The 230,686-nt window shown below is 63.5% G+C and carries 190 protein-coding genes, 2 tRNA genes, 1 other RNA gene and 2 pseudogenes (2 of these 195 running past the window's edge); 81 read left to right on the top strand and 114 right to left on the bottom strand.

Annotation, left to right across the window (positions count from 1 at the left end; all coding sequences use genetic code 11):
- From KIT10_05895 to KIT10_05905, 3 genes are all read left to right on the top strand, one after another.
- A protein-coding gene (locus KIT10_05895; GenBank protein ID MCW5898785.1) for a DNA polymerase III subunit alpha crosses the window boundary here: on the top strand, positions 1-287 show its end. It extends 3,058 nt beyond the left edge of the window; the window shows 287 of its 3,345 coding nt (coding positions 3,059-3,345); its start codon lies off the left edge, out of view; its stop codon occupies positions 285-287.
- 77 nt (positions 288-364) lie between these two features.
- The gene (locus KIT10_05900; protein MCW5898786.1) at positions 365-955 is read left to right on the top strand and encodes a T9SS type A sorting domain-containing protein; all 591 of its coding nucleotides are present in this window, start codon (positions 365-367) and stop codon (positions 953-955) included.
- 46 nt (positions 956-1,001) lie between these two features.
- Positions 1,002-1,652 carry an NAAT family transporter gene (locus KIT10_05905; protein ID MCW5898787.1) on the top strand — a complete coding sequence of 217 codons (651 nt, stop codon included), beginning with the start codon at positions 1,002-1,004 and terminating at the stop codon, positions 1,650-1,652.
- 92 nt (positions 1,653-1,744) lie between these two features.
- Here KIT10_05905 and KIT10_05910 read toward each other — a convergent pair whose 3' ends face one another.
- Positions 1,745-3,082 (bottom strand): hypothetical protein, encoded by a 1,338-nt coding sequence (locus KIT10_05910; GenBank protein MCW5898788.1) that lies wholly within the window; start codon positions 3,080-3,082, stop codon positions 1,745-1,747.
- A 108-nt stretch (positions 3,083-3,190) separates the two neighbouring features.
- Between KIT10_05910 and KIT10_05915 the strand changes: the two genes are divergently transcribed.
- Positions 3,191-4,315, top strand: coding sequence for a DUF4421 domain-containing protein (locus tag KIT10_05915; GenBank protein MCW5898789.1), 1,125 nt, complete (start codon positions 3,191-3,193; stop codon positions 4,313-4,315).
- Between the two features lie 6 nt (positions 4,316-4,321).
- Here the strand turns inward: KIT10_05915 and KIT10_05920 are convergent, their stop codons facing one another.
- The 4 genes from KIT10_05920 to KIT10_05935 all read right to left on the bottom strand — a co-directional run bounded on the left by KIT10_05920 (position 4,322) and on the right by KIT10_05935 (position 11,560).
- Positions 4,322-4,951 (bottom strand): response regulator transcription factor, encoded by a 630-nt coding sequence (locus KIT10_05920; GenBank protein ID MCW5898790.1) that lies wholly within the window; start codon positions 4,949-4,951, stop codon positions 4,322-4,324.
- Positions 4,952-5,011: 60 nt separating this feature from the next.
- A complete protein-coding gene (locus KIT10_05925; protein MCW5898791.1) occupies positions 5,012-6,745 on the bottom strand; it encodes a T9SS type A sorting domain-containing protein in 1,734 nt (577 codons plus the stop codon).
- A 109-nt stretch (positions 6,746-6,854) separates the two neighbouring features.
- Complete coding sequence (locus KIT10_05930) at positions 6,855-9,884, bottom strand: ATP-binding protein (GenBank protein MCW5898792.1); 3,030 nt, start codon at positions 9,882-9,884, stop codon at positions 6,855-6,857.
- Between the two features lie 80 nt (positions 9,885-9,964).
- Positions 9,965-11,560: a hypothetical protein gene (locus tag KIT10_05935; GenBank protein MCW5898793.1), complete on the bottom strand. Its 1,596-nt coding sequence runs from the start codon at positions 11,558-11,560 to the stop codon at positions 9,965-9,967.
- A gap of 120 nt (positions 11,561-11,680) precedes the next feature.
- Between KIT10_05935 and KIT10_05940 the strand changes: the two genes are divergently transcribed.
- Positions 11,681-12,703 (top strand): ThuA domain-containing protein, encoded by a 1,023-nt coding sequence (locus tag KIT10_05940; protein ID MCW5898794.1) that lies wholly within the window; start codon positions 11,681-11,683, stop codon positions 12,701-12,703.
- 4 nt (positions 12,704-12,707) lie between these two features.
- Here the strand turns inward: KIT10_05940 and KIT10_05945 are convergent, their stop codons facing one another.
- The 3 genes from KIT10_05945 to typA form a co-directional block, all read right to left on the bottom strand.
- Entirely contained in the window at positions 12,708-15,278 is a 2,571-nt protein-coding gene (locus KIT10_05945; GenBank protein ID MCW5898795.1) for a tail fiber domain-containing protein, read from the bottom strand.
- Positions 15,279-15,364: 86 nt separating this feature from the next.
- The gene (locus tag KIT10_05950; GenBank protein MCW5898796.1) at positions 15,365-16,000 is read right to left on the bottom strand and encodes a response regulator transcription factor; all 636 of its coding nucleotides are present in this window, start codon (positions 15,998-16,000) and stop codon (positions 15,365-15,367) included.
- A 55-nt stretch (positions 16,001-16,055) separates the two neighbouring features.
- Entirely contained in the window at positions 16,056-17,873 is a 1,818-nt protein-coding gene (typA, locus tag KIT10_05955; GenBank protein MCW5898797.1) for a translational GTPase TypA, read from the bottom strand.
- Between the two features lie 78 nt (positions 17,874-17,951).
- On the opposite strand from typA, the gene KIT10_05960 reads away from it, so the two are divergent.
- The 7 genes from KIT10_05960 to KIT10_05990 all read left to right on the top strand — a co-directional run bounded on the left by KIT10_05960 (position 17,952) and on the right by KIT10_05990 (position 24,693).
- A tRNA-Arg gene (locus KIT10_05960) sits at positions 17,952-18,028 on the top strand.
- Positions 18,029-18,136: 108 nt separating this feature from the next.
- Complete coding sequence (locus KIT10_05965; protein MCW5898798.1) at positions 18,137-18,475, top strand: RNA-binding S4 domain-containing protein; 339 nt, start codon at positions 18,137-18,139, stop codon at positions 18,473-18,475.
- A gap of 91 nt (positions 18,476-18,566) precedes the next feature.
- Positions 18,567-20,054: a PDZ domain-containing protein gene (locus KIT10_05970; protein MCW5898799.1), complete on the top strand. Its 1,488-nt coding sequence runs from the start codon at positions 18,567-18,569 to the stop codon at positions 20,052-20,054.
- A gap of 55 nt (positions 20,055-20,109) precedes the next feature.
- On the top strand, positions 20,110-20,466 hold the full coding sequence (locus KIT10_05975; protein ID MCW5898800.1) for a phage holin family protein: 357 nt from the start codon (positions 20,110-20,112) through the stop codon (positions 20,464-20,466).
- Positions 20,467-20,605: 139 nt separating this feature from the next.
- Positions 20,606-21,259 (top strand): TetR family transcriptional regulator, encoded by a 654-nt coding sequence (locus tag KIT10_05980; GenBank protein MCW5898801.1) that lies wholly within the window; start codon positions 20,606-20,608, stop codon positions 21,257-21,259.
- On the top strand, positions 21,256-23,679 hold the full coding sequence (locus KIT10_05985; GenBank protein ID MCW5898802.1) for a hypothetical protein: 2,424 nt from the start codon (positions 21,256-21,258) through the stop codon (positions 23,677-23,679). The genes KIT10_05980 and KIT10_05985 overlap by 4 nt, the downstream gene beginning before the upstream one ends.
- Before the next feature lie 30 nt (positions 23,680-23,709).
- Complete coding sequence (locus KIT10_05990; protein ID MCW5898803.1) at positions 23,710-24,693, top strand: c-type cytochrome; 984 nt, start codon at positions 23,710-23,712, stop codon at positions 24,691-24,693.
- A 101-nt stretch (positions 24,694-24,794) separates the two neighbouring features.
- Here KIT10_05990 and KIT10_05995 read toward each other — a convergent pair whose 3' ends face one another.
- Positions 24,795-25,601, bottom strand: a complete 807-nt coding sequence (locus tag KIT10_05995; protein MCW5898804.1) for a TIGR00266 family protein — start codon at positions 25,599-25,601, stop codon at positions 24,795-24,797.
- A 280-nt stretch (positions 25,602-25,881) separates the two neighbouring features.
- Between KIT10_05995 and KIT10_06000 the strand changes: the two genes are divergently transcribed.
- The 3 genes from KIT10_06000 to KIT10_06010 are packed head-to-tail and all read left to right on the top strand — an operon-like array spanning position 25,882 to position 29,284.
- Positions 25,882-26,493 (top strand): hypothetical protein, encoded by a 612-nt coding sequence (locus KIT10_06000; GenBank protein MCW5898805.1) that lies wholly within the window; start codon positions 25,882-25,884, stop codon positions 26,491-26,493.
- 53 nt (positions 26,494-26,546) lie between these two features.
- Positions 26,547-28,643 (top strand): tungsten formylmethanofuran dehydrogenase, encoded by a 2,097-nt coding sequence (locus KIT10_06005; GenBank protein ID MCW5898806.1) that lies wholly within the window; start codon positions 26,547-26,549, stop codon positions 28,641-28,643.
- Between the two features lie 5 nt (positions 28,644-28,648).
- Positions 28,649-29,284 carry a hypothetical protein gene (locus KIT10_06010; GenBank protein ID MCW5898807.1) on the top strand — a complete coding sequence of 212 codons (636 nt, stop codon included), beginning with the start codon at positions 28,649-28,651 and terminating at the stop codon, positions 29,282-29,284.
- A gap of 169 nt (positions 29,285-29,453) precedes the next feature.
- On the opposite strand, the gene KIT10_06015 is transcribed toward KIT10_06010, so the two are convergent.
- The 11 genes from KIT10_06015 to KIT10_06065 form a co-directional block, all read right to left on the bottom strand.
- On the bottom strand, positions 29,454-31,343 hold the full coding sequence (locus tag KIT10_06015) for a M1 family metallopeptidase (protein MCW5898808.1): 1,890 nt from the start codon (positions 31,341-31,343) through the stop codon (positions 29,454-29,456).
- A gap of 84 nt (positions 31,344-31,427) precedes the next feature.
- Positions 31,428-31,501 (bottom strand) — tRNA-Pro (locus KIT10_06020).
- A gap of 51 nt (positions 31,502-31,552) precedes the next feature.
- Positions 31,553-32,038, bottom strand: coding sequence for a hypothetical protein (locus tag KIT10_06025; protein ID MCW5898809.1), 486 nt, complete (start codon positions 32,036-32,038; stop codon positions 31,553-31,555).
- Positions 32,039-32,170: 132 nt separating this feature from the next.
- Positions 32,171-34,213 (bottom strand): sensor histidine kinase, encoded by a 2,043-nt coding sequence (locus tag KIT10_06030; protein ID MCW5898810.1) that lies wholly within the window; start codon positions 34,211-34,213, stop codon positions 32,171-32,173.
- Positions 34,210-35,538: a hypothetical protein gene (locus KIT10_06035; GenBank protein ID MCW5898811.1), complete on the bottom strand. Its 1,329-nt coding sequence runs from the start codon at positions 35,536-35,538 to the stop codon at positions 34,210-34,212. The genes KIT10_06030 and KIT10_06035 overlap by 4 nt, the downstream gene beginning before the upstream one ends.
- Positions 35,539-35,542: 4 nt before the next feature.
- A complete protein-coding gene (locus KIT10_06040) occupies positions 35,543-36,079 on the bottom strand; it encodes a hypothetical protein (protein ID MCW5898812.1) in 537 nt (178 codons plus the stop codon).
- Between the two features lie 84 nt (positions 36,080-36,163).
- Positions 36,164-36,814, bottom strand: coding sequence for a response regulator transcription factor (locus tag KIT10_06045; protein ID MCW5898813.1), 651 nt, complete (start codon positions 36,812-36,814; stop codon positions 36,164-36,166).
- Positions 36,815-36,890: 76 nt separating this feature from the next.
- The gene (locus KIT10_06050) at positions 36,891-37,400 is read right to left on the bottom strand and encodes a hypothetical protein (GenBank protein MCW5898814.1); all 510 of its coding nucleotides are present in this window, start codon (positions 37,398-37,400) and stop codon (positions 36,891-36,893) included.
- 217 nt (positions 37,401-37,617) lie between these two features.
- On the bottom strand, positions 37,618-39,621 hold the full coding sequence (locus tag KIT10_06055; protein MCW5898815.1) for a sensor histidine kinase: 2,004 nt from the start codon (positions 39,619-39,621) through the stop codon (positions 37,618-37,620).
- A gap of 101 nt (positions 39,622-39,722) precedes the next feature.
- The gene (locus KIT10_06060; GenBank protein MCW5898816.1) at positions 39,723-40,022 is read right to left on the bottom strand and encodes a hypothetical protein; all 300 of its coding nucleotides are present in this window, start codon (positions 40,020-40,022) and stop codon (positions 39,723-39,725) included.
- Between the two features lie 51 nt (positions 40,023-40,073).
- Complete coding sequence (locus KIT10_06065) at positions 40,074-40,718, bottom strand: response regulator transcription factor (GenBank protein MCW5898817.1); 645 nt, start codon at positions 40,716-40,718, stop codon at positions 40,074-40,076.
- 388 nt (positions 40,719-41,106) lie between these two features.
- On the opposite strand from KIT10_06065, the gene KIT10_06070 reads away from it, so the two are divergent.
- The 3 genes from KIT10_06070 (at position 41,107) to trxB (ending at position 45,496) form a co-directional block, all read left to right on the top strand.
- Positions 41,107-43,515 carry a TonB-dependent receptor gene (locus tag KIT10_06070; protein ID MCW5898818.1) on the top strand — a complete coding sequence of 803 codons (2,409 nt, stop codon included), beginning with the start codon at positions 41,107-41,109 and terminating at the stop codon, positions 43,513-43,515.
- Positions 43,515-44,468 (top strand): DUF4249 domain-containing protein, encoded by a 954-nt coding sequence (locus KIT10_06075; protein ID MCW5898819.1) that lies wholly within the window; start codon positions 43,515-43,517, stop codon positions 44,466-44,468. The genes KIT10_06070 and KIT10_06075 overlap by 1 nt, the downstream gene beginning before the upstream one ends.
- A 77-nt stretch (positions 44,469-44,545) precedes the next feature.
- Complete coding sequence (gene trxB, locus KIT10_06080) at positions 44,546-45,496, top strand: thioredoxin-disulfide reductase (protein ID MCW5898820.1); 951 nt, start codon at positions 44,546-44,548, stop codon at positions 45,494-45,496.
- Positions 45,497-45,500: 4 nt separating this feature from the next.
- Here trxB and KIT10_06085 read toward each other — a convergent pair whose 3' ends face one another.
- On the bottom strand, positions 45,501-45,977 hold the full coding sequence (locus tag KIT10_06085; GenBank protein MCW5898821.1) for a cupin domain-containing protein: 477 nt from the start codon (positions 45,975-45,977) through the stop codon (positions 45,501-45,503).
- A 101-nt stretch (positions 45,978-46,078) separates the two neighbouring features.
- Here KIT10_06085 and KIT10_06090 point away from each other — a divergent pair, with 101 nt between their 5' ends.
- Genes KIT10_06090 through KIT10_06100 form a run of 3 tightly spaced genes read left to right on the top strand, consistent with a single transcriptional unit; the run spans position 46,079 to position 48,289 of the window.
- Positions 46,079-46,624 (top strand): GNAT family N-acetyltransferase, encoded by a 546-nt coding sequence (locus tag KIT10_06090; GenBank protein MCW5898822.1) that lies wholly within the window; start codon positions 46,079-46,081, stop codon positions 46,622-46,624.
- Positions 46,625-46,672: 48 nt separating this feature from the next.
- Positions 46,673-47,383 carry a sulfotransferase family protein gene (locus KIT10_06095; protein MCW5898823.1) on the top strand — a complete coding sequence of 237 codons (711 nt, stop codon included), beginning with the start codon at positions 46,673-46,675 and terminating at the stop codon, positions 47,381-47,383.
- Positions 47,384-47,386: 3 nt separating this feature from the next.
- On the top strand, positions 47,387-48,289 hold the full coding sequence (locus tag KIT10_06100) for an aminotransferase class IV (GenBank protein ID MCW5898824.1): 903 nt from the start codon (positions 47,387-47,389) through the stop codon (positions 48,287-48,289).
- Positions 48,290-48,291: 2 nt separating this feature from the next.
- Here the strand turns inward: KIT10_06100 and KIT10_06105 are convergent, their stop codons facing one another.
- From KIT10_06105 to KIT10_06120, 4 genes are all read right to left on the bottom strand, one after another.
- Complete coding sequence (locus KIT10_06105; GenBank protein ID MCW5898825.1) at positions 48,292-49,239, bottom strand: hypothetical protein; 948 nt, start codon at positions 49,237-49,239, stop codon at positions 48,292-48,294.
- Between the two features lies 1 nt (position 49,240).
- Positions 49,241-49,963: a hypothetical protein gene (locus KIT10_06110; GenBank protein MCW5898826.1), complete on the bottom strand. Its 723-nt coding sequence runs from the start codon at positions 49,961-49,963 to the stop codon at positions 49,241-49,243.
- A gap of 115 nt (positions 49,964-50,078) precedes the next feature.
- Positions 50,079-50,476, bottom strand: an RNA gene (gene rnpB / locus KIT10_06115) — RNase P RNA component class A.
- 86 nt (positions 50,477-50,562) lie between these two features.
- On the bottom strand, positions 50,563-51,144 hold the full coding sequence (locus tag KIT10_06120; protein ID MCW5898827.1) for a Smr/MutS family protein: 582 nt from the start codon (positions 51,142-51,144) through the stop codon (positions 50,563-50,565).
- 63 nt (positions 51,145-51,207) lie between these two features.
- On the opposite strand from KIT10_06120, the gene KIT10_06125 reads away from it, so the two are divergent.
- The gene (locus KIT10_06125) at positions 51,208-51,942 is read left to right on the top strand and encodes a TonB family protein (protein MCW5898828.1); all 735 of its coding nucleotides are present in this window, start codon (positions 51,208-51,210) and stop codon (positions 51,940-51,942) included.
- A 2-nt stretch (positions 51,943-51,944) separates the two neighbouring features.
- On the top strand, positions 51,945-52,514 hold the full coding sequence (locus KIT10_06130; GenBank protein ID MCW5898829.1) for an NUDIX hydrolase: 570 nt from the start codon (positions 51,945-51,947) through the stop codon (positions 52,512-52,514).
- Here KIT10_06130 and KIT10_06135 read toward each other — a convergent pair.
- A complete protein-coding gene (locus tag KIT10_06135; protein ID MCW5898830.1) occupies positions 52,505-53,452 on the bottom strand; it encodes a DUF2279 domain-containing protein in 948 nt (315 codons plus the stop codon). The two genes, KIT10_06130 and KIT10_06135, sit on opposite strands and share 10 nt — an antisense overlap.
- Positions 53,453-53,554: 102 nt before the next feature.
- Here KIT10_06135 and KIT10_06140 point away from each other — a divergent pair, with 102 nt between their 5' ends.
- A complete protein-coding gene (locus KIT10_06140) occupies positions 53,555-57,826 on the top strand; it encodes an FG-GAP repeat protein (protein ID MCW5898831.1) in 4,272 nt (1,423 codons plus the stop codon).
- Positions 57,827-57,858: 32 nt separating this feature from the next.
- Here the strand turns inward: KIT10_06140 and KIT10_06145 are convergent, their stop codons facing one another.
- From KIT10_06145 to dapF, 3 genes are read right to left on the bottom strand one after another with little or no spacing between them, the layout of a single operon-like run.
- Positions 57,859-59,343 (bottom strand): phosphoglucomutase/phosphomannomutase family protein, encoded by a 1,485-nt coding sequence (locus KIT10_06145; GenBank protein ID MCW5898832.1) that lies wholly within the window; start codon positions 59,341-59,343, stop codon positions 57,859-57,861.
- A complete protein-coding gene (gene mltG, locus KIT10_06150) occupies positions 59,321-60,352 on the bottom strand; it encodes an endolytic transglycosylase MltG (protein ID MCW5898833.1) in 1,032 nt (343 codons plus the stop codon). The genes KIT10_06145 and mltG overlap by 23 nt, the downstream gene beginning before the upstream one ends.
- A 5-nt stretch (positions 60,353-60,357) precedes the next feature.
- A complete protein-coding gene (gene dapF / locus KIT10_06155; GenBank protein ID MCW5898834.1) occupies positions 60,358-61,158 on the bottom strand; it encodes a diaminopimelate epimerase in 801 nt (266 codons plus the stop codon).
- A gap of 146 nt (positions 61,159-61,304) precedes the next feature.
- Here dapF and KIT10_06160 point away from each other — a divergent pair, with 146 nt between their 5' ends.
- The 3 genes from KIT10_06160 (at position 61,305) to KIT10_06170 (ending at position 65,331) form a co-directional block, all read left to right on the top strand.
- Complete coding sequence (locus tag KIT10_06160) at positions 61,305-62,762, top strand: trypsin-like peptidase domain-containing protein (protein MCW5898835.1); 1,458 nt, start codon at positions 61,305-61,307, stop codon at positions 62,760-62,762.
- Positions 62,763-62,921: 159 nt separating this feature from the next.
- Positions 62,922-63,785, top strand: coding sequence for an RNA polymerase sigma factor RpoD/SigA (locus tag KIT10_06165; GenBank protein ID MCW5898836.1), 864 nt, complete (start codon positions 62,922-62,924; stop codon positions 63,783-63,785).
- A gap of 85 nt (positions 63,786-63,870) precedes the next feature.
- Positions 63,871-65,331, top strand: coding sequence for a glyceraldehyde-3-phosphate dehydrogenase (locus KIT10_06170; protein ID MCW5898837.1), 1,461 nt, complete (start codon positions 63,871-63,873; stop codon positions 65,329-65,331).
- Between the two features lie 443 nt (positions 65,332-65,774).
- Here the strand turns inward: KIT10_06170 and KIT10_06175 are convergent, their stop codons facing one another.
- The 9 genes from KIT10_06175 to KIT10_06215 form a co-directional block, all read right to left on the bottom strand.
- A complete protein-coding gene (locus KIT10_06175; GenBank protein ID MCW5898838.1) occupies positions 65,775-72,575 on the bottom strand; it encodes a T9SS type A sorting domain-containing protein in 6,801 nt (2,266 codons plus the stop codon).
- 81 nt (positions 72,576-72,656) lie between these two features.
- Positions 72,657-75,212: a hypothetical protein gene (locus tag KIT10_06180; GenBank protein ID MCW5898839.1), complete on the bottom strand. Its 2,556-nt coding sequence runs from the start codon at positions 75,210-75,212 to the stop codon at positions 72,657-72,659.
- An 80-nt stretch (positions 75,213-75,292) separates the two neighbouring features.
- Complete coding sequence (locus KIT10_06185; GenBank protein ID MCW5898840.1) at positions 75,293-76,564, bottom strand: hypothetical protein; 1,272 nt, start codon at positions 76,562-76,564, stop codon at positions 75,293-75,295.
- Positions 76,561-79,875 (bottom strand): fibronectin type III domain-containing protein, encoded by a 3,315-nt coding sequence (locus KIT10_06190; protein ID MCW5898841.1) that lies wholly within the window; start codon positions 79,873-79,875, stop codon positions 76,561-76,563. The genes KIT10_06185 and KIT10_06190 overlap by 4 nt, the downstream gene beginning before the upstream one ends.
- A gap of 32 nt (positions 79,876-79,907) precedes the next feature.
- Positions 79,908-80,702, bottom strand: a complete 795-nt coding sequence (locus tag KIT10_06195; GenBank protein ID MCW5898842.1) for a T9SS type A sorting domain-containing protein — start codon at positions 80,700-80,702, stop codon at positions 79,908-79,910.
- A 109-nt stretch (positions 80,703-80,811) separates the two neighbouring features.
- On the bottom strand, positions 80,812-81,777 hold the full coding sequence (locus KIT10_06200; GenBank protein ID MCW5898843.1) for an AAA family ATPase: 966 nt from the start codon (positions 81,775-81,777) through the stop codon (positions 80,812-80,814).
- Positions 81,778-81,812: 35 nt separating this feature from the next.
- Positions 81,813-83,204 (bottom strand): peptidylprolyl isomerase, encoded by a 1,392-nt coding sequence (locus tag KIT10_06205; protein ID MCW5898844.1) that lies wholly within the window; start codon positions 83,202-83,204, stop codon positions 81,813-81,815.
- Positions 83,164-83,973: a hypothetical protein gene (locus KIT10_06210; protein MCW5898845.1), complete on the bottom strand. Its 810-nt coding sequence runs from the start codon at positions 83,971-83,973 to the stop codon at positions 83,164-83,166. The genes KIT10_06205 and KIT10_06210 overlap by 41 nt, the downstream gene beginning before the upstream one ends.
- A 50-nt stretch (positions 83,974-84,023) precedes the next feature.
- Positions 84,024-86,168, bottom strand: coding sequence for a peptidylprolyl isomerase (locus KIT10_06215; protein ID MCW5898846.1), 2,145 nt, complete (start codon positions 86,166-86,168; stop codon positions 84,024-84,026).
- Positions 86,169-86,340: 172 nt separating this feature from the next.
- Here KIT10_06215 and KIT10_06220 point away from each other — a divergent pair, with 172 nt between their 5' ends.
- Positions 86,341-87,225 (top strand): hypothetical protein, encoded by an 885-nt coding sequence (locus KIT10_06220; GenBank protein ID MCW5898847.1) that lies wholly within the window; start codon positions 86,341-86,343, stop codon positions 87,223-87,225.
- Here KIT10_06220 and guaB read toward each other — a convergent pair.
- From guaB to KIT10_06235, 3 genes are all read right to left on the bottom strand, one after another.
- The gene (gene guaB / locus KIT10_06225) at positions 87,222-88,751 is read right to left on the bottom strand and encodes an IMP dehydrogenase (GenBank protein MCW5898848.1); all 1,530 of its coding nucleotides are present in this window, start codon (positions 88,749-88,751) and stop codon (positions 87,222-87,224) included. The genes KIT10_06220 and guaB overlap by 4 nt on opposite strands.
- Positions 88,752-88,783: 32 nt before the next feature.
- Entirely contained in the window at positions 88,784-90,829 is a 2,046-nt protein-coding gene (locus KIT10_06230) for a gliding motility-associated C-terminal domain-containing protein (protein ID MCW5898849.1), read from the bottom strand.
- A 65-nt stretch (positions 90,830-90,894) separates the two neighbouring features.
- Positions 90,895-91,857, bottom strand: coding sequence for a nitronate monooxygenase (locus KIT10_06235; GenBank protein MCW5898850.1), 963 nt, complete (start codon positions 91,855-91,857; stop codon positions 90,895-90,897).
- A 148-nt stretch (positions 91,858-92,005) separates the two neighbouring features.
- On the opposite strand from KIT10_06235, the gene KIT10_06240 reads away from it, so the two are divergent.
- Entirely contained in the window at positions 92,006-92,935 is a 930-nt protein-coding gene (locus KIT10_06240; protein ID MCW5898851.1) for a hypothetical protein, read from the top strand.
- Between the two features lie 80 nt (positions 92,936-93,015).
- On the opposite strand, the gene asnB is transcribed toward KIT10_06240, so the two are convergent.
- From asnB to KIT10_06275, 7 genes are read right to left on the bottom strand one after another with little or no spacing between them, the layout of a single operon-like run.
- Positions 93,016-94,905, bottom strand: coding sequence for an asparagine synthase (glutamine-hydrolyzing) (gene asnB, locus KIT10_06245; GenBank protein ID MCW5898852.1), 1,890 nt, complete (start codon positions 94,903-94,905; stop codon positions 93,016-93,018).
- Positions 94,893-95,837 carry an NAD-dependent epimerase/dehydratase family protein gene (locus KIT10_06250; GenBank protein ID MCW5898853.1) on the bottom strand — a complete coding sequence of 315 codons (945 nt, stop codon included), beginning with the start codon at positions 95,835-95,837 and terminating at the stop codon, positions 94,893-94,895. The genes asnB and KIT10_06250 overlap by 13 nt, the downstream gene beginning before the upstream one ends.
- Positions 95,838-95,883: 46 nt before the next feature.
- Positions 95,884-96,906: a metallophosphoesterase gene (locus KIT10_06255; protein MCW5898854.1), complete on the bottom strand. Its 1,023-nt coding sequence runs from the start codon at positions 96,904-96,906 to the stop codon at positions 95,884-95,886.
- Complete coding sequence (locus tag KIT10_06260) at positions 96,903-99,407, bottom strand: CotH kinase family protein (GenBank protein ID MCW5898855.1); 2,505 nt, start codon at positions 99,405-99,407, stop codon at positions 96,903-96,905. The genes KIT10_06255 and KIT10_06260 overlap by 4 nt, the downstream gene beginning before the upstream one ends.
- Before the next feature lie 39 nt (positions 99,408-99,446).
- Positions 99,447-100,814 (bottom strand): O-antigen ligase family protein, encoded by a 1,368-nt coding sequence (locus KIT10_06265; protein MCW5898856.1) that lies wholly within the window; start codon positions 100,812-100,814, stop codon positions 99,447-99,449.
- 3 nt (positions 100,815-100,817) lie between these two features.
- Positions 100,818-102,476, bottom strand: coding sequence for a CotH kinase family protein (locus tag KIT10_06270; GenBank protein ID MCW5898857.1), 1,659 nt, complete (start codon positions 102,474-102,476; stop codon positions 100,818-100,820).
- 2 nt (positions 102,477-102,478) lie between these two features.
- Entirely contained in the window at positions 102,479-102,874 is a 396-nt protein-coding gene (locus tag KIT10_06275; protein ID MCW5898858.1) for a hypothetical protein, read from the bottom strand.
- A gap of 67 nt (positions 102,875-102,941) precedes the next feature.
- On the opposite strand from KIT10_06275, the gene KIT10_06280 reads away from it, so the two are divergent.
- Complete coding sequence (locus KIT10_06280; GenBank protein ID MCW5898859.1) at positions 102,942-103,856, top strand: polysaccharide pyruvyl transferase family protein; 915 nt, start codon at positions 102,942-102,944, stop codon at positions 103,854-103,856.
- Here the strand turns inward: KIT10_06280 and KIT10_06285 are convergent.
- On the bottom strand, positions 103,841-105,001 hold the full coding sequence (locus KIT10_06285) for a glycosyltransferase family 4 protein (protein ID MCW5898860.1): 1,161 nt from the start codon (positions 104,999-105,001) through the stop codon (positions 103,841-103,843). The two genes, KIT10_06280 and KIT10_06285, sit on opposite strands and share 16 nt — an antisense overlap.
- A 51-nt stretch (positions 105,002-105,052) precedes the next feature.
- On the opposite strand from KIT10_06285, the gene KIT10_06290 reads away from it, so the two are divergent.
- The 4 genes from KIT10_06290 to KIT10_06305 are packed head-to-tail and all read left to right on the top strand — an operon-like array spanning position 105,053 to position 108,265.
- Entirely contained in the window at positions 105,053-105,940 is an 888-nt protein-coding gene (locus tag KIT10_06290) for a hypothetical protein (GenBank protein MCW5898861.1), read from the top strand.
- Positions 105,937-106,725 (top strand): hypothetical protein, encoded by a 789-nt coding sequence (locus KIT10_06295; GenBank protein ID MCW5898862.1) that lies wholly within the window; start codon positions 105,937-105,939, stop codon positions 106,723-106,725. Before KIT10_06290 ends, KIT10_06295 begins: the two co-directional genes overlap by 4 nt.
- A gap of 29 nt (positions 106,726-106,754) precedes the next feature.
- A complete protein-coding gene (locus tag KIT10_06300) occupies positions 106,755-107,486 on the top strand; it encodes a hypothetical protein (GenBank protein ID MCW5898863.1) in 732 nt (243 codons plus the stop codon).
- Positions 107,483-108,265 carry a hypothetical protein gene (locus KIT10_06305; GenBank protein MCW5898864.1) on the top strand — a complete coding sequence of 261 codons (783 nt, stop codon included), beginning with the start codon at positions 107,483-107,485 and terminating at the stop codon, positions 108,263-108,265. The genes KIT10_06300 and KIT10_06305 overlap by 4 nt, the downstream gene beginning before the upstream one ends.
- Here the strand turns inward: KIT10_06305 and KIT10_06310 are convergent.
- A complete protein-coding gene (locus KIT10_06310) occupies positions 108,255-109,322 on the bottom strand; it encodes a glycosyltransferase family 4 protein (protein MCW5898865.1) in 1,068 nt (355 codons plus the stop codon). The two genes, KIT10_06305 and KIT10_06310, sit on opposite strands and share 11 nt — an antisense overlap.
- Before the next feature lie 111 nt (positions 109,323-109,433).
- Positions 109,434-110,366: an NAD-dependent epimerase/dehydratase family protein gene (locus KIT10_06315; protein ID MCW5898866.1), complete on the bottom strand. Its 933-nt coding sequence runs from the start codon at positions 110,364-110,366 to the stop codon at positions 109,434-109,436.
- A gap of 66 nt (positions 110,367-110,432) precedes the next feature.
- Here KIT10_06315 and KIT10_06320 point away from each other — a divergent pair, with 66 nt between their 5' ends.
- Entirely contained in the window at positions 110,433-111,722 is a 1,290-nt protein-coding gene (locus KIT10_06320) for a hypothetical protein (GenBank protein MCW5898867.1), read from the top strand.
- Between the two features lie 24 nt (positions 111,723-111,746).
- On the opposite strand, the gene KIT10_06325 is transcribed toward KIT10_06320, so the two are convergent.
- The 22 genes from KIT10_06325 to KIT10_06430 all read right to left on the bottom strand — a co-directional run bounded on the left by KIT10_06325 (position 111,747) and on the right by KIT10_06430 (position 136,850).
- A complete protein-coding gene (locus tag KIT10_06325) occupies positions 111,747-113,879 on the bottom strand; it encodes a glycosyltransferase (protein ID MCW5898868.1) in 2,133 nt (710 codons plus the stop codon).
- On the bottom strand, positions 113,876-114,964 hold the full coding sequence (wecB, locus tag KIT10_06330; GenBank protein MCW5898869.1) for a UDP-N-acetylglucosamine 2-epimerase (non-hydrolyzing): 1,089 nt from the start codon (positions 114,962-114,964) through the stop codon (positions 113,876-113,878). The genes KIT10_06325 and wecB overlap by 4 nt, the downstream gene beginning before the upstream one ends.
- On the bottom strand, positions 114,961-115,551 hold the full coding sequence (locus tag KIT10_06335; protein MCW5898870.1) for a serine acetyltransferase: 591 nt from the start codon (positions 115,549-115,551) through the stop codon (positions 114,961-114,963). Before KIT10_06335 ends, wecB begins: the two co-directional genes overlap by 4 nt.
- A gap of 61 nt (positions 115,552-115,612) precedes the next feature.
- Positions 115,613-116,557 (bottom strand): hypothetical protein, encoded by a 945-nt coding sequence (locus KIT10_06340; GenBank protein ID MCW5898871.1) that lies wholly within the window; start codon positions 116,555-116,557, stop codon positions 115,613-115,615.
- A 3-nt stretch (positions 116,558-116,560) separates the two neighbouring features.
- On the bottom strand, positions 116,561-118,006 hold the full coding sequence (locus KIT10_06345) for an MBOAT family protein (protein ID MCW5898872.1): 1,446 nt from the start codon (positions 118,004-118,006) through the stop codon (positions 116,561-116,563).
- Between the two features lie 51 nt (positions 118,007-118,057).
- Entirely contained in the window at positions 118,058-119,248 is a 1,191-nt protein-coding gene (locus tag KIT10_06350) for a glycosyltransferase (protein ID MCW5898873.1), read from the bottom strand.
- Positions 119,245-120,249 carry a glycosyltransferase gene (locus KIT10_06355; GenBank protein MCW5898874.1) on the bottom strand — a complete coding sequence of 335 codons (1,005 nt, stop codon included), beginning with the start codon at positions 120,247-120,249 and terminating at the stop codon, positions 119,245-119,247. The genes KIT10_06350 and KIT10_06355 overlap by 4 nt, the downstream gene beginning before the upstream one ends.
- Positions 120,246-121,250: a glycosyltransferase gene (locus KIT10_06360; protein ID MCW5898875.1), complete on the bottom strand. Its 1,005-nt coding sequence runs from the start codon at positions 121,248-121,250 to the stop codon at positions 120,246-120,248. The genes KIT10_06355 and KIT10_06360 overlap by 4 nt, the downstream gene beginning before the upstream one ends.
- Positions 121,251-121,255: 5 nt before the next feature.
- Positions 121,256-122,431 (bottom strand): glycosyltransferase, encoded by a 1,176-nt coding sequence (locus tag KIT10_06365; GenBank protein MCW5898876.1) that lies wholly within the window; start codon positions 122,429-122,431, stop codon positions 121,256-121,258.
- Between the two features lie 4 nt (positions 122,432-122,435).
- Positions 122,436-123,650, bottom strand: a complete 1,215-nt coding sequence (locus KIT10_06370; GenBank protein ID MCW5898877.1) for a glycosyltransferase — start codon at positions 123,648-123,650, stop codon at positions 122,436-122,438.
- 48 nt (positions 123,651-123,698) lie between these two features.
- Positions 123,699-124,694: a glycosyltransferase family 2 protein gene (locus KIT10_06375; protein MCW5898878.1), complete on the bottom strand. Its 996-nt coding sequence runs from the start codon at positions 124,692-124,694 to the stop codon at positions 123,699-123,701.
- A gap of 19 nt (positions 124,695-124,713) precedes the next feature.
- Complete coding sequence (locus KIT10_06380) at positions 124,714-125,739, bottom strand: glycosyltransferase (protein ID MCW5898879.1); 1,026 nt, start codon at positions 125,737-125,739, stop codon at positions 124,714-124,716.
- A 13-nt stretch (positions 125,740-125,752) separates the two neighbouring features.
- Positions 125,753-126,742 carry a glycosyltransferase gene (locus KIT10_06385; GenBank protein MCW5898880.1) on the bottom strand — a complete coding sequence of 330 codons (990 nt, stop codon included), beginning with the start codon at positions 126,740-126,742 and terminating at the stop codon, positions 125,753-125,755.
- 164 nt (positions 126,743-126,906) lie between these two features.
- A complete protein-coding gene (locus tag KIT10_06390; GenBank protein MCW5898881.1) occupies positions 126,907-127,713 on the bottom strand; it encodes a sulfotransferase in 807 nt (268 codons plus the stop codon).
- Positions 127,710-128,426 carry a WbqC family protein gene (locus tag KIT10_06395; GenBank protein ID MCW5898882.1) on the bottom strand — a complete coding sequence of 239 codons (717 nt, stop codon included), beginning with the start codon at positions 128,424-128,426 and terminating at the stop codon, positions 127,710-127,712. The genes KIT10_06390 and KIT10_06395 overlap by 4 nt, the downstream gene beginning before the upstream one ends.
- Positions 128,427-128,482: 56 nt before the next feature.
- Entirely contained in the window at positions 128,483-129,502 is a 1,020-nt protein-coding gene (locus KIT10_06400; protein MCW5898883.1) for a sulfotransferase, read from the bottom strand.
- 35 nt (positions 129,503-129,537) lie between these two features.
- A complete protein-coding gene (locus KIT10_06405; GenBank protein ID MCW5898884.1) occupies positions 129,538-130,620 on the bottom strand; it encodes a DegT/DnrJ/EryC1/StrS family aminotransferase in 1,083 nt (360 codons plus the stop codon).
- A 34-nt stretch (positions 130,621-130,654) separates the two neighbouring features.
- Complete coding sequence (locus KIT10_06410; protein ID MCW5898885.1) at positions 130,655-131,464, bottom strand: sulfotransferase; 810 nt, start codon at positions 131,462-131,464, stop codon at positions 130,655-130,657.
- A 19-nt stretch (positions 131,465-131,483) separates the two neighbouring features.
- Entirely contained in the window at positions 131,484-132,203 is a 720-nt protein-coding gene (locus tag KIT10_06415) for an FkbM family methyltransferase (GenBank protein MCW5898886.1), read from the bottom strand.
- Positions 132,204-132,300: 97 nt separating this feature from the next.
- Complete coding sequence (locus KIT10_06420; protein MCW5898887.1) at positions 132,301-133,557, bottom strand: ABC transporter ATP-binding protein; 1,257 nt, start codon at positions 133,555-133,557, stop codon at positions 132,301-132,303.
- A 2-nt stretch (positions 133,558-133,559) separates the two neighbouring features.
- Positions 133,560-134,417: an ABC transporter permease gene (locus tag KIT10_06425; GenBank protein MCW5898888.1), complete on the bottom strand. Its 858-nt coding sequence runs from the start codon at positions 134,415-134,417 to the stop codon at positions 133,560-133,562.
- Positions 134,418-134,420: 3 nt separating this feature from the next.
- Positions 134,421-136,850, bottom strand: coding sequence for a polysaccharide biosynthesis tyrosine autokinase (locus KIT10_06430; protein MCW5898889.1), 2,430 nt, complete (start codon positions 136,848-136,850; stop codon positions 134,421-134,423).
- Between the two features lie 233 nt (positions 136,851-137,083).
- On the opposite strand from KIT10_06430, the gene KIT10_06435 reads away from it, so the two are divergent.
- From KIT10_06435 to KIT10_06465, 7 genes are read left to right on the top strand one after another with little or no spacing between them, the layout of a single operon-like run.
- Positions 137,084-137,305 carry a hypothetical protein gene (locus tag KIT10_06435; GenBank protein ID MCW5898890.1) on the top strand — a complete coding sequence of 74 codons (222 nt, stop codon included), beginning with the start codon at positions 137,084-137,086 and terminating at the stop codon, positions 137,303-137,305.
- 8 nt (positions 137,306-137,313) lie between these two features.
- A complete protein-coding gene (locus tag KIT10_06440; protein ID MCW5898891.1) occupies positions 137,314-137,865 on the top strand; it encodes an archaeosortase/exosortase family protein in 552 nt (183 codons plus the stop codon).
- A 29-nt stretch (positions 137,866-137,894) separates the two neighbouring features.
- Positions 137,895-138,314, top strand: coding sequence for a hypothetical protein (locus tag KIT10_06445; protein ID MCW5898892.1), 420 nt, complete (start codon positions 137,895-137,897; stop codon positions 138,312-138,314).
- A gap of 49 nt (positions 138,315-138,363) precedes the next feature.
- Positions 138,364-139,164, top strand: a complete 801-nt coding sequence (locus KIT10_06450) for a sulfotransferase family 2 domain-containing protein (GenBank protein MCW5898893.1) — start codon at positions 138,364-138,366, stop codon at positions 139,162-139,164.
- Between the two features lie 41 nt (positions 139,165-139,205).
- Positions 139,206-140,477 carry a serine hydroxymethyltransferase gene (locus tag KIT10_06455; protein MCW5898894.1) on the top strand — a complete coding sequence of 424 codons (1,272 nt, stop codon included), beginning with the start codon at positions 139,206-139,208 and terminating at the stop codon, positions 140,475-140,477.
- A 20-nt stretch (positions 140,478-140,497) separates the two neighbouring features.
- Entirely contained in the window at positions 140,498-141,448 is a 951-nt protein-coding gene (locus tag KIT10_06460) for a class I SAM-dependent methyltransferase (GenBank protein MCW5898895.1), read from the top strand.
- A 12-nt stretch (positions 141,449-141,460) separates the two neighbouring features.
- On the top strand, positions 141,461-141,937 hold the full coding sequence (locus KIT10_06465; protein MCW5898896.1) for a thioesterase family protein: 477 nt from the start codon (positions 141,461-141,463) through the stop codon (positions 141,935-141,937).
- On the opposite strand, the gene KIT10_06470 is transcribed toward KIT10_06465, so the two are convergent.
- A complete protein-coding gene (locus tag KIT10_06470; GenBank protein MCW5898897.1) occupies positions 141,891-142,709 on the bottom strand; it encodes an HTTM domain-containing protein in 819 nt (272 codons plus the stop codon). The two genes, KIT10_06465 and KIT10_06470, sit on opposite strands and share 47 nt — an antisense overlap.
- The gene (locus KIT10_06475; GenBank protein MCW5898898.1) at positions 142,706-143,158 is read right to left on the bottom strand and encodes a hypothetical protein; all 453 of its coding nucleotides are present in this window, start codon (positions 143,156-143,158) and stop codon (positions 142,706-142,708) included. Before KIT10_06475 ends, KIT10_06470 begins: the two co-directional genes overlap by 4 nt.
- 53 nt (positions 143,159-143,211) lie before the next feature.
- Between KIT10_06475 and fahA the strand changes: the two genes are divergently transcribed.
- The 10 genes from fahA to KIT10_06525 all read left to right on the top strand — a co-directional run bounded on the left by fahA (position 143,212) and on the right by KIT10_06525 (position 153,101).
- Complete coding sequence (gene fahA / locus KIT10_06480; protein ID MCW5898899.1) at positions 143,212-144,489, top strand: fumarylacetoacetase; 1,278 nt, start codon at positions 143,212-143,214, stop codon at positions 144,487-144,489.
- A gap of 33 nt (positions 144,490-144,522) precedes the next feature.
- Positions 144,523-146,784 carry a bifunctional (p)ppGpp synthetase/guanosine-3',5'-bis(diphosphate) 3'-pyrophosphohydrolase gene (locus tag KIT10_06485; protein ID MCW5898900.1) on the top strand — a complete coding sequence of 754 codons (2,262 nt, stop codon included), beginning with the start codon at positions 144,523-144,525 and terminating at the stop codon, positions 146,782-146,784.
- Between the two features lie 130 nt (positions 146,785-146,914).
- On the top strand, positions 146,915-147,601 hold the full coding sequence (locus KIT10_06490) for a hypothetical protein (GenBank protein MCW5898901.1): 687 nt from the start codon (positions 146,915-146,917) through the stop codon (positions 147,599-147,601).
- 285 nt (positions 147,602-147,886) lie between these two features.
- On the top strand, positions 147,887-148,345 hold the full coding sequence (locus KIT10_06495; protein ID MCW5898902.1) for a transcriptional repressor: 459 nt from the start codon (positions 147,887-147,889) through the stop codon (positions 148,343-148,345).
- A complete protein-coding gene (locus tag KIT10_06500; protein MCW5898903.1) occupies positions 148,342-148,707 on the top strand; it encodes an STAS domain-containing protein in 366 nt (121 codons plus the stop codon). Before KIT10_06495 ends, KIT10_06500 begins: the two co-directional genes overlap by 4 nt.
- Before the next feature lie 18 nt (positions 148,708-148,725).
- Positions 148,726-149,988 carry an adenylosuccinate synthase gene (locus KIT10_06505; GenBank protein MCW5898904.1) on the top strand — a complete coding sequence of 421 codons (1,263 nt, stop codon included), beginning with the start codon at positions 148,726-148,728 and terminating at the stop codon, positions 149,986-149,988.
- A 5-nt stretch (positions 149,989-149,993) separates the two neighbouring features.
- The gene (locus KIT10_06510) at positions 149,994-151,367 is read left to right on the top strand and encodes an rRNA cytosine-C5-methyltransferase (protein MCW5898905.1); all 1,374 of its coding nucleotides are present in this window, start codon (positions 149,994-149,996) and stop codon (positions 151,365-151,367) included.
- A 103-nt stretch (positions 151,368-151,470) separates the two neighbouring features.
- A complete protein-coding gene (locus tag KIT10_06515) occupies positions 151,471-152,205 on the top strand; it encodes a hypothetical protein (protein MCW5898906.1) in 735 nt (244 codons plus the stop codon).
- An 86-nt stretch (positions 152,206-152,291) separates the two neighbouring features.
- Complete coding sequence (locus KIT10_06520; GenBank protein ID MCW5898907.1) at positions 152,292-152,762, top strand: Hsp20/alpha crystallin family protein; 471 nt, start codon at positions 152,292-152,294, stop codon at positions 152,760-152,762.
- Between the two features lie 120 nt (positions 152,763-152,882).
- A complete protein-coding gene (locus KIT10_06525) occupies positions 152,883-153,101 on the top strand; it encodes a hypothetical protein (protein MCW5898908.1) in 219 nt (72 codons plus the stop codon).
- Here KIT10_06525 and KIT10_06530 read toward each other — a convergent pair.
- The 3 genes from KIT10_06530 to KIT10_06540 are packed head-to-tail and all read right to left on the bottom strand — an operon-like array spanning position 153,089 to position 155,074.
- Complete coding sequence (locus KIT10_06530) at positions 153,089-153,799, bottom strand: hypothetical protein (GenBank protein ID MCW5898909.1); 711 nt, start codon at positions 153,797-153,799, stop codon at positions 153,089-153,091. The genes KIT10_06525 and KIT10_06530 overlap by 13 nt on opposite strands.
- A gap of 50 nt (positions 153,800-153,849) precedes the next feature.
- The gene (locus tag KIT10_06535; protein ID MCW5898910.1) at positions 153,850-154,233 is read right to left on the bottom strand and encodes a DUF1883 domain-containing protein; all 384 of its coding nucleotides are present in this window, start codon (positions 154,231-154,233) and stop codon (positions 153,850-153,852) included.
- A gap of 40 nt (positions 154,234-154,273) precedes the next feature.
- A complete protein-coding gene (locus tag KIT10_06540) occupies positions 154,274-155,074 on the bottom strand; it encodes a universal stress protein (protein MCW5898911.1) in 801 nt (266 codons plus the stop codon).
- A 112-nt stretch (positions 155,075-155,186) separates the two neighbouring features.
- Here KIT10_06540 and KIT10_06545 point away from each other — a divergent pair, with 112 nt between their 5' ends.
- Positions 155,187-155,573 (top strand): DUF1987 domain-containing protein, encoded by a 387-nt coding sequence (locus KIT10_06545; GenBank protein ID MCW5898912.1) that lies wholly within the window; start codon positions 155,187-155,189, stop codon positions 155,571-155,573.
- On the opposite strand, the gene KIT10_06550 is transcribed toward KIT10_06545, so the two are convergent.
- Positions 155,574-156,296, bottom strand: coding sequence for a hypothetical protein (locus KIT10_06550; GenBank protein ID MCW5898913.1), 723 nt, complete (start codon positions 156,294-156,296; stop codon positions 155,574-155,576).
- A gap of 180 nt (positions 156,297-156,476) precedes the next feature.
- On the opposite strand from KIT10_06550, the gene KIT10_06555 reads away from it, so the two are divergent.
- On the top strand, positions 156,477-157,319 hold the full coding sequence (locus KIT10_06555) for a hypothetical protein (GenBank protein MCW5898914.1): 843 nt from the start codon (positions 156,477-156,479) through the stop codon (positions 157,317-157,319).
- Between the two features lie 76 nt (positions 157,320-157,395).
- On the opposite strand, the gene KIT10_06560 is transcribed toward KIT10_06555, so the two are convergent.
- Genes KIT10_06560 through KIT10_06570 form a run of 3 tightly spaced genes read right to left on the bottom strand, consistent with a single transcriptional unit; the run spans position 157,396 to position 159,990 of the window.
- Positions 157,396-158,049 carry a hypothetical protein gene (locus KIT10_06560; protein MCW5898915.1) on the bottom strand — a complete coding sequence of 218 codons (654 nt, stop codon included), beginning with the start codon at positions 158,047-158,049 and terminating at the stop codon, positions 157,396-157,398.
- Between the two features lie 42 nt (positions 158,050-158,091).
- Positions 158,092-158,967, bottom strand: coding sequence for an SDR family oxidoreductase (locus KIT10_06565; GenBank protein MCW5898916.1), 876 nt, complete (start codon positions 158,965-158,967; stop codon positions 158,092-158,094).
- 21 nt (positions 158,968-158,988) lie between these two features.
- Entirely contained in the window at positions 158,989-159,990 is a 1,002-nt protein-coding gene (locus tag KIT10_06570) for a tetratricopeptide repeat protein (GenBank protein ID MCW5898917.1), read from the bottom strand.
- Between the two features lie 57 nt (positions 159,991-160,047).
- On the opposite strand from KIT10_06570, the gene KIT10_06575 reads away from it, so the two are divergent.
- Positions 160,048-160,458, top strand: coding sequence for a hypothetical protein (locus tag KIT10_06575; protein ID MCW5898918.1), 411 nt, complete (start codon positions 160,048-160,050; stop codon positions 160,456-160,458).
- A gap of 6 nt (positions 160,459-160,464) precedes the next feature.
- Here KIT10_06575 and KIT10_06580 read toward each other — a convergent pair whose 3' ends face one another.
- On the bottom strand, positions 160,465-161,022 hold the full coding sequence (locus KIT10_06580; protein MCW5898919.1) for a CPBP family intramembrane metalloprotease: 558 nt from the start codon (positions 161,020-161,022) through the stop codon (positions 160,465-160,467).
- A 222-nt stretch (positions 161,023-161,244) separates the two neighbouring features.
- Positions 161,245-162,264 (bottom strand): T9SS type A sorting domain-containing protein, encoded by a 1,020-nt coding sequence (locus KIT10_06585; GenBank protein MCW5898920.1) that lies wholly within the window; start codon positions 162,262-162,264, stop codon positions 161,245-161,247.
- A gap of 104 nt (positions 162,265-162,368) precedes the next feature.
- Between KIT10_06585 and KIT10_06590 the strand changes: the two genes are divergently transcribed.
- The 4 genes from KIT10_06590 (at position 162,369) to KIT10_06605 (ending at position 165,296) form a co-directional block, all read left to right on the top strand.
- Positions 162,369-162,983, top strand: coding sequence for a nitroreductase (locus KIT10_06590; GenBank protein ID MCW5898921.1), 615 nt, complete (start codon positions 162,369-162,371; stop codon positions 162,981-162,983).
- Between the two features lie 31 nt (positions 162,984-163,014).
- Complete coding sequence (locus KIT10_06595; protein MCW5898922.1) at positions 163,015-163,338, top strand: hypothetical protein; 324 nt, start codon at positions 163,015-163,017, stop codon at positions 163,336-163,338.
- 141 nt (positions 163,339-163,479) lie between these two features.
- Positions 163,480-164,589, top strand: a complete 1,110-nt coding sequence (locus KIT10_06600) for a peptidoglycan DD-metalloendopeptidase family protein (protein MCW5898923.1) — start codon at positions 163,480-163,482, stop codon at positions 164,587-164,589.
- A gap of 32 nt (positions 164,590-164,621) precedes the next feature.
- Positions 164,622-165,296 carry a hypothetical protein gene (locus tag KIT10_06605; GenBank protein ID MCW5898924.1) on the top strand — a complete coding sequence of 225 codons (675 nt, stop codon included), beginning with the start codon at positions 164,622-164,624 and terminating at the stop codon, positions 165,294-165,296.
- Between the two features lie 69 nt (positions 165,297-165,365).
- Here KIT10_06605 and KIT10_06610 read toward each other — a convergent pair whose 3' ends face one another.
- The 3 genes from KIT10_06610 to KIT10_06620 form a co-directional block, all read right to left on the bottom strand.
- Positions 165,366-167,168, bottom strand: coding sequence for an agmatine deiminase family protein (locus KIT10_06610; protein ID MCW5898925.1), 1,803 nt, complete (start codon positions 167,166-167,168; stop codon positions 165,366-165,368).
- A 111-nt stretch (positions 167,169-167,279) separates the two neighbouring features.
- Positions 167,280-168,752, bottom strand: coding sequence for a transglycosylase SLT domain-containing protein (locus tag KIT10_06615; protein ID MCW5898926.1), 1,473 nt, complete (start codon positions 168,750-168,752; stop codon positions 167,280-167,282).
- Positions 168,749-169,321, bottom strand: a complete 573-nt coding sequence (locus tag KIT10_06620) for a DUF479 domain-containing protein (protein ID MCW5898927.1) — start codon at positions 169,319-169,321, stop codon at positions 168,749-168,751. The genes KIT10_06615 and KIT10_06620 overlap by 4 nt, the downstream gene beginning before the upstream one ends.
- Positions 169,322-169,481: 160 nt before the next feature.
- Between KIT10_06620 and KIT10_06625 the strand changes: the two genes are divergently transcribed.
- The 5 genes from KIT10_06625 to KIT10_06645 all read left to right on the top strand — a co-directional run bounded on the left by KIT10_06625 (position 169,482) and on the right by KIT10_06645 (position 174,198).
- Positions 169,482-170,513: a histidine kinase gene (locus KIT10_06625; GenBank protein ID MCW5898928.1), complete on the top strand. Its 1,032-nt coding sequence runs from the start codon at positions 169,482-169,484 to the stop codon at positions 170,511-170,513.
- Between the two features lie 96 nt (positions 170,514-170,609).
- Complete coding sequence (locus KIT10_06630; GenBank protein ID MCW5898929.1) at positions 170,610-171,338, top strand: response regulator transcription factor; 729 nt, start codon at positions 170,610-170,612, stop codon at positions 171,336-171,338.
- Positions 171,339-171,435: 97 nt separating this feature from the next.
- Positions 171,436-172,074 carry an OmpH family outer membrane protein gene (locus KIT10_06635; GenBank protein MCW5898930.1) on the top strand — a complete coding sequence of 213 codons (639 nt, stop codon included), beginning with the start codon at positions 171,436-171,438 and terminating at the stop codon, positions 172,072-172,074.
- Positions 172,074-172,622, top strand: coding sequence for a DUF4924 family protein (locus KIT10_06640; GenBank protein ID MCW5898931.1), 549 nt, complete (start codon positions 172,074-172,076; stop codon positions 172,620-172,622). Before KIT10_06635 ends, KIT10_06640 begins: the two co-directional genes overlap by 1 nt.
- Positions 172,623-172,662: 40 nt before the next feature.
- Positions 172,663-174,198 (top strand): hypothetical protein, encoded by a 1,536-nt coding sequence (locus KIT10_06645; GenBank protein MCW5898932.1) that lies wholly within the window; start codon positions 172,663-172,665, stop codon positions 174,196-174,198.
- A gap of 6 nt (positions 174,199-174,204) precedes the next feature.
- Here the strand turns inward: KIT10_06645 and KIT10_06650 are convergent, their stop codons facing one another.
- From KIT10_06650 to KIT10_06690, 9 genes are all read right to left on the bottom strand, one after another.
- Positions 174,205-176,322: a hypothetical protein gene (locus tag KIT10_06650; GenBank protein MCW5898933.1), complete on the bottom strand. Its 2,118-nt coding sequence runs from the start codon at positions 176,320-176,322 to the stop codon at positions 174,205-174,207.
- Positions 176,309-177,469, bottom strand: coding sequence for a hypothetical protein (locus KIT10_06655; GenBank protein MCW5898934.1), 1,161 nt, complete (start codon positions 177,467-177,469; stop codon positions 176,309-176,311). The genes KIT10_06650 and KIT10_06655 overlap by 14 nt, the downstream gene beginning before the upstream one ends.
- The gene (locus KIT10_06660) at positions 177,466-177,885 is read right to left on the bottom strand and encodes a hypothetical protein (GenBank protein MCW5898935.1); all 420 of its coding nucleotides are present in this window, start codon (positions 177,883-177,885) and stop codon (positions 177,466-177,468) included. The genes KIT10_06655 and KIT10_06660 overlap by 4 nt, the downstream gene beginning before the upstream one ends.
- 82 nt (positions 177,886-177,967) lie before the next feature.
- Positions 177,968-178,477 (bottom strand): hypothetical protein, encoded by a 510-nt coding sequence (locus KIT10_06665; protein ID MCW5898936.1) that lies wholly within the window; start codon positions 178,475-178,477, stop codon positions 177,968-177,970.
- Positions 178,478-178,517: 40 nt separating this feature from the next.
- Positions 178,518-179,297 (bottom strand): (Fe-S)-binding protein, encoded by a 780-nt coding sequence (locus KIT10_06670; protein ID MCW5898937.1) that lies wholly within the window; start codon positions 179,295-179,297, stop codon positions 178,518-178,520.
- 73 nt (positions 179,298-179,370) lie between these two features.
- Positions 179,371-179,859, bottom strand: coding sequence for a four helix bundle protein (locus KIT10_06675; GenBank protein ID MCW5898938.1), 489 nt, complete (start codon positions 179,857-179,859; stop codon positions 179,371-179,373).
- A gap of 46 nt (positions 179,860-179,905) precedes the next feature.
- Positions 179,906-181,234: a (Fe-S)-binding protein gene (locus KIT10_06680; GenBank protein ID MCW5898939.1), complete on the bottom strand. Its 1,329-nt coding sequence runs from the start codon at positions 181,232-181,234 to the stop codon at positions 179,906-179,908.
- A complete protein-coding gene (locus KIT10_06685) occupies positions 181,231-182,259 on the bottom strand; it encodes a hypothetical protein (protein ID MCW5898940.1) in 1,029 nt (342 codons plus the stop codon). The genes KIT10_06680 and KIT10_06685 overlap by 4 nt, the downstream gene beginning before the upstream one ends.
- Before the next feature lie 15 nt (positions 182,260-182,274).
- Complete coding sequence (locus KIT10_06690; protein ID MCW5898941.1) at positions 182,275-183,411, bottom strand: N-acetylmuramoyl-L-alanine amidase; 1,137 nt, start codon at positions 183,409-183,411, stop codon at positions 182,275-182,277.
- Between the two features lie 172 nt (positions 183,412-183,583).
- On the opposite strand from KIT10_06690, the gene KIT10_06695 reads away from it, so the two are divergent.
- Positions 183,584-186,025, top strand: a complete 2,442-nt coding sequence (locus KIT10_06695) for an LPS-assembly protein LptD (GenBank protein ID MCW5898942.1) — start codon at positions 183,584-183,586, stop codon at positions 186,023-186,025.
- 68 nt (positions 186,026-186,093) lie between these two features.
- Here the strand turns inward: KIT10_06695 and KIT10_06700 are convergent, their stop codons facing one another.
- The 4 genes from KIT10_06700 to KIT10_06715 all read right to left on the bottom strand — a co-directional run bounded on the left by KIT10_06700 (position 186,094) and on the right by KIT10_06715 (position 190,832).
- On the bottom strand, positions 186,094-186,876 hold the full coding sequence (locus tag KIT10_06700) for a hypothetical protein (GenBank protein MCW5898943.1): 783 nt from the start codon (positions 186,874-186,876) through the stop codon (positions 186,094-186,096).
- A 456-nt stretch (positions 186,877-187,332) separates the two neighbouring features.
- Complete coding sequence (locus KIT10_06705; GenBank protein MCW5898944.1) at positions 187,333-188,268, bottom strand: hypothetical protein; 936 nt, start codon at positions 188,266-188,268, stop codon at positions 187,333-187,335.
- A 701-nt stretch (positions 188,269-188,969) separates the two neighbouring features.
- Positions 188,970-189,593: a fibronectin type III domain-containing protein gene (locus KIT10_06710; protein MCW5898945.1), complete on the bottom strand. Its 624-nt coding sequence runs from the start codon at positions 189,591-189,593 to the stop codon at positions 188,970-188,972.
- Positions 189,594-190,496: 903 nt separating this feature from the next.
- Entirely contained in the window at positions 190,497-190,832 is a 336-nt protein-coding gene (locus KIT10_06715; protein ID MCW5898946.1) for a helix-turn-helix transcriptional regulator, read from the bottom strand.
- A 347-nt stretch (positions 190,833-191,179) separates the two neighbouring features.
- Between KIT10_06715 and KIT10_06720 the strand changes: the two genes are divergently transcribed.
- From KIT10_06720 to KIT10_06765, 10 genes and pseudogenes are all read left to right on the top strand, one after another.
- Positions 191,180-193,111, top strand: coding sequence for an SAM-dependent DNA methyltransferase (locus KIT10_06720; GenBank protein ID MCW5898947.1), 1,932 nt, complete (start codon positions 191,180-191,182; stop codon positions 193,109-193,111).
- A complete protein-coding gene (locus KIT10_06725; GenBank protein ID MCW5898948.1) occupies positions 193,104-194,237 on the top strand; it encodes a restriction endonuclease subunit S in 1,134 nt (377 codons plus the stop codon). Before KIT10_06720 ends, KIT10_06725 begins: the two co-directional genes overlap by 8 nt.
- Before the next feature lie 27 nt (positions 194,238-194,264).
- Positions 194,265-195,011, top strand: a complete 747-nt coding sequence (locus KIT10_06730) for a nucleotide-binding protein (GenBank protein MCW5898949.1) — start codon at positions 194,265-194,267, stop codon at positions 195,009-195,011.
- A gap of 18 nt (positions 195,012-195,029) precedes the next feature.
- Complete coding sequence (locus KIT10_06735) at positions 195,030-196,319, top strand: DUF3644 domain-containing protein (protein ID MCW5898950.1); 1,290 nt, start codon at positions 195,030-195,032, stop codon at positions 196,317-196,319.
- A 100-nt stretch (positions 196,320-196,419) separates the two neighbouring features.
- Positions 196,420-197,247: a Fic family protein gene (locus KIT10_06740; GenBank protein ID MCW5898951.1), complete on the top strand. Its 828-nt coding sequence runs from the start codon at positions 196,420-196,422 to the stop codon at positions 197,245-197,247.
- The gene (locus tag KIT10_06745; GenBank protein MCW5898952.1) at positions 197,244-198,086 is read left to right on the top strand and encodes a four helix bundle suffix domain-containing protein; all 843 of its coding nucleotides are present in this window, start codon (positions 197,244-197,246) and stop codon (positions 198,084-198,086) included. Before KIT10_06740 ends, KIT10_06745 begins: the two co-directional genes overlap by 4 nt.
- A pseudogene (locus KIT10_06750) lies at positions 198,083-198,697 on the top strand (type I restriction endonuclease subunit R). Before KIT10_06745 ends, KIT10_06750 begins: the two are co-directional and overlap by 4 nt.
- An 87-nt stretch (positions 198,698-198,784) precedes the next feature.
- A pseudogene (locus tag KIT10_06755) lies at positions 198,785-199,459 on the top strand (DUF559 domain-containing protein).
- Between the two features lie 1,389 nt (positions 199,460-200,848).
- Positions 200,849-201,964, top strand: a complete 1,116-nt coding sequence (locus KIT10_06760) for a DUF3387 domain-containing protein (GenBank protein ID MCW5898953.1) — start codon at positions 200,849-200,851, stop codon at positions 201,962-201,964.
- Positions 201,965-202,146: 182 nt separating this feature from the next.
- Entirely contained in the window at positions 202,147-202,737 is a 591-nt protein-coding gene (locus KIT10_06765; GenBank protein MCW5898954.1) for a cupin domain-containing protein, read from the top strand.
- Between the two features lie 182 nt (positions 202,738-202,919).
- On the opposite strand, the gene KIT10_06770 is transcribed toward KIT10_06765, so the two are convergent.
- The 3 genes from KIT10_06770 to xth all read right to left on the bottom strand — a co-directional run bounded on the left by KIT10_06770 (position 202,920) and on the right by xth (position 204,889).
- Positions 202,920-203,480: an aminodeoxychorismate/anthranilate synthase component II gene (locus KIT10_06770; GenBank protein ID MCW5898955.1), complete on the bottom strand. Its 561-nt coding sequence runs from the start codon at positions 203,478-203,480 to the stop codon at positions 202,920-202,922.
- Between the two features lie 110 nt (positions 203,481-203,590).
- The gene (locus tag KIT10_06775) at positions 203,591-204,007 is read right to left on the bottom strand and encodes a DUF4260 domain-containing protein (GenBank protein MCW5898956.1); all 417 of its coding nucleotides are present in this window, start codon (positions 204,005-204,007) and stop codon (positions 203,591-203,593) included.
- 120 nt (positions 204,008-204,127) lie between these two features.
- Positions 204,128-204,889: an exodeoxyribonuclease III gene (gene xth / locus KIT10_06780; GenBank protein MCW5898957.1), complete on the bottom strand. Its 762-nt coding sequence runs from the start codon at positions 204,887-204,889 to the stop codon at positions 204,128-204,130.
- Between the two features lie 467 nt (positions 204,890-205,356).
- On the opposite strand from xth, the gene KIT10_06785 reads away from it, so the two are divergent.
- Positions 205,357-207,015: a DUF1800 family protein gene (locus tag KIT10_06785; protein MCW5898958.1), complete on the top strand. Its 1,659-nt coding sequence runs from the start codon at positions 205,357-205,359 to the stop codon at positions 207,013-207,015.
- Positions 207,016-207,027: 12 nt separating this feature from the next.
- Positions 207,028-208,611 (top strand): DUF1501 domain-containing protein, encoded by a 1,584-nt coding sequence (locus KIT10_06790; protein MCW5898959.1) that lies wholly within the window; start codon positions 207,028-207,030, stop codon positions 208,609-208,611.
- 6 nt (positions 208,612-208,617) lie between these two features.
- Here the strand turns inward: KIT10_06790 and KIT10_06795 are convergent, their stop codons facing one another.
- The 3 genes from KIT10_06795 to KIT10_06805 form a co-directional block, all read right to left on the bottom strand.
- Positions 208,618-209,451, bottom strand: coding sequence for a hypothetical protein (locus KIT10_06795; GenBank protein ID MCW5898960.1), 834 nt, complete (start codon positions 209,449-209,451; stop codon positions 208,618-208,620).
- A gap of 97 nt (positions 209,452-209,548) precedes the next feature.
- On the bottom strand, positions 209,549-209,740 hold the full coding sequence (locus KIT10_06800; protein MCW5898961.1) for a cold-shock protein: 192 nt from the start codon (positions 209,738-209,740) through the stop codon (positions 209,549-209,551).
- Between the two features lie 250 nt (positions 209,741-209,990).
- Positions 209,991-212,309, bottom strand: coding sequence for an AAA family ATPase (locus tag KIT10_06805; protein MCW5898962.1), 2,319 nt, complete (start codon positions 212,307-212,309; stop codon positions 209,991-209,993).
- 314 nt (positions 212,310-212,623) lie between these two features.
- Between KIT10_06805 and KIT10_06810 the strand changes: the two genes are divergently transcribed.
- Complete coding sequence (locus tag KIT10_06810; GenBank protein MCW5898963.1) at positions 212,624-214,942, top strand: choice-of-anchor I family protein; 2,319 nt, start codon at positions 212,624-212,626, stop codon at positions 214,940-214,942.
- A gap of 77 nt (positions 214,943-215,019) precedes the next feature.
- Here the strand turns inward: KIT10_06810 and KIT10_06815 are convergent, their stop codons facing one another.
- The 3 genes from KIT10_06815 to KIT10_06825 are packed head-to-tail and all read right to left on the bottom strand — an operon-like array spanning position 215,020 to position 219,999.
- Entirely contained in the window at positions 215,020-216,231 is a 1,212-nt protein-coding gene (locus KIT10_06815) for a hypothetical protein (protein ID MCW5898964.1), read from the bottom strand.
- A complete protein-coding gene (locus KIT10_06820; protein MCW5898965.1) occupies positions 216,228-218,504 on the bottom strand; it encodes a CotH kinase family protein in 2,277 nt (758 codons plus the stop codon). The genes KIT10_06815 and KIT10_06820 overlap by 4 nt, the downstream gene beginning before the upstream one ends.
- A gap of 7 nt (positions 218,505-218,511) precedes the next feature.
- Positions 218,512-219,999 (bottom strand): aryl-sulfate sulfotransferase, encoded by a 1,488-nt coding sequence (locus tag KIT10_06825; protein MCW5898966.1) that lies wholly within the window; start codon positions 219,997-219,999, stop codon positions 218,512-218,514.
- A 229-nt stretch (positions 220,000-220,228) separates the two neighbouring features.
- Between KIT10_06825 and KIT10_06830 the strand changes: the two genes are divergently transcribed.
- Positions 220,229-221,713, top strand: a complete 1,485-nt coding sequence (locus KIT10_06830; GenBank protein ID MCW5898967.1) for an MFS transporter — start codon at positions 220,229-220,231, stop codon at positions 221,711-221,713.
- Positions 221,714-221,736: 23 nt separating this feature from the next.
- On the opposite strand, the gene KIT10_06835 is transcribed toward KIT10_06830, so the two are convergent.
- The 5 genes from KIT10_06835 to KIT10_06855 form a co-directional block, all read right to left on the bottom strand.
- On the bottom strand, positions 221,737-223,941 hold the full coding sequence (locus KIT10_06835) for a multicopper oxidase domain-containing protein (protein ID MCW5898968.1): 2,205 nt from the start codon (positions 223,939-223,941) through the stop codon (positions 221,737-221,739).
- Positions 223,942-224,035: 94 nt separating this feature from the next.
- Positions 224,036-224,887: a DUF3347 domain-containing protein gene (locus tag KIT10_06840; GenBank protein MCW5898969.1), complete on the bottom strand. Its 852-nt coding sequence runs from the start codon at positions 224,885-224,887 to the stop codon at positions 224,036-224,038.
- 32 nt (positions 224,888-224,919) lie between these two features.
- The gene (locus KIT10_06845) at positions 224,920-227,379 is read right to left on the bottom strand and encodes a heavy metal translocating P-type ATPase (GenBank protein ID MCW5898970.1); all 2,460 of its coding nucleotides are present in this window, start codon (positions 227,377-227,379) and stop codon (positions 224,920-224,922) included.
- A gap of 12 nt (positions 227,380-227,391) precedes the next feature.
- Positions 227,392-227,820, bottom strand: coding sequence for a cation transporter (locus KIT10_06850; GenBank protein MCW5898971.1), 429 nt, complete (start codon positions 227,818-227,820; stop codon positions 227,392-227,394).
- Between the two features lie 77 nt (positions 227,821-227,897).
- Positions 227,898-228,485, bottom strand: coding sequence for a helix-turn-helix transcriptional regulator (locus tag KIT10_06855; GenBank protein ID MCW5898972.1), 588 nt, complete (start codon positions 228,483-228,485; stop codon positions 227,898-227,900).
- Between the two features lie 413 nt (positions 228,486-228,898).
- On the opposite strand from KIT10_06855, the gene KIT10_06860 reads away from it, so the two are divergent.
- Positions 228,899-229,231 (top strand): hypothetical protein, encoded by a 333-nt coding sequence (locus KIT10_06860; protein MCW5898973.1) that lies wholly within the window; start codon positions 228,899-228,901, stop codon positions 229,229-229,231.
- Between the two features lie 79 nt (positions 229,232-229,310).
- A protein-coding gene (locus tag KIT10_06865; GenBank protein ID MCW5898974.1) for a hypothetical protein crosses the window boundary here: on the top strand, positions 229,311-230,686 show its 5' portion. The gene runs 454 nt beyond the window's last position; 1,376 of the gene's 1,830 nt are visible here — the first part of the coding sequence; the start codon lies at positions 229,311-229,313; the stop codon falls past the right edge of the window.

Below are 230,686 nucleotides of genomic sequence, written 5' to 3' on the forward strand. Positions count from 1 at the left end.
CCCGCCACATCGGCCGCACGGTGACCATGCTCGGCTATGTGGTGCACGTGAAGCCCACCCGCACCATGGCCGGTGACCGCATGAGCTTCGGCTGCTTCATCGACCAGGAAGGGGATTTCTGGGACAGCACGCAGTTCCCCGCCGTGGAGGCGAAGTACCCCTTCCGGGGGCGCGGGGTATATCGCCTCACAGGCAAGGTGGAGGAGGAATTCGGGCATTGTTCCCTGAGTGTGCGGCACGTGGAGAAGCTACCCTGGAAACAGGATCCGCGTTACGGCGCACAATAACGCCCATAACTTCGTCCTCAGGCAGCGGAACCGCTTCGAGGATCGTCTTCGTCCCGTACCCACACAACCCCGTCACCATGCGCCAACTGTACACCCTCTTCCTGCTCACCGCCGTTTGCACGGCCCAGGCCCAAAGCATCACCACCACCAACGCCAACACCTTCGTGCCCGACCTGCTCACCGTGGAACAGGGCACGGACATCGGCATCACCGTGGGTGCCGGGCACACCATGACCGAAGTGAGCGAGGCCACTTGGAACGCCAACGGCAACGCCTCCAACGGCGGCTTCAACTTCAGCTTCGGGAACCACACGCTCAATCTGGCCACTCCCGGCACGTACTACTACGTGTGCCAGCCGCACGCCATCGTGGGCATGAAGGGCCGCATCATCGTGGAAGCCAGCACGGGCGTGGAGGAGACCACCGAGAGCGGCGTGTTCCACATCTTCCCCAATCCGGCCAGCGAAGGGATCACCATCACCGTGGGCGCGCAGGCCGGAATGCTGCTGCGCATCATCGATGCCCAAGGCAAGGAGGTGCTGGCGAAGCGGCTGAGTGGATCGGACACCATCGGCATTTCGCATCTCGCCAAGGGCACCTACACCGCCCTGCTGCACGACCAACAGGGAAGCGCGGTGGCCCGCAGGCCGCTGACGATCACACGCTGACCGGCGACCGGCACCGCGAGGGGGAACTACCTTGGCCCGCCAAGGCATGTTCCCCCTCGTCGCATCCGGGCTGTTCCAGTACCTGCTCATCACCATGGCGGGCATCCTGGTGATCGTGAACCCCCTCACCACGGCCTTCGTGTTCCTGGCGCTGGTGCCGGAAGCCACGGTGGAGGAGCGGCGTGCCATCGCCCGCAGGGCCACGCTCACCGCCACGGCCGTGCTCATCACCTTCGCCCTGATGGGCGGGGTGATCTTCCATCTCTTCGGCATCACCCTGCACGCCTTCCGCATCGCCGGCGGCATCATCCTTTTCGGCATCGCCATGGGCATGTTGGGACGGCGAAGCGAACACAAGGGCATCAGCGGCACGGAACGCCACGATGTCTCGATCATCCCCCTGGCCATCCCCTTCATCAGTGGTCCCGGCAGCATCGCCACGGTGATGATGCTGGTGACCGAAGCCCCCTCCATCCAGCACACCGCCATCGTCTACCTGGCCATCGTGATCACCACGGTGCTCACCTACTTCGCGTTGGTGAATTCCCGCCATCTCGTGCGCCTCATCGGCGAGACCGGCCGGCAGGTGATCACCCGCATCTTCGGTCTCATTCTCGCCGTGCTGGCCGTGCAGTTCGTGATCAACGGTATCGTGGACCTGCTGCACGAGCAACTGCCGGGCATGATAGAGCCGTGAGGTCGGTACGGCACCACGAGCAAGGGAGAGGGCGCAAGATCGACCACGGGGATCGCGGCACGCTCGCACCCTCTCCGACCCGCTTGCCTCGCTTATCGCTTCACCGTCGCTCCCTGCGCCAGCAACTGCTCGATGTCGTTGTTGATGCTGAGGATGAGCAACGAGGTGGCCGTACAGAACACCGGGCTTGTGATGCAATGGTGGCCCTGCCAGCTGCCGTCGTTGTTCTGGATGGCGAGCAGCCGGTCCGTGGTGGCGCCGTACCAGTTGCGCCAGCCACCATCCTTGGCGATGATCATCGATTCGCCGGTCTGCAGGAAGCTGAGGAATTCCTCGCCGCCATTGTTGCCGAAGCCGGTGAGCACACGCTCGTCCTGGGCCTGCACCTTGGCGGAGTTGTAGACCTGATAGGCGGTATTGAGGCGCTCGGCCTCGGTACGTGAAAGCCCGGCCTGTTGCAGGTTGTCCATGGTGACCGGTGCGGCGCTGGGCACTTTGCCATCCTTGCGCGCCTTCTCCAGCTTCTCCTCCGCCTCGCGCGCCTCGGCGGCGGCATTGCGCGTACTTCCGCTCACCGCGTAAAGGGTGATGCCCGCCGCGCGTTCGGTGGCCACGGTGCCCTTGTCGGCATCGAAGTTCCGCTTGTTGTAGTCGCGCGCCTTGCGCAACGCCGTCTCGTCGACCACCGCGCCCTGCGCCCTGGCGCTCTCCAGGGCGCTGGCCGCGAAAGAACTCTGAAGCACACCGGCCCAACCATCCCCCTGCATGCTGCCATCGCTGTTCTGTGCACGCTGTATGATGCCCGTGCAGATGTTCATGGCCTGCAACACGCGGCCTTTCAACGGATGCTGCTTGTCCAGTTTCGCGCTGAGGTTGCTGAGGTATTGTGTGGTGAGCGCCACATCGATGTTGGCACCCAGCTTGGCCTGGATCTGCGTGCCCTTCAACGCTGTGATGTTGGTCGCGTTCGGACCCGCCTGTTCTACATTCCGCAGCAGGTAGTCCGTCAGCTTCTTCAATTGTCCGGCGTGCGGACCCTTGTCCACGGTGCTTCCCATGCGCAGAATGGCCATGCCCACCATGGCGGTGGTGGCCGGATCGGTGGCCACCGCGTGCGGGTCGCGGATGTCCTGCCGGGCATGCGCACCAGCACCATAGCCACCGTCCTGCGCCTGGGCGCTCACCAACCAGGTCAAGGCGCGTTGCTCGGCCTGCAGCACCTTGGCCGGGGTGGCCAGGATGAAACTGCTGTCCAGCCCCGCGCCCTCGTACACGGTCATGAACACGCAGCGGGGATGCTCGTCCTCCACAGGAGGAACGGGGCAATGCGTCACATCCGGGTGGTGATATGCCGGACGGAAGGAGACGAGCAGCACGGCGATGCCCGTGGCGGCCACGAGGGCCAGAAGAAGGAAGGTCTTGCGATGCATGGCGGTCGGTTTTGCGGTGTGGCACGCGGCCATCACCAGTTGCAGCGACCCGTACACGTCTTCTCCGGATCGGTTCGATCGCCCCCGCACGATCTTCGCGTCCGCCAGATGCGACGCGCCATCCCCACACCTGTCCTGCCCACCATGCTCGCCTTGTCCATGGCCTGCTGCGGTGCTGGCTCGATGGCACAGAAACACAAGGAGCCCTTCGACTCGCTCTACGTGCGGGACTATTCGCACATCGTCACGGGCCGTTTCTATTTGAGCACCAAGGACAATGCCTTCGCGCTGCGCAGCCGCAACAGCGGAAGGGACCTGGTGTACCGGCCCAACAACCAGTTCAACTGGGGGCTGGGTGCCAGCTACCGCGCGCTGACACTCAACATCGGCATCCGCATACCCATCATCAACGACAACGACGAGGTCTTCGGCAACACGCGCTACCTGGACGCGCAGGCCAACATCCACACGAAGCGGACGGCCACCAATCTGTTCCTGCAGGTGTTCCGCGGCTATCATCTGCGGGACTACACGAATGAGGAACTCGCCTGGCCCGCGCTGGCCGAGCGCCCCTACCGGCCCGATGCGCGGCAGGCCAACTTCGGCTTCAGCACCCTGCGCATCACCAACAACGACCGCTTCAGCTACCGCGCCTCCTTCAATCAGGACGCCTGGCAGCGCAGGAGCCAGGGCTCGTGGCTGATCGGTGGCTACATGACCTTCTTCGCTCTGCGTGCCGACTCGTCCATCGTGCCGTCCGTCTTGGACGATCGCTTCACGCCCGGTGTGCACATCCGCCGTGGCGACTTCTTCGACGCCGGCCCGATGGGCGGCTACGTGCACACCTTCGTGTACCGCGAGCATTGGTTCATGACCCTCTCCACCGTGGCGGGCGCGGGGCTTTCCGTGCAAGGGCTGGTGGTGCCCGAAGAGACCGGCGAAGGTGAACGGCGAAGCAGCGATGCCGGGGCGGGCTGGCGGTTCCAGTGGCGGGCCGGCGCGGGTTACAACAGCGCGAGGCACTATGTGGGCGTTTCCTTCAACCAGGAGCGCGTGGGCTACTTCCTCGGCGACCAGCAACGCTTCACCTGGAACGTGTACAACCTGCGCTTCAATGTGGTGCGGCGATTCAACACACGCATCGGATTCATGGACCGGGGCATCAAATGGTTGAAGAGGAAGGGGCCACCGGCGATGGAACAAGCGTTGCCTTTGGCACCGCAGGGCGAATGAGCGCGTTCAGTGCTCGAACAGCTTGTTCAGGGCTTCCGTGCGGCTGTGCACCTGCAACTTGCCATACACGCCCCGGATGTAGGTGCGCACCGTTTCGATGCTCAGCCCCAGCTTCTCCGCGATCTCCTTGTAGCGGTATCCTTCGGCAAGCAGCTGCACAAGTTCATGCTCCCGTTTGGTCAGACTGGCCAGTAGCGCCGCGTTCACCAGTTTCTGCTGCACGCTGGCCACCACCATGCGCGCGATGGCGAGCGACATCGGCGATCCACCCGCATGGATGTCCCGCACCGCCTGGGCTATCTCGTCCGGCGCGGCGCTCTTCAGCAGGTAGCCCGTGGCACCGGCGCAGAGGGCGTTGAAGAGGTTGGCGTTGTCCTCGAACACGGTGATCACCAGGAACTGCAGCTGCGGGCGCTTCGGCTTGCATGCCGCGATGCACTGGATACCGCTCTGACCCGGCAGGTTGATATCGGTAAGCACCACATCGAGGCCATCCAGGCCCTCCGATCGCGACAGGAATGCCTCGGCACTGGCGTAGCTGCCCTTCAGCACCAGATCGCCCGCGTCATTGATCGCCCGCTCGAAGGCCATGCGCATGTCGCGGTCGTCCTCGATGATGGCGGTGCGTATGGCCATGGTCAGCGAATGTAGGATCCCGGTGTTCGGCCCCGCTTCACATCCGCATGGAGGGTCTCCTCATTGCCGCACCCATTGGGCACGATGCGTAACGCCACCCTGCTCCACCTCCACCACGTAAAGGCCCGGTGCCACTGGCATACCGTCGCTACCTCCTCCGGCACCCAGCAGCACCGTCCCGGCATGCACCACACGGCCAGAGGCGTCCATGATCCGCATCCGCGCACGTCCACTCTTGCCGGGTAGTTCCACCCGCAGAGGGCCATTGGACGGATTGGGCCAGACCACCAGATCCGCACCACCGTACATCCCTTCGGGCAAATCCAGGCCTACGGGATCGAGCTTCAGGATGAACGCATCCCTGGAAGAGCTGCCGATCACATTGAAGATGTGCGTGCCCGTTCCGGGGTCCATGTCGATGTCGCTGGTGAAATGACCCACCGCGTAACAGCTGCCTGCGGGATCCACGGCCAGGTCGTAGATCCACTCCTGCCCGCTGGCGATGGAGCCCACCTGCACGGACCACAGGTAGCTGGCGTCCGCAGCATAAGCAGCGATGAATCCATCGGCGGAGACTCCGTTGGTGACATAAGCCGTGCTGCCCGGCCCGGGATCGAAGTCCACACCGCTTCCAGCGCCATTGAAACGACCAGCGAAGTACACGTTGCCGGCGGCATCGAGCCCGATGGCACGCGCCTGGTTGTCGCTCGCTCCACCATACTGCGTGACGAAAGAGTTGATGTAGTTCCCATCAGCATCGAGCCGCACGTAGAACGCGGCCTCCGGACTGTTGGAGGTCACCACGCCGGGCCCGGGATCCAGGTCCGCGCCGCTCTCCACAGAGCCCGCCAGATAGATGTCCCCGTTGGGACCCACGGTCAATGCATAGGCGCGGTCATAGCCACTGCCCCCGATCTTCTTCGCCCAAAGGACATCGCCATCGGGGTCCATCTTCAGGTAGAATATGTCGTTATAGGAGGCTCCGCTGTTGTTGGCGAGCGTGATGCCACCGGCGCTCGATGGAATGGTGACTGTGCCCACGTATTGCCCGGCGACGAGCACATGGCCATCGGGGGCCACGGCGATGGCGCGCCCCCGGTCCTCGCCGGTGCCACCGAAGCTCATGGCGCGAATGAAGTTCCCTTGCGCATCGAAAGTGGTGATGAACACGTCGAGCGTGCCGTTGCTTGCCAGGTCGTGCACCGCGCCTGGTTCGTCGTTGGGGTTCGCGTCCATGGTGCCGGAAAAGGTGCCGGTGAAATGGATCCTGCCCTGCTGATCGACCGCGATGGCCGGATCATAGAGCGGATCGCCGCTACCAAAGCGCCTGGCCCATTGGTACTGACCATCGGGCGACAGGCCGCAGAGGAAATACCAGGTGCTCGCCGGCGCTGTAAGGTTGGCCACACCGGGCCCGGGGTCGAAGTCCACCGTGCCGGTGAACGTACCCGCGATGAGGATGCTGCCATCGAGCCCGAACGCCAGAGCGGTGGCCATGCAGGTGCTGCCCGAGAAATGCCTGCCCCATATGTAGCTGCCATCGTTGGCCAGTTTCACCACGTACCCATTCTGGCCGCCCACAGCCGACACGATATCCTGGCCCGGTGTGGGATCAAGATCGATCGACACTTGGAAATACCCGGCCATGTAAACGAAGCCGTCGGGTGATACCTGTACCGCGTAGGCGTCCTGGTTGCTGGCGCCGCCCAGTTGACCGGCCCAATCGAAGACCTGCGCATGTCCTGCCGTGGACAACAGGACGGGGATGACGAAAGCAGCATAGTGTTGGATCATGACCTCCAGGGTTCCATGGATGTTACCTTACTCCCAGCCAAAGGAACCCGCCCCAGTATGGACGGCCAATCACATGATAGTAGACCTGCCGCGACGGGTCGGGAAAGCTTCAATTCCCGATCCCTGTGGCACCGACATGGACGATAGGCACACGCATTTCCACCGTGGTACCCGTCGCACCAGTCCGCACCTCCACCGACCCACCCAATTCTTCAGCGCGCCTGCGGAAGTTGATCAAGCCATTGGCGCCTTCCCGCACAGCGGTGGGGTCGAAACCGGTGCCATCGTCCCTCACGATCAAGCGGGCCTCATCATGACCGAGATCGAGCGACACCTCGATGTGACGGGCCTTGCTGTGCTTCACCGCATTGTTCACCGCCTCCTTCAGCACCAACAGGATGTTGCGCTTCACTTCGGGCCCGATCGACCGCGTATTGTCCTCCGCTGCACAGCGCAGATCGCTGGTGAGCGCCATGGGAAGGTGCTCCGCCTGCCGCCCCAGGGTGCTGCGCACATAGGCCAGGAAGGAGCCATAGTCGTCGTTGCGCGGATCGACGGTCCACACGATCTCACCAAGCTCCTTGACCAGTTCCGCACTGGCCGCCTCGATGCGTTCGGCCTGTGGTCCGGCCTGCGCCCCTAGCTGGCGCGCGAGGATGTTGATGCGGGTGAGCCCGCTGCCAATGCCATCGTGGATGTCGCGCGCGATGCGCATGCGCACCTTCTCCAGTTCGCGTTCGCGCTCCAACTCGCGCACCTGCCGCCGGTACCTGGCCAGCAGGATCAGACGCGTTGTCCAGATGACAATGCCCACCGCAAGCAGGAGCAGAAGCCCGCGGCCCCACAGTGTGCCCCACCAAGGCGGCAGGATCGCGAAAGTGATGATGGCCGTGAGTGGCTCCGGTACCGGACCTACGGCACGCAACTCCAAGCGATAGGCGCCGGGCCGCATGTCCACCAGATCGAGCATGCGCTGTCTGCCCAGGTCGTTCCACACCCCTTCACCACCATCGCGCACCAGGCGATAGGCGTACGTGAAGGCATCGCCCTCGAAAAGGGAGACCACACCAAAGACGACCCTGAGGTCGTTGTCGCGCCGGGGCAGCTGGGCTTTCCCGGTGAGCAGCTCCAGCACATCCACCTGCTGTTGACCGGCGCGCATCGCCCGCACCATGAGCCGTCCATCGGCCGGTCCGGGATCGAGATCCCTGTTCATCCTTGCCCATCGGCCGACATGCACGAGCACATCACCTGCGTGGCCCGCCGCCACACCCATGGGCGAACGCACGGGGACGCCATGCAGGGGATCGAGCCGGTGCAGGATGTCCGTGGCGGGGTCCAGCAGGTAGCCACCGGCGCTGCTTTCGATCCAGAAACGCCCACGACCGTCCACCACCGCCGCATGGAAGGACGGCCTTTCCAACGGCAGCCAGCGCCGCCCGATGGACCAACCGCCTCCTGGCACGCGCTCCAGACGAAGGATCCCGTGGCTGCGGGTGAGCACAAGGATGCGCCCCTGCCCATCGGCGAGCACTTGCATGGTCGTTCTGAAATGCGCTTTGTTGAGCATCGGGCCTTGCACAACCTCATAAGCCCCGGTGCGTGGTGCGAACAGTGCAGCGCCGTTCGCCCCGAAACCGACCAGAAGCCGCTCTTCATCGAAGTCCGAAACAGAGATGACATCCACCTTGGGGAATTCATGGCCAACGGGCGGACCGACCCTGTCCCAACGCTCCTTCGCCGGCGACCAGCGCAACAAGCCATGCCTGTCACCTGCGGCCCACAATGCTCCCTGCTTGTCCTCATGGACACCATGCACCAGGGGATGGATGTTCCCCATCCCATCAGGCTCCACCGCTGACCATGCCATCTCGCCGGAGCCCGGGACATGCATCAGCAGCCCGCGCGTGGTGGCCAGCCACACCCGGCCATCGCGGGCCTGGAGCACCTTGAAGGCCTCGTAAGGCACTTCCGCTTCGGGCAATGTCGCGGAAAAGGTGGTGCGGCCGTTGGTGTCCACATGCATCAGCGCGCGATCGGCGTAGAAGCGTACCAACCAATACCCATCATCAAGCGCGGACGGGGTGATCCAGGTGCTCTTGTCCCGGACGTCCCGTGTGAGTTCCTCCCATGGTGGCCGGATGGGGCGCAACACGTCCACCTCGCCCGACCCCCCGATGAGGATCGTGCCATTGGACAGGTGATGGACGGACGCGATCGAAGCCATGGGTGGGACCTCCTCGCCGCGCACTGTCCGGACACGATCCGTGAAAGTGTCCACCTCGACCAGATCCCCATCCATGGCCAGCAGCCAGGTCCGTCCATCAACCGGCAATGCGGAACGGACAATGTTGTGCAGATCGCTCAAGGCTCGCTGCACCACCCATTGGCCATCGAAGACCCTTCTGGCGAGATCGAAACGCAACAGGCCGAGCCCCCAGCTGGTACACCACAGCTTGGCGGGATCGTGCTCGTCGCGGACCACGCGCAGCAGCAAGGTCTTGGGTGGCACATCGGCACCTTCCCGGGTGAAGGGGAATCGCTCCAACGCGCCGGAACGCGGATCGAAGTGTACCAAGGTGCGCCGGTCGGTGAACCACAGGGTGCCATCATCGGCCACCACACCACCCATCACGGCCCGCGCATCAGGGGGGCCGGCCGGGCGAAAGAGACTGTCGCCATGGTGCAGGAAGGACAGGCCCCACTTGTTGCCGAAGGCCCACAGCCCATCACTCGCCACGGCCAGGGCCACGCATTCCTGGTCCCCGGTACCACCTTCACGGTGCTCAAAGAGGACGCGGCCCCGACGGCCCGTGAGCGGATCGATACGCCAGACGCCGCCGAAGGTGCCCACCCAGATCGCGCTGTCATGGCCCAAGACCAGGTCGAACACCGCATCATCATTGATGGACGATGGGTCGAGCGGGTCGTTCAGATAGTGCTCGGTCAGGACCCCGTCGAAGCGGTGCAATCCGCGGTCGGTGCCGATCCAAAGCGCACCGAAGCCGTCCTGCACCATGCACCGCACCTCGGCACCATCGATGCCCGGTACAGGGAGCCGGGCAATGGGCGTGACGATCTGGGCGTGCAGCGCGCACCCCAGAATGCCCGCCAACAGGAAAGCCCCTGTCCTCCGCATGCTTCGGACACGAAGCTATTCCTTGGGCGACATGCATCGCCACATGTGCATTACAACGCCAGGGCAATGCCAATGGCCGGTCAACGGTCTATCATGACCACGCGGACCGTTGCGATACCGTTGTCCCTGAAACGGAGCAGATAGGCCCCACTGGCCAGATGGTCAACCTGCAGCACATTGACACCACCGCGCACGGAAGTGGTGAGCAGAAGTGTTCCGTCCATGGACAACAGTTCGATCCATCCATGGCCCGGGCACTCCACGCGCAATTGGTCGCTGGCCGGCACAGGCCAGACGCGAAGGCCAGGCATGACGACGGACCCCACCCCCACGGTCGTCACATTCACGCAGGCACTGGTGATGCTGCAACCGTTGCTGGTGGTGTTGACCGCATAGCTTCCGTTGGCCGTGGGCGTGAAACTCTGCCCGTTGGCGCCGGGGATGTTCTGGCTGGTGCCGCAGTCGATCCACTGGTAAGGTCCCGTGGGCGAGGACGCGGTGAGCGTGGCATCAAGGAGCGATACCGCAGCGGGCAGGCAGGCCTTGATGCGGGCCAGGCGGACACGTGGTGTGCCACCGTAGTTGGAGAAGTTGCCGCCGATCAGGATGCGGTCGTCGGCCACCATGGCCGCGGTCTCCACATCGAGGTTGGGGCCTGTACCCGGATCGAAGCCGGGCTCCACCGTGCCATCGGACAGCAGCCGCGCCACCCGCACCCGGGGCGCGCCGAACAGCGATGTGAAGGAGCCGGCCGCCACGATGCGCCCATCAGCCTGCCGGAACAAGTGGCGCACGGTGCTGCTCGTACCCGTGGCCGATCCCCAGGCGGCATCCAGCGCCCCGTTCGATTGCAGACGCACCAGCCGGGTACGCGGCACCCCATTCCACGATGTGAAATCGCCACCCACGAGCAGGCCACCGTCGGGCAGTGGCAACACCGTCCATACGGAAGCATTGGCACCCGTGCCCACGGAGAATCCGCCGGATGTCGAACCGTTGGCGTTGAGCATCACCATGCCTCCCGAAGCGACACCATTCCACGTGGTGAACTCCCCGCCCACCGCGATCCTGCCATCGGCCATCACGGCCAGATGTTTCACGGCATAGTTCGCACCGGACCCCATGTTCGCGGTGAATCCCTGGTCCAGTGACCCATTGGCCTGCAGCATCGCCAGACGTCCCGTGGCATCCCCGTCGTAGACCCAGAAAGCGCCACCTACCAGGATCCGGCCATCGGCGAGAACGCGCACCACCTCCACATAGGAGTTGAAACCGTTCCCCACCGAAAAGGAAGCGTCCACCGTGCCATTCACGTTGAGCCGCACGATGCGGTTGCGCGCGGCACCGTTGAACGTGTTGAACCAGCCGCCCACCACCACCCTGCCATCGGGCTGGAGCGCCAAGGCGTTCACCGTGCCGTCCGCGCCGGTCCCAGGATCGAAACTGGTGTCCAGGCTGCCGTCCTGGTTGATGCGCGCGATGCGGTTGCGCGGCACACCGTTGTAGCTGGTGAAGTCCCCTCCGATGATCACTTTGCCATCGGGCTGCTCCACCATGCAGTACACCCAGTTGTTGGGGCCCGCGAGGGGATCGAAAGTGGGATCGAGTGTGCCAGGTTGGGCGGCGATGTACGTCGTGAGCAGCAACGCGTGAAGCAGGGTGGAAAGCTTGGCCATGGTGGTTCGGTATTTGGAGCGAAGCAAGCCCTCCAGGTAGCGCCCACCCATCCCATGAAAGTGGAGGGTGCCCCGGCCCAGGCGCGATGCCACCCGGCCCCAGGGCCTACCTTCGATACCATGCGCATCCTGCTCTGGTACACGCTCGGGCTCGCTTCACTCCAGGCAACGGCCCAAACGCACCTGCTCCACTTCACCCGCACCTCCGGCTGGGACCACCAGACACGCGGCGTGTCCTACGCCATGTTCCAATCCATTGCTGATGAGTTGCAGCTTAAAGTGGACGATGATGATACCGGTGATCCCTTCAGCGACCCTGTCACGCTGGCACAGTATGCGGTGATCGTCTTCAGCAACACCAGCGGGAACGCGATCCTTTCCGAGGAACAACGCGCCAACTTCGAGGGATGGGTCGCCAATGGTGGGCACGTCATGGGCATACATGCGGCGAGCGACACCTACCGGCATAGCACGGCCAACGGCAACAACACCGGCACGTGGGACTTTTACCCGGAACTGATCGGTGCCAGTGTGCAGGAAAACCCGAACCACGTGAACGGCACGCCACAGTATACCATGCAGCACATCGGCACGCATGCCAGCACGGCCAACCTGCCCGACCCCTGGGTGAAGAACGAGGAGTACTACTACTGGGAAGGCGGCTACTACGGGCCGGACAATGTGGAAGTGCTTCGCGTGGAGGAGACCGTTGGACCGAACGGCCTGGTGAACAGCTACGATGCGCCCAGGCCGATGAGCTGGTACCGCACGGAACCCCATGGATCACGCATCTTCTACACCGCACTGGGGCACGACCTGAGCAACTACACGAGCGACATGCTGTTCCGTACGCACATCAAGGATGCCCTGGCGTGGCTGTTGGCGGGAACCACCCACGTGACCACGATCAATGGTGATCCGGGCGTATGGGTCTATCCGAACCCCGCGGCGGAAGTGTTGAATATCGTTGCTGCGCCGTCGATCGCAGGCAAGGCCATCATGTTCCTGGACACGATGGGGCGACCGGTCGTCATGGGTGCCGTGGCTGGCCAACACACCACCATACCGTTGACCGGCCTGGCCGCCGGGAACTACCTCGTGCGCGTGGATGGCCGGTCGATCCCGTTGACGATCGCGCGCTAAGCCGTTACCGGTCGCGCAGCGCCTCCAACTCCGCTTCGAGTTGCCGCACCCGCGCTTCCAACTCCTGCACGGCTTTCACCAGGGGCACCACGAACTCCGCGTAGCGCAGTCCATAGGGGCTTTCCTCGTTCGCCGGCACATCCACCGCGCTGAAGGAATACCCGATGCGGTTCGCGGCCTGCTCCACCTCCTGCGCCATGAAGCCCGTGCGACGGATGGACGCGGCCTCGTTGCGGGTCTGCACCGTAGCGGCGTCCGGCTCGGCCGGTATCCGTCCTCGTTCGCCGTCCACCACCAGATCCTCCTTCAGGAAGGCCGCCACGGCGTGGGCATCCAGCGTGTAGGTGACCGGCCGCAGCGCGAGGATCAGATCAAGACCGGGCACATCCTCACGCGCATCGCGCTTGAAGCGCGCATCACTCAATGCCGTCCAGGCCACCTGCCCGCCGATGCTGTTGACCACCGCGTTGCCGATGCGCACCTGATTGCTCGAGGTGATCCGGCTCAAATTGCCCAAGGCAGTGCTGTTGGTCCAGTCGCCCACCACCACCTCGTCGGCGTCGGGACCCAGATAGGTGTTGCGCACACCCGCGAAGGGCGAATATCCCGCACCATAACCGAACGCCGCATTGGCGTTGTAACTGTTCGTGTAGAGTGCATAGGAACCATGCGCGGTGTTCATCGCACCTGTCAAATTGTTGAAGGCGGCGAAATAGCCGGTGGCGGTGCAATGGTCTGATGTGGCAAAGCCCAATGCGCTTTCTCCTACGGCAGTATTGTTCGACCCATTGATGTTCAGGAATAGCGCTTGGTATCCCACGCCGGTGTTGCCCAAGCCACTGATGTTCTGGAACACACTCTTGTAACCGACCGCGGTATTGCGAGAACCCGAGGTATTGATCATCAAAGCATCCACACCGATGGCCGTATTCCCACCGCCGGTCGTATTGTCGCGCATCGCACGGTAGCCCACCGCCACCAGTTCCTGGCCACCAGTGGTGGTCAGCAACGCGTCAACGCCGATGGCGGTGTTGAACGACCCGGTCGTCAAGCTCTGCAGGGCCCCTTTGCCCAACGCCGAATTGGATCCTCCCGAAGTGATGTTGAAGGCTGTTTGGGTGCCCACAGCGGTATTCGCCTCGCCGGTGGAGAGCGCCATCGCGCCATGCATGCTCGCATAACCCACGGCCACATTGTTCGAACCCGTCTGGAACATCTGGGCGCCCTGCCCCACGCCCACGTTCTGGGAACCGGTCACATTGGCGGTCATGGCCTGGCTGCCCACGGCCACATTGCCGCTCCCCGAGGTGCTCGACTGCAACGCGTTGGATCCGAGCGCCACGCTGAACTGGCACCCGATGGATGCATACAAGGCCCCGTAGCCCATGGCGGTGTTCCAGCTTCCCCAGGTGTTATTGTGCATGACCAGATGCCCAATGGCCGTATTGTACTGGCCTCCATTGTTGGACCGCAATGCCGAAGCGCCAACCGCCGTGTTGTAGGAACCATCCACGTTCGATGTCAACGCGAAGGCTCCCAGCGCCACATTATTGATGGCCGGACCAGCGAGGCGCAGTGCCTGGTAGCCCATGGCGACATTGTGGTCCCCGGACCCTTGGTCCAGCGCCTCATATCCCACGGCGGCATTGTATGAACCCTGGTGGTCGCGCATGGCGGTGTGGCCCATGGCGGTATTCCGCTGGCCCATGCTGTTGCGCATCGCGTTGTGCCCTATGGCCACGTTCCGGCCGGCACCACCGAGCAGCGCGTAGCCGCCCACCGCCACATTCTCATGCCCACCCGGGTTTGGCATGGTGTTCTTGCCGATCGCCACGTTGTTGCTCGATACCGTCGAGAGGTACATGGCACCCTCGCCCAATGCCACATTGAATTCACCCGTGGTGTTGGCCAAGAGCGCTGCCCGGCCCAATGCCACGTTCTCTCGCCCGGTGGTGTTCTGGCGAAGGGCCGACTCCCCTACGGCCGTGTTCCACTGCCCGGAAATATTGTCCCGTAGGGCCCAATAGCCCAAAGCTGTGTTCCGGTCGCCAGTGGTGTTATCCCGCAACGCGTCCTTACCGAAAGCCGTGTTCCAATTGTCGCTGCTCACGCCCAAAGCGCCATGGCCGAAGGAGGTGTTGTTCGCCGTGGGGCTGGTCCAGCCGGCACGCTGGCCATTCACCCGCACTTCCATCGGCTGGGCATCGGTGGTGCCGATGAAGTTGGTGCCGGGCACGGTGGCACCGTCACCGGTGAGGCTCCAGCCCGCGCTACCGGCTACAAGCGGCGTCCAGATGGTGCCGGTGAAATACCAGAAGGCGTTCAGGCTGGTGTCGTACACCAGCAATCCGGTGGCGGGTGCCGCGATGGCGTTGCGCTCCGCAGTGGACATGCGCGGCACCAGCAGGCCGCGCTTGGCATTGGGTGGCAGGGCGGTGACATCCACATCGAGCAGGGCACTGGCGTGCGGTGCCGCACCATCCACACTGATCCCCACATTCTGTGCTTGCAGCTCACCCACCACACTTAGCGCGAAGACGAAGCTGGCAGGCTGCAGGAGTTGACGGGCTTTCATGTCAGGAGGCTTCCATCGCCATCCTCAAAGCAAACCGGCGCGCATGTGCCCATCAATCACATGGGCATGTTACACCACGGGAAGGCTCAGCCTTCGGGAAAGGCCTTCCGGATGGCTTCAAGCCGCGTGTGCACCTGCAGCTTGCCATAGATCTTGCGCACATGGCTGCGCACGGTCTCGATGCTTATACCCTCCAACTCCCCGATCTCCTTGTACATGTGGCCGGCGGCGAGGTGGTGCAGGACCACGCGCTCCCGGTCGGTGAGCATGTGGTCCGTGATGCGCTGATGGGCCTCCTTCTGGAACGAGGCGACCACCAGTCTGGCAACGGCGGGTGACATGGGCGAACCGCCCCGGTGGATATCGCGCACAGCGTCCAACAGTTCTTGGGTCGAGGCGTCCTTCAACAGATAACCGGTGGCTCCCGCGCACAACGCCTGGAAGACGTAGGGCGGATCGTCGAACATGGTGAGCATGAGGAACTGGGTGCCCGGCATCAGGGGCTTGGCCCGCTCCACGCAGGCGATGCCGTTCTCGCCCGGCATGTGGATGTCCATCAGCACCACATCCACCTGCAGGCCCGCCATGTCCTCGAGGAACCGTGTCCCGCTGGAGAAACTGCGCACCAGGCGCATGTCGCCCGAGCGCTCGATCCAGCCGGAGAAGATCGCGCTGACCTCCGCGTCGTCCTCCACGATCACCACCCTGATCATGTCCGCCATACGGACCAAGATAGTCCTGTACGCGAAATATGGATGAAGGCAGAATGGCTTGGACCTACGCCTCCTGCAGCTTCTTCGCCGCGCGCTTCCGCTCGTTCTCGTCCAATAGGATCTTGCGGATGCGCAGGCTTTTGGGTGTCACCTCCAGGTACTCGTCGTCGGCGATGTACTCCATGCACTCCTCCAGGGAGAACTTCACGGCGGGCGCGATGTTCAGCTTCTCGTCCGTGCCGCTGGCGCGCATGTTGGTGAGCTTCTTGGTGCGCACCACGTTCACCACCAGTTCCTCGCCGGGCTTGGGACTCTCGCCGATCACCTGGCCCACGTAGATATCCTCGCCGGGATCCACGAAGAACTTGCCACGGTCCTGCAACTTGTCGATGGCGTAAGGCACCACGGCGCCCTGTTCGCCACTGACGATGCAGCCGGGGCGTGGCGCCTGGATCTGTCCCTTGAAGGGCTCGTAGCCCTTGAAGCGGTGCGCGATGATGGCCTCGCCCTCGGTGGCGGTGAGCAGCGTGTTGCGCAGGCCGATGATGCCGCGCGCCGGGATGCTGAACTCCAGCACCGTGCGGTCGCTCTTCTGCTCGATGTTGAGGATCTCGCCCTTGCGGCGCGTCACGTGGTCGATCACGCGGCTGCTGAACTGCTCGGGCACCTGCACAGTGAGGTTCTCGATGGGTTCGTGGCGCTGACCGTCGATCTCCTTGTAAAGCACTTGGGGCTGGCCCAATTGGAACTCGTAGCCCTCGCGGCGCATGGTCTCCACCAGGATGCTCAGGTGCAGGATGCCGCGGCCGAAGACCAGCAGGCGATCGGGGCTGTCGGTCTCCTGCAGGCGCATGGCCAGGTTCTTCTCGATCTCCTTGAAAAGCCGGTCGCGCACATGGCGGCTGGTCACGAACTGGCCCTCCTTGCCGAAGAAGGGCGAATTGTTGATGGTGAAGAGCATGCTCATGGTCGGCTCGTCCACCTTGAACTTGGGCAGGCCTTCGGGGTTCTCCGCATCGGCCACGGTGTCGCCGATATCGAAGTTCTCCAGGCCCATCACGGCCACGATCTCGCCGCAACCCACCTCCTGCTTCACCTTCTCCTTGCCCAGACCCTCGAAGACCATCAATTCCTTCACCTGCCCCTTCTTCTGGGTGCCATCGTTCTTCATGAGCGTGATGGCCTGCCCGGGCCGGATGCTGCCGCGGGTTATGCGGCCCACTGCGATGCGGCCCTGGAAGCTGCTGTAATCGAGACTGGTGATGCGCATCTGAAGCGTGCCCTCCACTTGTTTCGGCGCCGGCACATGCTCCACGATCACGTCCAGCAGGTGGCTCACGTCCTCGGTGGGCGTCTTCCAATCGGGTCCCATCCAGCCCTGCTTGCTGCTGCCATAGACCGTGGGGAAGTTGAGTTGCTCCTCGGTGGCGTCCAGTGCGAACATCAGGTCGAACACGGCTTCATGCACCTCGTCCGGCGTGCAGTTGGGCTTGTCCACCTTGTTGATGACCACCACGGGCTTCAGGCCCAGTTCAATGGCCTTGCCCAGCACGAAACGCGTCTGCGGCATGGGGCCTTCAAAGGCGTCCACCAGCAGGATCACGCCATCGGCCATGTTCAGCACGCGCTCCACTTCACCGCCGAAGTCGCTGTGGCCCGGGGTGTCGATGATGTTGATCTTGACGCCCTTGTACCTGACGCTCACGTTCTTGCTGAGGATGGTGATGCCCCGCTCGCGCTCCAGGTCGTTGTTGTCCAGCAGCAGGTCCTGCACCTCCTCGTTCACGCGAAAGAGCTGGCACTGGTGCAGGATGCGGTCCACCAGCGTGGTCTTGCCGTGGTCCACGTGGGCGATGATGGCGATGTTGCGCAGGTCGGTCATGGAGGGCGCCGGAAAATGGCGCGCGAAGGTAAGGCTTCCCCTCCGGGTGAGCGCCTCCCGGCTATCTTTGCCGCGTCCGGCCCCGTAGTTCAATTGGATAGAATGACAGATTCCGGTTCTGTTGGTTGCAGGTTCGAATCCTGCCGGGGTCACCAGGAAGGTCGGAGGTAGAGGCGGTGGAGGTTGTTGTCGACCTCCAACATCCGACCCCTCAACATCACGACCGCACCCGCAGCATGCGGCTCGACAAGTTCCTTTGGTGCGTGCGCCTCTTCAAGACGCGGAGCCTGGCCACTGAAGCGCTGCGGCGCGAGCAGGTGATGCTCAACGGGCGCGTGGTGAAGCCATCCGCCGAAGTGAAGGTGGGTGATGCTTTCGCGCTCCGCGTGCCACCCATCTGGCGCGAATGGGAGATCATCGCCCTGCCCACCTCGCGCACAGGGGCCAAGCTGGTGCCCGGCCTTGTCACCGAGCGTACCGCCTTTGACGACCTGGAGAAACTGGAGCTGGCCAGGTTGGTACGTGCCCGGCACCGCCCGCCCGGAAGCGGCCGGCCAACGAAGCGGGACAGGCGAGATCTGGAACGGTTCGGCGAAGGGTGAACCGTCCGTCACCACTTAACACATCTTCATCTTCCTTAACACCCACACCCCTTGTGGACAGGAGTAGTTTCGGGCATCCAACACCATCGCCATGAAGCTTCGAATACTCCTCCCACTGCTGCTGCTCGCGGTCGTTTTCGCCGGACCGAAGCCCGCAAAAGCCCAGACCCCCACGCCGGAACGCAAGGTCACCATCGAGATGATCGTGACCGAGAATGGCGAGACCACCACCAAACGCGTGGAATTGGACCAGGCCGATGACAAGGCCATCGAGGACGCGCTGCGCGATATGGGCGTGATGGGCGAATTCAAACTGGACCTGGACGATGAGAAGATCATGATCGACATCCGCCTTTTGGCGGGCGATGCCACCCAGCGCGCCATGGACATGAGCCTCTGGGCGCAACGTGCCGATGAGAAGTCCAAGCCCGTGGGCTACCTCGGCGTGAGCACCACCCCCATGGCCGAGGAAGCGCGTGCAAGGCTAAAGGTGGCCGCGAAGACCGGAGCCCTTGTGTTGGAGGTCATGAAGGAAAGTCCCGCCGCACAACTCGGGCTGATGGCCGATGATGTGATCGTATCCGTGAACGGAAGGACCGTGGAGGATCCCCAACAGCTCACTGAGGCCATCCGTGCGCATGCGCCGGGCACCAAGGTGAAGATCGCCTGGTACAGGGGAGCGAAGAAGATGACGGGGGAAGCGGTGCTGACCGAAAAGCAGCGTGGTGCATACGCCTTCCAGTTCGATATGGACCATGACAAGCGTTGGAAGGATGGCCAGAGGGTCGAACGCACCGGAGAGCAACGCGCCTTCCTGGGCGTGACACCCGCCGAAGAAGCCTCCCCGGAAGGCGTGCCTGTCGGCAGCGTGGAGGAAGGTTCGGCCGCAGCGCAAATGGGCATGCGCGCAGGAGATGTGGTGAAGTCCATCAATGGGATCACCGTCGCCGATTTCGATGCCCTGCGCGAAGTCATACGTGGAATGAAGCCCGGCGACGAGGCCACGATCGTGGTATCCCGCGAGGACAAGGAAACCACCCTGAAGGGCGCTTTGGGTGCACGGCCCATGGCGATGCGCTTCCGCACCATGGACGATGACATGCCGGGCATGCGGGAATTCCACTTCGAGGGCTTCGCGCCCGAGGAGGGCGAGGCGCTGCGCCGGGAGATGGAGCGGTTGCGCGAGGAAATGCGCCAGTTGGGCCGCGAAATGGGCGGCGAGATCCGCAAAGAGATGCGGGTGACCATCGAGTCGCGCACCCTCACCGAAGAAGAGATGGCCCTGCTGCGCGCGAAGGGTGTGGCCGGCTTGGACCAGGAACTGAAGCTGGATGACCTGCGCGTCTTCCCCAATCCCGCCACCGACCGGGTATGGCTGCGGTTCACGGCGGCCGATCGTGGTGACCTGCGTGTGCTCCTGCACGATGCCACCGGCGAACGCGTCTACGAGGAATCCATCACCGGTTTCCAAGGGCGATACGAGCGGGCCATCGATCTCAGCGACAAAGCATCAGGCAGCTACTTCATCGTGGTCCAACAACAGGGCAGGGCGGCCACCGCCAAGGTGGTGAAGCATTGAGCAGCATCGGCGACCAGAAAGAAAGGGCCTTGGGGCCCTTTCTTATTTTTCGCCCATGGACCTGCTGATCCGCCTGATCATCTCCACCATCGCGGTGCTCGTCACGGACCTGCTGCTGCCCGGGGTGAATGCGGATGACTTCATGACAGGCCTGCTCGTGGCCGTGGTGCTGGGCCTGCTCAATGCCTTGCTGAGGCCGATCCTGGTCCTCCTCACATTGCCTGTGACGGTGCTTACGCTGGGCCTCTTCGTGCTGGTGATAAACGCCGCCATGGTGTTGCTCGCCGCGCGGATCGTGCCAGGCTTCGAGGTGCGCAGCTTCTGGTGGGCGCTGGGCTTCAGCATCATCCTCAGCGTGGTGCAGGGCTTCCTGCAAGGGCTCGACAAGCCGAAGCACGAGCAGCAGCGCTGAAGGACCCTCCCGTCTGGTCCAGGCCATTCCGAGCCCCTCTTCCCCCCTTCCTTCAGTTCGGCCTATCCGATACCCTGGATCCAATTGGTTTTCGGAATATTTTACTTTACCTTTGTATACTTTTTAACTATTGAACGTTATGTCGCCAACTATCGAGCAGCTTGGACTCCGTGAACGCAAGGCCGCACAGCTGAAGATCCAGCTCGTGGACCTGCTCACCGAGGAGTTGCAGCACCGCGGCTTCCATGAGATCGGTGTGGAGGAGCTGTGTGAGAAGGCCATGATCAGCAAAGTGACCTTCTTCAAGTACTTCCCCACCAAGGACGCCCTGCTCTGGTACCACAGCACCGTATGGATCCATTGCGTGAAGGCCGATTGCCTGCTGAAGGGGTTGGAAGGGGTGGCCGCGCTGCGCTTCCTCTTCCAGGACATGGCCCTCCACTTCAATGAGCACGTCAACCTCTTCGGCTACTACTTCAGTGTGAACAGCATGCAGGTGAGCGGCGAGGAGCGCCCGGCGCTGAGCGATGCGGAGAAGCTGGCCCTGCACCCGGACGGCAGCACCCTGGGGCTCGCCATCAATTACAGCCTCGGCGAGTTCTTCCGCCAGCATACGCAGAAGGCCCGCAAGGCCGGTGACTTCCGCACGGACATGACCGTGGAGGCCCAGGCCATCCTCATCGGGTCGGTCTTCCAGGGATCCGGGCTGGTGGGTCTGCGCATCGATGCCGACCGGCCCGGCGACACCATGACCAACGCCTTCAACACCCTCCTGAAACTCCTGAAGCCATGAGCCCCCTGACCATGTCCCGCACCCTCACCCTCGAAGACTGCCTGCACCACCAACTGGGCGAGGTGGGCGCGAAGGCCAGGCACCTGGCCAGTACCATCGCCTCCGGCATGCGCGTTCCGCCGGGCATCGTGCTGCCCTGCGCCACGGTGCGTGACGGCATCACCGATGAACTGGTGGACGCGATCCTCGAAGCCACCCAGGCCTGGGGCGATGGACCGCTCGCCGTGCGCAGCTCAGGCATCGCCGAGGACGGCGCGGAGCACAGCTTCGCCGGGCAATTCGAGACGGTGCTGAACGTGCGCGGGAGAGAAGCGCTGGCCGATGCGCTGCGCGCCTGCCGGGATTCGGCTTCGTCCGCGCAGGTGAAGTCATACGGCCACGCCGGTGCACAGCCCATCGCCATCATCGTGCAACAGCAGGTGAACGCCCTTTGCGCGGGCGTGGCCTTCTCCGTCAACCCCGTTACAGGTGCGCGCGGGGAGGTGGTCATCAATGCGGTGGCAGGGCTCGGCGACAAGCTGGTGAGCGGGGAGGCCACGCCGGAAGCCTTGGTGGTGAAGGAGGGCAAGGTGGAGCGCAAGGCCAGCGGCAAGGCCATCCTGAGCGATGCGCAGGCCAGGGAGATCGGCGCCGCGGTGAAACAACTGGAGGCACACTTCGGTGCGCCGCAGGACGTGGAATGGGCCATCGATGCCGAAGGCCTGCACATCCTGCAGTCGCGCCCCATAACTGCGCTGCCACCCGCGCCCATCCCCATCCCGCTGGACATCCCACCCGGCACCTGGACGCGCAACGACCACCACACCACGCTCTCGCCCATGGGCTTCGGGCTCTTCTGCGCGGATTACGATGCGGCACAGACCGGGGCGATGCGCACCTACGCCATGCCGGTGAAAACGATCCAGTCGCGCATAATCGGTGGGCACCTGTACACACAGTTCGCCATGGAGGGCGGGGATCAGAAGGGCACACCGCCCAACTGGGTGATGTGGTTGGTGGCGCGCCTGCTGCCGATGATGCGCCGCATGAACAAGCAGGCCGAGGGCATCTTCCGTGACAAACCTCACCACGCGGAGATGCGCGCGTGGGAGGAGAAGTGGAAACCGTACTTCCGGGAACACAACGCGCGCTTCGATCCGGACAGGCTGAGCGCGCAGGATGATGCTGCGCTGCTCGCCGGATACCATGCCTTGGTCGCGCATCTCAAGATCGGCCTGCGCGTGCATGCGGAGACGATGGGCAATTGGATCGCGATCAGCGAATTCGGTCTGTTCTGCCAGGACCATCTTGGCTGGGACACCGCCACCACCCTGCGGGCCATGGGCGGCTGGAGCAAGGCCACCACGGCGGTCCATGATGAACTCACATCGCTCTGCCGCGCGCACTTCACCGCTGCCGAAGCGAAATCGGCGGTGGCTGTGATGACACATGACCTCGAAGCGGCCATCGCGACCAAGCCACCGTTCAGGTCGGCACTCGATGCGTGGAAACACGCCAATCGTCTGCGGATCCAGCACTACGACCTGCACAACCCCACCTTGGGCGAAACGCCGGAGTTGGTGGAGCGCCAACTGCGTGACATCCTCACCGGTATCGCGGAAGGGAGGACCGATCGGTCCGAAGCCGCGGATACCGAACGCGAGCAGTTGCACGCGGCCGCACGTGCCAAACTTAACGGCACACCCCTGCTCGCCGAGTTCGAGGAACTGGCCACTTGGGCGAAACGCGCTTACAGCTACCGCGACGAGAACGGCTACTACACCATCGCCACCGTCTTCGGAATGCTGCGGTTGCAGCTGTTGGAGATGGCGAGCCGCATGAAGGGGCTCAGCAAGCCTGAGCACATTTTTTACCTCACACCCGAGGAACTGGAGCCGGCATTCCGGGGCGAGTTGCCTGACATGAACGCGCGCATCGAACGCCGTCGCGGCGAGGAACAATGGGCGAAGTTCAACCGGGGGCCACGCTACTACGGCCCACCCGAGGCACCCATGCCGCCCACCGACCCGTTCCCTCCGCCGCTGCGCAAGCTTTTCCGCCTTTTCGATTGGATGACAAAGGCCGATATGACCGCACCTTCCGCCACGGATCGGGTGGAAGGCACCTTGATCGGTCAACCGGCGAGCGCAGGCTCCTACACCGGCACCGCTCGTGTGGTCGCCGGACCACAGGACTTCCACCGCGTGCAGCCCGGCGATGTGCTGGTGTGCCGCATCACCAGCGGCGAGTGGAGCATGGTCTTCGGCCGCGTGGGCGCACTGGTCACCGACGAGGGCGGCATGCTCAGCCATCCCGCCATCATCGCCCGTGAGTTCGGCATCCCCGCCGTGGTGAACACCGACACCGCCACGGTGCGCATCTCGGACGGCGCCACCGTGACCGTGGACGGCAGCACCGGTCACGTCACCCTCAACGCTTGATCGATCGCACCACCACCAAGCCACCCTGTCATGAAAACCCTGTTGAAGATCCTCGCCGTCCTCGCCGTCATCATCATCGGCTTCGTCGTGTATGTGAACATCGCCTGGGGCAAGGCGCATGAAGCTCCCTACCCGGACATCCATGCCAGCACCGACCCCGCAATGATCGAACGCGGGCGCTACCTCGCCTATGGTCCTGCGCACTGCGCCACCTGCCACATGCCGATGGACAAGATCATGGATGTAGAGAACGGGCTGGAGGTCCTTCCCTTGAGCGGTGGCTGGGAGATCACCTTCCCCCTCGGCACCTTCCATGCGCCGAACCTCACACCCGACGAGGAGACCGGCATCGGCACCTGGTCCGATGCGCAACTGGCCCGCGCCCTGCGCTATTCGGTCGCACACGATGGAGCCATCCTCATGGAGTTCATGCCCTTCCAGGAATTGAGCGACGAGGACCTGACGGCGGTGATCTCCTTCCTGCGTTCTCAGCCACCGGTGAAGCACGAGGTGCCACGCTCGGAATACAGTTTCCTGGGCAAGGCCATCTTCACCGCCATGGGCTACGAACCACTGGGACCAAAGAACACACCGCTTGCGCGCGTGCAACGCGACAGCACCGCCGAGTACGGCCGCTACCTCGCGCAAAGCGTGGCCAATTGCGGCGGATGCCACACCGAGCGCGACCTCACCACCGGCGAGTACATCGGCAAGGACTTCGCCGGCGGCATGTTCTTCGTGCCGGACGAATTCAGCGATGGGCACGGCCACATGTCACCGAACATCACCCCGGATGCTGAGACCGGCGTGATGGCGCATTGGGATGAGGAGACCTTCATCCGTCGATTCAAGGCCGGCCGGTTGGTCCCGGGTACGCCCATGCCGTGGGGTGCATTCTCGCGCATGGACACCATCGACCTGAAGGCGCTGTATCGCTACCTCCACGGCCTCGAGCCGGTGAACCGACCGGTTGAGAAGACGATCTACCGCCCGGGTGAGGAGATGCCGGGGTGAGCGGGTTGACACCACAGCGATCCCGCACCAGCATGCCAACGGTGGGCTCCACCTTCGGTATGCCCAGCACATGAACACGTGGGTGAAAAGACCAAACGTCCTTACCGGATCCTCCGCCCCTGCACCATGCGGCCCAACGGCCCCAGGATGCTGCCCTCGTCGCGCTCATTGCCACCCGATCGCGGTGCCGCGGCGATGATGGTATCCGCCAGTCGGCTGAAGGGCAGGCTCTGGATCCACACGTGGCCGGGGCCGCGCAGGGTGGCGAAGAAGACGCCCTCGCCACCGAACAAGGTATTGCGGATGCCACCCACGAACTGGATGTCGTACTGCACGGTGGAGGTCATCGCGGCCAGGCAGCCTGTGTCCACTTTCAGCAGTTCGCCGGGCGCCAGATCCCGCTCCACCAGCGTGCCACCGGCGTGTACGTACACCATGCCATCGCCTTCGAGCTTCTGCATGATGAAGCCCTCACCCCCGAACAGACCCGTGCCGATCTTGCGGTTGAAGGCGATGCCGATGCTCACACCCTTGGCCGCGGCGAGGAAGGCCTCCTTCTGGCAGATGAGCTGGCCGTTGAAGCGGCGCAGGTCCAGCGGCAGGATCTTGCCCGGATAGGCCGCCGCGAACCAGGCCGTGCGGATGCCGGTGGTCTCGTTGGTGTAGGCGGTCATGAACAGGTTCTCGCCTGTGAGCACCCGCTTGCCGGCGCTGAAGACCTTGTCCAGCAAGCTCTGTTCCTTGCCGCTGCCATCGCCGAAGATGGCCTGCATGCGGATGCCGTCGTCCATCATCATCAGCGCGCCCGGCTCGGCGATGACGGTCTCGCCGGGGTCGAGGGTGATCTCCACGCATTGCATGTCGTCACCGACGATGCGGTGGTCGAGTTCGTGGGAGTGGCGGTCCATGGTGGCTACTTTGGTCACGAAATAAGAAGAACCCGGCCCCGCATCCGGTCCTCATGTACGGTACGGTGCGGAACGGGGATGAAAGGTCGTGCATATGGAAGAGCGGAACCCATCATCCGGCGGACCACCACGGCCATCACACCGTCGCCGCAAGCCCGGCGCCACACGGCAGCGCCCTGATGACCAACGCGGTAACGCACCAGCACCCTCGTTCAAAGGGAGGTCTGGACCACCCCGCCGGATCCACTGGGCGCGCCACGGTATCGAGTTCCTCGTGATCGTGACCGGCATCATGGTGAGTTTCCTGCTCAACGAATGGCGGCAGGAGGTGAAGGACCGCGGTACTGAACAAGCCCTCTTGCGCGATCTGCTGACGGACCTGCGCCAGGACTCCGTGACCTTGGCCAATGAGATCACGGAGATCGACCAGGTGATGCGCTATTCCCAGCGCCTGATCGAACATGCGGAGGTGGCATTGCCCCCGGACTCCGTTGGTCGCATGCTGGCCTCGTGCCTCTCCTATTCGCGGATCCCTCTTCAGCGGGTCACCTATCAGGCCATGCGTTCCACAGGCTCAACCGGCCTATTGCGCGATCGTGAACTGCTGCACGATGTGCTGAAGCTTTACGAGCAGGACTATTTCATGATCGACGAGATCTGCGATATCGACAAGCGCTTCGTGGTCGACCGCATGTTCCCTTATGTGGATGCGCGTGTCGACATCCTGGACCCGGACATGGACGTCCTGCGGTCCATGTTCCGCGATGTCCAATGGCGCAATCTGATCCAGAGTTCCAGGTACTTCAAGCAGTATCTCATCCAGATGATGCGCAGCGAACTGGAAGCCGTGGACGATCTGATACGCCGTATCGAGGGGCAAGTCACGCCCTGAGCGATGCAGGAGGCGACGTGTAACTTGCGGCCAGCCAAGAGAACCTGCCCCGCATGCCCCTTGCCACCGCGAAAAAAGAGACCGCCAACACCGTGAGCGTGGACACCCTGCTCAGGGCTTGGGAACTGATGTGTACCGCCAAGGCGATGACCACGGTGTACGAGGAGCACGCCAAGTTCACGGCCAAGTACGTACACGCCACCAGCCGCGGCCATGAGGCCATCCAGCTGGCGCTCGGCCTTCAACTGCTGCCGCAGGACTTCGTCTACCCCTACTACCGCGACGACAGCATCCTGCTGGGCATCGGCATGGAGCCCTACGAGCTGATGCTGCAGCTGATGGCCAAGCGCGACGATCCCTTCAGCGGCGGCCGCACCTACTACGGCCACCCCAGCCTGCGCCGGGACCACATGCCGAAGATCCCCCACCAGAGCAGCGCCACCGGCATGCAGGCCATTCCCGCCACCGGCACGGCACTGGGCTTCTGGTACAAGGAGCAGGCGGGCATCGCACACGAGGTGGAAGGTGAAGCCCCACTGGTGGTGTGCTCCATCGGCGATGCGGCGATCACCGAGGGCGAAGTGGCCGAGGCCCTCCAGATGGCCGTGCTGAAGAAGCTGCCCATCATCTACCTGGTGCAGGACAACGAGTGGGACATCAGCGCCAGTGCCGACGAGATCCGCGTGGCCGACGCGCCCGAATATGCCAAGGGCTTCAAGGGACTGGAGGTGCGCAGCATCGATGGCACCGACTTCATCACCTGCCATGAGACGCTTCGCGAGGTGATGGATACCGTGCGCCGGGAACGCCGCCCCTTCCTGGTACACGCCAAGGTTCCCTTGCTGAACCACCACACCAGTGGTGTGCGTATGGAGTTCTACCGCAGCGAGGAGGATCTTGCGAAGCACCGCGAACGCGACCCCTGGCCACGCTTCCGCCAGCAGTTGCTGGACCTGCGCATCAAGCCCGCCGAGCTGGACCGCATCGAGGCCGAAGCCCATGCGCGCGCGCATGCCGACTTCGAGCGCGCCCGTGCCGCCGATGATCCCACATCTGCGGACCTCTTCACGCACGACTTCGCACCCACACCGATCACCGAGGAAAAGGGTGAGCGTGCACCCGCGGACCGTCAGCCCACCGTGATGGTGGACAGCGCGCTCTTCGCCATCCGCGAGCTGATGCAGGAGGATCCGCGCTGCCTGCTCTACGGGCAGGACGTGGGTGGCCGCCTCGGTGGCGTATTCCGCGAGGCCGCCACGCTAGCTCGGGATTTCGGCGACCACCGCGTGTTCAACACCCCCATCCAGGAAGCCTTCATCGTGGGCAGCACCGTGGGCATGAGCGCCGCTGGCCTGAAGCCCATCGTGGAGGTGCAGTTCGCCGATTACATCTGGCCTGGCCTCAACCAGCTCTTCACCGAAGTGGCCCGCAGTTGTTACCTCACCGTGGGCAAGTGGCCGGTAAGCAGCATCCTGCGTGTGCCCATCGGGGCATACGGCAGCGGTGGCCCATACCACAGCAGCAGCGTGGAGAGCGTGCTGTGCAACATCAAGGGCATCAAGATCGCCTACCCCAGCACCGGCGCCGACCTGAAGGGCCTGATGAAAGCCGCCTACCACGATCCCAATCCCGTGGTGATGCTGGAGCACAAGGGCCTCTATTGGAGCAAGATCAAAGGCACCGAGGAGGCGAGGACCATCGAGCCCAGCGCGGACTACATCATCCCCTTCGGCAAGGCGCGCATCGTGCAGGAAGCCGATCAGGCCAGCATCGGCAAAGGTGGAGCGGCGGTGATCGTCACCTACGGCATGGGCGTGTATTGGGCCAAAGGCGCGGCGAAGACCTTCCCCGGCCGCGTCACCATCATCGACCTGCGCACGCTTGTGCCCTTGGACGAGGAATGCGTGATGACCCATGTGCGGAGCCACGGCCGCTGCCTGGTGGTGACCGAGGAACAACTCACCAACAGCTTCGCACAGGCGCTGGCGGCACGCATCGGCGACCAGTGCTTCGAGCGGCTCGATGCACCTGTGCGCACCCTGGGAAGTGTGGACATGCCGGCCATTCCGCTCAACAGCACCCTGGAGGCCACCATGATCCCCAGCGCGGAGACGGTGGAGGTGGCGCTGAAGGCCCTGCTCGACTACTGATCGCGATGGAGGAACGCTTCATCCGCGTCCGACGCACGGCACGCTACCATGTGCTGGGTGATCCTTCCCATGCGAAAAGCCTGTGGATCGTGCTGCACGGCTATGGCCATCTCGCACGGTACTTCCTCAACAAGTTCGAGGGCCTCGCCAAGGACGCGCTGATCGTGGCACCGGAAGGACTCAACCGCTTCTACCTGGACGAACAGCACCAGCGCGTGGGCGCCACCTGGATGACGCGCGAGGACCGCGAGCATGAGATCCAGGACCAAGTGGCCTACTTGGATGACCTGGTGGATGAATTGCGACGCACCGTCGGTGAGCTTCCGCTGAACGTGCTGGGCTTCTCACAGGGTGTGGCCACTGCCTGCCGTTGGAGCCTGATGGGGCGAAGCGTGATCTCGCGCATGGTCCTGTGGTCGGGCAGCCTTCCACCCGAACCCGGCGCCGCACTGCTGGCCGGTCGATGGCGTGATCTGCGCATCGATGTGGTACTGGGCACCCAGGACCCATATGCCGGTGAAGAGGCATTTCAAACACAGTGCAATCGGCTCATCGCGGCGGGGCTTTCCTTCCGCACACACCGCTTCGATGGCGGCCATGTGCTGGAACCCGTCCTGCTGGGACGCCTGCTGCAACTGTGACCATCGCCCAACGCAGGTGTTGATGCGATGGGCCGGACAGCCCATGCACATCGCTGGGCAGCGAAAGCTCGGCCTGTGGACCATCAAGGTGCGACCCGGCCGTTCAGGGGGTCCTCATCGCGCCGGGCATTCGCGTCCCCTGCGGTCGGTATGCGCGATCGCGTCCACTTCAAAAATCCACAGGCGTCCCACCCTCCTTCCAGGCGAGGAGTTCATCCAGTGTGCGCACGGATACGCTGTGATAGCCTGGCCGCGCCACGCGGTAGATCTCGCGTGCTTTGATCCTGCCCTTCTCGGTGGCGACCAAGCGGGTGTACAGCGGCACCAGGAATTTGCGCCGGCCCACGGAGGTGAGGAATTCGGCCAATCGCGCTGCGCTGGGAGCGTAGTCGTTGGCGATCCCCAACTCCAGCCAAGCGGCCAGGATCTCCGAGTTCCCGGTTCCAGTAAGCTCGAAGGCCTTGTCCAGTTCGGCCATGCGTGGCGCGCCCAGATCACGTGGAAGACCACGCAGGAAGTGCAACCATTCCTGGGTCGTCCAGGCACTGGTCGCCAGTTCGCCGGCGGAACGCCCCTTCAACCAGGCATCACGCTCGGCATCCACCTTTTCGAATCGGTCCGATACAGGCACCACCTCGTCCGCGGGCACGCCCTCACCGTCCACCCATTCGGCGATGTCGATATCGATCCCCAGGGGGATGATCAACTCGCTCCTCAGCAGTTCCAGAAAGCGGTCTGTGGTCATGCTTTGGAAGGCGTGTTCCTCGAAGTAGCCGCGGAGGAAGGCATCGAACTTCTCGCGGCCGGCCTTCTCTTCCAACAGCCGGAGAAAAGCGTAGCCCTTCTCATACGCGATGTCCGTGACACCGTCGTCCGGGTCGCGGCCCGAGAGATCCAGCCGCAACCGGGTATCGGCGGCCAGGCCCTCCGCGTTGAGTTTTTCCACGGTGCGGTGCAGGTCCTGGTGGCCCAGCAAATGGTGCATGCGCGCATAGTCCGGGCCATAGATGGCTTCACAGATGCGGTTCTCGAAGTAGACGGTGAAGCCCTCGTTCAACCAGAAGTCGTTCCAGGTGGCGTTGGTCACCAGGTTGCCGCTCCAGCTATGGGCCATCTCATGGGCGATGAGCGCCGTGAGGCTCCGGTCACCCGCGATGATCGTGGGTGTGGCGAAGGTGAGCCGCGGATTCTCCATACCGCCGAAGGGGAAGCTGGGCGGCAACACCAGCACATCGTACCGCTCCCAGCGATACGGGCCGTAGAGTTCCTCCGCCGCGACGAGCATCGGCTCCGTGTCGGCGAACTCCCAAGCCGCCTTCTCCAGCAGTTCGGGCTCGGCATAGACGCCAGAGCGATCGCCCAGCGGTGCGAAAGCAAGGTCACCAATGGCCAGGGCCATGAGGTAGGCCGGTATGGGCTGGTCCATCCTGAAGGTGTAGCGACCATCGGCGCGCTTCTCCTGGGGATTCGTGGCGCTCATCAGCGCGATGGTGCCGGCCGGTGCCTGAACGGTTGCGGTATACGTGAACCGGATACCCGGGCTGTCCTGCACGGGGATCCAGGAGCGGGTGAGGATCGCCTGGCCCTGCGTGAACAGGAAAGGGTGGCGCTTGCCGAGGGTCTGCTCCTTGGACAACCACTGCAGTGCGCGCGCATCGGGTCCGGTGCGGTATCGAATGGTGATCCTGTCGGTACCCGTGGGCAGTTGGACCGTGAGGGGGCGCCCCATGAAGGTGCTGTCGCCAAGCGCATGGCGGAGCGGCGTACCGTCGGGGCGCTCCACCGCCGCGATCTCGAGACCATCCGTATCGAAGATGATGCGGTCCGCCCCATTTGACCGGATGTCATACGTGGCGCTGCCCTCGATCCGGTGGGCCTCCAGATCAGCACGGATGTCCAGTTCCAAGTGGGTGATCACCGCCTCGGACGGGCGGGCGTGGCTGTGGGGGTCCATGACGTAGGTGATGTCCGGCCCGCGCTCGGTTCGTTGGTCGTCCGCGGTACAGGCGACCAGCAGTGAAGCGAAAGCCAGCAGGGGAATGGAGGTGGATCTGTCCATGTGGGAGGCGGCGCGAAGGTATCCTTGCGGTTCCAGCGTGGGGGAAATGCGGGAGGCCGCCTTTCGGCGGCCTCCCTTGACCAGTCGGGGTGACTGGATTCGAACCAGCGACCACTTGCACCCCATGCAAGTGCGCTACCGGGCTGCGCTACACCCCGAGGGGGCGCAAATGTAGCCGATCATGGCGGACCAAAGGTTCGTGCGCATGCTCAACGCATCTTGGCTTCGATCACCTCGGTGAGCGGTGCGGCATTCTCGTGCAAGCGATCGAGCAACATGCGGCCATTGGAGGCGTGGAACCGGATGCCACCGGCGTATTGCGCGTCGGTGCCCGGGGCAAGCCCTTCGGCGGGTTCCAGCATCACGTCGAAACGCACTGCACGCGCGGGGGAATGGCGGGTGTCCACGAGTACCACCTTGGTCCGGCAACCCGGCTTGTGGAAGCAGAGCAGGTGTGTTCCCTTCTGGTCCAGGGAAACCCGGAATCTGTCGCCCGTGCGGACCTTCATCGGGGTCACGGTGCCATCCGGCGCGATGAGCTCGATGGACGGCCTGGAGATCACCTCCACGGGCAACAGCAGCTCACCATGCACGATGATGGGCTGTGCCGATGCGGCGAGAGCGAAGAGCATGATGATGATGTAGATCAGGGCTGCCAGGAAGGTGGCGGGAAGGTGTTTGAAGAGGGTTCTCATGGCTTGTGGGGTTTCAGGTTCGTGATGGACCCAAAAGTCCCCGCGCCGCCAGGCCATGGAAATACCCGGCTTCTGGTATTTGGCGAGGTTTCCAGCGGCGATCCCGCGGCTTTCTACCGGATACCGGGTAGGTCAGCGCGCGAGCTGGAACTCCACCACCACGGTGGTGCCCCTGCCAGGCGTGGAGTCGATGCTCACCTCACCGCCGAGTGCCGCCGCGCGCGACCGCACGTTGGCCAGGCCCATGCCATCGTCTTCGGATCGGACCTTGGCCGGGTCGAAGCCCGCGCCATTGTCGGCCACGATGATGGTGAGTTTGGCTGGGGCTCGCGTGAGTGAGATGCTCAATTCCGTGGGCTTGCCGTGCCGCAGCGCATTGCTGACCAATTCCTGCACCACGCCGTAGGCGGCCACCTCCACACGGCGGTCCATGCGGCGCTCCAGGCCGAACATGATGAGTTCCACTTCGAGGCGGCCCTTCACGGCGATGCTGTCGCGCAGGTCGCCCAGCGCATCCACCAAGCCGAACTCGGCGAGCTTGCCCCGCACCATGTCGTGGCTGATGCGGCGCACGGTGCCCACGGCGTCGTCCAACAGGCCCATCATCCGGCCATAGCTCTGGCGCTGTTCGATACGAAGACCCGCCACGACCTCCTCCAGGGCGCTGAACTGGATCTTCATGGCGCTGAGCATGCTGCCCAGGTGGTCGTGCAACTCACGGGCTATTCGTTCCCTTTCCTGCTCCTGCCCGGCTGCCACGGCCCCCAACAAACGCAACTCCTGGGTACGCAGCACCTCCTCGATACGCTTCTCCGTGAGTTCCTTTTCCTGCAAGGCCAGGCGCTGCCGGTGGCGCAGGTTTCGATAGCCCATCAGTCCCGCCACAAGCACGAACAGCAGTGTGCCGACAAGCAGGTTCCGCTGCAAGGACCGGTTCTCGCGCATCACGCGCTCCTTGACCACCAGCATGCGCTGCTCGTTCAGGAGTCGTTCCTTCTTCTCGGTCTCATGGCGTACCTCCAGCACGGCCATGCGATCGGCGAATCGTCGCTGGTTGAGCGTGTCGTTCTTCGCGGCGTATTCCTCAATTGCCATCGCCTTTCCCTGGTGGTCACCCATCTCGCCCAGCCATCCGGCGAGCTTCCGCAGGATCTGCACCTGCCGGTCGAGGCGCCCGAGCTCCTTGGCCAGTACGAGCGACTCCTGCAGATCGCGCAGCGCCTCTTCCTGTCGGCGCAAGGCCCAAAGGCTGGTGGACCTCATCTGCATGGCGGTCATGCGCCCGGCCCTGTCCTCATTGGCCTCGGCGATCCGAAAGGCCTCATTGAAGCTGGCCAGGGCGGCCTTGTGCTCCATGCCCCTGGCTTGGGCCAGACCCATGTTATTGAGCAACTGGCCGCGCAACCCGGGGCGGTCGGGTCCAAGGGTGCGCAGCATGTTGTCATACAGTTGGATGGCCTCCTCCTGCCGACCCAGCATGTAGGCGGTCGCACCCAGATTGTTGGCGGCACTACCCGCCACTGCGCCGAATCCCAGTGCCGTGGAACGGGCAAGTACATCCTGGTAATGGTCCCATGCCTCGGCGTAGCGCTGCTGCTCGAAACAAAGGTTGCCCCGGTTGATCAGAACGTTGCACAGGCCGGCCTCATAGCCCAGGCTGTCGGCCAGCCGTTCCGCTGTGGTAAGTGCCTCCAGCGCACCGCTGTAGTCCGTCCTTTTGCGCAACACTTCGGACAATACGGTGTAGGAGTCGGCCAGGTCGTCCGATCGACCGGCCAGCTTGAGTTCATCGATCGCCGCCCGGATCTCGCGTTCGGCCTGCTCCTGGTCGCCCACCTGCTTGAATATGACAGCGCGGGTGCGGAGCCTTGCACCCTGGAGCACCCTTTCAGTGAATACCCCCGCGCTGTCGCATTCCTCCAATTTGCCAATGGCCAGGGCGTAGCGGTCGTTGCGGAAGGCATGGCCGGACTCCGACAGGCAGCGGATCGCCATGGCCCAGGTCTCCTTGAGCGGTTCGAGCTCGCGGGAAAGGGCGGCGAGTGGCGCGGGATCGCCATCGCGCCAGGCCGCACGGTAGCGATCGTACCATGGCTCCCAAGGTGGCTGCGCCACCAAAGGCAGGCCGATGAGCAGCATGACCAGTACCGGCCCGATCCGCGGCAACGGTGTCATTGATCCTTAGAGCTTGGTTTGGCCCGCAGGTGCTTCTCCAAGCGGGTGAGCATCCTGGACCATTCACCCTCCACACGCCTGAGGTCCTTCAGCAGGGCCGGCGGAAAACAGGAAGAGGACAAAGGCATGCAAAGGCATGGCGCCAATACGCACATCGCCGCCACGCGCTGATCGAACCTGTGATCGGTCCTGAACCACAGGCCAGGAACGGATCCGGCCACCGGCATCGGCACCGGCATCGGCACCTTGCGCGGACAGTCGCCACAATGGACATCACGCGCTGGGTCTGGAACCACCACCCCATCCGGCCGCCAGCAGTCGTTGGCGGTTAGGTAGGTCCGGGTGAATGTGGCCAGGACCGTGAGGTCCATGTCGGTCCCCACATCGGCCACGGCCCCGATCAAACCCAGCCTGCAGGCCAGTTTCGGATAAGAACCGATGCAGTGGTCCCCACCGCTCACCGTAGCGAGTTCCACGCTCGCCGAAGGATACACTGCCCGGTAGTACTTGTCCAGTTGCTCCAATAGCTTGGTCACCGCTTCACCCATGCCTTCACCGTACACCGCGTTGAAGCCAGCCTCGATCGCCCAGGCATCCGCGTTGGCCTCGCAATCCTCGAACCCGGTCTCCGCTCCGGCCACGGCATGTCCGATCTCATGCAGCAACATGAACATGATCAACTCCTCTCCCACCGCAGGATGCCGCAGGAATGACGACGGCACTTTGATGTGGGGGCATGTGCCCGTTGGAGCGCCCGCAGCGCAATAGGAACCTTGTATCCAGGGGAAAGCGATCTCGCACTCCGTCGCGTTCGGGAAGAACTCCACGAAGGCGGACAGGATGGAGGCCGGACGGGTATAGCCGGACCTCGCGATCTTCTCCAACACACCATCCAGACGTTCGTCCGAAGGGCATCCAAAGGTGCCGCAACGCACAATGCCCCCCAGGTCCACCAGATCGCGGTCCGGGCAACGGCCATCGTCCGTGCTTATTGGCGAACGCGGCCCCGCATGTACGGCGGTATCCCCGACACGCTGAAAAAAGGCTTGGATATTCCTCGCGTAGCGATGGGCCCTTTGCTCCCGCGCCAGCCGGACCTCCTTCACGTTCTTGTCCACCAAAGCCTCGCAGGTGCAATAGCAGGTACTTCCCTGGGCCGTGCGGAAATACACGCGCGCATCGAAGGGCAGCACCTCCTGGCACACGCGCTCCACCCGGGCACGCAGGCCGGGCCCATCCGGGCAGGGACCTGCTGCTTGGGAAGCACATCCCTGGGCGATGAGCATGAAGCCCACGGCCACACCTGATGACAGGCGGCGAGGCATCCGCTTATTTCTTCTTGGCCGTCTTACGTGCCGGGCGCGCCTTCGCGCCCCCAGTCTTGGCGGCCTTCTTCACCGCCTTCCTGGATCCGGCCGCTGCGGCCTTCTTCCGTCCGATCAGCCCGGTGACCAGCTTCTTGAGATCCGCTGCCGTAAGGCGCTTCCGGGTCTTCACTTTCACACTGCCGATGTACTTGGCCCCGACCCGGGGCACAGCAACGGTGGCGCCAGGACCACCACCTGCGCCATCGAGGATGACCGGAATGTCATGCGTGGGGATGTTGGTGGCACTGATGAATGCATTGATCGTAACGGTCCTTGGCGCATTGCCGGTGAAAGTAAAGCACAGTTCCCATAAGTCCACCTCAGGTCCTCGTGTGCCGGCCTGGTAGTACAGGTCGCATACGTTGTTCGTGCCACTTCGCAGCACGCCCTTCATGTTGGAGGTATTGCGCGGCTTGAAGTTGGCCGGGCATTCAACGACGCCGATGTACTTGGCACCCGAGATGGGCGGTTCGATGGTGGTGATCTTCCAAGCGGCCATGGTGTTGGGGGGTTTGGGGGTTGATCTTGGGAACTCCGTCTTCTCCTGGTCCATTGGCTGGCGCCATTGGAAGCAGGCTTCTTGTCACACATTCCAGCCGCGCTCCATGGCGTACTTCACCAGGCCGGCGGTGTTGCGGATATCGAGTTTGTGGAGGATGTTCTTGCGATGGGTCTCCACCGTTTGCGGACTGATGAAGAGGTGTTCGGCGATCTCTTGCGTGGTGTGTTCCGAACAGATCAGGCGGATGATCTCCTTCTCGCGCTTGGTGATGTGCTGGTAGGCCTGCTCCCCGTCGCGGTCTTTGAAACGGTCGGCCTCCTCCCAGGCTTCCTGCACCTCGCGCCCCAGGTAGCGCAGCCCGGCGGCCACGCGGCGCAGCGCCTCCACCAGTTCATCCTTGCTGGTGTTCTTCAGCACGTAGCCGCTTGCGCCGGCATCGAGCAATTCATGGATGAACTCCTTGTTGTTGTACATGCTCAGCACCAGCACGCGGCTGCCCTTGCAACTCTTCAACACCGCGCGTGTGGCCTCGATGCCGTCCATCTCGGGCATGCTGATGTCCATCAGAACGATCGCGGGCTTCAACCGCTTGGCCTCCTCCACCGCCTGGTGCCCATTGCTGGCGCGGCCCACAACCTTGAAATCCTCCTGGTCTACCAGTACGGCTTCCAGCCCATCGAGCATGATGGACTGGTCGTCCACGAGCAGCAGTGAGACGGGTTCCTGGAGCATGATGGCAAAGGTGTTGGCGGCTTGCCGCACTGAAAATACCCGATCCCGGGTATTCTGCGGCCTTGAGCCTCATTTTTCATTCGCGGTCTCCCAACGTGCGTGCGCGAACGGCCACACCGACGAAGATCTCCAGATCGTCCCAAGCCAGTCCGGTATAGACCCGCTCGGCCAGGCGTTCGCCATCCCATGAACCACGCTCCCAGACGCCCGCCTTGATGCCGTTCACATAGCGGCCACTGCTCTCCAACTGTCCGCTGGGGTGGTAGTAGCTGGCTTCACCGTGGGGCACGGCCAGGGCCTCGTCCAAGTATGTGCCTTGGTGGCGCAGGGTGCCTGAGGCGCTGATGACGCGTACCTGGAAGGTGCCGTCGTTCATGCGGTACACATCTCGGCGCAATGCGTTGGCGTGCCATGGGCAGATCGCGAAGCGCTCGTTCACCACTTCGGTGCGCACGGATGAGGCCTGGGCCAGGTCTTCGCCGGACCGGATCTCGTGGTCCAAGGGCCGGCCATCAGCGAGTTGTTGGGCGTTCAGGCCGCCATAGAGGGTCATGGCTGCCAGCAGGAAGGTGATGGAGGTTCTCATGGCAAAGGGTTCTTGGCGTTTCCGGCGTCGTTGCCGGTGATCCAAAAATGGCCGGTGCCTCCCCCCTCATCCATACCCATTCTCGTGTATTTCCATGCCGCGAACTGCCCACCTTGCCTTGTTCCTACCTGGAAACGGGCACTTCGGGAGAGGTGGGCTTGCCCGCGTATGGCACCAGGCCTATTGACGCTACGATCATGTCCTGCCCTCATGGTCATCAAGCCGCCAGCGGCAGCTCGATACTCACGACGGTACCCCGGCCCAAGGAGGAATCGATATCCACCGTGCCCCCCAGATCCACGGCCCGCTTGCGCACATTGCCCAGGCCTATGCCGTCCGCGGCCTGGGACGTGTCGAAGCCGGTGCCATTGTCTTCCACCAGGATGTTCAATCGTTGCGGTGCGCGGGTGAGCGAGATGGCCAGTTCGCTGGGCCGTCCATGCTTCAACGCGTTGCTCACCAACTCCTGCACGATCCGGTAGGACGCCATCTCCACCTTGGCCTCCAGCCGCTCCTCCAGGCCGAACAGGCTCAGCTCCACATCGAGCCGCCCTTTCACCGTGATGCTCGCGGCCAGGTCGCGCAACGCGCCATCGAGGGTGAATTCACCCGTACCGCCGCGCACCATGTCGTGGGAGATCTTCCGCACCAATACCACCGCGTCATCGATCATCGTGGTCATCTGGTCCAGACCTGCCACGGGCTCGATAGCCTCCTCATCGCCAATGGGTCCCATGGTGGTGAACTGGAACTTGATGGCGCTGAGCAAGCTGCCCAGACCATCGTGCAATTCGCGGGCGATCCTGTCGCGCTCCTGCTGCTGGCCCGCCACCATGGCGTTGACCAATCGGAGTTCCAGTTCGCGAAGGACCTCCTCCACACGCTTCTCGGAAAGTTCCTTCTCCTTCAAGGCCAGGCTTTGTCTGTGCCTCATGTTGCGGAGAGCCAGCCAACCAATGAAGAGAAGCAGGGCCACCAGCACCAGCAACAGGTTGCGCTGCAGGGACCGCTTCTCCCGGATGATGCGCTCGCCCGCCAGCTCCGCCTCGCGCAAGCCGATGAGCCTCTCCTTCTTCTCGGTCTCGTACTTCACCTCCATCATGGCCATGGAGTTGCTGAAGCGCTGTTCATTGAGCGTGTCCACCAGGGCGATGTGGCCCTGCAAGGCGGCGATGGCCCGGCCGAGCTCCCCCCTGGCCTCGTGGTAGCCGGCGAGCTTCTTGAGGATCTTGGAGCGCACCTCATGCCGCTCCAGCTCCCGGGCAAGCTGAAGCGCTTCCTCCAAGGAGTGGAGTGCCTCATCCCGTTGGCCCAGGTACCAAAGCGAGGTGGCCCGGAGTTGCAGGACATGCATCCGGCCATTCCGATCGCCTGCGGCCTCGTACAAGGCCAGCGCTTGCGCATGCCGAAGGATGGCGCCGGCATGATCGTCCAGGTCCGCCTGGACCACCGCCAGATTCTGCAACAAATGCGCGCGGAGCATGTGCTCCTCGGCAGCCAGCGACATGTACAAGCTGTCATAGAGCTGCATGGCCTGCTCGCCGCGATCCAACATCTGCGCCGCGGCACCCATGTTCGCCAAGGCGTTCTGCGCGATGATGTCCAACCCCTGTCCGATGGCCATGTCCACCGCCTGCCGGTACATGTCCCACGCCAGTTCATAGCGGTCCTGGTCATAGTATAGATTGCCACGGTTGATGAGTACGGTACAGCGGCCTGGCATGTGGTCCAGACTATCGGTGATCTCTCCCGCTACGACGAGCTTCTCCAGGGCTCCCGCATAGTCGGCCCTTCGCCTCAGCAATTCGGCATGGTTCACCAGCAGGTCCGCGTACTCGGCCAGATGGGGTGTACCCTTGAGGACCTCCAGTCCGGAAAGTATCTCCATCTCGGACCGGGAGAAGTCCGCGGCCCGCTTGAACGCCAGGGACCTGACCCGAAAGCCCCAAGCCGTCAGCAGTGGATGCTCCGGAACAGGCCGTTCGTCGATGTCGCCGATCTCCTGCAACACGGCACGGAGATCATTGCGTCGGTAGGCACAGGCGGCACGGGCCAGTTTGGTGAACCCCCCATCATTCCGATCCTCCAAGGAAGAAGCGGCCAAGGCGCACATCACCTTGGGGTCCGAGGCATACCACGCCGCCACGAATCGCATGTAGGCGGAACTGTCCAGCGTGGCACATGCATGCCGTGCACAGCCGCTCGTGATCGCCAGGGCCATCACCCATCCCAGGGTCCGTCCAAAGGGTGTACATACCGGTATCTTGAAGACTTGCCGCACCGCTGATCCCAAAGGTGGCATGAAATGCGGTTCGGCCAGGCTCAGCTTCCATCGAGGACCGGAGGCTTGTCCTTGCCCCAAGGCGGGTTGTTGGCGGTGATGGCGGCGACCTCCACCACACGTGGAGGGCCGATGCCCGTGTACACGATGGTGGTGTCCCAGATATCCGTCGCAGCCGGTGCGCCGGTCTGGCGCTTGTACGGCAGGTGGTAGTTGTCCGGATCGATCACATCGGCCACGAGCGGCGACTTGTCCGGAACGAAATCCGCTGGACGCTGAACATGGGTCTTGTAGGTCTGGCCCGATATGGGCGGTGTTTGGGTGGTGAGGGTCCAGGACATCTTTTTGGTGGTTGATGGATAGCTGCGACCGATCGTTTCGAAGAAGTCCCATCATCCGTACCAGCCTCGCTCCATGGCGTACTTCATGAGGCCGGCCGCATGGTGGATATCGAGTTTGTGCATGATGTTCTTGCGGTGGGTCTCCACCGTGTTGGGACTGATGTGCAGTCTTTCCGCGATCTCCGGGTTGGAGTGGCCCGCGCATACCAAGCGGATGATCTCCTTCTCCCTTCTGGTGATGGCCTGGTGGCCGTCCGTGGCATGGGGTCCTTCTGTCCTGCCCGCATTGGCGGGCATCTTCTGCACGTCAAGTCCCAGGTAACGCCCACCAGCAGCCACCCGGCGCAGCGCCTCCAGCAATTCCTGCCTGCCAGTGTTCTTCAGCAGGTAGCCATGTGCGCCCACACCAAGCAATTCATCCACGAACTTCCTGTTGTTGTACATGCTCAGCACCAGCACCCGGCTCTTGGGGCAGCATTTGCCCAAGGCTCGCGTCGCCTCAATGCCGTCCATGCCTGGCATGCTGATGTCCATCAGGACCACATCCGGCGCCAGCCGCTTGGCCTGTGCCACCGCTTCGGAGCCGTTGCAGGCGCGCCCCACCACCACCAGGTCGGGCTCCCGTGCGAACATGGCTTCCAATCCGTCGATGATGATCGACTGATCGTCCACGATAAGCAGGGAGATCTTCGTCATGGGGCAGGATCAAATATGGGCCATGATGGCTGCGGAAAAAATACCCTGCCCAGGGTATTTTCAGTGGGCCACAAATTGTCGACATTCCCGCCGGACCTGATCCGGCACTCACCAAAGGCCCGCGCTGCGCAACAGGACGAACAGGGCCACCAGCAGGTAGACCAAAAAAGTCGGAACGCCGGTGCCGTACTTCCTGAAGAACCGGGTCATGATAGCGGCCATGCGATGGCAAAACTCCAAAGCCACGTCATGCCCGATGTTCCCGTCACGTGAAGCGTTGGGGATCCTTTCAACAGGTTCGTCCACGGACGAACAATAGGATGAGCGGCGTGTTCGTCCGGCGGTCGTCCGGATAATTTCGCGCCCTCAACAGACCTCCCAGCTCCTGATGTTTCGCCGCTCCATCGTCCTGCCCGCTCTGTTCATCTCGTTCGCAGCGGCCGCACAGACCCAGCGATTCACCGTGAGCGGCTACGTGAAGGACGCCACCAGCGGTGAGGCGCTCATCGGCGCGAACGTTTACGTGAAGGAGACCATGCGCGGCACGGCCACCAACGTGTATGGCTACTATGTGCTGAACCTGGAGGCCGGCACCCATACCGTGGCCATGAGCTTCATCGGCTACGAGGAGTCCACCACCACCGTGGAGGTGAAGGGCGACATGAAATTGAACATCCAGGCACGGCCCAAGGCGATCCTGGCGCGCGAGGTGGAGGTGATCGGCGAACGGCGGGCCGAGAACGTGGAGGACACGCGCATGGGCACGGCCGACATCGATGTGCAGAAGCTCAGCACGCTGCCCGCCCTGCTCGGCGAGGTGGACATCCTGAAGACCATCCAGTTCCTGCCCGGCGTGGCCAGCAACGGTGAGGGCAACAGCGGCTTCTATGTGCGCGGCGGTGGGCCCGACCAGAACCTGATCCTGCTGGACGAGGCCACGGTGTACAACGCCAGCCACCTCTTCGGCTTCTTCAGCGTGTTCAACGCAGACGCGGTGAAGAACATCGAGCTGATCAAGGGGGGCATGCCGGCGAACTATGGCGGGCGCATCAGTTCGGTGCTGGACATCAGCATGCGCGACGGCAACGACAAGGAGTTCCACGGCCAGGGCGGTATCGGCCTCATCTCCTCGCGCCTCACGCTGGAAGGCCCCATCGTGAAGGACCGCAGCTCCTTCCTGGTGAGCGGCCGCCGCACCTACATCGATGTGCTCACCAAACCCTTCATCAACCCCGAGAGCGCCTTCAGCGGCAGCGGCTACTATTTCTACGACCTCAACGCCAAGGCCAGCTACCGCCTCAGCGACAAGGACCGTTTCTACCTGAGCGGCTACTTCGGGCGCGACGTGTTCGACTTCAGCGGCAGCAACGAAGGCGACCCCAAGTTCCGCATCCCCTGGGGCAACGCCACACTGGCCGCGCGGTGGAACCATGTGTTCGGCCCGAAATTGTTCATGAACACCACGGCCACCTTCAGCGACTACACCTTCGCCTTCGAGGCCGAGCAGGACCAGTTCGAGTTCGAGTTGTTCAGCGGGATCAAGGACTACGGCCTGAAGGTGGACCTGAGCCACTACCCGGACGCGCGCCACCGGTTGAAGTACGGCGGGCAATACATCTACCACATCTACACCACCAGCACCGTGCGGGTGAGCAGCGGCGACACGGACTTCAACATCGATACGCCGCCCAAGCTGCACGCCCACGAGACCGCGCTCTATGTGATGGACGACTTCGACATCACCGACCAGCTGCGTCTCAACGCCGGCGTGCGCCTGAGCACCTTCGCCCATGTGGGGCCCTTCACCCTGTACGACCTGGACGAGCGCGGCCGTGCCACCGGCACCCGCGATTTCGACGGTGGCGAACCCATCGCCTCCTACGCCGCCCTGGAGCCACGCGTGGCCATGCGCTACCGGATCGATGGCAGGAGCAGCGTGAAGGCCAGCTACAACCGCGGCCAGCAATACGTGCACCTGGCCAGCTTCAGCAGCACCGCCCTGCCCACCGACGTATGGATCCCCAGCGGCACGAACGTGAGGCCGCAGATAGGCACGCAATACTCGGCGGGCTACTTCCGAGACCTGCTGGAGGGTGTGTTCGAAACGAGCGTGGAGGTCTACTACAAGGATTTCGACAACCTGATCGAATACGCCGAGGGCGCCGAACCGCAGAACAACGGCAACACCAACTACGATGCGCAACTGGTCTTCGGGGATGGCTACAGCTACGGCGCGGAGCTCTTCGTGAAGAAGCGCACCGGTCGGCTGAACGGCTGGCTGGGCTACACCTGGAGCCGAACCATGCGCCAGTTCCCGGACATCAATGAAGGGCGCGAATTTCCCAGCCGTTGGGACCGCCGCCATGACCTGAGCGTGGTGACGGCCTACGACCTGAACGCGCGCTGGAGCTTCGGCGCCACCTTCACATACGCCACCGGCCAGGCCGTGACCCTGCCCGTGAACCGTTACTTCATCGAGGGGCAGCTGGTGAGCGAGTACACCGAACGGAACGGCTACCGCATGGCCGCCTTCCACCGGCTGGACCTGGCGGCCACGCTGAACAACCGCGCCACCAAGCAGGTGACCGACCCCGCCACTGGCGACAGCATCATGAAGGACCGCCGCTGGAAAAGCAGCTGGACCTTCGCCGTGTACAACGCCTATAACCGGGCGAACCCCTACTTCATCTACTTCGATGCCGCGGGCAACCCTGGCGCGGGCACCTTCCAAGTGGTGGCCAAACAAGTATCGCTCTTCTCCATCCTGCCCTCCGTCACATGGAACTTCAACTTCTGATGCGTCGCGTCCTGGCCCGTAGCCCATTGCTGATCGCCGGCATCGGCGCGGTCTTGCTGCAAGCCTGTGAAAAGGAGATCACCGTGGACCTGCCCATCACCGAGCCGCGCGTGGTGGTGGAAGGCACGATCGAAACGGGCCAGCCCCCGATCATCCTCCTCACCCGCACCCAGAGCTATTTCGCCGCTACCAGCATCAGTTCCATCGCCGAGAGCTTCATCCGCGAGGCCTCGGTGACGATCGACGACGGGCAAACACTGCACACACTCATCCGCATCTGCAGCAGCATGATACCCGACTCGCTGCTGGACGAGGCCGCCGCCGCCACGGGCATCGACGCCCAATTGCTGGCCAACGCCGACATCTGCATCTGGACCAAGCCCGATCTTCTGGGCGAGGAAGGCCGCACCTACCGCCTGCGCGTGGAGGCCGATGGCAAGACCATGACCTCGGTGACCACCATCCCCCACTCCGTGGCGCTCGATTCGCTCTGGTTCAGGCTGGCGCTGCAACGGCCCAATGACGACACGCTCGGTTTCCTTTGGGCTCGACTCACCGATCCGGACACCATTGGCAACGGCTACCGCTGGCTCGCCAAACGGCTGGGCAAGGACAACAGCTTCGTTCCGCCCTTCTTCTCGGTGTTCGAGGACCGCTACGTCAACGGCCTCACCTTCGACTTCAATTTCAACCGCGGCAGCCTGCCCTTCAGCACCGCCGAGGACGACGAGAACGAGGAGCGCGGCTTCTTCAAGACCGGCGACACGGTGGCGGTGAAATTCGTGAGCATCGGACAGGACGAGTTCCGCTTCTACAACAGTTTCCAGAACAACGTGGCCACGCAGGGCGATGTGTTCAGCAACCCCGCCAACGCCGTGGGCAACATCGAGGGCGGACTGGGTATCTGGGCCGGCTGGGGCGTGCGCCTGGACACGGTGGTGTGCGTGCCGTGACCCCGCTCACCCGGCCTCTGTACGGCACGGAATACTTTTGCGCCGCGCGGTGAAAAGCCGGGCCCCTCAAAGCGACCATGAGTACCACCCCCGAACACGTCAAATGCCTGATCATCGGATCGGGCCCCGCCGGTTACTCCGCCGCCATCTACGCCGCACGCGCGGACCTCAAGCCCGTGCTCTATGAAGGCCCCCTGCCCGGTGGCCAGCTTACCCAGACCACCGAGGTGGAGAACTACCCGGGCTACCCCGATGGCCGTACCGGGCCCGAGATGATGGAGGACCTGAAAAAGCAGGCCCTGCGTTTCGAGACCGACGTGCGCCACGGCTGGGTGACCAAGGTGGACTTCAGCGGACCGGTGCACAAGGTGTGGGTGGATGAGAAGACGGAGATCCACGCCGACACGGTGATCATCAGCACCGGCGCCAACGCCAAATGGCTGGGCCTGCCCAACGAGATCCGCCTGCGCGATGCCGGCGGTGGTGTGACGGCCTGCGCCGTTTGCGACGGCTTCTTCTACCGCGGCCAGACCGTGGCCCTGGTGGGCGCCGGCGACAGCGCCTGCGAGGAGGCGACCTACCTCGCCAAGCTCTGCCCCAAGGTGTACATGCTGGTGCGCAGCGACAAGTTCCGCGCTTCCAAGGCCATGCAACACCGCGTGGAGAACACCGCCAACATCGAGGTGCTCTTCAACACCGAAGTGAAGGACGTGCTAGGCGAGCACGGCGTGGAGGGCCTTCAGGTGGTGGACAACAAGACCGGCGAGGAGCGCCGGCTGGATGTGACCGGCCTCTTCCTGGCCATCGGCCACAAGCCGGCCACGGATATCTTCAAGGGCTGGCTGGACATGGACGAGCAGGGCTACATCAAGCACAAGCCGGACAGCACCTGGACCAACGTGCCCGGCGTGTTCGTGGCCGGCGATGCCGCCGACAAGGTGTACCGCCAGGCCGTGACCAGCGCGGGCACCGGCTGCATGGCCGCGCTGGACGCCGAGCGCTGGCTGGCGGCACAGGGCAGGCATTGACCGTTCAGTGCTCCACCAGGTGCAGCTCCCACGGCCCTATGCCTGTGAGTTGCAGTTCGCTGTCCTCCATGAACCACACATAGTGGTGGCTGTGCAGCGGGTTCAGGTAGAAGCTGCCGGGGCCGAAGGTGGCCATCTCCGCCTCGTTGACATGATCGCCGAAACCCACGCGCACCAGGCCAGAGAGCACGGTGACGCGTTCATCGCGCGGATGCCAATGCGGTGCCAGGCGGGTGCCCGCCGGGATCCGGAGCCGCATGGTGAAGAAGCCCTCCCGCGCCGGATGTCCTTCCAACAGCAGCATGCGCGTGCCCGGTGGAAGCGTGGCCGGAGCGTCCTGCCAGACCCCATCCTCCGCAGGGACCTGGATGGCACCCGGAGGAAGATCTCGGCCCTGACCAAGCACCGCTGCTGGCATCGCCAGGAGGACGGCCAGACCGAAGGCCTTGGACCCGGATCCGAACATGTGATGGCGCGTCATCCACGCAAGGATAAGCAAGCATGGCGGGTTGGAGCGTTGACGCATCGTATCCTTGGTGATGCGCACGGCGGGATCCTGCTGTGCGACAGACCCAGCCACCCATGATCCACCTGCTTCCTTTCCAGCCGATCAGGACGTCGCGCCTCACCCTCCGCGCCTTCCGGCCAGAGGATGCGGCCGCATTGTTCGCCCTGCGCAGCGATGAACGCGTGATGCGCCACATGGCCAGGCCCAGGGCCACCTCGGTCGCCGACGCGGAAAAGCTCATCGCCACGATCGCAAAGGACCTGGCGGAGGAGAACGGCATCTCGTGGGCCATCACGTTACAAGACGATGATACCCTGATCGGCACCATCGGCTTCTACCGGATCAAAAAGGAGCACCTTGGCGGTGAGGTGGGCTACCTGCTCCACCCCGACCATTGGGGGAAAGGAATGATGGGCGAGGCGCTGGAGGCGGTAGTGGCATTTGGGTTCGATGCGATCGGCTTCCACCGCATCGAGGCGGACACCGACCCCCTCAACGATGCGAGCAACCGATTGCTCGAGCGCCACGGTTTCACCCGGGAAGCGCATCTGCGTGAGAACGTGTTGTGGAAGGGGCAATGGTTGGACACTTACCTCTGGGGGAGGCTGGCGCACCCGTGAGGCAAGGCGCCATCAGCACATGATGCGCCGACCTACTTTTCGCCCGCCATGCGCATCCACCTGATCTCCACACCGCGCAACGTGAGCACCGCGCTGATGTACAGCTTCGCGCAGCGCGCCGATACCCGCGTGGTGGACGAGCCCTTTTATGCGTACTACCTCGCCCGCAGCGATGCTGACCATCCGGACCGGGAAGCGGTACTGGCCAGCCAGCCCACCGACCCCGAAGGTGTCTTCGCGGATCTGGACCGCTTGGATGACCGGCCGTTGCTTTTCCTCAAGGGCATGGCACATCACCTTGGTGGCGTTGACCTGCTCAGGCTGGCGGAATGGAAGAGCCTGTTCTTCATCCGCGATCCCAAGCAGCTTATCGCATCATACGCCCAGGTGATCGAGCGGCCCACCATGCAGGACATCGGCTCGCGCCGTATGGTGGAACTGTTCGATGCGATCCGCGCGGCGGGTGGCGAGGCGTACGTGCTGGACAGCGCCGACCTTGTGAACGACCCGGAGCGGACGCTGATGGCCGTATGCGACCGGCTGGCCATTCCCTTCGATGCCGCCATGCTGGGGTGGGAAGCCGGCCCGCGGCCGGAGGATGGTGTGTGGGCACCGCACTGGTACGCCAATGTGCACCGCAGCACCGGCTTCTCGCCGCAAGCCACCAGCACGCGGCCGCTGCCGACCCACTGCGAGGAATTGTATCGTGAAGCGCTTCCGCTTTACAGGACCTTGAGCGCCCATGCCATCCGTGCCTGACCCATGCTGCAGACCTACGACCCCCGCAACGCCGATATCCTCATCCACGTGAATGGCGCGCTGCTGCCGCGAAGCCAGGCGCGCATCTCCGTATTCGACAGTGTGGTGCAAGGCGGCGACGCGGTCTGGGAAGGCTTGCGCGTGTACCCCGAAGGGGTGCTCATGCTATCGCGCCACCTGCGCCGTCTCCGCGAAAGCGCCCACGCACTGGCCTTTGCCGGTGTGCCGGATGAAGGCGCGATCCGACAAGCCCTTTTCGATACGCTGCGTGCCAACGGGATGACACATGATGCGCACGTTCGTCTTACCCTCACGCGTGGCGAGAAGATCACCAGCGGCATGGACCCGCGCCTCAACCAACATGGCTGCGGCCTCATCGTGCTGGCCGAATGGAAGCCGCCGGTGTTCGACAACAGCAGGGGCATCCGCGTCATCACCTCCTCCATCCGCCGCATGGGGCCGGAGGTGCTCGATCCCAAGATCCACCACAACAACCTGCTCAACAACATCCTGGCGAAGCTGGAAGCGAACACGGCGGGTGTGGACGCGGCGGTCATGCTGGACCGCGATGGACATGTGGCCGAACTGAACGACACGAACCTGTTCGCCATCATCGGCGGCGCGCTGCACACGCCCACCACCACATCCTGCCTGGGCGGCATCACGCGCGGACTGGTGGTCGAACTGGCGCGGGGATCCGGCATCACCGTCCACGAGCGCGCCATCAGCGTCTTTGAAATGATGAACGCCAGCGCCGTCTTCGCCACCGGCACCATGGGCGAGTTGACGCCTGTGCGGGAGATCGATGGCCGCCGGGTGGGCGATGCGTCGGACGATCCGTTGATGACACGCCTGCAGGGTCTCTTCCGTTCCGCCGTGCCGGCACTGTGCGAGGCGGAGAAGTAGCGTCAATCCACGACCCTCCAATCGCTGTACAGCAGCTGGAATTTCACCAGTTCGCACTTCTTGAAGGGGATGTTCCAGTCGCCGTCGTAGTCCACCCGCATGGGCACGAGCGCCCCATCGATGTGGCGGTTCTCCACGTGGATGGTGATGTCGAAATCGAGGATGAGCGAACTGTTGGCGATGCGGTACTGCCGTGCGATGACCTCACCGCTCTCCTGGTCGAACCAGGTGTCCATGGTCTTGATCACCGTCTTCCCGTCGCGATGCTCGGGCTTGGCGTCGGCGCTGAAGACCCAGCAGGCGTGTCCGTTCCGTGTGTCGCTCCAGATGCGGAAGTCATAGAGCGGCGCCATGTGCGGATCGAAGAGCGCGAGCTTGTGGCCAATGAGCGGCACGCTGGCGATCTCGCTGCCGGGGTCGAACATGAACTTCTTCAGCTCACTCTTGTATTTCTCGAAGCGGCTGCCACGCGCGACCTCCAACTTGCGCGCCGCCACGCTGTTGTCCGCCGTGAAAGTGCCCTTGGGAAAGAATACGTCGTCGTACATCTCCGCGGTCAGGTAGCGGAACTCGCCTTTGCGCGTGCGCAGCCTGCCGGTCTCGCGTTCCACGTCGATCACCTGCCGCGCCCTAGGGCCTTCGCGCAGCAGGTGGCTGTCGCGATACAGCGTGGCCACCTCGCGTTCGCCTTTGTTCACCACCACCAGGGCGCTGCGCATGGTGTGCGGGTGATAGCGCGTGTTGAGGAAGGCCTTGTGGAAGGTGCTGTCCTCGCGCACCTGCTTCACGAAGGCCTCCACACTGAAGCCCGTGGCCTGGGCCGAAATGACCACCTCATCCAACTGGATGTGCTTCAGCAACGTATCGGGCTGGGCCACGACGACAGGGGTCAGCGACCATGCGAGGAGGATGGCGCATTTCCGCATCACCGGCATGCTGGCCGTTGCCATGTCAGTACCGCCGCGAAGGTCCCAGGCTGGAATAGAGCCGGTACTTGTGCTTCACGTAGAGCAGGAACTCGTATTGCGAAAGGCCTTTGATCACCTCGTCCGGCACGTTGCAGAAATCGATGAAGTCATCGAAGGCCTCGTCGTGCAGATTGATGATGTCGTAGGCCACGTACTTGTGAAGCAACTCGCGCAACAACTCGCGCTTGCGGTCCTCGTTCTCCAGGTAGGCCACCAGCCGTTTGCTCCGTTCCCGTTTGCTGAACTCCTGGTAGAGGAAGGTGATCGGGCTTTGCAGGGCGTCCACCTGGCTCATGCGGTAGTCGCTGTCGCGGTAGCCGAGCTTGTCGATGTCCTTCTGGATCTCCTTGAGCGTGCGCTCCGGCAGGATCTCCACCTCGGCGAGTTGCACCTGGATGGGGTCCATGCGCACGACGATGTGGTACACCTCCTTGTGGGCACTGTCCGCCAGGGAGATGGCCTTGGTGCGGTGGCCGATGGAACCGATCAGCAGGGTGTCCGTGCGCAGGGCGCGAACGGTGAAGGTGCCGTCGCTGTTGCCGAAGGTGCCTGACCGGGATCGCTTGTTCACGATCATCAGGTCGTAGTAGGCCCGGTCGTGCGCGGCGGTGATCACCCGCCCGTGGATGGTGACCTCCTGCTGCGCCCGGGCATGAACGGCGAGCTGGACCAGCGCGATGGACAACAGGAGAAGCCTGAGCGGCATGGGGGCGAATTTACCGGGGTGGCGCCACCAAAGCCCGGGCCGCTTCACTCGATCGGGCATGAAAAGGCGAAGGGCCCCCTCCAGCAGCACCAACGTGCGCGGAGAGGACCCCTCAAGTACCTGTGCACCTGTAAGCCGGATCCTGTATCCCCCTTGCGGAAGACCTTCGCCATCTATCTGGGATCGCGCTCACACGCGACCTCGATCGACCTACCCACCGGGTCCCATCCGAAGATGGACGGGACGGGCCGCCCCTGCCCCGGTCTACATGGTCTTTCAGCACGTGGGGTTTACCAAGCCACCGATGTCACCACCGATGCTGGTGGGCTCTTACCCCACCTTTTCACCCTTGCCCCGGCTTGCGCCGTGGCGGTCTCCCTTTCTGCGGCACTTTCCGTAACGCCACCGTTCCTGGTGGCGCCCCTTCCCGTTAGGAAGCACGTTGCCCTATGCTGCCCGGACTTTCCTCCCCCGTTGCCCGAAGGCAACGAAGGCGGCGAAGCGATGCACAGGATGTCAATGAACGAGCTTGAAGGTCGTGGATCGAAATGTTGGTTGTCGCATGCTTGAGCAAGCTACAACCTCCAACATATTGCTACCTAACGACGCAGGATCTCCACCTCTGTGGCGCCCGCGCCATAGCGGCGCATTTCGGCGTCGTGGAAGCGCACCGTATCATAGAACTGCAGGACGCGCCGCACTTCTTCACGCAATTTGCCTTCACCCACACCATGGATGACGATGAGTTTGCGCTTGCCGTCGCGGATCGCCGCCTCCAGGGCCCGTTCGAAGTAGCGCACCTGGTACTCCAGCTTCTCGCCATCGGTCAAGCGCGATTCGTCCTCGACGATCTCGTGCAGGTGCAGATCCACCTCCGCCACGCTGTTGTCCTCGGCGCGCTTGGGTGTCTTGCCAGGTCTGACCGATGGTCGTGACCGGCGTTTCCCGGCCATCCGATCGTTGGCCGCCACCATGCCCAATTGGTGGTCCTTGATGCGGTGCAGCACCTGTTCGGCGTCCTTGACCCCGGGAACGAGGCGGTCCAGCCGGTGTTCCAACTCGAAGCCATCGTCGCCACGCACCATCGCGTGGCCAGGCCGCGTGATGCGCAGCAGCACACCACCTCCCACCTCGTCCAGAAAGGCCACCCTGTCACCGGGATTCAACAGAACCGAACGCATGTCGCAAATTTACAGGCCATCCGGCGGTGCCCCATGAAGTGTTCGATCCTCCTTCCATGTCTCTTGGTCGCCACCATCGCCAATGCGCAGCAGCGCCAGGAACAGGTGGCGCCCTATGGCGGGATGGCGGCATTGCAGCATCTCTTCGAGCAGGAACTCCATTTCCCGGAAGAGGCCCTGGCGGCCAAGGTGAAGGGAGAGACCGTGATCGCCGTGGGCGTGCGCGCCGATGGCACCGTCACCGGCATGCAGGTGCTGCGACCGCTGCATCCCTCCTGCGACGCGGAGGCGTTGCGGCTGATCGCCTTGGTGCGCTGGAAACCTTCGACCGCGGTGGAGGAGCGCGGTGGCGCCGAGCACTATCTGGCCGTGCCCTTTGACCCGGTCAAGTACAAGCGCTGGCAGAAGAACCGGCCCGAACGGGCTTCGCCCATCTTTGACCTGCCGGCCAGACCGGGGCTGGAGATCCTCACTCCCCGCCAACTCGATTCACAGGTGATGCCCTTGGTACAGGGGGGCATGAACGGACTGGGCCGGCACCTGGCCAGCAACATGCGATACCCCGAAGAAGCCTACCGCCGGAGCCTGGAAGGTGATGTGAAACTGGAGTTCACCGTGGAGGTCTCCGGCGCGGTAAGCAACATGCACGCCTTGGAGGAGGTCGGTGGTGGTTGCGTGGCCGAAGCCATGCGTCTGGTGCACCGCACCCCTTGGCTGCCCGGCACCAAGGATGGTGAACGCGTGCGCAGTACCACCCAGGTGACCATCAGCTTCAAGCTGCCCCAACAGGCCCGGTGAGCATGGAGCAGCGCGGCCCTTGGACCACTTTGAGCAAGGATGAACGCTACGCCACGCCCTGGATCGTGGTGAGCCACCACGAAGTGGTCGACCCCGGTGGGCAGCCAGGAATCTACGGCGTGGTCCACTTCCGCAACCTGGCCGTGGGCGTGATACCCCTGGACGACGACCTCAACACCTGGATCGTGGGGCAATACCGGTACCCTATCGACGCATACAGTTGGGAGATCCCCGAAGGTGGCGGACCGCGTGACCGGCCACCGCTGGAAAGTGCCCAAAGGGAATTGCGCGAGGAGGTGGGAATCGTGGCCGGCCGTTGGACCGAACTGCTGCGGATGGACCTGAGCAATTCGGCCAGCGACGAGGAAGCCATCATCTACGTGGCGCAGGATCTCAGCTTCCATGATGCCGAACCTGACAGCAGTGAGCAGTTGGAGGTGCGCAAGCTCCCCTTCATGGACCTGTTCGCCATGGTGATGCGTGGCGAAATGCGCGACAGCCTTACGGTGGCCGCCGTGCTGAAATTGAAGGTCCTGCTGGACCGTGGTGCTTTTGGCCCGCTTCAGAAGTAGAGAGCATGCGCCCGCCATCGGCCGCGGCCTTGGTACTCCACCGCAGGCAGAGGCACCTTTATACTGTTGAGCACAAAAAGGACGGTGCGCCAACCCTTGCCACGCACGGGCAACCGTGTAAGGTCCAGATCGGGCGAAAGGAAGAAGCGCCGGTGCCGCTCCAACTGCATGTACACGGGCATGTCATGTGTGGGTGGCGCGGCGGTGACCATGCCTGAGGCCCCATAGCCCACCGCGAGGTTCAACCAGGCTGGCGAACGGCCTTCCGCCAAAAAGGAACCCGGATTCACGCTCAGCCAGATGGTCTGGCCGTTGTAGTCCTTGAGGTAGCGCTCGATTGGGCCTTCGCCCAGCAACGATGGACGCATGGCGGCGTAGTCCGTATGGTGGGCCGAAAACTTCAGCACGGCGCGCTGCTCGCCCCAAAGCGCCTGTTGCCCGATGAAGAGTCCGGTACCAGCAGCATTGGCAGCCATGTCCCACCAGCTGAAGCCCCATTCGGCGGACGTACCATCCAGGATCTCCACCCCGGTGAGGAAGACCATGCCCAACATGCCGCCGGTCCACAGCGCCGTTCGATCCCGGGTACCGCAACTTTTCACCAACGCATGACCCCAGGCACCCAGGGTGTAGGCGCTGAAAGCGTGGCCCGCCTTGTCCATGCCCAGCCATTCCCGTCCGTCGTTGAAGGCGTGCAAGGGTGCGCGCTCATGGTCAGCGTACCAGGCCTGGTCCAGAACCACCATGGCGGCGAGCGCCCCACCGGCCATGCTTCCCGCTGAGACCCAGAGGCAACGTTGACATCCTTCCTGCGTCAATGGGTCGGCGGGTACCTCTTGGGCGGCTGAGGGGCCGGGGAAGGCGAGCAAAGCGAAGAACGGGAAGCTCAGATGTGGGCGGTTAGTGAACCAATTGGCCTCATTCTGCGCTACAAGCATGGTTCAAAAGTATTTCGCGACCAGGTCCGGCCGTCTGTTCACCGTCAGGCTAATGGGGTACTTTTGTTCACAAGCATCCAAGTTCTCCTCCAGCTCCCACGGATGATCCGGATCCTTACGCTCGCAGTCATTGGCCTTTCAGCCCAGTTCGCCTGGGGGCAGTCGCAAGACGCCACGGCGCAACTGGACCTTGGTGAGGATGAGCATGTATTCACCTGGATCGCCCAGCACCGCTTGGGCATCCACCGGGCACATGACCGTGACCTTTTCACGGCCGACAATGACCATCAGGACATCCGATCGACGATCGACGCGGAGGGCATCACGGTCGGTGGTCCCGCCATTTCTCCTGCCTGGGAAACGCGCATCACGCTGGCTGGCTATGGAAGGACCTCTTCCGGCTTGAGTCGTTGGGAGCCCTGGGCACCATGCTTGGCGGGTTCGGAACTGGTCTGGACCGGGCGTGACCTGGACATCCAATATCTGCACGACGAGCATGGCATGCGCCAGAATTTCCTCGTGGAGCGCAGGCTGCCCGGCGGTGGCCCGTTCCAGGTCCTGTTGCAGTGGGAAAGCGATCTGGCAGGGGGTGCTGAGGGGCCGAACATGGTGGCTTTCCGTGATCCCTTCGGCCATGTGCGGCACACATACAGCGATCTGCGGGTATGGGACGCCTGCGGAGACCCCTTGAAGGCTTGGATGGAAGTGGACCCCTGCGACGGCCTGATCGCGCTCCATGTCGATGATCGATCCGCCACCTACCCCATCGTCATCGACCCGATCCTCACCACCTTCAACACCCAACTCAATGCCCCTGCGGACGTGGCCGGTGCCGAGTTCGGTTACTCCATCAGCAACGCTGGCGACCTCAACGGGGATGGTTATGGTGACATCGTCATCGGCTGTCCCTTCGCCACGCTGGGCGAGACCCAGGAAGGTTCGGCCTACGTGTATTATGGCAGCCCCAATGGCATCGTAGGCGCTCCGACGGTGCTCCAGTCCAATGTGGTCAACGCCCGCTTCGGCATCTCGGCGGCCCACGCTGGTGATATCAATGGCGATGGGTACAGCGACCTGATCGTGGGCGCGCATACCTATACGAATGGCCAAGCCAACGAAGGGTCGGTGTGGGTGTACTATGGTTCACCCACTGGCATCGCCACCGTACCGAACAGGATCCTGGAAGCGAACGGCCCGAATGGATACATGGGCTTCAAGGTCTCCGGCGTTGGCGACCTGAATGGTGACGGGTACAGCGATATCGTGGCGGGTTGTTCCCTGTACAGCAATGGGCACACCAACGAAGGAGCTGTCTATGTGTTCCTCGGCAGCGCCACCGGGTTCCCCGGAACGGGCAACCAGAACGCCTGGAGCCATCGCCTGGAACCCAATCAAACAGCTGCTCGCTTCGGTTCAGCCGTTTCGGGTGCGGGCGACATCAATGGCGATGGATTCGATGACATCGTGGTGGGTGCCTACGGCTACAACCTGAGCTGCCCGGCCTGCAACGACGGCGCCATCATGATCTACTATGGCGGCAACGGCGGCGTGGGCAGCCCCACACCACTCGGCATTGGGCCTCCAGGTCAACCCCTGAATCCCGCATGGACGCAGATCTTCAATACCGTGGGCACCGTGGGCAACAAGCACGTCGGCTGGGCTGTGAGCGGCGCCGGCGATGTGAACGGTGACGGTTATTCGGACATCATCATCGGCGACTGGCGAGATGACATCGGTGGTCCAGCCAGCGAGGGCACCGCTTTTGTCTTCCATGGCTCCCCTGGCGGCATCATCACCACCCCGGCCACCACGTTGCAATCCAATCTGCTGGACACGTGGTTGGGATACAGTGTCAACACGGCGGGCGATGTGAACGGCGACGGGTACGCCGATGTGCTTATCGGAGCGCTCAACTTCAGGGTGTCCGGCATCCCTTTGGGTGCCACATTCCTTTATATCGGCGGACCGAACGGGATCAACACGAACCACTTCATCCAGTACAATGGCCTCAGCAATGCTTGCCGGATGGGCCACGAAGTGGCCTGTGCCGGTGATGTGAACGGCGATGGCTTCAGCGACTTCCTGCTCTGCATGCCCATGCACAACGGCGGGACCGGAAGCAACGCGGTAGTGCGCGTACTGCACGGCGGTGGGTACTACCTGACACTTGCCCCTGCCTTCCCCGCCCAGCCACCACGTATCGATTGGTACGGACAGCCTCTGGGTCATATGGGCTGGTCCGTGGCCAACGCCGGGGATATCAACGGCGATGGATACAGCGATGCGGTGGTGGGGGCTCCGGATGCCGAAGGCACGGGCGAGGCGTACGTTTACTATGGCAGTGCTGCGGGCCTGAGCGCCACACCGGCGGTCACTTTGAGCGGGACATTCCCGGGGGATGCCTTTGGCACCTCCGTGGCCACCGCAGGAGATGTTGATGGTGATGGCTACGCCGATGTGGTCGTGGGTGCCCCATTGGCGGGAGGAGGCGCCGGACAGGCGTTCGTTTACCTCGGCGGGCCAGGGGGATTGTCTTCCGTACCCAACTACGCGTTCAATGGTGCGCCTGGTTCGCAGCTCGGCTCCACGGTCGCCACGGCCGGTGATGTGAACAACGACGGTTATGCCGATGTGCTCCTGGGTGCCAAGGGCGCCGAGACCGTGTTCGTGCACTATGGCGCCATCGGCGGCCTTGCCCCGGTGGCCGATGTGGTCCTGACCTCCCCGCAACCGGGCAGCGCTTTCGCCTCGGCATTGGCCACCGCCGGTGACGTGAACGGTGATGGCTTCTCCGATGTGATCGTGGGCGCGCCGAACTTCACCAACGGGCAGCCCAATGAAGGTGCGGCATTCATCTATCTGGGCAGCGACCTCGGGCTGAACCCCGCTCCCGCGTCGCAACTTGAAAGGGACCAGGCCGATGCGCGATTCGGCGTGAGCGTGGTGGGTGCCGGTGATGTGAATGGCGACGGCTTCTTCGATGTGGCCGTGGGCGCGGATGGTTGGCTGAGCAACATCGGCCGGGTATTCGTCTGGCATGGCTCTCCCGGGGGCATCGGTGGCAACCCCAGCACCACCATCACCTCTCCGGGAGCGGTGGCCAACGCACGTTTCGGGCTCACCCTCGCCGAAGGGGGTGATGTCGACGGCAATGGCTATGCTGACCTCCTCGTGGGTGCCCCTTTCCTGGCCAATGGCCAGGCCAATGAGGGCCGGATCTACACCTTCGGGGGCAGCCCTGCAGGACTGGTGCAATCCTCCTTCACATTCCACGAATCGAACGTTGCGAACCGGCGTTTGGGTCTGGCCATTGCCGGTGGTGGTGACTTCAACGGGGATGGCTTCTCTGACCTGATCGCCGGGGCGCCCTTTGCCACCAACACGCTCGCGGAACAGGGCGCCGTGTATTTCTACCCTGGCAATGCTTACAAAGGCATGGCCCGGCCCACGAAGCAATACCTCGCCGACCTGGTGAACCCACTTTCCACCAACAGTCAGGATTTCCTCACCCAGGATTTCTTCGGTCTTGGCCACTTGGCCAAAAGCCACATGCAGCGCAAACCCGGCCGATTGATCTGGGAGGTGGTGCGTGAAGGTCAACCCTTCTCCGGCCCCAACATCACCAACAGCGTCGCATTCACGGGACAGCATCCGGCCTTCACGGACCTGGGCCTCAATGGGGTGGAGTTGCAGACCTTGATCTACAAGACCCCGGGGTGGCAGCGCTACCGTTGGCGGGTGCGAGTGGAATACGCGCTCCATCGGACGGGTATTGACGGGCAACGATTCTCCAAATGGTTCTACGGATACGCGGCGAGCCATGGCGACATCGGCATCCTGCCGGTCGAGTTGGTCGATCTGGCCGGTGAGGCCCTGCCCGAAGGCAACTTGATCTCGTGGACGACCGCTTCGGAGCTCAACAGCGACAAGTTCGTGGTGGAACGCGCACGTGACATGGCGCACTTCGAGACAGTGGGCGAAATGTCCGCCGCCGGCTACAGCCAGGGTCCGATCGACTACGCCCTGTTGGACCACCAGGCACCCGATGGCATCAGCTACTACCGGCTCCATATGATCGATGTGGATGGCAGCGGTCGGTATTCGCAGGTGGTCGCCGTCAAGCGGGGCCAGGGACCACAGGTGATCGTCTACCCCAACCCGGTGGATGATGTGCTGGCCTGGACCACGGGCGGGATGACGGCCGAACGTGCGCGTATCTATGATCAATTGGGCCGATTGCTGATCGATGCCCCGGCGGTGTCCGGGATGATCACCGGTGCGCGGCTTACCGCGTTGCCCACTGGGACCTACACCCTGGTGCTGTCGGGCGGTCAGGATGAACCCCTGGCGCGTTCACGCTTCCTAAAGCGTTGACCCCGCACCGCGACCCGTAACGGGAACCCCGGTCAAGCACCGATCACGGCTCGGCATGCATCCAGCAATGCTCGCGCCCGCTCCGGCGTGCTGGAACCCGCATAGCAGCGCAACACCGGCTCCGTGCCGCTGGCCCGTATCATGAGCCACTGCTCATCATCGAAAAGGAACTTGTATCCGTCAAGGTCCTCCAGGGTGCGCACCTCGAGTCCACCGAAGCGCTTGTATCGCCCTTCCGCACAGGCCTTGAGAACCTCCTGCTTGAGACTTTCCGAGATATGCAGATCGGCGCGCTCATAGGCGAAGGCACCCACGATGTCGTAGATCTCCTGGATGAGACCATCAAGGGTCTTGCCGCTCTTGGCCATGAACTCCCAAATGGTGAGGCCCATCCAGATCCCGTCACGTTCCGGGATATGCCCCTTGATGGCGATGCCACCGCTCTCCTCACCACCCAGCAGCACATCCTCCTCGATCATGATGCCGGCGATGTGTTTGAAACCGATCTTGGTGATCTGGTATTCGAGGCCGTAGTGCTCGCACATCCGACGCACCTTGGGCGTGGTGCTGAAAGCCACCACCACCTTCCCTTTCATGCCTTTGTACTTGCAGAGGTAGTGGATGAGCAGCAGGATGATATGGTGCGAGTCTATGAACTCGCCGCGTGCGTTGTAAAGGCCGATACGATCCGCATCGCCATCGATGGCCAGACCGGAATCGATGTCCCCGGTGCGGCATAGGTCCGAGAATTCCCGCAGGTTCTTGTGGATCGGCTCAGGCGCCTGGCCATGGAAAGAGGGGTTGTGCTCGCAATGGAGGAGCGCGGCACCCGGTAACACACGCGGTATCACGTTCTGACCCGAGCCGTACATGGCATCAAAGGCGAGTTTCATGCCCGAATTCCTGATGGCGGCCAGATCGAACCCGCGCTCCACCTCCTTCACATACATGTCCTCGAGGTCCACGGTCTCCAGCAGGCCCTCCAGTTCGGATTTCTTCAGGTCCACGGCTGAGAGGTCCATGCCGTGCGCCTGGGGGATGAGGTCCTCCACCTGGGCCACCTCATCGGGTACCAACGGTCCACCGTGCCGGCCCTTGAGCTTGTATCCGTTGTAGCTGGGCGGGTTGTGGCTGGCGGTGATGATCACCCCCATGCCCGCCTGAAGCCGCGCGGCTCCCAGCGACACCATGGGCGTGCTGACGAAGCCGCGCGCCAGATGCACTTTGAGACCATGGGCAATGAACACCTTGGCGCAGGTCTCCGCGAAGAGTTCGCCGGCGAAACGGCAATCGTGTCCCAGCACGATGCTCCTGTGGTCCGGTTGGTACTTCTTCACCCATTCCGCAACGGCCACGCTCACGCGTGCCACATTGTCCACGGTGAATTCCTGCGCGATGATGGCGCGCCAGCCGTCGGTACCGAACTTGATCGGGGTCATGTCGCTGTGTTCAAGGCCGCGAAAATAGACCCTGTGCCTGAAGTCGGACGCTCGGTCAGCGGCGGATGCCCCGTGCATCGAGGGCCCGCTGGTACTTGCGCGCGTTCACCAGGTGCTGGTCATAGGTGCGTGCGAATTCACTCCACCCGCTCAGGTCGGCGCGTGCGCAGAAGTAGAGGTAGTCGTGCTTCTCGGCGCTGAGCACCGCGTCGATGAATCGGCGTTCCGGCATGTTGATGGGACCCGGTGGCAGACCCGTGTAACGGTAAGTGTTGTAGGGCGAATCCACCTCCTTGTCGCGGGCGAGGATGCGCTGAACGGTGTCGAGCCCCAAGGCGAACTTCAGGGTGGGGTCGGCCTGGAGCGGCATGCCGATGCGCAAACGGTTCAGGTACACCCCGGCGATGCGCGGCGCATCGTCCATGCGCGTGGTCTCGGCCTGTACGATGGAAGCCAATGTGGTGACCCGCATGGGATCAAGGCCCAGGTTCTTCGCCTGTGCGCGTCGCTCATCGTGCCAGAAATTCCGGTGCTCGCGCGCCATGCGGGCGATGAAACCCTCCGGCGAGGTGTTCCACCAGAACTCGTAGGTGTCCGGTATGAACAGGCCGATCATCGTGCGTGCGTCCAAGCCCAGTTCCGCCTGTACCGTGGGATCCTCGAACGCACGGCGGAACGACGCCGCATCGGGCTCCAACTTCTCCGCCAATCGCTCGGCCAACTCCGGCAGGCGTGAGATGTTGTTGAAAGTTACCCGCACGGGTTCCTGTTCGCCGGAACGCAGCATGTCCACCATGGCATTCATGCCCATGCCACGCCGGATGCGGTAGCGGCCCGGGTGGATGCGCTGCCCAAAGCGCTTCCTTTCACAGAGCCAGCGAAAGGCCCGCTCATGGCGCAGCGCGCCGAGGGACAACAGGCTGTCGACCACTTCCTCGAAACCAGCGCCTGTGGGCACCAGCAGGATGCGGCTCTCCTCCTTGAACACGGTGGCCGGGCCGACGAGGTAACGCCAGGCATACCGCGCCGCGAAGGCTCCGACGACCAGCACCCCCAGCACGGTCATGAACAGGATCCAGCGGCGCATGGACTTCAAATGAAGATGTTTCCCGTGTAGACCTCTCGGACCGGACCAGCCAATTCCACTCCGTCGCCCATCTCGGGCACCTCCACCCACAGATCGCCGCCGCGCGTGCCCACCGGCACACGACCCGGTGGTACCAACCCACGCGCCACGGCGCCAACGGCCGCTGCGGTGACCCCGGTGCCACAACTCAGCGTTTCATCTTCCACGCCACGCTCGTAGGTGCGCATGCGTACCTGGCCGTCCATGATGGCCACCGCGTTGACATTCACGCCCGACCTGGCGAATCGGGGGCCATAGCGATGGCCTCGCGCCAAGGACAAGAGGTCCACCTGCTCGGGGTCCTCTACCCAGACCAAGAGATGTGGCGACCCCGTGTCCAGCAGGTCCAGGTCCTCCGCAAGGTGCTCGATGGCGGGTGACACCCGCATATCGATCGCCACCACGCCGAAGTCGGCCATGCGCGCATGATGCCGCCCATCGATGGCCATGAATGCCGCTTCAACATGCACGCCGTTCATCGACATGGGATCCTCCCCCATCAACTTGCGCCAGAACGCGAACCCGCAGCGACTGCCATTGCCGCAGAAGCTGCGGCTTCCATCGGGATTGAGGAAATCGAGCTGGTAGGCCTCATCGCCGGACCGCGGTGTCTGGATGAGGAGAATACCATCCGAGCCGATGCCTAAATGACGGTGGCAAAGTCGCTGGATGAGTTCCCTGTCCTCGGTGGGGAATCTTCCAGCACGATCATCGAGCACGATGAAGTCGTTGCCAGTGCCTTCCCATTTCGCGAACGTCATCTCCATGGCCGGTGCGAAGATCGGCCAACGTTGCGCTTCGGCCGATCAACATCTTTTAACGGCCGACGCTGTTGCGAAAGGCCTGACAGATCGTTCCACTCCGTGCGGCAGGCACAGGGTTTGATCGCTTGTCGCCTGAAAACTGGACGACCATGAAACGCATCCTCGGATATGTTGCCATGGCCTTGGCGGGCGGTCTGCTGGCGCTGGGCTTTCAAGAGCTGATCAACACGCGACACACGGCCTCTGGCCCTGGGATCCCTGATACGGTGATGGCGCCGACCCACCGGGTGGGCCATGTCCCGGGAACCATCACCACGGTCACCATGCCCGATCTGGTGGACGCCGCCGAGCGTACTGTGAACGCGGTGGTACACGTGACCACGGAGACCATGGTGAACGTACGCGACCCCTTCGCGGATTTCTTCTGGGGTTATCGCCCCCCCACCCAGCAGCCGCGCCAGGGGGCCGGCTCCGGCGTTATCATCACTGACGATGGCTATATCGTGACCAACAACCACGTGGTGGATGGCGCGGACCGCATACGGGTGCACTTGAACGACCGCCGTGGCTATGACGCCACGGTCATCGGGCGCGACCCCAGCACGGACATCGCCTTGCTGAAGGTCGACGCCACGGGGCTGGACGCCATCTCTTTCGGCAACTCCGACGAGGTGCGCGTGGGCCAATGGGTACTGGCCGTTGGCAATCCCATGAACCTGACCAGCACCGTCACCGCCGGCATCGTCAGCGCCAAGGCACGGAACATCAATCTGCTGCAATACGACCCCAACAAGGACATCTTCCCCATCGAATCCTTCATCCAGACCGATGCGGCCGTGAACCCTGGCAACAGTGGGGGCGCACTGGTGAACGCCGCCGGTGAACTCGTTGGCATCAACACGGCCATCGCCAGCACCACCGGCGCCTATGCGGGTTACTCCTTCGCGGTTCCAGTGAACATCGTGAGCAAGGTGACCGGCGACCTTCTGGAGTTCGGCACTGTGCAGCGGGCCTACATCGGTGTCAGCATCCGCGACATGGACCAGAAACTCGCTTCGGAGGCCGGTCTGGATCGCCCGCGCGGGGTGTACATCAATGGCATCACCGAGGGCGGCGCCGCCCAGGCTGCCGGGATGAAGGCGGGGGACATCATCGTGAAGGTGGGCAATATCGACGTGAACAACGTGCCCCAACTCCAGGAACAGGTGGGTCGGTTCCGTCCCGGCGACCGGGTGCCCGTGACCGTGCTGCGCAGCGGCAGGGAGAACGTGATGGACCTGACCCTTCGGGGCCGGGAAGGCGGTACTGCCGTGGCGGCCAACCGCAGGAGCGAGACCCTCAGCACCTTGGGGGCGGAACTCGCCGTGGCATCACCCGAGGACCTCAAGGCCCTGAATCTCGAGCACGGGGTGAAGGTGGTGGCCGTCAACAGCGGGAAGTTCCGCACCAGTGGCATCCGGGAAGGCTTCATCATCACCCGCATCGACCAGGACCGCATCCGCAAGCCCGAGGACGTTCAACGCGTGCTCAATGGCCGCAAAGGCGGTGTGCTGGTGGAGGGTGTGTACCCCAATGGCGTGCGGGCCTACTATGGACTGGGGCTGTAAGCCACAACTGGCGGGCTTTCCCCCAGGAACGACGGCTTGCCCTTGTCCCGTAGCGCATCGTGACCGTACCTTCGCAGCCCGGTCCAGCCCCTTTTCCTGAGGGGACCCGAAACCTCCCGATCATCCACCCTTAACACCTGTTCCACCGTGGCTTCAAGGATGCGTCAGCTCAAGATCACGAAGTCGATCACCAATCGTGAAAGCCAGTCGCTGGACAAATACCTCCAGGAGATCGGCAAGGAAGGCCTGATCACCGCGGACCAGGAGGTGGAACTCGCGCGGCGCATCAAGGAGGGGGACGGCACCGCTTTGGAGAAGCTGGTGAAGGCCAACCTGCGCTTCGTGGTTTCGGTGGCCAAGCAATACCAGAACCAGGGCCTGAGCCTGCCCGACCTGATCAACGAGGGCAATTTGGGCCTGATCAAAGCGGCACAGCGCTTCGACGAGACGCGCGGCTTCAAGTTCATCAGCTACGCGGTATGGTGGATCCGCCAGAGCATTCTGCAGGCCCTGGCCGAGCAGAGCCGCATCGTGCGCCTGCCACTCAACCAGGTGGGCTCCCTGAACAAGATCAACAAGGCCTTCGCCAAACTGGAGCAGGAATTCGAGCGCCCGCCCAGCGCGGAGGAACTCGCCGCCAGCCTGGACCTGCCCGCCGAGAAGGTGGCGGACACCATGAAGGTGAGCGGCCGACACATCAGCATGGACGCCCCTTTCGTGGAAGGCGAGAGCAACAGCCTGCTGGATGTGCTGCCCAACAACGACAGCGCCCCGGCGGACCGCCTGCTGCTGAACGAATCCCTGGCCAAGGAGATCGACCGGGCCCTGAGCACCCTCACCGAGCGCGAACGCGATGTGGTGAAGCTCTTCTTCGGTATCGGTATCAACCACGGCCTCACCCTGGAGGAGATCGGGGCCAAGTTCGACCTGACCCGCGAACGTGTGCGCCAGATCAAGGAAAAGGCCATACGCCGATTGCGGCATACCAGTCGCAGCAAGCTGCTGAAGGCCTACCTCGGATAATGTGACCCACGCGCCCCGCCACCGAGCGGGGCGCGCGGCTTCACACCCTTACCCCGCGAACACAACAACCCCCATTTTTCCATCCATGGAGACCCTCGAAGCGAAGACCGGATACGAGGCCGGCCTGAAGGATTATGTGGACCGCGAACGCGCGGCCGTTGACCTGACCAATTCCGTTGGCCAACTGATGTACGGCAAGGGCGTGGAACTGGTCTTTTTCCGCAACCACCTCACCGATGTGGGCATCTCGGAAGTGCTCAACCTGTTCGACTACGCGGAACTGGTGGTGAAGAAGCCCATCGACATCTACACCAGCGCCGAACTGGCCCGTACCCTGCTGGAGCTGGACCTGGCGCCCTCCAAGCTCGATATCGGCCGCCTCACGCACGAGTACCTCACCGCCACCCCAAAACCCTCCTCCGCCAAGGACTTCCTGAGCACGACCCTTGCGGGCTTCATCGGGGAGGACAAGCACAACTTCGTACCCCGCGATGTGGTGCTTTATGGCTTTGGACGTATCGGGCGCATCGCCGCACGTGAACTGGTGAAGGCGGCCGGCAAAGGCCAACAACTCCGTCTGCGCGCCATCGTCACCCGCACGGTCACCGACGAGGAGATCGTCAAGCGCGCCGCCCTGCTCCGCAACGACAGTGTGCATGGCGCTTTCAAAGGGTCCGTCAAGGAGGATCTGGAAAAAAAGGCGCTCTGGATCAATGGCCAAATGGTGCGGTTGATCGCCGCCTCCAACCCGGAGGACATCGATTACACGGCCTACGGCATCCAGGATGCCCTGATCATCGACAATACGGGCGCCTTCACCAAGCGCGCCGACCTGGAGCGCCACTTGAAAGCCAAGGGGGTGCACAAGGTGATCCTGACCGCCCCCGGCAAGGAGATGCCCAACATCGTGTACGGCATCAACCAGCACGACGTGGATCTGGAGAACGACCGCCTGGTAAGCGCGGCCAGCTGCACCACCAACGCCATCTGCCCTCCGCTGAAGGTGATGGAGGACAAGGTGGGCATTGTGAAGGGTCACATCGAAACGGTGCACGCCTACACCAACGACCAGAACCTGCTGGACAACTACCACAAGAAGCCCCGACGGGGCCGGAGCGCCGCCATCAACATGGTGATCACCAGCACCGGTGCCGGCAGCGCGGTCACCAAGGCCATCCCCAGCCTGAAGGACAAACTCACCGCCAACGCCGTGCGGGTGCCCACGCCCAATGGCTCACTGGCCATCATGAGTCTGAGTTTGTCCCGACCGGTGACCAGGGATGAAGTGAATGACCTGATGCGTGACGCGGCCCTGAACGGCGACCTGGTGAACCAGTTGCACTACCAGATCGATCCTGAGCTGGTGAGCAGCGACATCATCGGCGACACCTGCTGCAGCGTATTCGACAGCAACGCCACCATTGTGGGCCCCGATGGAAGGAACGTGGTGCTCTATGCCTGGTACGACAACGAATTCGGCTACACCAAGCAGGTGATGCGGCTGGCCAAATATGTGGCCAAGGTGCGCCGCCTGATCTATTATTGATCCGACACGCAGGGCCGGGCATGTGCTCCATGCCTGCCTGCGGTTCCATGTGGCGAAGCCCGGGATCTTCCCGGGCTTCGCGCTTCAGGGGGGCGCGTATCTCTCCAGTACGGACCACCCGATAGGGGCCTTCAGCCTACGAAGAGGGAGATGATCAGTAGGATCGGCGGGACGACCGCGAAGTAGAAGGCCACTTGGCGAATGCGTTCCGTGCGAGGTGAGGGCTTCAACTCCCACTTGATGGCTTGGACGATCATATTCATGGACCAAAAGTGGTCCTGTGCTGAAGCGCCCACAATACCCTGGGTAGGGTATTTTTTGGGGTGGTGACTCCACTTGGGGGTGCTTCGGATGCTCTGGGAGCCACCAATTGCGGCTAGGTACCCATAAACAAGCGGGGCCGCCCCAAGGCGGCCCCGCTTCAATGATCATTCTTCTGATGGTCAGGGCTGTACGACCATCCGCTCCACATGCTGGAAGTCACCTGCGGAGATGCTCACCATGTATAGACCGGCCGCCAGATGGCCAGCCAGGTCCAACGTGGCCAGGAAGCGTCCACCTTGGGTGGGCAGACTGCGGGCCACCACGCGCTGGCCGGTGAGCTCGAAGATGTCCACCGTCACCGCCGCCACATCCTCCGCCACATGATCGATGGCGAACTGGACCTGATCGCCACGGTTCGGGTTGGGCCATAGGGTCACCTGCGGATGTGCAAGTTCCATCAAGGCGTTCTCTCCACCCGGGGCGGCGTTGTTCGAGATGGTCACATCGCAGACCCAACCCCATGCGCACCAAGTGGAGCCCTTCCGCGCACGCACACGTACCTGGTAAGTGGCACCATCCTCCATCACAGGTTCGGTCACCCAATTCAGGTGGCGCTGCACGGTAGTGGTCTGACGGTACACCAAGTACTCCTCCTGGTCATTGCGGAACTCCCACTCGTAGAGGTTCGCACCCGCGACCGGGATGGCCGTGAGGCGGTTGCTGGCGCTGTTTGGCCCACCGAAGGTCCTGGTCACCCCACAACTGTAGTTCGCGTTGCCGGGAATGTTGTTCAGGCCGGTGGGCGGGCAGGCGGCCAAGGCGGCATCCAGCACCACACGGCAGGCAGGACCGTACTCTTCCAAGGCCTGTCCATTCACCACACCGCGGACACGCACGTTGTACAGCACACCGTCCAACAGGTGGCTCGCCGCCGCCCAGTTGTTCAACTTGATGTGGCAGGCCCTGGTGGCGCCCACGTTGCCGAAACCATCACCGGTGGCATGGTTGCGGAGTTTGCGGAAGCTGAGCGAACCGTTCGGGTCGAAGAACCAGAACTCGTAGCCATCATCGGTCTGATCGCCAACCTGCCACTGTGCGCTCACGAGCAGGTTCTCGGTGGCCACCAAGTAGTTGCCCGGCAACCACCAGTAGCGGTCACAGCTGGTGTGGATGGGGCGGTCCGTGCCGAGTGGCAGGCAGAAGCCCTCACCCGGTGCCAGCGCGCTCTCCCCGCCGAAGTCACCATTGCCACGGTTATCGATGATGCGGTCACCACCCAGGGTGCGCAGCACGTAGCCGCCCCCTGCGATGCCGTCTCCGCCGGAATCGGTGACCACCAGCCGGTAGCAGCCATCCGGCAGGCAGCAATTCTCCAAGGCGCTCTGCTGATCGTCCGGCAGACCACTGCCACTGCAAACCGGCGCACCACCGCCCAAGGGCAGGATCTCCCAGGAGATCTGATCGCCATTGCCGTCGGTCTCGAAGTCGAGCACCAACTGATGCACGCATTCGGCCGGGACGCCCACGCACTCGCAGTTGGCGTTCCATGCATCACCGATGGTGTTCTCTTCGCCATCGTCGCAGGGCTGGCCAGGCAAGTCATTGCCATTCACCACGCCCAGGCAATCGGTGCAGGTGCTGTTCCAAGCGGGGTTCTGTTCACCATCCGGGTAGCACACGCCGCACTCGTCCAATTCGGCATTGCCATTGGGCACACCGGCGCAATCGCTGCAGGTGCTGTTCCAAGCTGGGTTCTGTTCACCATCCGCGTAGCATACGCCGCAGTCGTCCTCTTCGCTCGTCCCATTGGGCACACCAGCGCAATCCGCGCAGGTGGTGTTCCACAATGGGTTCGACGCACCACCGAGGTAGCAGATACCACAATCGTCAACACTCGAGGAGAGCGTGGTTCCACGCACCACGATGTCGTCGATGCGATTGGTGCCTGCCGCGGCCGTGGTCTCCTTCGAGGTGAAGCGCACCCACACGTTCGAAAGGTTGTTGGCTCCCGCAGGCAAGGACACCGCAGCGAATACGGATGCTGGATTGGGCACCGTGGTGCTCCAGGTCACTTGCGCCACCGTGTAGTCGGTCAGTGCCGAGAAGTTGGTTCCATCGGCACTCCACTCCAGTTTGAAGTCCGCCGGACCCGTGCCTGAGCGCGTTTGTGCCCAACCCACTGTGATGGCCTCATAGCCTGTGGTGGGGAAACGTACCTGATAATAGTCACCTATCGCCCAGTTGTTCGCACTGAAGGATTCCACAGAACCATTGCCCGCTGGATTGGTATAGGCCACGGACGCTGATGCGTGCGATGCGGATGCCTGTGAAGTGGCACCGCTGAAGAGGCCACCCTCCGCATTGTGCGGTCCGGCCGTGGTGGGCACACTTGCTTCGAAGGTCCAATTGGCCAGCACGGCCTCTTGAGCGATGTTGCCGTTGCAATCCGCACAAGCATTGGGTTCGATCCCCGTGTCTCCGCCGCTGCATACGTCGCAATCATCGATGCTCGCCGTGCCGTTCACCACACCATTGCAGTCCGTGCAGGTGCTGTTCCACAGCGGGTTGCTGGCACCGCCTGCATAGCACACGCCGCACTCGTCCTCTTCGGCATCACCACCCGGCACACCGGCGCAATCATTCGCGCAAGGTTCCTCATTGGTGGTGCCGCCCACGCAGTTCTCACAGTTGTCGATGTAGGCTTCTCCGAAAGGCACACCGGCGCAATCCACGCAGGCGTTCCAAGCCGGGTTGGAGGCTCCACCTTCGAGGCATACCCCGCAGGCGTCCAACTCCGAGTTCCCGTTGGGCACACCCGCACAATCGGCACAGGTGGTGTTCCACAGCGGGTTGCTGGCGCCGCCCTCATAGCACACACCGCAAGCGTCCTCTTCGGCATCACCACCCGGAACACCCGCACAATCGTTGTCGCAAGGCTCCTCACCCGTGGTACCTCCCACGCAGTTCTCGCAGTTGTCGACATAGGCATTACCGTTGGGCACCCCTGCACAGTCGGCGCACGTGGTGTTCCAAGCCGGGTTCTGGTCGCCACCCGCGTAGCAAACGCCGCATTCGTCCTCTTCGCTATCCCCATTGGGCACACCAGCGCAATCCGCGCACGTGGTGTTCCACAGTGGGTTGGCTTCACCACCGAGGTAGCAGATGCCGCAATCGTCCACACTCGAGGAGAGGCTGGTACCGCTGGCCACGATGTTGTCCACCCGGTTCGCACCAGCCGCTGCCGTGGTCACTGTGGATGTGAAGCGCACCCAAACATTGGGCAGGTTGTTCGCCCCGGCAGGCAGCGGATAGGAGAAGCTGCTGCCAGTGGCTGGTGTGGTACTGCTCCAGGTAACCGCATCCACGGTGTAGGATGCGATGGTGCTGAAACTCGTTCCGTTGGTGCTCCACTGGAGTTCGAAGCTGCCTGGACCAGTGGCGCTGCGCGTCTGGTCCCAAGCGATGTTGACGGTCTCATGCCCCGTGGTGGGGAAGCGCACCTGGTAGTAGTCCCCAACAGCCCAGTTGTTGGAGCTGAAAGACTCCAAGGAACCATTTCCAACAGGATTGGAATAGGCCGTGGCTCCAGAGGCATGCAAGCCAAGCGCTTGTGAGGAGCCCGAAAAGATGCCACCCTCAGCGGCGTGCGGGCCGGCCGTGGTGGGCACACTCACCTCGAAGGTCCAGATGGCCAGGTTGGCGTTCGTGGGAATGTTGCCGTTGCAGTCCTCGCAATCATTCGGCTCCACACCCGTATCGCCTCCGCTGCACACGCCGCAGTCATCGATACTGGCCGTGCCGTTCACGTCGCCGTTGCAATCCAGGCAGGTGGTGTTCCACAAGGGGTTGGTGGCGCCGCCTTCATAGCAGACACCGCAGGCATCCACTTCAGCATCGCCACCCGGCACACCGGCACAATCGTTGGCACAAGGCTCTTCACCAGTGGTGCCACCCACGCAGTTGCCGCAATTGTCGAATACCGCCGATCCATTGGGCACCCCGGCGCAGTCTTCGCAGGTGGTGTTCCAATCCGGGTTGGCAGGGCCATTCGCGTAACATACTCCGCAAGCGTCCACCTCGGCGTTGCCGTTGGGCACATTCAGGCAGTCCGCGCAGGTGGTGTTCCACAGTGGGTTGGCAGGGCCGTTCGCGTAGCACACCCCGCAGGCGTCCACTTGCGCATTGCCACCGGGCACACCCAGGCAGTCGATCAGCTGGCCCACGCAGGTGCAGTCACCCTGCCAGGTGTCGTTGCCCGTGTTCGGGTTACCGTCATTGCAAGCCGTGCCGGGCAATGCACTGCCATTGGGCACACCCAAGCAATCCGCGCAGGTGGTGTTCCAAAGCGGGTTGGCCGGGCCGTTCGCGTAGCACACGCCGCAGGCGTCCACTTCGGCATTGCCGCCCGGTACGCCAGCGCAGTCATTGGCGCAAGGCTCTTCACCTGTATTGCCGCCAACGCAATTCCCGCAGTTGTCGATCACTGCTGTGCCGTTCACATCACCATTACAGTCAGTACAGGTGGTGTTCCATGCAGGGTTCTGGTCGCCATCAGCATAGCACTCCCCGCACAGGTCGATATCGGCGTTGCCATTGGGCACGCCTAAGCAGTCTGCGCAGGTGGTGTTCCACAACGGGTTGGCAGGGCCGTTCGCGTAGCACACCCCGCAAGCGTCAATTTGAGCGCTGCCACCAGGCACGCCCAAGCAGTCGATCAACTGGCCCACGCAGGTACAGTCGCCCTGCCAGGTGTCGTTGCCCGTGTTCGGGTTGCCGTCATTGCAAGCCGTGCCGGGCAAGGCGCTGCCACCGGGCACACCCAGGCAGTCGATCAGCTGGCCCACGCAGGTGCAGTCACCCTGCCAGGTGTCGTTGCCCGTGTTCGGGTTACCGTCATTGCAAGCCGTGCCGGGCAATGCACTGCCATTGGGCACACCCAAGCAATCCGCGCAGGTGGTGTTCCAAAGCGGGTTGGCCGGGCCGTTCGCGTAGCACACGCCGCAGGCGTCCACTTCGGCATTGCCGCCCGGTACGCCAGCGCAGTCATTGGCGCAAGGCTCTTCACCTGTATTGCCGCCAACGCAATTCCCGCAGTTGTCGATCACTGCTGTGCCGTTCACATCACCATTACAGTCAGTACAGGTGGTGTTCCATGCAGGGTTCTGGTCGCCATCAGCATAGCACTCCCCGCACAGGTCGATATCGGCGTTGCCATTGGGCACGCCTAAGCAGTCTGCGCAGGTGGTGTTCCACAACGGGTTGGCAGGGCCGTTCGCGTAGCACACCCCGCAAGCGTCAATTTGAGCGCTGCCACCAGGCACGCCCAAGCAGTCGATCAACTGGCCCACGCAGGTACAGTCGCCCTGCCAGGTGTCGTTGCCCGTGTTCGGGTTGCCGTCATTGCAAGCCGTGCCGGGCAAGGCGCTGCCACCGGGCACACCCAGGCAGTCGATCAGCTGGCCCACGCAGGTGCAGTCACCCTGCCAGGTGTCGTTGCCCGTGTTCGGGTTACCGTCATTGCAAGCCGTGCCGGGCAATGCACTGCCATTGGGCACACCCAAGCAATCCGCGCAGGTGGTGTTCCAAAGCGGGTTGGCCGGGCCGTTCGCGTAGCACACGCCGCAGGCGTCCACTTCGGCATTGCCGCCCGGTACGCCAGCGCAGTCATTGGCGCAAGGCTCTTCACCTGTATTGCCGCCAACGCAATTCCCGCAGTTGTCGATCACTGCTGTGCCGTTCACATCACCATTACAGTCAGTACAGGTGGTGTTCCATGCAGGGTTCTGGTCGCCATCAGCATAGCACTCCCCGCACAGGTCGATATCGGCGTTGCCATTGGGCACGCCTAAGCAGTCTGCGCAGGTGGTGTTCCACAACGGGTTGGCAGGGCCGTTCGCGTAGCACACCCCGCAAGCGTCAATTTGAGCGCTGCCACCAGGCACGCCCAAGCAGTCGATCAACTGGCCCACGCAGGTACAGTCGCCCTGCCAGGTGTCGTTGCCCGTGTTCGGGTTGCCGTCATTGCAAGCCGTGCCGGGCAAGGCGCTGCCACCGGGCACGCCCAGGCAGTCGATCAACTGGCCCACGCAGGTGCAGTCACCCTGCCAGATGTCGTTGCCCGTGTCCGGGTTACCGTCATTGCAAGCCGTGCCGGGCAAGGCGCTGCCACCGGGCACGCCCAGGCAGTCGATCAACTGGCCCACGCAGGTGCAGTCACCCTGCCAGGTGTCGTTGCCCGTGTTCGGGTTGCCATCGTTGCAAGCCGTGCCAGGCAAGGCGCTGCCATTGGGCACGCCCAGGCAGTCCGCGCAGGTGGTGTTCCACAGGGGGTTCGCAGGGCCATTGGCGTAGCACACCCCGCAGGCGTCCACCTGGGCATTGCCACCGGGGTTCCCGAGGCAATCCGCACTGCAGGTACCACCCGCTTGGACCGGCGTTGGTTCGATGATCCCCGTGTATGGCTGGCCCTGACCGTTGTTCGCGTTGCCATTGAGGGAGACGAAGTAGTTGCGGTTGTTGGCCGCTGTAAAGGCATCGTTGACGATCTGGAATTCCGTGCAGAGCGCCGCATTGCTGCCCGGGTTGATGGTCAGCACCGTGACCCATTCGTTCGCGGGGAACACGAAGCCGCAACCACCATCCTCATCGGGATCCCACTGCAATTGGGCGGTCGCGACCGAGTTCCATGTACGATACTTGAACCCACCATCGATCACAGTGGCGGAGGGGCCGATCGGGAAGGCCGCACCGGTGCAAAATGCCGTACCTACCGGCAATGTTGCGGCATTGTTGGGCCAGCGAATGGTGAACTGCAAGTTGCTAAGCACCTCACCGAAGGACCCTCCATTGTAGCGCAAACGCACCAGCAACTGGTTGCCTCCGGTACCTTCCACGAGGTCAATGTCGACCGTGGAGGGCTGGGCCATGACTCCACCCATGAACGTCAGGGGCAGCGAGGCGATCAGAAGCAGACGTTTCAATGCGGGAGGAAAAAAGCTTGACATGGTCGAGGGGTTGGGGTGAATGCCAGGGTTCGAAAAAAGGGCGCTGGGCCTGGAGTGTCAGGGAAGTTGTTCAAGGCGGATGTTGGTGGGTACCACGCCACCAATGTTGCTCAAGATGGGGTCACGATCGTTGCCCTGGCCCGTGTACTTCACGGTGCCATCAAGGGTGACATCGGTGGCAAGGTAGCCTTGGATCGTATTCGTGGGCACCACCCCACCGACCGTGGCCAGGATGGGGTCACGGTCGTTCTCCATGCCGGTGTACTTCAGTTGGTCGTCCAGCAGCACGTTGCCACTCCAGAGGGTCATGCGTGCGCCATTCGCCTTGCGCGCCTCCTGGCCCCAGGTGATGGTCGCCGAGGAACCCAGATCGATCAGCACAGGCGTGGCGGCCAATGATACGGGAACGGTTGTCATGCAACCGAGGTGGTTGCGGTGGCGAACGGCCACATGGTAGCTGCCTGAAGGTGCTGGTATCCGCAAGGTGCTGCCTTCCGGCGATACCACTCTTCCATCGCGCAGCAACAGACCGCTGCGCGTGGCGACGATCGTGGCCGGCGTTCCGGCATCGCGCAATTCCACCAATACCCAATCCACAACGGCGCCATCACCCACCACTTGCAGGAGGGCGGGAGTCAGCGTCTCTCCTCCTCCACCCACCTGTGTGAAACCCAAGGCGGAATACGGTTCCGCCACTGGCACCAGACCATTGGTCCGCAGGTCATCGCGCATCAGACCGGAGCCCGTATCGTAGGGACCATCCAGCCACATGCGCAGGTCCAGGGCCACGCCGTTGGTGACGGTGGCCGTTACCTCCGTGCGGGGGCTTTCCACCACTACGTCCGGGGTGCGAACTTCCCAATCATAGAGGTAGTAGTAGAAGCCAGCGCCCGCCGTGCTGCCGGTGATGGAACCCATAGTGCCAATGGCGTAAGGGTAGCTCACCCCTTCATTGTCGCGATGCAATTGACGGATGATCTCCGTATTGTCATCGAAGGCGGTGATGCGGTGGTCGGTACCTGCCGGCACATGGAAATTGAGGTCCACCCGCTGGGTACCGGAGGGCAGATACACATAGCGCTCATCGATAAGGTTGCCCACATTGTCCACCAGCACGAAATGGCGGGTGCCATTCCCCGTGGCGTACACCTTGACGGAGACGATCTCAAAGGGCTGGTAGGCATCGAAGATCAGGGCCTGCTTGGCGGTGGCGCTGTTTTGTGGCCCACTCAGATTCGTCTTGGCGGCCATGTCGGAAAGACCTGAGTGAACCGTACGCGTGGAAGCATAATAGGAAGTGGTCTCCTCCAGCACGGGCGTATTGAAGACCCCACCCGTGGCCAGTGCCGATCCTCCAGATGGGGTGGCATACCACACGATCTCAGCGCCTTGCCCCGAGGCTGAAAGCTGTGCCGATGCCGGTCCCACCACCTCGGCCCCTTGTCCGATCGGTGCGGCAAGGGCGGGCAGCGCGGTGACATTGACCAAGCCCGAGATCAACTGACCGCAGGGGCCTGTGACCGTTACGCTGTAATTGCCGGGTTGCGTGACGTTGATCGTGCGCGTGGTGGCCCCGTTGCTCCACTGGTAGGAGTGACCTGCGGTGGCCACCAAGGGGATGCTGCCACCGGGTGCGATGCGCAGCCCTTCAGGCGCCTGAATGCTGGCCGAACCACCGCTGCCCGCAGGGCGCTGCTGGGTGAGCGTGTAGGGGATCGCCGTCCAGTTGTTCTCGTCATTCTCCTCCACGAACACATCGTTGGGGTCCACCTCGGCCACGATCCAATAGTTCCCGTTGCAGAGGCCGTCCATCATGTTGATCCACATCATGTCCAGGCTCTTGCTGTACACATCGGTACGGCCCACAGAGATCCCCTGGACATTCGTCTGGCACTGATAATTGCCATACATCCCGATGTTGGGGAAATTGGAATCGCTGTTCAGCGCCGTACCACCTTGATACTCCTGACTGGTACGACAATGTCCGTGATAGTTGGAAGTGCTGCACTTGCCGAAATCCATCAGACAGAAACCCACCTTGGCGCCAGTGGCTACAACAGGCCATTGCCGGGGGTCGGCCACACCGGGCTGTTGGAGCCGCAGCGTCATGGTCGTCCAATCATCCACATGGTAATGGCTGTGCGCCGAGTGGTAGGTCATGCTGCCGCTCATCCGCTCGTTCTTCAGCATCTGGTTGCCGTTCTTGCGGTAGACCTGCTGAAAGATGATCTGCTTGGGCTCCTGGCCATTGGGACAGTTGAAATTGGTCTGTCCACCAGACACTGTAAATGTGTCAGTGCCACATACGAAGTGACGCAGGCCACTTTGGCTCACGGTACGCACCTCAAGTGGTCCATAGCCGATATTCGGCGTCGATCCTGTCACGCGCAAGCGGCCCGCATTGGATCCATCCCCTTGCGGATACTCGCTTGGTCCATTGGAATAACTCTCCAAACCCACCCAGGAGATGGTGAGATCGGGCAACAGGTCACAAACCGTCTGGCCGGGGGTGCGGCAAACACAGGAATTGGCCTGGGTCGTGGAGCATTGCCCCCAAGCTTGGCTGAGGGACAGCACGACGAAAGCCACGAGCAGGGGGTAGCGTGGCATCATGGGACGAGGGGTGTTCTGTACCGGAGTTAACGCCGGGCAAGATAACCGAGCGTCAGGCACACGGTCAATGGCATGAAAGTTCAATCGCGCACCAGCCGTACATGCCACCGATCCGTGTTGGACCGCACCCGAAGCACGAAGATCCCTGACGACATGCCGGGTGCCACCACTTGCTGGACGCGGCCCGGCGCGAAACGGCCGTTCAGGACCACCCGACCACTGGCGTCCATGAGATCCCAAGCGAGCGCATCAACTGAGGAGGGCAGGACCACGGTGAAATGGTCCTGAAAGGGGACCGGGAAGACCTCGACCCCCTGTTCGGGGACCTCCATTTCACCGCCCACGGAGGTGTAATTCCGCCAACGGGCCAAGCCGCCGGTCCAGGTACCGGCCCAGAGACCGCCACCGCTGTCGATCATCAGGCAGCGCACGCTCGGGTCGGGAAGCCCCGTGGAGGTGCCAAGCAGGTCCCAATCCACCGCAGACGTGAAACGAAGGATGCCGGCGGTCTCGGTGCCGGCGAGCTTCCGTCCCTGTGGATCGATCACCAAACAGAGGAGCGTGTTGTCCGGGAAACCCGCGGAGGCGGCGTTGTACTGGAGCCAAGGTCCCCCGATGTGCGGCCCGGCATGGCGGATCAAGCCACCGGCCGGACAGGCGATCCAGCGGTCTCCGGCCTCATCGAAGACGATGGCGTTGGCCGAATTGTCCGGAAAATTGTGCTCGAAGGAGGTGTAGTAGAAGAAGTCGGTCTCGCTGATGTAGGTGAGGCCCCCGTTCATTGTGGCCACGGCCACCAGTCCATCGGCGCGTACGGCGGTATTGCGCACATGCGGCCCCCAGAATTGGTAGCCCAGATGGCTCTCAGGGGTATCGTTGTACAGGTACCACTCCTCTCCGGTGGAGCATTGCAGGCCGATCTGCGTGGCGATCCAGGCCCAGCCACGGTGGTCAATGGTGATGCCATTGATGTCGTCGATCACCAAAGGGCTGTTCTCTGTGGTCAGATAGGTCCAGTCCTCTCCGTCCAAAATGGCGATGCCTGCGCTGGTGGTACCGATCCAAAGACGCCCATCACCATCCACAGCCAGGCAATTCAGGGAGTTGTCCGGCAGGCCGGAACCACCCTGCTGAAGAACCGTCCATTGGTCACCGTCATAGCGGCACAGCCCCCAATCGGTGGCGGCCCAGATCACGCCGTCATGGTCTTCCACCACCGCCTTCACCGTGTTGCTGGGGAAACCCGCGGTCGCCATATCGAAAACATCCCATTGCTGCGCTGTGGCCGGCAGGAAGGGAAGCAGCCAAGCCAGCAGCCAATAGGAAGCGCTTGGTCGGCAGGGACCGGTCATGGGATCTGTTGGAAGCGCTGGTTGGTGGGCACGCTGCCGCCGATGTTCACCAGCATGGGATCGCGGTCGTTGCCCTGACCGGTGTATTTGATGATCCCGTCCATGTTCACATCGCTTACCGAATACCCCGCTACGGTGGTGGTGGGCACGGTGCCGCCGATGGCCTGCAGGATCAGGTCGCGGTCGTTGCCCTGACCGGTGTAGCGTATCGCACCGTCGCCGTTGACATCGCCCGCCCAAAGGGCACGCGCGCTTCCAATGATCTTGCGCGCATCAGTACCCCAGGTGTTGGTGCCTGCGAGGGTCAGATCGATGGAATTGGCGGTGCTGCTGAAGGCGAGCGCCGTGGCCGTCATGCAACCCAGGTGGTTGCGGTGCTGTGCCACCAGATGGTAGTTGCCGGGTGGCACCACGAACCCCACGGCCGATGTGCCATCCGCTGCGGAGACCACGTCGCCATCGCGCTGCAACAAGGCTTGGCGCGTGGCCACCAAGGTACCGGGCGATCCGGCCTGGCGCAACTCCAACCGCACCCAGTCCACTACGGCATTGGCACCGGTAACGGCCAGGATGGCAGGGGTGGTGGTCTCTCCCCCGCCGCCGAGTTGCGGCCAACCCAGGCCGGAGTATGGCTCCTGCAAGGGGATCAAGCCACCGGCGCGGAGCGCATCGGACATCCAGGGTCCCACATAGGGTCCTTCGAGGAAGAGCTTCACGTTGGACTTCACCTCAGTGCTCACACAGAAGTTGATCACCTGCTGCGACCAGTTGCCGCTGGGCGTGATGCCGAGCGATTGCCCGCCCGGACCCATGACCTGCATGAAACCGTTGCCATAGGCGCAGCACAAGCCATCGCCCCAGCTGTCATTGATCGTCAATACATAGCAGCCGTCCGGCAGGCAAAGATCCACGGAAGGTTGCGGATAGGTGCCATTGCTCGCCTGGTCCTGGTAGGGTCCGCCCGTGGCGTAGGTGGTGCTTCCCCCAGTGAGCGCCCAGGTGATGTCCGCGCCATAGCGATCCATTACGATGACGATGGTGACCGGCGTGCAGCAACTGGAATGGAGCCAGTTCACCGAATTGGTGTAGGCGCTGCTGGAGCCGCCGCAATCACGACGCACTTGGAATTCGTATTGGGTGCAGGCCGCCAGACCGCTCACCGCCTGGCTGGTGCCGGTGATCCCGCTGATGTTCGTCCAGTTGGGCGCGCCCACAGGCCTGTAGCGCAGAGTGAAGCTGTCTCCCCCACCCGCGGACCAGCTGGCCAGCACGGAAGTGGTGCTCGTCCCGGTGATCGTCAGGTCCCACGGCGTAGGACAGGTGGAACCTGAAATGATGTTGAAGTTGACGTTCGAGATGTCGTAGAACACGTTGCCATTGCCTCGCACCATGATGCGCGCGGTGCTGGTGGCCGGGACCACCGGTATCGTCACCGCCTGGGTACCATCATTCGGCGTGGATGTGAGCAGTGTGTAGGGATATGTGAGGCCCCCGTCCACCGACAAAAGGATGTCCACATTGGCGCAACTGACGGGCGAGGCGGTGGTGTTGGCCACGTTCCAGGTGACCGTTTGCGTGGAGCCGGCCTGCCAACTCACGTTCGTGTTGGGCTGCGTCACCACGAAGGGCCCGGCACCGGCGGCCACGGTGATGTTGCGGTTGCTTTCCGCGGTGCAGCCGGCGCCCGGCCGGTTGTCGCGCACGGTGGCCCTGAAGTTGAAGGTGCGGCCCACACTTGAGAGCACCTCCCAAGTGGGGTTCTGGTTGGCCACCACGGCGCCCAGGTTGGGGAACCAGCGCGAGGAGCTCTCCACCGGCAACAACGCGCGAAAATTGGGGCCATTGGTATTGGTGGGCTGAGGAGGCTGCGTGGAGACCTGGTTGTTCATCTGCTCCCAGGTGAAGGAGAGCACATCGGCCGGGTTGGGGTCGCTGGAAGTGGCGGTGAGCACGAAGGGCGTGGAATGCGGTATGGTGCGGTTGGGCCCGGCGCTGATGGTGGGCGGCTGGTTGTTGGAGGAGGTCACCTGCGGACACTGGCCCGCGTTGCCACTGGCCAACCGGCTGGCGATCTCCGCCAGACTGTGCGCGTGGAACAAGGCATCGCTGTTGTTCTGCACATTGGGGGCGCAGATGCCCGCGTAACCCATGATGGTGCTGGCGCTGCCCGGTTCGAACGCGGCAGGACCATGGCGGTTGCAACTGTTGTTCTGCGTGTGGTTGGCACCGTACTGGTGGCCCATTTCGTGCGCCACATAGTCGATGTCGAAGGGGTCGCCCACGGGCTGCGACAGACCCGTGACACCACCGGCCTTGTAGCTGCTGCAAGGTGCGTCCAGATAGGCCACGCCGCCACCGCCCGTGCTGAACACATGGCCGATGTCGTAATTGTTGAAGCCGATGATGTTGTCGCAGGTGGTCTGGTTCTGGCCCAGCATGGTACCGCCGTTGTTGTTGGAGTACGGATCGGTACTGGGGTTGAGGAATACGATCAGATGGTTGTTGGCCACCATCTGCATGGTGAGGGTGGCATCACGCTCGTAGATGCCGTTCACCCGGTTCATGGTGGTGGCCATGGCTTCCAGTGCAGGGCCCTTGTTGTTGTTCTGTGTGTTGCTGCCGTGGTAGTTCGCATACTCGCCTGTGCATGCCAGGGCCAGGCGATAGGTGCGCTTCTGGCAATCGCCCGCGCGGGGCGCCCCTTCAGCGAGCACGTTGTCCATGGTCCATTGCGCCGCGTTCTCCATGTCGTTCACCAGATCGTAGTCGCAAGCCATGGCGGCGGGCATGCTCTTCACGAAGTCGCGCTTGCGGTACACGATGCACGCCTCCGCGACACCGAAGGCATAAGGGTCGATGAACCAATCGCCACGAATGGGGTCCAGCACGAAGGCGTGGAAGCCATGTGTCGTCAGGTCGAACTGGATCAGGGTGCCGGGCCGGTCGATGCTTTCACCGCTGCATGTGGTGATGCTGGGGAACAACGCAGCGAGCTCCGGATGCAGCAAGGTGTTCCGTACGAAACGGAAACGCTCGGTACCATCCCGGTCCGGCGAAGGCAGTTCGATCACCGCCGGCGAGGAACGCACATCACCGAAAGGCGCCTGGAGCAGCATGGCCCGGATCGCGCCGGTGTCCACAGCCAGTGTCCGGTAATGGTTCGGGATGATGCGCCGCTCCCCACGCCCGGCGAGCAGGGCTTCCTGCATGGGAACCCATGCGCCCGGCGCCTGCGCCAAAAGGGTGGTGGTGAGAAGGAGGAGGAGCGGTGTGGTGGTCTTACGGAGCGAGCTGGTCGTTTTTCTTTCCATGGTCCCTGGTTCATGCACTTGCGGGCCCGGGCTCAATCCCGGGTGAGTACGATGCGATGTGAGCTCAAACGGGTCGCACCCCGCACAGTGAGCAGATAGGTGCCTGCGGTATGGCCCGCGAGATCCACCACGGTGCGGTGGGTCCCCTGCCCTGCTGCCTCGCTCCACAGCCGCACCACACGCCCAAGGCCGTCGGTCAATTCGAATTCCAGCGTTCCAGCATCCGCCATATCGGTAAGCACCTGGAAAGGTCCGGTGCCGGGATTGGGCATGATGCGCACACCACCCGTACCCATGCCCTCGATACCCTCCTCCACCGTGGTGAAGGTGTAGATCTGCCCAGTCCGGTCCACGCCGTTCAGGGAGACGTAGAAGTTGCCGTTGTTCGTCTGCGTCCAGGCATCATTCACCAGCTCGAAGGTGCTCATGCCGTTGATCACGTTCACCCGGCACAACAGGATCTCCTCGAAGGGTCCCCAGGAGGTTTCAAGATCGAAAAGCGCCATGAGTCCGAAACCGGTGAAGATCTGATATCGGTAGGGACCCGATACCTGCTCGGCTCCTGATTTGGCCACGGTCTGATATTGGAGCGTGGGCACGACCTGCTGTATGCCCCCCAGATTGGCCCCATCGGCATCCAGCCAGCGAAGGGTGAACACCGAGGAGGAGAACACCTCATCGAAAGCACCGTCAGGCCGGACATAGATCTCCACCTGATCGCTGGCGTTCATATGATGGGTGATATCCACTACAGGCAACTGGGCCTGAGCTGTCGCGGCGGGCAGCAACACGATGGACAAAAAATGACCGGCAGGACGGAAGATCATGGTCAAAGTCCCGGGAAAGGTCTCCGGAACAGCCCAAAACTAGGGCAAGCTCACGCCCCGGTCCATGACCAAAGGCATCATCTTCTCCACGATCGCCAGAAATTGGCCTTCACAGGATGGCCGCCACGATGCGGTCCACCGTCACGCCCTCGGCCTCCGCCTTGTAGTTGCGCACCAGGCGGTGGCGGAGGATGGGCAGGGCCACGGCCTGAACGTCGGCGATGTCGGGCGAAAAGCGGCCATTGGCCAGCGCATGGGCCTTGGCCCCGATGACCAGATATTGCGATGCGCGCGGGCCGGCTCCCCAACTCACATGGTCGTTCACGATGGCCGGTGTGCCCTCGGCGCCCGGGCGGGTTCGCACGGCCAGCTTCACCGCATACTGCAGCACGTTGTCCGCCACGGGTATGCGGCGCACCAGGCTTTGGTAGGTGAGGATCTCCTGCGCGCTGAGCACCGGCCGCACTTCCGCAGGCACATCACCTGTGGTGGCCTTCACCACTGCGAGTTCTTCGGTATAGCTGGGATAATCCACCCAGATGTTGAACATGAATCGGTCCAACTGGGCCTCGGGCAGTGGGTAGGTGCCCTCCTGTTCGATGGGGTTCTGGGTGGCCAGCACAAAGAAGGGTTCCTCCAGACGGTGCGTGTGGCCTGCGGCGGTGACGGCCTTTTCCTGCATGGCTTCCAGCAGGGCCGCCTGGGTCTTGGGCGGGGTGCGGTTGATCTCGTCCGCCAGGATGATGTTGGCGAAGATGGGCCCGCGCACAAAGCGGAAACGGCGGTCCTCGTCCAGGATCTCCGAGCCGATGATGTCGCTGGGCATCAGGTCGGGGGTGAACTGGATGCGGTTGAAGCTGAGTCCCAGCGAGCGGGCCACGGTATTCACCAGCAGGGTCTTGGCCAGGCCGGGCACACCCACCAGCAGGCAATGGCCCCGACTGAAGATGCCCAGCAGCACATGGTCCACCACCTGGTCCTGGCCGATGATGACCTTGCCCACCTCGCGTTTCAGCGCCTGGTATCGCTCGCCGAATCCTTCCGCGGCCTGCACATCGTTCTGCGGGATGCTCATGTCCTTCTCGTTGTTCGCGTTGGTGGTTCCGTTCTCTATTCACTGGCCACGCCTTTGGACCAGGCATGCAGGAATTCGCAATTGGCGTAGTCCGGGGCAAGACGCACGTAGGTGGCCTCCAGGCGGTCCTTCACCCACTCGTCCACGGCCTTCGCGCGCATCTTCCCCTCGGCCGCCTGCTTGATCAACTGGTAGTCGTCCTTGAGATTGGCCGCGTGGGGTTCGGTGCGTAAGAGGAGCTTCACCAGCCTGTAGGCCTTGGTGCCATTGGGCATCACCATCAACTGCGGCTCGCTCACTTCGCCGGGTTTGAGCTTGTCCAGGACGAAGAAGGTCTGCTGGTCCAGCGAACTCATGTCCCAGCGCGTGGAGTTGCTCATCTGGTCGATCATGATGCCGTTGCTGGCCTTGCTCTCCTCGTCATCGCTCCATTCGGCGGCGAGGTCGCCGAGTTCGGCATCACCGGCACGCACCATGCGCAGGAGGCTGTCCAGCAGGTCGCGTTCGCGCTGCAGGTCGGCATTGGTCACCTGGGGCCGGATCAACACGTGGCGCGCGTTGTACTGTTCGCCACGCCGATCGATGAGTTCCATGAAGTGGTATCCGTATTCCGTACGGAACACCTGCGAGATCTCGCCGGTCTTCAGACTGAGGGCCACGGCATCGAACTCGGGCACCATCATGCCGGTGGGCACCATGCCCAACTCGCCACACTCCTTGGCCGACCCCGGATCCTCCGAATAGAGGATGGCCACGGTGCAGAAATCGCGCTCCCCATTGCTGATGGAGTTGCGGTACTCCTCGGCCTTGCGCCGTACGCGCCGCTCCTCCTCGTCACTGGCCTTGGGGATGCGCAGCAATTGCGCCCACTCCACCTCGGCGTTGATGAAAGGGATGCTGTCCTTGGGGATGCCGTTGAAGAATTTCTGCACGTCCCGAGGGGTGATGCGGATGTCCGTGGTGAGGCGTTGCTGCATGGTCTGCACCAGCAGCTGGTCGTGCACCTGGTCGCGGAATTCGCTGCGGATCTCGGCTACGGACTTGCCATAGAACTCTTCAAGCTTCTTTTCCCCGCCCAACTGCGAGGCGAAGTAGCGGATGCGCCGGTCCAGCTCGGCGTTCACCTGGGCCTCGTCGATCGCGACGCTGTCGATCTTGCCTTGCTCCACCAGGAGTTTCTCATAGAGCAGGTCCTCCAACTCACCGCATTCCAAGGCGCGCTTGTCCGTGGTGCCGCCCTGCTGGCGTGCCTGCTCCACCCGGGCCAGCAGGTCGCTTTGCAGGATCGCTTCCCGGCCCACCACTGCCACGATGCGGTCTATGAGCAGACCCTTGGGCTGCGCCAAAGCCGGACCCGGCAGCAGCCACGCCAGCAGTATCGCCGCTTCAGCGATACGTCTCAATGTCCTTGCGTTCGACCGCTTCATGGTAGATGTCCTCGCGCATGGCCTCGATGAGCCGGAGCTTGCGTTGGTTGAGCAGAATGGACCGGATGTCCATGCGCGCACGCTCCAAGGGTTCGGTGCTTCCGCGGGGGCGAAGTTCCAACACATCGATGAACCAGGTGTTCCCTTCCCGCTTGATGACCCTGCGCCCCGGCTTGTCCATTTCGGGCAGGGCCACGCTGCTTTCGGCCTCAAAACCGGCCCGTGTGCTCCAGGTGTCGCTGCGGTCCACGATGGGGATGCCGCGCTGGGCCAGCCAGATCTCCAGCTCCTGCATGCGCTCTGGGCTGCCGCTGAGGAAGTGGTCCTCCAGGCGTTTCATGGTGCGTTTGTCGTCGTCGCGCACCTTGGCCCAGCGCACGCGCATGATGTCGTCCTGGAGCTCGAAGGCCGCGAGGTTCTCCTCGTAGTAACGCTCGATCTCGGCCATCGGTACCAAGGTATCGAGCTTCTGTTCCACCAGGGCCTTCTCGTAGGCGTAGATCACCAGCGAGTTGCGGTAGTCGCGCAGCAGGGCCTCATGATCCGTGCCCTGACCGGCCAGGTTGGTCTCGGCCTGGTGCAGCAGCACACGTTGCCGCAGCCAGTCGTTGATGTAGCGCTGGGCCAGGGCCGCGCTGTCTTCCGGGGCCAGGTCCACGGGCACCACCGTGCGCAGTTCGCTCCAACGCAGCACCTCGTTGTAGGCACGCGCCACGGGTGCGTCGGTCTCCTCCGCCGGGCCGCAGGACTGGAACAAGCCGAGCGCCACGCAGGCCAAAATGGGCCATGCCGTCAGAGGAACCGGCTTGCGCGATGCGGTCACTGGATGGAATAGAGCACGTCGCGCCGCACCTCCACGCGGTACTTGCCGCGCAACTCCTCTATCCAGGCACGCTCCAAGTTGTCCTGGTATGCGGCGGTGATGGCGCCACGGGCCTCATCCAGTTCCTTGGGCGTGGGCGGGATGGTGCGCTTCAGGTCCACGATCACCACCCGGCCCTCGTGTGGGATGTCAGCGCTCAGTCCCGGGGACTTCACCTGCCTGAGAACGGGCCGCTGTTCGGCGGTGAAGGTGCCGGGGTCGATGTCCAACGCCAGCGCGCTGCTCTTGTTCACCGCTTTCATGAGGTCGGCGCCACGGGTGCCCTTGCGCAACAGGCTGCGCACCTGTTTGGCCACGGCGGCGTCTGCGCAGGTGTAGATGTCCGCCTCGTAGCGCGTGTCCCACATGAACCGGTCGCGGTTGGCGGCATGGAAGGCTTCCAGGCCGGAGGTGTCGCGCACGGCACGTCCCCATACTTTCTGGTCGGTGAGTTCGAAGAGCAGGATGCCGTCGCGGTACTCCTTCATCAACAGGCGGAAGTCCATGTACTTCTCCTCGAGGTGGTCGTCCTCGTAGGCGAGCAGCTGCTCGTCCACGTACTCCCGGAAACGTGCGTCCACGTGCTCCTGCGCCCTGGTCACACGCTCGCGGCGCTGCTTGGCTTCCAGGTGGTCCAGCAGATCGCGCTGGGTGTAGGTGCGGTCCTTGATCACCAGCACGGGCTTGGTGAGCTTCTCGGCCTTTCGCCGATCGTAGCGCCATCCCTGCGCCACGTCACGCACCACCAGGGTGTCGGTCATCGTGTGCGTGAGTTCCTCGTACTGCTTGGATCGCACGCTGACCATCTTGCCTTCGTGCATCATGCCCACCAGCTCGCGGCTGTACCGCATGGGTCCCTTGGACCACTCGCCCTCCTTCAGGTCCCGGCGTGCGATGGTGTCGTGCTTGGTGGTGCCTTTCTTGAAGATGGTGCTGTCCACCAGCGCATACAACGGCCTCAGGTTCTCCCGGCGTTCGACCACCTTGTAGTCGGCGCGCAGTTTCTCCAGGAAGGCCTTGCGGGTGATCTCGGCGCGGCTGTCGCGGGCGATCTTCGACTTCAGTTCGCCTTTGGCCGCCTCGAAGCCGGGCGTGGGCGTGTACTCGAGGCGCTTGATGATGTGCCAGCCGAAGCGTGAGAGCACCGGTTCCGAGATGTCGCCATCGGCCTTCAGTGCGAAGGCGGCGTCCTCGAACTCGTCGATCATCTTGCCGGTGCCGAACTCGGGCAGTTCGCCGCCGCGCGTGCTGGAACTCTCGTCCTCGCTGTGGCGCAAGGCCGCATCGGCGAAGGTGATGGCGCCGCTCCCGAGTTGCTGGTGGATCTCGCGGATGCGGTTCTCAGCGTCGGCCCGGCGTTCCTCGGGGTCGGTGGGCACACTGCGCAGCATGATGTGCGCCACCTTGATGCGGCCACGGGCCGGCCGGCGGCCGTCCACGCGGATGATGTGGTAGCCGAAGCGCGTGCGCACCGCCTGACTGAGGCCGCCCACGGGCGTGTTGTAGGCGGCGCTCTCGAAGGGATAGACCATCTGCAGGCCGCTGAACCAGCCCAGGTCGCCGCCGTTGTTGGCCGCGCTGGGGTCATCGCTGCCACCCGGTCCCTTGGCCACCGTGGCGAAGTCCTCGCCCTTGGCCACGCGGTCGCGCAGCGCGTTGATGCGCTTCCAGGCCGCCAGGGTGTCCTCCGGCGTGGCGTCCTGCCCCACCTGCACCAGGATGTGGCTGGCACGCACCTCCTCGCGCATCCTGTCGTAGGCCTCGCGCATCAGCACATCGTTCAGTTCGCGGTCGATCAGGTAGGGACGCGCCAGTTGCTTGCGGTAGCCGTCCAGTTCGTTGCGGAAGCGCGAAACGGTGTCCATGCCGAGCATCTCGGCCTCGCGCACCTTCAATTTGTAGTTGATGAACAACTCGAGGTACTCGTCCAGGGCCTCACGCGAAACGTTCGCCTCCTTGTTGTTCTTCTTGTAGATCGCTTCGAACTCGGCACGTGTCACCGGCTCGCCGTCCACGGTCATCAACACCGGATCGGCTTGTGCGGAAAGCGACAGGAAGGCGAGGGAGCAAACGGCGGTACCAAGGATCTTACGGATGCGCATGGGGGTTCGCATGATGTCTGAATATCATCGCCCGGGGCGTGCCGGGCCGTTGGAAGGGTGGCAAATGTAACCGATCGGGGGTGGGGCGATCGGGGTGGCGCGCCGTTAAAAAGATCCAAGCCGGGCGCGCCCTTCGCGCCGATCCATACGGGGTATTTTTCGCCCTTCCCGCATGGAGCACGCGATCCTGATCACCGCCTACAAGGACCTGCCCGGCCTCACCCGCCGGGTGCGCTGCCTGGGGCCCCGGGCCAGGGTCTTCATCCATCTCGACCGGAGAAGCAGGGTGAGGGCCGAGGACCTCGAAGCCCTCAGCGCCCTGCCCCAAGTGCGGCTCGTCTCGCGGCGCTACCGGGTGCATTGGGGAAGCCTGGCGCACCTGAAGGCGATCCTCCATCTGGCCGAAACGGCCTTGAAGGACCCCGATACCAGCTACGTGCACGCCATCAGTGGCAGCGACCATCCGCTGCTGCCTTGGGAACGGTTCGCATCATTCTTCAAGGAACGCGATGTCGCCGGCTATCTGGAACACTTCCCGCTTCCCACGCCATACTGGCGCAACGGCGGCCTGGACCGGATCGGATACTGGCATCCGCTGGATCTGCTGGACATCCGCAAACCCGGGCGCCAGGCTTGGGTCGATCGCTTCCTGCGGCTACAGCGCGCCTTCGGCATTGAACGATCATGGAAGGGTCTGCCCCCGCTCCACGGTGGTTCCACCTGGTGGAGCCTGGGTCGTGCCTGCATGGCGCATGTACTGGATCGCCTGGCACGCGAACCCCATTTGCTGCGACGCTTCCGCCACACGCGCTGCGCGGAGGAGATCCTGGTGCAGACACTGGTGATGGATTCGCCTTTCGCCGCACAGGTGGTCAACGACAACCTGCGCTATGTGGACTGGCATGCCCGCAACGGCGGCAATCCGGCGGTTTTGGATCTGAGCGACCTGCCGAAGCTCGAAACCTCGGGCAAACTGTTCGCACGCAAGGTGGAAGCACCCGTTTCCAATACGCTGATCAGCGCGTTGGAGGCGCGTGTGCGCGGCGAACGGACCTAGTGATGACTGTAATTCGGGGCCTCCCGCGTGATGTACACGTCGTGCGGATGGCTCTCCTTCACCCCGGCGACGGTGATCCGGATGAATTTCGCCTTGGCCAGATCGGCCATGGTGGCAGCACCGCAATAGCCCATGCCCGCCCGCAGGCCGCCTTCCAATTGGTGGACCACCTCGGCCAGCTTGCCCTTGTACGGCACACGCCCGCTGATGCCTTCGGGCACCAGCTTCTTGATGTCGTCCTCCATGTCCTGGAAGTAGCGGTCCTTGCTGCCCTGTTGCATGGCCTCGATGGAACCCATGCCCCGATAGGCCTTGAATCGGCGACCCTCATAGATGATGGTCTCACCGGGGCTTTCCTCCACACCGGCGAACATGCTGCCGATCATCACGGTACCCGCACCGGCGGCCAGTGCCTTCACTACATCACCGGTATACCGGATGCCCCCATCGGCGATCACGGGCACACCGCTGCCGGCGATGGCGGCGGCACATTCGAGCACGGCGGTCAACTGGGGGACACCCACGCCGGCGATCACACGCGTGGTGCAGATGCTGCCGGGACCGATGCCCACCTTCACGCCATCGGCGCCGGCCTCCACCAGCGCTCTGGCGGCCTCGGCCGTGGCGATGTTGCCGGCCACCACATCCACGCCAGGAAAGGTCTCCTTCACCCGCTGGAGCATGGTGATGACGCCCTTGGTGTGGCCATGCGCCGTGTCGATCACCAGGGCGTCCACGCCAGCCTCCACCAATGCCTTCGCACGGTCCATGCTGTCGGCGGCGATGCCGATGGCCGCGGCCACGCGCAGGCGGCCCAGCCGGTCCTTGCAGGCGTTGGGCCGCTGCTTCAGCTTGATGATGTCCTTGTAGGTGATGAGGCCCACCAGGCGGCCTTCGTCATTCACCACGGGCAGCTTCTCGATCTTGTGCTCCTGCAGAATGTCCTCGGCCTGGGCCATGGTGGTGTCCGGCTGGGCGGTGATGATGCGCGCACTGGTCATCACCTCGGTCACCGGGCGGCTGAAGCGTTTTTCGAAACGCAGATCTCGGTTGGTGATGATACCCACGAGCTTCTCGTCCTGGTCCACCACCGGGATGCCGCCGATGCGATGCTCGGCCATGAGCTTCAGCGCGTCGCCCACCACGGCGTTGCGGTCCAGCTTCACCGGGTCGAGGATCATGCCGCTTTCCGACCGCTTCACGCGGCGCACTTCCATGGCCTGCTCGGCGATCGACCGGTTCTTGTGGATCACGCCGATGCCGCCGCATTGCGCTATGGCGATGGCCAGGTCCGCACCGGTGACGGTGTCCATGGCGGCGGACACGATCGGCAGGTTGATCTCGATGTTGCGGGAGAATCGTGAGCGGACGTCCACCTCACGGGGCAGTACCTCGCTGTAGGCGGGTACCAGCAGCACATCGTCGTAAGTGAGTCCCTCGCCGGTGAACTTGTCCGTGGGAAGGGTGCCGTTCGCAGTGGCCGGCGCGTTGGCCTGGCGGGTCTTGGCGGTGGCGGGTCGATCCATGCACAAAAGTAGTCATCGGCCCGATCGCCGGATCATTCCAGCGCAGTGAGAAGGGTCACCGTGCCGCGCTTCTCGAAACGGCGTCCGGCACCGTTGCGGAAGGCGCAGAAGTATCCGTACACGCCCAGCGGCGCCTGACGTCCGCCCACTTCCCCATCCCAGCCCTCCTGTGGATCATTGGTGGTCCACACCACCTGCCCCCAGCGGTTGATGATGTTGAGCGTGTACTCGCTGACGTCCACGAAGCCGAGCACGGGTTGGAAGATGTTGTTGATGCCGCCGATGATGAAGGCGTTGGGGATCCACACGAGGTCCTCCTGCACCGCGCAGGCCACATTGCTCAGCGACACGGCGTTGATGCCCGAAGGATTGCCCGCCTCCACGGCCTCCACGAAGTAGCAGGCGCGCCCGTCGCCGTCGATCAGGCCGGCCACATTGTCCTTCCAGTTCCAGGGATCCGGCGGAAGCGCGGCGACCACCGCGAACGGTCCATCCTCGATGCTCCGGTGGATGCGGTAGGCGGCGGGGAAGCCGGCCCATTCGGCATATCCGTTCCAGTCCAGCGCGTTCTCGGCGGTGAGCAGGGCCTCGGTGCGCAGCACGATGCTTCCGCCGATGTTGCTCGTGAGCACGGCATGGCCGCAACTGTCCAGCACGGTCATGCGGTAGCGATAGCCGTTCCTGGAGGGCTCCACGTCCTCATCCACATAATTGATCACGGCATCGCTCACCACGGGAAAGAACACGATCTCCTCGAAGGGTGCTCCGTTGCGCGACCGCTCCAGGCTGTATCCGCCCACCGAGGCGCTCTGGTCCAGGCTGTCCACCACCAGGATCCGTTCTTCATCGAGCACGGTGACGGTGCGTATGTAGTTGAAGGCAGGCAGGCCTGGATAGATGGTGCTCCGGCAGGTCTTGTTGCTCATGGAGAAGGTGCCGCCCGGGGTGCGTTCGGCGCGTATCGCATAGCAATAGTCCCGGTCGGGATCCACCGTGTGCGTGTAGTTGAGGTCGTCGCCATCGAGGTTGGCGAGCAGGGACCACAGCCCACCATCCACCTGATAGAAGACCTGTTGCGCCTCCGGTGTCCAACCGCCATAGGGTGTCCACGCGATCTTGACCAGACCTGCGCATTGGTCGTATTGCGTGGTGGCGTGCATGGTGGTGTGCGGCGGCCCGGTGGCACTGGTGTTGGGGCTGGGCGGCACGCCCACGTTGCAGGTGTCGAACGCGGCGATGGTGAAGGATTCCGGAGCCAGCCAGGCCTGGCTGAGCAGCCATGTGTAGCTGCTGGTGGGCTGTCCGTACACGGTGTCGATGATGATGCCGCCGCCGGGTGTGGAGAGCACGATGATGTAGCCGTCAGTGTCCGGTTGTGGACTGGGCGTCCAATGGATGGTGGCCAGCCCCGACAGGGTGTCCACCGTGACCGACTGTATCTGCGGGGTGGTGGGCGGGGTCACGTCCTCGAAGAAGTCGCCCTGGCGATTGCTGAAGGAAACGCAGCCCAACTGGTCGGCGAGCCCCACGCGGAAGGTGAGGGAATCGGCGCAGATGTCGATCACGTGCTGGTAGGCGTAGACCGAGGTGTCCACCGTGGCGAGCAGGTTCCAATTGCCCACGGGATATTCCATCCACACGGTATACCAGGCGGTGGCGGTGGCGGCCTTTTCCGGCGCGGTCCAGGCCAGGTTGGCGCTCCCTGGCGGCGTGCTTTGGAACACCTGCAGAAAAAGCGTGGAAACCGTGTCGCTGTGCTGCGAAACAGCGGGTGTGGTGGACACCGTGGTGACGAAGTAGAAGCGCGCGCCCGATCCCGCACCGGAGGCGGCATGCAGAAAATTGGTCTGGCCCAGCACGGGCACGCTGCCCGCCACGGCATAGGGTCCATTGGCATCGGCCGCCACATGGATGTCGTACCGCATGAAGATGCCGTCCGGGTCCGTCGTGGGGCTCCAGGTAACGATCACATCGCCAGCGGCGTTCACCGAGGCGCAGCGCAGCACGGGGGGGTCGAGCACCTGTGCGGACGCGACCAGGGGGGCGGCCAGCAGAACCGATGCATGCAGGATCCTCATCCGCCGGGTCAGGGATATGACCTGATGACGCAGGTCACGCTCCATATGTTGCCGAACGCGAACCCTCATCCTGGAAGTGTGGATGATGAACGCATTGCCCGCAGCCCGGCGTGGAAACCGGCCATGATCTCCTCCACGATCGCGGCCGCTGACTTGATCTCCCGGATCCTGCCACTGACCTGCCCGATCTCAAGCTCACCTTCCTCCAGATCGCCCTCGAACATGCCGCGCTTGGCGCGGCCCCGCCCGAGCAAATCCTTCAGTCGTGCGGCATCGGCACCCTCCGCGTAGGCGGCCTGCACATCCAGGAAGAACTTGTTCCGCAGGAGGCGTACGGGCGCGAGTTCCTTCAGGGTAAGCAGCGTCTCGCCCTCCCCCGCCGTGGCCACGCGGTCCTTGAAGGCGCGGTGGGCGGATGATTCCTCACTGCACACGAAACGGCTGCCCACCTGCACGCCATCCGCCCCCAGCACCATGGCGGCGAGCATGCTGCGGCCATCGGAGATCCCGCCTGCGGCGATCACCGGAATACGCAACGCGTCGCACACCATGGGCACCAGCACCAGCGTGGTGGTCTCCTCTCGTCCGTTGTGCCCGCCGGCCTCGAATCCCTCGGCCACCACGGCGTCCACACCGGCGGACTCGGCCTTCAGGGCGAACTTCACGCTGCTAACCACATGCACCACGGTGATGCCGTGCCGCTTGAGATGCGCGGTCCATTGGGCCGGGTTGCCGGCGGAGGTGAAGACGATCGGCACGCGTTCCTCCACGATGATGGCCATGTGCTTGTCGATGTCCGGGTAGAGCATCGGCACATTCACGGCGAAGGGTGACCTGGTGGCCGCCCGGCACTTGCGGATGTGGTCGCGCAGCACATCGGGGTACATGGAGCCCGAGCCGATGATGCCCAATGCGCCGGCATTGCTCACGGCGGAAGCGAGCTCCCATCCGGAACACCAGATCATCCCGGCCTGTATAAGGGGATGCCGGATGCCGAAGAGTCCAGTGATGCGTTGCGGATCTCCCATGCGGGACCCAAAAGTACCGGGTCGTGGGCGGTGGCCCTTCGATCCGCGCGCAAACCGCTGTCGGCCAAGCCTGTCCACGATTCCATTTCGCCGCTGGATCTTTGCTATGTTTGCCCACCGTAGACTCCCCTTCCCCATCGCATCGAACATGACCCCGCGCATCACCCGACTCGCCCTGGCGGCCGCCGTGCTGCTGTTCGGCCTGGACCGTTCCGAAGCCCAGTACGCTTGGGATGTGGGTGTGCACCTCGGCGGATCGAACTACCTGGGTGAAATGGGCGGCAAGGAACAGACGCGCCGCGACTTCGTGTGGGACATGAAGCTGAGCCAGACGCGCTGGGCGCTGGGCGGTTTCGCGCGCCGCCGCATCAACCGATTGATCTCGGTGAACACCGGCCTGCTCTACCTGCGCATCCAAGGCGCGGACGCCCTGAGCACCAACCGGGCGCGCGTGGGCCGCAACCTGAACTTCCGCAACGACATGTTCGAGTGGTACCTGCGGCCGGAGTTCACCATCTATCAGGACAACGACCTGGGCGGCCGTGGGCGGTACAAGTCGGACTTCCGCTTGTTCGCATACGCTGGTGCGGCGCTCTTCTACCACAGCCCGAAAGGACAGTTGAACCGCGAGGGATCCTTCGTGAACCTGCGCCCACTCACCACGGAACTGGAGGAGTACGGTCAACTGGGTTTCGCCATCCCGGCGGGTATCGGGATGCACTTCACGCGCAAGCGCCGTCACCGTTTCGGCTGGGACTTCGGCTGGCGCACCACCTTCACCGACTACCTGGACGACGCCAGCACGGTATACGCCGATCCCGCCAAGCTCCCCAGCCAGGAGGCGATCGACATGGCGAACCAATCGTCCTACGCCTACGCGCTGGATCCCACCCTGCCGCGCCTGGAGAACTATGACGCAGGCGCCAAGCGCGGCGACCCCACGCACAACGACAGTTACCTGACCATGACCTTCACCTACAGCTATGTGCTGAGAGGGCAGTCCAACTTCTACCGCCAGCGTTACAACTGGATCCGCGGATCGAAGAAGGTGGGCCGGAAGTCGCGCGCCAAGTTCTGACCCCTGCCTGCGGGATCGTTCCGATCCGCAGAGACCCTGGAAAGGGCCACCGGTACGGTGGCCCTTTTCGTTTCCCGGAACTACCCGGGATCTTGCATCCCCTGCCGTTCCATCCAGTCGGCCAGGGTCACCAAGGACCACAGTCTCGACCAGTTCACGCGCGGGTCCTGCTTCAGGAAGGCGCGCCACAAGCCGTCCACCGCACCCGGACGGAGGAGCCCGCCGGAAGAAAGACGATGCAACCGCTGCGCGCAGAAGGACCGCAACTCACCGCGCATCCAAAGTTCCCAGGGCATCGTGAAGCCCATCTTGGGCCGCTGGGTCACCTCATCCGGCAAAAGATCCCCCAAGGCATCAGTGAGCAGCTTTTTGGGCGTGTGCGGGTATTTGTGCACGTCGTCCACGCCCAGCACGAAGGCCACGAGATGGTGGTCCAAAAATGGAACCCGCACCTCCAGCGCATGGGCCATGCTCATCTGGTCGGTGTCGCGCAATAGCACATGTTGCAGATAGGTGGACAACTCACCGAGCGACACCTGCGAGAGCATCGGCAATGCGTGGCCGCCGTCCTCCCGGATGATGCCGTGCATGATGCGCTGGACACGGTCCGCCGGAAGCGTATCGCGGGCAAGCAGCGAGACCAGCTCACGGTCGCTGAAGGTGCGCCGGGAGATCGGATAGGTATCGTCCACAGAAAAGGTGGGCAGCAACAGGGCATCGGCCATTTTGGTTCCCGCGATACCAGGCCGCAGGCTGCGCACGGCCGCACCTGCGACACCACGCCAGGCGGAAGGGAATTGTGTGACCCATCGCCGCCGCCACAGATCGAGTGTGCGACGGAATACCGGATACCCGGCGAAGACCTCATCGCCGCCCAGCCCGCTGAGCGCCATCTTGATGCCCGCTTCCCGGGTCACTTTGGAGACCACCCAGGTGTTGGGGCCGTCAGCGCTGGGGTGGTCCATGGCGGCGAGGGCGTCGGGCAGCATCCGCAGCATGTCATCCGGCTTGAGGCGGATGGGGGTGTGCTCCGTGCGGAAGCGCTTCGCCACCATGCGGGCATAGCGCTCCTCGCTGAATTCCTCCTCGTCGAACACCACCGAGAAGGTGTGCACCGGCGAGGAACTCGCCTGCGCCATGAGGCCCACCACCGCGCTGGAATCGATCCCACCGGAGAGGAAGGCGCCGAAGGGCACATCGGCCACGAGACGCTTCTCCACGGCCCGGGCAAGACGATCGCGCACCTCGCGCAGCACCCTTTCACGCGGCATGTTCTTCGCCGCCATCTCGGCGGCCGCCACAGGATCGTACCAGCGCCGGATGCTCAATTCGGTGTCCGAAACCAGCATGGCATGCCCGGCCTGGAGCAGATGCACGCCGCGCACCAAGGTGTCCGGGGCATGCACGGTCTGGTAGCGCAGGTGGTCCACGAATGCTTCGCGGTCGATCCGCCGGGGCACCAACCCTGATGCGAGCAGCGCGCGCACTTCAGAAGCGAAAAGCAGGTGCCGGTCATCGCGGTACCAGTAGAGCGGTTTGATGCCCATGCGGTCACGCGCGAGGACCAACTCGTCGGTGGCGCTGTCGAGTACGGCGAAGGCGAACATGCCCTCGAGTTCATCCAGGCAAGCATGGCCCCATTGCCGGTAGGCCGCCAGCAGCACCTCGGTGTCCGACGAGGTGCGGAAGCCGTGGCCCAGCCCGGTCAATCGCTCACGCAGTGCGCGGTAGTTGTAGATCTCGCCATTGAACACGATGGCCAGGCCGCCATCCGTCGCATGGAAAGGCTGGTCGGAATCGTGCGAGAGGTCGATGATGCTCAGGCGCCGGTGACCCAGTGCACAGTTCGCGGCGACATGCATGCCGGCCGCATCGGGACCGCGATGTGCCAGGGCATCGGTCATGCGGGCCAGCACGGCCTGCGGGTCGGGCAGGGTTTCCAGCCCATATATGCCCGCTATTCCGCACATCGATCCACGGCCGTGGTGGCCAGCACGCGCTCCAGGCCCACACGCAAAGGCAACAGGTCCCGTCCGAGCAATCGCCGCATCAGCGTGATGTCGGGCATGCGCCGCGTCATGTCACCCTCCTCCAGGGGAGGCAGATATACGATGCGCGAGGTACTGCCGGTGAGTTCGATGATCGTTTCGGCCAGGGCCTTGATGGTGACCTCCTCGTCCGACCCGATGTTCACCACATCATTCGCCACCTCGCCCCGGTGATAGGCGTTGAGGCAGGCGTCGATGTTGTCGTCGATGTAGCAGAAGGTGCGGGTCTGCAGGCCGTCGCCATAAAGGGTGATGTCCTCGCCACGCAGCGCCGCACGGATGAACTTCGACACCACGAAATCGCGGCTCTGCTTGGGGCCGTATGTGTTGAAGAAGCGGAAGATGGTGTAATCCAGCCCGTACTCCTTGCGGTAGGAGCGCAGGAAGGCCTCGCCCAGGTTCTTCACGATGGCGTAAGGCAGCTTCGAGTTCAGGGGCGTGGTGCGCTCGTTCTGCGGGATCTCCACCGGTTCACCATAGACCTCCGAGGAGGATGAGAAGAGGACGCGCTTCACGCCCGTGTTCTTCGACAGGTCCAGGATGTTGCGAATGCCGTCCACATCGCGCAGCACCATCACCGGATTCTCGATGGTGCGCCGCACGCCCACCACCGCGGCATAATGGAACACATGGTCGAACCGGTACGCGTAGAACACGCCACTGATGTCCTCGAAGCGGTTGACGTCGCACTTGATGAAGTGCAGGTTGGGCGCGCCGGCAAGCGGAAGTTTGCGCATATCGCCGGTGAGGAGGTTGTCCACCACCACCACCTCGTTGCCGGGGTCTTCGGCGAGTTTGGCGGCCAGGTCGCTGGCGATGAAGCCGGCGCCGCCGGTGACGAGGATGCGGGCCATGTGCGGGAGGGAACGGGGGGACCGTGGTGGGCGAAAATAGCGAAGCTCAAGTGCCCCGCCGCAGCAGCAGCCTGAAGAGGAGCGAGAGGACAAGGGCGGCCGCGGCTCCCCACCAGAAAAAACGATGCGTGACGGCGTTCTTCACGTGCATCGGCAGCAACCGCCAGCGAAAGGGCTCCGTACGCTTCATGCGTGCACGCCACCAGGCCGCATCGTAGGCTTCCACGGGCATCAGTTCCACGCCGGTGAGCGACAGACCCTGCCAGTTGATGCCTGCCGGGCCGATGTCCGCCACGAGCACCGCATCACGTGCTTCGTCGCGGATGGCGCTTTGGATGAAGATGATATTGTCGGCATGACGCTCGAAGAAGATGCTCGCCGGGGCGAGGCCCGCCATGCTGCCGGAGATCCAGTGGACGGGCACCCTGCGTGCGATGCGCTCCAGCAGGGGCGCTACCTCTTTCCGGTAGTTGGTGCGCAGCGTGGAGCGCGTATTGCCTTTGAACAGGTCCGTGTAGCGTGGATCATCCTCCGCCCAGAGCGGCCGGTGCGCGATGATGAGCAGGGCGGTCATGTCGTCGTCATCGGCCAGGTCGCCGAGCATCCGCATCTGTTCGCCCCGGATATCGCCATTGTCGCGCTCGGTGTCGAGCAACAGCACAGACGTGGTGCCCAGCCGCAAAAGGCCATAAGTGGGGCCGAATCGCTCCACATAACCGGGCATGCCCTGGTCGTGGTTGCCGGGCACATTGTACAGGGGCATGGCCAGCTTGCTGAAGAACGCACGCTCGTACCGGGGGATATCGGCCTCGCGGTCCAGGAAGAGATCCCCCGTGCTGAGCAGGAGGTGCGCACCCGTGGCGTTGATGGCGTCCAGCGAAGCGAGCAAGGTGGCCGCCGGGTAGCCACTGCGGCTGTTGCTCGATCCGTGGAAATGTCCGCCGATGACCACCCGCCAATGGCCGGTGCTGTCCGGCCCCAAGGGCTCCAGGCCATTGAATGGCGACACTTGCCCGAGCATGCTGGAGGCGATGAGCACTGTGCCGATGGACGCCTGGATCCGCTTCATTTCCCGGGGCCGGATGACTTGTCCGACGAGCGCTTGATCACCTTGTCGTTGCCACCTTCATCCTCCACATCCCCTTCCCCACCGCGCAACCGGGCCTCGCGCAAGGCGATCCGCGAAGCGCCATGGCGCGCCATGGCCTTCTCCAGCAACACTGCAAGCCGCGCCGCATCAACGGCCACGGCATCCAGTTCCACTTCGGCACCCCGTGATAGGCGAAGACCATGGCCTTGTGAAACGATGTCGATCGCACGGCCCTTCACGCGGACCGGACCATCCACTTTGATCGCGTCCCCCCGGGCATCCTTGATCCGCAACCCATCCAACGTGGCCTCCCCTCCGCGCAACACCACAGCATCATCACCTGCCATCACGCACTCCAGGTCGCGGAACGTGGTCAACCCATAGGCGGCGGAGACCTGGTCGCGGCCTCCTTCGATCCTGACCTGCTCCAGCGTCAGATCGCACCGCACGGCCACCAACAGATCGCGTTTGGGTGCACCTTCCAAAAGGCATTCACGCAGGACAAGCTTGGTGGAACCCAGCACCAGGCTCGCATCGCCGCGCTTGCCCAAGGGCCCAAGATCACGCAGGTGCACATGACGCCAGATACTTTCGGTACGCGCGTCCAGGATGACGATGCCGGCGCCGCTCGCGTCCGATGATCCGATGAGCACCGGAACTTCCGGCAGGCCCGTGAGCTCAATGGGCGATGCGCTCAGGATCCGCGCACCCTTGACCAGATCGATCTCCAGCGGTGCTGTGCCGCGCACCACATATCCCGGTGGTATGACCAGATCGTCCGCCAGTATCCACCGTCCGGGTTTCAACAGCACGGTACTCTCCTTTTCGTCCACCACCACGAACGGATGCGACCGCATGTCGGCCGCGCGCTCCATCCGCATGGGCAAGCTCTCGAAGCCATCGAGCCATGACTGCGGGAACACCTCCAATTCCTTGGCGACCGAGGCACCCAGCACACCATAGCGCACTCGCAACGCGGCATCCAGGGGGACAGCGGCACCAGGCGGAAGCTTGAAACTGAAAGGCATTGGGTCTCCCGGACGACCCTGTTTGCGGCACGGTACGATGGTGTTGTCCAAAGGCTTGACGATGCTGCCATCCGGCAGCACCAGGCCATGCACCTCCAAGGGAAGCGCCTCCACGGGCACGATCATCAATCCCAGTGTATCACCGGCCAAGCCTTGGCGATAGGCATGGAAGCCCTTAGGCACGTCCAGCAGGCGGCGGATGATCCTCTGGTTGTGGCGCAGGGTGGCGCGATCCAACTCCTTCCAAGGGAACTCCCGGTACACGATGGCCGCAGCGGAATCGAGCGCCGGACCCAGCACCTGGAAGACGCTGTCCAGATAAGCGGGGCGCGACACGCGTTCCAGATGCCGCACGTAGGCACGGAACAGTCCCTCATCGTTGAAGTAGGCGTCATGCAGGTCGTGCGAGGTCCGGAAGCGCCCTTCGTATCGCCCGCTGCCCGCCAGCCTGCGGATCCGCTCGCCCCCGAAGATCTCATAGGCCACCGGTTCCACGCGCTGGGCCACGGGGTCGTAGTGGAACTTCACGTCGCTCCAATCCATGCTGTGGTGTCCGCCCATCAGATCGATGAGCGCGTGGCGTCGCGCGAGAAGATCCACGTGGAAGACCTCTGAGGCGGTGTATCGGCCCCGGCGGAAGCCCTCGATCAATGCCGTGGCCGCCTCGAAGCGCGCGCGTGCCGTGGCGTCCTTCGCCAGGTCGGAACTGCCGAAGGCATCGATGGCCGCGGCCTGGTAAGCCGCATAGGGCTCGTCGAAGCGCAGCTTGCGCATCTCGTTGAGGCGGTGCTCCCAGAAGAGTGATGGATCGAAACGGAACAGGGGCCCCTCCACGCGCCCGTTGTTCTCCAGCAACTCGGGACCGAAGTGTTCCTCATAGGCGTAGATGCCCAGGTCCTCCCCATTGAGAAGGAGCCTGATGAACCCGTAGCGCAGGGCCACAATGCCTTCACCGGCCATCAAGCGGTGGTGAAGCCATTCCACCAGGTAGTTCCGCGTGCCCGGGTGCTGCAGGGAAAAACGCTTCATGCCCTGGAAGCCCCCCTCCTTGCGGGAAACCACGCGGAACGACCATTTGCGGCCTTCCACATGGTCGGTCATCTTGCCCTTGATGCGCAGCTTCACCCTGGACACCACCCCCCCGTGTTCCATCTCGCCATTCACGTAGGGGCGGCCCTCGGGAAGGATCACGCCACGGGCGCGGGCCGCTTCCACCGTGGTGCGCAGCGTCTCCATCTCATGCTCGCCCAGCTTCAGGGCCAGCACCGGTGGTTCCACTGCGAAACTCGCCGGGTAGTTCCGTGCCACCTGACCCGCGAATCGCCGGAGTCCCGGATGCCCTTTGCTCTTCAGGAAATGGTCGGCGAACAGCGCACCGCCGATGATCACGACCGTGCAGGCCGCAAGTACCATTGTCCAGCGCCGCCAGCGCCTCCCACCCCGCTTCATCATGCGGGCGCAAAGTAAACCCGGCCCAGCGGTACCCAGGGATCAAGCTTGTTGGGGCCGCGACCCAAGTGGCGGAGGTTCCTCCTCGGCGGAGATTTCTTCCACATCGTCCACCAAGGGATCCGCTCCCAACGCGATCTCCTCCTCAGAGATCATCGTCATGATGATGAGGAGCATGATGGTGTAGGGGTTCAGCGAACCCACGAGCCAGGATTCGTACGTGATGGAGAACAGGGTGGCGAACATCACCGCGATGGCCATGCCCGTGAGCTTGCTGGCCTTGATGAAGAGCAGGATGAAACTGCGGAAGAAGATGATGATGCCGATGAGGCCCACATTGAACCACATGCTCAAATAGCTGTTGTGCACCCCACCCTGGTGGCCCATCTTCTCCAAATAGCTGTATCGGCTGCGCATAACGAATTCATCGTTGGCCCAGCCCCCCCCGAAGAAATAGTAGGGCTGGAGTTTGCGCCAGGCGAACTCCCAGGCGAAATAGCGGCCACTACCTTCTTCCAAGGTCTGCAGGCGGAAATACTTCTCCAGACCCAGCGAGGTGATGATGGCCCCGAGATTGGAGGTCACCACCTCCACCACGCCCACTGAGGCGATCAGCACCACAAAACCCAGGAAGGGCGAGTATGCGAAGAAGCGCGATATCACCAGGAAGATGGCCACCGCCGCCAGCGATGCCCTTGAACCACTCAGGATGAGGCTGTAGATGATCACCCCATAGATGATGATCTTCTCGGTGGTGGAGAACAGGTCCCGTCGGATGTGCGTGACCGTGGCCATGAGCATGAAGGACAGGAAACAGAAGATGGCCACGCCGTTGGGATTGCCGAACAGCCCATGGAAACGTCCGGCCACATAAGCGAGCCTGAAATCCACGTAGCGCAGCAGGATGCCGATCGCGAGCAGCGTCACCGCCAGGAAGACCAGGTTGCGGAAGAAGCTCCAGCCCTGTGAACGGAAGTTGTACATCACGTAGTTGGGCACGATCAGGAACATCAGGGCGTAGGAGATGGTCTTCTGCACCGAAGTGATGAGCGTGCTGGAAAAGACCAAAGGCAGGAAACTGAAAATGAAGAAGGGCAGGAAGATGGGGAACACGCGCGGATGCGGCCTGAAATCCTCACGACGCATCAGGAAGAACGCGAGCAGCAGCAACACGCAGACGTTCTTCACGCTCTTGAAGACCAGCATGCCGTGGATATCCTTCCGCATATCCGACAGCACCAGGATCACCAACATGCCCATGAGGAGCTCGGGCCAGGCCTCGGCGCGGCGGAGCAGAATGAAGGTGAGCGGTATGATCGCAAACGCCAGCGGCCCCAGGAAGATGGAGGAGCCCACCCAGATGGCCGCCATTATCAGCAGCTGTCTTTCATCGCGGATGAACTCGAGCATCTCCTAGCCGTTGGACCCTGCATAGCCGCGCATACCGTCACGCACGGCCCGTTCACGCGCCTTCACAAAAGTGCGCAGTTCGTCCACATGGGTGTGCCATGTTTCGACGCTGGCGGGCTTGCGCCACCGGGCCGTGTGCCACCGCATCTCAGGGGCCATGCGCCCGGCGAAGTGGTCCACCATCGCCAGCATGTTCTCCTTGGACAATGGCCCTTCCAGCAGCCGCTCCACGTGCCATTGGAAGCGCTCCCGTATGAAGGGATCACGCATCGCGCCGGTCCACAGGGCGGGCAGGGCGAATGCGCGCTGGTCCAATTGATGGAACAGCGGCGCGTTCGCCGGGGCGGTGGCCCCCATGGACAGGTCCATGTCGTTCAGGATGAACCGCCAACGACCATCGGCCCTGCCCATTCCTGGCCCGCCGGCATGTCGCCACGCACGCACGTTGCGCAGGGGCCAATCGCGCTGGCCGGTGATGATGCAGGCCGCCATGTAGGCCAGGAAGCTCTCCACATCCATCAACTCATTCAGCGCCTTGTACAGCGCTCCGGCGGAACGCGATGGACCCTTGGCGGTCTCCACCAACGCCTTGAAGCGGGCCACCTCTTCGGGGTCCCCATGGATGACGCCCAATTCCACCTCCACCATGCGCACCTTCTTCGCCTTCAGCCCGTGGCGGCGCGCGATTTCCTTCTCGTCGACACGTTGGCGGAGGTGGTGGATGCCCCAATAGCAACCGTTGATGTAGAGCACGGCCGTGCTGGCGCGCGATACCTCGAAGTCCTCCCCGGCACAGAGCTCATTCACCACCGCATCGCGCATCAGGGCCTTGATGCCGTCGTTGCCGCCGGGGCGCAGGACAAGTGCCATGGCACCGGCCGGCTCCCCATCGCCGAACAATGGCGCGCGCAAGGGTCCAGCGAACACGAGCCGCAATGCACGCAACGGGAAGCCCCGGGTCATGTTGCCGTGGATGCGCACCCCCACCGGTCCTTGGTGGATCTCGCCGCCATCCGCACCGATGAACTGGACCAAGGCTCGCCGTTCCCAGGCTTTTCCGCGCCCTGAATAGTTGCCGGGATACTTCCACCAGCGTCCATCCTCCTTGTAGAGTGCGAGTTGGGGGCGGTGCGGAGCAAGCATGGCATTGCCCGGCACATAGATGCCCGTGTCAGGATCGAACAAGGCACCTTCAGGCATCACCAGCGAAACCACAGGCAATACCCCATGATCGGCGAAGACCGTGGTGCGGAGCCTGACCGGTCCCCGGCGGCCAAGGTCATCCTCTTCGGCCACGCGCACCACATGGGCCAAGGGCAGGCCGGGCAGTGGCCTGTTCCATTGCACGGCCGTGGGGGTGGCCAGCATTCGATCGGCGCGGCGGCGGTCGGGGTGTGGCACCAGGGAAAGCCGCGTGGAACGCATGTCGCGCAGTGGCGCATCGGGTCCTTCCGCCAGCCACAGGGCTCGCCCGCCGGTGCCTTGGATGCGGATGGTATCGCCTTCCTTCAAGTGGGCCGTTGGCGGGGTGATCACAGGCACTGGTCCATCACCGCGTTCGGTCACCACCCTCTCCGATCGTCCGGCCCAGGCCGCGAGCATACCGCTGGCCAGCACGGCGAGCAGCAGGCCAGCGAGGTCGGCTCGTTGCGGCGAGGACATGCTCAGTTCGCCGGGCGGGCCCAACGCATCAGCACGATGAACGGGATGCCCAGTGCCATCGCCCCGATGGCCGATCCCGCACCACAAGCGGCACCCAAGAGCAGGGCACCAAGCAGTGGCAGGCGGTCGATCGTGGTGCGCTGTTCTCCGCGCGCCACCAGCACCACCGCCAGGAAGGCCACGGCCATGGGCAGATTGGTGCGCACGAACACCACGGCCAGGGCGCCCAAGGCGGCCCACACGGCCAGAACGCGCGATTCCGCCGCCGTGCCACGCGTTCCCGCACGGCCCAGCAGATACCCGAGCAATGCGGCCACGAGCAAAGCGAATACGGCGTTGACCAACTGATGGGGCGCGAAGAAGCCCAGATGGTCCATCAACATGCCTTTGATGTTCATGCGTCGATCATATGCCTGCGAATGTAGCCCGCCGCCCCACTTCGCTCGCGGGTATCTTTCCCGCCCCATGAAGCTTGTCTACCACGAGGGCCGCAACTTCGGCGACGCGCTCAACCCCTTGGTCTTCCGCGCGCTTTTCCCGGATCTCTTCGATGAGGACGAGCGGGTGCTCTTCATCGGGATCGGCTCTGTGATCGGCCTCAAGCATGGTGGCCCGTCCACGGAGCGGCGCATCTATTTCTCCAGTGGTTTCGCCGCCGGCGATCCACGCACATATGGCACCCTGCCCCGCCTCGGCCCCCTGGATGATGTGGTCTGCGTACGCGGCCCACTGACCGCGGAGGCACTGGGGCTCCCGCCTGCCAGGGCGATCGCCGACGGCGCGATACTTTACCCCCATTTGTTCGCTGTACGGCCCAAGCCACGCCCCGGCACCGTGGCCTATGTGCCGCACGCAGGCAGCTTCGCCTTCTTCCAAGGCTGGCGAGAGCTGCTGGCCGAGGCGGGGATCGAGCTGATCGATCCGCGAGAGCCGCCACAAGACGTGATCGCACATATCGCCGGAGTGGAACTGCTCATCGCCGAAGCCATGCACGGCGCCATCCTCGCCGACGCCATCGGCATACCCTGGATCCCCGTGGCCGCCTACGGCACGATCAACGCCTTCAAATGGAGCGACTTCACGGCCTCCATGGGTCTGACATATGCGCCCGTGCATCTGCCCTCCCTCCACGACCGCGACTTCATCGGGCCGGTGATCAGAGCGCGACTTGGCCGCCTTGGGTTGGCCGCGCTGCATGGCCCGGCGACCGATCTGCACGGCTGGCTCATGGGCGCTCCAGCACGTAGACGGTTGCTGCGCGGTTTGATGGCCTTGAAGAAAGATACCGGCCTGCTGAGCGATCGTGGTCTGTTGGCCCAGCGCGTGGATGCTCTGCTGGAGCGCGCGGAATACGTGCGTCGCACCTACGGTCGCCGGTAGCCCAGCGCTTCGTCATACAGCGCTTCCAGCCGCCTGGCGCTTGCCTGCGGATCATGCATGGCGGTGATGCGCGCCAAGGCTCTCGCTGCTTTCGGCGCGATGGAACCCGGTGAAAGGAGGATGCCACCGATCACTTCCACCAGCGCATCATCCAGGTGCTTGGAGAAGACCTTGCGCGCCTCCACGGTGCGGATCCTGGCGAAGCCCAGGTCATCCTGTGCCACGGGGATGACCCACCCCTGCGTATCATCATTGATCTCGGGCATGGCGCGTATGTCGGTGGTCACCACCGGGCAACCACAGGCCTGGGCCTCCAGCACGGCATAGCCATAGGTCTCCGCCCAGGTGGGCAACAGGCCCACATGGGACCGCAGGAAAAGGTCAAGAACACCCTGGTTGGTCAGGCCGCGATGCAATGTGACATGGTCCCCCAACCGGCTGATGACCGCCATGGCCTTGTTCCGGTCCTCTTCCGTGGAATGTGTGGCGTGGTCGCCGGTCTCCATGGCCGACACGATGTTCAACTTCCAGTCGCGCAGGCCACGCTGGTGCAGCGCTTCAAAGGCCTGCAATATTTCCATGCCGCCCTTGCGGAAGAAATGCGCCCCCACGAAAGTGAAGACCACACCCTGCCCTATCGGCGGCTTCGCATGGCCCGGTGGCATCACCACCCGCTGGGGCGGATGCATCACCATGATCTTGGGCAACAGCGCATCCGCAAGATCCGGGACCTTCTCCGTGACATAGGCGCGCTGGATGGCGGCGGTGCGTTCGCTCAGTGCGATGAGCCGCTGGCAGGCCGGCCGCGACATCAGTTCCATGCCCCGGCGGACCGTGGCATCGGGCACATGGCCCCAGCGTGGCAGCCTGGTCTCGAAGGTGGTGAACCAGGGTTTGCGGCCATACGACAGGGCGTTGAAGAAATGGTACAGTGCGCAGGATGACAGATCCAGGTCGCGGAAGGAATTCAGATGCCGGTCCGGGATCCGGCCGGTGGCGCGGTGGGCCAACCAGGTGAAGACCCTGTGGACATCTGTGCGTTTGCGCACCGCGTAGCGTTCCAAGGGCAGACCGGCGAAGTTGCGCACCTCGGGATAGCCCAAGGCATTGGTGCCCACAATGATCGGTCCTGTTCTATCCGGCATGCCCGGCGGCAAACCTAATCCCACAGGTGCGTGTCACTATTTTCGCACCCCATGTTCCGAGTCGCGCTGCCGCCGATCCTGGCCCTGCTCTCCATCGGCTTGTCGGCACAACCGATGGGGCTGGCGGGAGGCGCACTGATCGTGGGCGAGGATACGCGCGTCACCTTGGACGGTCCGATCACCTGGAGCATCGGAACCGGTGCGCAATTGATCAATGACGGACTGATCGACCTGGGTTTGCAGGCCACCTTGGCCGAAGCCGAGGGATCCCCGATCACAGGGCTTGGAATGGAACGCGCCGAACGGGTGTTCTCCACCCCTTTCCCTTTCACCGATCCCGGTGGCTTGGGCCTGACCATGGCCTGCCTGCAAGCCGTGGGGCCGCTGGTATTGTACCGTGGCCATCAACCCATCGTGGTGGATGATGAGAATGAGAGCATCGCACGCTGGTACAGCATCGATGCGGCCCCGCAGACCGGCGCTTTCCTGGATCTCTATCTCAACTACGACCCAAGCGAGTTGAATGGACTCGATCCATCGACCCTGATGTTGCATGGCAGCATCGGCACCGATGGGCCATGGAGTCAATTGGGCGGCGGCCCTGTGGCGCAGCCCAACACGGTGGCGGCCTGGTACTACTCCCCTTGGGACATCGTCACCGCTTTCCACTTCGACCTGGTGACCATCACGCCCGATGGACCGGAACAAGCCGGGCCGCGCATTTGGCCCACGCTCGCGGATGACCATGTGAACGTGGAGTTTTCGGGGGAGGAGATACGAGGCCTTGATGTTCTCGATGCAGCGGGCCGCATCGTTGCCGATCGGCCGGCCCTGTCGCCGGGCGCCACCCGCATGGTGCTGCCGGTGGCGCATTTGACCCCTGGCGCCTACACGCTGCGCATCAACGGACGACACACCGCACGTTTCGTGAAACGATGAGCCGCCATTGGACATATCTGGCCCTGATCGCCTCCATCGCCACACAGGCGCAATGGGATGTACCGGTGCGGTTGGTGCTCGAAGGTCCGGAGGCCGGCGACAGGCAGGTGACCGGCCTGGCGGATCCGCAGCAGCGCGATGCCGCGGTAAGCCTGGAAGCCGCAAGGGTGAATGTGCTGACCCATGCGTCAGGTACAGGGAGTACCGGGATCACTGCCCAGCTTCCCGTGACGCCGGATACTTACGTGAACGGCATGGTGATCACCCTTGTGCCGGACACCGCCAACGTCGCGGGTGCCACGCTGGACCTCAATGGTCTTGGTGCCGTTCCCATCCTGCGCCGCAACGGCCAGCAAGTGCAGGCCGGTGATCTGTGGGCCGGTGCACCCGTACGGCTCGCATTCAGTGATGGTGCCTTTCGCATCATCTCCGATATGCCCACGCCATGCCCGCCAGCCTTTTCCGTGGGTGGAACGCACTACTGCATCGCGGACACCTCCCAAGCCCCGGTCCCCTTTCTGCAGGCCAATCTCATTTGCGACCAGCAGGGCGCCCGCCTCTGCACCTTTTGGGAGTGGGTGAACCGTTGTCTGGCCGACCCGCAATTCTTCAACAGCGTGCCTGATTTCGAATGGGTGGACCATGCCTCCAACAGTGGTGACCAGGCCAAACGCCTGGGCTATGGCAGCAATGGCGTGAACGCCGATCCCGGGCAGGGCTGCAACTACGGCGGCACCCAGGTACACACCAACCCCAGCCGATTCCGATGCTGCAAGGACCGCTGAGGCATATCGCGATCTTGCCAGGCCTGTCGTTGGCCTTCGCCCTGCAGGCGCAGGTGGCCGTGGACGTGCCCCTGCGATTCACAGGGGGTGGATCGGATCGAAGTATCGACACGCTTGCCGCCCCGGTGGGGCAGACCTCCGCGATCACCGTGATGCATGCGGCCACCGGTGCCTCGAACTGGGGCACGGCCACGCTGCAAGGGCAGGTCCTGCAACTGACCACAACACCTTCCGGCGGTCCGCTGCGCGAGGGGCTCCTGCTTCGTTTCCTGGCCCCGGCCAATGCCCATGGCATCCTGTCCATCAACCTCGATGGGGCCGGGGCCATACCCTTGCGCCGGCCCGATGGGCTGTGGCCCGCGAAAGGCCAGATCGTACAAGGTGCGGTGGTGGAGGTGGTCTATGAGAACGAAGGGTTCGTCCTGCTCGCACCGGTATCGACAGGCTGCCCGCCAGGCACGGTGCAGGTCACAGGGGGGTTCTGCATCGACACCTCCGATGCACCGGGATTCAATTTCTATACGGCCACCGAATACTGCGCAAGGACCGGCGGCAGGCTTTGCAAATGGGACGAGTACTATGCCGCTTGCATGATGGTACAGGGGCAGTTGAGCGGGCTGTTCAATGGCTGGGAATGGATCGACGACACTTCGGACCACTCCCAGACCGCGGACCAATGCGGCAACAACACCTGCGAAAGCCAGCGCTCGACCGGGCCCATGACCAACTCCCAAGTGCGTTGCTGTTACACCCTGCGATGAGGACGATCGGGCATATCCTGCTTGCGGCCGGGCTGCTCGGATGCGGCACCGCTTGCGCCCAAGTGCGCGTGGACCGTGCCGTCACCCTGACCGGGACGCTCACTGAAGATCGCCAGGTTCTGGGACTGCCTGCCAGCACCTCACCCTGGCGCGTGTTGAGCGCCGCCACGGAACAGGATGGAACGCACCGCTTCGCCGATCCGGTAGCGGGTGCCGTGTGGCAGGCCGAAGTGCCCTCCCTGCCCGAAGGACCTGTGGTGGGCACCCAGCTCATCATCCGGGCACCCGGGCCATTGAAGACCCAGGTGCAACTGCAGGTGAACGGCCTTGGCCCCTTCCCACTCACGTTGCAGGGTCAGGTTCCCTTCACGGGTGAAGCGCTCAGTGAAGGCGAACCGCTCTCCCTGGTGTTCGATGGGACCGGATTCCAAGTGCTGAATGGCACCTTACGAACGCTACGAGCTTGCCCGGACGACATGGTGGCGGTGAACGACGCGTACTGCATCGACCAGGTGCAACATGCGACGGCCTTCTGGTACGATGCGGTGCTCGCCTGCGCCAGCGAAGGCAAGCGTTTGTGCTCCTGGGGCGAATTCTACGTGGCCTGCACCTATCGCGAAGAGTTGGGCGTGCCCGATCTCTTCGGCGATTCGGAATGGACCAACAACACGGCGAACTTCTCCAATGTGGTGCGCGTGGTGGGTGCCTTTTGCCAAGGCGCGGGAGCAGCCACCACCACGTCGACACCCCGCGCCTATCACTGCTGTCTCACCCGTTGACCGAGGACATCCGCTCGAACAGGCGGATGAACTCTCCGGTGACACGCGGCCAGGTGAATCGCTCATCCACCCGCCGGCGCGACGCAAGGCCCATCGCCGTGATCGCTTGTGGAGGCAGCGCGATCAACTCCACCACGGCGGTGTATAGCGCCTCCGCATCGCCTGGCGGCAGCAGCCTTCCGTTCGCGGCGTCGACCAGTTCCGCGGTGGCGCCCACATCGCTCACCAGCACCGGCTTGCCACGCGCCATGGCTTCCAGCACCACGGTGGGCATCCCCTCGAAACGCGTGGGCAGCACGAGGATATCGCTGGAGCGATAGAGCATGTCGAGCGCATCATCGTCCACACGCCCAAGCAAACGCACGTTGGCCGGTGGGCTTGAGCGCCTGTAATGCTCCAGCAGGGGGCCGTCGCCACAGAGTGAGAAATGCACACGGCCGGACTGCGCACCCGCATCAAGCCTGCGCGCCACCTCCATCAATACGTCAATGCCCTTGTTGAAGGCGAAGCGGCCCACGAAGAGCAGTTCCAACGGTCGGTTCCCATCCCATGTGGGAACGGGCGCGTCGGTCGGCATTTCCACCGCGTTGGGCAGCACGTGCACCACGCATCCGGAGCCGATGACCTGCTTCTCCAAGATGCGGGTGAGTCCACCCCCGAGCGAGACGCAACCGCGCGCATGGCGCAGGATGTGACGCAGCACCAGGCGGAAAGGAAGTCCCATGGCCCGCTCCCGGAAGGTGATCCCCTGGAACATCTCCAATCCATGTGGATGCACCAGGAGCTTTGATGAGAAGCGGCCGATGTCCTTCCACACGCAGAAGCCCTGGGACAGGATCACATCGGGTGCGATGCCATCCAGGGCTTCCGCCACCCTGCCGCTGTATCGCCAGAGTTCACGCAGATAGAGCCGGTCGGTGCGGATGGGGCCGATGCGCACCTCCTGGATGCCGAGGGCCTCGTCGAACACCCGCAAGGCATGCGGATGCAGCACGGTGAGCCGCACCTTGCCCGAAAGGGCGAGATGCTCGGCCAGCAGGCGCGAATGGCGTTGCATGCCACCCATCGCATGGGGAAAGACACCGTCCGTGCATAGCGCCACATGGATCATCGTCGCACCGCGTGTGTCATTCGCCCATCGGGGCCTGTGCCCATCCGGGCCGGTCGTTCAGTGTAATTCGATCTCCTCGCGGAGCAAGGTGGCCACGCCTTCGTCAATGCCCCACTGCGGCTCCCAACCGGTCGCGCTCTTCAGCTTGGTCACATCGGCCAGCAAATGCATGCGTTCCACCTTCCGCACCCGCGCGGGGTCCACCTCGATGGTCAGGGCCTCTCCCAGTTGACGTTCGAAGGCGGCCACGATCTCTCGCACACTGTACTCGATACCCCGACCGATGTTGAATACTTCACAGCCCTTGATGCCGGCCGCCAGCAGGGCGGTCATCGCGCGCGCCATGTCGCCGGTATGGATGAAATCGCGCTTGGGGTCGAGGTTGCCCAGGCGCAGGGTACGCGATCCGGAAAGCACCTGCCGCTGGATCTCCGGGATCAGGTGAGGATTGGTCTCGTTGGGTCCGAAGGCATTGAAGAAGCGGCCGATGACCACCGGTGTGCCCGTACGCAGGTGGAACTCACTGGCGATCTTCTCGGTGGCGAGCTTGGTGGTGCCGTAGATGTCCAGTGGTCCCGTGGGATGATGCTCCGAGATGGGTCCGTCCACGATCGGATAGACCGCCGCCGTGCTGGCCACGAAGACCTGCCGCACCCCGGGAATGTCAGCGCAGGCACCGAGGACATTGATGGTACCATTGATGTTGATGTCGGCGGCTTCCACAGGATGCGTGTTGCACCACGGAATGAAGTGGACCGCCGCCAGGTGGAGCACCACTTCGGGCCGCTCGCGGCGAAAGACCTCAAGAAGAGCCGCGCGATCACGGATGTCCACCTGGTGGAAACGTTCATCGGGCACCGGGGCCAGATGCCTGCGGCCGAAGGATAGGTCGTCTACCACGGACACGTCGTGGCCGTCCTCCAACATTTTCTTCGCCAAGGCCGAACCGATGAATCCCGCGCCACCGGTGATGAGCACCCTTGCAGACATGGCGCGAAAGTAGGCCATGCCCACAGAGCGAACGGACGCTTTGTGCCCCGGATACCTTTGCGCGCCATGCCGGGGGAACACCTGCTGATCATCTGCCACACTTTTCCGCCGTTGCCGGGCATCGGTGGCAGGCGCTGGGCCAAGTTCGCCAAGGCCCTCGCGCAACGTGGCCACACGGTGCATGTGGTGCACGCCGAAGCGCTCGCGGGGCAGGCCGGATCACCATGGACAGCTGATGTCCGCCATCCCGCGATCCACACCTATGCCCTGCCCCGCCGATATCCCGCAGTGGTGCATCGCTGGCCCATGCGCGGCCTGGCGGACAAGATCGCCTACCGCATCTGGATGCGGCTGCTTCCGCTGGTGACGAAGGGCAATGCGTTGGACGCGACCGTCTTCTGGCGGGACCAGGTCCTTCGCACCGCAGGGCGCATCATCCGCGCACATGGCATCCGGCATGTGATCGTCAGCGGTGCACCGTTCCGTCTTCTGCACCATGGGCTGGCCTTGAAAGCAGCGCATCCCGGCGTGGTGCTCACCTCCGACCTGCGCGATCCCTGGACCTGGTGGGACAACTACGGGCATGCCCACCTTCCGCCGCGCCGCTTCGCCCAGGAGCAGGCCATGGAGAAGGCCGTGATGCTCGGCAGCGACCACATCACCAGTCCGCACCTGCCCGTGCTGGAGCACATCCGTGCGCACTATCCCGCGGCCGCCCACAAATGCATGCACGTGCCGCACGCCATCGACCCGGACGACCTGCAGGCCCCGCCCCTGCCCCGCGAGCCGGGCAGCTACCGGCTGGTGTACGCGGGCACCATGTATGGCGCGCAGGAGGCCGGGGACTACTTCAGGGCCTTGATCGAGGCTTTCCAACGGTTGGAGGCCCTTGCCCCGCAGCAGGCGGAGCGCACCTCCTTCCATCTGCACATCAGCGCCAACGACGCCACCGGGCCCATGCGCATGGTGCGCGAAGCCGGACTGGAGCGCCGCATCGTGTTCGAGCCGCCGTGCGCGCCGCAGGAGGTCTTCCGCAGGATCGCGTCGGCGGACGCGGCATTGGTCTTCATTCCATCGAAGAACAAGGACCTCATCGGCACCAAGTTCCAGGAGTACTTCCATATGCGCGTGCCTGTGATCCATGTGGGGGAACCCGGTGCGGTCTCCCGCATGATCGAAGAGAACCGGCTGGGACGATCCATGCGCGTGCGAGAACTTCCCGCGGAACTGCCCCTGATCGTGACCGGCGCGCGACCGCTGGAGATCGATCGCGGCTACGACACCTCCCACTTCCTGCTGCCCCAGGTGACGGCCCGTTTCGCGGACGCCATCGGGCTTGGGAAGGATGCTCTGTAGCGCAGCGCCCGGCCGGAGTTCCGGTCAGGCCGTGAGCAGCCGCGATACCGCCCAATTGACGCCGGGCACGCGGAACGGCAGCGAATTGTACCACCGGGTGAAGCGGAAGAGCCATCGCTTGAAGGGCCCGATGTCCGAGGCGTCCGAACCGAGGAGCACCGCGCCCAGCTCGTCCACCGTGGCCTCGTCGATGCGCCCCATTTTGGCGTTGAGCAGGATCTGCAGGTAGGTGCGGTGCAGGATGCCCAGAAGCAATCCGCCCATGCCACGCTGCTGGGCGGCGGCCAGGAACTTGTTGCGATAGAGCACCGCCGATTCACTGAAACGGCGAAGCAACGGATAGGGATCGATCACCTTGCGCTCCTCGGCGATGCGGTAGTGGCAGTCCGGCTCGCCGGGGAAAAGGCGGTAGCGCACATCTTTCTGCAGCAGGGTGCGCGTGTGGAGTTCCACGTCCTGGTGGCGAGAGAAGGCCACGTCGAACCCACCGATCCGCCGCAGGAAGTCGCGGTCCCAGATGGGCTGCATGGTCTGCCAGGGCAGCTTGTGCCGGAAAAAGTCGGCGAGGGGTTCGGAGGAATCAGGCACCCAGCGCTGGCCATGGTCGCCGGGTTTCTCATGGAAGACCTCCATGGTGAACACGGCCAGATCGAGGCCACTGCCGTTCATCACGGCCAGGCGGCGTGCCACACAATCGGGAGCCAGCAGATCGTCGGCGTCCAGGAAGATCACATAGCGGCCCCGCGCCGATCCGATGCCCAGGTTCCGGCACACATTGGCGCCGCTGTTGTGCTCCAGCACTTGCACGCGCACGCGTGGATCGCCCTGCGCGGCATCGGCGATCACCTCCGGGCTGCCATCGGTGGAAGCGTCATCGATCACGAGCAGTTCCCAACGCGGATCGGTCTGGGCCAGCACGGAAGCGACCATGGCGCCGATGTAGGTGCGCTTGTTGAAGCTGGGCACGATGATCGACACCAGCAGGACGTCCGCCCCGTCACCCGAGACCCATTCGGACTGACCGGGGAGCAGGTGATGCATGATGGTGCGGTAGGAGGCCTTGTGCGCCTGCTTGGTGAACCGCTCGCGCGCCACCGTGCGCATGCGCACCCGCATCGCCTCATCGGGCTTGTCGACCCGCAGGGCCTCATCCCTGCGCAACACCTGGCCCAGGTCCTCCTTCTCCACCAGCTTCGTGAGGTCGCCGACCTCCTCGGAAATAAGCACCGGCAGCCCGGCACTGAGATACTCCGCGAACTTGGTGGGTGAGGCCACCCGGTTGGTGACGCAGGGGTCGCGCAGCAGCAATCCCAGGTCGCATTCGAGCAGCGCGGCGCGGACCTGTTGATGTTCCAGCCACATCCGCGCCACCTGACCGGGGTGCCGCTGGCGCAGGTCGGCGATGCAGGGATGGTCCTCGCTGAGAAAGAGCATCCGTCGGTCCGGAGCACCGGCGAGCCAGGGTTCCACCGTATCGCGCAGCAACTCAAGGGACTGCCAGCCCACCACGGTGCCGGAATAGACGAGGACGGTATCCCCCTGGCCCCACCCGCAAGTGCCGCGGATGTGCGCCTCGCTCATTCGATCATCCGGTTCGAGCGAGCGGCTGAGGGTGCAGGGGATCACCAGGTGCCGGTAGCCCTTGTAGCCGAAGCGGTCATGCCAGTGGTCCACCAGTGCATGGCTCACGGCCAGCCGCACATCGGCCTGGTGCAGCACCTCCCCTTCCAGGGCGGCGCATTCGGCGATGAGACGGTCGTCGTCCACCACACGGAACTCCTCCCACTCGGCACCATAGGCGGCGCGCGCGTCGAAGCAGACCTTGCGCACCAGTTCGCGGTCCCGGGCGTGCAAGGCGAGTGCGGTGGCGAAGATGCCGCGGCAGATGACCCCGGAGGGACGCATCAGCAGACAGACCAGAAGCACCCAGTAACGGTTGATCCGCCAGTTGCGCGCGCGCGGCACCATGGGCAGCACCACCGCGCCTGGCGCATGCGCACGAATGGACCGGAATGAACGCGAATAGCCGCGCATGGACACCAGCGCCACCAGCCGGACGCGCTCATCGGAGAGCGTGTTCAGGTGCGACACCACATCGGTCACCTGGCTCCAGTAGACCCCGGAAGGCTGGTCGTTGTATGTGAGGTAGAGGATCACAGCGCACGCACGATGGCATCCAGGGCCCGCTCCGTGGCGGCACCATCCCAGAGATCGGGGATGCGGCCTTGCTTGTAGCTGCCACCGGCGATGCGATCCAGCGCATCGGAGACCGCCAGGGGGTCGAAGGTCATCAACTCGTTCGTCCCTTCGGTCACTGTGACAGGCCGCTCGGTGCTGGGCCGCAAGGTGAGACAAGGGATGCCCCGGAATGTGGTCTCCTCCTGGATGCCGCCGCTGTCGGTGATCACCACGGTGCTGGCGGACACCAGTTTCTGGAAGGCGAAATAGGCCAGCGGCTCGCACAAGGCCACACCCTGGATGGCCCGCAGGGCGGTCATCAGCCCGGCCTCCTCCAGGTTGCGCGTGGTGCGCGGATGCACCGGGAAGACCACCGGCATGCGGCGCGCCACCACGGCGATCAGTTCCAGCAGGTCCTTCAGGCGCGCTGGATCGTCCACCGTGGCCGGCCGGTGCATGGTCATGAGCGCATGGCCGCCGGCCAGACCCATCTCCCGCAGGATGGGGTCGGCCTGGATCCGGCCCTCGAAGGCCACCAGGGTGTCGATCATGGTGTTGCCCACGTGGTGGATGGTGGCCGGATCGGCACCTTCACGCAGCAGGTTGTCCCGCCCGCTGGGCTCGGTCACCAGAAAGACCTGCGTGATCCGGTCGGTGAGGATGCGGTTCACTTCCTCGGGCATCCCCATGTCGCCGCTGCGCAACCCGCTTTCCAGGTGCACCAGCGGCAGTCCCATCTTGTTGGCCGTGAGCGCGGCGGCGAAGGTGCTGTTCACATCGCCCACCACCACCACGGCGTCAGGTGCGATATCGCGCGCCACGGGTTCCAGCGCGAGCATGATGCGGGCCATGGTGGCCGTGGGCGATCCCGGCGGCACCCCCAGGGCATGGTCCGGCCGCATGCCGAACTGCTCGAAGAACACCGTGCTCATGCGGTCGTCCGCATGCTGGCCGGTATGCACCAGCACGATCTCCACATCGCCACGTGTGGCGGCCACCTGCTTGAAGCGGGTGACCTTCATGAAGTTGGGACGGGTGCCCACCACCACCAGCAAGCGCTTCATGCCGGCTTCCAGGTTCGGGTGGAGATGATGAACTCGGTGCTCGGCGTATCGCTCACCTTGCGGGCGGGCATCCCGGCGATGGTCATCCGGCCCTCAGGGAATGATCGGTTCACCACGGCGTTGGCGCCGATCACCAGGTCGTCTCCCAGCTCGATGCCTCCGAAGATGCGCGCGCCGGCGGCGATGTACACGTTGTCGCCGATGACAGGGACCAGGTCGGGTGGCGGACCGGGCTTGCCGCCGATGGTGACGTTCACATTCAGGCGGCAGTTCTTGCCCACGCGCACCCGCTCATGCACGATGATGGCACCGCGATGCGAAATGGAGAGACCCGGCCCGAAGACATTCAAGGGGATCTCGAAACAGCACACGACGCTTTGCCGGTGCAGGCGCCACGACCAGTACTTCCAAAGGAACCACCCCAGCGGACCACGGTGCCGCCCCACATTGTACCAGTACTCCGTGCGGCGGTAGATGCGCTGGAACTTCCACACCTCGTCGTATGGATGCGGCCGCTTCCGATCGCGCCGCAGGTTGATGCGGTCGGCCTCCAGGTAGGCGGTCAGGTCGGCTTTGGAGCGTATCATGGCGAAGCGTGCAGGGGCCGCAGGACGGCGCGCAAAGTACGGCCGCCAGTGCGATCCAAGGTCACCGGGCAGCGCCGCGTGGCAGCAGCCCCAAGGCCTCCAGGCTGTCCAGGAGCACAGGTACATAGCGCTCCACCCCGGCCTGGTTCAAATGGTTGTGGTCGTAGAAGTGGTGCATGTCATGCAGGTCATGGCCGGTGGCGAAGTCCAGGAAAAGCGGTCCCTCCGGTCCTCTCCATTCGTCCATCAGTTCCAGGAAACGCGCGTGGGCCAGGTGATCGCCCTGGTGTGGCATGGGGTGGCAGGCGAGCACGAGGGGAATGCTCCGGTCGCGGCACAGGTTGATGATGCCCTTCAAGGCCCGCACTTGCTGGGGGTCGGGTTCGAAGGTGCCGGGGTTGATGTACTGGATGGGAGCAGGTACCGAATCCGTGCGGCGCGAGAAGCCCGCCCCGATGTAGTCGTCGTCCAGATAGGTCGGCGGATCGTTCCGCGTGAGCCAGCGCAGCGCGAGCATGTTGATGGCGCGGGGATCGCGCAGTGAAAGCGCCTGTCGGAAGGCCACGGCATCGCTGGCCACGTTGCGGGTCAGGTCCGTCACGCCCTCCACGCCATCGTTGCGCATCGGTGTCTCGAACACGTCCAGGATCAGCAGCCCGGTGTTCTCCGCGTTGAGGTAGGCACGGATGATGTCGATGCTGTTGCTTGGCGCCTGTGCGCTGGTGCCCAGGTTGAACATGCGCGAACCGCGCGCGGCGAACAGCGCCGGATCGTAGCCCCGGTAGGCGTGGGAAGAGCCCACCACCACCACATCCCAGCGCTGCGCCGGATCGAACTCCTGGAACTTGCGCCAGGTGGCCCCGCCTTTCCACGGCAGCGTCTCGCTCACGTGGTGCACCAGGGGAACATCGCCACGCCGCACCTTCACCAGCAGGGTGAAGACCGCCAGGTACAGCACGGTGAAGGTGCCCAGCAGCAGAACGGCGTTGATGATCAGGCGACGCATGCTTCAGAATTGGAAATACATGAAGGCCACCTCACCGTAGTTGCCGAAGAGCACCAGGAGCACGAGCAATGTGGCGTGGAAGAGCAGGTCCATCGCCTTGGAGAGCGGGCGCGTGCCGTGCACCAATTCCTCGATGCGGTGATCGAACAGGAGCAGGCCGAATCCGAGCACGAGGGTGACCGCGAGGATGCCCGGCTTGAAGGCCGTGAAGAGCGAGGCGGTATCCAGCGGGCCATGGGCGAAGGTGGACACGCGCTCCACGATGGTGATGGTGTCGCCGATGTCCTCCGCGCGGAAGAAGAACCAGGAGAAGGTCACCAGCCCGAAGGTGGCGGCCACGCGCAGCGCGTGATGGAAGCGTGGCAGGTGCGTCAGACCGCTCACCGCGTTGAACCGCACCCAGAAGGGCCTGGAGTGGATCGCCGCCACGAGGTAGACGCCGTGCAGCACGCCGAAGAGCACGTAGGTCCAGCCCGCGCCATGCCACAGGCCGCTGATGAAGAAGACCACCAGCAGGTTGAAGTACCAGCGGCCGGCGGTGACGCGGTTGCCGCCCAGAGGGATGTAGACATAATCACGGAACCAGGCGTTGAGGCTGATGTGCCAGCGCGTCCAGAACTCGGCGATGGAGGCTGACAGGTAGGGCGTGCGGAAGTTCCGCATGAGCCGGATGCCCAGCACGCGCGCCGCGCCGATGGCGATATCGCTGTAGCCGCTGAAGTCGCAATACGCCTGCACACCGAAAAGGACCCCGCCCAGCACAAGCGTGGTCCAGTCCATCTCCCCCGGCTGTGCGTAGATGTGGTCCACCACCAGCGACACGCGATCGGCCACCACCACCTTCTTCACGAATCCCCAGAGCATGAGCTTCAGGCCGCTGGTGACCAGCGTTGGATCGAGACCGATGCGCTTGAGGAATTGCGGCAGCAGGTTGGGCGCACGCTCGATGGGGCCGGCCACCAACTGCGGGAAGAAGGTGACGAAGAGCGCGAAGCGGCCCAGATGGCGCGTGGGTTCCATGTGGCCGCGGTACACGTCGATCGTGTAGCTCATGGTCTGGAAGGTGTAGAAGCTGATGCCCATGGGCAGCACCATGTCCAGATCGGCCACGGGCCAATCCATGCCGCCCCAGGCCGCCAGCGCGCGCAGGTTGCCGTTGATGAAATCGAAATACTTGAAGGTGCCCAGCAGCCCCAGGTTCACCGCGATGGAGAGCCAGAGCCAGTGGCGCCTGCCCTTGGGGTCCCGCGCTTTGGCGATGCCACGCGCGGCGGTGAAGTCCACCAGCGTGGACACGAGCAGCAGTACGGCATACTCCACCCGCCAGGCCATGTAGAAGCCGTAGCTGGCGAGCAGCAACAGCAGCCAGCGCCAGCGGTGGGGCAGCAGGAAGTAGGCCGCCGCCACCAGCGGGAAGAAGACCGCGAACTCGAAGGAGTTGAAGAGCATGGCGGCGGGAAGGGCGACCCAAAGAAAGCGGACCGCGCGGCTGCGTTGCGACTAAGGCAGCATCTCCGCGAGGTGGCGGAAGTTGCGGCGCGCATCGAAATGCGCCTCCCAATGGGCGCGCACACCATGGCGTCGTCGCGTATCACACCACGCGGCCGGTGCATCGGAATCCAACAGGGCCGCCAACGCTTCCGCGCCGATCGAGGCGGGCAGCAGCAGACCGGCCTCGGGACGCAGCACCTCGCTGACACCGCCCACAGCGTTGGCCCAGATCGGTATGCCGAAGCTGGAAGCCTCCATCAGGGCCAGCGGCACGCCCTCGTGTCCACTCAAATGAAGCAGCAGGTCCACGGGATGGGTCATGTACCACGCGATCAAGGAGGCTTGGTCCACATCACCCTTCAGGTCCACATTGATGTTCGGCGGCAGTTCGCGCACCAGGGCGTCCAGTTCCGCGCGGTCCGGGCCATCGCCGAAATGTGTCCAACGCACGTGCCGCTTCACCTGCTGCAACGCCTGCGCGATCAAGGTGATCCTTTTCGGTTTCCGCAGGTAGGCGCAACTGGCGATCCGCAACACTGCATCAGGCTCCCATGGCGCAAGGCCATGGTCCGTGGTGCCCAGATGCGTGGCCACCACCTTACCCGCCTGGGCGGGCCATTGCTCACGCAGGTAGCGCGCACCATGCTCGGAGATGCAGCACACCCGGTCCACGGCTTCCATCTGCATGGCCCGATAGGGCATCACGCCATCGGGTCTTCGCTCCACATAGAGGTCCGAACCATGGGCCAGGGAGGCGAAACGGATGCGCGGGTCGCGCCGCTTCAGCAGAGCCAACACATTCGTCCAGTCCTCCATCCAGGCGGTGAGCAACGCGACACGCGAGGGGTCGTAACGCGGCATCAGGTCGCGCCGCAGGACATCCGCCTTCCACAACAACTGGCGCGCATGGCTCAAACGTTCCGCGAAAGCGCTCGATCCGCCATGTGCGGAAACGGTCCGGAACACTTCACCGGCACGCATCACCATGGCGCGCGCACCGATGGTGGAATGTTCATGATCGCGGTCCCATGGCCTGAGCAAATCCACACCCTCGGGGAGCGATGCCCCTCCCGCACCCCGGAACATCGGCACCACCACCACCTTGCTGAACACCTCGGCCCAGACCGGCATGGCGTGGTCCAGGAAGGTCTCGCCCGGGCCTTCGGGATACTTGCGCGTGAACAGCCAGAGCTCCCTCATGCCTTGCCCGGTTTCATGCGCCGCATGTAGTGGCGCAGGAGAAAATAGAGCCGTGCCGCATCAAGCCGGCCACCTGCACTTCTCCACGCGCGCCAGGCCTGGGATCCGTGCGGCACGAGCAGGTGGAAGAGTTCGTCCCACGCGCGATCCACCCGTTGATGCATGGCGTCATCATCGGTCCACCCTGCCCGGGTGTTCCACATCACCAACCGATCCAACCACACGCGCAGGCGGCCGAGGCGTTCCGCATCGACCCGCTCAGGGACCACTTTCATCGCCATGGCGTGCAGGTCCACGTCGTCATCCGACAATGCTGGATGGCCCAGGATGCCGAACACATCACGGATCAGGAAGCGCAGATCGGCGGCCTTGTCGCGACCGTAGGAAACGCCTTGCGGGCCGTGGCGGTAGAGCACCAACGGTTCCGCCAGATTGGCCAGGCGCGTGTGCCGGGCGATGCGCGCCTGCAACATCCAGTCCTCGCCGTAGCGCGGCCAGTCATCGCCGAAGCGCAGACCATGATCGCGCAGCACCCGTGTGCGATAGGCGCTCACCGTTTGGAACACCGCCACACCGAAAAGCAATTGGGCGCGCAGGCCGGCATCTTCGGCCACCCGCCGTTTCTCGCCGGTGCTGCCGCCCATCATGCGCACCGCGCCGCCCAGCAGGCCCACCTCGGGATGTGCGTCCAGGTAAGCGACCTGTTTCGCGAAGCGCCCAGGCAGTTGCACATCGTCGGCGTCCACGCGCAGGATGTATTCCCCTTTCGCGTCATCCATGGCCACAGCGGCGGCATGGGCGGGTCCGCGATTCACCGGCGAGGCGATGATCCGAAGTCTTGCATCCTGCAGACCGCGCAGGATCTCCAAACTGCCGTCCGTACTGCCGTCGTCCACGGCGATGACCTCAAAGCCGGCCATATCCTGCGCCAACACGCTGTCCAGGCACTCCCGCAGGAAGGGCGCCTTGTTGTAGACCGGTATCACCACGCTGGCCTTCATCGGGTGAGATGCCGCCATTTGCGGCGCAGGCGGAAGGCCCACCAGCCGGGAACCCGCAGTTGGGAGCGAAGTGTGGCGAGCCAGGCGCGTTCCTCCCCGTCAAGCGAGGTATCGTGGAGCAGGTCCATCTCCGACAATGCGCGCATCATTCGGAACTGGTCCTTGCGGTGGATCACATGGTGCCACTTCAGCAGGAAGTACCGCGTCATGCGCAGCACCAAGGCCCCGTGCTCCTTGTCAGCGGGTATGGAGCGCATCCCTTCGGGCCAACGATGGCCGATGCGCAGGATCCCCGCGAGATCCGCGAGACCCGCGTTGAGGCACAAGCCATACAGGATGCCCGCGATCTCGCCGGTGAAGGCGCGGTCCATGGCACGGCTCTTCATGGCGCCATGCACCCGGAAAATGGCCAGGGGCTCGGCTTCGAAACGCAGATGCTCCGTGCCGAAGCGAAAAAGCAGGCGCAGCCAGAGTTCATGGTCCATCGCATAATGCAGCACGGGATCCACGCCACCCAATTCACGCACCGCCGCCAACCGGAAGAAGGTGGACTGCTGGTTCACCATGGGGGCGATGTGGAGGCGACCGGGATCCGATGGATCATCCAGGGGCGCGATGCGCTCGGCACCCTGATCATCGCGCAACACCCGCTGCCCGCCATACACCAACAGCTGCGGATCGCGGTCGAAGGCCTGCGCCACGCGCTGCAGGGCACCAGGCAGCAGGGCATCATCACTGTTGAGCCAGCCGAACACCTCACCCGTGGCACGTGCCAGCCCCTTGTTGATGGCATCACTCTGGCCCGCGTCCTTCTCGCTGCACCACCACGCGAGCCTGTCCGCATTCCGTTCCAATATCGCCACACTGCCGTCGGTGCTGCCGCCGTCCACCACGATGTGCTCCACCTCCGCATGTTCCTGTCCTGCCACCGAGAGCAGGCAGTCCTCCAAAAAGGCGGCCTGCTGGTAGCTGGGCGTGACGATGGAGATGCGGACGGACATGGCGTTCAGCGCGGCGGCGATGAATATAGCCGGGCCACGCGGTTGGCGAGGTCCTCCACGGTGCCGCGTGTGGCGGCCAGGCGCAGTGCCGCACGCCCCATGGCGATCGTGCCCTGCGGATCACGAAGGCGGGCCAGCATGTGCGACGTCAACTCCTCCACGGTGGCATACAGGTGTCCGGTCGCGCCCTCCTGGATCAATTCCGGCGTGGCGCCAGAGGCGTGGCCGATGACCGGAATGCCCGAGGCCATGGCTTCAGCGGTGGCACGGCCGTAGGCTTCATGGCGCGAGGTCATCAGCGCGCAATGCGCCCTGCCGAAGACCGCGAAGGGGTCGCTGACGAAGCCCGGCAACAACACGTGGTCCGCGATGCCGAGTTCCGCGATCCGCTGGCGAACGGGCTCCACGGCGCCGTCACCGGCGAGTTCCAGGACCGCATCAGGTGCTTCGCGCAGCACTTGGGCGAAGGCTTCGACCGCATCGAGCTGGCCCTTGGCCTTGTGGAACAATCCCACCATCGCGAAACGAAAAGCGCCCATGGCCTTCCACCGCGCTTCGGCACCGGCCACCAACTGCGCCAGCCGGGCCGCATCGGCCACGGGGTTGGGCATCACCTCCACGGGCAGGTCCTCCCCGCCGATCCGCAGCAGTTCATCGCGCACCGCACCGCTCACGGCGATGACCGCGTCGGCTTGTCGCAAGGCGCTGCGCCAGGCCCCGTCCCCACCATCCGGATACAGGCCGTAGTGGAGGCCCGGCAGCTCGCGGACATGCCAGGCATGCCTCGCCCCCGCCGCCTTGGCCAAGGCGCCGCCCAGCCCGATCACCGCACTGTTGCTGTGGATCCACTGCGCGCGATGGGTGCGGGCATGCGCCACCAGCCTGGGCAGCACCTCCTTGGCCGCCCGTGCACGCGCCGCGATGCCCCTGCGGCGTGCGAGCCATTGCTTCAACCGATGATGCGGCCCGCCCATGGACACACGCGGCGCCATCCACACCGGGAAGGGTTCCACCACGAAGGCGATGTCCTCCTTCAACAGGTCCTCCTCCAAAGGTCCTTCCCTGGCCAGCACCACCAAGGGCTCCACCTGCTCGGCGGCCTTCAGGCGCGTCACCAGGTCCAGCAGGGAGCGGTTGGCCCCATAGCGGTCCGCGTAGTGGGTGAGGAAGACCACGCGCATGGGCTCAAAGTTCCAGCAGTTCGCGGGCGAAGCGCTCGTGGATGGTGTCCGATTCGAAGTGCTCCTTCCAAAAAGCGCGCGCCGCATCGCGCCGGCCGGGATCGTGGCCACGCCGGTGGAAGGCCGTCATCCGTGCCATGAGTTCCGAAGCGTTGGCATCGTGGGGAAGCAGATCGCCGGTATGCGCGTTGACGATCTCCGACACCCCGCCGGCATCGGCCGCCATGAGGGGTATGCCGAAGCTGGCGGCCTCCTGCAGCACCACGGCCACACCGCCTTCCGATGAACTCATGTGGACGAAAAGGTCGACGGGGTGATGACGGTAGTGGTCGATCAGGGCCTGGTTGGCCACGGCACCTTTCAGCTCCACCCGCACATGATCGGGCAGGCCCGCGATGATGGCCTCCAACGCGGGTCGTTCAGGGCCATCGCCGAAATGCGTCCATCTTACGGGTATCGACGCTTCGTGCAGGGCCTCGGCGATGAGGTGCACCCGTTTCAGCGGCACCAGATTGGAGCAGGACACGATGCGCAGCGCGTCAGCTGGCGACCAGGGTGCGATGCCATGATCGGCGGTGCCGGTATGTACGGTGCGCAGCTTGTGCGCGAGATCCGGGAAGCGCTCCGCCAGGTGGATGCGGCCCGCTTCCGAGACCGGGTAGAGCCGGTCGGCGCTGCGCATGCGGAACGCCTGGAAGGGCGGCCAGCCACCGTCAGCGCGATGCGCGAACATGTCGAAGCCGCGCATGCGGGCCGTGAAACGAACGCGTGGGTCCATCAGCTTCCACAGGGCCAACGTGGTCGCCTGGTCGTCGGTCCAATTGCTGTGCAGCGCCACGCGCGACGGGTCGTAGGAACTTCCCAGGGCCGCACGCATGAGCAGGGCCCGGCGCAGGGCCTGCCGCAGCCGTGCCATGATCTCCCGGCGTTTCAGCCGATACATCGCCGGGGATGGCGCGGAGGCCTTCACCTCGCGCATGACCCGCCGCAGGAGACCAGCGTGCATGGCGGTATCCAGCCATGACGCGGCCTTATCGGGATCATGGAAGACCGCACGCATGGCAGCGTTGGGCGGCATGGGTCGAAGACCTTCCCTCTCGTATGCCGGGAAGACCACCACTTCATCGAAAACGCGGCAGAAGGAGCGCAACTCGTGGCCCACGGAGATCTCCATGGAGCCCGTGGGAAAGTGGTGTGTAAAGAGCCAGAGGGAGCGCATGCCGGGACCCGCGTGGGCAAGCTACGATCCGCAGCGCAAGCGACATGCTCATCCCCGGCGCACGGCGGCCAGGCGCGCCTTGGCGAGGTAGGCCAGCCTTTCGAGCGACCAGCCCCCATCACATCGCAGGAACTCCAGTGCCGGAGCCATGCCGCGTGCTGCCAGGCGATTGAAAAGCCCATCCCAGGCCTTGCGCAGCCGGCGCTCCATGGCCTCGGGCGGAGCGAAACCACTGGCCTTGTTCCAGGCGCGGAGCCGGTCCAACCATCGGTGGCAGGCGGCCACTTGGGCCCGCGTGACATGGACCGGCACGATGTGCGAGGCGAGCAGATGCGCCTCAACTTCCTCCGGGGTGGGTTCCAGACCCAGGTCGCGAAGCACCAAGGCGATCCGGTGGCGCCGGGTGGCCGCCCGATCCTGCCCATGCGCGATGTTCTGTGTGCCGCGGCGATACAGGATGAGCGGGTCCGCCACGTTTCCAAAGGAGGCATGGCGCGCGAGCGACAGCCAGAAGAACCAGTCCTCGCCGATGCGCGGCCAATGGTCCTGATAGCGTATGCCATGCCTTCTCAAGACCTCCGTTCGCATGATGCTGGCCCCCTGCGGCACCGGGACGCCGAAAACAAGTTCAGCGCGGCAGTCCGCATCATCCGGGGAATAGGTCCATTCGCCTTCCTCCGCGCCGAAGAGCCGCACCGTGCCACCACTGGCGCCGATGTGCGGATGAGCATCCATGTAGCTCACCTGCACCGCCAAACGGCCGGGAAGCATCAGGTCGTCGGCATCAAGGCGCGCGATGTATTCGCCCTGCGCCAGGTCCATGGCACGCTGGGCCGCACCGGCAGGACCGAGATTCCGCTCCAAGGCCACCACGCGCAACCGGGGATCACCCACGGCCCGCAGGATCGCCAGGCTGTCATCGGTGCTGGCGTCGTCCACGGCGATCAGCTCGAAGTCGCCGAAGGTCTGCCCCAGGATGCTGTGCAGGCATTCGCGGAGCCAGGGCGCCTTGTTGTAGACCGGAAGCACCACGCTGACCTTCATCGCTGCTGTGGCCCTGCCTTTACCGCGATCCGCGCAGATGACGGAGTTTGCGACCCGCCCGGAAGGCGAGCCAGCCGGGCACCTTCAGCTGCCGGTCCAGTTTCTCCAGCCTGGCGCGCTCCGCATCATCGAGCGGCACATCCGAGATGTCGATCCGCCGGCGGAAAGCGCGCATCATGCTGAACTGCTCGCGCACATGGATGGTGTGGTGCCACTTCAGGAGGAAATGCGTCACCATCTCCTTGGCGAGTCCCTGCTTCGCTTCTGGCACGGGCATGGGCCTGATGCCCGGTGAGATGTGGTGTCCCAAGGCGAGCACGCCTGCGAGATCCTCGCGACCGGCGGACAGGCACACCCCATGGAGCACCGTGGCCCGCTCATCCAGGAATCGTCGCTGGTACCGCACCGTTTTGCAGTCGTCGTGCAGCCGCGCCACGGCGAGCCGCTCGTCCACGAAGCGCATGCGGTCCGTGCCGAAATGGAAGGCGAGGCGCAGGACCAATTCGTAGTCCATCACATAGTGCAAGCGCGTTTCCAACCCGCCCACCTCGCGCACGGCGTCCATGCGAAAGAAAGTGGAAGGCTGGTCGAAGCCCGGGTTGCGCATGAAACGCCGCTCGTCGCTGGCATCCACCACGCGCTCGGGCAAGGTGTCGCCCGCGGTCGAGCGCAACAGGCTTCTCCCGCCGAAGACGACGAGTTGCGGGTCCTGCTCGAAGGCATCGGCCACGCGATGCAATGTGCCGGGCAGCAACATATCGTCACTGTTGAGCCAGCCGAAGAGGTCGCCGGTGGCGCGCGCGAGTCCCTTGTTCAAAGCGTCGCTCTGGCCCTGGTCCTTCTCGCTGCACCACCACGCCAACTGGTCCGCATGGGCCATGATGATCTCCCGCGACCCATCGGTGCTGCCGCCATCCACCACCAGATGCTCCAAGGCTGTGTAGCCCTGATCATGCACCGACCGAAGACATTCCTCCAGATAGGCCGCCTGCTGGAAACTGGGGGTTGTCAGGGATATCCGCAGCATCATCGCTACTTCAAGCATCGGACCCCGTCGTTCAACGGGTCTTGAACAGGAAGCCCTCGATCCCCGGGTACCAGGCTTTCAAGGCGTTCCGCATCGTGGTGGTCCATCGCCAGGAATGGCCTCGCTCCGCCGCGATGGCCTTCCAAAAGTACCGCATGGCCTTGCGATCACGTGACCTTTCGGCGAGCTGCCAGCCATGGAGCAGCAGGTTCATGCGCTTCCTGTGGATCGCTTCCCGGTACTCTCCGTCCGTCATGTCGTCGAGCAGTTCCAGCAACCTGGCGTGCACTTCGGTCTTGAAGATGTCGCTCTTCATGGAATACACGCCACCGGCGTGGACATGGCGGACCGCGGTGCTTTCGGGCAGGTAGACCAAATGGCCTGCGCGTGTGATGTGCGTGAAGAGGATTGTATCACCCACCGGCGCGGTGATCATCTGTGGCGGCATTGTCCTTATCGTTTCCCGCAGGAACACCACCGTACACGTGGCGATATTCTGGCCCAGCACCACATCCTTCCGGGTCACAGGCGCCATTGGGACCCGCTTCTGAAGCCCATCGAGATATGGGGTCCGAACGCCATCCTCCTCGTTCCAAGCATTGGTGAAGCAACCCACCGCCAGCGGATCGGCCTCGATGGCATCCACCTGTTTCTGGAGCTTGTCCGGATCGGTCCAGTGATCGTCGCCCTCGCACAGTGCGATGTACCTGCCACGTGCCTCGGCCAACAACGCGAGCAGGTTCGCCCTGCCGGTGGGCCTGCCGTCGATCATCATCACATCCTTGCGGCTTCGAAGGAACAGCCTGATCCGTTCCGGGTGGGCTTCCGCGTATCGCCGGCAGATCTCCCTGGTACCATCCGTGCTCTCATCCTCACCCAGGAGCACCTCCACCGCGAAGGTGGTCCTCTGCATCAGGATGCCGTCGAGGCATGGCCCAATGAACGCAGCATGCTGGTAGGTGGGAACGACCACCGACACCAAGGGGGCGATGGCACCCTGGTTCACGTTACGCTCCTCCATGTGAAAAGGTCATACAGCACCATCGCATGGCGACATCGAAGAAGCATGATCGGAGGCGAGGGGGCAAGCGATGGATGCGATGGCGAAGCGGGCAAAGTTGCGATGTTCCATGCGATGGACACACCTCGAGGGATCACATGGGCGTGCATGATGGCCGCACCCGATCAAAGAAAACGGGACAAGGGGCCGCCGCTCAATTCATCCTGTATGGTGCGCGCTATGCTGGCCGGAAGGCGATCCCGCCAAGCCGTATCAGGCCTTTCCAAACGATAGATGCTGTTGGCGTCCTCGCCCTGCCTGCTCCGGCTCTGTTCAATGAACGCTACGGTCTCCGGGCCGAGGTCAAGGGCACAGAATGCGAAAACGTCCCTGACCACCTCGATGGGATCGGCGTTCAGGTCCGCGTATCGCACCACCTTCACCTGCGATGGATGCTCACGCTCAAGGTCCAGGAACAATTGCGCGACCTCCTTCCATTTGTCGAATCCGAAGAATTCCTCCGGTCTGTTCTGGTTCTTGCTGGCCCCGCTCCGCCACTCCTCATCCACATTCCATTCCGGCCTGAACTCGCGGGGAGCATGGATCCAACTATCGATCACCGCGCAAGGGTGCCGCACAAGACCCACCACCTTCAGCCCGGGCACCTGCTCCACCATACGGCGTACGATATGGTTGTATCGGACCTCCTTCATCACGATGTGGCTGGTGTCGGGTGATTCGGCCCACGATGGATACTCCACGTGGATATGACCCACCTTCTGGAGCACGAAATCGTCCTCGGTCCGCTTGATGTCCTGAAAGAACCGGACGATCTCCTCACGCGTGCTGGATCCGTTCAACCGACCCTTGAACGCATAGGAGAACAAGGGCTGGAAGCGGTATGCGACCCGCGGCGAGCTTCTGAATATCTGCCCAAGCCACGACGATCCGGAGCGAGGCACGCTTTGTATCGAGACCAACTGTTCGTTCATTCCTCCAACTGGTATCTGGCCATCATGTCCAGGACCGAACTCCTCGAGTTCCACATGAGCACATCGATCATGGACAGTCCGGGCTCAAAATGGCCCGCCGTGCCTTGTGTGTAGGGAACGATCTCCGAGCGCAGGAACCGCAAACGGATGCCGCGTTCCTTGAACCGCTCCGCCAGGTAAAGCTCGCGCCCCCCTGCTGGATTCACATAGAGATCGGTGCCCACCGCCCCGCAGATCGCGAGGATACGGTCCTGGCCATGCAGCTCCGGATCCAACCCCAACTCGCTCGCCCTTCTGATGGAACGGGGAGTGCCCAGATGATCGAGCACGAGCATCAACGAACGCTCCGCGGTATCCGCGACACTCTCTCCTGGCAGCGCCAGGACCCGCTCGAAAATGGGGTACACCTCATCGAAGTATGGCGCCTTGCGATACGCATGACCGAGGGTGGTGAGCAACTTCCGCCGCCATCCGTCATCGGGTGCCACACGCGTATCGCGGATGCTCACGTTCTGGCTGCGCGCACTGAGCGGTATGGTGAAGAAGTGCGGGCCACCCTGCAAGAGCAGGCGGTTCCGGTTCACCCATCCCTTGTTGATGAATGCGGCATCATCGAGTGAGACGAAAGTGTCGGCGGCATGGAACAGCTGGTAGTATCCCAGGTAAGGGAACACATAGGGCTGCATGATCGCGGTACGACGCTCCTGGCTCATTGTTGTGTTATTCCCGATCCCGATCTTTCATGGACCGGTATCAATGACCGCATGGACTACCTGACCACATCCTTTCTCGACGCCGCGCGCTTGCCGATCTCACGTCGAAGCTCAAGCTTGCTGCGCAGGATCCCCAGTTCCTTTTCATAATGCCCACGGTCGCGCCGCGTGACCCTCCTGCGCTCCATTTTGAGCCTGAACGCGTGGGCGAATGGAGGGCGCCATGCCCGCCGCGTGTCGAACTCGTAACCAAGTTCCTCCATGACCGAACCCGCCCTGGTCTCGATCATCTCGATCTCCTGCGGTGTGAGGTCCCTTCGATACTTCTTCGCATTGTCCCGGATGATGGGCTTGTCGATATTTTCCCAATAGACGAATCGCCGTGCCGTTTCCTGCTGCTTCTCCGAGTCGGTCTGGAAACAGTTCTCCTCCACCGGCAGACCGCAGAACCGCAGGGCCCCGGCCATCACCTGGGGAGTGTCGGAGATCAGGTCCTCATAGCTGATGAAGTGCATGTCGACGCCATGGCGCTTGACCAGTTCCAGGCACCTGCGCTGTTCACTTTCCCACTTCCGCATGGAATCCCAAACGGTCCTCAGGTGCGCGGGTTTCTTCTTCCAGGAGGCACAATGGTCGCGCGGATCCCGATACAGGTACAGCAGCCTGCTTTCCGGCCATCGCGCCTTCACCTGGAAGGCATAGTTGAAGATGTGGTTCCCCTTGCAGGCGTAGATGGGTTTACCGTGCATCCGCGCCTTGGCCCGGTAGATCACATCGAACGCGTCCCAGAAGCTCTTGGGTTGGTGCTCGCGAAGGGCTTCCGCCACATCCAACCGCAGGCCCCATTTGTTGAAGTCGTGGTTCGCGAACTCCATCATATCCTGGAGCAGGTACGCCATGTTCCTCTCCACCCGCAGGTCACCATAGTGGTGCAGCATGCCTGACCAAGAGTCGAAATAGTGCGGGGCCACGGGCGCCTCCACGCGCGAGTGGTTGCCCAAGAGGCTTCGCAGCAGGTTGCTGCCGGACCTTTCGGAGCCTACCAGGAAGATCGGGGCTGGATCGTTCGATCGCATTGTTCGCGCGGTTCGGTTCGCAAGAGGTTACAGGTTCACAAGCAGGGTATCATCAGGTCAACGATCTTCCGGGGTATGTGGTCCGGCAACCCCGGGTAGAACGGAAGGCTCAGCACGGTCTCGGCCATATGCTCCGACACGGGCATGGCCACTTGGTCGACATACGGAAGCCGGTTCAGGGAAGGATAGAAATATCGCCTGGGGTTGATCCCATGGGCCACCAAGGCGGCCTGCACGCGTTCGCGGGTGGCCCCGTCCTTCAGGAACACCGGGAAGTAAGCGTAGTTGTGGACGGTTCCCGGGAATTCGGGCAGCACCTTGACCGGTGTTCCGGCGAACAGTCCTGTGTAGGTGTCATACAATCGCTTCCTATCGGCGATGCACGCCGGCAGGTACGGCAGCACCGCCATCCCCATGGCCGCATGCAACTCGCTCATTTTGGCGTTCATGCCAAGGGTGAAATGCTCATCACCGATGTGGCCGAAACTGCGCAGCAAGCGGATGTCATGATCGTGGTCCTTCCGGTGCAGCACCACGGCACCACCCTCCACGGTATGGAAGAGCTTGGTGGCGTGGAAGCTGAGGGTGCTGGCATCGCCATAGGCCAGAACGCTCCTGCCTGCGACCCCCACGTCGAAGGCGTGGGCCGCATCATAGATCACCTTCAATCCATATTTCCGCGCGATGGCATCGATGGCCTCCACATCGCATGGGATCCCATACACATGGGTGGCCAGAATGGCGCTGGTGTCAGGTGTTATGGCGGCTTCGATCAAAGCGGGGTCGATGCAACACGTTTCGGGATCGATATCCACGAAGACCGGTTCGCAACCCTCCCAGAGGATGGCGCTGGTAGTGGCCACATAACTGAATGGCGTGGTGATCACCTGCCCCCGCACCTTGAGCGCCCGCAAGGCGAGCTGCAAGGCCAGCGTGCCATTGGCCATGAGCTTCAGGTGGGGCACTTCGAACCGGGCGCGCAGGGTCTCCTCCAACAAACGATGTATGGGTCCGTTGTTCGTGAGGACATGCGTGGAGTAGGCCTGGTCCAGCCAATGCAGATACTCCTCCCGGGGTGGCAGGAACGTGCGGGTAACGTATACCGGTGGCTGCTCCATGTCGCTCGTTGGTGATCCGGATCCTGCTCCCGTCCTAATGCTCGATCAGGTCCATGGGGCGACCCATGAGATGGTCCAACGCTTCCAAGCCGGGCTGGAAATGTCGGTAAAGTTCAGCCTCCAACCCGGGAGCCATACCCACATCATATCCCCCCTTTCTGGGTGGAAGTGTGAAAGCGGAGTGGTCCGCGGGCAGAACTTCGATACCGCTCCATAGGCACAACTCACCCACCAGCCATGGCAGTCTGTCACGCATATCCCTGAAGGAGAACACCTTCACCCGGTCCTTCCCGAACAGGTCGACAAAGGGCCGAAGCTGTTCGGCGTATTCCCCATGGCGCAGGTAACTGGATCCACCGGTGCGGGGTTCTCCGGCCAGTTCGCCACGCACCGCTTCCTCGAAGGACAGCGGATCGTAGAGGTGGCCCTGGACCGGATGATCCTTTTTGCGCTGGGACATCTGCCACGCGGAGAAGGCGCGCTTCACCGGATCGCGAAGCACAGCCACGATCAGAACTTGGGGCATCACCTGGTGGATGCGTTCGGCATAGTGTGCCTCCCACATATAGCTGGGGGTCGCCTCAAAGGTGACGAAGCGTCCGCCGAACCATGGCTTCCTTGGGAAGAGCTGGCGATAATATGAGAACCCCAACCGGTGATCGGCGTTCCTGTCGAAGAAATGCAACTCCTTGCGCTTCGGTGGCAGGATGGACGGATGCTTGGACAGGACGTTGAACAAATGGGTCGTCCCACTCTTCTGCGCGCCGATGATGATGAAGGAGGGCAGCATCCTGGGCGATACCACATCCAGCATGCGGCCCATACGGTAACTCAGTGCTCCCATCCTTCGATACGTCAAGGTTTCATCGATCACTGGTGGCCATGAGGAATCCGCGGCGTGGATCCTCTTCATGCAACAGGACCACACGATAACGCAGTCCGTGAAGCAGCTCCATCACCCGGAATGTGCATGCCACGGAATGCACTTCGATCAGCAACACGGGCCGTGCATGGGCCAGGGTTTCCATGGCGCCATGCAAAACCATGTGTTCCGCCCCCTCCACGTCGATCTTCACAAGACCGATGCCCTGCCAGGCGTGCTTCTCCACGAGCGTGTCCAGTCGATGCACGGGCACACTGAAGGAGTGGAACCCGGCCTTGGTGTACACCTCCTCTGGTAGACTTGGACGTACGCCATGGAGATACCCGCCGGAACTCGTCTGGTCCTCGATGTTGGAGGAAGCGCGCATGTCCATCCTGCCATCGACATCGGCAAGCGCCATGGACATCACCTCGACCCGTCCGGCGATCGAGGGGTTCAAGACGAGTTGTTCGCGGAGGCGTCCCACGTTCACCGGGTTGGGTTCGAAGGCGACAACACGCGCTTCGGGCCAGCGCATGGCGAAACAAAGCACATGGTAACCCATGTGGGCACCCACGTCTAACACCATGTCCGGGCGGATGGCGGCATGGTCCAACGCTTCGTGGATATGAGCATCGTAGGTGCCCGCGATCATCTGGCGGAAGGCCGGGGCCCGGTCGTTCACCAACATGCGCAGGCCCTTGGCGGGGCCCCCGACCACCTCGTGTATGGCCGGTTCAAGGGGGGGTGGGGTCCTGGCATGGCCGAAAGGTCCCAGTCTGTTCCGCAGGCGATCGGTCCATCCCATAGCGCAAGCATCAGCGCTCCCAGCGAAGCTTCGGGTGGACCACTCCGGGGCGCCGCACGTAGGGCATGTCCTCCTCCCCCTCGTGCCGCATCTCCAGAACGATGGCGTCATTCACCTGGAAGATACGCCTGCCGTTGCGGCGGAAATGGGCCGTGAACCGGTAGCCTCCCTCATTCAGCAAATGCGGCGGAATGATGCATGTGACCTTGGATCGCCCCGGCTCCCAGACCACGCTGTCCAACTCGCGCGCCATACTGGAGATGAAAGCCAGTACCTCGTTGTGTGTACTGACCCGCAAGGTGATGTCGAGATCATCGTCGATGATGCCCAGGTTGAGCAACTCGAACTCAATCCGGAGGGCATGACTGGTGAGCAACTCGCCATCGGGGGCAAGGCTGGTGGCCTTCACCGACAACAGGCGCAACTCATCGGTACCCGGTGCATGTTCCGCTTCCCACTCCTGGGCATGGGTCTCCACGGCGTATTTCTCCAGATAGGACCGCACCACTTCATGGGTGCCCCCGCTCATGCGCAACTCGCCCTGGTCCAACCAGATGGCCGAGTTGCACAGGTTGTGCACCGCGTTCACATTGTGGCTCACGAGCAGGATGGTGCGGCCACTGTCGGCCACCTTGCGCATGCTGCCCAAGCACTTGCGCTGGAACTCGGCGTCGCCCACGGCGAGCACTTCGTCCACGATGAGGATGTCCGGGTCCAGATGCGCCGCCACAGAGAAGCCCAGGCGGACCTTCATGCCGCTGCTGTAACGCTTGATGGGCGTGTCCAGGTGGTGTTCGATGCCGCTGAAGGCGATGATCTCGTCCAGCTTGCGCACGATCTCGGCCTTGCGCATGCCCAGGATGGCGCCGTTGAGGAAGATGTTCTCCCGGCCGGTGAGTTCGGGATGGAAACCCGTGCCCACTTCCAGCAGACTGCTGAGTTTGCCTTTGAGGCTGATGCGGCCTCGTGTGGGGAGGGAGATGCGCGAAAGGAGCTTGAGGATGGTGCTCTTGCCCGCGCCGTTGCGCCCCACGATGCCCAGGATGTCACCACGCTTCACTTCGAAGCTCACCCCTTGCAAGGCCCAGAAATACTGGCCCCGGCGCTGGCCGATGTGGGCCTTTTCCACCAGCAGGCGGGGGTCGGGCCTGCGGCGCATGCGCGCCCATACCGCCGACACTTCGTCGGTGAGCAATGAACTGCCGATGATGCCAAGCCGGTAGCGCTTGTGCACATCCTCCACCCGGATCACCGTATCGCGCGCCATGTTCAGACCACGTCAGCGAAGGACCTTTCGGCCCGTTGGAAGATGAGGATGCCGACCACCGTGCTGCCCACGGCGAATCCAACGGCGTAGAGCATGGTGCCCCAATCCATTGGGGTGCCCAGCAACACCGCGCGGAATCCTTCGATCACGGGGGTCATGGGATTGAGTTCGATGACGGTGCGAAGCGTGCTTCCCTCGGGCACCCGTGAGAGGGGGAATATCACCGGGCTCATGAACATGAGCAGTTGCACACCGAAGCCGAGCAGCACGGTGAAGTCTCGGAACTTGGTGGTGAGCGCGGACACCAGCAGGCCGAGGCCGCCGGCGATCATCATCAGCACGATGATGAGCAGGGGCAGCAGGGCGGCATCGGGACGGAAGCGCATGGTGAACTCGCCCATGAGGTGGAAGTAGACCGCGAAGAGGGAGAAGGTGGCCAGTTGGGTGAAGAAGCTCACCGAGGCGGAGAGCGTGGTGGCCATGGGCGAGATGAGGCGCGGATAGTAGACCTTGGTCATGAGCTGCGCGTTGAACACCAGGGTCTGCGCGGTACGGTTGAGCACACTGGCGAAGAAGAGCCAGGGGACCACACCGCTCATGTAGAAGAGCAGCGGAGGATACCCGGGCTCGGCCAGGCGGGCCATCATGCCGAAGACCACGGCGAACATGATGGAGGTGAGAAGTGGCTGCACCACCTGCCAGGCGGGGCCGAGGATGGTCTGCTTGTAAACGGCGAGCAGGTCGCGCCGCACCAGCAGCTTCAACAGGTCCCGATAGCGCCACAATTCGCGCAGGTCCACCACCCACCATGGCCGCCGTGGGTCTATGACCACGTTCCAATGTTCCTGGTCCTTCACCATCCCTCAATGCTTCTCCCTGCTCTCCCGCTCCTGCTTGCGGCGGCGGCGGCCGTAGCCATATCCGTAGCCATAGCCATAGCCGCTGCCATAGCCGTAGGCGTAGCGGTAGCCATAACCGTAGTTGGTGTTGTAGTAGTACTTGCTCTTCTTCATCCGCACGCCGTTGAGCACCAGGCCCACGTTCTTCACGGCGTGGCCCTCCAGGGTCTCGATGGCATTGTTCACGTGGTCCTTGTTCGCGAAGCGGGTGTTCATCACGAAGAGGGTCACGTCGCAGTGCCGCATCATCAGCAGGGCATCGGTGATCAGGCCCACGGGCGGGGTGTCCATGATCACGTAGTCATAATCCCGCCGGGCTTCGATCAGCATGCGCCCCAGATGCTCACTCAGCACCAGTTCCGAGGCGTTCGGTGGTGTGGGGCCGGAAAGGATCACGTGGAAGTTCTCGTACTGGGTGGGCAAGACCACATCGCGCCAATCCACCTTGCCCACGAGCATGTTGCTCAGGCCGGTGGCGTTGGTCATGTTCAGGCCCTGGCCCACCTTGGGTTTGTGCAGGTCCAATTCCAGCAGCAGCACGCGCTTGCCCGCCTTGGCCAGTATGGCGCTGAGGTTCACCGAGCAGAAGGTCTTGCCCTCGTTGGGCCTGTAACTGGTGAGCATCACCACCTTGCCACCCTGGTCCTCCGGCCCGCGCACGTACTCCAGGTTGGTGCGCACCGTGCGGAAACATTCGGTGATGGCGGCCTTTGGATCGCTGTCCACCACCACGTAGTTCTCCTCGGCCTTGTCGCTGTGGATGATCTCGCCATAGACCGGCAGTTGCACCAGTTCCTTCAATTGCTCGGCGTTCTCGATGCGGTCGTAGAAGACCACGCGCATGAAGACCACCAGGAGCGCCACCACCAGACCGACCAGGACGAAGACGTAGAAGATCCGGAGCTTGTCAGGCCGCACCACGCCCAAGCTGCGGGCCTTTTCGATGACCTTGGTCTGGGGCACGATGCTGGCCCGTGAGATCAGGGTGCTGGCCCGCTTCTCCAGGAGGAAGAGGTACATCTTCTCGTTCACCTGCAGCCTCCGTTGGATCCTCATCATATCCCGCTGGCTCTCGGGCATGTTGCGGATGAGCACCTCGTAATCGCGGATCTGCTTCTCCACGTCTTGCATCCGGCCCTGAACGGCTTCCCTCGCATTGCGGATGTAGGTGTGCAGATTGCCACGGATCAGGTCCATGGCGCGGTCCAGTTCGCGCACGCTGATGTTCTCCTCCTTGCCGGCGAAGAGCATGCGCGTTCGCTCCATCTGCATGCTGTAGAGTTCGCCCAAGGTCTGCCGCAAAAAGGCATCGTCCGTGATGAAGACCGCCGGTGGCAGCAGACGTTCGTCGGTGGAGTTCTCCAGGTAGTCCTGCAAGGCGTCCAGCGAACCCAGTTCCAGGAGCATCTCGCGGCGGCGGTTGTCATAACGCACCAGTTCGCTGAAGTAGAGCTGCTCCTCCTTGCTCAGGTTGAGGATGTCCTTGCTCTCCTTGTAACTCTCCATCTCGGTCTCGTCCATCTCCAGATATCGGCTCACCTCCTCCAATTGCCGATCGATGAAGACCACCGTGTTGCTGTTGATGTCGAACTCGCTCTTGAGGGTATAGTCGATGTACACCCTGCTGAGGGTGTCCAAAAAGGCCTTGGCCCGGGTGGCCACCTCGTCCTCCACGGTGATCTGCAGTATGGTGGTGTAGTCGTGGTTGGTGACCTGCACGCGGTTCTTCCACTTGGCGATGAGGGCATGGCGGTCGTGCCGCACCAGGCGGTAGTCCGATTCCATGTGCTTGTCCAGGTTGCCCTGGTTCACATAGGGGTGCAGGGTTATCAGCACACGCAGTTCGCCGTCGTCGGAGGGCTTGCCGAACTCCAGCTTCCGCGAGACGATCTCACCGCCCCGGTCATAGCTCAGTTCATAGGTGCGCAGGTCCAGGATCTTCATGTCCAGCGGCTTCTCGTAGAACCGCGGATTGGTCGCGTCCAATTCCACCGAGAAGGGCAGCGTGCCATGGACCTGCGAGGTTTTGAAGCGGCCCACGATGAAGTACGAGATGTCGAAGTCGAGCTTGCTGAGCGTGGTGTTGATGAGGTCGTAGCTGGTGAGCACCCGCTTCTGGTTCACCAGGTCGCCATAGAGCCCCGCATAGCCCAGGCTCTTGTACATCTGGGCCTGGTAGTCGTAGGTCTCACGGTCCTTCAGCAGCAGCTGCGTGCTGGCCCCGTAGATGATGGGCAGCTTGTAGCTGTACAGGTAGGACAGGATGGAGGCGAGGATGAGCGATACGACGACGAAGTACCAGTTCTTGCCGACGACCCGCAGGATATAGCGGATGTCCTTCGCATCGACGATGCCCCCGCGTGCTTGGGGTCGCTGTGGTGGTCTGGCGGCCATCGGCGCTTGGGGCGGGGGGCGGGCCTTACGTTGTTCAGGTCGCCCGGCGGGTGATCCGCGACGCCGGCCCTATGCTGGCAAGGTCGGCAAATATAGCGGCTGCACACCTTTGGGGGGCTGTGGATCATGACCATCGAACGCATCGTGGCTTCGCTCGTACCATGGTTTGGAACTACTTTGCCCCCGTTGTGCGGATATTCCTACTTTTGGCCACCCTTGGTGTACCCCGCTCCATGAAGATGTTGTTACGCAGTCTGCTTTTGGCCATACTTGTCGGTGGGTCATGGGGAGCCACCGCCCTGGCCGCTCCGCCCATTGGCGGCCCTCCGCCCTGCTGGCCTCCGCCCTGCATTCCGATCGATGGCGGGCTCACCGGATTGATCGTGGCCGGCGCCCTCCTCGGTGGCCGCCACGCGCTGGCCCTGCGCCGCACCCGCCGCAAGCCTGAACTTTGATGGCCGCCATGCCCACCCGCGCGGTGGTTTGGCGCGACCCGGTCATCCGTTTCTTCCTCGTTGCCGGTCTCCTCTATTTCGGCTGGTATCTCATTTACGGCCAGGTGTTGAAGCCCGGCGGAGCGGCCGACCGGGCCTTGATCGGCAACCTGGTGGAGGTCTCCGGCGCCATGTTGCGCCTGGCCGGCCATGAACTGATACCCGAACCGGCCAACGCCGAAGGTCTGCGCACCATCGGGGTCCAGGGTGGCCATCTCCTGTGGATCGGCAATGCGTGCAACGGCCTGGGCCTGTTCGCCGTGTACCTCATCTTCCTCATCGCCTACCCCGGCCCCTGGCGGCACAAGCTGTGGTTCGGTGCGGTGGGACTGCTGGGCATCCACCTGATCAATGCCCTGCGCATAGCGGTGCTTTGCGTGGTGGTGAAGTACGACTACGAATGGCTCAACTTCAACCACGACTACACCTTCTATGTGGTGGTGTACGGCTTCGTGTTCCTGCTCTGGGCCATCTGGGTGAAACGCTTCGCCGGCCGGCGGCGGCCGGGACCCGCAACGTGATGGGCAGGCGGGCCGCTATCCTGGCGATCATGGCCGTTGGCGTGGCCCTTGGCGCCCTGCGCGAATTCCTGCTCATCAACCTCAACTACCAGATCGACCATCTACGCCATGGCCGCGCGGTGTCCTATGCGCACAGCGCGTTCCAGGCCTGGACGAAGGGGCTGGACCTTCGTGGTCTTGTGGTGTTGAAGTGGGGCATCTCCGCACTGCTGGTGGGCGCCATGCTGCTGCTGGCGGTGCTGCTGGCGCGCACGCTCTGGGGCGACCATCGCTACCGCACACGCATCATCTTCGGCTTCGTGCTGGCCGCTGCCCTGGCGTTGGCGGCGTATGGGCTGGCCGCCTGGTGGCCGCCCGCCGGCATCGCAGGGGTGAAGGTGCTGCACGCCCTGCAGTATCCAGTGGTCTTGTTCCTGCTCTGGGCCGCCTCGGGCATCCGCCGCGCCTAGCCCCCGCCACTTGGGCCTTCGGCTATCTTTGGCCGCTTCGCGCGCAGGCATGCTCATCACCCCCAAGTTCGTCATGATCAACTTCCCCAAGACGGGAAGCACCTTCGCGCGCCGGGCTATCCGCGGCATACACCAGCCAGGCAGGGGGCGCAGGCTGCTTGAACGCGTGGGGCTGGCCCGGCCAGAATGTTCCGAGCTGCTCATGCGCCAGCGCTTCTTCACGCCCATGCGCGAGCGGAGCAACCTCCGCGTGCAACAGCATGGCGCCTGGTGCCAGATCCCCGAGGCATTTCGCGACCGCACCATCATGTCCGTGGTGCGCGATCCCATGGATCGCCTGGTCTCACTGTACGAGTATCGTGCTTGGGCCTTGATGCCTTTCCCCGAGGAGAAGATCGTCCGTCGCCATTTCCCGCATTTCCCCGATCTGTCCTTCGAGGAATTTTTCGAACTGTATCAGACGATCGCCCCTGAGTATTCCCTGCCCGAAGGTGTGCGCGGGGCACCGGGGCCGCTCACGGTCCAGTTCATCCGCTTCTATGCGCGCGATCCGCTGCGGACGATCATGGCCTTGGATGAAGGCAGCGACCTGCGGAAGATGCGCAGGGAGCATTTTCCCGACATCGACTTCCTGCATACGGAGAACCTCAACGCCGAACTCCACGACTTCCTCCTGCGCATGGGCTATCCGGAGGAAAGGGTCGCCGGCATCAAGGACATGGGCAAGGTGAACACCTCCACACGCTCCCGGCCGGACTACCTCAGCGATGGGATGATCGACCGGCTGGCCTGGAGTGAACGATTCTTCTATCAACTCTTCCCTGAATATCTCGAACGGGTACCCGCATGAGCTCCACCACCACGCCCGCCGGGCATCAAAAGACCAAGACCATGGAACGCGACAGCCGTGTATTCGACCTGATCGCCCAGGAGCAATGGCGGCAGACCAAGGGTCTGGAACTCATCGCCAGCGAGAACTATGTGAGCCTGCAGGTGATGGAGGCCATGGGATCGGCGTTGACGAACAAGTACGCCGAAGGGCTGCCGGGCAGGCGCTATTACGGCGGCTGCGAGATCGTGGACCAGGTGGAGGAACTGGCCATCGCCCGGCTCAAGGAGTTGTTCGGTGCGGCATGGGCCAACGTGCAGCCGCACAGTGGCGCACAGGCCAATGCCGCCGTGATGCTGGCGTGCCTGAAGCCCGGCGACACCATTCTCGGATTCGACCTGAGCCATGGCGGCCACCTGACCCACGGCAGCCCGGTGAACTTCAGCGGCAAGCTCTACCGGCCCGTGTTCTATGGCGTGGACAAGGCCACCGGGCGGGTGGACATGGACCAGGTGCGCGACAAGGCCAGGCAGGAGAAGCCCAAACTCATCATCTGCGGGGCCAGTGCCTATAGCCGCGATTGGGACTACGCCGCCTTCCGCGCCATCGCCGATGAGACCGGCGCACTGCTCCTGGCGGACATCAGCCACCCGGCAGGGCTCATCGCCGCCAAGCTCCTCAACGACCCCCTGCCCCACTGCCATGTGGTGACCACCACCACGCACAAGACCCTGCGCGGCCCGCGCGGCGGCGTGATCATGATGGGCAACGACTTCGAGAACCCCTGGGGCCTGCGCACCCCCAAAGGCGAAACGCGCATGATGAGCGCCATCCTGGACAGCGGTGTCTTCCCCGGCACCCAGGGCGGTCCCTTGGAACATGTCATCGCCTCCAAGGCCGTGGCCTTTGGCGAGGCGCTCCAACCTTCCTTCAAGGACTATGGCCGGCAGGTGATCGCCAACGCGGCCGTGATGGCCCAGGGTCTGATCGACAAGGGCTACGATGTGGTGAGTGGCGGCACCGACAACCACTGCATGCTGGTGGACCTGCGCAACAAGGGCATCACAGGCCGCGATGCGGAGCTGGTGCTGGGCAAGGTGGACATCACCGTGAACAAGAACATGGTACCTTTTGACGATCAGAGTCCCTTCGTCACCAGCGGCATCCGCATCGGCACCGCCGCGCCCACCACCCGCGGGCTGAAGGAATCCGACTGCGCGCAGATCGTGCAGCTGATCGACGCCGCCTTGGAACATCGCGATGACAAGGCCGAACTGGACCGCATCCGGTTCCAGGTGAACGGCATGATGCGGTTGAAGCCGCTCCATCCCTGACCGAAGCATTGAACGGCGCCATGATCGGCGAACTCCTCAATAGAACGCTCAGGCCGCTCGGGTTCCGGCTTGAGCGCATCAAGCCCAAGGGCGGCGCGATCACCACGATCGCTGGGAAAGCGTCGTCACCATGGCTCGAAAAGCTCAGTGCCTCTCCTTTGGACGCCGGACTGCACTTGGAGCAGGCACGGTGGCTCATGGCGCAGGGCAACCCGAACGCCGCCCTCGCCGAGTCGCTCACCGCCGCCTTCCTGGGCGCACCGATGGCGTTGTGCAATGCCCTCCAGCAGGAAGCCGAAGCTCGCACACGGCCATTGCTTGACATCCCCCACAACCGTTACTACCGGCTGCACAGCATGGCGCAGGCGATCAAGCGCATGGCGGCCGGCGAGCAGGTCTCCGTGCTCGATGTGGGCGGTGGCGATGGCACGCTGGGGCGCTTCCTGCCGGGACACCAATACTGCCTTGCCGAACCCGTGGTGAATGGCATCGCGGGGGAGAAACTCCCCTTCCCACCGCGATCATTCGACATCGTCGTATCGGGCCATGTGCTGGAGCATGTGCCACGTGACCAACGCACCCTGTTCCTGGAGAGGCTGGTGGGGCAGGCGCGACGTGGAGTGATCCTGTTGAACCCTTTCCACGTGGAGGGCGTGGACGAGGAGGAAAGGCTGCGCCTGGTGATCCGGCTCAGCGGAGCGGCGTGGGCGCGAGAACACCTGGAATGCGTCCTGCCCAAGGTGCATGAGGTGGAGGCCTTCGCGCACGATCGTGGCCTCACGTGCAGGGTGACACCCAACGGCACCATGGCCTCCACCTTCGGATTCGTGTGGGTGGAATACTTCGCGCGAAGAGCCGGGGATACCAAGGCGCTTCATGAGCTCAACCGCTACATGAACACGCGTATGATGGACCATCTGGACAGCGAGGCGCGCCCCACCGCCCACTTGGTGGAGATAACCGGCATGTGACGCCGGCCATCCATGGACGCCACGCCCCCCTTCCGCTCGCGCATCCAACTCCGTTGGGCGGACATCGACGCCAACTTCCACATGCGCCACAGCGTGTACTACGATCTGGGCGCCATGCAACGGATGGAGGTCCTCACCGCGCTGGGCGTGTCGCTGGCCTACATGCGGGAAAATTCCCTCGGGCCGGTGCTGCTGCGCGAGGAATGCGTGTTCCGGCGCGAGATCAAGCTGGAGGACGAGGTCTGGAGCGAAGTGCTGGTGAGCCAGCTCTCGCGGGACCACAAACGCTTCTCCTTCGAGCACCGCATCACCAAAGGCGATGGCACGCTGTGCGCCACGCTGGTGGTGGATGGCGCCTGGATCGACACGCGGATCCGCAAGATGTGCATGCCGCCGCCCTTCGCCCGCGAAGCGCTGGACCGCATTCCGCGCAGTGAGGGCTTCACGTGGCTGGAACCGAAACAGCCTGGCGCCAGCGGTAGCACCTGAGCACCGCACCCGATTCATTGTTCGAAAGCCAGATGGCATACGCCGCGATGAAGGCCGCTCCCATCTCGGGAATGCCCAGCCACAGCGCCGTTCCCAGGTGGAACACAGCGCCGAACGCCATCCATGGCAGACGTGTGCGGCGCCACCAGACGGCCACCGGAAAGGTCAGCTGAAAGACCAGTACCGCCCAGGTCATGGACTTCGCCAACAACGGAAAGCCCGTCAGCCAGGCCGGCCCGAACGCCGGGTCGCCGGCCACGATGCCCATGGCGGTGCCATCCAGCCAATGTGTGCCGGTGAGTTTGTGCAGACCGGTGGCGGCATAGGCGAGCAGCAGCTGCAGCCGGATGATCCAGAAGCCGGTGGCCCCGACCCACGTCGCGTGACCGCTTCGCTCCAAGCACAGCAACACGTTCCAGAAGAGCAGGTTGGCCATGAGCTGCTGGCCGCCGCTGGAGGCCATGAAAGCCAGGTTCATCAGCGAGGAATAGCCCGCCCATAGTGGCAAGGACAACCACCAGCGCAACGGCCGGACCACACCCCACAACGCGACAAGCAGTGTGCAGGCGAGGACCACCGGTGCGGCCCGCACGGGCAGCCAGGATCCGAAGGCATGCACCAGGGTGTAGCGTGGACCGCCCATGGGGTGAGGGGGTGACAGCGGGTCGAGCCAGAGTTCCTCCATGGCCGGCAGCGCGGTGAGGAGATGGAGCGACACCCACAAGTGCAGCGCACGCTGGAAGAGCAAGACCGTATTCGCCGGAATGCTCATGGTCCGTAAAGTGGAATGAGGCGTTCCTCCCGAACCGTGGGACGCGTGGGGTCCGCGATGCAGTGCCGCACGATCCGGAAGCGTGTTTCGGGCGCGTCTTCCGCTTGGACCATCCGCAGCAGGGCCGGCCTGGCCTGCCGTTCCGCACTGGCATCGCCTTCGGCAAGCCACAGACAATGGTTGTGGATGATGCGGCGCTCCAGATAGTGGCCCGCATCCACGGCGTGCCATGCGGCGTTGCCATCCTGCCATTCCAGCGCGCAGGAGCAGTCCGGCGGATCCGGCGCGAAAAGCTTCCATTGTTGATGGAACAAAGGGCGCACCCACCACTGGCCGATCACGCGAAACGGCTCCGGCACCCAGTGTTCCGGGAAGGTGTACGACGCCAGCAGCAACAGGTGGGAAAGGACCAGTACACGAACGACGATGCCTGCGAAGCGGCCTGCCATGCCGTGAAGATGGGACACGCCGGCCCATCGGCGCGCCTTCGCACCTTTGCGGCATGACCATTCCCGCCAACGATCCCGCCCTGCGCTCCTGGGTCCCCGCCCCCCCCGGCAGCGACTTCCCCATCCAGAACATTCCTTTCGGGATCGGCAGCTGGAACGGTGAGCCGCCTGTGCCCGTGACGAGGATCGGTGATACCGTGGTGGACCTCTCCATCCTGGCCGAAGCGGGGCTGCTGGACGGCACCGGTATTCCACGTGAGGCCTTCCTGGCGCCACACTTGAATGAGGTGATGAAAGGCGGCAAGGCGGGCATGCGTGCGCTGCGCGAACGGCTCAGCGAACTCCTGCGCCACGACCACGCCACCCTGCGCGACGACAACACCCTGCGCGAGGATGCCCTGCTCCCTGTGGACCAGGTGACCATGCACCTGCCAGTGACCATCGGCGACTACACCGATTTCTACAGCAGCCGCGAGCACGCCACCAACGTGGGCACCATGTTCCGCGATCCGCAGAACGCCCTGTTGCCCAACTGGCTGCACCTGCCCGTGGGCTATCACGGCCGCGCCAGCAGCATCATCCCCAGCGGGCAGGCCATCCACCGCCCCATGGGCCAGCGCCGCCCCGATCCCGAACAGCCACCGGTCTTCGGGCCCACCGTGCAGTTGGATTTCGAGTTGGAGGTGGCCTTCATCACCTTCGATGGCAAGCCCCTCGGCCAACGCATCAGCGCCGCGGAGGCGGAGGACCACATCTTCGGTCTGGTGCTCTTCAACGACTGGAGCGCGCGCGACATACAAGCATGGGAATACGTGCCCCTGGGTCCCTTCCTCGCGAAGAACTTCGCCAGCAGCATCAGTCCCTGGGTGGTGACGCTGGATGCGCTGGAGCCCTTCCGTGTTCCCGGCCCGCCACAGGACCCCCGGCCCCTGCCCTACCTGCGCACCGAGGGCGCCCACGGCCTTGACATCGCGCTGGAGGTGGCCATAGCCCCCCAAGGCGGCGCCGAGACCACCGTATGCCGCAGCAACTTCCGATACATGTACTGGAGCATGGCGCAGCAACTGGCCCACCACACCGTGAACGGCTGCAACATCCGCAGCGGCGACCTGATGGCCAGTGGCACCATCAGCGGCCCGGCGCCCGATAGCTACGGCAGCATGCTGGAACTCACCTGGCGTGGCACCAGGCCCCTTGCGCTCGCCGATGGCAGCGAACGGAAATTCATCGCCGATGGCGATACCGTGGTGATGCGCGGACATGGCGAGAAGAATGGCACTCGCATCGGCTTCGGCGAAGTGCGGGCGCAAGTACTGCCCGCCGTGGAATAGTGCAGGGCACTCCGCCCCGCTACCTTTGTCTGGATGGACAAAGGTTCACATAGCCCTCCGCCCGAAGGCGCGCCGGTAGCGGTGAAGACCACCAGGCCGGCGATCGATCCGGTGGCGGAGAAAGCCGAGATCCTGCGGCGCTATAAGGGTCTGTTGCGCAGCATTCGCGGCGAACGCACGCCCGAGGACACGCGCCTGATCCGCAAGGCCTTCAACATCGCCGTGGAGGCCCACAAGGAACAGCGGCGCAAGAGCGGCGAACCCTACATCTACCACCCCATCGCCGTGGCGCGCATCTGCGCCGAGGAGATCGGCCTGGGCGTCACCAGCGTGGTGGCCGCCCTGCTCCATGACACCGTGGAGGATACCGACCTGACGCTCGACGATGTGCGCGACCTCTTCGGCCCCTCGGTGACCACCATCATCGACGGGCTCACCAAGATCAGCGGCATCGAACTGCGATCGGACAGCATCCAGGCTGAGAACTTCCGCAAAGTGCTGCTCACCCTGGCGGAGGATGTGCGCGTGATCCTGATCAAACTAGCCGACCGCCTGCACAACATGCGCACGCTGGAGGGCCTCTCGCGCGACAAGCAGCTGAAGATCGCCAGCGAGACCACCTACCTCTACGCCCCGCTGGCCCACCGCCTGGGCCTCTACAACATCAAGAGCGAGCTGGAGGACCTGGCCCTGCGCTACAAGGAGCCCGAGATCTACGAGGACATCAGCCAGAAACTGAAGAAGGGCGAGGCCGTGCGCAAGCGTTTCATCAGCCGCTTCACGCTGCCCATCCGCGAGTCCATGGACCGTGAAGGCTTCAGCTACGAGATCAAAGGGCGCCCGAAGAGCGTGCACAGCATCTACAACAAGATGCTGAAGAAGCACGTGAGCTTCGAGGAGGTCTACGACGTCTTCGCCATCCGCATCATCATCGACACGCGGCAGGAACTGGAGAAAGCCGACTGCTGGAAGGTCTATTCCATCGTCACCGATTTCTATCAACCCAACCCCGACCGGCTGCGCGACTGGATAAGCCTGCCGAAGGCCAACGGCTACGAGAGCCTGCACACCACCGTGATGAGCCCCGGCGGGCGCTGGGTGGAGGTGCAGATCCGCAGCCGGCGCATGGACGAGATCGCCGAGATGGGCCTGGCCGCGCACTACAGGTACAAGGACGACCTGGACCATACCGCGGTGCTCGATCCCTGGCTGGCGCGCATTCGCGACATGCTGGACGATCCCACGAGCAACGCGTTGGATTTCGTGGCCGATTTCAAGCTGAACCTGTTCAGCGACGAGATCGTGGTCTTCACGCCCAAGGGCGAGATGCGCAGCCTGCCCGCCGGGGCCACCGCGCTGGACTTCGCCTTCGACATCCACACCCAGGTCGGCAGGCAATGCATTGGCGCCAAGGTGAACCACAAGCTGGTGCCCCTGAGCCAGCCCCTGCGCAGTGGCGACCAGATCGAGATCATCACCAGCCGCAAGCAGTTGCCCAAGGAGGACTGGCTCAACTATGTCACCACCGCCAAGGCACGTCATCGCATCAAGCAATCGTTGCGGGACCAGAAGCGCAAGCTCGCCGTGCTGGGGCGCGAATCCATACAGCGCCAACTGCGGAAATGGGGCGCCAAGGTGGACACGGCCAACGTGCACGTGCTGGTGGAGCATTTCAAGAGCGCCAACGCCACCGACCTTTACTACCAGGTGGCACGCGGCCGCTTCGACCCGGAGAAGGTGACCGGGGCCCACGTGCGCAATGGCCGATTGTCGCTGCCCAAGCGCAAACAGGAGCCGGGGGAACGCACCCTGGAGGAGATCGTCAGCGAGATCCGCGGAGACCATGGTGCGCTGATCATCGGCGACGACCTGCGCAAGATCGATTACACGCTCAGTTCCTGCTGCAGCCCCATCGCCGGCGATGATGTCTTCGGCTTCGTCACCAAGGACGAAGGGATCAAGATCCACCGCGTGAATTGCCAGAACGCCACGCAGTTGATGAGCAACTTCGCCTACCAGGTGGTGAAAGCGCGCTGGAAGGGCAAGGACACCGTGGAGTTCCTGGCCGGCATCAAGTTCAGCGGCATCGATGACGTGGGGCTTGTGAACAAGATCACCACCATCATCAGCCACGAGCACAACGTGAACATGCGCGCCATCAGCTTCGAGAGCCACGACGGCATCTTCGAGGGCCGCGTGATGGTCTATGTGCATGACACCGACCACCTCAACGCCCTGATGGAAAAGCTCAAACGCGTGCAGGGCGTACGTAGCGTGGTGCGCGTGGAGCAATAAGCCTTGGGCAACTAGCGCGGACCGTGGTCAAGACCGGGCCGTCCCGGGAAATGGAACTTCTGTGGCCCAACGCCTCCTTTCTTTGCATGGAGGCCCATGCATCGCCGCGTACAGGCCACAGCCGATCAAGATGAAGACCTATGACCCCAGCGTTCCGCTGCTCTCGATCCACATTCCCAAGTGCGGCGGCACCAGTCTGCTAAAGACCTTGAAGGACTGGTTCGGGGACGGGTTGCTCATGCACTACTTCGATGAGAGGGCGGGCACCATGCCCAAGCGGCACAAACTGAAGCACTGGTATGGCGGCTATCGGAAGGATATCTGCATCCATGGGCACTTCAATGGCAAGAGGGGCTTCGGTGTGGACGACTACTACCCGGGGATCGGACAGGCGATCACCTTTCTGCGGGATCCCCTGGAGATGAGCCTGTCGGTCTTCCACTACAACCTGCGCCGTGCCGGGGACGGCAAGAACTATGTGGAAGGAAAGAAGGTTGAGCCGGTATCCGACATCGACGAATTCCTGGAAACAACGAACCCATTCGTCAGAAATTTCCTGCCACGCGGCATGGATGAGACCAACATGGCTTCATACATCGGGAACTACTTCGTCCACATCGATGTGATGGAGAACTACCAGCGCGGCATCGAGGTCCTGGCCGAGAAGCTGGGCAAGCCCAGGGTGAGCATCCCGCATGAGAACATCTCGAAGCGCGCCCAGGAGCCCTCGCACACTTCGATCTCCAGATTCAAGGAACGCTGTGGCTTCGAATACAAGCTCTACGACCTGGTACTGCGGGCGAATGGCTTGCGGTAACCGCAACCGCCCCGACGCTTGTGTGACCTTCCATCGGAGAGGCGCATGCACGACTCCGGAAGGGGTGTCGCGTTCACGGGAAGCCGGTTTCTGATAGCGCACTGTGCCTGCATCACATCCCGCACACCTGAGGGAGGAACCAACTGGGGCCATCCATTACCACCCGGTTGCTATCGGTCGGTCCTCTGCGGCCTCCGGTCGGGTATTCTGGTCCGGATCGTCGTCACCGATCCACCGCCCCTGCTTATGGCGCTGCTGCACCCGCCTGCCCATTACCTTTGGCCCATGGCCGTGGCCGAGCAACACGACAACGTCCGCCGGATCTTCACCGAGTACCTGGAGCGCAAGGGGCACCGCAAGACGCCCGAACGATTCGCCATACTCAACGAGATCTACGCGGAGGACGGCCATTTCGACATCGAGCGGCTCTACGGCCGGATGAAGTCCAAGAACTACCGCGTGAGCCGGGCCACCCTGTACAACACCATGGACCTGCTGTTGGCATGCGACCTGGTGCGCAAGCACCGCTTCATGGGCGCGCAGGCCTGGTTCGAAAAGGCCCATGCCTACAAGCAGCACGACCACCTGATCTGCGACCGCTGCGGCCGGGTGCAGGAGTTCTGCGACCCCCGCATCCAACAGATCCGCAACACGGTGGGCGAGGTGATGGGCTTCCAAGTGCACCACCACGCGCTCCACATCCATGGCCTGTGCCGCGAATGCCAGAGAAACCAGAGAACATGACCGTGACCGACCGACCGACTTTCGACCTGGCCGTAGCCGATGAAAAGGGCTGCATGGTGTTCCACATGAAGGGCAGGCTCATGGACCAGCAGCAGGCCGACCGGCTCATGGCCGCGCTGGACGGCGAACTGGGCAAGGGGCACAAGTCGGTGATCCTGGACCTGACCGAGTTGCAGTACATGAACAGCACCGGGCTCAACATCCTCATCAACGTGCTCACGCGCACGCGCAACGCCGGGGGCGACACGCTCATCGCCGGCATGAGCAACAGCGTACGCCAGCTCTTCCTGGTCACCAAGCTCGATTCGGTGTTCACCATCACCCCCGATGTGGACGCCGCCGTGGCCAAACTCACCAGCTGATCGCCGATGGACCCGCGCATGGACGTGCTGCTCGGCGCCCAATGGGGCGACGAGGGCAAGGGCAAGGTCGTTGATGTGATCGCCCCTGGATACGATGTGATCGCCCGCTTCCAAGGGGGACCCAACGCCGGCCATACGCTCATCTTCGAGGGCTACAAACACGTGCTGCACACCATCCCCAGCGGCGTGTTCCGCGAAGGCACCATGAACCTGGTGGGCAACGGGGTGGTCATCGACCCGGTGATCTTCCTGCGCGAGGTGCAGGCCCTGGAGGCCGTGGGCATCGACCTGCGGAAGAGCCTGCTCATCTCACGCCGCGCCCATTTGATCCTGCCCACCCACCGCGCACTGGACGCCGCCAGCGAGGCCGAGAAGGGCAAGGCCAAGATCGGCAGCACGCTCAAAGGCATCGGCCCCACCTACATGGACAAGACCGGGCGCAATGGCCTGCGTGTGGGCGACCTGGAAAGGACCGACATGATGGAGCGCTACGAGACGCTCGTGCGCAAGCATGAGAAACTCCTCGCACACCACGACATGACCTTCGACCTGCGCGAGCAGCAGGCCGAATGGTTGGACGCCGTGCGCCAGCTGCGCGAGATGACCCTGGTGGACAGCGAACACTACCTGGACATGGCCATGCGGGAGGGCAGGCGGATCCTGGCCGAAGGCGCGCAAGGCACCCTGTTGGACATCGACTTCGGCACCTATCCTTTCGTCACCAGCAGCAGCACCATCTGTGCCGGCGCATGCACCGGCCTGGGTGTCGCCCCCAACCGCATCGGCAAGGTGGTGGGCATCTTCAAGGCCTACTGCACCCGCGTGGGCAGCGGCCCCTTCCCCACCGAACTGCACGACGCCACGGGCGAACACATCCGCAAGGCCGGTCATGAATTCGGCAGCACCACCGGACGCCCGCGACGCTGCGGCTGGCTGGACCTGCCCGCCCTGCATTACGCGGTGATGGTGAACGGCATCACGGAACTGGCCATGATGAAGGCCGACGTGCTCAACGGCATGGACACCGTGCGGCTCTGTACGCGATACAAGGTGGACGGCCGCACGACGGACCGCCTGCCCTACGACATCAGCTCCGGCATCGAGCCGGTGTACGAGGACTTCCCCGGCTGGGGCGACCCGCGCATCGACGCGCCCCTGCCCGATGCGTTGCAGCGCTACATCGCCCGCATCGAAAAGGCGGTGGATGTGCCCATCACCCTCGTATCGCTCGGCCCCGATCGCGCTGAAACCCTGTTGCGCGAACCCGTACTCACGCGCTGAGCCCCATGGCGCGCCGCGATCGCCAGCGGAAGGACCGGCATGGTGATGTGCTTCCGGATACGCTGCGCGATACCCTGGGGTCGATCATCCCGGGCGAAGTGGATCTGCTCGCGCGGGCGTTACTGGAGCCGCCGCCCACGAGCATACGGCTGAACAGCGCCAAACCCGGCGGCCCGGAGGGTGCACCGGTGCCGTGGTGCCGCACAGGAAGGTATCTGGCGGAAAGGCCGGTCTTCACGCTGGACCCGCTGCTGCACGCGGGTGCCTACTACGTGCAGGAGGCATCATCCATGCTGGTGGAACAGGCCTTTCTGGCCACCGGCTTGCTGGAGCGCCACATCGTGGCGCTGGATCTCTGCGCCGCGCCCGGCGGCAAGAGCACACATCTCCGGTCCCTGATGACGCCGGGTTCCCTGCTTGTGGCCAACGAGGTGGATGGCCGTCGACGCGCCATCCTTGCGGAGAACCTATGGAAGTGGGGATCGCCCAACACCGTCATCACAGGTGCGGAGACGATCGCGTTCGAGACCCTGCCGGACAGCTTCGACCTGGTGCTGGTGGATGCGCCCTGCTCCGGGGAAGGCATGTTCCGCAAGGATCCCTTCGCACATCAGCAATGGGGCCCTGCGCTCGTGCATCGGTGCGTGGCCGCACAGGCCGTGATCCTCGCCCATGCGTGGGAAGCCATTCGGCCCGGTGGCTTTCTCATCTACAGCACCTGCACCTGGGAACCCACCGAGAACGAGGAACAGCTCCTTCCTCTGCTCGCCCGCGGCGCTGAGCCGGTCACGATCGCCACATCGCCGGCATGGGGCACCCGTCCGGCTGTGCTGCCGGAGATACCAGGTCTGCGCTGCTATCCGCACTTGTTGCGCGGGGAAGGCTTCTTCATGGCGCTGCTGCGGAAACCCGGTGATACCGATCCCGGCGAGAGCCGCATCCGGCCTTCGGGATCGGCGATCGACCCGGGCGTCCGCACCGAGTGGCTCGATACCCGGGAAGAACTGTCCTGGATCGAGCATGAGGAGACGCTCCATGCGGTCGGGACAAGGCACGCACCACTTGTGGACGCGTTGAAAGCATTGACGACGACCATTTCACCTGGCATACCGGTAGCGGAACGCAAGGGATCAGGCCAGCGCCCACATGCGGCACTCGCTCTTTCCACCCTTTTGCGCCAGGATGCCTTCCGCACGATCGATCTCGACCCGGCCCTAACGCTCGCCTATTTGCGCGGAGAGGCCCTGCCCGGCAAGCATGCGAACGGCACCGCGCTCATACGCCACGCGGGACTTGGGCTGGGCTGGGCACACGGTGCGGGCAACCGCTGGAACAATGGCTGGCCCAAGCCCTGGCGCATCCGCATGCGGACCACCTGAGGCTGGCGGCTATCTTGGGCCGGTGGAAGGTGCATGAACCCCAGGAGACGCGTGAAATGACCATGGCACGGCGTTCTCCGATCATGCGGCACGAAAGCCGGGCATGATGGACGCGCTGTTGGACTGGATCGATCGGCACCGCACCGGGGTGATGGGCACTCTGGTGGTGCACGCCGTGCTCTTCATCCTGCTCACCATCTGGACCATACGGGCCACGCCGCGCGAGGAGGATCGCAGCGAGATCCGCGTGGAGGTGGTGCCCAGCGAAATGGCCGAGGAGATGGAGGAGCGGATCATGGAAGAATTGGAGGGCGGTACGCCGCGCGAAGTGCTCAACCTCACCAGCAACATCACCGCGGAGACAAGGCCCACCTGGTCGGAACAGCGCCTCTCCGAGCGTGTGGAACAGGACCTGCGCCGCATGGAACAGCAGGAGTTCGAGCGGCTGGCCGAAGAGCGCCGGGAACGCGGCGAGGAGGTGGATATGCCCGAACTCGATCCCAGCAAATGGAACAAGGAACTGTATATGGACAAGGCCGCCGAGCCAGTGCGCATAGAAGGCATCACCACCGTGTGGCACGACCTGGAGGGGCGCGAGCGCGCGCGTGACGTACCGGGCTACCTCTGCCGCACGCAGGGACGCGTGGCCGTGAGGGTGCAGGTCGCCTCCTCGGGTGCCGTGCTCAAGGCGGAACTCGATCCTGCCCGCAGCGCCTTCGCCGACGATTGCATGGTGGAACATGCGCTGCGATCGGCGAGAAGGGCGCGCTTCAGCCCCAGCGCCAATGCCACCGACCCACAAAAAGGCACGGTCTTCTTCCTCTTCATGCCCCAGTAGCGACAGATCGTCGCACCAGCGGGTCCTTGGTCTGCAACAATTTCCGGGATTGGCGGCTGGCAGAGCCTTTGGGGACCGAGGCGCACATGCGAACCAACCAAAAACGCAAAGCCATGACGATCGTGAAATACCGCCCGCAAGGTTCGTTCGTCAGTCCCTTCAACGCGCTGATGAACGACTTCTTCAACCGCGACATCGGCCAGGTGTTCGGACAGGACGAGATGAAGCACTTTCTGCCCGGGGTCAATATCGTGGAGAACGACGAAGCCTTCGAACTGCGGATGCAGGTGCCCGGCTTCAACAAGCAGGACCTGAAGCTCCAGATGGAGAATGATGTGCTCACCATCAGTGCCGAACACAAAGTGGAGGACCTGAAGGAGAATGAACGCTACACCCGCCGGGAGTTCTCCTACGGCAGCTTCACCCGTTCCTTCCGGCTGCCCGGTTCGGTGGACAGCGCGAACATCTCAGCCCAATGCGCCGATGGGCTGCTGACGGTGCGTATCCCCAAGACGGAAGCCGCCAAGCCCCGTACAAGGGAGATCGGTATCAACTGAGCAAGGGCCAGGACGAATAGTTGGAAAGGGGGACCCAAGGTCCCCCTTTCTTCTTTACCATTCGATCTGAAACCCCGCTTGGTGCGAACCGTAAAGGGCCATACGCCTGATCCCATGCCCATGCGCAAGAACATGCTCGCCTATTACCAGGACGTCCTGGACCGCATCAGCCATGCCGATCGACGCGTCTTCCGCAAGGAGATGCGGAAGGCCCTGCGCGGGCTGGATTCCGGGGACCGCGAGATGTTGAAAGTCTGGTTCCGCGAGCGTTGCGTCTGCCGCGTGGGCACGCGCTATTCCTCGGAATCCTTGGAAAAGGGGATGCCTCAGTTGAAGTAGCGGCTGTTCCAGGCCTGGGTGCTGAACTGGCCGAAGAAGGCGAACCAGGCGAAGACCGTGAAGCTGGCCACCACCACGGTGCTCCATAGCAAGAACAAGATGCGATAGGCGCCCCAGAATCCCACGGAGGGATCGCGGGTGATGAGGTCGGCGGGCATCACGGCCGTGAACACCATGGCCAGCAGCAACACACAGGCACCCAAGGTCCATGGTGAGCGTGTTGGCCAGCCCAGGACCACGCGCGCCACACCCAGATCATTGCCCCACTTGTGCACCAAGTAATAGCGCCCTTCGCCCAAGGGCACAAAGAGCAGTGGATCCACCTCGCTGTCGCAGAGACTGAAACGCTCCGCTGGAGCCATCACCTTGTAATTCAGCACCGGACCGGAAGCCTTTCGCTCCAGCTGCCGTATGGCATGCATGGCCTGTGGGGGCAGATCACCTTTGAACAAGCCGGCATCCAGGAAGCGCAAGCGATACTTCACACACAGGGCGCGGATGGTGGAGATGCCGAAGACCCGTGCTGGATCCGGGTCGAGGAGATGGACGGGGCGTTCGCCCCGTGAGGTCCGCACCACCGCCCTGCGGATGTTGTCCTGTTTTTCCTCCTCGGCGAGCAGGGCATGCACCTCCTCCAGGAATACCTGTTGTCCCTGAAGGACCTGTTCCAGCCGTTCACGTTCCGTTCCAGTAGCCATGATCGTGTCGCTTGTACGGATGCAACGCCGATGACCGCCGATCCGTTCGTTCAGCCCTCGCTGCGCGATGCCATGCTCAACTCCCGCGCGATCGCCTCGGCATCAGCATCCATGGCCCGCAATTCGGGAGGAGCATCCTTCGGCACGCTGGAGCGCACGGTATTGTTCGGCAGCAACAACTGGCAACCGGCCTTCACTGGCAATGGCTGCCGGAAGGTCCCTTTCTCCACCACCACGTTCCACACGGAATCGAAAGGGACCACGAATCTGACGGGCGATTCATCGAAGAGCCCGCCGAAGTAGGAGTAGGTCTTTCCCTGCTTGTAGGCCTTCATCTCCTTGCCGGTCATGAACTTCACCTTGGTGGGCTGGTCGATCTCCACCTCGATGATCTCCTTCCTTTTCGCCTCGAATGTCTTGTGCAGGAATCTCATGGTCGCGTGCGCTACTGGTCCAAAGATAGGGGGGCAGGGATCAGAGTTTGATGCTCAGCACGGGGAAGGTGGTATGGTTCACGATGTCCTCCGTCAGGCTGCCGTTCACCACATGGAAAAAGCCTGTACGGCCGTGCGTGGCCATGGCGATCAGGTCGGCATCGATGCCGCGGGCGAAGTTGAGGATGCCCTCTTCGATGCTGAGATCGTTGTAGATGGTGGCCGTGAATTTCCGCAGTTCATGGCGCTGCAGGAAGGCGTCGATGGCGCGGCTGGTGTCCTCACTGCGTTCGAAGGTCTTGGGGGTGTTGACCTTCACCAGGTGGATCCTGGGATCGAACAGGTCGAACAGGGGTCTGAAGGCGTCGAACTTCTCCACGTCCTGCGCCGAAAAGTTGGAGGCGAACACCACATCGCCGATCGTGAAGTCTTCGGCCGGATGTTTTATCACCAGCACCGGCATGGGGGCCTGCCGCACGATGCGCTGGGTATTGGACCCCACCAGGCCTTTGAGTCCTTTGGCCCCATGGCTGCCCATCACGATCAGATCGGCCTCGGACAGCCGCTCATTCTTGAACATCTCCGGCAGGGTCATCTGCCGCAGCATGAACTTCTTCAATTCCACCCCTTCCAGGAATGGCAATTCCGGCACCCGGTCCAGTTTGCTCTCGATATCCTCACGGATCTTCTGGTTCTCCGTGTGGAAATCGGTCATCTGCTCATAGAGGTGGACCACATCGATGCATGCGCCCGTGAGGCGCGCGATCTTGCTCGCCACGCGCAGGGCGTCCGTGGCGCAATCACTGAAATCGTAGGGAACGAGGATGGTGCGTATGCTCATGGGGATCCCGCCTTGGACCATGGCGCCGGTGAAAAGTAAGGCCGGACCATGCATCCCCACAAACGGAGTGGCCAATACCTTTCCCGGAGTTCGGTCTACCTTCGGCGCCCAAGTGTCCGAAAAGACCATATACCGGGTGGAAGCCACTGACAAGACCCCTGCCGTGGCCTTGGACCCGGCGTCGGGAACGGTATCGATCAAAGGCACCTCGATACCCGAGAACGCGGACGGCTTCTTCACGCCGCTGTTCGACCGCATCTCCTCCTATGCCGAGGCGCCGGCGACACGCACACTGATCCGCGTGGAACTGGACTACTTCAACTCCAGTACTGCCAAGTACCTGCTGGACATTCTGAAGCGCTTGGAGGATGCGCATGCGTCCGGCTCGTCCGTGGTGAACTTGGAGTGGGTGCATGCCGAAGACGACCTGGACATGCAGGAGGCCGGCCAGGACTACCGTGACCTGCTGGAATTTCCCGTGCGGTTGGTGGTCCGTTGATCAGCGGCCAGGGAAGGTCTCTTCCCAAATACGCTCGGAGACCGCGATGCCGTCCCGGAAGTACACTGTTTGGCCCCAAGGGTGGTCCACTTTGCGCCATATGGTGATCCTCCCATCCTGGACCAACACACGCTCCAGCACCACTGCGCGTCCCTCCCGCAGGGTCCGCTCGGTCATACCCTCATCAAGTGTGGGTGGCACCGGGATGACCGCTTGCCGTTCGAGGCCCTGGGAAGGGCGCGGTACAGGCTTCACTTCCGATCGCTTCTCAGGCTGGGCCGTCTTCGGTGCGCTGGGCTTTGGAGCTTCAACCATCAAGGGTCGCGGCGTATCGATGACCGGCCATGCCGATCCACCGGGCTCCTCCACCAGCACCGTCAATTCTTCCCGCTTGGACTCCGCATCACGTTTCTCCATCAGGGCCTGGAGATCCTGGATCTTCACCTTGGGGTATACGTTGTAGGGCCGCATGGCACGCGCCACGGTGTACCGCTCAAGGGCATCCTCGTACCGTTGATGGCGGAAATGCTCGTCGGCTTCGGCCATCACCTGTTGGTATTGCTGATCGTTGGCTGCCTGGGCGATCTCCTCCTGGGCTATACGGGTGCGCTCCTTGGCGCTGAGCCGGCCGAACTCCTCGGTGAGCGCGTCGCCCTGGGCCAATATGGCCAGGCCAGGGCAGAAGAATGCCAGGAAGGCTAAGGATCGCGGTGTCCTGGTCATTTCCCTGGGAGCTATGCCTCTGGCGGCCAGAGCCGTCAGCGGCCACCCTGTTACGCACAAAGATGGGCTGCCGTTGCGGCCTGTGGCCCAATGGCATCGAACTTTGCATGGCGAGGACCGAAGAGGCCCACGTACCACAGCCCCAAGACGCCCCGTTCAAATTCCACATCCATGACCCCTATGGTCCGCACAACCCCTGCCATACTCACCGCCCTGTTGCTGATCACCGCCTGCCAGAACGATCCGCGGGAGAGCCCCCAGTATCAGCAACTGGCGGAGGATACGCGGCGCGCGGAAGCCCTCATAGCGGAAAAGGATTCCATGCTGGACGCGATGTTCGGCACCTTCAACCGCATCAGCGAGAACCTCCGCAACATCCGGGCACGGCAGGGCCAGCTCACCGCCCCGCTGGGGGGTGCGGAGAACGGCCGCAGCGGCGAGGAACGCATCATGGAGGAGATCGAGCAGATCGATGGCCTGCTGGCCGAGAACCGGGCCTTGATCGACAAACTCCGGGGGCAGGCCCGGAGTTCGGCCAAGGGTCTGAATGAGCTGGAACGGACACTCGCGGACTTCGAAACGACCATTCTGGAGCAGGACCAGGAGATCGCGGACATCAAGGAGCAGCTGGCCAGTTCGAACAGTTCGCTGGCCACGCTGATCGACATGTATCGGGACAAATCACAGCAGGCCGATCAGCAGGCCCGTGAACTCAACACGGCATGGTACGCCGTGGGCACCGCCAAGGAATTGCGCGATGCCGGCGTGCTTACCAAGGAAGGTGGTGTCGTGGGCATCGGGGGGGTCGACAAACTCACCACGAAGCGCTTCCCTGCGGAGCATTTCACCCAGGTGGAGATCGATGGTACGGAGCGCATTCCCGTGCTGGCCAAGAAGGCCCGTCTGGTGACCACCCATCCCGAGGGCACCTACCGTTTCACGGATGGTGCGCACCAGCTGTTGATCCTTGACCGGGACGCCTTCTGGAGCCTGTCCAAGTATCTGGTGGTGGTGGTGGAGTGACCTGTTGGGAAAGCAGAAGGCCCTGCCTCCGCAGGGCCTTCTGTACCTATCGACAGGATCGCAGGCGCAGAACGCTTCATCGCTTGTTCGGCACCTGTTCCAGCTTGTTGTTTGGTGCCTGGCGCTGCGGCGTTGCACCACCGGCACCTGTCGCGGATGGCCGAGCCGAAATGCCGGGTTTGGCCTCCCCCTTGTGTCCTGCCTTGCACCCGCAGGGGTCGAGATAGTCATCCCACTCACCAGCACCGCGCACCTTGCGCAGCTTGTTGCGCTGTTCTTCATTGAAGGTGGCGTCAACAGTGTTGATATGCTTCTTCAACAGGGCGTCGATCTCCTGCTGCGCGATAGCCAGCTTGGCCCGGGCGGCGATGAGGTCCTTCTCCGACTCCAGGAAGGCATCCTTGACACGGTTGAACTCCTTCTCGTTCAGATACAAGGCCCGGGTGTACGCCTCAGCCAGAGACTTGGCCGAAGCCTCTCCCTCCGGACCGACCTTCCGCTCACGACCGGCGGCAGCGGCAGCGGCAGCCCTGTCCGATGATTGCACCGGCTGTGCCCCGGCTCCGCGCGCGGGAGGCTGGGTCTCTTTGCCTCGATCCTGTGCGTCCACTGCGGTCAACATCAACAGCATGCTGGCTGCGGCCAGCGATCTCATTATTTTCATCGGGCTTGGGATTTTGTTGGCTTGGGTCGGAAAGATAGGCCGATCGTGATCGACCCGCCGCACCATCAGCAATGATCGTGCCCGGGACCATGCACGGTATCGGCAGCTTCAACTTCCCTTGGTGCCCCGGATCATCGCTTCGATGGCATCCCACATGCCCGGCTCCACCATCTCCAGCATGTTGAATTGCCCTGCGCCCTTGAGCCATTCCCCCCCATCGATGGTGACGACCTCGCCATTGATGAAGCCGCTGTAGGGCGAGATCAGATAGGCCACGAGATCGGCGAGCTCCTGGTGCTCGCCCATGCGGCCCAGCGGCACGCGCTTCCGCATGTCGAACTTCTCCATCATTTCGCCCGGCACCAGCCTGCTCCACGCTCCTTTGGTGGGGAAGGGACCTGGTGCCACCGCATTGGTGCGGATGCCATGGCGTCCCCACTCGACCGCCAGTGACCGGGTCATCGCCAATACGCCGGCCTTGGCGCAGGCGCTGGGCACCACATAACCACTGCCGGTCCAGGCATAGGTGGTGACGATGTTGAGCACGGCCTTGTCACGCTCGCCCTTGGCGATCCAGTGCTTGCCCACGGCCAGCGTGCAATTCACGCTGCCCATGAGCACAATGTCGATGATGGTGCGGAAGGCGTTGCTGCTGAGCCGCTCGGTGGGGCTGATGAAGTTGCCGGCGGCGTTGTTCACCAAGGCGTCCACCCGCCCGAAGCGCGCCAGCACCGCATCGCGCATGGCCTCCACCTCCTCGTACTTGCGCACGTCACAAGCCAGCGGCAGCACCTGCCCACCGGTCTCCTGCGCCAATTCCGCAGCCGTCCTCTCCAGAACATCCAACTTTCGACTGGTGATGCAGATGTGCGCGCCCAGCTTCAAGCAATAGCGGGCCATGGCCAGGCCGAGGCCGGTGCCCCCGCCGGTGATGATCACCACGCGATCCTTCAGAGCGCCTTCGCGCAGCATTCCTTCGTTCATCATCGGCGGTTCCGTGTCGGGTCAGGGGGCATTGCTGCGTACCGGCGCATTGCCGCGTGGGGCCTGTGGAACGGGGCCCGGGGTCGTCGTTGGCCGCACACCCTCACAATGTCGCTGGTACAGTGTCTCCACTTCATCGCCATGCAGCGGCGTGAATTTCATCTCCAATGCGGTGCGCAAGTAGGCACATCCCTTCTCCGCATCGCCCTGCTCGATGGCGATGAGGCCCAGGTTGCGGTACACGTAAGGGTTGCTGCGCCGTTTGCGGCCGGCCAGCTCGATGTTCCGGATGCCTTTATCCGTCTCGCCCAAGCGGTGCAGGGCCCAGCCCCGGTTGTTGAAGGCGAAGCTGTAGTTGGGGTCGAACTTGATCGCCCGGTCATAGTCGCGCACGGCCTCCTGCCATCGCTCGGCGCGGGCGTGCAGTTCATACCCCCTGCTGTTCCAGTTCACTGGGTCCCTTGGCCCCAATTCGATGGCGCGGTCCAGGTCCGCGCGGGCACCGGCGGTGTCGCCAAGGACCGCCCGGCAGCCGCCGCGTTCACGCCATGCCGCCGTGCGATCCGGGTGTCGGGCCAGCACCCGGTCGAACTCCGTGATGGCCTCGCCGCAACGATCGCGCACTTTCAACCAGCTGCCGATCCGGAGCCGGGCGTCACTGTCGTCGCTGCTGCCCAAGGCCTGCTGGTACCAGTACATGGCGCTGTCCGGAAAGCCCAATGCAGCCAGGGCGATGCCCATCTGGAGGGCGGCCGCGTAAAGCGTATCCCCCGAGACATGCGGCCGCGCCGCGTCCGCATCGCGCAACGCCTTGCCATACTCCCCGATGCGGTTGTTCCCCTCAGCGCGCAGGACCTGGAATGCATGGTCCGGCGCCTTGGCCGACACCCGCTTGTCGCAGACCTTGATGCCCGCATGCACCTTGCCCTTGGCGTAGAGCGCTTCCACACGTGCCCGGTCCTTGTCCACCTGGGCGGATAGCAGCATGGGCAAAAGGCAGCAGAGCAGAAGTGGCGCACGCATGGTGCGAAGGTATCGTGCGGCACCCTGGCATGCCGCTGCGGTAACTTCGTGGTCGATATGCGTACCGAATACCCTGTGAAGATCCTGCTGGCCTGGGGCGAGGCCATCAGCGGCCATGCCGGGCTGCGCGACTGGCTGATCAAAAACGGCTACCCCGAACTGGGCGTCTTCACTTTCGCGCTGCGCAACAAGCCCGATGCGCGCGAATGGCTGATGAAGAACGGGCATCCGCATCTGATGGCCGTGATCAGCGGCATTGAAGGCGATGAAAAGGCGCTGGACTGGCTGGAGCGCAATGGCATGGCCACGCTGCGGCATGTGGCTCTGGCGGGCGATGAGCCCGAATCCTTCAAGTGGCTTGTGCGCCACGGCCACCGCGAACTGGCGATGGTGGGGCTGCGGATGGGCAAGGTGAAGCGCGACCTGGACGAGCGCTACGGCGACATCCACCACTATCCGCAAGCCTGAAGCGCCTCAGACGGCACCCTGCCTGGCGCGCCAGCGTGCATGCAGGCGCTCCAGCAGCACCACGTCGATCATGGTATGCGCCGCCATGGGCGCGAGCAGGCCGTGGTGTTCGGCAAGCCAGCCCAGCAGCAACATACAGGCGGTCATAAAGAGACCGTAAATGCTCAAGCGCCGGTCGCGCGGATCGAGGTAGCCATGGATGGCGACGAACAGTACGGCGGTGATGGGGATCCCCAGCCAGAACTGCAATGCGCCGCGGAAGAAGACCTCCTCGCCCACGCCTGCGCAGATGGACACGAGGATGCGGTCGCTTCGATGGCCCATGAGCGGGCCGATCCGACGGGTGTAGCGGTCCATGGAAGGGGCCAGCAAGGTGCTGTCCGCCACGCGCCAGGCCAAAAGGCCAAGCAGCCAGCCCAGCAGCAGCCCGCCGCCGATCCAGGCCCACCATGGACCCTGACCCATCACCACTTCACGTACGTCGCGGGCCTGGGCGAACCGCATGAGCAGTACACCGCCATATCCGAAAAAGAGGATGGTGCCAAAGCCGAGCAGGGCGACCAACCGGCGCGGATGGTGGATCGGTGGCTTGCTGCCAGGCCGGGCGTCTTCCATCGTCGTGCGCTTGGGCTCGCTGCCTGCGGTCCTTGCCGGTCATCCACAGGCACCTGCGATCCAAAGATCGCCGCTGCACGCATCGCCAAGGGTGTGGCGATCGTCCCACACCACCAAGCGAAAGCCCCGGCCATCAAGGACCAGGGCTTTTGCTTGCTCGATCAGTGTATCTCACCGCACCACCAGACGGCGGGTGCCCATCACGCCATCAGCGCTGCTGAGCCGGATGTGATAGACCCCCGGCGAAAGACCACCGACATGGAATGCTCCCAGCAGATCGCCCGATGGGGCCAGTCCCAGATCACGTTGCGCCACGAGGCGTCCTGTGCCGTCCAGCACTTCCAGGAAACGCACTTTGTGGTGGCCCGCACCGAATGAGAGGTTCACCGCGCCATCCGCAGGGTTCGGATAGGGCGTGAAGACCACATCCGTGGGGTCCAGTTCGGCGATGCCCACCTGGCCGGGACCGAACATCCATTCGGCGATGCTGCTCACCGCGGGGTTGCCGCCTGAGATCACCGAAGTGTCCACTTGCAGCTTCAGCACCGGGAAGGGGACCTGGTCGGTGAAGAAGTAGTGGGTGTGTGTCACACGGTCCACATTGATCACCGCGCTCTGGTCCTGGGTGGCTTTGCGCACATGTACACGAAGCACATTGTTGAAGGTCACTTCCGGCAGCTCCAGTGTACCCCAACCATCGGCGTTGCCCGTGATCGTGCCCACGCGCGCCACAGGAAAGCCACTGACGCTGTAGTTGGCCTGGAAGATGTCGCTCCAAGTGGTGCCGTACGTGCAGGGATACTTCAGCTCCAGTGCGCCGTTGCTATACGGAATGCTGGCGGCCAGGGCCGTGCGTTCGCCCACGAGTTCAATGCCGTTGGCGTCGACCTTGTGGAAAAGGGTATCCGAACCGCCATCGGTGAAGAGTCGTGTGGCGGTGGGATACAACGCTGAAGTGGGCGTGACCGATGGCGCGTGGTGGCGGTAGTTGCGATCGCCGGTACTCTCCAGCATCCAATAGCCGTAGCCTTGGCCGGCACCGGCATTGCCCGGCAGCAGGTAGAGGCCCAGGTCCACCGTGTAGTCCGCATCGAGCAGCGGCGTATTGTTGGACGGGTCGATGGTGGGCTGCGCCTGAAGGAGGCCAGCGAAGAGGAACAGGGTGGTCGAAGCGGTGTACCGATGGAGCATGACGCGTTTTCGTTTTGGGTGGCGGAAGGTAAGACAGTGGTCACGCCTGGAACGCTGCCCGGTTGGCCATATCAGCGTCCGATCGCTTCTCTTTGCTCCACGCCATGCCCATTCGCAGGCGCCTCCGCAGCATGAAGTTCAGCGTCAGCGAGATCGAAGGCCTGGTGCGCCACCGCCGTACCATCCACCCCAAGGACTACACCGACCGCATCGTCCATCGGGAGATCGTGGAGCGCGTCGTCGCCAATGGCACCTGGGCGCCCAGCCACGGCATGACCCAGCCTTGGCGTTTCACCGTGTTCACCGGCGCTTCACGCCAGCGCTTGGCGGACCTCCTCGGCGAGACCTACCGCAGCACCACACCACCGGACAGCTTTCTCCAACGCAAATTCGACAACCTCACCCAGCGGCCCATGCAAAGTTCGGTGGTCATCGCCATCGGCATGGTGCGCGACCCGCGCGGCAAGATCAGCGAGCTGGACGAGATGCTGGCCGTGGCCTGCGCCGTGCAGAACATGCATCTCACTTGTGCCGCATACGGTCTGGGCGCCTTCTGGAACACCGCAGCCGCCGCCACCGGACCGGCCATGCGCGACTTTCTCGGCCTGGGGCCAAAGGATCGCGCGCTGGGACTCTTTTACATCGGCTATCCCGCGGTGGAATGGCCCAAAGGCTATCGCAAACCACTCGATCAGGTGATGACCTGGCTGGACACGTGAGGACAGGCGGCCGTCGCAACTTTGCCATACGATGGCCCTGCTGAACCTGACCAACTTCGACGACCACCCCACCGATCCGCATTGGCTGGTGTTCCGTTTCGGCGACCGGGAGATGGCCGATGAGTTCATGGCCGGCTTGCGCGAAGCGGACATCGCCTTCGAAGCCGATCTGGATGGGGACATGGCCCTGGTCGCCGTGAAACAGCGCCACCGCGAAGCGGCCATCCGCATCGACTACGCCGTGCTGGGCCGGCACCGCCAGCCCTTCATCGGTGACGGCTGGCTGCGCTGGGGGCTGCTGGCCTTCACCCTGCTGCTGGTGCTGTTGGCCTTGGTCGGGGCCTGGCTGGGCTGAGTCCATTGGCCTGGGCCACCCCCCCCTTCGTCGACGCATGGCGCCTGTTCGACCGGGCCGGATATCTTCGGCGCCAGTGGTCCGTTGAAAGTACCAGACCACCGGCCGGACCACATGAAGGCAAGGATGACCATGCTCGGGATGATGTGCGCCCTTGGTGCCGCATCCCTGCACGCCACGGATCCGCCGCGTGCCAAGGCCGAGCCCGATACCGTGCCCGCGGTGGTGGTCTATGGGGAGGACAAGCTGCTGGACATCGACGAGCCCCTCTCCGATGAGCGCCTGGACCAGCTCCTCGATTCGCTCTGCACCCTGGACCCCGCGCCGCTGGACATGATCCGCGACCTGCGGCTCTTCCAACGGATCCGCAGCATGGATGAGCACGCCATGGTGGCCCTGGTCGATTCCCTTTTCGAACTGGAGACCGTTCCCTACGCGTTGATCAACGAGATCCACCTCTACGCGTTGGAGATGCCCGCACAGCGCTCCGTGGATGAAGCGCTCCATGTGGACTGGTACAGCCCCTGCCCCATGCCCGGGGGGCACCTGTATGGCGATTGGATCACCAGCCACCCCAACGCCTATGGCCCGGAACTCTCTTCCAGCGACAGCCTGTTGTTGTTGCGGTTGGTCGACCACGGGGCGAACTGCGGCTTCCACATGCCCGTACCCGGGGTGCTCACCTCACGTTTCGGCTGGCGCGAAGGCCGCGCCCATAATGGCGTGGACCTGGACCTGCGCACCGGCGAGCCTGTGCGCAGCCTATTCCCGGGCGTAGTGCGCTTCGCGGGCAGTTATGGGGGCTTCGGCCGTCTGGTGGTGGTGCGCCATTGGAACGGCCTGGAGACCTACTACGCCCATCTCCACCGCGTGAAGGTGACCGCCGGTGAGGAAGTGGAGGCCGGGCAGGCCATCGGCCTGGGCGGAAGCACCGGCCGAAGCACCGCCCCGCATCTGCATCTGGAGGTCCGTTTCAAGGGCATCCCAATCGATCCCTCGCGCTTCATCGACCTTTCCTCGGGCGAACTCGCCTGTGACACACTGGTGCTGCGCCGCACACGTTGGAGTTTCGCCGCCTACCCATTAGGTACCCGCTTCCACACCGTTCGGAAAGGTGAGCATCTTTACGCCATCGCGGAACGCTACGGCATCAGCGTCAAGGCACTTTGCGAACTCAATGGCATAACACGAAGATCCGTCCTTCGCGTAGGACAGGAGTTGCTCGTGTCCGCTTCGCCGCACGGCCACTGATCGTGCTTGCCGCCTGGGCCCTTCCCGGGCTGGTGACGGCCCAATTGGGCGTCACCACCGTGGGCCTGCAGCTGAAGCCGGTCATCCCCTTCCAATTCTTCGATCCGCTCACCACTGTGGAAGCGCCTTCCCTGAGGGGAAGCATCGAACTCACCGGTGGCCTGGCCTACGGCATGAGCATCCGCGTGGGGCTCACCAACACCGTGTCGCTGGAAACGGGCATAGCGCAGATCACCAGACGCTACCAATTCAGCGTGGCCAATGACACCACGGGCTACCTCGGCAGCGACCGTGTGCGGTATGTGGGCTACGAGGTGCCCGTGATGGGATTGGTATACATCCGGTTGGGCGAGCGTTCCTGGATGAACGCAGCACTGGGCTTCGCGATGGACATGTATCCCAGCGATGCGCAGCGCGACGTGGAGGAAGGCCGGATCTACATCTTCCGCCGCAATTGGGCGCAGACCGGCATCATCGGCAACATGGGCGTGGAATACCGCACCGAGAAGAGCGGTACCTTCTACCTCGGCGCCACCTACCACCGGCCATTCAATGACATGGCCCTGGCCGACTTCACCTGGTACGGGACCAACTTCTTCCCCTATAACATGCGCACGGTGCTCGATGGCAGCTACCTCACCGCCGATCTGCGCTACTACTTCCACGAGGACCCCGACCACATGCGGCGGCTCCGGCGCAACCGTTGAACCCTGGGCCACAACATGCAGGACCCCCGGCGTACGCCGGGGGTCCATGCGCGGCGAATGAGGTCCGGTTCAGTGCTTGGCCACCCGGTGCGTGGTGCGCCCCTGCGCATTCTCCACCACCAACATGTATTGCGCTTCGGCCAGGCCCGTGAGGTCGGCGAAGAGGCGGCCGTCCTGCGGCAAGGCGCCGTTGTGGATGCGCATCACCTCGCGGCCCAGCGCATCCACCAGCCATACCCGCACATGTTCCTGGCCGGCACCCTTCAGGTGTACCACCAGCAGTGACGCCGTGGGGTTGGGGTAGACGGACACGATCGAAGGCCCATCGTTATCGGGCACACCGGTGGGGCCACCCAGCACCTCGAAACGCCACCAGCCCTGCGGCGCGGTGATGGGGCGTGCGATGGTCTTGCCGCTGTTGGCCGTGGCGTGCAGGTAGTAGTAGACCATGGTGCCCACCGGATGCGCGGGAATGGCCGCCGCCCAGTTGTTGCCGCCAGCGGGTGCCATGGGCACGGCGTTGTATCCCTGCAGCGTATCGATGGACCAGTGCAGCGTGGCGTTCGCGATGCCGCTCTTGTGGCGGATGTAGGCGCTCACCGGATAAGGCATGGCCGTTTCGTAGGTGTCCTGCAGGCTCTTGTGCTTGATCAGCAGCGGATCGCGCACACCGAGGTTCTTCGTGATGCAGTGGATGGCCCCGCTGGCGCTGATGATGTTCGCGTCGGCGTTGTCGCAATCGATCCCCACCACTTTGTAGCCCGGCATGTATTCACGCCACAACCGGAGACCCACGGTGTCCACCTCCTCACGGTAGGTGGGTACCAGGATCAGCTTGTTGATGAAGATGGCATTCGCGAAAGTGCGGTAGGACGCCTGCGGCGGCCATTGCCCGCCCACGCTGGGCACCATGGGGATGCGCAGGATCTCGTAGGGCTCTCCGAAGGTGTTCACGTAGTTGTTCTGGATGAAGGCGATGTTGGCCTCCAGCGTGGGGCCGTCGCTCACGCCCACCGGGAACTCCCCGATCAACAGCCGTTCCTCATCCAACAGCTTCATGTGCATGTCGATGTGGCTGATGTTGTCGAAGGGCAGCTCGTTCATCTTCACATACGGCGAGATCCCCATCCAGGTGTTCATCAGCGTGTTCACCTGCGCAGGCGTCTTGTTGGTGATGTTGAAATCACCCTGCGGACCGTTCTCCATATCAACCAACTTGCTGGAGAAGCCGATGCCGAAACCGTCAGCCATGAAATTGCCACCGGTATGCACCAGGTCGTTGGGCGCGGCGGTGGAACTGAACACGGCGATGTTCTTCAGTGTGCCGATGTTGTCGCTGAGCACGTCATCCTGCGGGCGCGGACGGTTGTAGATCCAATCCATCAGCACCAGGCTGTCCACCTCGTTGAAGTACATCGTCTCCGGGCCGTAGTCGCGGATCCATACGCTGTTGGTGGCCGCCACATGGAAGGTGATGTTGTTGAAGTTCGGCAGCGGTGGGCCACCGCCGTTGTTGGCATTGAGGTAGCTCTGCACGTTGGCCACGGAATTGGTGCCGCTGCTGGCGCATACGATGATCACTTCGCACTGCTCCTTGGCGTGCCGCACGATCTGCTTCAGGATCACCGGATAGCTGCGCCAGGTGATCACCAGGCTCATCACCTCCTCCCATTCACCGGCGGTGCGCACCGGTTGGTTCGGCGGGGTGGTGATGCCCTTGGCCGCGCCTTCGCGACTCGCGCGGTAACCGGGGATCAATTCATACTCGTGCGGCGCCATGTGGCGCGGCAGGTCGATCTCCTGCTCCTGCGCCAGGATCGGCGCGGCCAGCAGGATGGACAGCAGGGTGAGGAGGGCAGGTTTCCGTAGCATGGTTCCTTGAGGTTGAGCGCAAGTTAGCAGGACGCTCCTGAAGCCATGGGACCTGTCTCCCGCCTGGCTTGGGATCCGGACCCGCCGTTCCATGGGCAGGGGTCTTGCCTCCTATTCCCCTCGGCCCGTGTCCACCACCCCGGCCATGCGGCGGTCAGGCAGGTCCAGCGAGCGCAACTGGCGGTACAGGCCGGTGACATCCCTGACGTAGTGGAACACCTGGCTGCCGTCGCAATAGCCGTTGCGCATGTTGGGCAGCATGAAGTAGCGCGGTTTGGCCTTCAGCAGGATGGCCCGCTCCACATGATGCTCCCACCGGTCGGGGTCCAGGCCCAGACTTTCGGCCAGGCGCTGCGCATCTATGATATGGCCGGGTCCGGCGTTGTAGGACCCGAGCACGAAACGCAGGCGCTGTTCTCGATCGGGCACGGCACGCATCCACATGGTGTCCAACTTGTTCAGGTAGCGCACCGCGGCCGCCACATGGTCGCTCATGGCGCTGGAACTGTCCAGGCCCAACTTGCGGCCCGTGCGCGGCATGATCTGCATGATGCCCTGCGCACCCATGCGGGAGGTGACGGTGCTGTCGAAGCGTGATTCGCGGTAGGCCATGGCGGCGAGCAGTTCCCAGCCCCAGCGCATGCCGCCGGCGTGCAGGCGGAAGGCCTCATCGAAGGGCGAAATGCTGTCGTTCTCCACCGGGATGCGCTTGCGCATGGCGATAGGACCGGGCTTGCCCGGCGGGCGCCCATAGACCTTGAAGAATTGCGCGTGCGCCTCGCGTTCGTCCGGGTCTTCCAACCATTCGTCCAAGGCTTCCAGCAGCCCTTTCGCGTTGCGGCGCACCACGAAGCACAAGGGCAGTTCAGGGTCCATGGGCGCACTGAACTCCAGCACGGGGAAGCGCCCCGATTCGTGGGCGGCGCGTGCGTCGGTGATGAGCGTGGCCTGTGCCCGGCCCAGCACCACCTCCATCAACAACTCCTCCGGGCTGATGAGCGTGTCGTGCACACGCATCACCTTGTTGCCCGGAGCGCCCGGCAACTTCTGCGCAAAGGGTGACCAGGGACTCACGAGGGCGGTGTCGGCTTCCGATCCAGGCGCCACGGTAGCGCCCTTCCCCTGCATCAGTGGATCGGCGCGCAACACGGCGATCACCGGCCGCACATGACGGTAGGGCGCGCTGAAGGAGACCCAGGCACGCTGGGAACGCCGGGGCGTCCATTGCGCGGCGATGATGTCGCCTTCGCCCCGCTGCAGGGCCATGAGCATGCTGTCCGGATGGTCCATGGGTAAGGCCCGCAACAAGAGGCCCATGCGCTTGGCGAACCGTTCGATCAACTCGAACTCCAGACCTGTCTCCGCGTGCGGGCGGGGTTCCCAACTGAGGGGGTCGCGCATGACCAGCACACGCAACGTGTCGGTGGCGATACGGTCCAGATCCCTTTCCACCTGCGGCCGCGACCAGGGCAGGCGCTGGTCCTCCACACGTGGTCGCACCACGCGTGAGGCGAACAAGGCGGTCACCACGATGGCCAATGCCGAAGCACCGGCCAGGGTCACTATGCGCGTGCGCGTTCTCATGATCCCTGCACGGTCATACGCAGATCATGGAGGAAAGTGCCGAACTCGGCCCTATAGTCCTGAAAATGATCGGCCAGAACGGTCTCCGCCCCCTGCATGGAGGCCCCTTGGGGCGCCCGGCGCGAAAGACCATCCAGCGCCCTGCCGATGCCCCCGAGGGTGGCATAGGAAGTGAGCCAGTCGCCGCGCATCATCCAAGGCAGCATCTCGCGGGTGCGCTGCGGAAGCAGGTGGTGATGGGCCTCCAGCAACCTGTACATCCGCGCGCTGAATGCCTCCAACGGCTCGGGGTGATGTTCCTGCCAATCAATGGCGAGCAGGTGGTCGTAGAACAGGTCCATCACCACACCGGCATAGCGGCCGGCATGTGCACGCACCCGCTCCCGTCCCACGCGGTGCATGGGATGCGCGTCGGTGGCCACGTCGATGGCGCGGTGCAGTCTGATGCCCCGCTGGATGCCTTCCGGATGGTGCGAGAGATCACGTCCTTTCACCGCATCGGCCATGAAATTCCCCACGATGATCAAAGGGTCATCGCCCGAGAGATAGAGGTGCCCGAGAAAGTTCATGGGAGGCGGGACCAAGTTACCGACGGCCCATCCGTCCCTTCGGCGGCCCGCTCGTGTGATCGGCCGCAGGGCCTTGGCGCATGGGGGTATCTTTCGGCGACCCTTTGGCCAAGCGATGACCGACGATGCCGCGCCTGAAAACAGCTTGCGCCCGCCACTGATGCGCTACTACATCACCCAGGTGGCGGGCTGGGGCGCTTATGTCGGTCTGTTCGCGCTGTGGAACTACTTCAGTGGACAGCTCACGCGCGAGTTGCTCATCGTGATGGCCCTTGTCTTCCTCACGGGTCTGGCCATCAGCCATGGCTTCCGCCATTTGATCCTGCGTTATGGCTGGCTGCGCCGCGACCTGGGCCATGTGCTGCCCCGCCTGGTGGCCACCAGCCTGCTGCTCGGCATGGCGGCCTTTCTCCTGCAGGGTGCGGCGCACGACCTGCTCGTCACGGGCTATCCGCCCATGCTGTCGCTGGACCCGATGCGGGTCTTCGGCAATGTGCTCAACTGGATGGTGCTGCTGCTGATCTGGTCCCTGGCCTACTTCGCCTACACCTACTTCGTGCGCAACAGGCGCGAGGAGATCCGCATCCTGCGCCTGGAGACCGCCAACCGAGAAAGCCAGCTCGGCAACCTGCGCGCGCAGATGAACCCGCACTTCATGTTCAACGCGCTCAACGGCATCCGCGCATTGATCGACGAGGACCCCGACCAGGCCAAGCGCGCCATCACGCAACTCAGCGCCATCCTGCGCAACGCCATGAGCAGCATCAAGCGCAAGGTGGTGCCGCTGGGCGAGGAGATCGACATCGTGAAGGCCTATCTGGCGCTGGAGGCCATGCGCTACGAGGAACGGTTGCGCACGAGCATCGAGGTGCCGGCGGAACTGGATCGGCAACCGGTGCCGCCCATGCTGTTGCAGACCCTGGTGGAGAACGCCGTGCGCCATGGCGTGGCCAACCTGCCACAAGGTGGCGACCTGCACATCGGTGCCGAACGCCGTGGAGACGACCTGGTGCTCACCGTGCGCAACAGCGGACATTACACGCCGGGCAAAGTGAACGGCACGGGCATCGGGCTGCGCAACACGCGCCGCCGCCTGGAAATGATATACAACGGCCGGGCACGGATGGAGATCGCCAACCGCGGGGGCATGGTCGTCACCGAAGTGGTGGTGCCCTTGAATGGGGATGGATGATCTTTTCCGACACATGTGTGGCGTCGACCCTCCGGGTAGACCGATGCCAGGCTGAATGAGCAATGAGCAAGGTGGAAGACCGAAGAACACAAGACCATGAAAGCACTGATCATCGACGACGAACGGCTCGCACGCAAGGAATTGGCGGGCCTGCTGGAGAAGCACCCGCATGTGCAGGTGGTGGGCGAAGCGGCCAACGCCGACGAAGCCGAGAAGCTCATCGCCGAGCTGAAGCCCGACCTGCTGTTCCTGGACATCAACATGCCGGGGCGCAGCGGTTTCGAACTGCTGGAAAGCCTGGAGCAGGCGCCCCAGGTGGTGTTCGTCACGGCCTACGACGAGCACGCGCTGAAAGCCTTCGAGGTGAACGCCCTGGACTATCTGCTGAAACCGATCGACCCCGAGCGGTTGGAGGCGGCGATCGGCAAACTGCGCGAATCGAACGAACAGGTGGCCGGCGCGCGCGACGTGTTGCGCGAGGATGACCAGATCTTCCTGAAGGACGGCGAAAAATGCTGGTTCGTGACGTTGAAGGACGTACGCTGGTTCGAGAGCGAGGGCAACTACGTGCGCGTGCGTTTCAACGAGCACAAGCCACTGGTGCTCCGCTCGCTCAACAAACTGGAGGAGCGGCTGGACCCGCATGTCTTCTTCCGCGCCAACCGCAAGCACATCATCAACCTGCGCTGGGTGGACAGGATCGAGCCGTGGTTCAACAACGGCCTGATGGTGAAGCTGCGCAGCAACGACCGCCACGGCCAGCCCGAGCAGATCGAGGTCTCCCGCCGGCAGGCCGCACGCTTCAAGGAGCTGATGAGCCTGTGACCTTGTACAGGCCGGGCTTCGCGGCGGGCCGCTCCCGGCGGCATGGGCTAATTTCGCGCACCTCCTCCATCCAAGGCGGCGGTCCTATCGCTCGCGCATGTCCAACAACACCACCCGCCTGCTCATCATCTGGAATGTGGTCCTGACGGCCCTGGCCGGTTGGGCCTTGTTCCGCCCCGCATCCCCTGCCGAGCCCCAGGCCAGCCCGGAGCCAACGCCACCGGTGGTGGTGCAGCGCGACAGCACCGCACTCAAGGACGCGCACATCGCCTACTTCTTCATGGACAGCCTGCAACAACGGTATGCCCTGGTGAAGGAACAGGGCGACAGGCTCCGCGCGGAAGGACGTCGTTTGGAAACGAATCTGCAGAGCGAGATGTCCAAGGCACAGAGCCGCTACCAGGCGCTGATGGGCAAGGACCACACCTACAGCACGCAGGCCGAGATCCAGAAGGACGAGGAGGAGCTCCAATCGCTCATGGGCCGCATCCAGGAACTGCAGTCCCGCAGTGAGCAGCAGCTCGCCCGCATGGAGGTGGACATGCTCAGCAGCATCTCGCTGGAGATCGAGGGATTCCTCGAAGAGTACAACCGTGCGGCGGGCTTCGACTACATCTTCAGCGTGCAGAACGGCGGCCAGATCTGGGTGGGCAACCCGGACCTGGACATCACCGATGAGGTCATCGCCGGATTGAATGCACGGCATGCCGCGAACAAGAAGGCCGACCGCAAGTGATGGACATGGATCCCCTGGGCTGGCGCAGACGCAACGACATCACGGGCTACGTGATCGCCATGTGGCACCTGGAGGACCTGTTGCGCGCCCACCGCTTCGACCTGCGCGCCGTGGAGGAGACCTTGATACCCGCCGCGGAGCATGAAGCGAAGCGCGCCGCGCTGCGCACCTGGTACGCTGGGCTGATGGACCAGATGCTGGAGGAGGGCCTGCGTGAGAAGGGTCACCTGCAGGAGGTGCAGGGCATCGTGCAGGAACTCGAATATCTGCACCGCACACTGATCGATGTGGTCGAGGACGAAGCGCACCGCGCGCTGCTGGAGGCCGCCACACCGGGCCTGGAGGCCCTGCGCAGGGCCGGCAGTGTGCAGGGCGGCCCGATCCTGAGCTGCTTCACCGCCGTGTACGGTGTGATGCTGCTGCAGGCCCAGGGCAAACCAGTGAGCGACCCCACCGCGGAGGCCGAGGGCCATATGCGAAGGCTGCTGGAGGACCTTGGCCGCCACTACCACCGCATCCACATGCTTCCCGGCGTGTCGATGAATTGACCGCGTTCCGCATGGAACGCCATTTGGAAAGGCCGATCGCATGACGCGCACCGCCACCCTCCTGCTGCTGCTTGCCGCCCTGCAGGGCATGGCCCAGCAGGCGACGCGTGTGGAGATCATCGGCGCGGACGAGTGGCGCTTCGATGAACGCATCGCACCCGGTGCACAAAGGCTCAAGGGCAACGTGCGCTTCCGGCACGACCGCGCCCTGATGTGGTGCGACAGCGCCTACCTGTACAACGACCAGCGCGTGGAGGCCTTCGGCCATGTGCGCATCGACCAGGGCGACAGTCTGCGCATGCGCGGCGACCGCTTGAGTTACGATGGCCAGCAGCGCATCGCACGCATGGAGGGCCGCGTATCGCTGGAGGATGGCCGCATGCGCCTGGAAGCGCCCAGCCTGGAGCACGACCTGCGATCGCGCAGGGCCACCTACCACGAAGGCGCCGTCATCACCGGCCAGGAAGGTGATGTGCTCACCAGCCAACGGGGCACCTACCTCACCGGCGAAAAGCTCTTCCTCTTCAGCCGCGATGTGCGCATCACCCACCCGGAACGCATCATCACCGGTGACACGCTGCACTACGGCATGGCCACCGGTGTCGCCGAGTTCTTCGGCCCCACGACGATCCTCCTGACCGGCGACAGTACCATCATCCGCACGCGACGTGGCACTTACGACACGAAGAACGACCAGGCACGCTCCACACGCCGCAGCAGTGTGGAGCACCGTGGGCGCAGCCTGGCGGGCGACACCCTGCACTACGACAAGGCCACGGGGATCGGCCTGGCCTGGGGCAACGTGGCGATCACCGATACCGCGGGCAAGATCACGTCAAGCGGACAACATGGGCGCTACAACGAACGCACCGACCGGTCCATGATCACCGGCCGCGCCCTGCTGGTGATGGCCATGGAGGACGACTCGCTCCATCTCCACGGCGACACGCTCTTCACCGCACCGCAGCAGGTCACCGACAGCGCCGGTGGGACCGTGACACATCGCCATGTGCTGGCCTACCGGCAGGTGCGGTTCCACAAGCGCGACATGCAGGGCACCTGCGACACGCTCACCTACAGCGGTGCCGACAGCCTCATCCGCATGTTCCACCGCCCCGTGCTGTGGAGCGGAACGGACCAGATCTCCGGCGGTCACATCCGCATCACGCTGCGCGATGGGCGCGCGCACCGCATGTACGTGGAGCAGGACGCCTTCCTCGTATCGCGCCTGGACAGTACGCGGTACGACCAGGTGGCGGGCCGGCAGATGACGGGATTCTTCGATGAGGACGGGCTGCGCCGATTGGTGGCCGAGGGCAACAGCCGAACGGTGTTCCATGTGCGCGAGCAGAAGGACGGCGAGGAGGAGAACATCGGCGTGAACGTGGCCGAGTGCGGGCGCATCGCGGTGGAACTCGCGGATGGCGAGGTGGCCGTGGTCACTTTCCTCGACAGGCCCGACGCCGTGTTGCATCCCACGGAAAAACTCCCGGAGGACGCGGCGATCCTCGAAGGCATGGTGTGGCGAGAGCGCGAACGCCCCGTGGATCGGGCGGACATCTTCCGCAAGCCTTAGATCGTCCTACTCCACGCCGAAAGCACGCGCCACGGCCGGGTCCATCGTGCCATCGGCCACCACGGCCCCGTTGGGCGCCACCTCCACTTCGCGCCGCGCCTCCACGATCGTGTTCGCGTAGCGGTGCAGCCTTCCGCCGGGGCCGCCGCCAGCGTCCGGGAGATGGAAGACCAGGTCGTGGTGCTCGAACTGACAATCGATCACGTGCGCCACGGTGAGACCACCCAGCCGAATGGCCGTGCCGTTGCGCTTGAACGTGCATCCGGAGACCATCACTTGCGCACCTGCCGTCGCCTCCAAGGCCACCTCATGGATGCCGCTGAAACGACCCTTCTCCACCAGGATGCGGCCACCCCATTGCCGTGCACCACCATGGCCGCGCGCATCACCGGTGAAGCCGCACGCGGTGATCCGGCCCTGCACTTGGCGCAAGCGCAACTCCCCACCGTGGAACACATTGCCTTCCATGGCCAACCGGCCGCCCTCGATCGACAGTATGGGCTGTCCAGCGGTAGTCAGTTCGCAACCGTCGATCTCCGTGCGCGACATGCCAGCGATGGACAACATGGCCTCGTGCTCCTCACCGAGCATGGTGGCGCCGGCACCACCGCTCATGCGCAATCCTTTGATGATGCTCGCACCACCGCCCCGGACAGCGAAAGTGCCGTACGGCGCGGCAGCGTTTTGCGGGCGGATGAAGACAGGATTGAGCGTTGTGCCGCGCACCTCCAGCGGACCGCGGCAGAGCACGCTGCGGCCTGGGGCGATCTCGAAACGTGCGCCGGGCAAGAGGACCACACGGTGGCCGGCGGGAAGCACCAGGTCCTCCTCCACCACGTAGCGGCCGCGTGGAAAGACCACCGAATCGCCCTGCACCACCACACGCGTTCGACGCTTGAAGGCCGCGAAGGCGGAACCCGCATCATCCTGCATGGTGACGGGCGCAACAGTTGATGCGCCGCGCGTCAACGTGGCATGGCCGGCGGGCGGTATCGTGGGGCGCAGCAGCGACAAGGGATCGAAGGGCATGCCCAACCGGCGATCGAGCAACTCGGCGAGTTGCTCACGCGCCCGGGCCTTCACCAGACGCACGGATCCGCCGCCCGCCAGATGCGGCGCAAGGGCATCGATGTAGGCCTCGCAGCGTTCGCGCAAGCGCCCGCGGGCTTCCAGCAGCTTGTCGCGCTGGGCCTGCATGGCGGCTCGGAATGCGGGGTCATCGAGCAGAGGTGTGAAGGGGTTGCAGGCGATGGGTCCGGCATGCACGGCCTTGCTCGGCGGCAATGGCGTGTAGATCGGCCACCAGCGGCCCATGCCGGTGCGCCAAGCGAAGGCCTGCGTGGTGCGGAAGGGATCGCCATGGCCCTCCAGGTGGAGCATCAGCATCCAGCCGGCCACCTGATCGCGCTCCACGAGGTCCAACAGTGCGGGCACCGGTGCCGGGCCGCCATCGGGGCAGGCCAGGGCCATGCGCGCACGGATGCCCTCCGCGCTTTCCTCCTGCGCGGCAATGGCGGGCAGGTACTGCTGGGGCCGTTCAGGATCCAGGCCCCAGGTCACCGCCACACCATCGTTCATGCCATGGCGGAAGAGCCAATCACCATCGGGTATCGGCACGCGGCAGTACGGACGCTGGGCCATGCCCGGGGATGCGAGGTGCACGAAACCCACCTCGGGCGAGAGCAGGCCGAGCTCCTCGGCGAGCAGTTGAAGGAACTTGCGGCGCAGATCATCGGGCGAAGCAGGATGCAGCAGGACGTGCCTGTCCGTTCCCAGCAGCGCCTCCTCCGATGTGCGCATGACCATGGCATCTGGATCCTCCACGCGCCTTTCGTAAACGACCATGCCTTGCCGCTCTCCGGAGCGCAATGGGGTGCGGCCCTGCGCTCCCGACAGGTCATCGGCCTGGAGCAGGGACAACTCACTGCTGGGCGCCTGGCCCGGCCGGCGATCGAACCAGCCTGCATAGGCCTCCACCTCCTGCGCTGTGATGCCCAGCGGCAAACGACCCGTGAACAGTTCCGCACCGGCGAAGGAGAACACGGCGAACAGCCCGCCGGCCACGATGACGGTGGCGATGAGGATGGCGCCGAGGCCGACCGGTCTGGGCTTATGGTCGCGCATCGCTATTCCGATCGGATCCCTTCCAGTAGGCGTGGTAGGCGGCACGCATCGTACGTGCGCGGGCGGTGACCTGCGCCGTGGGCACGCGGAACAGGGTGTTGTCGCCGGCCGTTACGCGATCGTACTTGTCGCGATCGGCGAGCAGCGCGGGCAGGGTACGCTCCAGCAACGCATCCAGCAGCGCATCGAAGGCGCCGGAACGCAGCCGTTGCACCGCATCGTTGTGCAACACCTGCCGGCGATGCGCCAGGTCGGGTTCCTGCATCATGGCGCGCATCACCCGGTCCACCATGCGCATGCCCAGGCTGTCGCGCTCCATGGCACGCGTCCCTTCCAGCACGGGGATCCACCGATCGCTGCGTGCATCACGCGTCACCACAAGCTCTTGGGCCGAAACATCCAGGGCCTCCAGCACCGCATCGTAGCGAAGCCAGGCCTCCACATCCACCAGGCGCATGAGGCTGTCCCGCCGGTCCATGGGCGACACGGCCGTATCGGCGGCCATGGCCCAGAAGCGCTGCCATGCCGCGCGTGCCTCTTCAGGGTCCCGGCCTTCACAGGACCAGCCCTGGCCCGCGTACCGGCAGGCCACTCCTTCCCCATAGGCCACATGCCGGTCGCGGAGTAGCTCTGGTCCCGCCCGTTCGCGCAGCCAGCACACGCGGCCGCGCGCACCATCGATGCGCAGGCCCACCGGCGCAGACCAGGTGGCCACCACGCCCAGCCTGCCCGCGGCGGTGTGCACCAGGTGGCCATGCAGCATGTCCATGATGCCGCCGCGATCGAGCCACAAGGCGCGCACGGGCACATGCGGCGTGGCATGCGACAATTCGATGCGCCAGGTGGCGTGCTCCGGCCGCATGCCCGCCACGGGTTCCATGGCCGTCCAGGTCATGGCGAGGCGCGCTTCATCCTCATGGAGCGTCGCTTGTCCTTGTTGGTCGCGGTCACGCTGGATGCGCCACACCGGGATGTCCGGATGCCCGGGATGCTCCGCGAGACCATCCAGGAGCACCGATGCCGCCGCCGCGCGCGCGATGCGCCAGGTGCGTTCGGGGCCAAGCAACGCCGTGGCCGCCACGCCGCTGAGGGCCACCAACGCGAAGAGCGCCCACCACCACCTGCTGCCACCGCGCCCTTCCTTCATCGCACACGGCTTGGTGCGCCCAGCAGCAGCACCAGCACCGTGGCGCCGGCGAGCACGAGCGCGCTGAGATGAAGACCCAGGCCGAGCAGGGCGGAGAAGAGCATCACCGGCAGCCACAGGCCATGCTGGCCATCGTTGCGGCCGATCAAGCCGCCCAAGGTGACGCCGACGGCGATGATGATCGCGGGCCAGAGGCCGCATTCCACGTGGCGGAGCAGCAGCACCAGGCCGAAGCCGGCCAGCAGCATGGTGCCCCGCATCAGCGGTCCGCGATCCGCCGGGCGCAGCGGGCGGTTCCAGCACCAGCCGAAGAGCACAAGCGCCACGAGGAGCACGGCGAAGAGCACCACGTGCGTGACCCAGCCGTGGAACAGCCAGGCCAGGGCGGGGTCTTCAGCGCCGGTTCCGGGGAACATCCGCGCCAAGATCGGCGCCTGGACAGGGGTCCATTGAGCGGACGGCCTGCGAGTTATCCATGGCCGACGGGGGAAAGAAGCATCACAGGTAACGCTCCATCCAACTGGCGCGCAGCGGCACACGGAAGCGCTCGTGCAGCTCGCCCACGGTGGTCACCAGATCGTCGAAGACGGTGGTGTCCGCGTCGATCAGGCCCTTGGCGAGCATCTCCGGCAGTTCCTGCAGGCGGCAGCTGAGCACCTTTCCCTCACGCTCGTACACGATGAACATGCGGTCGGTGAGCATGAGGTTGAGGTCGTACTCCAGCTGCTTGACGAAGCCCACGCTCTTGTCGATGCTGCAACCGCTGGCCTGGGCCTGTTCCTCGTCCACGGCGATGATGACGAACCGGTCGTGCAGCACATCCACGCAGGCGTCCAGCGGCTGGCCGTGCGCCGCCCATTCGGCGGTGAAGACCGCGCCGCGTTCGCGGATGAGCTTCTGCTCGGCCTGGCCCAGATCGCGCGGGGCCTTGTACACCCAGATGCGGGCGTGCGCGGGCATGTCGGCGATGCGCTTGACGATGGACGGTGCGGGGGTGGCGGTCTCCATGTTCATGGTCTTCCGGGGTTCGTTGGCAAGACGTGTACCATCAGAGTTCCGATGCCTCGGCGATCAGTTCGGCGATGTCCTTCACCTTCACCTCGGCTTCCTTGTTGAAATGTTTGACACCATCGGTGAGCATGGTGTTGCAGAAGGGGCAACCTGCGGCTATCACATCGGGCTTCTCCCCCAACGCTTCCTCGCTGCGTTCGATGTTCACCTCGCGCTGGCCGGGCTCGGCCTCCTTGAACATCTGTGCGCCACCGGCCCCGCAGCACAGGCCGTTCCGCTTGCTGCGCTTCATCTCCACCAGCGCGGCATCAAGCTTCAGCAGCACTTCGCGCGGCGCTTCGTACTCGCCGTTGCCACGGCCCAGGTAGCAGGGGTCGTGGAAGGTGATGCGCTTGCCGGCGAAGCTGCCGCCCTGCACCTTGATGCGGCCTTCCTTCAGCAGCGCGTTGATGAATTGCGTGTGGTGCAGCACCTCATAGTCGCCGCCCAGCGCGGGATACTCGTTCTTCAGCGTGTTGAAGCAATGCGGACAGGCGGTGACGATGCGCTTCACGCCGTAGCCGTTGAGCACGGTGATGTTCTGCAACGCCTGCATCTGGAAGAGGAACTCGTTGCCGGCGCGGCGCGCGGGATCGCCTGTGCAGCTTTCCTCCTGTCCCAGCACGGCGAACTTCACCTGGGCCGCGTTCATGATGCGCACGAAGGCCTTGGTGATCTTGCGCGCCCGATCGTCGAAGCTGCCAGCACAGCCCACCCAGAAGAGCACTTCGGGGGTTTCGCCGGTGACGGTGAACTCGGAGATCGTGGGGACGTGCATGGGGCGGTGTTCAGTTGTCAGCTGTCAGTTGTCCGTTGTCAGTTGTCAGTTGTCCATTGTCCGTTGTCCGTTGTCAGTTGTCTGATGCGAGATCCGTGGCAAGGTCGGCCGGCATGGGCACAAAGATCTCCACTTCCTCGCCATAGGGTCCTGCTGGCTCCGCAGCACCATCGACAATGCCCATGCCTTGCAGATACCGGATATAACCGTTCAGGACACGGATAGCCTCTTCCACCAAAGCCCAGTGCGATCTCAAAGCAGCCGCATCCATGTACTCCTCATCAAATGCGGCACTCAGATGACCCAAGGTCTCGTAGAGCGAGCCGCGCGCCATGCGACAAAAACGTGCATTGTCCTTCTCATGGAATCGACCATAACCCTCAGCCAGGTTCGAACATGGACCTCTGCTCGAACGGATGATCCGATCGCAAAGCCTGAATTTTTCTTCCGCCGGCCAGGTCCTCGCCAGCTTGGAGACCGCCTTCCTGACCTCGCGAGCCTTCTGCCAAGCGATCAACTCCGTAAAGGACCCGAGGGCTGAACCTGATGTGGATGCGCTCATGTCGTTCCGCTTATGATCCTGACAACCGACAACCAACCACTGACAACTACTCCTGCGCCCATTCCATCCTCCTGTCCGGCCCAAAGGCCCATGGCGCGCCGTTGTTCTCCACGTTGTTGAACATGCCCGTGAGCGCCGGTCTGGTGCTGCTCTGCTCCATCACCAGGTAGCGGCGCATCTCCAGAATGATGTGCACCGGATCGATGTTCACCGGGCAGGCCTGGGTGCAGGCGTTGCAGGTGGTGCAGGCCCAGAGCTCCTCGTCGGTGATGCGGCTGTGCAGGTCCCTGCCATCGGCCTGGAAGGTGCCTCCGTTGGCGTCGATGTTGCGGCCCACCTCCTCCAGGCGGTCGCGCGTGTCCATGATGATCTTGCGCGGACTGAGCAATTTGCCGGTGATGTTCGCCGGGCATTCGCTGGTGCAGCGGCCGCACTCGGTGCAGCTGTACGCGTCCATCAGGCTCTTCCAGCTGAGGTCGAAGACGTCCTTCGCACCGAAGCGCTCGGGCACTTCATGGCCGGCCACTTGGCGCGCGGGCGCCGGATCGGGCGGTGGCACCGCGGGATCGATCATGCTGCGCACTTCGCCGGTGATGCGTGGCATGTTGGCCACCTGGGTCTTCGGCTCCAACTTGCTGTACCAGGTGTTGGGGAAGGCCAGGATGATGTGGAAGTGCTTGCTGTAGGGCAGGTAGTTGAGGAAGGCGAGGATGCCCACGATGTGGAACCACCAGAAGCAGCGCTCGAACAGCAGCACGGTGCCATCGGACATGCCCGCGAAGAAGGGCCGCAGGAGGGTGCTTACCGGATAGCTGCCGGCGGCGGTGTAGGGTTCCACCCCGCGCTGGGCGAGCACCTGGTCGGTGGCGTTCATCTTCAGGAAGGCGCCCATGAGGAGGATCTCGGCCACCAGGATGACCATGGCATCGCGCGTGGGCCAGCCCTTCATCTCCGGCTTGTGGAAGCGCGGCAACTGCAGTATGGCGCGGCGGGCGATGAAGACGAAGCAGGCCAGCAGCACGCCCACGGCGAGGATCTCGAAGGACCCGATCAGCAGGTCGTAGAAAGGCCCCAGCACAGCGCCCACGCGGTGCGTGCCGAGGACACCATCGAGGACGATCTCCAGCACCTCCAGGTTGATGATGACGAAGCCCACATAGATGAGGATGTGCATGATGCCCGCGATGGGGCGGGCCACCATCTTGCTCTGGCCCAGGGCCACCAGCGCCATGGTGCGCCAGCGCTCGGCCTTGCGGTCGGTGCGGTCCTCGTCGCGGCCCAGGCGGATGTTGCGGACCACCTTCCCCACATTCCGGGCGAACAACGCGATGGCCGCGGCCAGGATGAGCAGGAAGATGATGTTCCCGAGGGTCATGGCGATCGTTTCTCCTCCTCCATGGACCGCCTGATCCGGTCTATGTCGCTGTTGCTCAGCTTCGGCAGGCGGTCCTTCTTACCGAACAACGACAGATGCATGTATCTGTTCGGATTGATGCGCAGGTCCTCCAGCAGCAGGTCCAGTTCCTTGCTGGCGCTCTCCAGGTTGCGGTAGAGCGTGTCGTTCTTCATCAGCGCGCCCAGGGTGCCCTCACCCCGGTCCAGGCGCTCCATCACCTGCCGCAACTGCTCCGCGCTGGCGGCCATGTCGGCCTTCATGCGGTCCAGGTCGCCATCGGCCAGCTCGGTGGTGATGCTGTCCATGTTGGTGAGGATGCGCGCCATGGTGGCGTTGTACTTCACCAGGTTGCCGGTGATCTGCTTGATGTCGTGGAGCACGGCCTCGATGGTGGCGCGTTCCTCGGCGATCATGCCATCGATGCGTTCGGCGCTGCGGTTGAAGGTCTCCAGCGTGGCGCGGATGCTGGCGAAGCTGGCGTCGATGTCGCGCCGCGCCGAATCGTTGAGGATGAGCTGCAGGCTGGTGAGCACCGAATCCACGCTGGCCAGCATGCCCTCGGCCTTCTGCTTCAGGGGGTCTATGGCGGCGGAGAAGCTCTCGGTGAGGCTCAGTTGCGCGTCGCCGGTGAGGGTGTCGCCGGCCTGTGCGAAGTTCGCCGAGGTGCCCAGCTTCAGGTCGGCCCATTTGCCGAAGAGGTCGCCGCCCAGGGAGATGCGCGAGTCATCGGGGATGCGCAGCCCGCGCTCGTCCACCTGGTAGGAGATGATGATGCGGCCGGTGCCGTCCTCGGTCATGCCCACGCGCACCACCTGGCCCACCTTGAAGCCGTTGTAGAGCAGGGCGTTGCTCTCCACCATGCCCTGGGCGTTGGCGTAGATGGCGTGGATGACGTGGCGCTTCCGGAAGATGTCGCGGCCGCGGAGGAAGTTGACGCCGAAGATGAGCAGGCCGGCCCCGAGCAGGACCATGAGGGCGATGGTGTACTCACGTTTCAACTTCATGCACAATGCACCGCGTCAACGGCCACGGGCCAAATTAACGGCTTCCTGCAGATCGATCCTTTCACCCTTGCGGAACGCCACGATGAAGGCGCCATCGAAGCCCATGGCGCGGCACTTCGCCTGCAACTCGCGCGCGGCCTCCAGCGTGGCCTCGTCTCCGGTGGTGTAGCGGAAGAGGCCGGCGCCCTGGTGTTCCTCCAGGTGCTCCAAGCCACTGAACTGTTTGCCCTTGGTGTCCAACTTCTTGCTGCTGGTGGCCACCTGCACCTTGAAGCTCACCTCCTTCGCGGCGGGCGGCGGCGGCGCGGGCTTGGGCGTTTCGGCCTGCTGCGCCACCACGGGCGCATCGCCCGCGCCCACGCCTTCCATCTGGGCCTTGTAGTCCTTGAAGGCGCGGTAGATGCCACTGGCCAGCAGGTCCTGTCCGCGGGCGCTCTGGAGGAAGTCCTCCTCCTCGGCGTTGGAGAGGAAACCCAGCTCAATGAGCACCGCCGGCATGGTGGTGTAGCTGATCACCAGGAAGCCCGCCTGTTTCACGCCGCGGTCCGGCCGGCCCGCGCGCTCCTTGAACTGCTTCTGCACCAGCGCGCTGTAGAGCAGGCTGTGGTCCAGGTGCGTGTTCTGCCGCAGGCTCAGCGCGATGATGCTCTCGGGGTCCTTCGGGTTGAACCCGTCGTAGCGCAATTCGTGGCCCTCCTCCAGCAGTATGGAGGCGTTCTCCTTCATGGCCACGCGCATGTTCGCCTCGGTCTTGTGCAGGCCCATCACATAGGTCTCCGCACCATGGGGCGCCTTGCTGTCGTTGCTGTTGCAATGGATGCTGATGAAGAGGTCCGCCTTGGCGCGGTTGGCGATGAGGCTGCGCTCCATCAGCTCCACGAAGCGGTCGTCCTTGCGCGTGTAGATCACCTGCACATCGGGGAAGGCCTCCTGGATGTACTTGCCGGCGAGCAGGCTCACGTTCAGCGCCACGTCCTTCTCGTAGGTCTTGTAGCGCCCCGTGCCGGTGGCGCCGGGGTCCTTGCCACCGTGGCCCGCATCGATCACCACGGTGCGTATGCGGTGCGGGTCCAGGCCCTTGTTGGTCTGGGCGTGCGCCGAAGGCCGCACCGTGGCGGCCACCAGGGCGGCCAGCAGCAGGTGTGGGATCATGGTTCTGCGCAACATCGGCCGGGCAAGGGCTTGCGGTAATTTCGGCGCGCCGTCCGCGGCAACGAAGGGAACAGGAATGACGGCAGCCCCGAGCAACAGGCCTTCCCGGCGCGAACATAGCGGCGGCCTTGGGGCGGCACCCCGCGCGGCACTTGCAGTTTTCATCACGTTCGTGTTGGCGGTGGATGCCCGGGCGCAGGCCCTGGAGAGCGAGGTGCGGTATGAGGCCAGGGACAGCATCCGGTACGACCTGCGCAGGCAAACCGTGTACCTCTTCGGTGCGGCCACGGTGAAATACGAGGGTGTGCAGCTCTCCGCCGAGCGCATCTCCTTCAGTTTCAAGAACGAGGAGGCCAGCGCCTTTGGTGCGCCGGACAGCACCGGGGCCGTCACGGGCAAGCCGCGCTTCACGCAGGAGGGCCACACCTTCGAGGCGGACAGCATCCGCTACAACTTCCGCACGAAGACCGGCCTGATACGCGAGGTGCGCACCGAGGAGCAGGGCACCTGGGTGCATGCCGGGCTGAGCAAACGGCGGCCCGATGGCGAGGTGCACGGGCTGGGCGGCATGCTCACCACCTGCGACCGGCCCAAGCCGCACTACCACTTCAAGGTCACGCGCATGATCGTGATGCCCGACGACAAGATCGTGGCGGGGCCGGCCTACATGAAGGTGGGCAACGTGCCCACGCCGCTGGCCGTGCCCTTCGGCCTCTTCCCCAACAAGAAGGGGCGAAGCAGCGGCATCCTCATCCCCGTGTGGGGCAGCAGCGACCAGCTGGGCTACTTCCTGCTGAACGGGGGCTACTACCTGCCGCTGAGCGACCACTGGGACGTGCAGCTCACCGGCGACATCTACAGCCGGGGCAGCTGGGCGGCGCGCACCATCACCCGCTACCGCACGCGCTACCGCTACAGCGGCAACCTGGACCTCAACCACAGCACCCTGCTGAGCAGCGACCCGGAGTTCCCCGACTTCAGCCGGCAGCAGAACTTCTTCGTGCGCTGGAACCACCAGGTGGACCCGCGCGCCAGCCTCACGGACCGGTTCAGCGCCAGCGTGAACGTGGGCACCAGCGCCAACTTCACCAACAACTTCAACAGCAGCACCAACGATTTCCTCAGCAACACCTTCCAGAGCAACATCGCCTGGAGCCGCATCTGGCCCGGCAAGCCCTACAACGTGGCGGTGAACCTGCGGCACAGCCAGAACACGCTGAACCGCACCTTCGACATCACCGCGCCCGCCATCACCGCCAACCTGCAGCGCATCTTCCCCGTGCAGATGCTGCGGCGGCCCGGCGCGCCCAGCCGGTGGTACGACCAGTTCGGCCTCAACTGGAGCACCAGCTTCGACAACCGCCTGAGCACCACCGAGGAGCGCCTCTACTGGGGCAACCTGCCCACCCTGGCCGGCGAAATGCGCAACGGCGTGCGCAACACCGGCGCGCTCACCACCACGCTGAAGAACCGCTTCTTCTCGCTCAACCCCGAGATGCGCTTCACCAACCGCATCTACTTCGACTACCTCGCACTGGCCCTGGATCCGGAAACGAACACCACGCGGCGCGACACATTGCCCGGCCTGCGCGGCGCCACCGACTGGAGCGCCGGCGCCACCCTCACCAGCAAGGTCTTCTTCACCTACACCTACCGCGGCGGCTGGCTCAAGGCCATCCGCCATGTGATCACCCCCAGCGCGGGCTTCAACTACCGGCCCGATACCGGCACCGAGATCACCGGCCCCTTCGGCCCCGATGGCGGCATCATCACCTATTCGCCCTTCGACATCGGCATCTACGGCAAGCCCTCCTCCGGCGAAAGCGGCAGCATCAACCTGGGGCTCATCCAGAACATCGAGGCCAAGGTGCGCGACCGCAAGGGCAGCACCCCCGGCGAGGAGGCCACCAAAAAGATCAAGCTCATCGACTTCCTCGGCATCACCGGCAACTACGACATGCTGCGCGATTCGCTCCGCTGGTCGCCGGTGAACATCGCCGCGCGCACCGCCCTCTTCAACAAACTGAACCTGAACCTGGTGAGCCTGTGGGACCCGCTGGCGGTGAACGCCCAGGGGCAGCGCATAGACCGGCCCGAAGCCGCCGTGAGCGGCCGCCTGGCCCGCATGGTGTACACCAACGTGGCGCTCGGTTTCGATGTGAAAAGCCCCAAGTACGGCCAGGCCATCGGCGAAGCGCCCGCCAACGACCAGCAGGTGGTGGAGGAGACCGACCCCGGCAAGGGCGCCCGCATCAACTTCAGCCTGCCCTGGCGCCTGGGCCTCAACTACAGCTACGACATCAACCGCATCTGGTTCGCCGACAGCTTCACCGACAACGACCGGCAAAGCGTGCTCTTCAACGGCGACATCAACATCCTCAAACACTGGAAGCTGGGCTTCAGCAGCGGCTACGACCTGGTGGCCGAGGAGTTCACGCCCTCCTCCATCAACCTCTACTGGGACCTGCACTGCTGGGAGTTCAACCTGAACGTGATCCCCACCGGCCTGCGCAAGAGCTTCATGTTCCGCATCAACGTGAAGGCCTCGATCCTCAAGGACCTGAAGTTCGAGCAGCGCCGGCCCTACGGCGGTGATCCGGGCCTGTTGTATTGAGGGGGGAACTGTCTGTTGACAGTTGACGGCTGACAGTTGCTCGGATCGCGTGGACCGGCACGGCGTGTTCACAAATGCAATGCGATGCCGCCGGTGGCATAGGCCAGGCTGAAGTCGCTGCGGCGCGCCGGCACACTGCGCACCTCGCCGTTCCAGTGGCCCTCGCTGCCCATGCCGTCCAGCTGTGCCAGCTGCTGCACCATGCACAACTCGCCGTACCAGGAGAAGAATTTGGTGATGTGCAGGTCCGCGCGCAGGCTCGCTGTCAGCGCCCAACCGAGCCCTTTGGCCGTGTGGATGTCGTCCGGCTCCTGCATGTAGCGCGGCGGAAAGTTGAAGCGGTAGTGGTGCGTTTCCCGCAGCCGCAAGGCCTGGATGCCCAGGGTGCCGGTGCCGGCCAGGTGCACCCGGCGGCGCGGCCAGCGGCGCGGCAGGGTGTAGCCCGCGAAGAGCTGCCAGGTATCCACCTCGGGGCGGAAAATGATCACATGGTCGCCATGGGCCAGGTCGTAGGCAGGCACGAAGACGGGCCAGCTTCCACTGGCCGGGTAGTGCACCACGGAATCCACATGGAACACCGAGCCGCCCGGCCGTTCGTAGTAGAAGGCCACGGAAGCGCCCACCACCCAATCGCCCTTCACCCGCACCATGAGCGAAGGGCGCATCACGCTCCACCACTCCTGCTGGCGCGCATCGAAAGCATAGTGCTGCACCCCGGTGCGCTCCTCTCCATAGCTGAGGTGGATACGCGGCCGCTGCCGCCAGATGCCCATGGGTTCCGCATCCTGGGCGCATGCCCCGGTGCCGGGCAGGGCCAGGGCCAGCAGCAAGTAGTGTTGGAGCTTGCACATGGCGCGGTGCAGGTGCCTTGCGGCATGGTGAAATTAGGCCTGTGCCATAATGCCAGCGGCAGTCAGCCGACCCGCCCACGCGCCAAGCACAAGGCCGGCTTACAAAGACCGATAGGACTGAACACGTCGTCCCACACCTCCGCAGGGTCTCCTAAGGCACAAAGGGACCCTGCGCATAGGAACGTGGGAAGCCTATCGGCAAAACCACGCACACAGCGGGCGGAAGCTCCTGTCCTTCGGAACGCAGGGTCCCTTCGGAGGCCCTGCGGAGGTTCAGAATTGACGCCGAAATGGCGCTCTTGCTGGGATGAGCTGGCAACTATGCGAACGACGCAGGCAGGGCTTACCAGATGCCGTAGAGGCAACAGACGATGCCGCCGACACCTTCGCAGGTCACAGCGAACGTCGATGCTGCACCCTTCAAGACCTTCTACAAGTCCCCTTGGTCACCCAATACTAATTCACACACCTAGATTTTCCCCAGTATACCGCTATCATGGAGATCACGTACTCGTCCTTCTCACGAGATCTGAATGAAACCGCCAATTCATTATCATACTCATCCAGTTTATAAAGTCTATACCCAGAACGATTGTATGTCGCCACCTCATTGATCCGATCATCTCCTTCGGCCTTGCCCCAGTACTTATTCAGAAGATGGAATCGCATGCCAAGGAAACCCAGCTTGTCATCCTTGATCTTTGATTCGACAAAATTCTTGCCTGCAGTTCCGTACACCGCGATACGTACTATCCTACGATTTGAAACTTCCTCATCCAAATAGTCGATCTCCAGTGCGGGTGGCACATGGCCGCCCTTGGTGACGTCTTTATACCATTTCTTGGTCTTCACGGTCATATTCGCGGCTTTGGACACAGAAGGGACATCGCCGAATTTCGCCACCGCCGCATCTATGGTCACACCACACTTCAAGCCAAGGAAGGTATTGAAGTCCAACACTTTGGTCTTACTGATAAGTGCCACTCCTCCATTCTGCTCCATCAAGATCTTCCGCTGTGCGGCTTCCGATTCACAATTGGCCAGTACGTTCTTCGAGGTGCCCTCGAGTTTCTGTGCATCCCTGTGGCGCGCATCGCGAGCATACGATTGACCGGCGGTTTCCCGCGCAGGTGCGACGCCAGCCCGCTTGACATCCGCAGCAGCCCGCTCCATGACACCGCGCAGGAACGCAATGGTGTCCTGCAGGTGCATGGAGGTCATATGGAATCTGTAGTTGTTGATGTTGTTGATCACTTCGATCTTCTGTTCCACCGTCATCGACTGGAACGTGGTCACTTGGTTGATGGTGGTAGTGGTGTTGGTCGTGGTCCTGCACATGACCAGGACCACCGCAGTTAGAATGACAATCGGCAATACTTTACTACCGCTCATGATCGTTCAATTTGACCCGTGCCTCACGTGCATGTTCAAGGTAGCTTGGAGGACATCGTCTAAGCTTCATGGAACAGAGAGTTTCGATCATCTCCCAATACCTGCCCGCTGAGACCGAAGGATATTCCGTGGAGTCCAGTTCGATGAAAAGGAACAAAGACTCAAGCATGGCATCATGCACCTTACTGGACCGTTGCCATCGACATGATGTTCCCTCGGCATCCGAGCCCACTGCCAACAAGTCGCGCATCAATCGACTCAACTCTTCTGATGTATGCACCTCCATCACCAAGCGGCGGTGGACCCCTTTGAGTCTTTCACTCAGTTCGATATCAAGGTCTTTGCATGGGTCCTTGGTCCGATCATGCACAAGGACAACGACCGTAATGACCAATCCGACCATGGTCGCTAGAAAGGTCCACTTTCCATATTTGCCTTTGCTACTGGACATTCATGACGTTTCAACCAAGATGGTCCACATCGCTAATAATTCCATGACAGACCCACGCTCGACCTGGAACATCCATTCATCGTCACACCAAGCCGACCTGTTGCTAAAATAACATTCGGTTCCTATCAGAACAAACAGCCCCGCGCTCGCGCGCGGGGCTGTTGCATGTAAGGGGAGTATGACCAAGTGTCCACACCGTGCGTTCCGCTCGTGAACGCGCCATGCCTGCGGCAGACAGGCGCGGTGCGCTTTACGCCGCACGGCCCAGGGCCGGATCGCTCTGCGCCCCTTCGCCCGCGGTGCCGATGGCACTCACGCAGAAGAAGTAGGCCTTGAAGCTCTCCAGGTCCGTCACCAGGTGCTTCACGCGTGTGGTGTAGCCGATGGCCTGCCAGTTGGCGCTCACCGCCGGGTCCTGGTCGGTCATCCACACCTGGTAGCCGCGCGCGCCGTGCACGCTCTTCCAGCGCAACTCCACCTGGCCTGCCAGCCCGGTCATGCGCGCCTCCATGTTCAACGGCACGCCCGGTATGCCCACGGGGGTGCGCGGACGCGTCAGCGGAAAGCCGCTGCGCTCCAGGTGGGCCGCGTTGCCATCGGCCACCAGCCGCACGTAGTTGGCCTGGCGCTGCAGCACCTCGCGGGCCTCGGCCACCCGCTCCTCGCGCACCAGGCGGCTTTGTGCGCTGCCCCGGATCGCCGCCTCTATGGCGTCCTCCAGCTGCTGGGCCAGCGTCACCATCTCGCCCATGGCAACCGGCGGGCTCGGAAAGTCGCCCGCGTGCTCCGTCATCTTCGCCTCCACGTTCCGGAAGAACGTCAGCAGGTCGGACGGCTTCAACCCATTCAACGCAAGTCTGATATTGGCTTTCATCCTGTTCGGTACCCGGGCCCGGTGTACCACGCCGTGGTTGTGGGTGGCCCGTGGCGGCTGCAACGGCGGGCTTCGCAGCGGGTTTTTCCGCCGCGCCCCCCTATTCCACCCGGAATAAATGGGCGCTTGCATCCTGCTGTTCAAGCCACCCGGCATCATTCCCTATGGATTATTGCATGCGCCACGGAATTACCGCCGGATCGCCCACTACGTACCGCCGTGCGGGTTCCCTCATCCGGCGGAAGGACCGATCCCTTTGATCACCTCCAGGCCCTCATCCGGCGAAAGGATCGACCACCATGGTCCAGGGAAGGCATTCATCCGGCGAAAGCTTCGATCGCCTTGATCCGGGGATGGCCCTCATCCGGCGAAAGGCTCGATCGCCTTGGTCCGGGGAAGGCCCTCATCCGGCGAAGTGAACGATCGCCATGGTCATGTCAAGATCATCATCCGGCGCAAGGCCCGATGCACTTGATGAAGGGAAGGCTATCATCCACCCCAGGGATCGATCCCCGCGATCAATGGCCGGGCATCATCCGCCGGATCGGTGCGCGGCCTGGCGGCTTCAGGCCTGGGAGCCACCGGACTGTTGGGCCGCCTGCTGGTCCACACCTCCGCAGGGTCTCCTGAGGCACGAAGGGACCCTGCGCATAGGAACGCGGGAAGCCCACACCTCCGCAGGGTCTCCTGAGGCACGAAGGGACCCTGCGCATAGGAACGCGGGAAGCCCACACCTCCGCAGGGTCTCCTGAGGCACGAAGGGACCCTGCGCATAGGAACGCGGGAAGCCTATCGGCAAAACCACGCAGACCCAGGGCGGAAGCTCCTATCATACAGAACGCAGGGTCCCTTCGGAGACCCTGCGGAGGTTCAGAGACCCTGCGGAGGTTCAGCCCGGCGGCTTCAGGCCAGGGAGCCACCGGACTGTTGGGCCGCCTGCTGGTCCTCGCCGCCGGGTGGTGGCGGGTGGTGGTGCACCACCTGTATGCGGGGCATGCTGCCCAGCAGGTCGGTGAAGTCGGACAGCTCGCGGCCCAGCAGCCGCGCCATGTCCTGCATCTGCAGAAAGGTGGGCTCGCCCAGGCCCTTTTCCCATTTGCACACCTGGCCCTGCGACACGCCCGCCTCGGCGCCCACATGGTCCTGCGTAAGCCCGCGCGCCACGCGGAACAGTTGCAACCGCCTGCCCAGGGCCACCCGCAATTGCTTGCGCCGTTCGCTCGCACGTCCGCTGGTCATGGGTGCCAACGTAGGGCCACCGCACAAACGCCACAATACCCTCACCAGGGTATTTTTCCGGCTTGCCCTTACGCACAGCGCCCCCCGCAGCGCAAGTTGCGGGTTGGGCGGCCTTGCGCTTTGTGGCGTGTCCGCAGTGCTACCGGGCTGTCGCGCTCATCCATCGGTGCGCTTGCCCTACTGTGCTTTTTCACCATGCCATGCCATTTTCCCGCCCGGGCCGGTATGCGGGCGGTGCATGATCGCTATTTTGAGCCGCCATGTGGAACGAAGAACAAGTGAAGGAGCACGAGGAATTGCTGCTGACCATGCTGCGGAAGCAAGGCAGCGTGGGCGAAGCCAGGGCCATGGGCGGCCTGGGCATCACCAAGGAGCAATACGCCACCCTGAAGGAACGCCTGCTGCACAAAGGCCTGGCCGAACGCGGCCGGGGCCGGGGCGGGCCATTGGTGTGGAAGGCGGAGGCCGCGAAGGTGGCCGCAGGCCAGGAGGCCATTGAGCCCAAAGCCGGCAACCCGGCAGCCCGGGCGCCAGCAAGCCGCGCAGCGGAAAAGCCTGCAGGCCCACAGGCCCATGGCCAGGAGGCCTCCAAGCCCACAGGCCGAAAAGCCAAAGGCCCAAAAGCCCCGGTAGAAGAGCCCATCGAAAAGCAGCTCTGGCGCGCCGCCGACAAGCTGCGCAAGAACATCGACGCCGCCGAGTACAAGCACATCGTGCTCGGCCTCGTCTTCCTCAAGTACATCAGCGATGCCTTCGTGGAACTGTACTCCACCCTGAAGGCGGGCGAGGGCGAGTACGCCGGGGCCGACCCCGAGGACAAGGACGAGTACAAGGCGGAGAACGTCTTCTTCGTGCCGCCCGGCGCGCGGTGGAGCTTCCTGCAAAGCCACGCCAAGCAGCCCACCATCGGCAAAACGGTGGATGAGGCCATGGACGCCATCGAGCGGGAGAACGACTCGCTGAAGGGCGTGCTGCCCAAGGTGTACGCCCGGCAGAACCTGGACCCCACCAGCCTCGGCGGCCTCATCGACCTCATCGGCAACATCGCCCTGGGCGATGCCAAGAGCCGCAGCGCCGACGTGCTGGGCCACGTGTTCGAGTACTTCCTGGGCGAGTTCGCGCTGGCCGAAGGCAAGAAGGGCGGCCAGTTCTACACCCCACGCTCCGTGGTGGAACTGCTGGTGAGGATGCTGGAGCCGTACAAGGGCCGCGTCTTCGATCCCTGCTGCGGCAGCGGCGGCATGTTCGTGCAATCCGAAAAGTTCGTCACCGAGCACCAGGGCAAGGTCAACGACATCTCCATCTACGGGCAGGAGAGCAACCAGACCACCTGGCGGCTGGCCAGGATGAACCTCGCCATCCGCGGGTTGGACAGCTCGCAGGTGAAGTGGAACAGCGAGGGCTCCTTCCTCAACGATGCGCACAAGGACCTGAAGGCCGACTACATCATCGCCAACCCGCCCTTCAACGTGAGCGACTGGAGCGGCGACCTCCTGCGCACCGACGGCCGCTGGCAATACGGCGTGCCGCCCGTGGGCAACGCCAACTTCGCGTGGATGCAGCACTTCATCCACCACCTCGGCCCCGGCGGGCAGGCGGGCGTGGTGCTGAGCAAGGGCGCCCTCACCAGCAAGAGCGGCGGCGAGGGCGAGATCCGCAAGGCCATGGTGGAAGCGGGCCTCATCGATTGCATCGTGAACCTGCCCGCCAAATTGTTCTTGAACACGCAAATACCGGCCTCTTTGTGGTTCATGAGCAGGAACAGGGCGAACGGCAAATTCCGGAACCGCACCAACGAGATCCTCTTTATTGACGCGCGGCACCTGGGCCACCTGGTGAACCGCCGCACGCGCGAGTTCAGCGCGGAGGACATCAACACCATTGCGGAGACCTACCACAACTGGCGCAATCCCGGAGGGGCACCCGAAGGCCGCATTCAATTCCCCTCCTCCGGAGGGGTGGCCGAAGGCCGGGGTGGTCATACCACCACACCAACGAATAGCACCACCCCGCCCGTTGGGCACCCCTCCAAGGGAGGGGAATTGGAATACCGGGATATCCCCGGCTTCTGCTGCGCCGCCCCCATCTCCCGCGTACGCGAGTTGGATTACGTGCTCACCCCCGGCCGCTACGTGGGCCTGGCCGAGGAAGAGGACGACTTCGTGTTCGCCGAGCGCTTCGAGGCGCTGCAAGCCGAGTTCGCCGCGCAGTTGCAGGAAGAGGCCGAGCTGAACAGCGCCATCCTGAAGAACCTGAAAAGAGTGAAGGTCGATGGGTGAGTGGAAGGAATACCAGCTAGATGAATTAGCATCCGTTACTGGAGGCAAGAGGCTTCCGTTAGGTGCATTCCTGACTGATATGCCGACCGGCCATCCTTACATACGGACACGGGATCTTGCCGGGAACAAGGTCGACGTGAATGCGCTACAGTTCGTGCCAGATGACGTCTTTCCCCACATCAAGCAGTACATCGTAACCGCTGGCGATATCATAGTTTCTGTGGTTGGCACTATTGGTCTCTGTGCAATGATCCCTGAAGAGTTGCACAATGCAAGTCTTACGGAGAACTGCAATAGGATATCCGCCTTCAAGACCTCATTGGTAAGCCCTGAATACCTCTTCTTCTATCTGACAGGAAGTGTGGGTCAGGATGAACTGAGGCAACGCACAGTTGGTTCAACCCAGCCCAAGTTGCCTATGTACAATCTCAGGGAGATGCCGATACTTCTTCCCCCTGTTGTCGAGCAACGCGCCATCGCCTCGGTGCTCAGCAGCCTGGATGCCAAGATCGATCTGCTGCACCGGCAGAACAAGACCTTGGAGGCCATGGCGGAGGCGCTGTTCAGGCAGTGGTTCGTGGAGGAGGCGGAGGAGGGGTGGGAGGAAAGGACCGTAGCTGACCTTGCCGATGTCACTAGTGGAAAGCGCCCGCTGGAACGCTTCGCATTCCCAACCAGCGATGCACGAGTGCCAGTATGGGGCGGCAATGGCCCAATGGCCTACACGCGAGAAGCACTTGTTGATTCTGACGTTCTTCTAACCGGAAGAGTTGGGACACTCGGTTCCATCTTCAGGATCAACACTCCGATTTGGCCTTCCGACAATACGCTTCTACTGACAGCACGTAGACCGGAGGCAAAGGAGTTTCTATTCCAGCAACTCAGGAGCATCGACTTTGCTCAACTCAATCGAGGCTCGACACAACCGTTGCTTACACAGTCAGATTTGAAAGCACAGTCCTTTCCGATGCCACCCGACGAACTGCTGCTGAGATACCACGAGATCTCGCGTGACTTGTACGCAAGGGTGGATGCCAACCTGAAAGCAGTCCAAACCCTCACCACGCTCCGCGACACGCTGCTGCCGAAGCTGATGAGCGGGGAGGTGAGGGTGGATGAGCAATAGGGAATAAGACCAACCGCAATAGAACTCATGGGACAGAAGTTTCACGGAACATTAGAGGACCTTCAAAGCGCTGTTGCTGGCACGGGAATAAAAGGGCAGTGGAAGGCTGAGGAAAATGGGAAGCACTCCTACAAGTCCATAACCGGAGGCGTGCTGAATTGGTGGAGCACGAACGGCACGCTCATGTACCAGGGCACAAAAGATGGTAAAGAAGCATTGGAAGCTGCTGTCAATGAAAGGCTACTCCAAGGTGATGCAGCCATGATGACGGTATCCAGCACATCCAACCAAGTAGTGAAGCAACGGCAGATCTTCATTGTTCATGGGCACGATAAGGCCGCACGGCAAGAGTTGGAATTGTCCTTGTTACGCATGGGCTTACAACCGTTCATCTTGGTCAATACCGCTGGTGGGGGCAAGACCATCATTGAGGCGCTTGAAGGGAAGATCGGAAAAGACTTCACATCGGATTTCGGCATTGTCTTGCTCACGCCAGATGATGTTGGATACAGCCAGGAGGATGGTGCAACTGCCGCCCAGCCTCGCGCACGACAGAATGTGATTCTGGAAACAGGAATGATACTCTCTTCGCTCACACGGCAAAGAATGGCATTGGTGGTCAAGGGCAAAGTCGAACTGCCTTCCGACCTGCAAGGTGTGATAAGAATAGAGTACAAGGAACATATAAGTGAGGTCGTTCCGCGCATCGTTGAGCGCCTGCGCGAAGCGGGCTTCGATATCGACGCAGACGCGATGGCGCGCGCAACCGCCTGAGCCAATTGAATCGAACCCATGGCCAAGCAGCGCTCGAACCCCAAGCAAGCAGCCTTTCTCGCTTTCCTGAAGCGAATGGAGCAGACCGGTGCCGAGTTCTCCATGGAGGACATTGCCGCCAACACCGGTTATCCACTGAAGGGTACGGTGAAGGCGAAGATGAGCCGCAATGAATGGGACGCCGTTCTCGAACGCCGCACGAACGGGAAGTTCAAGGCCAAGGGCGTGAAGGGCTTGAGCTTGGAACAATTCGCGCAACGGCTAAGCACGAAGAAGGGAGGCCAATCGTTAGTTGCCTCGCCATACCTCTCGCAGAGCTATCGACTGCTCAAACAGGCCAAGGACAACTTCGTTCTGTCTCTTGAACTGTACAATCGCCCATCGCTCGAGAACCGCTTTCAGGCATTCACGATGCTCCATTGCGCGGCCTGGGAACACATGCTGAAAGGGATACTCAGCAACAGTGCCGGAGAAGATTCGATATTCACGTCCAAAGCCACCGGACACACGAAGGGACTTGAACAGTGTGCAGCAGAGGTTCTTGGTCCTGGATCCAAGCAATACCAGAACCTCAAGAAGTTGATCGACCTGCGCAACATGTCCACCCATTTGCTCTTGCCGGAACTGGGTGGTGCGTATGGCCCCATTTTTCAGGCCGCGGTGATCAACTTCCTCAATACATGGAAGGCAAACACCACAATGGAGCTATTGCCAGCCAGCGAGGTCGGCATGCTCACGCTCGTGACCGGCATTGGCAAGCCTACTTCCATTTCGCTGGAACAGAAGTACGGCCCGCAGTTGAGCAAGGTCCTTTCCGCGCATATCGCCGGAGTAGATGAAGAGATCCTGAACAACGAGCGCAGTGAGTTCGCCATTGAACTGAAACACAGTGTGGTGTTCGGCAAGAAAGGGGAATCCCACTTCACCATTGAGGAGCTACTGGATGGGAAGGAGCGCATCAAGATCGAGAAGGTGATCAGCGATCATGAGGATGAGCTGTTGCCGAAGATGGTGATCGACAAGGTCAATGACATCATCAAGACAGCGATCAGTGAAGCCGATAGAAAGGAGATCTTCTCCTATTCAGGCAAAGGCCAAGTGCTGATGAACCGGAACGACTGGGATGCCATCTGCGCTGATCAGAAGTGGAAGAAGGGCAAGAACAAGTTTCATCGTAGCCACGGACCGATCAATCAGGGCACGTTCACGGTGGAGTGTATCCATTGGATCGTGGACATGTTCAAGAAGGACAAGGGCTACTTGGCCAGGGTGAAGAAGAAGTATGTTCAGGCAAGGAAACGGAAATGACCCCCGCGCCCCCCGACAGCACCGAAGGCCCCGGCCGCCTGCGTCTGCCGTACGGCAGATTCCGCAAGCTGCGCGCCTTCCAGACCATCCCGGTGATGCCATGCGCCCGCCAAGCCCGAACTTCACGCCTGTGGAACTGCTAAGCCCCAACTACCTGCCCGCCTACCGCGCCCAACTGGACGTGGCGCTGGACCATGCCCTGGCCCAACTGAGCGAGGCGGTCAACACCGGCTCGGGGGCCGGTGCAGGTTCAGGTTCTGGCGAGCTCATGCGCCTGTATGAGAGCGCCGTGTTCAGCAGCCAGATCGAAGGCAGCAAGGTCACCTTGAACATCTTCAAGCAGACCATGGAGGCGGCCGGTGACCGCCCGAAACCGCGCGATGTGCAGGAGGTGTACGATCTGGTGCGCGCCTACCAGTTCGCACAGGCGCATCCCCTGGACCTGGCCAACCTGCTACAGGCCCATGGCATCTTGGCCGAACTGTTGGTACACGCCAACGACCGTGGTGCTTGGCGCACCAAAGGCGTGAAGGTGGGCAACGCCTTTGTCACGGTATACATGGCGGCGCATCAGCAGTTGGTGCCCGGCCTCATGCAGCAGCTCATGGATGAGGTGGCGGCGCTCAACGCACGCATGCTGACCACCGAGGAGGCCTTCTACTACGCCGCTCTGCTGCACCTGGCCTTCGTGAAGATCCACCCCTTTGTGGATGGCAACGGCCGCACAGGCCGTCTGCTGGAGAAGTGGTTCCTCGCGCAGCACCTGGGCCGCATCGCATGGAGCATACGCAGCGAGCAGTTCTACATCCGCAACCTGGACGCCTGCTACGACACCCTCGCCGCCATGGGTCCCGATTGGGGCGCACTCCAATGGGACCAGTGCATCCCTTTCCTCTTGCTGCTCCCCAAAGGCCTGCGGCAGAAATGACCCCCACACCACCAGACAGCCCCGAAGACCCCGGCCGCCTGCGTCCCAGCGGCGGCTTCAGGAAGCTGCGTGCCTTCCAGACCACCACGGTGATCTACGACGGCACAGTGGCCTTCTGCGACAAGTTCATTCGCAGCCACAAACTGGCCGACCAGATGATCGGTGCCGCCCGCAGCGGGCGCCAGAACATCGGCGAGGGCAGCCGCGCCAACGCCACCAGCGCCGAAAGCGAACTGAAGCTGGTGAACGTGGCCCGCTCCAGCCAGGACGAACTGCTGCTGGACTACGAGGACTACCTGCGCCAGAAACGCCACCGCCAATGGCACAAGGACGACCCCGAGGCCATGGCCGTGCGGGTCGTGGCCAAAGTGCCGGACAACCGCGAGCTCACCTACACCGACTATGCCCACTGGCTGGACCACGACGACCCCGCCGTGCGCGCCAACTGCCTGATCTGCTTGATCCACCAGGCCAACTTCCTGCTGGACCGCCTGATCACGCGCCTGGAGCAGGACATCATCCAGCACGGCGGTCACCGGGAGCAGCTCACCGCCGCGCGCCTCGCTGAGCGCGACCGGCAGCAAGGGCGCCCGGTGGTACCCAAGGAAGAAACGCCCAACTGCCCGCAATGCGGCAAGGCCATGCGTTTACGCACCGCCAAGCAGGGCGGCAATGCGGGCAGCCAGTTCTGGGGCTGCAGTGGCTACCCGGAGTGCAAGGGGACGAGGAAGTATCAGCCGGGATCGGACGATCGGACGAATCAGGCGAAGCGGCCGGATGGGACTGATCCGGCCGATGAAGCTGATTTGTCCGATACACCTGACCAGTCAGCGCAATGACCGAAGACCAGATCGAACAGTTCGCCATTGCGCGCTTGCGCGAGCTGGGCTATGCCTACCAGCACGGCCCCGGCATTGCGCCCGATGGCGAGCACCCCGAGCGCGCGAGCTACGAGCAAGTGCTGCTGCTGGAGCGCCTGCGCGCGGCCGTGCGGCGCATAAACCCGCGCATACCGGTGGCGGCGCAGGAGGAGGCCGTGAAGCAGGTGGCGCGCATCGCCAGCCCCGAGCTGCTGGTGAACAACGAGGTCTTCCACCGCATGCTCACCGAAGGCGTGAAGGTGGACTACCAGCAGGACGGCAACACCCGTGGCGACCTGGTGTGGTTGGTGGACTTTACCAACCCCACCCACAACGACCTGCTGGTGGTGAACCAGTATACCGTGGTGGAGAACGGGAAGAACAAGCGGCCCGACCTGCTGCTCTTCGTGAACGGCCTGCCGCTGGTGCTGATGGAGCTGAAGAACGCCGCCGATGAGAAGGCGAGCATCCGCAGCGCTTACAAGCAGGTGGAGACCTACAAGGAGACCATCCCCGGCCTGTTCACCTACAACTGCGTGGTGGTGATCAGCGACGGCCTGGAGGCCAGGGCCGGCACGGTGAGCAGCGGCTTCAGCCGGTACATGAGCTGGAAGACGAGCGATGGCAAGGTGGAGGCCTCGCCGCTGATCGGTCAGCTGGAGACGCTGATCACCGGCATGCTCGATCCCGCCACCCTGCTGGACCTGGTGCGGCACTTCATCGTGTTCGAGCGCGGCCGCAAAGAGGACCCCAGAACGGGCGTCACCACCATCACCACGGTGAAGAAGGTGGCCGCCTACCACCAGTACTACGCGGTGAACCGCGCGGTGGCGAGCACGTTAAGGGCGGCGGGATTTAATTCCCCTCCTGCGGAGGGGTGGTCGAGGAACGAGGCCGGGGTGGTGAATTTTCCTGCGGAGGGGTGGCCGCAGGCCGGGGTGGTCAACTATGCAGCTGCTGTGCCTCCATTGCGCATTGCGGCAGAGGGGAGAGAAGACTACCCCGCCCTATCGGGCACCCCTCCAGGGGAGGTTATCTACCCCAAGATCCCCCGCAACTCCAAGAAGTTCTTCGACCTGCCCTTCAACCCTGCCCTGAAGGAACGCGCGAAGGAGTTGCGTAAGGCGCGCAACCTGTCCGAGGTTGTTTTCTGGCAACAGGTGCACAAGAAGAAGTTCAAGGGCTACGACTTTGACCGGCAGAAGATCGTAGGCAACTACATCGTGGACTTCTATTGCGCCAACGTGGGCGTGGTGATCGAGATCGATGGCAAGAGCCATGACCACAAGCAGGAATACGATGCAAGGCGGGATGAGTACCTGCGTTCGTTGGGGCTGACCATCATCCGTATACCTGCATCAGGTGTATTGAAGCACTTGGTGCAGACGATGGCGTGGTTGGAGGAGCATCCGGTATTCAATTCCCCTCCTGCGGAGGGGTGGTCGCAGACCGGGGTGGTGCATGCAGGCATTTCACCACCCCGCCCTTCGGGCACCCCTCCGCAGGAGGGGAATTACGCGCGGCCAAACCCTCCGGAGGAGGGGAATTTGCTCGCGGAATCACCCGAGAGCTACGGATTGCCGGGCGTGGCGAAGCAAGCCACCGGCGACCGCAAGGGAGGCGTGGTGTGGCACACGCAAGGCAGCGGCAAGAGCCTGAGCATGGTGTTCTACACCGGCAAGGTGGTGCTGGCCCTGGACAATCCCACCATCGTGGTGATCACCGACCGCAACGACCTGGACGACCAGCTCTTCGACACCTTCGCGGCCAGTGTGCAACTGCTGCGACAGGAACCCGTGCAGGCCGAGAACCGCGACCACCTAAAGGAATTGCTGAAGGTGGCCAGCGGCGGCGTGGTGTTCACCACCATCCAGAAGTTCCAGCCCGAGGAGGGGAACGTGTACGACCAGCTAAGCGCCCGCGAGAACATCGTGGTGATCGCCGATGAGGCCCACCGCACGCAATACGGCTTCAAGGCCCGCACCGTGGATGTGAAGGACGAAATGGGTGAAGTGGTCGGCAGCAAGATCGTGTACGGCTTCGCCAAGTACCTGCGCGATGCGCTGCCCAACGCCACCTACCTGGGCTTCACCGGCACACCCATCGAGAGCACCGATGTGAACACCCCGGCGGTCTTCGGCAACTACGTGGATGTGTACGACATCGCGCAGGCCGTGGAGGACGGCGCCACGGTGCGCATCTACTACGAGAGCCGCCTGGCCAAGGTGAACCTGAGCGAGGAAGGCAAGCAGCTGATCAAGGACTTGGACGACGACCTCGACCAAGAACAACTCACCGACACGCAGAAGGCCAAGGCCAAGTGGACCCAGCTGGAGGCGCTCATTGGCAGCGAGAACCGGATCAAGAACGTGGCCCGGGACATAGTGACGCACTTCGAGCAGCGGCAGGAGGTCTTCGAAGGCAAGGGCATGATCGTGGCCATGAGCCGCCGCATCGCCGCGGAACTGTACGCGGAGATCGTGGCCTTGCGCCCGGAGTGGCACGACAACGACCTGAGCAAAGGCAAGATCAAGGTGGTGATGACGGCGGCTTCGTCGGATGGTCCGGCCATGAGCAAGCACCACAGCACCAAGGAGCAGCGCCGCGCACTTGCCGAGCGCATGAAAGACCCCAACGATCCCCTGCAACTGGTGATCGTGCGCGACATGTGGCTCACGGGCTTCGATGCTCCCAGCATGCACACGCTCTACATCGACAAGCCCATGAAGGGCCACAGCCTGATGCAGGCCATAGCCCGTGTGAACCGTGTATACGGTGACAAGCCCGGCGGACACGTGGTGGATTATCTCGGTATTGCCGCCGACTTGAAGAAGGCGCTATCCTTCTATTCCGATGCCGGCGGCAAAGGCGACCCCACCATCGCGCAGGAACAGGCCGTGGAGCTGATGCTGGAGAAGCTGGAAGTGGTGGCCAACATGTACAACGGCTTCCCCTACGAGGAGTACTTCCAAGCGGACACGGCGAAGAAGCTTTCCCTGATCCTAGGAGCCGAGGAACATGTGCTAGGTCTGGAGGACGGCAAGCGGCGCTACATCAACGAGGTCACCGCGCTCAGCAAGACCTTCGCCATCGCCATCCCGCACGACCAGGCGATGGACGTGAAGGACGAGGTCGGCTTCTTCCAAGCCGTGAAAGCCCGCTTGGTGAAGTTCGACGGCACCGGCAGCGGTCGCACCGATGAAGAGTTGGAGACCACCATCCGGCAGGTCATCGACCAAGCGTTGGTGAGCGAAAAGGTCATCGACGTCTACGATGCGGCGGGCATCAAGAAGCCGGACATCTCGGTGCTCAGCGAAGAGTTCCTCCTGGAGCTGAAAGGCATGGCGCACAAGAACGTGGCCATCGAAGTGCTCAAGAAGCTCCTGAACGACGAGATCAAGGCCCGCGCCCGTACCAACATCGTGCAAAGCCGCAGCCTGATGGACATGCTGGAGGACAGCATCAAGCGCTACCACAACAAGATCCTCAGTGCCGCCGAAGTGATCGAGGAGCTGATCAAGGTGAGCAAGGAGATCACCGCTGGCGACAAGCAGGCCGCCGATATGGGCCTCACCGAATACGAGTACGCTTTCTACACCGCCGTGGCCAACAACGACAGCGCCAAGGAGCTGATGCAACAGGAGAAGCTTCGCGAGTTGGCCGTGGTCCTCACCGAACGCGTCCGCCAGAACGCCAGCATCGATTGGACGATCAAGGAGAGCGTGAAGGCGAAGCTGAAGGTGATCGTGAAGCGGACGCTACGGCACTTCGGCTATCCGCCGGATATGCAGAAGCTGGCTACCGACCTGGTGCTGCGGCAGGCGGAGCTACTGGCGGGGGAGTTCAGCGATAGGTGATCCACGATACGCCCGGACCCCCAGACTATCACGTCCCTCCGATCCATCCACAGCACCACTGGACTCTCCCCGAGGCCCCTGCTGCAACAAGTACCAGGCGACAGGATCCCTACGGAGACCTTGCCGGGGGTTTGAGGATCGGGATACGAACGGGTTATTTTCACACGCCTGAGCCACTCCGCATGCACCGCAAGCGTTTCCTCCTATCAGCCGTCGCTTCGGTGGTCGCGGTGCTCATCACCAAAGGACAGGCCGTCGCCATGAGCATCACCAAAGGACAGGCCGTCGCCATGAGCATCACCAAAGGGTTCAAGGTCGCCGCCGGCGCAACACGCCATGGCGAGCGTTTCACCATGAAGGGCGTGACCGCGAACACGCTGGACCTGAAGATCGGCAGTGCCGATACCGACGGTGGCATGGCGGTGTTCGAGCAGATCGGCCAGAGCCCACATGGGGGTCCGCCCCTGCACATCCATCCGGAGCAGGATGAATCCTTCCACGTGCTGGAGGGCGAGTACCGCTTCAGGGTGGGTGATGAACAGTTCCCGGCCTCGGTGGGCGACACCATCTTTCTGCCGCGTGGCGTGCCGCATGCATTCATCCAGCTCACCGAGCATGCGCGCATGCTGGTAACGTACCAACCTGCCGGGGATATGGAAGCCTTTTTCCGAAAGACCGCCGCTTGGCGTACGCCTCCCAGCAAGGAAGAGGTGGCCCGTGTCTTCGCCGCGCACGGCATGCGGGTGGTGGGCCCGCCGCTGACCTTGGAGTAGCACATCTCCACACAGGCATCGATTGGACGATCAAGGAAAGCGTGAAGGCCAAGCTGTAGGTGCTGGTGAAGCGGACGCTCAGGCTCTATGGCTGTCCGCCGTACATCGAAGCTGGCCACGGACCTGGTGTTGCGGCAGGCGGAGCTGCTGGCGGGGGAGTTCGCGGGGTGAACAGATACCCCCTACCCCACCCAATTCCCTACCATCGCCGCGCCCTGGGGCGTCATCACGCTCTCGGGGTGGAACTGCACGCCGCAGCTGGGAAAGGTGTTGTGGCGGACGGCCATGATGATGCCTTCGGCGCTGCGGGCGGTGATGCGCAGGCTGGGTGGCAGCGTGGCGGGGTCGGCGGCCCAGCTGTGGTAGAGGCCCACCGCGAAGCTTTCGGGCAGGCCGGCGAAGAGCGGATCGCGCGGCTCGGCGGGGATGCAGGGCACCGCCACGCCGTGTTTCACGCGCGGCTGGTTGAAGAGCGTGCCGCCGCACACCTCCACCATGGCCTGCAGGCCCAGGCATACGCCCAGGATGGGGTGCGTGGGCATCAGCTTGTGCAGCAGCTCCATGGTGATGCCCGCCTCGCTGGGCAACCCCGGCCCCGGCGAGAGCACGATGCGGTCGTAGCGCGCCGCCTCGTCCACCGTGATGGCGTCGTTGCGCACCACGTCCACCGCCCCATGCGGCGCCAGCAGGTGCTGCAGGTTCCAGGTGAAGGAATCGTAGTTGTCCAAGAGGAGGATCCTCATCGTGGCGAGTTGGTCGTTGTCGGTTGGCGGTTCTCAGTTGTTGGTTGTTGGTTGTTGGTTGTCGGTCGCAGCATGGCTTGGTCGGAAGCCGGCCAACGGACAACCGACAACTACTGGCCAACACCCGCCTGGCCGCTTGCCACTTCCGTCTTCCCGATCCACCCCAGATGCGTGTGCTGGAAGCTGTCGCCGAATTTGAGGCCGTAGCCGAAGACGCGGTCCATGCTGGCGTGGCCGAAGAGGATGACGGCCGCGAGCTGGAGGGTGTGCGGCAGGCTGCTGTGCAGGGCCAGCAGGTCAAGCCGCAACAGCAGGGCCAGCCCGGCCAGCAGCACCGCCAGGCCTTTGTGGTGGAGCAGGTTGTAGGTGAAGGCCCCCACCCGGGTGCTGACCAGGTAACCCAGCATGCCGATGTCGGGACCCAACAGCAGCAGCAGGTACACCCACCAGGCCGCATCCACGAAGTAGAGGAACGCGAGGCAGGCCAGGAATTGGGCGAGTTCTTCGAGGCGGAGGAGGTTTTTCATGGTTGCTGATGGTAGTTGCCAGTTGTTGGTTGTCAGTTGTTGGTTGTCGGTTGGCTGTTGTCGGTTGTGCAGGATGGAGATTGTCCCGAGGCCTGACAACGGACAACGGACAACTGCCCTCTACCACACAATGCCCACCGGGCAATGGTCGCTGCCCATCACTTCGTTGAGGATGAAGGCTTCCTTGATCCGCTTCTCGAAACCTTGGGAGACGAGGACATAGTCGATGCGCCAGCCGACGTTCTTGGCCCGCGCTCCGAAGCGCTGGCTCCACCAGCTGTACTTCACCTCGGCGGGGTGCAGGTGGCGGAAGCTGTCCACGAAACCGGCGGCGAGGAGGGCATCCAGGCCGTCGATCTCCTGCTGGGTGTAGCCGCTGGTCTTGTTGTAGTTGGCCTTGGGCCGCGCGATGTCGATATCGCGGTGCGCCACGTTGAGGTCGCCGCAGACGATCACCGGCCGCCGGCCCTTGGCGAGCTTGGCGACGTAGGCCCGGAAGGCCTTGTCCCATTCGCCGCGGTAGCCCAGGCGCTTCATGCCTTCGCCGCTGTTGGGCGTGTACACGTTCACCACCACCACATCCTGGAAGGAACAGGTGACCACGCGGCCCTCATCGTCGTGGCCGGGCATGCCGATGCCGAAATCCACCGCGGCGGGCTTCTCCCGGCTGGCGATGGCCGTGCCGCTGTAGCCGGGCTTCAGCGCGCCGTAGGCCTGCACGTGGTAGCCATCGGCACCCGCCAGCGCCTGCTGCACCTGCTCCGGTGTGGCCTTGGTCTCCTGGAAGCAGAGGATGTCGGCATCCAGGGTGCGGAGCGTGTGGTGCAGTCCCTTGCCCACGCTGGCGCGGATGCCGTTCACGTTGAACGAGACGAGCTTCATGGGGCGAAGATGGGGATCGGGCGGAGCATGGCTGCGTATGGCCTGGGGACCAGTTCATCAAAGAAGTGACCGGATCGGTCTTCTACCACCTTTTGCTTCGCCAAAAGGTGGAGCCAAAAGGCGACCACGATCCAAGTCCAGGTGGCTCGGCTACCGCACATGCTCCGCACACGGGCACGCCGACCACCTGTCCCGCGCGGATCGTGGACGCCCACCGCACGCCGGACCCCGGAGGTCGGTGTACGCTGCGCCCCGTTGCGCATCAACCACTGGTCGCTCTGATCCGAATGGTCATGATCCTGTTCGCGGCATCTCACCGGGATCGATCCGACCGGGGACACGACCCGGCCGCACACTGGCTTCGATGCCTCGGGCACGGTCTTGGAAAGGCGGTGGAAAATGTGCCACGCCAGGCAACGATCGCGCAACACCGTCCATCCTATCTTTCCTCGCCCATCGCGCCAGCCATGCCCCTGACACCCTACACCGGGCCCTTCGGCAAGCCCGAACGCACCCACCTGCTGCGCCGTGCGCTCTTCGGCTGCACCAACGCGGACCTCGCGCATTTCGAGGGGCAAAGCCTGGCGCAGGTGGTGGACGCGCTGCTCACCTTCACCAACGACACCACGCCACCCATCAAGGCCTATTGGGAATTGAACGGCGGCGTGCCCGACCCTGACGCCATAGACCCGGCGGTGCCCTTCGGCAGCACCTGGGTGGGCGTGCCCCTGCCGGCCGAGCCCGCGCCCAACCCCACGGTGCAGCGCATCATCAGCTGGGGCGCCTGGCGCACCGGCCTGCAGGTGCAGCAACAACGCACGCTGCGCGAGAAGCTGGCGCTGTGCTGGTACAACACCATGCCCGTGCAGGCCGTGGCCGCGCCGGTGCCGCAATTCCTCTACCAGTACGAACAGCTGCTGCGCACGCACGCCATGGGCAACTACCGCACGCTGGTGCGCGAGGCAGGCCTCAGCGGCGCGATGCTCATCTACCTCAACGGCACCTTCAACAACGTGCTGCAGCCCGATGAGAACTACGCCCGCGAGCTGATGGAGCTCTTCACCCTGGGCGTGGGCAGCGGCTACACCGAGGCCGATGTGCAGCAGGCCGCGCGCGTGATGACCGGCTGGATCGTGCAGATCGACAGCGGCGGCGTGCCGGTGGTGCCCAACACGCAATACATCCCCTTCCTGCACGACACGGGCAACAAGCAGTTCAGCGCCTTCTTCAACAACGCCGTCATCAACGGCCAGGCGGGGCCGGGCGGCGGGCTGAACGAGTTCAACGCGCTGCTGGACCTGATCTTCGGCAAGGACGAATGTTCGCTGCACGTATGCCGCGAGATCTACCGCTTCTTCGTCACCGGCGAGATCGACGCGGCCACCGAGCAGGACGTGATCGTGCCGCTGGCGCAGCTCTTCCGCGACACCATCAACGCGCCGGACCAGATCAGGCAGGTGATGACCGCGCTGCTCACCAGCGAGCACTTCTTCAGCGCCGAGGTGCGCGCCTGCCGCATCAAGAGCCCCGCCGACCTGGTGCTGGGCGCCATCCGCCAGTTCGGCATCCCCTTCCCCACGCCCGCCCAGTTCGAGGCGCGCTACCGCATCTGGGCAGAGGTCTACGGCCTCACCCAATTCGCCGGGCAGGAACTGGCCAACCCGCCCAACGTGGCCGGCTGGCCCGCCTACCACCAGGCGCCCATGTACGACAACATGTGGGTGGACGGCGCCACCTTCCCCAACCGCAACAACGCCATGCTGGCGCTGGTCTACGTGGGCTTCTCCACCGGCAACGACATCTACCAGCCGGCCAGCCAGAACCTCAGCTTCAAAGCCGACCTGCTCGCCCTGGTGGCGCAATTCTCCAACCCCTACGACCCCAACGCCCTGGTGGAGGACGCCACCCAGCTGCTCTTCGGCGTGCCGGTGTCGGCGGAAGTGAAGCAGCAGCTGAAGACCAACTACCTGCTGCTGGGCCAGCAGTTCGACCACTACTGGACCGACGCCTACGAGATCTACGTGAACGACCCGAACAGCCCGGACCCCTTCGCGCAACTGGTGCCCACGCTGCTGCTGTTGCTATTCCTGGACATGGTGCAAGCCGCCGAGAACCACCTGCACTGAACACCGCCGGTCATGGACAGAAGACGATTCCTGCAGAGCGCATCGGTGGCCACCGTGGGCGGCTTCACCCTGCGCGCCATGAGCAACCCGCTGCTGGCGGCCCTGGCCGCGCGTGGCGACACCGACCGCGTGCTGGTGATCGTGCAGCTCTTCGGCGGCAACGACGGATTGAACACCGTGATACCGCTGGACCAGTACGGCAACCTCAGCACAGCGCGTCCGCAATTGCTCATTCCCGAAGGTGCCGTGCTGCCGCTGAGCGGGCTGGGCGGCGCCACGGGCCTGCACCCCGCCATGGGCGGCATGCGCGACCTGTGGGAGGATGGCAAGCTGGCCATTGTGCAGGGCGTGAGCTACCCCGAGCCGGACTTCAGCCACTTCCGCGCCACCGACATCTGGGAAACTGCCTCCGGCAGCCAGCAGGTGCTCAACAGCGGATGGACGGGCCGCTACCTGCACCACGAGTATCCCAATTATCCGGCGGGCTACCCCAACGCGGAGATGCCGCACCCCCTGGCGATCCGCGTGGGCGGCGCCATCGGGCCGGGGCTGCAGCACATGGGCGTGAACATGGCCGTGGCCATCAACAACACGGACAACCCCGTGAACCTGGCCAGCAACATCTACATCGATCCCGCCACGGACGATTGCAGCGGCGACAAGCTGGCCTACATCCGCACCGTGCAGCAGCAATCCAGCTTGTACGGCAGCGCCATCAACGCGGCGGCGGTGGACGGCTGCAACATGAGCACCCTCTACCCCACCGGCAATGCGCCGGGCGCGCAACTGGCACAGGCGCTGAAGATCGTGGCGCAACTGATCTGCGGCGGACTGAAGACGCGCATCTACTGGGTGAGCATGAACGGTTTCGACACGCACGCGCTGCAGGTGGTGGCCGGCAACCCCGTGCTGGGCGCGCACGCCAACCTGCTGCAGGGGCTGAGCGACGCCATCCACGCCTTCCAGGACGACCTGCACCTGCTGGGCCTGGAGGAACGCGTGCTGGGCATGACCTTCAGCGAATTCGGGCGGCGCATCATCAGCAACGCCTCCCTGGGCACCGACCACGGCAGCGCGCTGCCCATGTTCCTCTTCGGCACCAAGGTGCTGCCCGGCATGCTGGGCGACAATCCCGAGATACCGCCCAACGCGAACGTGCAGACCAACCTGGCCATGCAGTACGATTTCCGAAGCGTGTACGCCTCGGTGCTGCGCGACTGGTTCTGCCTGACGCAAAGCGAGGTGCAACAGGTGCTGCTGAGCGACCTGCAACCGCTTACGCTGATCGATCCCGCGGGCTGTCTCTCCACCGGCATCCACCAGGCCAACCAGGTGGCGGGCGAGGAACTGCTGCTGGTGTATCCCAATCCCTTCGTGGAACGGATCACGCTGCGCTATACCAGCCATGGCGGCTATGTGTTGGTGCAGGTCTTCAACGAGCAGGGGCAATTGCTGCGCACCCTGCTGAACGCCACCATGCCCGCCGGCCGGCACCTGCTGGATACCGATCTGGGCGAACTGCCCGCCGGGCGCTACTACGTGCGGCTGCAGAACGAAAGCCGCCAGCAGGTGCGCAGCGCGATCAAGGTGCGCTGAGCGGCGTCAAGGCTGGCGCGGCGCGTCGAAGCCCGCGCGGATGAACCGGTCCGCATCGGGGAATTCCTGCTTCAGCCCTTCGCCGATGCGCTTGAGCAACTCCCTGGAGGTATCCGCTTCGCCGGCCTCTTCGGGCATCATCTCAGCGACCATGTCCCAGGCCACCTGGCAGCGGTCCACGATGTGGAGGGCGAGCTTGGCCGTGCCGTTCCAGTCGCTCTGGTGCGGGTCGTCGTCCCAGTCGCCGTCCTCCAGCTTGCCCTGCACGGCGCGCCGGCATTTCACGTGCAGCATGGTGTGGAACCAGCCGATCTCGTGGATCGCCTCGCGCAGCACGATCATCTCGGGCGTGTGCGCCCCCACCGGCAGGGTGATCTCCGGCCGCTTGTACATGTCCAGCCCCTTGCGCTTGAATTCCTCGGCGTGCGCTTCGAGCCATTCATGCACCAGTTCCATGTAGGTGTGCGAGCGGTGCGAAAGGGGATGCGCGTCGGTCTGGCGGCGCTTCTCCTCCATCCGCTTCTCCCATGCCGGGTCGGGCTCCAGGTCGGCAGGGTCGAAGTCCGACCCGAGGCCCTCCGCATCGTCCGCATCATCCTCCTTCCCGGCGTCGCGCTCCACATCCTCGGGGGTGAGGCCCATCAACTCCTCCAGGCGCTTGCGCAGGTCCTCGGCGGCGCCACCCCCGATGGGCGCATCGGGCGTGCCCACATCATCCATCTCCGCGATGCCCACGCGGCACTGCCGCACGAAGCGGCACCGCTCGCACAGGCGGTCGCAGTAGTTGTATACGCCGGGAATGAAGCCCTGCGCGTCGGGGGCGTGGATGTCGCGTTCCATGGTGCGGGGCTTGACACCCGAAGTTGCGCAACATCCCTGAAATGCGGAAGCCGGCCCTTGCGGACCGGCTTCCCATTACCAAAGTATCGTGTGGCGCTCAGGCCTTCGTTACGTTGATCGCGTTGGAGCCCTTGGGGGTCTCTTCCACTTCGTAGTTGACCTTGTCGCCTTCCCAGAGGGCTTCGCGCGTGCCGGTCTTGTGTACGAAGATGTCCTTGCCGCCCGCATCCGGGACGATGAATCCGAAGCCCTTCTCGTTGTTGAAGAACTTCACTGTACCACTTGCCATTGTACTGTAGTGTATTGGTTGCCACCGGCAAAAGCACCGATGGCGGGGGCGCAAGGTAGGCCAATTCGCAGCCGATGCCGACGATCGGGGTGGAATATCGCTGGAAGTGGAGGCCCCAGCCGAATATTGTGGGGAGTTCGAGGGGCCGGAGTCTCTGTAGGATCCCGTCGCCCTCGGCATGCGGCCTGCCTGTGCCCGATGTACGGCTGGAAACGCCGCATGTGCAGGGTATGACCGTTGCCGCCCCGCTTCACACATTCGCCAACCACGCCTGCACCATGCGCACCTTGCCGTAGGAGAACTTGTCGCCGAAATGCGCACGGATCTCGCCACTGTTCTTGCCGGGGTGTTCGCGGATCCACTCGGCGATGGCGTCGCGGTCCGCGGCTGGCAGCAACGCGTCGATCTCCAGGATGCCCTCGCCGATGCCGCGCGCCGCATGGCCTTCGATCGTGCCCAGCGACAGGCCCCGTTCCCTGGCCACCTCGTCCAGCTGCATGCCGTTCTTGATCAGCGCGTAGGTCTTCAGGTAGGTCTCGCCCTTGATCTTCGGCGGCTTGGGCTCTCCGGCGGCCTTGCGCTTCTTCCTGCGTGAAAGGCCAGGTTCCACGTGCTCGTCCGCATCCGAGGGGTCCCACGCCTCATCGCGCTTCCGTCGGCGGCCACTCTTCAGCGCGCTGGCCGGCGCATGCTCCGCCACCCAGGCCTTCACTTCCTCCACAATGGCGCTGCGCTCGGCCCCGAGCTTCCGCTCCTGTTCCGCGTCGCGCGTCACCTCCCGGCTTTCCAGGATGCAGGTGGTGACATGCACCGCCTTGGCGATGGTGGCGATCTTCTTCACCAGCATGCCGTCCAGTTCGCGCAGCGCATCGCCGTACTGCTTGGTGCGCGTAAGGAGGTCCACCTGTGCCAGGTGCCGCAGCAGGTCCTTCATGGCATCCTTCAAGAAGCCGCCATAGTAGTCGGCGCCCCTGGCGATGCGCTCCAGCAGCACCGGGCGTTCATCCTGCTGCAACAGCCGCATCAACTGCCCCTGGAACTTGCGCGTGTTGTCCTCCTCGGTGCGCAGCCGGTCGCGGAACCGTTGCAGGGCGGTCTTCATGCCCTCGTCCTCGAAGGCCGATACCTCGTCGTGGTCCTTCTGGATGTGATCGGCGCGTTGCAGCAGGTCGCCCAGGTCGAAGGTGCTCACCAGCATGTCGTGCAGAAAACGGCGCTGGTACTCCTGCAACTGCTCGGGCAGCGGCTGCTGCGCGTGGCGCCGTTCGCTGAAGGCCACCACCTCCCGGTCGGTGCTCACCACGGCGGGTTCGATGCGGGTGCGCAGGATGAGCCCCTCCAGCGAACGCAGCCGCGACAATGCCACATACACCTGTCCCGGTGCGAAGGCGCGGCCCACGTCGATGATGGCCTTGTCGAAGGTGAGGCCCTGGCTCTTGTGCACGGTGATGGCCCAGGCCAGCTTCACGGGGTATTGCTCGAAGGTGCCCAGGATGCGCTCCTGCTGCTCCTTGGTCGTCTGGTCGATCTCGTAGCGTTTGTTCTCCCAGGTCTCGCGTTTCAGCACGTAGGGGGTGTCGCCATCGATCATGCGCACCTTGATCCTGCCTTCGGCGATCGTTTCCACACGCGCCAGCTTGCCGTTGAAGTAGGCCTTCTCGGGGTCGTTGCGGGTGAACATGATCTGCGCGCCCTCCTTCAAGGCCAGCTCGCGCAGCACGGGGAACATGCTCTCGGGGAAATCACCTTCGATGTCGGCCTCGAAGCGATGCACCCGGCCGGGCAGCTTCTCCAGCGCGCGTTGGTTCAGCTCATCGGCCGTGCGGTTGTGCGTGGTGAGGGTGATGACGCCGTCGCTGGCGTCCTCGGCGAGCCGCGGCTGGTAGTGCTCGTTCAGCGCGTCCACATCGGCCTGCGTCACCGTGTTCTCGCGCAGGTGGTTGAGCAGGGCGATGAAGCGCTCGTCCTGCTGGCGGAAGATCTTGTCCAGTTCGATGTGCGCGTAGCCGCTCTCCTTCAGCGCGTGGGCCTCGAAGAAGTGCATGCTGTCGTAGTAGCGGCGCATCACGCTCCACTCCTCGTCCTTCACAATGGGTGGCAGCTGGTAGAGGTCGCCGATGAAGAGCACCTGCACGCCGCCGAAGGGACGGTCCCAGCGCTGGCGCACACTGCGCAGGCGGTGGTCGATGGCGTCCAGCAGGTCGGCGCGCAGCATGCTCACCTCGTCGATGATCAGCAGGTCCAGCGCGCGCAGCACATGGCGGCGCAGGGCGTTGAGCGGATGGCGGCGGTTCAGCGTATCGCGGTCGGTGAAGGCGCCATACTCGCCGATGTCGGGTGGCAGGCGCTTCTCCGGCACGAAGGACCCGAAGGGCAGCAGGAACTGGCTGTGCACGGTGACACCGCCCGCGTTGAGCGCCGCGATGCCGGTGGGCGCCACGATCACATGGCGCTTGTGCGTGTGCGCGGCGAGGCGGTGCAGGAAGGTGGTCTTGCCGGTGCCGGCCTTGCCGGTGAGGAAGACATTGCGCGCCGTGCTGTTGACGAAGCGCGCGGCCAGGGCGGCCATTTCGGTCTCCACGTGATCGTGCGCGTCCATATCAGGGCGCAAGATCGCTTCTGGTGGTGGTTGAGGCGTTGGAAGTGGGTGGACTACGGAAGCATCGGAGGACATGACAAGGTGAAGCGCGAAGAACGGCTCCGGTGGTTGACGACATGATCGTCACCGGCACGGAAGGAAAGATATGTGTCGGGAGTGCAACATGGATGACACATGCAGTACACATGAAAGTCGCGATGATTTGACCGAACGTTCAACCAAGCATCCGGATCGGGAAATACGACCCAGGGACTTTTGGCCCCTGGAAAAACAAACCGAACCCGATGAAGAATCTCACTACCCTGCGACTTGGGGCGCTGGCCTCGGGGCTGGCCTTGGCCATCGCCTCGCATGCCCAGACCCTCCGGATCACACCGATCGGCACCTACCAGACAGGCCTCTACGGCGAAAGCGCCGCCGAGATCGTGGATTACGACCCCGGCACCCGTCGCGTATTCTCCACCAATGCCGCGGCCAACAGTGTGGATGCGATCGATATCTCCGACCCGTCCAACCCCACACTGCTTTTCACCATGGACATGTCGCCATACGGAGGCGGTGCGAACAGTGTGGTGGTGATCGATGGCGCCATCGCCATTGCCTGTGAGGCTTTCGTGAAGACCGACAACGGGAGCGTTGTGTTCCTTGACCTGAATGGGAATTTCCTGAACCAGCTCACCGTAGGCGCATTGCCGGACATGATCACCAGGACCCCCGATGGCACCAAGCTGCTGGTGGCCAATGAGGGCGAGCCGATCAGCTACCTGGACGGCATCGACCCCGAGGGAAGCATCAGCATCATCGATATCAACGGAGGGATCGCATCTCTCTCGCAAGCCCAGGTGACCACGATCGGTTTCGAGGGCTACACCCCGGAGATGCTGCCTGGCGTGAGGATCTTCGGTCCCAACGCATCGGTGGCGCAGGACATGGAGCCGGAGTACATCGCGGTGAGTGCGGACTCGCAGACGGCCTTCGTGGTGTGCCAGGAGAACAACGCCGTGGTGCGCATCGACCTGAACACGAACACGATCGTCTCCATCACCTCGCTGGGCATGAAGGACCACAGCCTGCCGGGGAATGGCCTGGACGCGAGCGACCAGGACGGCATGATCAACATCGCCAACTGGCCGGTCAAAGGACTGTACATGCCCGACGCGATCGCCTGCTACACGGTGAACGGCGAACCCTATGTGATCTACGCCAATGAGGGCGACGCAAGGGACGACTGGCCGGGTTATGAAGAAGGTCGCCGCATCGGCAACGCGGGATACCAACTCGATCCCGATGTGTTCCCCAATGCCGCTGATCTGAAACAGAACGCCAACCTCGGCAGGCTCACCGCATCACGCGCATCGGGCGACCTCGATGGCGATGGCCTATTCGAGGAGATCCACGTCCTGGGCGCACGTTCCTTCAGCATCCGCAACGCCGCAGGTGAGCTGCTCTACGACAGCGGGGAGGACTTCGAGCGGATCACTGCCCAGCGCTACCCCACGCGCTTCAACGCGAGCAACAGCAACAACAACTTCGACAACCGAAGCGACGACAAGGGACCGGAGCCCGAGGCCGTGGAGGTGGCCCTGATCGACGGACGCCACTATGCCTTCATCGGTCTCGAACGCATCGGCGGCATCATGGTCTATGATGTCACCGACCCCACCAACGCCCAGTATCTGGACTATGTGAACAACCGGAACTTCGGCGCCAGCCCATTGAGCCCTGAGGGCCTGGACTCCGGTGTGGAATGCCTGCGCTTCGTCCATGCGGACCAAAGCCCCAATGGTGAGATGCTGCTCATCAGCGCCAACGAAGTATCGGGCACGGTGACCATCTTCCAGGTGGACCTGTTGTACTGCGAGCCGGGCGATGGCATCACACGCGTGCGCCAACAGAACGGCAACGGCCCGGTGACCACCACGCAACTGGCCAGTTTCGAAGCCCCGCAGAACGACGGGGACCACTTCACCGCCACGCTGGGCGGCCTCATCTGCCCGCCGGTGAGCGGTTACTACCGCTTCTTCATCTCGGCCGACCACCGTGCCGAGCTCTACCTGAGCCCCGGCACCACCCCGGTGAACGGACCGGCCATCGCGCGCTGCCCCGCTCCGGTGCCGCCGCATGTCTACACGCAGTTCGCACAGCAGTCCTCCGCGGCCATCTGGCTCGAGGCCGGTGAACTGCGCTACCTCTATGCCACACACCGCGAAGCCAATGGCCCCGACCATGTGAGTGTGGCCTGGGCGCGAGCCGATGGGATCCACCAGGACCCCATCCCAGGCATCTACTTCTTCCAGCCGGCACAACCCAAGGACCTGGCATCACTGCTCACAGAAACATCGATAGCACCGGCCACCTTCGGTATGTATCCCAATCCCGCCAATGACCGCCTGCACGTGGAACTCCTCCTGCAGGAGGCCGGCCAGGTAAGGTTGGAGCTGATCGACCCCACCGGCCGCCTGTTGATCGAACGGACCACTTCGGCGGAGGAAGGCCGTCACATCGAAGTGTTGGACATCACCGGCTTGCGGCCCGGCATGTACCTCATGCGGATGACCAGCGGAATGGAACAGGAAACGAAGCCCTTCGTGGTGATGCGCTGACCAGCGGTCCTTACGAACGCCCAGCGGCGGCCATGCTCATGGCCGCCGCTTTCGTTCCATCGATACCGTGCCGGGTCTCAGTGCGCCACCACGAATCGCCGCGCCGCACCACCGATGCGCATCACGTACGGTCCATCCGGCAGGCCGGAGACATCGAGGGTTTCGCGATCGGACGCGATCCATGCGTGGCGCAACATCCGTCCGGAAGCATCGCGCAGCTCGGCCCATTGTCCGCGCAGCCCATCCGCCTGCACCACCACCTGGTCGCTCGCCGGGTTCGGATACAACCGGAACCCTTCGCCTTGGGCTATTTCGCCCATGCCGATCTCCACGCCACTGATACGTGACAATCCGGTGCTGGTGGCCACCCACACGTTGTCGTCCTGGTCGATCGCGAGGCGGCGCACGTTGGGACCCGCGAGCCCATCGCTGGTCTCGATCTGGGTCCAGGCGACCCCGTTGAACCAGCTTACGCCGCCCTCGGTCACCAGATAGTCCACATACACAGCGGCCCAGATGCGTCCCTGGCCGTCGATGTCCACATCGGTGATCGGATTCAATTCATCCGGCGGTGGAAGCAGGAACACATGCGCATGGTCCGCGATATGCGTGTTGTCGCTGCTCATCAGGCTGATGCCTTCGTCGGTGGCCACCCAACGGTGCTGCTGGCCATCCACCGCTATCGCCCGAAGGCGGTTGGAAAGGAGCCCTTGCGCGGTGGTCACCGCCGTGAAGCCCGTTCCGTTGTACACGATCATGCCGCCCAGCCCACTGCTGATGAGCACATCGGTTCCGGAGAAGGCCACATGGCGGGCACCACCGAAGGGGATATCGGGCGGGCCGAACGCGGTGAAACCGCCTCCGATGAATCGCGAGGCGCCATTGCTCGTGGCGATCCACACGTCGCCGTTGGGCGCCACCTTCACGTCCTTCACCTCGTTGCCGCCAAGCCCATTGGCGGTGGTGTAGGTCTGGTAGACGCCGCTGTCGAAGAAACTCAGCCCGAAGTCGGTGCCCACCCAGGCCGTGCCGTTGGAGACCACCTCCACGGCGTAGGTGTCATTGTCCGCCAGCCCGGGATGCGAAGTGGTGTTGTGCACGGTGAAGGAGGAGCCATCGAAGACGGCCACGCCCTGGCTGGTGGCGATCCACACCTTGCCGTCGGGGCCGATGGCCACATCACGCAGGTCGTTGGAGGGCAGTCCGTCCTGGGTGGTCCAGGTGGTGATGGTCTGCGCATGGGCCGCGATGGCGAAGAGCGCGGCGAGGAGGGTCGTGGTGGTTCTCATTCGATGATGATGAAGGGTTCATGGAGGTCGCCATCGGCGCTGCGCACACGCAGCACGTAATGGCCGGCGGCGAAGCCGTGGGTGGCGAAGCGGATGCGTTCGTTCGTGGCGTGCGTCACCGGTGCGCCCATGGCGCGGCCATCGGTGCCGAACACCTGGGTCTCCAGCGGTGGCGTCATCCGCACTATGGCGTTGAGTTCCGTGGTGGCCGGGTTGGGGTAGAGCAGCAGGCGGCGGTCCACGTTGTCCTTCAGGCCGATGGTGTTCACGGCGTTGAAGGTGGGCGGCAACTCGCGGAAAGGCCCGGTGCCGTTGGGGTAGCGGCCGGTGGTGCTGATGGGGTATTGCACGCCGAAGACGATCTCGTCGATGATCGCGTCGGCGTCGTAGGCCAGCGTGAGGGTCTCGCCCTGCGCACCGAGTTTGAAGTTGGCGTGGTGGCCGCCGAGATCGTCGCGCTCATCGGCCCAGACGATCATGAATTCGCCTGGGATGAGCGTGCGCTGCGGCAGCGCCCATTTCTGCGACTGGCCGGGATCGTCCGACAGGTACAATCCTGCGGTGGACACCGTGAAGGGCCCGGGGTTGTACAACTCGATCCAATCCGCCGCCTCGTGGTCCTCGTTCAGCACCACGCCGCCATTGAGGGCCATCACTTCATTGATCACCAGGTGGCCGGGAAGGATGCGCGTCTGGATGCTGAAGTGGTCATGCTCGGCACGCTCCGGCAGGAATGCGCCCGCCGTGGCATTCTGCGCATAGATGTAGTACTGCAACAGGTTGGATGAAGCCGTGAGCATGATGCCGTAGACACCATCGCCCGCACCACCGTCGCCGTGCAGGCCATCGTCGTGCATGGCCAGGCGCTGGAACACGCCGCCATCGGCGAAGCGGTGACCGAGCATCACCTCGTCCGCGTCCACAACAGACACCGTGATCGTGACCGTCCCCCCCACCGTGAGATCCTCCGGCTCATGCACCGGCGCACCGATCTCCGGATGCCCCAGGTAGCCGGGATAGCCCAGCAGCCAGGCGGACCGCGCTTCCATCAATTGCGCGATGCCCGGATAGGTGGTGATGCCCGACACCGGCAGGTCCAGGTTGTCCAGGAATTCCTGGTGGCTGAAGAAGGCGTTCGTATCGGCCTGCACGTACGGATCGATCAGCGCGCGCATCTCCAGGGCGCGGTCGTAGTAACGGCCATTGGCGAACCAGCCCGCGATGATGGTGCGCAGGTGCGCGATGTACATCCGCCGATGCGTCGGGTCGGCGAAGAGGTTGCGCATCAGCGGGCGCGGCAGGATCGACGGCGCGTTGTGGTGCATCAGCGGGTCCATGGTGATGGCGTTGGCGATGCTGAAGCCGTTCCAGTAGAGCGAGGCGTCGGTGAGGCGAAAGCTCGCGAAGGACATGTTCAGGTCCCAGGGAATGGTGTTCCACCGGCCGTTGGGATCGCGGTACAGGTAGTAATTCTGCGCGTAGCCCACGTAGCTGTCGAAGTTGATCAGCGCGTAGTTGAAGGCGTGCATCCACAGCGCACGGTCCACGTTGAGCACCTGGTCCACGTGTTCCGCGTCCTGGTTCAACGTGGTGATGAGGTCCAGCAAATGGCTCCAGCCCTGGTCGCTCTCGATGGAGTACACGCCGTAGTAGTCCGTGCTGTCGGGTCCGGGCGAATCGCTGAGGTTGCAGTTCTCGCCACTGGGCGAGACCACCGGCGGGTTGCCCTTGAAGAAGCTGCCCTTGCGATCGCCCCAGCAGCGCTGCACGAAGTCCTTGTTCACCGCCTCCACATTGGTGTAAAGGCCGATCAGGGTGTCGTTCACATGCAGCGTGGCGAAGTTGGCGCGCGAGGCGGGCATGTGGTCCCTGGCCACCTCGTAGCCCAATGCTTCGCGCAGGCAGGAGGGATCGGAGGTGATGTTGCTGAGCTTCAGCTTGCGGAAGCCCTGGTGCCCCTGCCCCGCGATGGTGTGGTCCAGCTTGATGTTGAAGGGGTTCTTCGCGCGGCCCACGCTCACGCTGCTGTAGCCCTTGTAGCGCACGCCCACACCGGCGTAGACCTGCCCATCGATGGAGAGCGTGCCGGTCAGTCGTCCCTTCTCGCCCTGCACATAGAGGCTTTCAAGCGTCTCGCGCCAGTGCGGGTCATCGAACCAGAGCCGGATGTCGTGCACCGTGCCGGGGTCGTAGAGCGGCGGTTGCGCCTGCACGGCCAGGCCATGCGCGAGCCAGGCGAAGGCCGGCACCACGATCCGCAGCAATGGGCGCATGGCACGGTCAGCGTTGCAGGACCAGGGTACGGTGGAGACGCGTGCCGTCGCGCAGGTCCAGCATCAGGTGGTAGATACCATCCGGTCGGTCACCCAGGTCCAGGCCGGTCATCGGCGCAGTACGAAGCACCGCTCTTCCCGTGGCGTCCAGCAGGGTGATGGACAGCAGCTCACCCAGAGCGATGCCAGCGATATGCACGACGCCCGCCGTGGGGTTCGGATACACCGAAATGCCCGTGCTCGCCTCTTCCTCCACCGCCGTGCCCAGCCCGCAGGGGTCGGCCCCCAGCAGTGCGGAGATGCCCGGGTCATCGCAGGTGTATCGGAAGGCTTTCTGCGGGCCATCGGCATGCTGCCACACCACCTGTCCGCCGCTGGTCACTTCATACATGTACTGGCCGCTCAGCGCCACGAACACGTTGCCGTTGGGCATGATCTCCGCCGCGCTCTGCCCGCCGGCGTAGGCCAGGCAGGTATGCCTCCACCCGTAGTTGCCGGGGCCCCAAACGGTGCCGGGCGTCCACGGGTAGTTGTAGCCGTCGCGCTCGGGGTTGATGGCGTCGATGGCGGTGGTGTTGCCGCCGATGTTGTTGTTCACGAACATCAGCCAGCCCTCCATCGGCCGGCCGGGTTTCACCCACTTGGCGTCATGCACGGCATTGGGGATCCGCTGCGGGGCGTTCACCCCGTAGTTCTGCGGCTTGCCCCAGCGAAAGAGGAAGTCTCCGCCGCGTCCCGCATTGCCGCCGGTGTGCCCCGCGGCCTCGGCCGTGGTGGTGCTGTGGTCGATCACGAAGATCTCGTTCACGTGGCGCGAACTGAACACGATCTGGTCCAGCTCCGGATTGTAGTCGATGCCGTTCTCGTGGAACCAGTCGATGCCGCTGCCCGTGGCCGGCACGTTGATGTTCATGCGATGCGGGTTCTGCGCGATGGGCATGTAGTTCGGCTTGTTCGGGTCCACATACTGGATGAATCGGTCCTGCATCTCCCACTGCCACACCACCTGGGCGGTGCTGCCCGTGGGTTGGATCTCGATGATGCGGCCCGGGTAGCGCGCCGCGTTGCCGGTGTAGCCCAGCGCCTGCAACTGCGCCAGCGTCCGCTTCACATAGGCCAGCAGCAACACATTGCCGTTGGGCATCACGCAGATGTCGTGGTGCGTCACATGGTCGGCCGTGGAGTAGATGAAGTCCCAGACCACCTGGCCCTGCGGGTTCAACTCCTGCACCCTGCCGCTCACCGCCGCACTGTTGATCTGGTTGCCGTTGTTGATCGCCGTGCGCACGATGTTGCCGTTGGGCTTCAGCGCCATGGCGTAACTGTAGTTCGTGGGGCAGTTCCACGTGTGCACCTGCGCCGTGGTGTGGTCGCGCAGGCGGGCGATGGAGGCGTTGGAGAGGTTGTAGAGCACGTAGCCATCGAACTGGCTGAACGCGGCGGGGCCCGGACACAGGGTCAGGAGCGCACCAAGGGCAAGTGCGAGGGTTCGCATGTACAATTCAGAAAGGGTGGTTCCAGGTTTCGCAGGGCGGAAGCTTCACCGGCGGGATACCGCACGTTAACACTTCCTTGACACAAGGTCGGACGAATATCCCCTGCCGTGGTTTGATCGAGGTCCAGCTTTGGAACAACCCTGCCCGGCGATAGGAACCCTAAGGCCGTCGGATGGGGCGGTGCAAGCCGGGGTACTTTCGCGGAGCAACAGGCCATCGGGCAACGAGATGGGAACGACCCTGGGTCTCCGCCGCAACTGGAAGCAGTTCACCCTGCTGGTGATCGTCAACGCCTTCGTGGGTGGCATGGTGGGCATCGAGCGCACGGTGCTGCCGGTGCTGGCTGAACTGGAGTTCGGCATCGCCTCGCACGCGGCGGCGCTCAGCTTCATCATGGCCTTCGGGGTGAGCAAGGCGCTGGCGAACTACTTCACCGGCAGGCTCGCCGGGCGCTACGGGCGCAAAGCGCTGCTCGTCACAGGCTGGCTGCTCGCCTTCCCCGTTCCCTTCATGCTGATCTACACCGATGCCTGGGCCTGGATCGTGGCGGCCAACATCCTGCTGGGCATCCACCAGGGCTTCGCTTGGAGCAGCACAGTGGTGATGAAGATGGACCTGGTGGGCGAACAAGACCGTGGGCTGGCCATGGGCCTCAACGAGTTCGCCGGATACCTGGCCGTTGGCGGCATGGCCTTCCTCACGGGCTACCTCGCCGCGCACTACGGACCTCGTCCGGTGCCCTTCCAAGTTGGGATCGTGCTGGCGGTGATCGGCCTGGGCATGACGCTGCTCTGGGTGAAGGACACCGTGCACCACGTGGCGGCCGAAAGCGCGCAGAGCATCGTACCAAAGCTGAAGCGCGTGTTCCTGGAAACGAGCCTCACGCACCGGACTTTGGGCAGCGTGACGCAGGCCGGCCTGGTGAACAACCTGAACGATGGCATGCTGTGGGGCCTGCTCCCTGTGTTGCTCTTCAGCGAAGGTTTCGGACCCGGACAGATCGGTGCCATCGCGGCGGTGTACCCTGCCGTGTGGGGATTGGGACAACTCTTCACCGGCAAACTGGCGGACCATGTGAACCGCCGATCACTGCTCATTCTCGGCATGGTGCTGCAAGGGATCGCCATCCTGGCCCTTCCCTATGTGCATGCACAGGGCGCGTACATCGCGCTCAGCGCCGCGCTCGGACTGGGCACCGCGCTCGTGTATCCCACCTTCCTGGCCGTGCTCGCGGCGCACACGCATCCGCAGCAACGCAGCGAGGCCGTGGGCATCTTCCGCCTCTGGCGGGACCTGGGCTATGCCATCGGCGCGTTGGCTACCGGCCTCATCGCGGACCGATTCGGCATCACGGCCTCCATCCTCGCCATCGGGGTCGTCACGGTGCTCAGCGGGATCGTCGTGTGGTTGCGTATGCCCAGCGAGCGCAAGTGCCTGGAGCCCGAGGACCTGAAGCCGTTGCTCGGCAAAGCGGACGTTCGCGTGGTGGATGTGCGCAGCCCCGAGGAGTACGCCAGCGGTCACCTGCCGGAGGCGATCAACGTGCCGTTGGCCGAGCTGCTTGAACGGGCGCGCAATTGGTCGCCAGGAGAGCGCATCGTCACCGTATGCGCCAAGGGCGGCGGACGCAGCGCACAAGCCGCTCAGCTGCTGCGAGACCTGGGTTTCGGGAGGACGTGGTGGTTGTGCGGGGGGACCTTGGGGTGGCGGTGAGCAGCCCACTCCGGTTGCTGCCCTCAATAGGTGAACGCTACCCCCACGCCGAAGCCCATGTCGCTGTCGTAGTGCCCCCGCACCGCCCAGGTCTTGTCCAGCACATACCTCAGGCCGGCCATGTACTCGTAGTCGCTGTTGCCCATCAGGTCGAGGCGCAGGCGCGGCGTGAGGGGGATGTCATGGCGCATCAGTTGCGCGCGCAGCCGGCCATCCGTGTCGATGCGCGCATCGAGCACCAGCAGCATGGGCAGGGTGTACTGGAAGCCGATGTGTGCCACGCTTCGGCTGTTCTTGGTGTTGCGCTGCTGGAACATGTTCTCCTCCGGACTGTCCGTGTGTCCTTCACGGGTGCGCCAGTCGATGCCGATGTTGGGGAACCACCATTGCATCTTGCCGAAGTAGCGACCGAAGTGCGCCTCCACCTCCTGGCCGTGCATCTCGGTGTAGCCCAGGCGCCATTCGGTCTGCAAGGCCCAGCGCTTGCTCATCAGCATGGCCTCGCCATCGATGCCGTTCGTGGCGAAGTCGCTCATGGCCATGAAGTGCCAGGCCTTGTCCTCGCGCAGGAAGCGGCGCCAGGCCTTGCGGGCGTCGGGCAGCACGGGGTTCGGCTCGGCGGGCGGGTTGGTGAACACGCGGCCCATGCCGCTCATCATGTGGTAGAGGATGTGGCAGTGGAAGAACCAGTCGCCCTCCTCGGTGGCGGCGAACTCGATGGTGTCGGTCTCCATCGGCATGATGTCCAGCACGTTCTTCAGGGGCGCGTGGTCGCCCTGGCCGTTCACAACGCGGAAGAAGTGGCCATGCAGGTGCATGGGGTGGCGCATCATGCTGTTGTTGTGCAGGATGATGCGCACGTTCTCGCCCTTGCGGATGAGGATGCGGTCGGTCTCCGACACGGTCTTGTTGTCGATGGCCCAGAGGTAGCGGTCCATGTTGCCCGTGAGGGTGAACTTCAGCTCCTTCACCGGACCGGGCGGCAGCGCGGTGGGCGTGGGCGAGCGAAGCATGGCGTAGTTCAGCGTTACGATGTCGGAAAGCGCGTTGCCGTTGTAGCGGTCGTCGCCCTCGCTGGTCCGTGAAGTCTCCTTCGGACCGGTGATCTCGGGGTACATCACCACGTTCATGTCCATCTGCTGCAGGCTCATGTGCATGCCCATGTCGTCGAGGTCGCCGTTCATACGCATCATGTCGTTCATCATCTTCATCCCCTCGAAGTACTTCAGCGGCTGCAGAGGCGCGGCGAGCTGGCGGATGCCGGAGCCGAGCCACACCGAGGTGGAGCGCACGCGGTCCTCGCTGGTGGCGAGCAGTTCGTAGGCCGTGCTGTCCGCAGGAATGGTCACGATGATGTCGTAGGTCTCGGCCACGCCCATGATGAAGCGGTCCACCTCCACGGGTTCCACGTCCATGCCGTCGCTGGCCACCACGGTCATCTTCCCGCCCGCGAAGGTGATCCAGAAATAACTGCTCGCGCCGCCGTTGATGAGCCGTACGCGCACCCGGTCGCCGGCCTTCAGCCGGGGGGCCTCGTCCACCGGCCTGCCGTTCGCCAGGAGCAGGTCGTAGTACACGTCGCTCACGTCCATGGCGTTCATGCGCTTCCACTCGTTGGTAAGCTTCACGCCCAATGCGCGCTGTCCTATCGCATCGCTGTAGCTCTGTACGCTGCCGGGCCGCACTTGGTGCTTCTTGATCGCGCTCCAGTCGTTGGCCATATGCAGCCGCCGGTGCACCTCCATGGGCTTCATGTCGGTCCACTCGCTCAGGATCACCACGTGTTCGGGCATCGGCGGGGATTCGCGCTTGTGGATGATGAAGGCGCCGTGCATACCGTTCTGCTCCTGCAGGTTGGTGTGCGAGTGGTACCAGTAGGTGCCGCTCTGCACCAGCGGGAACTTGTACACCTGCGTCTCGCCGGGCTTGATGGGCGCGGTGGTGAGGTAGGGTACGCCGTCCAGGTGATATGGCAGGATCAAGCCGTGCCAGTGCAAGGAGGTCTCCTCCTTCGCCATACCGTTTCGCACCACGATCATCGCCGTGTCGCCCTCGGTGAAGGTGAGCGTGGGCATGGGGATGCCGCCGTTCACCGCGTAGGCCTTGCGCAACTTGCCCGTGTAGCTCACGAGGGTGTCGGTGATCACCAGGTCGTAGCGGGTCACCTGCGGGGTGAAGCCGCCTTGCAGGCGCGAGGTGCCCAGCGCGGGGTGCACGGTCTGAGCCATGATGCGCCCGGCAAGCAGCAAGAGCAGCGCCAGCATGTGGAACCACAGACGGATCATGCGAAGAGCAGGCATGGCATTCGTGTCGATGCTCCGTTTACCTGGCGATGGTCTCCTTCACGCTGCCGCAGGTCATCATCTGCGCGCCGTAGAAGGGATTGCGGATGGCCTTGTCGCGGCTCAGCCAGTTGGAGCCGCCCTCGTACATGGGGCAGTGGTCCAGGTACACCGGCGCGGATGCCGGCGATGCCTTCGCCAGCCTGGTCATGGGTGAGGTAAGCTCACGGAAGGCCTTGCGCTGCGCCTCCAGGTCCTTGGCGGAGCCGATGGCCGTGGCCACGTTCGCGATCAGCTCCATCTCCTGCATCCACACCGTGTGCACATCGGCACCGAGGGCGCCCATGTCCACCACACGGACGGCGGCATCCAGTTGCTGCGCCGCCGCTTTGGCCTTGGCCGCATCGGAAGCTACAAGTGCGTCCTTCAGCTGGAAGTAGACATCGAACACCGGTGTCAGTGGATCGGTCGTTGCCTGCGGCGCGGGTTGTGGTGCCTCCGCCACGTGTCCTTCGTGGTCATGGCCGTGCGCGGCGGCCTCCTGCTGCGGCGTCCGTTTGAAGCTGCGCGCATACTGGCAGCAGCCTGGCAGCGCGGCGTAGGCGGCATCGGGCGCCAGGTAGCGCTCGTTGTCGTAGCCTGCGTGGGCGATGCGCTGCAGCACGGCATCCAGCGTGGTGCGCATGGTGTCGATGGTGATGCGCGCCGTCTTGGCATCGACGTCCCAATCGGCCTCGGCCTCGCCCTTCACGTAGGCGACCTCCTCGATGGTCTTCTCGCACATCGGGCAGTCGCCGTCGATGCGGACGGTGATGGAGTGTGCGTTCTTCAGTTGTGCGCTGCATCCCGGCAGCAGCAGCCACAAGGTGGCCAATAGGGCTGTGGTTCTCATGGTCTTGTTCGGTTGAAGGTTCATTGAAATGTTCACTTGTCAAGCCGTGCCCAACGCAGCCGCAGGCTGTTGCTCACCACGCTCACACTGCTCAATGCCATCGCCGCTCCCGCGATCATGGGGTCGAGCAGGAAGCCATTGATGGGGTACAGAACACCCGCCGCGATGGGGATGCCGATGATGTTGTAGATGAAGGCCCAGAAGAGGTTCTGGCGGATGAGCGAGACGGTCCTCCGCGAAAGCGTGATGGCGCGGGGGATGGCGAGCAGGTCGGTGCTGATGAGTGTCATGCGCGCCACGTCCATGGCGATGTCGCTGCCCTTGCCCATGGCGATGCTGACGTCGGCCTTGGCGAGGGCCTCGCTGTCGTTGATGCCATCGCCCACCATGGCCACCACGTGCCCTTGCTGTTGCAGCCCTGCCACGAAGGCGGACTTGTCCTTGGGCAGCACTTCGCTGCGGAAGTCGTCGATGCCCACGGCCTTGGACACGGCCTGCGCGGTGCGGCGCGAATCACCGGTCTGCATGTAGACCTTGATGCCGGCTTTCTTGAGGCGTGCGATGGCCTCGGCGGCCGAAGGCTTGATGGTGTCAGCGATGGCGATGGCGGCGCGCACTTGCTTCCCATCGGCTAACCAGATCACCGTGTGAGCGGCTTCCTGCCAGCGTTTCTCGGTATCGCGGTACTCCGGGCCGATGGCGATGCCGTGCTCCTCCAACAGGCGGCGGTTGCCCACCAGCCAGGTGGTGCCATCGACGGTGGCCTTGACTCCTTTGCCAGTGAGGCTTTCGAAGTTGGTGAGCCGTTGTCCGTTGTCGGTTGTTGGTCGTCCGGGCGCACCGGCTGTCGCGCGAAGTGCTTGAAGTTGCCGCACCACGGCCTCGGCCAGAGGGTGCTTGGACCGGGATTCGATCATCAACAACGCACCCGCCACCTGGGCATCATCGAGGCCCATGGCTTCCACCACTTCAGGCTTGCCTTCGGTGATGGTGCCGGTCTTGTCCAGCACGATGGCGGTGATCTGGCGCGCGCGCTCCAGGCTCTCGGCATCCTTGATGAGGATGCCTTTCTCGGCGCCCTTGCCCATGCCGGCCATAATGGCCGTTGGCGTGGCAAGGCCCAAGGCGCAGGGGCAGGCGATCACCAGTACGGTGACGAGCGCCAGCAATCCCTGCGTGAAAGCATGCTCACCGCCGACCACCCACCACACGATGGCACTGACGATCGCGATGACGATGACGATGGGCACGAAGATGCCCGCCACCTTGTCCACCAGTTTCTGAACGGGCGCCTTGCTGCCCTGCGCCTGCTGCACGGCGCGCACGATGTTGGCCAGCAGCGTTGCCGCGCCGACCTTCTCTGCCCGCATGCGCAAACTGCCTTTCTGGTTGATGGTGCCGGCCAGCAGCTTCGCGCCGGGTGTCTTCGCCACGGGCACGGGCTCGCCGCTCAGCATGCTCTCGTCCACGTAACTGTCGCCACCGATCACCTCACCGTCCACCGCGATGCTCTCGCCCGGTCGGACCACCAGGATATCTTCCACATCGACATCCGCTATGGGCACTTCCGCCGTGGAGCCGTCCGGCGCTTCGCGCAGCACGGCGTTGGGGCGCAGGCCCATGAGCTTCTTGATGGCGCTGCTGGTGCCGGCCTTGGCACGTTCCTCCAGGAATTTGCCCAGCAGGATGAAGGTGATGATGACACCGGCCGCCTCGAAGTAGACGTGCGGTTCCAGTCCGCGGTCCAGCCAGAACGACGGATACAGCGTATTGAACACGCTGAAGCCGTAGGCCATGCCGGTGCTGAGGGCCACCAGCGTGTCCATGTTGGCACTGCGGTGCTTCGCCTGCTTCCAGGCGTTGATGTAGAACTGCCGTCCGAAGACGAAGACGATGGGCGTGGTGAGCAGCCATTGCACCCAGGGCGACCAGGGTGCGTGCATGAAGCCCATGCCCACGACCACCAGCGGCACCGCCAGGGCCAGGGATGACCACAGGCGCCGCTTGAGCGAGGCCAGTGCCGCGCGTTGCGCCTCCTCCAGATCGGCGGTGGCATCCTGCTCCTCACCGATGAGCAGGTCGTAGCCGATGCTCTGCACCACGGCGCGCATGCGGCGTTCGTCGATCACGCCCGGTACGTACTCCACCTGAACGGTGTTGGTGGCGAGGTTCACTGCGGCCTTCAGCACGCCCGGTGTGGCCAGCAGCATGCTCTCCACGCTGCCTACACAGCTGGCACAGGTCATGCCGGTGACGGGTAAGGTGCGCCTCAGCGTGGGCACATCATACCCGTTGTCGCGGATGGCCTTCACCACATCGCGCACGGCCTCCACGGGCGTGGTGCTCTCGATCACCGCGCTGCGGTTGTTCAATTCCACGTGGTGGGTCGTCACCGAGGGAACGGTGCCGAGGGCCTTGTCCACGATCAGCGCGCAGTGCTCGCTGTCCATGTTCTCCACGGGCACTACCAGGGTGCTCCTCTCAGTGCTCATGGCAAGTGGTGCTTAGGCGGCTTGTGCGATAAGGCCATAACCAGCGGGTTTGAGGGCGTTCAGCAGATCATCGAGCGACAGCGTGTCTTTCACCAATTCGACCTCGGCCAGATCCACCACATGATCGATGCGCGCGCTGATCACGCCGGGCAGCTTGTTCAGGATGTTGCCCACGCTGCTCGCGCAACCAGCGCAGGTGACACCGGTGGTGGTGAAGCGCTGTACCTCGGTGGCCACGTTGTAGCCGGCTTGCCGGATGGCGGCCACCGCCTCGCGCACCGCCTGTGCGGGTGCGACGCTGGTCAGGTTGGCCACGTGGGCGTTCAGGTCCACCTCGGCACCAGTGATGGCAGGTACCGTGCGGATGGCCTTCTCGACGCGCAACGCGCAGTGCGGGCTGTTCACATCGAGCAGTGGGAGGGTGATGTTCGTGCTGTCCATGGTCGTTCGTGTTCTACGGTACAAAGGACCGACCACGATGGACCGAACGCGTTACATCCTTCTGGGAGATCTTTACATCAGCCCACCTGGTCCAGCGGCAGCCTGCCGCCGCCCATCGCCTTGAAGGCCGTGGGTGTCATGCCCGTGAGCTTCTTGAACTGCGCGCTGAGGTGCGCCACGCTGTTGAACCCCGTGCGGTGGGCGATCTCGCTCATGGTGAGTTCACCGTACTTGATCAGCTCCTTCACACGCTCCAAGCGCTGCAGCAGGAAGTACTGCTCGATGGTGATGCCCTCCACCTCGGAGAACAGCACGGAAAGGCTTGAATAGTCCTTGTGCAGGATGCTGCCGAGATGATCGCTGAGCTTGACACGCCCGTCCGCCTCGCCCTGATGGTGCACGAGCTCCACGATGGCCGTCTTGATCCGGTTGATGATCGCCGCCTCGCGGTCCTCCACCAACTCGAAACCCTGTTCGCTGAGAGCGCGGGCCAGACGGTCGCGTTCGCCCCCGTCAAGTTCCTGATCCAGTTCCACCTCGCCAAGGTCCACCCTGAGCACCGGTGCGCCGAGCTCATCGAACACGCGGCGCACGGCGGCGCGGCAACGGTCGCAGACCATGTTGCGGATGGTGAGCTTGTGCGGTGCGGATGGATCGGACGGCATGAATGACAAAGGTGGACAAACAAGCTCGGTGGCCTGCTGTGCGTGCCGGATCGATCGAGCCAGGGGATCCATTCAGACCAGCACGGAAGGTGGCTTCCATTGCCTGTCCTCATCCTGGTCCGCTTTGATCCCATGCCCCACTGGTCCTTCAACACCATACGCCAAGGGCGGTGGCCGGAGCGCGGAAGCGGATAAGGTGCTTCGTATATTGCTATGGTAGGGCATGGCGGCCGGGCCGGGGACCTTGTGGTTGTCACAGTCATCGGACCGGTTGGGAGCACGAGGTCGAACATGCACCACGGCCCATGAACCATGTCGCTCTGTGACCTAAGTCATAGCGGATCGAACACGGTCGACGGTACCTTTATGTGATGCGTAGCGTTGCTGCCCTATTGGCCGGACATCTGATGCTGATGAGCTTATCCCCGGGCGGGGTGTTCGAGTTCGTCGGTGCCGGGTCATTGGCGGAACATTGGGAAGAGCATCAGGCCACGGACCCGGACCTGGGGTTCGGGGAGTTCCTGTTCATGCACTACTTCGATCCGGCGCATGACAATGCCGATCCGGTCGACCACGGCAAGCTGCCTTTCCATCACCAGAGCGTGGCGGCCATGGTGTGCATCCCCAGTGGGGATCCACTGCAGCCGACACTCTTTACACCGCGGTCGAACCCACCCTTCGTCCGGTCCATGACCGGCAAGCCCGTCGGCGTCAGCATCCCCATATTCCATCCTCCACAAGGGTAGGTCCTGGCTCCGCTGCGGAGTCGATCAGGTGTCAGGCGAACCTGCCGGCACCACCACTTGGACCAACACCTCTATTACCATGTTCCGTGTTTCGTTCCCGGCGATCATCGCCCTCATCCTTCTCTCCATCGGGCCCACGCACCAGGCCCAGGCCTGTCAATGGTACACCATCACCGTTACGGACGGCGCCACAGCGTCAGAGGTATCATGGAACCTGATCGATCAGAACGGTGTGACCTGGGCCATCGGCGGTGCTCCATACGATGCGGACATCTGCCTGCCGGACGGCTGCTACACGCTGCAGATGTTCGACAGTGGTGGCAATGGATGGCAGTATGAGGACTGGATCATCGAGGATTGGATCGGTGAGTTCGACTGGGACACCAACCTGCCCGATGGCCCGCATGGCGCGGACACCTTCGTTCTAGGGGATAACCAACCCTGCGACCCGGCGAACAACACGGGCTGCCCACCGGGATCGCAGACCCTGCAGTTCATCGTGACCAGCGGCTCGGCCCCGGCCCAGATCGGCTGGGATGTGGCATTGAACGGGGCGGTCATCGCGAACGGTGGAGCGCCTTACAACGACACGCTATGCCTCGCACCGGGCTGCTACGTGCTCCACCTGTCCGATGCGGCCGCCAACGGCTGGAACGGCGCGACTTACACCCTCAAGTACTTCGGTGGCGCCACCTTGTTCACCGGCACCCTGGCCGCCGGAGCCGCGGACAGCGTACTGATGAGCATCGGCGGGGCGACAGGATGCACCTGGCCGGGGCCGGGCGGACCCGGCGACCCGGGCGGCGGGATGTGCCTGAACAGCGGTGACCCCCCGGGCGATTGCCCATCGGTCGTGTGTGTGTGCGATCCCTTCACTTTTCCGATCACACCGAGCAGCTACGGCACCTGGGACGAGATACCGAACGCCGGCAGCCAACCGAGCAACCCCTATTACAGCTTCATGAACCCACCGCCGTGGGGAGGCACCGACTATGGCTGCCTGCTGGCGGGTGAACTGAACAGCAGCTGGATGATGTTCACCATAGAGACCGGCGGGAACCTCGGGTTCGCCTTTGGTGCCGGAGGCGAACAGATCGGCTTCTACGACTGGAGCATGTGGGCCTACACCGGCCCGGGCACCTGCGCTGCCATATCAAGCGGCAGCCTTGCCCCTGTACGCTGCGACTGGAACGCGGCGCCATGGGGCGGAACCGGACTGGCGAACACCTTGCCGCCCGGAGGAGATCCCGGGAACTACGGGCCCATGCTTCCGGTCAATGCCGGCGACCAATTCATCATCTGCTTCAGCAACTGGAGCTATGTGACCACCAACGTGACGCTCGACTTCTTCGGAACGGCCACGATCCAATGCGGTATGATATTGCCCATCGAACTGCTCAGTTTCGATGCGTGGAGGGAGAACGACCTTGTCCATACCCATTGGGCCACGGCCAG

This window comes from Flavobacteriales bacterium, assembly GCA_026129465.1.
Classification (GTDB): domain Bacteria; phylum Bacteroidota; class Bacteroidia; order Flavobacteriales_F; family PHOS-HE28; genus PHOS-HE28.

Bases quoted from the DNA above. Each gene is read 5' to 3' on its own strand.
- KIT10_05900 (MCW5898786.1), top strand. From the start codon at position 365: ATGCGCCAACTGTACACCCTCTTCCTGCTCACCGCCGTTTGCACGGCC.
- KIT10_05905 (MCW5898787.1), top strand. From the start codon at position 1,002: ATGTTCCCCCTCGTCGCATCCGGGCTGTTCCAGTACCTGCTCATCACC.
- KIT10_05910 (MCW5898788.1), bottom strand. From the start codon at position 3,082: ATGCATCGCAAGACCTTCCTTCTTCTGGCCCTCGTGGCCGCCACGGGC.
- KIT10_05915 (MCW5898789.1), top strand. From the start codon at position 3,191: ATGCGACGCGCCATCCCCACACCTGTCCTGCCCACCATGCTCGCCTTG.
- KIT10_05920 (MCW5898790.1), bottom strand. From the start codon at position 4,951: ATGGCCATACGCACCGCCATCATCGAGGACGACCGCGACATGCGCATG.
- KIT10_05925 (MCW5898791.1), bottom strand. From the start codon at position 6,745: ATGATCCAACACTATGCTGCTTTCGTCATCCCCGTCCTGTTGTCCACG.
- KIT10_05930 (MCW5898792.1), bottom strand. From the start codon at position 9,884: ATGCGGAGGACAGGGGCTTTCCTGTTGGCGGGCATTCTGGGGTGCGCG.
- KIT10_05935 (MCW5898793.1), bottom strand. From the start codon at position 11,560: ATGGCCAAGCTTTCCACCCTGCTTCACGCGTTGCTGCTCACGACGTAC.
- KIT10_05940 (MCW5898794.1), top strand. From the start codon at position 11,681: ATGCGCATCCTGCTCTGGTACACGCTCGGGCTCGCTTCACTCCAGGCA.
- KIT10_05945 (MCW5898795.1), bottom strand. From the start codon at position 15,278: ATGAAAGCCCGTCAACTCCTGCAGCCTGCCAGCTTCGTCTTCGCGCTA.
- KIT10_05950 (MCW5898796.1), bottom strand. From the start codon at position 16,000: ATGGCGGACATGATCAGGGTGGTGATCGTGGAGGACGACGCGGAGGTC.
- typA (MCW5898797.1), bottom strand. From the start codon at position 17,873: ATGACCGACCTGCGCAACATCGCCATCATCGCCCACGTGGACCACGGC.
- KIT10_05970 (MCW5898799.1), top strand. From the start codon at position 18,567: ATGAAGCTTCGAATACTCCTCCCACTGCTGCTGCTCGCGGTCGTTTTC.
- KIT10_05975 (MCW5898800.1), top strand. From the start codon at position 20,110: ATGGACCTGCTGATCCGCCTGATCATCTCCACCATCGCGGTGCTCGTC.
- KIT10_05980 (MCW5898801.1), top strand. From the start codon at position 20,606: ATGTCGCCAACTATCGAGCAGCTTGGACTCCGTGAACGCAAGGCCGCA.
- KIT10_05985 (MCW5898802.1), top strand. From the start codon at position 21,256: ATGAGCCCCCTGACCATGTCCCGCACCCTCACCCTCGAAGACTGCCTG.
- KIT10_05990 (MCW5898803.1), top strand. From the start codon at position 23,710: ATGAAAACCCTGTTGAAGATCCTCGCCGTCCTCGCCGTCATCATCATC.
- KIT10_05995 (MCW5898804.1), bottom strand. From the start codon at position 25,601: ATGGACCGCCACTCCCACGAACTCGACCACCGCATCGTCGGTGACGAC.
- KIT10_06005 (MCW5898806.1), top strand. From the start codon at position 26,547: ATGCCCCTTGCCACCGCGAAAAAAGAGACCGCCAACACCGTGAGCGTG.
- KIT10_06010 (MCW5898807.1), top strand. From the start codon at position 28,649: ATGGAGGAACGCTTCATCCGCGTCCGACGCACGGCACGCTACCATGTG.
- KIT10_06015 (MCW5898808.1), bottom strand. From the start codon at position 31,343: ATGGACAGATCCACCTCCATTCCCCTGCTGGCTTTCGCTTCACTGCTG.
- KIT10_06025 (MCW5898809.1), bottom strand. From the start codon at position 32,038: ATGAGAACCCTCTTCAAACACCTTCCCGCCACCTTCCTGGCAGCCCTG.
- KIT10_06030 (MCW5898810.1), bottom strand. From the start codon at position 34,213: ATGACACCGTTGCCGCGGATCGGGCCGGTACTGGTCATGCTGCTCATC.
- KIT10_06035 (MCW5898811.1), bottom strand. From the start codon at position 35,538: ATGCCTCGCCGCCTGTCATCAGGTGTGGCCGTGGGCTTCATGCTCATC.
- KIT10_06040 (MCW5898812.1), bottom strand. From the start codon at position 36,079: ATGGCCGCTTGGAAGATCACCACCATCGAACCGCCCATCTCGGGTGCC.
- KIT10_06045 (MCW5898813.1), bottom strand. From the start codon at position 36,814: ATGCTCCAGGAACCCGTCTCACTGCTGCTCGTGGACGACCAGTCCATC.
- KIT10_06050 (MCW5898814.1), bottom strand. From the start codon at position 37,400: ATGAGAACCTCCATCACCTTCCTGCTGGCAGCCATGACCCTCTATGGC.
- KIT10_06055 (MCW5898815.1), bottom strand. From the start codon at position 39,621: ATGGCCCTGGCGATCACGAGCGGCTGTGCACGGCATGCATGTGCCACG.
- KIT10_06060 (MCW5898816.1), bottom strand. From the start codon at position 40,022: ATGTCCTGGACCCTCACCACCCAAACACCGCCCATATCGGGCCAGACC.
- KIT10_06065 (MCW5898817.1), bottom strand. From the start codon at position 40,718: ATGACGAAGATCTCCCTGCTTATCGTGGACGATCAGTCGATCATCATC.
- KIT10_06070 (MCW5898818.1), top strand. From the start codon at position 41,107: ATGTTTCGCCGCTCCATCGTCCTGCCCGCTCTGTTCATCTCGTTCGCA.
- KIT10_06075 (MCW5898819.1), top strand. From the start codon at position 43,515: ATGCGTCGCGTCCTGGCCCGTAGCCCATTGCTGATCGCCGGCATCGGC.
- trxB (MCW5898820.1), top strand. From the start codon at position 44,546: ATGAGTACCACCCCCGAACACGTCAAATGCCTGATCATCGGATCGGGC.
- KIT10_06085 (MCW5898821.1), bottom strand. From the start codon at position 45,977: ATGACGCGCCATCACATGTTCGGATCCGGGTCCAAGGCCTTCGGTCTG.
- KIT10_06090 (MCW5898822.1), top strand. From the start codon at position 46,079: ATGATCCACCTGCTTCCTTTCCAGCCGATCAGGACGTCGCGCCTCACC.
- KIT10_06095 (MCW5898823.1), top strand. From the start codon at position 46,673: ATGCGCATCCACCTGATCTCCACACCGCGCAACGTGAGCACCGCGCTG.
- KIT10_06100 (MCW5898824.1), top strand. From the start codon at position 47,387: ATGCTGCAGACCTACGACCCCCGCAACGCCGATATCCTCATCCACGTG.
- KIT10_06105 (MCW5898825.1), bottom strand. From the start codon at position 49,239: ATGGCAACGGCCAGCATGCCGGTGATGCGGAAATGCGCCATCCTCCTC.
- KIT10_06110 (MCW5898826.1), bottom strand. From the start codon at position 49,963: ATGCCGCTCAGGCTTCTCCTGTTGTCCATCGCGCTGGTCCAGCTCGCC.
- KIT10_06120 (MCW5898827.1), bottom strand. From the start codon at position 51,144: ATGCGTTCGGTTCTGTTGAATCCCGGTGACAGGGTGGCCTTTCTGGAC.
- KIT10_06130 (MCW5898829.1), top strand. From the start codon at position 51,945: ATGGAGCAGCGCGGCCCTTGGACCACTTTGAGCAAGGATGAACGCTAC.
- KIT10_06135 (MCW5898830.1), bottom strand. From the start codon at position 53,452: ATGCTTGTAGCGCAGAATGAGGCCAATTGGTTCACTAACCGCCCACAT.
- KIT10_06140 (MCW5898831.1), top strand. From the start codon at position 53,555: ATGATCCGGATCCTTACGCTCGCAGTCATTGGCCTTTCAGCCCAGTTC.
- KIT10_06145 (MCW5898832.1), bottom strand. From the start codon at position 59,343: ATGCACGGGGCATCCGCCGCTGACCGAGCGTCCGACTTCAGGCACAGG.
- mltG (MCW5898833.1), bottom strand. From the start codon at position 60,352: ATGCGCCGCTGGATCCTGTTCATGACCGTGCTGGGGGTGCTGGTCGTC.
- dapF (MCW5898834.1), bottom strand. From the start codon at position 61,158: ATGGAGATGACGTTCGCGAAATGGGAAGGCACTGGCAACGACTTCATC.
- KIT10_06160 (MCW5898835.1), top strand. From the start codon at position 61,305: ATGAAACGCATCCTCGGATATGTTGCCATGGCCTTGGCGGGCGGTCTG.
- KIT10_06165 (MCW5898836.1), top strand. From the start codon at position 62,922: ATGCGTCAGCTCAAGATCACGAAGTCGATCACCAATCGTGAAAGCCAG.
- KIT10_06170 (MCW5898837.1), top strand. From the start codon at position 63,871: ATGGAGACCCTCGAAGCGAAGACCGGATACGAGGCCGGCCTGAAGGAT.
- KIT10_06180 (MCW5898839.1), bottom strand. From the start codon at position 75,212: ATGATGCCACGCTACCCCCTGCTCGTGGCTTTCGTCGTGCTGTCCCTC.
- KIT10_06185 (MCW5898840.1), bottom strand. From the start codon at position 76,564: ATGACCGGTCCCTGCCGACCAAGCGCTTCCTATTGGCTGCTGGCTTGG.
- KIT10_06190 (MCW5898841.1), bottom strand. From the start codon at position 79,875: ATGGAAAGAAAAACGACCAGCTCGCTCCGTAAGACCACCACACCGCTC.
- KIT10_06195 (MCW5898842.1), bottom strand. From the start codon at position 80,702: ATGATCTTCCGTCCTGCCGGTCATTTTTTGTCCATCGTGTTGCTGCCC.
- KIT10_06200 (MCW5898843.1), bottom strand. From the start codon at position 81,777: ATGAGCATCCCGCAGAACGATGTGCAGGCCGCGGAAGGATTCGGCGAG.
- KIT10_06205 (MCW5898844.1), bottom strand. From the start codon at position 83,204: ATGAAGCGGTCGAACGCAAGGACATTGAGACGTATCGCTGAAGCGGCG.
- KIT10_06215 (MCW5898846.1), bottom strand. From the start codon at position 86,168: ATGCGCATCCGTAAGATCCTTGGTACCGCCGTTTGCTCCCTCGCCTTC.
- KIT10_06220 (MCW5898847.1), top strand. From the start codon at position 86,341: ATGGAGCACGCGATCCTGATCACCGCCTACAAGGACCTGCCCGGCCTC.
- guaB (MCW5898848.1), bottom strand. From the start codon at position 88,751: ATGGATCGACCCGCCACCGCCAAGACCCGCCAGGCCAACGCGCCGGCC.
- KIT10_06230 (MCW5898849.1), bottom strand. From the start codon at position 90,829: ATGAGGATCCTGCATGCATCGGTTCTGCTGGCCGCCCCCCTGGTCGCG.
- KIT10_06235 (MCW5898850.1), bottom strand. From the start codon at position 91,857: ATGGGAGATCCGCAACGCATCACTGGACTCTTCGGCATCCGGCATCCC.
- KIT10_06240 (MCW5898851.1), top strand. From the start codon at position 92,006: ATGACCCCGCGCATCACCCGACTCGCCCTGGCGGCCGCCGTGCTGCTG.
- asnB (MCW5898852.1), bottom strand. From the start codon at position 94,905: ATGTGCGGAATAGCGGGCATATATGGGCTGGAAACCCTGCCCGACCCG.
- KIT10_06250 (MCW5898853.1), bottom strand. From the start codon at position 95,837: ATGGCCCGCATCCTCGTCACCGGCGGCGCCGGCTTCATCGCCAGCGAC.
- KIT10_06255 (MCW5898854.1), bottom strand. From the start codon at position 96,906: ATGAAGCGGATCCAGGCGTCCATCGGCACAGTGCTCATCGCCTCCAGC.
- KIT10_06260 (MCW5898855.1), bottom strand. From the start codon at position 99,407: ATGATGAAGCGGGGTGGGAGGCGCTGGCGGCGCTGGACAATGGTACTT.
- KIT10_06265 (MCW5898856.1), bottom strand. From the start codon at position 100,814: ATGCTCGAGTTCATCCGCGATGAAAGACAGCTGCTGATAATGGCGGCC.
- KIT10_06270 (MCW5898857.1), bottom strand. From the start codon at position 102,476: ATGTCCTCGCCGCAACGAGCCGACCTCGCTGGCCTGCTGCTCGCCGTG.
- KIT10_06275 (MCW5898858.1), bottom strand. From the start codon at position 102,874: ATGAACATCAAAGGCATGTTGATGGACCATCTGGGCTTCTTCGCGCCC.
- KIT10_06280 (MCW5898859.1), top strand. From the start codon at position 102,942: ATGAAGCTTGTCTACCACGAGGGCCGCAACTTCGGCGACGCGCTCAAC.
- KIT10_06285 (MCW5898860.1), bottom strand. From the start codon at position 105,001: ATGCCGGATAGAACAGGACCGATCATTGTGGGCACCAATGCCTTGGGC.
- KIT10_06290 (MCW5898861.1), top strand. From the start codon at position 105,053: ATGTTCCGAGTCGCGCTGCCGCCGATCCTGGCCCTGCTCTCCATCGGC.
- KIT10_06295 (MCW5898862.1), top strand. From the start codon at position 105,937: ATGAGCCGCCATTGGACATATCTGGCCCTGATCGCCTCCATCGCCACA.
- KIT10_06305 (MCW5898864.1), top strand. From the start codon at position 107,483: ATGAGGACGATCGGGCATATCCTGCTTGCGGCCGGGCTGCTCGGATGC.
- KIT10_06310 (MCW5898865.1), bottom strand. From the start codon at position 109,322: ATGCAACGCCATTCGCGCCTGCTGGCCGAGCATCTCGCCCTTTCGGGC.
- KIT10_06315 (MCW5898866.1), bottom strand. From the start codon at position 110,366: ATGTCTGCAAGGGTGCTCATCACCGGTGGCGCGGGATTCATCGGTTCG.
- KIT10_06320 (MCW5898867.1), top strand. From the start codon at position 110,433: ATGCCGGGGGAACACCTGCTGATCATCTGCCACACTTTTCCGCCGTTG.
- wecB (MCW5898869.1), bottom strand. From the start codon at position 114,964: ATGAAGCGCTTGCTGGTGGTGGTGGGCACCCGTCCCAACTTCATGAAG.
- KIT10_06335 (MCW5898870.1), bottom strand. From the start codon at position 115,551: ATGATACGCTCCAAAGCCGACCTGACCGCCTACCTGGAGGCCGACCGC.
- KIT10_06340 (MCW5898871.1), bottom strand. From the start codon at position 116,557: ATGCGTCGCCTGATCATCAACGCCGTTCTGCTGCTGGGCACCTTCACC.
- KIT10_06345 (MCW5898872.1), bottom strand. From the start codon at position 118,006: ATGCTCTTCAACTCCTTCGAGTTCGCGGTCTTCTTCCCGCTGGTGGCG.
- KIT10_06350 (MCW5898873.1), bottom strand. From the start codon at position 119,248: ATGAGGGAGCTCTGGCTGTTCACGCGCAAGTATCCCGAAGGCCCGGGC.
- KIT10_06355 (MCW5898874.1), bottom strand. From the start codon at position 120,249: ATGAAGGCCAGCGTGGTGATACCGGTCTACAACAAGGCGCCCTTCCTG.
- KIT10_06360 (MCW5898875.1), bottom strand. From the start codon at position 121,250: ATGTCCGTCCGCATCTCCATCGTCACGCCCAGCTACCAGCAGGCCGCC.
- KIT10_06365 (MCW5898876.1), bottom strand. From the start codon at position 122,431: ATGCGCGTGGTCTTCCTCACCCACTACGCGGACCGCTATGGGGCCAAC.
- KIT10_06370 (MCW5898877.1), bottom strand. From the start codon at position 123,650: ATGCGCTCCCTCTGGCTCTTTACACACCACTTTCCCACGGGCTCCATG.
- KIT10_06375 (MCW5898878.1), bottom strand. From the start codon at position 124,694: ATGAAGGTCAGCGTGGTGCTTCCGGTCTACAACAAGGCGCCCTGGCTC.
- KIT10_06380 (MCW5898879.1), bottom strand. From the start codon at position 125,739: ATGCTTGAAGTAGCGATGATGCTGCGGATATCCCTGACAACCCCCAGT.
- KIT10_06385 (MCW5898880.1), bottom strand. From the start codon at position 126,742: ATGGAGGAGCGTAACGTGAACCAGGGTGCCATCGCCCCCTTGGTGTCG.
- KIT10_06390 (MCW5898881.1), bottom strand. From the start codon at position 127,713: ATGAACGAACAGTTGGTCTCGATACAAAGCGTGCCTCGCTCCGGATCG.
- KIT10_06395 (MCW5898882.1), bottom strand. From the start codon at position 128,426: ATGAGCCAGGAGCGTCGTACCGCGATCATGCAGCCCTATGTGTTCCCT.
- KIT10_06400 (MCW5898883.1), bottom strand. From the start codon at position 129,502: ATGCGATCGAACGATCCAGCCCCGATCTTCCTGGTAGGCTCCGAAAGG.
- KIT10_06405 (MCW5898884.1), bottom strand. From the start codon at position 130,620: ATGGAGCAGCCACCGGTATACGTTACCCGCACGTTCCTGCCACCCCGG.
- KIT10_06410 (MCW5898885.1), bottom strand. From the start codon at position 131,464: ATGGGAGCACTGAGTTACCGTATGGGCCGCATGCTGGATGTGGTATCG.
- KIT10_06420 (MCW5898887.1), bottom strand. From the start codon at position 133,557: ATGGCGCGCGATACGGTGATCCGGGTGGAGGATGTGCACAAGCGCTAC.
- KIT10_06425 (MCW5898888.1), bottom strand. From the start codon at position 134,417: ATGGTGAAGGACCAGGAACATTGGAACGTGGTCATAGACCCACGGCGG.
- KIT10_06430 (MCW5898889.1), bottom strand. From the start codon at position 136,850: ATGGCCGCCAGACCACCACAGCGACCCCAAGCACGCGGGGGCATCGTC.
- KIT10_06435 (MCW5898890.1), top strand. From the start codon at position 137,084: ATGAAGATGTTGTTACGCAGTCTGCTTTTGGCCATACTTGTCGGTGGG.
- KIT10_06440 (MCW5898891.1), top strand. From the start codon at position 137,314: ATGCCCACCCGCGCGGTGGTTTGGCGCGACCCGGTCATCCGTTTCTTC.
- KIT10_06445 (MCW5898892.1), top strand. From the start codon at position 137,895: ATGGCCGTTGGCGTGGCCCTTGGCGCCCTGCGCGAATTCCTGCTCATC.
- KIT10_06450 (MCW5898893.1), top strand. From the start codon at position 138,364: ATGCTCATCACCCCCAAGTTCGTCATGATCAACTTCCCCAAGACGGGA.
- KIT10_06455 (MCW5898894.1), top strand. From the start codon at position 139,206: ATGGAACGCGACAGCCGTGTATTCGACCTGATCGCCCAGGAGCAATGG.
- KIT10_06460 (MCW5898895.1), top strand. From the start codon at position 140,498: ATGATCGGCGAACTCCTCAATAGAACGCTCAGGCCGCTCGGGTTCCGG.
- KIT10_06465 (MCW5898896.1), top strand. From the start codon at position 141,461: ATGGACGCCACGCCCCCCTTCCGCTCGCGCATCCAACTCCGTTGGGCG.
- KIT10_06470 (MCW5898897.1), bottom strand. From the start codon at position 142,709: ATGAGCATTCCGGCGAATACGGTCTTGCTCTTCCAGCGTGCGCTGCAC.
- KIT10_06475 (MCW5898898.1), bottom strand. From the start codon at position 143,158: ATGGCAGGCCGCTTCGCAGGCATCGTCGTTCGTGTACTGGTCCTTTCC.
- fahA (MCW5898899.1), top strand. From the start codon at position 143,212: ATGACCATTCCCGCCAACGATCCCGCCCTGCGCTCCTGGGTCCCCGCC.
- KIT10_06485 (MCW5898900.1), top strand. From the start codon at position 144,523: ATGGACAAAGGTTCACATAGCCCTCCGCCCGAAGGCGCGCCGGTAGCG.
- KIT10_06490 (MCW5898901.1), top strand. From the start codon at position 146,915: ATGAAGACCTATGACCCCAGCGTTCCGCTGCTCTCGATCCACATTCCC.
- KIT10_06495 (MCW5898902.1), top strand. From the start codon at position 147,887: ATGGCCGTGGCCGAGCAACACGACAACGTCCGCCGGATCTTCACCGAG.
- KIT10_06500 (MCW5898903.1), top strand. From the start codon at position 148,342: ATGACCGTGACCGACCGACCGACTTTCGACCTGGCCGTAGCCGATGAA.
- KIT10_06505 (MCW5898904.1), top strand. From the start codon at position 148,726: ATGGACGTGCTGCTCGGCGCCCAATGGGGCGACGAGGGCAAGGGCAAG.
- KIT10_06510 (MCW5898905.1), top strand. From the start codon at position 149,994: ATGGCGCGCCGCGATCGCCAGCGGAAGGACCGGCATGGTGATGTGCTT.
- KIT10_06515 (MCW5898906.1), top strand. From the start codon at position 151,471: ATGATGGACGCGCTGTTGGACTGGATCGATCGGCACCGCACCGGGGTG.
- KIT10_06520 (MCW5898907.1), top strand. From the start codon at position 152,292: ATGCGAACCAACCAAAAACGCAAAGCCATGACGATCGTGAAATACCGC.
- KIT10_06525 (MCW5898908.1), top strand. From the start codon at position 152,883: ATGCGCAAGAACATGCTCGCCTATTACCAGGACGTCCTGGACCGCATC.
- KIT10_06530 (MCW5898909.1), bottom strand. From the start codon at position 153,799: ATGGCTACTGGAACGGAACGTGAACGGCTGGAACAGGTCCTTCAGGGA.
- KIT10_06535 (MCW5898910.1), bottom strand. From the start codon at position 154,233: ATGAGATTCCTGCACAAGACATTCGAGGCGAAAAGGAAGGAGATCATC.
- KIT10_06540 (MCW5898911.1), bottom strand. From the start codon at position 155,074: ATGAGCATACGCACCATCCTCGTTCCCTACGATTTCAGTGATTGCGCC.
- KIT10_06550 (MCW5898913.1), bottom strand. From the start codon at position 156,296: ATGACCAGGACACCGCGATCCTTAGCCTTCCTGGCATTCTTCTGCCCT.
- KIT10_06555 (MCW5898914.1), top strand. From the start codon at position 156,477: ATGGTCCGCACAACCCCTGCCATACTCACCGCCCTGTTGCTGATCACC.
- KIT10_06560 (MCW5898915.1), bottom strand. From the start codon at position 158,049: ATGGTGCGGCGGGTCGATCACGATCGGCCTATCTTTCCGACCCAAGCC.
- KIT10_06565 (MCW5898916.1), bottom strand. From the start codon at position 158,967: ATGAACGAAGGAATGCTGCGCGAAGGCGCTCTGAAGGATCGCGTGGTG.
- KIT10_06570 (MCW5898917.1), bottom strand. From the start codon at position 159,990: ATGCGTGCGCCACTTCTGCTCTGCTGCCTTTTGCCCATGCTGCTATCC.
- KIT10_06575 (MCW5898918.1), top strand. From the start codon at position 160,048: ATGCGTACCGAATACCCTGTGAAGATCCTGCTGGCCTGGGGCGAGGCC.
- KIT10_06585 (MCW5898920.1), bottom strand. From the start codon at position 162,264: ATGCTCCATCGGTACACCGCTTCGACCACCCTGTTCCTCTTCGCTGGC.
- KIT10_06590 (MCW5898921.1), top strand. From the start codon at position 162,369: ATGCCCATTCGCAGGCGCCTCCGCAGCATGAAGTTCAGCGTCAGCGAG.
- KIT10_06595 (MCW5898922.1), top strand. From the start codon at position 163,015: ATGGCCCTGCTGAACCTGACCAACTTCGACGACCACCCCACCGATCCG.
- KIT10_06600 (MCW5898923.1), top strand. From the start codon at position 163,480: ATGATGTGCGCCCTTGGTGCCGCATCCCTGCACGCCACGGATCCGCCG.
- KIT10_06610 (MCW5898925.1), bottom strand. From the start codon at position 167,168: ATGCTACGGAAACCTGCCCTCCTCACCCTGCTGTCCATCCTGCTGGCC.
- KIT10_06615 (MCW5898926.1), bottom strand. From the start codon at position 168,752: ATGAGAACGCGCACGCGCATAGTGACCCTGGCCGGTGCTTCGGCATTG.
- KIT10_06620 (MCW5898927.1), bottom strand. From the start codon at position 169,321: ATGAACTTTCTCGGGCACCTCTATCTCTCGGGCGATGACCCTTTGATC.
- KIT10_06625 (MCW5898928.1), top strand. From the start codon at position 169,482: ATGCGCTACTACATCACCCAGGTGGCGGGCTGGGGCGCTTATGTCGGT.
- KIT10_06630 (MCW5898929.1), top strand. From the start codon at position 170,610: ATGAAAGCACTGATCATCGACGACGAACGGCTCGCACGCAAGGAATTG.
- KIT10_06635 (MCW5898930.1), top strand. From the start codon at position 171,436: ATGTCCAACAACACCACCCGCCTGCTCATCATCTGGAATGTGGTCCTG.
- KIT10_06640 (MCW5898931.1), top strand. From the start codon at position 172,074: ATGGACATGGATCCCCTGGGCTGGCGCAGACGCAACGACATCACGGGC.
- KIT10_06645 (MCW5898932.1), top strand. From the start codon at position 172,663: ATGACGCGCACCGCCACCCTCCTGCTGCTGCTTGCCGCCCTGCAGGGC.
- KIT10_06650 (MCW5898933.1), bottom strand. From the start codon at position 176,322: ATGCGCGACCATAAGCCCAGACCGGTCGGCCTCGGCGCCATCCTCATC.
- KIT10_06655 (MCW5898934.1), bottom strand. From the start codon at position 177,469: ATGAAGGAAGGGCGCGGTGGCAGCAGGTGGTGGTGGGCGCTCTTCGCG.
- KIT10_06660 (MCW5898935.1), bottom strand. From the start codon at position 177,885: ATGTTCCCCGGAACCGGCGCTGAAGACCCCGCCCTGGCCTGGCTGTTC.
- KIT10_06665 (MCW5898936.1), bottom strand. From the start codon at position 178,477: ATGGAGACCGCCACCCCCGCACCGTCCATCGTCAAGCGCATCGCCGAC.
- KIT10_06670 (MCW5898937.1), bottom strand. From the start codon at position 179,297: ATGCACGTCCCCACGATCTCCGAGTTCACCGTCACCGGCGAAACCCCC.
- KIT10_06675 (MCW5898938.1), bottom strand. From the start codon at position 179,859: ATGAGCGCATCCACATCAGGTTCAGCCCTCGGGTCCTTTACGGAGTTG.
- KIT10_06680 (MCW5898939.1), bottom strand. From the start codon at position 181,234: ATGACCCTCGGGAACATCATCTTCCTGCTCATCCTGGCCGCGGCCATC.
- KIT10_06685 (MCW5898940.1), bottom strand. From the start codon at position 182,259: ATGAAGTTGAAACGTGAGTACACCATCGCCCTCATGGTCCTGCTCGGG.
- KIT10_06690 (MCW5898941.1), bottom strand. From the start codon at position 183,411: ATGATCCCACACCTGCTGCTGGCCGCCCTGGTGGCCGCCACGGTGCGG.
- KIT10_06700 (MCW5898943.1), bottom strand. From the start codon at position 186,876: ATGTGCAAGCTCCAACACTACTTGCTGCTGGCCCTGGCCCTGCCCGGC.
- KIT10_06705 (MCW5898944.1), bottom strand. From the start codon at position 188,268: ATGAGCGGTAGTAAAGTATTGCCGATTGTCATTCTAACTGCGGTGGTC.
- KIT10_06710 (MCW5898945.1), bottom strand. From the start codon at position 189,593: ATGAAAGCCAATATCAGACTTGCGTTGAATGGGTTGAAGCCGTCCGAC.
- KIT10_06715 (MCW5898946.1), bottom strand. From the start codon at position 190,832: ATGACCAGCGGACGTGCGAGCGAACGGCGCAAGCAATTGCGGGTGGCC.
- KIT10_06720 (MCW5898947.1), top strand. From the start codon at position 191,180: ATGGGCGGCCTGGGCATCACCAAGGAGCAATACGCCACCCTGAAGGAA.
- KIT10_06725 (MCW5898948.1), top strand. From the start codon at position 193,104: ATGGGTGAGTGGAAGGAATACCAGCTAGATGAATTAGCATCCGTTACT.
- KIT10_06730 (MCW5898949.1), top strand. From the start codon at position 194,265: ATGGGACAGAAGTTTCACGGAACATTAGAGGACCTTCAAAGCGCTGTT.
- KIT10_06735 (MCW5898950.1), top strand. From the start codon at position 195,030: ATGGCCAAGCAGCGCTCGAACCCCAAGCAAGCAGCCTTTCTCGCTTTC.
- KIT10_06740 (MCW5898951.1), top strand. From the start codon at position 196,420: ATGCGCCCGCCAAGCCCGAACTTCACGCCTGTGGAACTGCTAAGCCCC.
- KIT10_06745 (MCW5898952.1), top strand. From the start codon at position 197,244: ATGACCCCCACACCACCAGACAGCCCCGAAGACCCCGGCCGCCTGCGT.
- KIT10_06760 (MCW5898953.1), top strand. From the start codon at position 200,849: ATGCAGGCCATAGCCCGTGTGAACCGTGTATACGGTGACAAGCCCGGC.
- KIT10_06765 (MCW5898954.1), top strand. From the start codon at position 202,147: ATGCACCGCAAGCGTTTCCTCCTATCAGCCGTCGCTTCGGTGGTCGCG.
- KIT10_06770 (MCW5898955.1), bottom strand. From the start codon at position 203,480: ATGAGGATCCTCCTCTTGGACAACTACGATTCCTTCACCTGGAACCTG.
- KIT10_06775 (MCW5898956.1), bottom strand. From the start codon at position 204,007: ATGAAAAACCTCCTCCGCCTCGAAGAACTCGCCCAATTCCTGGCCTGC.
- xth (MCW5898957.1), bottom strand. From the start codon at position 204,889: ATGAAGCTCGTCTCGTTCAACGTGAACGGCATCCGCGCCAGCGTGGGC.
- KIT10_06785 (MCW5898958.1), top strand. From the start codon at position 205,357: ATGCCCCTGACACCCTACACCGGGCCCTTCGGCAAGCCCGAACGCACC.
- KIT10_06790 (MCW5898959.1), top strand. From the start codon at position 207,028: ATGGACAGAAGACGATTCCTGCAGAGCGCATCGGTGGCCACCGTGGGC.
- KIT10_06795 (MCW5898960.1), bottom strand. From the start codon at position 209,451: ATGGAACGCGACATCCACGCCCCCGACGCGCAGGGCTTCATTCCCGGC.
- KIT10_06800 (MCW5898961.1), bottom strand. From the start codon at position 209,740: ATGGCAAGTGGTACAGTGAAGTTCTTCAACAACGAGAAGGGCTTCGGA.
- KIT10_06805 (MCW5898962.1), bottom strand. From the start codon at position 212,309: ATGGCCGCCCTGGCCGCGCGCTTCGTCAACAGCACGGCGCGCAATGTC.
- KIT10_06810 (MCW5898963.1), top strand. From the start codon at position 212,624: ATGAAGAATCTCACTACCCTGCGACTTGGGGCGCTGGCCTCGGGGCTG.
- KIT10_06815 (MCW5898964.1), bottom strand. From the start codon at position 216,231: ATGAGAACCACCACGACCCTCCTCGCCGCGCTCTTCGCCATCGCGGCC.
- KIT10_06820 (MCW5898965.1), bottom strand. From the start codon at position 218,504: ATGCGCCCATTGCTGCGGATCGTGGTGCCGGCCTTCGCCTGGCTCGCG.
- KIT10_06825 (MCW5898966.1), bottom strand. From the start codon at position 219,999: ATGCGAACCCTCGCACTTGCCCTTGGTGCGCTCCTGACCCTGTGTCCG.
- KIT10_06830 (MCW5898967.1), top strand. From the start codon at position 220,229: ATGGGAACGACCCTGGGTCTCCGCCGCAACTGGAAGCAGTTCACCCTG.
- KIT10_06835 (MCW5898968.1), bottom strand. From the start codon at position 223,941: ATGGCTCAGACCGTGCACCCCGCGCTGGGCACCTCGCGCCTGCAAGGC.
- KIT10_06840 (MCW5898969.1), bottom strand. From the start codon at position 224,887: ATGAGAACCACAGCCCTATTGGCCACCTTGTGGCTGCTGCTGCCGGGA.
- KIT10_06845 (MCW5898970.1), bottom strand. From the start codon at position 227,379: ATGAGCACTGAGAGGAGCACCCTGGTAGTGCCCGTGGAGAACATGGAC.
- KIT10_06850 (MCW5898971.1), bottom strand. From the start codon at position 227,820: ATGGACAGCACGAACATCACCCTCCCACTGCTCGATGTGAACAGCCCG.
- KIT10_06855 (MCW5898972.1), bottom strand. From the start codon at position 228,485: ATGCCGTCCGATCCATCCGCACCGCACAAGCTCACCATCCGCAACATG.
- KIT10_06860 (MCW5898973.1), top strand. From the start codon at position 228,899: ATGAGCTTATCCCCGGGCGGGGTGTTCGAGTTCGTCGGTGCCGGGTCA.